The sequence below is a fragment of the Parasegetibacter sp. NRK P23 genome, assembly GCF_023721715.1.
Lineage (GTDB): Bacteria > Bacteroidota > Bacteroidia > Chitinophagales > Chitinophagaceae > Parasegetibacter.
The window spans coordinates 3,315,602-3,546,287 of record NZ_JAMDLG010000001.1 but is presented as its reverse complement, the minus strand read 5'-3'; the positions used below and the strand labels follow the sequence as shown (position 1 = coordinate 3,546,287).

At 48.9% G+C, this 230,686-nt stretch carries 191 protein-coding genes (2 of these 191 cut by a window edge); 74 read left to right on the top strand and 117 right to left on the bottom strand.

Features of this window, described 5'->3' with window-relative positions; genetic code table 11:
- On the bottom strand, positions 1-982 hold the beginning of the coding sequence (locus M4J38_RS14355; protein WP_251760330.1) for a S41 family peptidase. Its footprint begins 2,297 nt before the window's first position; only the first 982 of its 3,279 coding nucleotides appear in the window; it begins with the start codon at positions 980-982; the stop codon falls past the left edge of the window.
- A gap of 257 nt (positions 983-1,239) precedes the next feature.
- Positions 1,240-3,351, bottom strand: coding sequence for a cation-translocating P-type ATPase (locus tag M4J38_RS14350; protein WP_251760328.1), 2,112 nt, complete (start codon positions 3,349-3,351; stop codon positions 1,240-1,242).
- A 75-nt stretch (positions 3,352-3,426) separates the two neighbouring features.
- Here M4J38_RS14350 and tsaE point away from each other — a divergent pair, with 75 nt between their 5' ends.
- The 3 genes from tsaE (at position 3,427) to M4J38_RS14335 (ending at position 7,423) form a co-directional block, all read left to right on the top strand.
- A complete protein-coding gene (gene tsaE, locus M4J38_RS14345; protein WP_251760327.1) occupies positions 3,427-3,855 on the top strand; it encodes a tRNA (adenosine(37)-N6)-threonylcarbamoyltransferase complex ATPase subunit type 1 TsaE in 429 nt (142 codons plus the stop codon).
- A 25-nt stretch (positions 3,856-3,880) separates the two neighbouring features.
- Positions 3,881-5,098, top strand: coding sequence for an alanine dehydrogenase (locus M4J38_RS14340; protein WP_251760326.1), 1,218 nt, complete (start codon positions 3,881-3,883; stop codon positions 5,096-5,098).
- Between the two features lie 420 nt (positions 5,099-5,518).
- Positions 5,519-7,423, top strand: coding sequence for an ATP-dependent DNA helicase RecQ (locus M4J38_RS14335; protein WP_251760325.1), 1,905 nt, complete (start codon positions 5,519-5,521; stop codon positions 7,421-7,423).
- Between the two features lie 6 nt (positions 7,424-7,429).
- On the opposite strand, the gene M4J38_RS14330 is transcribed toward M4J38_RS14335, so the two are convergent.
- The gene (locus tag M4J38_RS14330) at positions 7,430-8,980 is read right to left on the bottom strand and encodes a helicase HerA-like domain-containing protein (RefSeq protein ID WP_251760324.1); all 1,551 of its coding nucleotides are present in this window, start codon (positions 8,978-8,980) and stop codon (positions 7,430-7,432) included.
- A gap of 120 nt (positions 8,981-9,100) precedes the next feature.
- Between M4J38_RS14330 and M4J38_RS14325 the strand changes: the two genes are divergently transcribed.
- Both M4J38_RS14325 and M4J38_RS19755 read left to right on the top strand, forming a co-directional pair.
- On the top strand, positions 9,101-9,799 hold the full coding sequence (locus M4J38_RS14325; RefSeq protein WP_251760323.1) for a response regulator transcription factor: 699 nt from the start codon (positions 9,101-9,103) through the stop codon (positions 9,797-9,799).
- 269 nt (positions 9,800-10,068) lie between these two features.
- Positions 10,069-11,769, top strand: coding sequence for a T9SS type A sorting domain-containing protein (locus M4J38_RS19755; RefSeq protein WP_251760322.1), 1,701 nt, complete (start codon positions 10,069-10,071; stop codon positions 11,767-11,769).
- Positions 11,770-11,834: 65 nt separating this feature from the next.
- Here the strand turns inward: M4J38_RS19755 and M4J38_RS14315 are convergent, their stop codons facing one another.
- The gene (locus M4J38_RS14315) at positions 11,835-12,329 is read right to left on the bottom strand and encodes a GNAT family N-acetyltransferase (RefSeq protein ID WP_251760321.1); all 495 of its coding nucleotides are present in this window, start codon (positions 12,327-12,329) and stop codon (positions 11,835-11,837) included.
- A 4-nt stretch (positions 12,330-12,333) separates the two neighbouring features.
- The gene (locus M4J38_RS14310; protein ID WP_251760320.1) at positions 12,334-13,266 is read right to left on the bottom strand and encodes an EamA family transporter; all 933 of its coding nucleotides are present in this window, start codon (positions 13,264-13,266) and stop codon (positions 12,334-12,336) included.
- Positions 13,267-13,387: 121 nt separating this feature from the next.
- On the opposite strand from M4J38_RS14310, the gene M4J38_RS14305 reads away from it, so the two are divergent.
- Together M4J38_RS14305 and M4J38_RS14300 are read left to right on the top strand one after the other, a co-directional pair.
- Entirely contained in the window at positions 13,388-14,803 is a 1,416-nt protein-coding gene (locus M4J38_RS14305) for a PLP-dependent aminotransferase family protein (protein WP_251760319.1), read from the top strand.
- A 26-nt stretch (positions 14,804-14,829) separates the two neighbouring features.
- On the top strand, positions 14,830-15,831 hold the full coding sequence (locus M4J38_RS14300; protein ID WP_251760318.1) for an FAD:protein FMN transferase: 1,002 nt from the start codon (positions 14,830-14,832) through the stop codon (positions 15,829-15,831).
- An 8-nt stretch (positions 15,832-15,839) separates the two neighbouring features.
- Here the strand turns inward: M4J38_RS14300 and M4J38_RS14295 are convergent, their stop codons facing one another.
- From M4J38_RS14295 to M4J38_RS14285, 3 genes are read right to left on the bottom strand one after another with little or no spacing between them, the layout of a single operon-like run.
- Positions 15,840-18,026: a PepSY domain-containing protein gene (locus M4J38_RS14295; protein ID WP_251760317.1), complete on the bottom strand. Its 2,187-nt coding sequence runs from the start codon at positions 18,024-18,026 to the stop codon at positions 15,840-15,842.
- A 17-nt stretch (positions 18,027-18,043) separates the two neighbouring features.
- On the bottom strand, positions 18,044-18,529 hold the full coding sequence (locus M4J38_RS14290; RefSeq protein ID WP_251760316.1) for a DUF2271 domain-containing protein: 486 nt from the start codon (positions 18,527-18,529) through the stop codon (positions 18,044-18,046).
- 4 nt (positions 18,530-18,533) lie between these two features.
- A complete protein-coding gene (locus tag M4J38_RS14285) occupies positions 18,534-20,003 on the bottom strand; it encodes an ankyrin repeat domain-containing protein (RefSeq protein ID WP_251760315.1) in 1,470 nt (489 codons plus the stop codon).
- Between the two features lie 214 nt (positions 20,004-20,217).
- On the opposite strand from M4J38_RS14285, the gene M4J38_RS14280 reads away from it, so the two are divergent.
- Together M4J38_RS14280 and M4J38_RS14275 are read left to right on the top strand one after the other, a co-directional pair.
- Positions 20,218-20,607, top strand: a complete 390-nt coding sequence (locus tag M4J38_RS14280) for a DUF1801 domain-containing protein (protein ID WP_251760314.1) — start codon at positions 20,218-20,220, stop codon at positions 20,605-20,607.
- Between the two features lie 89 nt (positions 20,608-20,696).
- Positions 20,697-21,353, top strand: coding sequence for a DUF1579 domain-containing protein (locus tag M4J38_RS14275; protein ID WP_251760313.1), 657 nt, complete (start codon positions 20,697-20,699; stop codon positions 21,351-21,353).
- Positions 21,354-21,899: 546 nt separating this feature from the next.
- Here the strand turns inward: M4J38_RS14275 and M4J38_RS14270 are convergent.
- The 5 genes from M4J38_RS14270 to M4J38_RS14250 all read right to left on the bottom strand — a co-directional run bounded on the left by M4J38_RS14270 (position 21,900) and on the right by M4J38_RS14250 (position 27,894).
- Positions 21,900-24,128, bottom strand: a complete 2,229-nt coding sequence (locus M4J38_RS14270; RefSeq protein ID WP_251760312.1) for a xanthine dehydrogenase family protein molybdopterin-binding subunit — start codon at positions 24,126-24,128, stop codon at positions 21,900-21,902.
- A gap of 10 nt (positions 24,129-24,138) precedes the next feature.
- Entirely contained in the window at positions 24,139-25,116 is a 978-nt protein-coding gene (locus tag M4J38_RS14265; RefSeq protein WP_251760310.1) for a xanthine dehydrogenase family protein subunit M, read from the bottom strand.
- Positions 25,113-25,703 carry a (2Fe-2S)-binding protein gene (locus tag M4J38_RS14260; RefSeq protein WP_251760309.1) on the bottom strand — a complete coding sequence of 197 codons (591 nt, stop codon included), beginning with the start codon at positions 25,701-25,703 and terminating at the stop codon, positions 25,113-25,115. Before M4J38_RS14260 ends, M4J38_RS14265 begins: the two co-directional genes overlap by 4 nt.
- 151 nt (positions 25,704-25,854) lie before the next feature.
- A complete protein-coding gene (locus M4J38_RS14255) occupies positions 25,855-27,402 on the bottom strand; it encodes a hypothetical protein (RefSeq protein ID WP_251760308.1) in 1,548 nt (515 codons plus the stop codon).
- Positions 27,403-27,531: 129 nt separating this feature from the next.
- Positions 27,532-27,894 carry a helix-turn-helix domain-containing protein gene (locus tag M4J38_RS14250; RefSeq protein WP_251760307.1) on the bottom strand — a complete coding sequence of 121 codons (363 nt, stop codon included), beginning with the start codon at positions 27,892-27,894 and terminating at the stop codon, positions 27,532-27,534.
- A 144-nt stretch (positions 27,895-28,038) separates the two neighbouring features.
- Here M4J38_RS14250 and M4J38_RS14245 point away from each other — a divergent pair, with 144 nt between their 5' ends.
- On the top strand, positions 28,039-28,923 hold the full coding sequence (locus M4J38_RS14245) for an SDR family oxidoreductase (protein WP_251760306.1): 885 nt from the start codon (positions 28,039-28,041) through the stop codon (positions 28,921-28,923).
- 248 nt (positions 28,924-29,171) lie between these two features.
- On the top strand, positions 29,172-30,995 hold the full coding sequence (locus M4J38_RS14240; protein ID WP_251760304.1) for an alkaline phosphatase: 1,824 nt from the start codon (positions 29,172-29,174) through the stop codon (positions 30,993-30,995).
- A 238-nt stretch (positions 30,996-31,233) separates the two neighbouring features.
- On the opposite strand, the gene M4J38_RS14235 is transcribed toward M4J38_RS14240, so the two are convergent.
- Together M4J38_RS14235 and M4J38_RS14230 are read right to left on the bottom strand one after the other, a co-directional pair.
- A complete protein-coding gene (locus M4J38_RS14235) occupies positions 31,234-32,934 on the bottom strand; it encodes a RagB/SusD family nutrient uptake outer membrane protein (protein ID WP_251760303.1) in 1,701 nt (566 codons plus the stop codon).
- Between the two features lie 11 nt (positions 32,935-32,945).
- On the bottom strand, positions 32,946-35,960 hold the full coding sequence (locus M4J38_RS14230) for a SusC/RagA family TonB-linked outer membrane protein (RefSeq protein ID WP_251760302.1): 3,015 nt from the start codon (positions 35,958-35,960) through the stop codon (positions 32,946-32,948).
- 708 nt (positions 35,961-36,668) lie between these two features.
- Between M4J38_RS14230 and M4J38_RS14225 the strand changes: the two genes are divergently transcribed.
- Positions 36,669-38,876, top strand: coding sequence for a TonB-dependent receptor (locus M4J38_RS14225; protein WP_251760301.1), 2,208 nt, complete (start codon positions 36,669-36,671; stop codon positions 38,874-38,876).
- A 488-nt stretch (positions 38,877-39,364) separates the two neighbouring features.
- Here M4J38_RS14225 and M4J38_RS14220 read toward each other — a convergent pair whose 3' ends face one another.
- Positions 39,365-40,663, bottom strand: a complete 1,299-nt coding sequence (locus M4J38_RS14220) for a DEAD/DEAH box helicase (RefSeq protein ID WP_251760300.1) — start codon at positions 40,661-40,663, stop codon at positions 39,365-39,367.
- Between the two features lie 391 nt (positions 40,664-41,054).
- On the opposite strand from M4J38_RS14220, the gene M4J38_RS14215 reads away from it, so the two are divergent.
- Positions 41,055-42,119, top strand: a complete 1,065-nt coding sequence (locus M4J38_RS14215; protein WP_251760298.1) for a fatty acid desaturase — start codon at positions 41,055-41,057, stop codon at positions 42,117-42,119.
- 16 nt (positions 42,120-42,135) lie between these two features.
- Here M4J38_RS14215 and M4J38_RS14210 read toward each other — a convergent pair whose 3' ends face one another.
- From M4J38_RS14210 to M4J38_RS14175, 8 genes are all read right to left on the bottom strand, one after another.
- Positions 42,136-43,464 carry a cell wall metabolism sensor histidine kinase WalK gene (locus M4J38_RS14210; RefSeq protein WP_251760297.1) on the bottom strand — a complete coding sequence of 443 codons (1,329 nt, stop codon included), beginning with the start codon at positions 43,462-43,464 and terminating at the stop codon, positions 42,136-42,138.
- Positions 43,452-44,132, bottom strand: coding sequence for a response regulator transcription factor (locus M4J38_RS14205; protein ID WP_251760296.1), 681 nt, complete (start codon positions 44,130-44,132; stop codon positions 43,452-43,454). The genes M4J38_RS14210 and M4J38_RS14205 overlap by 13 nt, the downstream gene beginning before the upstream one ends.
- A 20-nt stretch (positions 44,133-44,152) precedes the next feature.
- Complete coding sequence (locus tag M4J38_RS14200; protein ID WP_251760295.1) at positions 44,153-45,007, bottom strand: hypothetical protein; 855 nt, start codon at positions 45,005-45,007, stop codon at positions 44,153-44,155.
- A 14-nt stretch (positions 45,008-45,021) separates the two neighbouring features.
- Positions 45,022-45,327: a hypothetical protein gene (locus M4J38_RS14195; protein WP_251760294.1), complete on the bottom strand. Its 306-nt coding sequence runs from the start codon at positions 45,325-45,327 to the stop codon at positions 45,022-45,024.
- 168 nt (positions 45,328-45,495) lie between these two features.
- Positions 45,496-45,957 (bottom strand): hypothetical protein, encoded by a 462-nt coding sequence (locus M4J38_RS14190; protein ID WP_251760293.1) that lies wholly within the window; start codon positions 45,955-45,957, stop codon positions 45,496-45,498.
- 126 nt (positions 45,958-46,083) lie between these two features.
- A complete protein-coding gene (locus M4J38_RS14185) occupies positions 46,084-46,593 on the bottom strand; it encodes a hypothetical protein (RefSeq protein WP_251760292.1) in 510 nt (169 codons plus the stop codon).
- A gap of 33 nt (positions 46,594-46,626) precedes the next feature.
- Positions 46,627-48,591, bottom strand: coding sequence for a hypothetical protein (locus tag M4J38_RS14180; RefSeq protein ID WP_251760290.1), 1,965 nt, complete (start codon positions 48,589-48,591; stop codon positions 46,627-46,629).
- A 136-nt stretch (positions 48,592-48,727) separates the two neighbouring features.
- Positions 48,728-49,618, bottom strand: a complete 891-nt coding sequence (locus tag M4J38_RS14175; RefSeq protein WP_251760289.1) for a carbohydrate kinase — start codon at positions 49,616-49,618, stop codon at positions 48,728-48,730.
- 194 nt (positions 49,619-49,812) lie between these two features.
- Here M4J38_RS14175 and M4J38_RS14170 point away from each other — a divergent pair, with 194 nt between their 5' ends.
- The 4 genes from M4J38_RS14170 to M4J38_RS14155 all read left to right on the top strand — a co-directional run bounded on the left by M4J38_RS14170 (position 49,813) and on the right by M4J38_RS14155 (position 53,460).
- Positions 49,813-50,280, top strand: a complete 468-nt coding sequence (locus tag M4J38_RS14170) for a hypothetical protein (protein WP_251760288.1) — start codon at positions 49,813-49,815, stop codon at positions 50,278-50,280.
- Positions 50,281-50,355: 75 nt separating this feature from the next.
- A complete protein-coding gene (locus M4J38_RS14165) occupies positions 50,356-51,621 on the top strand; it encodes an adenylosuccinate synthase (RefSeq protein WP_251760287.1) in 1,266 nt (421 codons plus the stop codon).
- A gap of 93 nt (positions 51,622-51,714) precedes the next feature.
- Positions 51,715-52,149, top strand: a complete 435-nt coding sequence (locus M4J38_RS14160) for a hypothetical protein (RefSeq protein ID WP_251760286.1) — start codon at positions 51,715-51,717, stop codon at positions 52,147-52,149.
- A gap of 21 nt (positions 52,150-52,170) precedes the next feature.
- Positions 52,171-53,460 (top strand): anthranilate synthase component I family protein, encoded by a 1,290-nt coding sequence (locus M4J38_RS14155; RefSeq protein WP_251760285.1) that lies wholly within the window; start codon positions 52,171-52,173, stop codon positions 53,458-53,460.
- A gap of 159 nt (positions 53,461-53,619) precedes the next feature.
- Here the strand turns inward: M4J38_RS14155 and M4J38_RS14150 are convergent, their stop codons facing one another.
- The 5 genes from M4J38_RS14150 to rny all read right to left on the bottom strand — a co-directional run bounded on the left by M4J38_RS14150 (position 53,620) and on the right by rny (position 58,874).
- A complete protein-coding gene (locus M4J38_RS14150) occupies positions 53,620-54,702 on the bottom strand; it encodes a lytic transglycosylase domain-containing protein (protein WP_251760284.1) in 1,083 nt (360 codons plus the stop codon).
- Positions 54,703-54,817: 115 nt separating this feature from the next.
- A complete protein-coding gene (gatA, locus tag M4J38_RS14145) occupies positions 54,818-56,212 on the bottom strand; it encodes an Asp-tRNA(Asn)/Glu-tRNA(Gln) amidotransferase subunit GatA (protein ID WP_251760282.1) in 1,395 nt (464 codons plus the stop codon).
- Between the two features lie 95 nt (positions 56,213-56,307).
- Positions 56,308-56,529, bottom strand: coding sequence for a twin-arginine translocase TatA/TatE family subunit (locus tag M4J38_RS14140; RefSeq protein ID WP_251760281.1), 222 nt, complete (start codon positions 56,527-56,529; stop codon positions 56,308-56,310).
- A gap of 362 nt (positions 56,530-56,891) precedes the next feature.
- Positions 56,892-57,251 carry a 50S ribosomal protein L19 gene (gene rplS, locus M4J38_RS14135; RefSeq protein ID WP_251760280.1) on the bottom strand — a complete coding sequence of 120 codons (360 nt, stop codon included), beginning with the start codon at positions 57,249-57,251 and terminating at the stop codon, positions 56,892-56,894.
- Positions 57,252-57,320: 69 nt separating this feature from the next.
- Positions 57,321-58,874: a ribonuclease Y gene (gene rny / locus M4J38_RS14130; protein ID WP_251760278.1), complete on the bottom strand. Its 1,554-nt coding sequence runs from the start codon at positions 58,872-58,874 to the stop codon at positions 57,321-57,323.
- Between the two features lie 214 nt (positions 58,875-59,088).
- Between rny and M4J38_RS14125 the strand changes: the two genes are divergently transcribed.
- Together M4J38_RS14125 and M4J38_RS14120 are read left to right on the top strand one after the other, a co-directional pair.
- Positions 59,089-60,207, top strand: coding sequence for a TlpA disulfide reductase family protein (locus M4J38_RS14125; RefSeq protein ID WP_251760277.1), 1,119 nt, complete (start codon positions 59,089-59,091; stop codon positions 60,205-60,207).
- Between the two features lie 95 nt (positions 60,208-60,302).
- Positions 60,303-61,151: a DUF6263 family protein gene (locus M4J38_RS14120; protein ID WP_251760276.1), complete on the top strand. Its 849-nt coding sequence runs from the start codon at positions 60,303-60,305 to the stop codon at positions 61,149-61,151.
- Positions 61,152-61,636: 485 nt separating this feature from the next.
- Here the strand turns inward: M4J38_RS14120 and M4J38_RS14115 are convergent, their stop codons facing one another.
- Positions 61,637-64,540: a leucine--tRNA ligase gene (locus M4J38_RS14115; protein ID WP_251760275.1), complete on the bottom strand. Its 2,904-nt coding sequence runs from the start codon at positions 64,538-64,540 to the stop codon at positions 61,637-61,639.
- Between the two features lie 199 nt (positions 64,541-64,739).
- On the opposite strand from M4J38_RS14115, the gene M4J38_RS14110 reads away from it, so the two are divergent.
- The 6 genes from M4J38_RS14110 to M4J38_RS14085 all read left to right on the top strand — a co-directional run bounded on the left by M4J38_RS14110 (position 64,740) and on the right by M4J38_RS14085 (position 69,851).
- Complete coding sequence (locus tag M4J38_RS14110) at positions 64,740-65,612, top strand: ABC transporter permease (protein ID WP_251760274.1); 873 nt, start codon at positions 64,740-64,742, stop codon at positions 65,610-65,612.
- A gap of 28 nt (positions 65,613-65,640) precedes the next feature.
- Positions 65,641-65,886 (top strand): DUF3098 domain-containing protein, encoded by a 246-nt coding sequence (locus M4J38_RS14105; protein ID WP_251760273.1) that lies wholly within the window; start codon positions 65,641-65,643, stop codon positions 65,884-65,886.
- Positions 65,887-65,958: 72 nt separating this feature from the next.
- A complete protein-coding gene (locus M4J38_RS14100) occupies positions 65,959-66,777 on the top strand; it encodes an undecaprenyl-diphosphate phosphatase (RefSeq protein WP_251760272.1) in 819 nt (272 codons plus the stop codon).
- Between the two features lie 24 nt (positions 66,778-66,801).
- Complete coding sequence (locus M4J38_RS14095; RefSeq protein WP_251760271.1) at positions 66,802-68,235, top strand: MFS transporter; 1,434 nt, start codon at positions 66,802-66,804, stop codon at positions 68,233-68,235.
- A gap of 13 nt (positions 68,236-68,248) precedes the next feature.
- Entirely contained in the window at positions 68,249-69,109 is an 861-nt protein-coding gene (locus tag M4J38_RS14090) for an MBL fold metallo-hydrolase (RefSeq protein WP_251760270.1), read from the top strand.
- A gap of 169 nt (positions 69,110-69,278) precedes the next feature.
- Positions 69,279-69,851, top strand: a complete 573-nt coding sequence (locus M4J38_RS14085; protein ID WP_251760269.1) for an aspartyl protease family protein — start codon at positions 69,279-69,281, stop codon at positions 69,849-69,851.
- Positions 69,852-70,056: 205 nt separating this feature from the next.
- Here M4J38_RS14085 and M4J38_RS14080 read toward each other — a convergent pair whose 3' ends face one another.
- Both M4J38_RS14080 and M4J38_RS14075 read right to left on the bottom strand, forming a co-directional pair.
- A complete protein-coding gene (locus M4J38_RS14080) occupies positions 70,057-70,842 on the bottom strand; it encodes a DUF3108 domain-containing protein (protein ID WP_251760268.1) in 786 nt (261 codons plus the stop codon).
- Between the two features lie 77 nt (positions 70,843-70,919).
- Complete coding sequence (locus tag M4J38_RS14075) at positions 70,920-71,972, bottom strand: lysylphosphatidylglycerol synthase domain-containing protein (protein ID WP_251760267.1); 1,053 nt, start codon at positions 71,970-71,972, stop codon at positions 70,920-70,922.
- Between M4J38_RS14075 and ruvC the strand changes: the two genes are divergently transcribed.
- On the top strand, positions 71,941-72,513 hold the full coding sequence (gene ruvC, locus M4J38_RS14070) for a crossover junction endodeoxyribonuclease RuvC (RefSeq protein WP_251760266.1): 573 nt from the start codon (positions 71,941-71,943) through the stop codon (positions 72,511-72,513). The two genes, M4J38_RS14075 and ruvC, sit on opposite strands and share 32 nt — an antisense overlap.
- An 81-nt stretch (positions 72,514-72,594) precedes the next feature.
- The gene (locus M4J38_RS14065; RefSeq protein ID WP_251760265.1) at positions 72,595-73,056 is read left to right on the top strand and encodes a TM2 domain-containing protein; all 462 of its coding nucleotides are present in this window, start codon (positions 72,595-72,597) and stop codon (positions 73,054-73,056) included.
- An 82-nt stretch (positions 73,057-73,138) separates the two neighbouring features.
- On the opposite strand, the gene M4J38_RS14060 is transcribed toward M4J38_RS14065, so the two are convergent.
- The 8 genes from M4J38_RS14060 to rsmA all read right to left on the bottom strand — a co-directional run bounded on the left by M4J38_RS14060 (position 73,139) and on the right by rsmA (position 78,742).
- Entirely contained in the window at positions 73,139-73,903 is a 765-nt protein-coding gene (locus M4J38_RS14060) for a hypothetical protein (protein WP_251760264.1), read from the bottom strand.
- Positions 73,904-73,919: 16 nt separating this feature from the next.
- Complete coding sequence (locus M4J38_RS14055; RefSeq protein ID WP_251760263.1) at positions 73,920-74,792, bottom strand: hypothetical protein; 873 nt, start codon at positions 74,790-74,792, stop codon at positions 73,920-73,922.
- Positions 74,789-75,250 carry a membrane protein insertion efficiency factor YidD gene (gene yidD, locus M4J38_RS14050; protein ID WP_251760262.1) on the bottom strand — a complete coding sequence of 154 codons (462 nt, stop codon included), beginning with the start codon at positions 75,248-75,250 and terminating at the stop codon, positions 74,789-74,791. Before yidD ends, M4J38_RS14055 begins: the two co-directional genes overlap by 4 nt.
- A complete protein-coding gene (locus tag M4J38_RS14045) occupies positions 75,247-75,945 on the bottom strand; it encodes a hypothetical protein (protein WP_251760261.1) in 699 nt (232 codons plus the stop codon). Before M4J38_RS14045 ends, yidD begins: the two co-directional genes overlap by 4 nt.
- Positions 75,946-75,957: 12 nt before the next feature.
- Positions 75,958-76,356 carry an HIT family protein gene (locus M4J38_RS14040; protein ID WP_251760260.1) on the bottom strand — a complete coding sequence of 133 codons (399 nt, stop codon included), beginning with the start codon at positions 76,354-76,356 and terminating at the stop codon, positions 75,958-75,960.
- Positions 76,357-76,443: 87 nt separating this feature from the next.
- Positions 76,444-76,914: a transcription elongation factor GreA gene (greA, locus tag M4J38_RS14035; protein WP_251760259.1), complete on the bottom strand. Its 471-nt coding sequence runs from the start codon at positions 76,912-76,914 to the stop codon at positions 76,444-76,446.
- A gap of 119 nt (positions 76,915-77,033) precedes the next feature.
- Complete coding sequence (locus M4J38_RS14030) at positions 77,034-77,966, bottom strand: NAD(P)-dependent oxidoreductase (RefSeq protein WP_251760258.1); 933 nt, start codon at positions 77,964-77,966, stop codon at positions 77,034-77,036.
- Positions 77,967-77,986: 20 nt separating this feature from the next.
- Entirely contained in the window at positions 77,987-78,742 is a 756-nt protein-coding gene (gene rsmA, locus M4J38_RS14025; protein WP_251760257.1) for a 16S rRNA (adenine(1518)-N(6)/adenine(1519)-N(6))-dimethyltransferase RsmA, read from the bottom strand.
- Between the two features lie 64 nt (positions 78,743-78,806).
- Between rsmA and pdxA the strand changes: the two genes are divergently transcribed.
- Positions 78,807-79,901 (top strand): 4-hydroxythreonine-4-phosphate dehydrogenase PdxA, encoded by a 1,095-nt coding sequence (gene pdxA / locus M4J38_RS14020; protein ID WP_251760256.1) that lies wholly within the window; start codon positions 78,807-78,809, stop codon positions 79,899-79,901.
- 25 nt (positions 79,902-79,926) lie between these two features.
- On the opposite strand, the gene M4J38_RS14015 is transcribed toward pdxA, so the two are convergent.
- Both M4J38_RS14015 and M4J38_RS14010 read right to left on the bottom strand, forming a co-directional pair.
- On the bottom strand, positions 79,927-80,622 hold the full coding sequence (locus tag M4J38_RS14015) for a hypothetical protein (protein WP_251760254.1): 696 nt from the start codon (positions 80,620-80,622) through the stop codon (positions 79,927-79,929).
- Between the two features lie 196 nt (positions 80,623-80,818).
- Positions 80,819-81,748 (bottom strand): hydroxypyruvate isomerase family protein, encoded by a 930-nt coding sequence (locus M4J38_RS14010; protein WP_251760253.1) that lies wholly within the window; start codon positions 81,746-81,748, stop codon positions 80,819-80,821.
- Positions 81,749-82,206: 458 nt separating this feature from the next.
- On the opposite strand from M4J38_RS14010, the gene M4J38_RS14005 reads away from it, so the two are divergent.
- Both M4J38_RS14005 and M4J38_RS14000 read left to right on the top strand, forming a co-directional pair.
- Positions 82,207-83,145, top strand: coding sequence for an SUMF1/EgtB/PvdO family nonheme iron enzyme (locus M4J38_RS14005; RefSeq protein ID WP_251760252.1), 939 nt, complete (start codon positions 82,207-82,209; stop codon positions 83,143-83,145).
- A 31-nt stretch (positions 83,146-83,176) separates the two neighbouring features.
- Entirely contained in the window at positions 83,177-84,526 is a 1,350-nt protein-coding gene (locus M4J38_RS14000; protein WP_251760251.1) for a Gfo/Idh/MocA family protein, read from the top strand.
- 88 nt (positions 84,527-84,614) lie between these two features.
- Here the strand turns inward: M4J38_RS14000 and M4J38_RS13995 are convergent, their stop codons facing one another.
- Together M4J38_RS13995 and M4J38_RS13990 are read right to left on the bottom strand one after the other, a co-directional pair.
- Positions 84,615-85,454 carry an ABC transporter permease gene (locus M4J38_RS13995; RefSeq protein ID WP_251760249.1) on the bottom strand — a complete coding sequence of 280 codons (840 nt, stop codon included), beginning with the start codon at positions 85,452-85,454 and terminating at the stop codon, positions 84,615-84,617.
- The gene (locus tag M4J38_RS13990) at positions 85,432-86,370 is read right to left on the bottom strand and encodes an ABC transporter ATP-binding protein (protein WP_251760248.1); all 939 of its coding nucleotides are present in this window, start codon (positions 86,368-86,370) and stop codon (positions 85,432-85,434) included. The genes M4J38_RS13995 and M4J38_RS13990 overlap by 23 nt, the downstream gene beginning before the upstream one ends.
- 349 nt (positions 86,371-86,719) lie before the next feature.
- Between M4J38_RS13990 and M4J38_RS13985 the strand changes: the two genes are divergently transcribed.
- Complete coding sequence (locus M4J38_RS13985) at positions 86,720-88,147, top strand: Ig-like domain-containing protein (RefSeq protein WP_251760247.1); 1,428 nt, start codon at positions 86,720-86,722, stop codon at positions 88,145-88,147.
- A gap of 56 nt (positions 88,148-88,203) precedes the next feature.
- On the opposite strand, the gene M4J38_RS13980 is transcribed toward M4J38_RS13985, so the two are convergent.
- The 15 genes from M4J38_RS13980 to M4J38_RS13910 form a co-directional block, all read right to left on the bottom strand.
- Positions 88,204-88,488 carry a transcriptional regulator gene (locus M4J38_RS13980; protein ID WP_251760246.1) on the bottom strand — a complete coding sequence of 95 codons (285 nt, stop codon included), beginning with the start codon at positions 88,486-88,488 and terminating at the stop codon, positions 88,204-88,206.
- Positions 88,481-89,134 (bottom strand): hypothetical protein, encoded by a 654-nt coding sequence (locus M4J38_RS13975; RefSeq protein ID WP_251760245.1) that lies wholly within the window; start codon positions 89,132-89,134, stop codon positions 88,481-88,483. Before M4J38_RS13975 ends, M4J38_RS13980 begins: the two co-directional genes overlap by 8 nt.
- 2 nt (positions 89,135-89,136) lie before the next feature.
- On the bottom strand, positions 89,137-89,715 hold the full coding sequence (locus M4J38_RS13970) for a hypothetical protein (protein WP_251760244.1): 579 nt from the start codon (positions 89,713-89,715) through the stop codon (positions 89,137-89,139).
- 35 nt (positions 89,716-89,750) lie between these two features.
- A complete protein-coding gene (locus M4J38_RS13965) occupies positions 89,751-90,407 on the bottom strand; it encodes a lipopolysaccharide assembly protein LapB (protein ID WP_251760243.1) in 657 nt (218 codons plus the stop codon).
- Positions 90,408-90,432: 25 nt separating this feature from the next.
- The gene (locus M4J38_RS13960; protein WP_251760242.1) at positions 90,433-90,726 is read right to left on the bottom strand and encodes a 2TM domain-containing protein; all 294 of its coding nucleotides are present in this window, start codon (positions 90,724-90,726) and stop codon (positions 90,433-90,435) included.
- A 23-nt stretch (positions 90,727-90,749) separates the two neighbouring features.
- A complete protein-coding gene (locus tag M4J38_RS13955; protein WP_251760240.1) occupies positions 90,750-92,990 on the bottom strand; it encodes a TonB-dependent receptor in 2,241 nt (746 codons plus the stop codon).
- 830 nt (positions 92,991-93,820) lie between these two features.
- Positions 93,821-95,338, bottom strand: a complete 1,518-nt coding sequence (locus tag M4J38_RS13950) for a hypothetical protein (protein WP_251760239.1) — start codon at positions 95,336-95,338, stop codon at positions 93,821-93,823.
- 38 nt (positions 95,339-95,376) lie between these two features.
- Positions 95,377-98,334, bottom strand: a complete 2,958-nt coding sequence (locus M4J38_RS13945) for a T9SS type A sorting domain-containing protein (protein WP_251760238.1) — start codon at positions 98,332-98,334, stop codon at positions 95,377-95,379.
- Between the two features lie 253 nt (positions 98,335-98,587).
- Positions 98,588-100,165 (bottom strand): F0F1 ATP synthase subunit alpha, encoded by a 1,578-nt coding sequence (gene atpA / locus M4J38_RS13940; RefSeq protein ID WP_251760237.1) that lies wholly within the window; start codon positions 100,163-100,165, stop codon positions 98,588-98,590.
- Between the two features lie 91 nt (positions 100,166-100,256).
- Positions 100,257-100,820 carry an ATP synthase F1 subunit delta gene (gene atpH / locus M4J38_RS13935; protein ID WP_251760236.1) on the bottom strand — a complete coding sequence of 188 codons (564 nt, stop codon included), beginning with the start codon at positions 100,818-100,820 and terminating at the stop codon, positions 100,257-100,259.
- A 24-nt stretch (positions 100,821-100,844) separates the two neighbouring features.
- On the bottom strand, positions 100,845-101,339 hold the full coding sequence (atpF, locus tag M4J38_RS13930; protein ID WP_251760235.1) for a F0F1 ATP synthase subunit B: 495 nt from the start codon (positions 101,337-101,339) through the stop codon (positions 100,845-100,847).
- 95 nt (positions 101,340-101,434) lie between these two features.
- Positions 101,435-101,677: an ATP synthase F0 subunit C gene (gene atpE / locus M4J38_RS13925; RefSeq protein WP_251760234.1), complete on the bottom strand. Its 243-nt coding sequence runs from the start codon at positions 101,675-101,677 to the stop codon at positions 101,435-101,437.
- A gap of 36 nt (positions 101,678-101,713) precedes the next feature.
- Entirely contained in the window at positions 101,714-102,826 is a 1,113-nt protein-coding gene (gene atpB / locus M4J38_RS13920; protein WP_251760233.1) for a F0F1 ATP synthase subunit A, read from the bottom strand.
- Positions 102,827-103,198: 372 nt separating this feature from the next.
- Positions 103,199-104,995: an ABC transporter ATP-binding protein gene (locus M4J38_RS13915; RefSeq protein ID WP_251760231.1), complete on the bottom strand. Its 1,797-nt coding sequence runs from the start codon at positions 104,993-104,995 to the stop codon at positions 103,199-103,201.
- Between the two features lie 21 nt (positions 104,996-105,016).
- Positions 105,017-107,203, bottom strand: a complete 2,187-nt coding sequence (locus tag M4J38_RS13910) for a hypothetical protein (protein WP_251760230.1) — start codon at positions 107,201-107,203, stop codon at positions 105,017-105,019.
- Positions 107,204-107,433: 230 nt separating this feature from the next.
- On the opposite strand from M4J38_RS13910, the gene M4J38_RS13905 reads away from it, so the two are divergent.
- The 4 genes from M4J38_RS13905 (at position 107,434) to M4J38_RS13890 (ending at position 110,689) form a co-directional block, all read left to right on the top strand.
- Positions 107,434-108,126: a response regulator gene (locus tag M4J38_RS13905; protein ID WP_251760229.1), complete on the top strand. Its 693-nt coding sequence runs from the start codon at positions 107,434-107,436 to the stop codon at positions 108,124-108,126.
- Between the two features lie 130 nt (positions 108,127-108,256).
- Positions 108,257-109,306, top strand: coding sequence for a cell wall metabolism sensor histidine kinase WalK (locus M4J38_RS13900; RefSeq protein WP_251760228.1), 1,050 nt, complete (start codon positions 108,257-108,259; stop codon positions 109,304-109,306).
- Positions 109,307-109,328: 22 nt separating this feature from the next.
- Complete coding sequence (locus tag M4J38_RS13895; RefSeq protein WP_251760227.1) at positions 109,329-109,745, top strand: hypothetical protein; 417 nt, start codon at positions 109,329-109,331, stop codon at positions 109,743-109,745.
- An 83-nt stretch (positions 109,746-109,828) separates the two neighbouring features.
- A complete protein-coding gene (locus M4J38_RS13890; RefSeq protein WP_251760226.1) occupies positions 109,829-110,689 on the top strand; it encodes an HAEPLYID family protein in 861 nt (286 codons plus the stop codon).
- A 3-nt stretch (positions 110,690-110,692) separates the two neighbouring features.
- Here M4J38_RS13890 and M4J38_RS13885 read toward each other — a convergent pair whose 3' ends face one another.
- From M4J38_RS13885 to M4J38_RS13875, 3 genes are all read right to left on the bottom strand, one after another.
- The gene (locus tag M4J38_RS13885; RefSeq protein ID WP_251760225.1) at positions 110,693-111,151 is read right to left on the bottom strand and encodes a hypothetical protein; all 459 of its coding nucleotides are present in this window, start codon (positions 111,149-111,151) and stop codon (positions 110,693-110,695) included.
- A gap of 95 nt (positions 111,152-111,246) precedes the next feature.
- Positions 111,247-112,668, bottom strand: coding sequence for a hypothetical protein (locus M4J38_RS13880; RefSeq protein WP_251760223.1), 1,422 nt, complete (start codon positions 112,666-112,668; stop codon positions 111,247-111,249).
- A gap of 41 nt (positions 112,669-112,709) precedes the next feature.
- Positions 112,710-115,532 (bottom strand): TonB-dependent receptor, encoded by a 2,823-nt coding sequence (locus M4J38_RS13875; RefSeq protein ID WP_251760222.1) that lies wholly within the window; start codon positions 115,530-115,532, stop codon positions 112,710-112,712.
- Positions 115,533-115,853: 321 nt separating this feature from the next.
- Between M4J38_RS13875 and M4J38_RS13870 the strand changes: the two genes are divergently transcribed.
- The 10 genes from M4J38_RS13870 to M4J38_RS13825 all read left to right on the top strand — a co-directional run bounded on the left by M4J38_RS13870 (position 115,854) and on the right by M4J38_RS13825 (position 123,316).
- A complete protein-coding gene (locus tag M4J38_RS13870) occupies positions 115,854-116,501 on the top strand; it encodes a DUF47 domain-containing protein (RefSeq protein WP_251760221.1) in 648 nt (215 codons plus the stop codon).
- Between the two features lie 85 nt (positions 116,502-116,586).
- A complete protein-coding gene (locus M4J38_RS13865) occupies positions 116,587-117,648 on the top strand; it encodes an inorganic phosphate transporter (RefSeq protein WP_251760220.1) in 1,062 nt (353 codons plus the stop codon).
- Positions 117,649-117,808: 160 nt separating this feature from the next.
- Positions 117,809-118,666, top strand: coding sequence for a glucose-1-phosphate thymidylyltransferase RfbA (rfbA, locus tag M4J38_RS13860; protein ID WP_251760218.1), 858 nt, complete (start codon positions 117,809-117,811; stop codon positions 118,664-118,666).
- Positions 118,667-118,686: 20 nt separating this feature from the next.
- Complete coding sequence (gene galE / locus M4J38_RS13855) at positions 118,687-119,742, top strand: UDP-glucose 4-epimerase GalE (RefSeq protein WP_251760217.1); 1,056 nt, start codon at positions 118,687-118,689, stop codon at positions 119,740-119,742.
- Positions 119,743-119,778: 36 nt separating this feature from the next.
- Positions 119,779-120,735 carry a transketolase family protein gene (locus M4J38_RS13850; RefSeq protein WP_251760216.1) on the top strand — a complete coding sequence of 319 codons (957 nt, stop codon included), beginning with the start codon at positions 119,779-119,781 and terminating at the stop codon, positions 120,733-120,735.
- Between the two features lie 380 nt (positions 120,736-121,115).
- A complete protein-coding gene (locus M4J38_RS13845) occupies positions 121,116-121,667 on the top strand; it encodes an RNA polymerase sigma factor (RefSeq protein ID WP_251760215.1) in 552 nt (183 codons plus the stop codon).
- A gap of 34 nt (positions 121,668-121,701) precedes the next feature.
- The gene (locus tag M4J38_RS13840) at positions 121,702-122,277 is read left to right on the top strand and encodes a hypothetical protein (protein ID WP_251760214.1); all 576 of its coding nucleotides are present in this window, start codon (positions 121,702-121,704) and stop codon (positions 122,275-122,277) included.
- 45 nt (positions 122,278-122,322) lie between these two features.
- Positions 122,323-122,727: a hypothetical protein gene (locus tag M4J38_RS13835; RefSeq protein WP_251760213.1), complete on the top strand. Its 405-nt coding sequence runs from the start codon at positions 122,323-122,325 to the stop codon at positions 122,725-122,727.
- Between the two features lie 134 nt (positions 122,728-122,861).
- Positions 122,862-123,035, top strand: coding sequence for a hypothetical protein (locus tag M4J38_RS13830; RefSeq protein ID WP_251760212.1), 174 nt, complete (start codon positions 122,862-122,864; stop codon positions 123,033-123,035).
- On the top strand, positions 123,014-123,316 hold the full coding sequence (locus M4J38_RS13825) for a hypothetical protein (protein WP_251760211.1): 303 nt from the start codon (positions 123,014-123,016) through the stop codon (positions 123,314-123,316). Before M4J38_RS13830 ends, M4J38_RS13825 begins: the two co-directional genes overlap by 22 nt.
- 11 nt (positions 123,317-123,327) lie before the next feature.
- On the opposite strand, the gene M4J38_RS13820 is transcribed toward M4J38_RS13825, so the two are convergent.
- The 7 genes from M4J38_RS13820 to purD all read right to left on the bottom strand — a co-directional run bounded on the left by M4J38_RS13820 (position 123,328) and on the right by purD (position 131,743).
- Complete coding sequence (locus M4J38_RS13820; protein WP_251760210.1) at positions 123,328-124,071, bottom strand: MBL fold metallo-hydrolase; 744 nt, start codon at positions 124,069-124,071, stop codon at positions 123,328-123,330.
- A gap of 282 nt (positions 124,072-124,353) precedes the next feature.
- Entirely contained in the window at positions 124,354-125,688 is a 1,335-nt protein-coding gene (gene rodA / locus M4J38_RS13815; RefSeq protein ID WP_251760208.1) for a rod shape-determining protein RodA, read from the bottom strand.
- Positions 125,689-125,691: 3 nt separating this feature from the next.
- Positions 125,692-127,791 (bottom strand): penicillin-binding protein 2, encoded by a 2,100-nt coding sequence (gene mrdA, locus M4J38_RS13810; RefSeq protein WP_251760207.1) that lies wholly within the window; start codon positions 127,789-127,791, stop codon positions 125,692-125,694.
- Positions 127,792-127,824: 33 nt separating this feature from the next.
- Complete coding sequence (locus M4J38_RS13805; protein ID WP_251760206.1) at positions 127,825-128,358, bottom strand: rod shape-determining protein MreD; 534 nt, start codon at positions 128,356-128,358, stop codon at positions 127,825-127,827.
- Complete coding sequence (gene mreC, locus M4J38_RS13800; protein WP_251760205.1) at positions 128,355-129,203, bottom strand: rod shape-determining protein MreC; 849 nt, start codon at positions 129,201-129,203, stop codon at positions 128,355-128,357. The genes M4J38_RS13805 and mreC overlap by 4 nt, the downstream gene beginning before the upstream one ends.
- Before the next feature lie 78 nt (positions 129,204-129,281).
- Entirely contained in the window at positions 129,282-130,307 is a 1,026-nt protein-coding gene (locus M4J38_RS13795; protein WP_251760204.1) for a rod shape-determining protein, read from the bottom strand.
- Positions 130,308-130,465: 158 nt separating this feature from the next.
- Positions 130,466-131,743 carry a phosphoribosylamine--glycine ligase gene (gene purD, locus M4J38_RS13790; protein WP_251760203.1) on the bottom strand — a complete coding sequence of 426 codons (1,278 nt, stop codon included), beginning with the start codon at positions 131,741-131,743 and terminating at the stop codon, positions 130,466-130,468.
- A gap of 86 nt (positions 131,744-131,829) precedes the next feature.
- On the opposite strand from purD, the gene M4J38_RS13785 reads away from it, so the two are divergent.
- Both M4J38_RS13785 and M4J38_RS13780 read left to right on the top strand, forming a co-directional pair.
- Positions 131,830-133,377 (top strand): peptide MFS transporter, encoded by a 1,548-nt coding sequence (locus M4J38_RS13785; protein ID WP_251760201.1) that lies wholly within the window; start codon positions 131,830-131,832, stop codon positions 133,375-133,377.
- 20 nt (positions 133,378-133,397) lie between these two features.
- Positions 133,398-135,155: a peptide MFS transporter gene (locus tag M4J38_RS13780; protein ID WP_251760200.1), complete on the top strand. Its 1,758-nt coding sequence runs from the start codon at positions 133,398-133,400 to the stop codon at positions 135,153-135,155.
- Positions 135,156-135,418: 263 nt separating this feature from the next.
- Here the strand turns inward: M4J38_RS13780 and M4J38_RS13775 are convergent, their stop codons facing one another.
- The 6 genes from M4J38_RS13775 to serS all read right to left on the bottom strand — a co-directional run bounded on the left by M4J38_RS13775 (position 135,419) and on the right by serS (position 142,158).
- Positions 135,419-136,411, bottom strand: coding sequence for an LLM class flavin-dependent oxidoreductase (locus tag M4J38_RS13775; protein ID WP_251760199.1), 993 nt, complete (start codon positions 136,409-136,411; stop codon positions 135,419-135,421).
- Positions 136,412-136,521: 110 nt separating this feature from the next.
- A complete protein-coding gene (locus M4J38_RS13770; RefSeq protein WP_251760198.1) occupies positions 136,522-137,721 on the bottom strand; it encodes a DUF1501 domain-containing protein in 1,200 nt (399 codons plus the stop codon).
- Between the two features lie 26 nt (positions 137,722-137,747).
- Positions 137,748-139,199, bottom strand: a complete 1,452-nt coding sequence (locus tag M4J38_RS13765; RefSeq protein WP_251760197.1) for a DUF1800 domain-containing protein — start codon at positions 139,197-139,199, stop codon at positions 137,748-137,750.
- 77 nt (positions 139,200-139,276) lie between these two features.
- Positions 139,277-139,897, bottom strand: a complete 621-nt coding sequence (locus tag M4J38_RS13760) for a hypothetical protein (RefSeq protein WP_251760196.1) — start codon at positions 139,895-139,897, stop codon at positions 139,277-139,279.
- A gap of 172 nt (positions 139,898-140,069) precedes the next feature.
- A complete protein-coding gene (locus tag M4J38_RS13755) occupies positions 140,070-140,729 on the bottom strand; it encodes an outer membrane beta-barrel protein (protein WP_251760195.1) in 660 nt (219 codons plus the stop codon).
- A 157-nt stretch (positions 140,730-140,886) separates the two neighbouring features.
- Positions 140,887-142,158, bottom strand: coding sequence for a serine--tRNA ligase (serS, locus tag M4J38_RS13750; RefSeq protein WP_251760194.1), 1,272 nt, complete (start codon positions 142,156-142,158; stop codon positions 140,887-140,889).
- Between the two features lie 49 nt (positions 142,159-142,207).
- Between serS and M4J38_RS13745 the strand changes: the two genes are divergently transcribed.
- Complete coding sequence (locus M4J38_RS13745) at positions 142,208-142,552, top strand: hypothetical protein (RefSeq protein ID WP_251760193.1); 345 nt, start codon at positions 142,208-142,210, stop codon at positions 142,550-142,552.
- Here M4J38_RS13745 and M4J38_RS13740 read toward each other — a convergent pair.
- The 3 genes from M4J38_RS13740 to gcvH all read right to left on the bottom strand — a co-directional run bounded on the left by M4J38_RS13740 (position 142,549) and on the right by gcvH (position 144,462).
- Positions 142,549-143,379: an anti-sigma factor domain-containing protein gene (locus tag M4J38_RS13740; RefSeq protein ID WP_251760192.1), complete on the bottom strand. Its 831-nt coding sequence runs from the start codon at positions 143,377-143,379 to the stop codon at positions 142,549-142,551. The two genes, M4J38_RS13745 and M4J38_RS13740, sit on opposite strands and share 4 nt — an antisense overlap.
- 57 nt (positions 143,380-143,436) lie before the next feature.
- Positions 143,437-143,976, bottom strand: coding sequence for an RNA polymerase sigma factor (locus tag M4J38_RS13735; RefSeq protein ID WP_251760191.1), 540 nt, complete (start codon positions 143,974-143,976; stop codon positions 143,437-143,439).
- A 108-nt stretch (positions 143,977-144,084) separates the two neighbouring features.
- Positions 144,085-144,462: a glycine cleavage system protein GcvH gene (gene gcvH, locus M4J38_RS13730; protein ID WP_251760190.1), complete on the bottom strand. Its 378-nt coding sequence runs from the start codon at positions 144,460-144,462 to the stop codon at positions 144,085-144,087.
- Between the two features lie 126 nt (positions 144,463-144,588).
- Between gcvH and M4J38_RS13725 the strand changes: the two genes are divergently transcribed.
- On the top strand, positions 144,589-145,140 hold the full coding sequence (locus M4J38_RS13725; RefSeq protein ID WP_251760189.1) for a fasciclin domain-containing protein: 552 nt from the start codon (positions 144,589-144,591) through the stop codon (positions 145,138-145,140).
- 121 nt (positions 145,141-145,261) lie between these two features.
- Positions 145,262-145,648: a VanZ family protein gene (locus M4J38_RS13720; protein WP_251760188.1), complete on the top strand. Its 387-nt coding sequence runs from the start codon at positions 145,262-145,264 to the stop codon at positions 145,646-145,648.
- A gap of 169 nt (positions 145,649-145,817) precedes the next feature.
- Here the strand turns inward: M4J38_RS13720 and M4J38_RS13715 are convergent, their stop codons facing one another.
- From M4J38_RS13715 to M4J38_RS13680, 8 genes are all read right to left on the bottom strand, one after another.
- Positions 145,818-146,549 carry a sulfite exporter TauE/SafE family protein gene (locus M4J38_RS13715; protein ID WP_251760187.1) on the bottom strand — a complete coding sequence of 244 codons (732 nt, stop codon included), beginning with the start codon at positions 146,547-146,549 and terminating at the stop codon, positions 145,818-145,820.
- Positions 146,528-146,962: a FixH family protein gene (locus tag M4J38_RS13710; RefSeq protein WP_251760186.1), complete on the bottom strand. Its 435-nt coding sequence runs from the start codon at positions 146,960-146,962 to the stop codon at positions 146,528-146,530. The genes M4J38_RS13715 and M4J38_RS13710 overlap by 22 nt, the downstream gene beginning before the upstream one ends.
- A gap of 10 nt (positions 146,963-146,972) precedes the next feature.
- Positions 146,973-148,376, bottom strand: a complete 1,404-nt coding sequence (gene ccoG / locus M4J38_RS13705; RefSeq protein ID WP_251760185.1) for a cytochrome c oxidase accessory protein CcoG — start codon at positions 148,374-148,376, stop codon at positions 146,973-146,975.
- Between the two features lie 242 nt (positions 148,377-148,618).
- Positions 148,619-149,707 (bottom strand): cbb3-type cytochrome c oxidase N-terminal domain-containing protein, encoded by a 1,089-nt coding sequence (locus tag M4J38_RS13700; protein ID WP_251760184.1) that lies wholly within the window; start codon positions 149,705-149,707, stop codon positions 148,619-148,621.
- Between the two features lie 16 nt (positions 149,708-149,723).
- A complete protein-coding gene (locus M4J38_RS13695) occupies positions 149,724-149,897 on the bottom strand; it encodes a CcoQ/FixQ family Cbb3-type cytochrome c oxidase assembly chaperone (RefSeq protein ID WP_251760183.1) in 174 nt (57 codons plus the stop codon).
- Positions 149,898-149,903: 6 nt separating this feature from the next.
- Complete coding sequence (gene ccoN / locus M4J38_RS13690; protein ID WP_251760182.1) at positions 149,904-152,027, bottom strand: cytochrome-c oxidase, cbb3-type subunit I; 2,124 nt, start codon at positions 152,025-152,027, stop codon at positions 149,904-149,906.
- Between the two features lie 2 nt (positions 152,028-152,029).
- Entirely contained in the window at positions 152,030-152,188 is a 159-nt protein-coding gene (gene ccoS, locus M4J38_RS13685) for a cbb3-type cytochrome oxidase assembly protein CcoS (protein WP_251760181.1), read from the bottom strand.
- A gap of 114 nt (positions 152,189-152,302) precedes the next feature.
- Positions 152,303-154,690: a heavy metal translocating P-type ATPase metal-binding domain-containing protein gene (locus M4J38_RS13680; RefSeq protein WP_251760180.1), complete on the bottom strand. Its 2,388-nt coding sequence runs from the start codon at positions 154,688-154,690 to the stop codon at positions 152,303-152,305.
- A 196-nt stretch (positions 154,691-154,886) separates the two neighbouring features.
- Here M4J38_RS13680 and M4J38_RS13675 point away from each other — a divergent pair, with 196 nt between their 5' ends.
- The gene (locus tag M4J38_RS13675; RefSeq protein WP_251760179.1) at positions 154,887-155,795 is read left to right on the top strand and encodes a helix-turn-helix transcriptional regulator; all 909 of its coding nucleotides are present in this window, start codon (positions 154,887-154,889) and stop codon (positions 155,793-155,795) included.
- A gap of 77 nt (positions 155,796-155,872) precedes the next feature.
- Here M4J38_RS13675 and M4J38_RS13670 read toward each other — a convergent pair whose 3' ends face one another.
- From M4J38_RS13670 to M4J38_RS13650, 5 genes are all read right to left on the bottom strand, one after another.
- Positions 155,873-157,381 (bottom strand): RagB/SusD family nutrient uptake outer membrane protein, encoded by a 1,509-nt coding sequence (locus tag M4J38_RS13670; RefSeq protein WP_251760178.1) that lies wholly within the window; start codon positions 157,379-157,381, stop codon positions 155,873-155,875.
- 18 nt (positions 157,382-157,399) lie between these two features.
- Entirely contained in the window at positions 157,400-160,603 is a 3,204-nt protein-coding gene (locus M4J38_RS13665) for a SusC/RagA family TonB-linked outer membrane protein (RefSeq protein WP_251760177.1), read from the bottom strand.
- A gap of 299 nt (positions 160,604-160,902) precedes the next feature.
- On the bottom strand, positions 160,903-162,489 hold the full coding sequence (locus M4J38_RS13660; protein ID WP_251760176.1) for a RagB/SusD family nutrient uptake outer membrane protein: 1,587 nt from the start codon (positions 162,487-162,489) through the stop codon (positions 160,903-160,905).
- A gap of 29 nt (positions 162,490-162,518) precedes the next feature.
- Positions 162,519-165,659 (bottom strand): TonB-dependent receptor, encoded by a 3,141-nt coding sequence (locus M4J38_RS13655; protein WP_251760174.1) that lies wholly within the window; start codon positions 165,657-165,659, stop codon positions 162,519-162,521.
- Positions 165,660-165,973: 314 nt separating this feature from the next.
- Positions 165,974-168,301 carry an RND family transporter gene (locus M4J38_RS13650; RefSeq protein ID WP_251760173.1) on the bottom strand — a complete coding sequence of 776 codons (2,328 nt, stop codon included), beginning with the start codon at positions 168,299-168,301 and terminating at the stop codon, positions 165,974-165,976.
- 75 nt (positions 168,302-168,376) lie between these two features.
- Here M4J38_RS13650 and M4J38_RS13645 point away from each other — a divergent pair, with 75 nt between their 5' ends.
- On the top strand, positions 168,377-170,629 hold the full coding sequence (locus M4J38_RS13645) for a two-component regulator propeller domain-containing protein (protein ID WP_251760172.1): 2,253 nt from the start codon (positions 168,377-168,379) through the stop codon (positions 170,627-170,629).
- Positions 170,626-171,366, top strand: coding sequence for a DNA repair protein RecO (recO, locus tag M4J38_RS13640; RefSeq protein ID WP_251760171.1), 741 nt, complete (start codon positions 170,626-170,628; stop codon positions 171,364-171,366). The genes M4J38_RS13645 and recO overlap by 4 nt, the downstream gene beginning before the upstream one ends.
- A gap of 539 nt (positions 171,367-171,905) precedes the next feature.
- Here the strand turns inward: recO and prfA are convergent.
- Positions 171,906-172,967 (bottom strand): peptide chain release factor 1, encoded by a 1,062-nt coding sequence (prfA, locus tag M4J38_RS13635; protein WP_251760170.1) that lies wholly within the window; start codon positions 172,965-172,967, stop codon positions 171,906-171,908.
- A gap of 62 nt (positions 172,968-173,029) precedes the next feature.
- Here prfA and M4J38_RS13630 point away from each other — a divergent pair, with 62 nt between their 5' ends.
- The 3 genes from M4J38_RS13630 to M4J38_RS13620 all read left to right on the top strand — a co-directional run bounded on the left by M4J38_RS13630 (position 173,030) and on the right by M4J38_RS13620 (position 177,285).
- Entirely contained in the window at positions 173,030-174,193 is a 1,164-nt protein-coding gene (locus M4J38_RS13630; protein WP_251760168.1) for an amidohydrolase family protein, read from the top strand.
- A gap of 860 nt (positions 174,194-175,053) precedes the next feature.
- Positions 175,054-176,472: a rhodanese-like domain-containing protein gene (locus tag M4J38_RS13625; RefSeq protein WP_251760167.1), complete on the top strand. Its 1,419-nt coding sequence runs from the start codon at positions 175,054-175,056 to the stop codon at positions 176,470-176,472.
- Between the two features lie 162 nt (positions 176,473-176,634).
- Positions 176,635-177,285 (top strand): alpha/beta fold hydrolase, encoded by a 651-nt coding sequence (locus M4J38_RS13620; RefSeq protein ID WP_251760166.1) that lies wholly within the window; start codon positions 176,635-176,637, stop codon positions 177,283-177,285.
- 2 nt (positions 177,286-177,287) lie between these two features.
- Here M4J38_RS13620 and M4J38_RS13615 read toward each other — a convergent pair whose 3' ends face one another.
- The 5 genes from M4J38_RS13615 to alaS form a co-directional block, all read right to left on the bottom strand.
- The gene (locus tag M4J38_RS13615) at positions 177,288-178,439 is read right to left on the bottom strand and encodes a TlpA disulfide reductase family protein (protein WP_251760164.1); all 1,152 of its coding nucleotides are present in this window, start codon (positions 178,437-178,439) and stop codon (positions 177,288-177,290) included.
- A gap of 10 nt (positions 178,440-178,449) precedes the next feature.
- The gene (gene gatB, locus M4J38_RS13610) at positions 178,450-179,916 is read right to left on the bottom strand and encodes an Asp-tRNA(Asn)/Glu-tRNA(Gln) amidotransferase subunit GatB (RefSeq protein ID WP_251760163.1); all 1,467 of its coding nucleotides are present in this window, start codon (positions 179,914-179,916) and stop codon (positions 178,450-178,452) included.
- 123 nt (positions 179,917-180,039) lie between these two features.
- Positions 180,040-181,044 carry a PDZ domain-containing protein gene (locus M4J38_RS13605; protein WP_251760162.1) on the bottom strand — a complete coding sequence of 335 codons (1,005 nt, stop codon included), beginning with the start codon at positions 181,042-181,044 and terminating at the stop codon, positions 180,040-180,042.
- A gap of 78 nt (positions 181,045-181,122) precedes the next feature.
- Positions 181,123-181,755 (bottom strand): GNAT family N-acetyltransferase, encoded by a 633-nt coding sequence (locus M4J38_RS13600; RefSeq protein WP_251760161.1) that lies wholly within the window; start codon positions 181,753-181,755, stop codon positions 181,123-181,125.
- A gap of 67 nt (positions 181,756-181,822) precedes the next feature.
- Positions 181,823-184,477, bottom strand: coding sequence for an alanine--tRNA ligase (alaS, locus tag M4J38_RS13595; RefSeq protein ID WP_251760160.1), 2,655 nt, complete (start codon positions 184,475-184,477; stop codon positions 181,823-181,825).
- A 138-nt stretch (positions 184,478-184,615) separates the two neighbouring features.
- Here alaS and M4J38_RS13590 point away from each other — a divergent pair, with 138 nt between their 5' ends.
- From M4J38_RS13590 to M4J38_RS13580, 3 genes are all read left to right on the top strand, one after another.
- On the top strand, positions 184,616-185,587 hold the full coding sequence (locus M4J38_RS13590; RefSeq protein WP_251760158.1) for a M23 family metallopeptidase: 972 nt from the start codon (positions 184,616-184,618) through the stop codon (positions 185,585-185,587).
- A 78-nt stretch (positions 185,588-185,665) separates the two neighbouring features.
- The gene (locus M4J38_RS13585) at positions 185,666-187,009 is read left to right on the top strand and encodes a MerR family transcriptional regulator (protein ID WP_251760157.1); all 1,344 of its coding nucleotides are present in this window, start codon (positions 185,666-185,668) and stop codon (positions 187,007-187,009) included.
- A gap of 137 nt (positions 187,010-187,146) precedes the next feature.
- Positions 187,147-187,650, top strand: coding sequence for a thioredoxin family protein (locus M4J38_RS13580; RefSeq protein WP_251760156.1), 504 nt, complete (start codon positions 187,147-187,149; stop codon positions 187,648-187,650).
- Here M4J38_RS13580 and M4J38_RS13575 read toward each other — a convergent pair.
- From M4J38_RS13575 to rsfS, 6 genes are all read right to left on the bottom strand, one after another.
- Positions 187,647-188,762 (bottom strand): mechanosensitive ion channel family protein, encoded by a 1,116-nt coding sequence (locus M4J38_RS13575; RefSeq protein ID WP_251760155.1) that lies wholly within the window; start codon positions 188,760-188,762, stop codon positions 187,647-187,649. The two genes, M4J38_RS13580 and M4J38_RS13575, sit on opposite strands and share 4 nt — an antisense overlap.
- Positions 188,763-188,776: 14 nt before the next feature.
- Positions 188,777-189,577, bottom strand: coding sequence for a hypothetical protein (locus tag M4J38_RS13570; RefSeq protein ID WP_251760154.1), 801 nt, complete (start codon positions 189,575-189,577; stop codon positions 188,777-188,779).
- Positions 189,574-190,332, bottom strand: a complete 759-nt coding sequence (locus tag M4J38_RS13565; RefSeq protein ID WP_251760153.1) for a UDP-2,3-diacylglucosamine diphosphatase — start codon at positions 190,330-190,332, stop codon at positions 189,574-189,576. The genes M4J38_RS13570 and M4J38_RS13565 overlap by 4 nt, the downstream gene beginning before the upstream one ends.
- A 19-nt stretch (positions 190,333-190,351) precedes the next feature.
- Positions 190,352-190,942 (bottom strand): LUD domain-containing protein, encoded by a 591-nt coding sequence (locus M4J38_RS13560; RefSeq protein ID WP_251760152.1) that lies wholly within the window; start codon positions 190,940-190,942, stop codon positions 190,352-190,354.
- 55 nt (positions 190,943-190,997) lie between these two features.
- A complete protein-coding gene (ftsH, locus tag M4J38_RS13555; protein ID WP_251760151.1) occupies positions 190,998-193,073 on the bottom strand; it encodes an ATP-dependent zinc metalloprotease FtsH in 2,076 nt (691 codons plus the stop codon).
- A gap of 120 nt (positions 193,074-193,193) precedes the next feature.
- A complete protein-coding gene (rsfS, locus tag M4J38_RS13550) occupies positions 193,194-193,598 on the bottom strand; it encodes a ribosome silencing factor (RefSeq protein ID WP_251760150.1) in 405 nt (134 codons plus the stop codon).
- A gap of 107 nt (positions 193,599-193,705) precedes the next feature.
- Between rsfS and M4J38_RS13545 the strand changes: the two genes are divergently transcribed.
- Positions 193,706-194,464, top strand: coding sequence for a biotin--[acetyl-CoA-carboxylase] ligase (locus M4J38_RS13545; RefSeq protein WP_251760149.1), 759 nt, complete (start codon positions 193,706-193,708; stop codon positions 194,462-194,464).
- On the opposite strand, the gene M4J38_RS13540 is transcribed toward M4J38_RS13545, so the two are convergent.
- Entirely contained in the window at positions 194,461-194,766 is a 306-nt protein-coding gene (locus M4J38_RS13540) for a DUF4157 domain-containing protein (protein ID WP_251760147.1), read from the bottom strand. The genes M4J38_RS13545 and M4J38_RS13540 overlap by 4 nt on opposite strands.
- A gap of 189 nt (positions 194,767-194,955) precedes the next feature.
- Between M4J38_RS13540 and M4J38_RS13535 the strand changes: the two genes are divergently transcribed.
- Positions 194,956-199,395, top strand: coding sequence for a PKD domain-containing protein (locus tag M4J38_RS13535; protein WP_251760146.1), 4,440 nt, complete (start codon positions 194,956-194,958; stop codon positions 199,393-199,395).
- Here M4J38_RS13535 and bcp read toward each other — a convergent pair.
- Complete coding sequence (gene bcp / locus M4J38_RS13530; protein WP_251760145.1) at positions 199,379-199,846, bottom strand: thioredoxin-dependent thiol peroxidase; 468 nt, start codon at positions 199,844-199,846, stop codon at positions 199,379-199,381. The two genes, M4J38_RS13535 and bcp, sit on opposite strands and share 17 nt — an antisense overlap.
- A 142-nt stretch (positions 199,847-199,988) precedes the next feature.
- Between bcp and M4J38_RS13525 the strand changes: the two genes are divergently transcribed.
- From M4J38_RS13525 to M4J38_RS13515, 3 genes are all read left to right on the top strand, one after another.
- Positions 199,989-202,109 (top strand): ComEC/Rec2 family competence protein, encoded by a 2,121-nt coding sequence (locus M4J38_RS13525; RefSeq protein WP_251760144.1) that lies wholly within the window; start codon positions 199,989-199,991, stop codon positions 202,107-202,109.
- 37 nt (positions 202,110-202,146) lie between these two features.
- Positions 202,147-203,661 carry a bifunctional phosphoribosylaminoimidazolecarboxamide formyltransferase/IMP cyclohydrolase gene (purH, locus tag M4J38_RS13520; protein ID WP_251760143.1) on the top strand — a complete coding sequence of 505 codons (1,515 nt, stop codon included), beginning with the start codon at positions 202,147-202,149 and terminating at the stop codon, positions 203,659-203,661.
- A gap of 67 nt (positions 203,662-203,728) precedes the next feature.
- On the top strand, positions 203,729-204,640 hold the full coding sequence (locus M4J38_RS13515) for a DMT family transporter (protein ID WP_251760142.1): 912 nt from the start codon (positions 203,729-203,731) through the stop codon (positions 204,638-204,640).
- Between the two features lie 2 nt (positions 204,641-204,642).
- Here the strand turns inward: M4J38_RS13515 and M4J38_RS13510 are convergent, their stop codons facing one another.
- From M4J38_RS13510 to mutY, 6 genes are all read right to left on the bottom strand, one after another.
- A complete protein-coding gene (locus M4J38_RS13510) occupies positions 204,643-206,022 on the bottom strand; it encodes a LutB/LldF family L-lactate oxidation iron-sulfur protein (RefSeq protein ID WP_251760141.1) in 1,380 nt (459 codons plus the stop codon).
- A gap of 6 nt (positions 206,023-206,028) precedes the next feature.
- Positions 206,029-206,619 carry a DUF3109 family protein gene (locus tag M4J38_RS13505; protein ID WP_251760140.1) on the bottom strand — a complete coding sequence of 197 codons (591 nt, stop codon included), beginning with the start codon at positions 206,617-206,619 and terminating at the stop codon, positions 206,029-206,031.
- A gap of 87 nt (positions 206,620-206,706) precedes the next feature.
- Positions 206,707-207,288, bottom strand: coding sequence for a gliding motility lipoprotein GldD (gene gldD, locus M4J38_RS13500; protein WP_251760139.1), 582 nt, complete (start codon positions 207,286-207,288; stop codon positions 206,707-206,709).
- An 8-nt stretch (positions 207,289-207,296) separates the two neighbouring features.
- Positions 207,297-208,625, bottom strand: a complete 1,329-nt coding sequence (gldE, locus tag M4J38_RS13495; protein WP_251760138.1) for a gliding motility-associated protein GldE — start codon at positions 208,623-208,625, stop codon at positions 207,297-207,299.
- A gap of 54 nt (positions 208,626-208,679) precedes the next feature.
- Positions 208,680-209,117 (bottom strand): single-stranded DNA-binding protein, encoded by a 438-nt coding sequence (locus M4J38_RS13490; RefSeq protein WP_251760137.1) that lies wholly within the window; start codon positions 209,115-209,117, stop codon positions 208,680-208,682.
- Positions 209,118-209,182: 65 nt separating this feature from the next.
- Positions 209,183-210,241: an A/G-specific adenine glycosylase gene (gene mutY / locus M4J38_RS13485; RefSeq protein ID WP_251760136.1), complete on the bottom strand. Its 1,059-nt coding sequence runs from the start codon at positions 210,239-210,241 to the stop codon at positions 209,183-209,185.
- 173 nt (positions 210,242-210,414) lie between these two features.
- Here mutY and M4J38_RS13480 point away from each other — a divergent pair, with 173 nt between their 5' ends.
- The 3 genes from M4J38_RS13480 (at position 210,415) to M4J38_RS13465 (ending at position 213,469) form a co-directional block, all read left to right on the top strand.
- Positions 210,415-210,705 (top strand): HU family DNA-binding protein, encoded by a 291-nt coding sequence (locus tag M4J38_RS13480; protein WP_251760135.1) that lies wholly within the window; start codon positions 210,415-210,417, stop codon positions 210,703-210,705.
- 24 nt (positions 210,706-210,729) lie between these two features.
- Positions 210,730-211,596, top strand: a complete 867-nt coding sequence (locus M4J38_RS13475; protein ID WP_251760134.1) for a tetratricopeptide repeat protein — start codon at positions 210,730-210,732, stop codon at positions 211,594-211,596.
- Between the two features lie 322 nt (positions 211,597-211,918).
- On the top strand, positions 211,919-213,469 hold the full coding sequence (locus M4J38_RS13465; protein ID WP_251760133.1) for an Rne/Rng family ribonuclease: 1,551 nt from the start codon (positions 211,919-211,921) through the stop codon (positions 213,467-213,469).
- A gap of 70 nt (positions 213,470-213,539) precedes the next feature.
- On the opposite strand, the gene M4J38_RS13460 is transcribed toward M4J38_RS13465, so the two are convergent.
- A complete protein-coding gene (locus M4J38_RS13460; protein WP_251760132.1) occupies positions 213,540-214,229 on the bottom strand; it encodes a zinc metallopeptidase in 690 nt (229 codons plus the stop codon).
- Between the two features lie 364 nt (positions 214,230-214,593).
- On the opposite strand from M4J38_RS13460, the gene radA reads away from it, so the two are divergent.
- From radA to ricT, 6 genes are all read left to right on the top strand, one after another.
- Positions 214,594-215,967: a DNA repair protein RadA gene (gene radA / locus M4J38_RS13455; protein ID WP_251760131.1), complete on the top strand. Its 1,374-nt coding sequence runs from the start codon at positions 214,594-214,596 to the stop codon at positions 215,965-215,967.
- A 98-nt stretch (positions 215,968-216,065) separates the two neighbouring features.
- Positions 216,066-216,779 carry a ComF family protein gene (locus tag M4J38_RS13450; protein WP_251760130.1) on the top strand — a complete coding sequence of 238 codons (714 nt, stop codon included), beginning with the start codon at positions 216,066-216,068 and terminating at the stop codon, positions 216,777-216,779.
- 33 nt (positions 216,780-216,812) lie between these two features.
- Positions 216,813-218,204, top strand: coding sequence for a hypothetical protein (locus M4J38_RS13445; RefSeq protein WP_251760129.1), 1,392 nt, complete (start codon positions 216,813-216,815; stop codon positions 218,202-218,204).
- Positions 218,205-218,271: 67 nt separating this feature from the next.
- Positions 218,272-218,793, top strand: coding sequence for a glutathione peroxidase (locus M4J38_RS13440; protein WP_251760128.1), 522 nt, complete (start codon positions 218,272-218,274; stop codon positions 218,791-218,793).
- Positions 218,794-218,851: 58 nt separating this feature from the next.
- Entirely contained in the window at positions 218,852-220,075 is a 1,224-nt protein-coding gene (locus M4J38_RS13435) for a DNA polymerase III subunit delta' (RefSeq protein WP_251760127.1), read from the top strand.
- Positions 220,076-220,196: 121 nt separating this feature from the next.
- Positions 220,197-221,570, top strand: a complete 1,374-nt coding sequence (gene ricT, locus M4J38_RS13430) for a regulatory iron-sulfur-containing complex subunit RicT (RefSeq protein WP_251760126.1) — start codon at positions 220,197-220,199, stop codon at positions 221,568-221,570.
- 103 nt (positions 221,571-221,673) lie between these two features.
- On the opposite strand, the gene M4J38_RS13425 is transcribed toward ricT, so the two are convergent.
- Together M4J38_RS13425 and M4J38_RS13420 are read right to left on the bottom strand one after the other, a co-directional pair.
- Positions 221,674-223,635 (bottom strand): caspase family protein, encoded by a 1,962-nt coding sequence (locus M4J38_RS13425; protein WP_251760125.1) that lies wholly within the window; start codon positions 223,633-223,635, stop codon positions 221,674-221,676.
- A gap of 91 nt (positions 223,636-223,726) precedes the next feature.
- The gene (locus M4J38_RS13420) at positions 223,727-226,624 is read right to left on the bottom strand and encodes a glycoside hydrolase family 3 N-terminal domain-containing protein (protein ID WP_251760124.1); all 2,898 of its coding nucleotides are present in this window, start codon (positions 226,622-226,624) and stop codon (positions 223,727-223,729) included.
- Between the two features lie 61 nt (positions 226,625-226,685).
- Between M4J38_RS13420 and mutL the strand changes: the two genes are divergently transcribed.
- Complete coding sequence (gene mutL, locus M4J38_RS13415) at positions 226,686-228,611, top strand: DNA mismatch repair endonuclease MutL (protein WP_251760123.1); 1,926 nt, start codon at positions 226,686-226,688, stop codon at positions 228,609-228,611.
- 222 nt (positions 228,612-228,833) lie between these two features.
- On the opposite strand, the gene M4J38_RS13410 is transcribed toward mutL, so the two are convergent.
- From M4J38_RS13410 to M4J38_RS13400, 3 genes are all read right to left on the bottom strand, one after another.
- Positions 228,834-229,433, bottom strand: coding sequence for a superoxide dismutase (locus M4J38_RS13410; protein ID WP_251760121.1), 600 nt, complete (start codon positions 229,431-229,433; stop codon positions 228,834-228,836).
- Between the two features lie 93 nt (positions 229,434-229,526).
- Positions 229,527-230,147, bottom strand: coding sequence for a hypothetical protein (locus M4J38_RS13405; RefSeq protein ID WP_251760120.1), 621 nt, complete (start codon positions 230,145-230,147; stop codon positions 229,527-229,529).
- 139 nt (positions 230,148-230,286) lie between these two features.
- Positions 230,287-230,686, bottom strand: the 3' portion of a protein-coding gene (locus M4J38_RS13400) for a nucleoside deaminase (RefSeq protein ID WP_251760119.1). 38 nt of this gene lie beyond the right edge of the window; the window shows 400 of its 438 coding nt (coding positions 39-438); its start codon lies off the right edge, out of view; the stop codon is at positions 230,287-230,289.

The following is a 230,686-nucleotide window of genomic DNA, read 5'->3' as shown; positions in this document are numbered from 1 at the left end:
CGTTGGGAGAAAGTTCAAACTGTGTAACGTTCCCGTTGATGGACACGTTCTTTTCTACGCCTGCGCGGCCATCGTTGGTAATCCTGATGGCTACTTTCTGTGGCGTGCTTCCTTCCTTCAAAGTATATATTTCACCATTCCAGGTAAAGCAGAGCGTATTGTTGTTGCTGGCGCTGAGGTGCCTTACGGGATGTGTTTTGAAATCGGTGAGGCGGCGTTCAGCCATGCGGTTCAGGACGGGTGCCTGGTAAATATTCTGAATACCGTCTTTTTCACTGAGGTAGTAGATGAACTGGTCGTCGTTGCTGAAAATGGGTTCCCTGTTCTCCCCCTGATAACCACTTATTTTTCGGTAGGTATTGCCTTTCACGTCCATCAGCCAGATGTCGCGGCTCACGGAAGATGTCTGGTGTTTGCGCCAGGGATCTTCATAGCCTTTTCTGTCCTGGAACACCACCTGTGTACCTTTACTGTTATAATGCGCGTTCTCCACCCCGGCGGAGGTGATCAGTACAGAACGGCCACCGGTAGCGGGAACCGTGTACAGGTTCTGGAAAAGGCGCGGGCTGTAGAACCGGACATTTTTCTCCGGGATATTCCTTGCGCTGCCGAAAAGCACCTGTTTGCTGTCGTTAGAGAAATCGTAAGGAAAATCGTTGGCGGAGTGGTACGTAAGCCTGGTGGGTTCTCCTCCGGTAGCAGGCATCACGAATACATCGAAGTTCCCGTAGCGGTCGCTGGCGAAAGCTATCTGTTTGCCATCGTGGCTCCATACGGGCATGTAATCGTGGGCCTCGTGGAGGGTAAGGGGAATGGCATCGCCTCCGGCGGATGGTACTTTATAAAGGTCCCCCTTGTAGCTGAAAACAATGGTGCTTCCATCAGGAGAGATGGACGGGTAGCGCATCCACAAAGGATCCGTTTGCGCGAATGCAGAAAAACAGGCCAGCAGGGTGAATGCCGACCAAACAAGTTTTTTCATAAATCGTGTGTTTAGTTAAAAGCGACTTTAAAGTTACTGATAACAAAGCGAACAGGAAATGAGGAAATCCACAATAGGATGAATGGGGGATGGCAATGATGAGAGGAATGGCGGCAGGTACATTCTTTCACAATGCGTAGGCAGATCAACCTCAATTTCCTTCACGGATCAAAATAGAAGCTTGGCGTTTCACCACATCAACTGTTACCAAAAACCACTCAGGTATTCCTATATACTATCTACAGAAAGCCTTATCGTTATTGCACTTTCTTCACAAATAACCGCACAGAATTTCCGGCCAACACCACATCACTTAACCCCATCACCAGTGCCCCTACGGTAGGCGTGAGGAAACCGAATGCCGCAACAGGTATAGCGATGATATTATAAAGAAATGCCCAGAACAGGTTCTGTTTGATGGTCAGGAAAGTGTGCTTTCCCAAGCCCAAAGCTTCGGGCAGCATGGTAAGTCCCTTGTTCATCAGCACCACATCAGCGGTTTGCATAGCGACCTGAGATGCGTCACTCAACGAGATACCGATGGTGGCTTTAGCAAGCGCGGGCGCATCGTTGATGCCATCACCCACCATCGCGGTAGGTGTTTGATGCGCGAGTTGCTCTATCAGTTGAAGTTTCTGTTCCGGTGTTTTTTCAGCATGCACCTCCATGATGCCCAGTTGTGTGGCCAGCGCATCGCACTTCTGTTTTCTGTCTCCGCTCAGGAGAATCGTGCTGATGTTTTTCTTGTGGAGGTAGGCGATCACTTTTGCGGCTTCCGGCCTGATTTCATCTTTTACATCCACCCAGCCTACAAGTGCATTGTTCTTCAACAGGTATACATTGCGCGAATCATCCGTAGTGGCATGGGCCGCGGCTGCATAAGAACCCGCCATCCACACATCTCCTTCTTTGGTTTTTCCTTCCATACCCAGCCCTTTGATCTCCCGGATAGAGGCCCAGCGGGTTTCGTTCCTTGTTTTCCATGTATCTCTGATGGCGCTGGCAATGGGGTGGTTGGAGTATTTTTCCAGGGAGAATACCATGTTTTTAAACGCTTCTTCCTCCGTTAAAATACCTGTTACTGCAAAATTGCTGACCACGAACTTACCGGTGGTAAGCGTACCGGTTTTATCGAACACCACCTGACGGATACTTTTAAATGATTCCAGGCTTTTTGCGTTGCGGAAAAGAATACCGTTTCTGGCCGCACGCCCCAATCCTACCGCGATGGCGGCCGGTGTGGCAAGCCCCATCGCGCAGGGACAAGCAATCACGAGTACCGCGATGCTGTGTTTGAGCGCAGAACCGGGATCATTCAATACGATCCATGTAATAACAAAGGTGAGTACCGCGATCACGAGTACTGCGGGAATAAATACCGCGCTGATCCGGTCGGCCATACGCTGCACAGGCGGCTTCTCCCCTTGCGCACGCTTCACGAGATTGATGATATTGGACAATACGGAAGCATCGGCAGCGCTGGTCACCTGTGCTTTCACCGTTCCATCCGTTAAAATACTGCCGCCGATTAAGTGATCTTTCGGTCCTTTTTCCAGTGGTAAACTCTCCCCGGTGATAATGGACTCATCCACGGAACCTTCTCCCCAGAGTATCTTACAATCCGCGGGCACCTGGTCACCGGATTTGATCAGGACCAGGTCGCCGGAACGGAGTTGCGTATTCTCCACCGGGAAAACCACCTCCTGGTGCTGGTCGTCAAAAGCGATCATATTCGCCATCACCTTCTGCGATTTCACCAGTTTGTTCAGCGCTTTCTGTGTGGATTGAATAGAAGCATCTTCCATATAATACCCCAGGAACACGAGGGTAATAATGGTGGCGGCGGTTTCAAAAAACAGGAAATCGGCTCCGAGGTTAAGGATCGCCCCGGCTAAACTGTAGAAGAAAGCGGCCGTGGCACCCAACGCGATCAGCACATTCATATTGGGCACGCCATTTCGGATACTTTTCACCGCGCTCACCCCGAAATAAGACATTCCTACCATATATACCGGCAAAGTAAGCGCGAACTGTACCCATGGATTCATGAGCCAATGCACGTGCACAAACATGTGCATCAACAAAGGCAATGTAAACACCAGGCAGAACAAAAAGCGTTGCAGGTGCCCTTTAAAAAACGGTTTCCGTTCCTTTAACGCGAGTTGCTCACCGGTCACCTGGTAGCCCAGGGCGTTGATGCCTTTGGCGAGCTGTTCTTTGGAAGTCTGTTCAGGGGCATCGAAACGTACATCACCATCAATAGGGTTCACCATGACGTTTTCCAATCCTTCTTTTTCCAGGTATTTTGAGATGGTAAGGGCGCAGTTCGAGCAGGTCATCCCTTCCACTTTCCAGTTTACGGTTTCCATATCTTAATCATTTCATTACAAAGTTACCCCATCCCGTTAGAGCCGCCTTACACGGTTATGGAATATCTTTGCATCATGATGGCTAAAATCTTTTCGTTACCGGAACTGCCCGCGCTGGTTAAAAAATGCCTGGAAGCCTGGGCGCCTTACCGGGTTTTCGCGTTCCATGGCCCTATGGGAGCCGGAAAAACCACCTTCATCCATGCGCTGTGCGCAGAAATGCAGGTGGAAGACGCCGTAAGCAGCCCAACGTTTTCACTCATTAATGAATACGATTCGCCCCGGGGCGCCATTTACCATATGGACCTTTATCGCCTCCGGGATGAACAGGAAGCGATTGGCGCCGGGATAGAAGACGCGCTGTATTCAGGCAATATCTGCTTCGTGGAGTGGCCTGAAAAAGCGGGCCATTTGCTGCCTGAAGACACTGTTCATATATACCTTGAGCCCGGTTTGAACAATACCCGTAAGTTGCGCGCGGTGATGCCGGGAGAAAAGTCGTAACTTGTGCCACTCAGCCTGGAGAAATATGTCATCATCAAATAAGCCTTTCATCAGCCGTTCCTTCAGTTATGAAACACTGGAAGAAACGCTGGATATAAAGCCCAAAGGGGCCAAACTGCACATCGGCATTCCCAAGGAAACCGCCTTCCAGGAGAACCGGATCGCTTTAACACCCGATTCCGTAAGCGTGCTCGTGAACAACGGACACGAAGTGGTGATCGAACACAACGCCGGAGAGGGCTCCCATTATACCGACCGGGACTATTCAGAAGCCGGCGCGCAGATCGTCTATGAAAAAGCCGAAGTATTCAAAGCGCCTATTCTGGTGAAATCAGCGCCGATCGTGGAAGAGGATGTGCCTTTGTTGCAAACCAACCAGATCGTGGTTTCTCCCCTCCACCTTTCCGCCCTGAAAGCGGAGTTGCTGGAAAAGATGATGGAAAAACGCATCACCGCCTTATCTTTTGAGAACCTGAAAGATGATTCCGGCAACTACCCCATCGTGCGCAGCATGAGCGAGATTGCCGGCAGCGCTGTGATGCTGATCGCAGGTCAATACCTCAGTTCCTCGAATTGCGGCAAAGGCGTATTGCTGGGCGGCATATCAGGTATCCCCCCCACAAAAGTGATTATCCTCGGTGCTGGTATCGTAGGTGAATGCGCGGCCCGTGCGGCCCTTGCCCTCGGCGCCTCCGTAAAAGTTTTTGACAGCAGCGTTTATAAACTGAAGCGACTCCAAACCAATATCGGTTTCCGTATCTACACCTCCGTGATAGAACCCAAGATACTCGCCAAACAACTCAAAACCTGCGAGATCGCCGTTGGCGCCCTCACGGCCCCAGGCGGAAGAACGCCCGTGGTGGTAACGGAAGAAATGGTGAGCAATATGCGTCCCGGCAGTGTGATCATCGACGTGAGCATCGACCGCGGCGGCTGCTTCGAAACCTCCGAGATTACTTCGCACGAAGAGCCGGTTTATAAGAAGTATGGCGTAATACATTATTGTGTTCCGAATATCCCCTCCGGGTTTGCCAGAACAGCTTCCCAGGCTATCAGCAACGTGCTGATGCCGCTGCTGCTCGAGGTTTCCGAAGATGGCGGCTTTGAAAACCTGCTCTGGCACAGGGTGAACATGCGGAGCGGTATTTATCTTTATAAGGGAGCACTGACCAACTTCTATTTAAGTGAACGTTTCCAGTTGAAGTATACCGATCTGAATTTGCTGATTGCGAGCAGGAGGTAGCACTCACGCAACGGGTATGGATATGTTATGTCTCGCCACGACGCGGAGACGCAACGTTAGACCCCGACTTATTTTGCTGTTGATTGATTTCTGTTCGTATTTATTCTTACCAGCAAGGATAGAAACTGTTTGCATTCGTCCGATTCCCGGCGCAGTTATCCTACTTTAGAATCATCCCAACAAAAGAGGAATATCAAATAATAACCAGCCTTCCCGCATAAAACAGCCCGTCGCGTCGCCGCGTCGTAGCGTGAAATAAAAAAATCATCCTAAAAGAATAATCCCCAGCCAACAAACTAACGCCTTGCGTCCCTTGCCTCCTTGCGTTGCGAGGTACGAAGCAATCGCGTGAAAAAACGTATTCCCTTCCGTGAAAACACTCTCCGCAATCCCAAAACAAATACCCTAATTTTGATCCCGATGCCTCCCGACATCCACGAGATACTCAAAAAGCACTGGGGTTACGATACCTTCCGCCCGCAACAGGAAGCCATTATCCGCCATATACTGGCCGGTGGAGATGCGCTTGCCCTGCTGCCCACAGGTGGTGGAAAATCCATCTGCTTCCAGGTACCGGCCATGGCAATGGATGGATTGTGCCTGGTGGTGAGTCCGCTGATTGCCCTCATGAAAGACCAGGTGAGCAATCTCCGGAAAAGAGGCATCACCGCTTTTGCCATTGTGAGTGGTATGGAGTTCCAGGAAGTAATTAAAACACTGGAATTGGCCGTACATTCCAATTGTAAGTTTTTGTACGTATCCCCCGAACGATTAACCACCGCGTTGTTCAGGGAATACCTTCCTGCCCTCCCCATCCGGTTGATCGCGGTGGATGAGGCGCATTGCATCTCGCAATGGGGATATGATTTCCGGCCGCCTTACCTCCAGATAGCGGAAATCAGGGAAATGATCCCCGAAGCACCCATACTGGCACTAACGGCTTCGGCTACGCCGGAAGTGCAAACGGATATTTGTGAGAAACTGATGTTCAGGAAAGAGGCTGTTTTTCAAACCTCTTTCGCCAGGCCGAACCTCTCGTACAGCGTGAAGGAAACCTATGCCAAGTTGCCGGAACTGGTGCATATCCTGAACAAAGTTCCGGGATCAGGTATCGTATACTGTAAAAGCAGGAAAAGGACAAAGGATATCGCGCTGCTGTTACAGCAGCAATCTATTTCCGTAGACTTTTACCATGCGGGATTGTCTGCCGACGAGCGCAGTACCAAACAAGAGGACTGGATCGCCGGGAAAACAAGGATTATGGTGTGCACCAATGCCTTCGGGATGGGCATTGACAAACCAGATGTGCGCATCGTGGTGCATTATGATGTACCGGACACCCTGGAGAATTATTACCAGGAAGCCGGAAGAGCGGGCAGGGACCTTCAACGCGCATACGCCGCGCTGTTGTACAACGCCAAAGACATCAGCGACCTGGAAGCGCAACCCGATATCCGTTACCCACCGGAATCAACGATCACCGAAGTGTACCGCGCATTGGTCAACTACCTCCAGATTCCGGCAGGCAGCGGAGAAGGGAAGTATTATGATTTCGACCTGGCAGCATTTACGGAACGCTTCTCTCTGTCGCCGCAAACAACGGCGCATGCCTTGCAGGCACTGGCACAGGACGGCTGGATTCAACTGAATGAAAAAACAGGCAGGCCCTCCAAACTGGGTTTCATCTGCACCCGGAGCTATCTGCGTGAAGTGCAGGAAACGAAACCGGAATGGAACGAAGTGATGCTGGCCCTGCTCCGGAACTATGAGGGCATATTCGACCACCAGGTAACGATCAGGGAAAAAAAACTGGCAAAGTTGTGTGAACTGCCTTTGGAGGAACTGGTGCAAAAGCTGGAACGCCTGCATTCCGCCGGCGTCGTGAAATATGAACCCGCGCCTGAAATGCCACAGGTGTTCTTTCTGAAAAACCGGGTACCAGTGGAACAATTCAGGCTGAATGCGGCCCGGCACTTCGAAAGAAAGGAAACATACCGGAGAAGAATAACCGAAATGATCGCGTTCACAATAGGGAAACAAACCTGCAGGGCGGTTTCAATAGGAGTTTATTTCGGGGATGATACCATTACGGCATGTGGTATCTGCGACAATTGTATCGCGAAGAAAAAGGAACAACCTTCCGTGGCAATCACGGCGGAGCAATACCTTATGGCGGAGTTGAGGAAGGAACCATTGTTGTTGCAGGAATGCCTGAGGAAATTGGAAGCGCGATTTGGAGAACGCGCCGCTGAAAGCGCCATCCGGTGCCTCGAATCAGAACTGCTGATACGCCTTACACCCGATGGCTATGTTCAGTTGAAATAAATATGCTCAGAACCAGCTCTTCTTTTTAGAAGAACTTCTGCCCCCCAATCCCAGCGCGCCCAGCAGCGTGCGGGTGATGATGCTCGCCGCCGTTCTGCCCACCTGCTTTACCGTAGGGTTATCAAAAATACTCTCCTCTTTGGGTTCAGCTTTTCGTTTGGAGGTTTTCTTTTCGGTTTCCATTTCCGCAGACTTTTCCGCCGCTTCATTCAGCTTTTCGGTAAGCAATTCGTAAGCGCTTTCGGAATCGATCACCTGGTTGTATTTGGCGGCCAGTTTCGATTTACTTACCACTGCGTCAATTTCAGCCTCCGTAAGCACATCCATCCTGCTCCGTGGAGCGGAGAGCATGATATGCGCCAACGGCGTGGGGATACCCTTTTCATTGAGCACGGTGATAAGCGCTTCACCAATCCCTATCTGGGTGAGGACTTCATCGGTTTTATAAAACTCGGTCGTAGGATAGTTTTCCGCGGTTTGTTTGATCACTTTCCGGTCGGCGGCCGTGAAGGCCCGCAGGGCATGCTGTACCTTTAAACCCAGTTGGGAGAGTACAGCCGGAGGCACATCCATCGGGTTCTGCGTGCAAAAGAAGATACCGATGCCTTTGGAGCGGATCAGTTTGATGATGGTCTCGATTTGCTGCAACAAGGCGTCGCTCGCTTCCTGGAAAATAAGATGGGCCTCATCGATGAACAGCACCAGTTTGGGTTTATCGAGATCCCCTTCCTCCGGACTGGAGGCATACAGTTCCGCGAGCAGTTGCAGCATGAACGTGGAGAACAACTTGGGCCGGTCCTGGAGATCGGTTACCCGCAAAACACTGATCACCCCGCGGCCATCATCGGAGATGCGCATCAGATCGTCGACTTCGAAGCTTTTTTCGCCGAAGAAAATATCTGCGCCCTGTTGTTGCAACTCCACCACCTTCCGGAGGATGGTGCCGGTGGAAGTAGTGGATATTTTTCCGTACTCTTTTTCAAGTTCAGCCTTACCCTCGTTGCCGATGTACTGGAGTACTTTGATAAAATCTTTCAGGTCGAGCAACGGGAGTTTATGGTCGTCACAGTATTTGAAGATCATGGCCACGAGGCCACCCTGGGTATCGTTCAAACCCAATATTTTACTCAATAGTACGGGGCCGAATTCGCTGACCGTGGCCCGGAGCCTGGCGCCTTTTTGTTCGCTGAGTGTAAGCAATTCAACCGGGAAAGCCGTGGGCTTGTAGGGAATATTGATCTTCTGGTGTCTTTCTTCGATTTTCGCGTTGCTGGTTCCGGCGGCGGCAATACCACTTAGGTCGCCTTTAATGTCCATCAGCAAAACGGGTACACTCGCGTCACTTAACGCTTCGGCCAGCACCTGGAGGGTCTTTGTTTTCCCTGTTCCCGTTGCGCCGGCGATCAGTCCGTGACGGTTCAGTGTTTTCAACGGGAGATTGATCGTTGCGCCCGGCACCACTTCTCCTTCAAACATCCCCGCGCCAATGGGAACGAATTCCCCCTTAAAAGTATATCCCTGTTGTATGGACTGCAAAAAAGCTTCCTTTTTCGACATAGATACTTATTTTCCACCAAGTTAAGGTTTCAGCCAACTCTTAACAAAACATTATCCGCCTGCCGTGCTTGTAAAAAAATGAATTAACTTTATTTGTAACAGTTAAAACATCATCATATTATGGAAGGAACCAAGGGCAAGATTTTATTGGTTGAAGACGATACCAACCTGGGAATGGTACTGAAGAATTACCTCGAACTGAACGATTACGAAGTGATCCTGGAAAGAGATGGCATCCTCGGACTGGCGGCTTTCCGCAGGGAGAAGTTTGACCTCTGCCTCCTGGATGTGATGATGCCGAACATGGACGGCTTCACCCTCGCCGAAGAAATCCGCGATGTGGACCCCGATATTCCCCTGTTCTTCCTCTCCGCGAAGACCATGAAAGAAGACATCATCAACGGGTACAAACTCGGTGCCGATGATTATATTACGAAGCCCTTCGACAGCGAAGTACTGCTGCTTAAAATAAAGGCGATCCTCAAAAGAAACGAGGAAGTAACCAAAGAGAACGAGAACCAGGAGTTCGACCTCGGCAGCTATCATTTCAACCCAAAACTCAGGGAATTGAGTCATAACGGCATCATGCAAACGCTTTCTCCCAAAGAAAACGAATTGCTGAAAATGCTTGCCGAACACAAAAACGACTTGCTCCCACGCGAACAGGCACTTAAGAAAATATGGGGCAGCGATACTTATTTTAACGGCAGGAGTATGGATGTGTATATCGCCAAACTCAGGAAATACCTGAAGGACGACAGCAATATTGAAATCGTGAACATCCATGGAAATGGGTTCAGGCTGGTGGTTCCGGTGTAATCCCGCTTAATCTTAGTTTAGAAACAAGGCGTATCAGAAATGGTACGCTTTTTTTATATCTTCCATCAGCCAATTTGTTTAGAACGTTTGCTCTTTAACGTTACCCATTAAATTTTAATAAGAAAAAACACTTATTTAAGCGAATATATTTACCTAATATACAATAGACAAAATCAACCATAGTTTATTCGGTAGTTGCTGTAAATCAAACCATAGAAATAACTAAACCCAACCGAATGAACAACTTTACATGCAAAAGCAAAATGCTTGTGGCAGTTTTATGCGTACTGCTTTTTTATTACAAACCTTATGCACAGATCATTACTACAGTTGCCGGAACGATGAGGACATCCTGCTCAACCGCACCTTGTGGCGATGGAGGGCTCGCTACGGATGCCAAACTTTATAGCCCCAATGCCATTGCAATAGATGCCGACAACAACATTTACATCGCGGAATACAGTAACCATGTTATTCGAAAAATTAATTACGCTACAGGCATCATTACTACCATTGCAGGCCAGCAAAGAACAAACTGCACAGAGGCGCCTTGTGGTGATGGCGGGCTGGCCACCGCCGCACGACTGAACGGGCCAAGAGGGATTGCATTAGATGGCGATGGAAATATTTATATAGCAGATTTCAGTAACCATGCCATAAGAAAAATCGATAAAAACACTGGAATCATTACCACAGTTGCTGGCACACTAAGAAGCTCCTGTGCCTCCGCTCCCTGCGGGAATGGCGGACTGGCCACCTCGGCGCAATTGAACAGCCCTATAGGGGTAGCATTCGACGCCAATGGAAACATGTTCATCGCCGATTACGGTAACCATGTGATCCGGAAAGTGGATAAGACAACCGGGATTATTACCACAGTGGCGGGCACAACGAAATCTTCCTGTGCAACAGCCCCTTGCGGAGACGGAGGCGCCGCCACATCGGCGCAATTAAGTGGCCCTTCCGGGCTGGATTTTGACTCCGAAGGTAACTTATATGTCGCGGAATACAATAACCACTCCGTCAGGAAAATCAACATGACCACAGGCATTATATCCACCTATTCCGGTGTTCTACGGTCGAGTTGCAGTACTTCACCCTGTGGTGATGGCGGACTGGCAACAGCAGCCCGGCATACCTCCCCCTTCTCACTGCGTGTTGGCCCTGATGATAACCTTTACGTGGCTGACGCTTCCAATGCCGCCATAAGAAAAATTGATAAAGCTACCGGAATCATTACCACAGTCGCAGGTATTACCAAAAGCAGTTGTGGCGCGGCGCCTTGCGGGGAAGGAGGTCTGGCTACTTCAGCTCAGTTGTCTAACCCCTTTGGACTGGCATTTAATTCGCTGGGCAACATGTATATAGTTGAATACGGTAACCAGGTGGTGCGTATGGTGAACCTCGGCATCCTGCCGGTGGATATCGCCAACCTGCGCGCAAATAAAAGGGAGAATGAAATAGACCTGAAATGGACGGCTTTCAACGAAAGTAATGTGCTCACCTATGATGTGGAAAGAAGCGAAAACAGTCGCAGGTTTATTAAAGTGGGAACGGTTCCCGCAGTCGCAAACGGCCTGAACGAATTCAATTATAGCTGGACAGACCCATCACCCATGAAAGGAAACAATTTTTACCGGCTGAAATCCATAGATACAGACGGCTCTTTCGAATACAGCAAAATAGTAAAAATATCCCTTGATGGCAGTACATCCGCGCAGATCACGCCGAACCCCGTTACGGGAAATCTTATGCAGGTGCAGGTGAACAGCGATAAAAATAAAACCCTGGTGCTGAACCTCTATGATGCTATGGGGAAGAAAATATGCTCAAAACAACTGAATACGCAGGCGGGAGCAGCTTTGCTACAGGTTACCCTGCCGGAAAGTATTAAGAATGGCATGTACTTCGCACAATTGCACGATGGGGAAAATATGCTCTACAACAGTAAAATTATCATTCAAAAATAAAATAGTTCTATCCTATGGTTTTGCGGGCGTATCTAAAAAATACGCCCGCTTCGGTTAAGACAATTTCACAACACCAATTCCATCATCACATCCGCTCTTTTATATTTTCCCGGCTCCAAAGGAATGTACACAAACCCGTGCTTACGGTAAATAGCCAGCGCCGTTTCCAACTTTGTTTGTGAGTACAATATGAGTTTCTCCGCTTTCATGTTCCTCGCTTTTTCAATCGCATTTCTGCATAGGAACTTTCCCGCCCCAAGTCCCTGGAACCTGTCATCCACGGCCATTTTTGTGAGCTCCATCATGCGGTTTCCCAGGTTTTTCAATCCTACGGTTCCGATGATGTCTTTCCCGTAACGGGCGAAAAGTATCGCGCCACCTTCGTTCAGGATCGCTTCCTCAGGATGCGTTAGCACATATTCATCAATGGGTTCCACTACAAAATATTTGTTCAGCCATGCCTTGTTCAGGCGTTCAAAATGAATGGCGAATTCAGGTTGAAAATCTTCCAGCACCAATTCGGCTGGTATTGTTTCTTTTATGGTAAGATCAGTTTGCATATCATTAGATTTTACTCACGGCTATTTTATTCTTTCCAATGCGTGGAACGCGGTATCCCCTGTTGATGAAGAACACGCCGCCCACCGCGGCCAGCAAGGCGAGCGATGTGATCCAGGTTAATTTCTCTCCCAGGAAAAAGAACCCCAGCAACAAAGCGATGAAGGGATTGATATAGGCATAGATGGAAGAAAGTCCTACCGGTAATTTTTCCAGCGCATAAATGAAGCAGGGATAGGTTAACAATGATCCTGCCACAATAAGATATATGAGCGACCAGATACTTTCTGAAGAAACATGCGCCAGCCTGGAATAATCATCCAGGAAAAAACTCATCAGCAGCAGGAAGAAGCCGCCGGAAATCATTTGCGCGGCTGCGTTCACCATAGCGCCCGCGCCGGAAGGCCTGTATTTGGAGTACACACTACCCGAAGCCCAGGCCAGCGCGGCGATAAAAGCCATTACCATGCCTGAGAAATAGCTGGGGTTGGCAAGGTCGGAAAGGTTATCGCTGAACATGAGCACGATGCCCAAAGAACCCAGGAACAACCCCAACAGAATACTGCCATTCAATGCGCGGCGGTCGGCCCCGGAAACAAATGCGATGAACACGATATACACGGGCATAATAGAAACGATGAGCGCCGCAAGTCCGCTGGGGATGAACTGTTCGCTCCACCCCACCACGCCATTGCCCAACGAAATCATCAGGATGCCCGGAATGGATTGGTGCATCAACACCTTCCAGTTGAATCCTTTTAAATGACCACTGAGTACCAGGAGCGCGATGAGCAGTCCGCCCGCGATCATTTGCCGCACGCCTGAAAATAGAAACGGGGGAATGGTTTCCACGCCGATCCGGAGGAAGAAATAAGTGGTGCCCCAAACCACACATACCAATGCCAGCGCAAGGTACGCACGCGTTAATGCTTTGTTCATAATGCTCGATTTATAAAGTCTTTCCCGGCAGCTATCGTACTTATCCGAATTCAAAATTCTTCAAAAAATCAAAACAATAACAGATACAATTTTCCTACTTTTAATGGGTACAGTTTAAAATATGAAAAAAGAACTTTTATACGAAGGCATCGCCATGGCGCTGGAAAAACAGATCCGGAACGAGGTATTGAAACCCGGCGACAAACTTCCCTCCCTCCGCACGGTATGCAGCGAACAGGGTGTAAGCATGAACACCGCAACGCAAGCCTATCTTGAACTAGAGCGGAAGGGTATGATTGAATCCAGGCCGCAATCCGGGTTCTTTGTGAGTGCTGCGCTCAAGAAAAAACTTTCCATTCCGGGCATGAGCACGCCTTCGGCTACCGTGAACTTCTCCGATACGGAAGCCCTGATCGGGAAAGTGTACCATTCGTTGAACGATCCGTCTATAGTCCGTCTATCGCTTGGCGTGCCCGATGAACAACTGCTGCCCGTGGCCAAACTGAACAAAGGCTTTGTGGAGGCCTTGCGCAGCTTGCCCGGAGGCGGAACAGGTTATGAAGACATCCAGGGTAACCTGAAGCTGCGTCGCGACATCGCCCGCTGGTCCTTCACCTGGGGTGGTAGTCTTACCGATGAAGAAGTGGTGACCACCGCGGGCACGATGAACGCGCTCTCCTATTGTATGATGGCCACCACCAAACCCGGCGATACCATCGCGGTGGAGAGCCCGGTGTATTTCGGTATCCTTCAACTCGCGAAGAGCCTCCAACTGAATGTGCTGGAATTGCCCACGCACCCGCTCACCGGCGTTGACCCCGATGCCCTGAAAAAAGTGCTGCCCCATATCAATGTATGCCTGCTCATCAGCAATTTCAACAACCCGCTGGGATCCTGTATGCCAGAGGAAAACAAGAAAGCCGTGGTGCGCATGCTTGCGGAGAAAGGCATCCCGCTGATTGAGGATGATCTTTACGGAGAAGTTTATTTCGGCGCCTCCCGTCCGAAACCCTGCAAAGCATTTGATGAGGCCGGACTTGTTTTGTGGTGCGGTTCCGTTTCCAAAACGCTGGCGCCGGGTTACCGTGTGGGCTGGGTGGCGCCAGGAAAATTCAAAGAGAAGATCATACACCTGAAAATGACGCATTCCATTTCTTCCACCACCATCACCCAGGAAGTAGTGGCGAACTTTCTGGAGAAAGGTCGCTATGAACACCATCTCCGGAACCTCAGAAGAACACTGCACCACAACAGTTTGCGGTTCATCAGCGCCATCGGAGACCATTTCCCCGATACCACCAAAGTGAGCCGTCCCAACGGTGGTTTCATCCTCTGGCTGGAACTCGACCGGAAAATAGATACCGTGGATGTATACCATGCCGCGTTAAAGCAGAACATCAGTATCGCACCGGGAAGAATGTTCACGCTGCACAACCAGTTCAACAATTGCATGCGGCTCAGTTACGGCATACATTGGAACCCGAAAACAGAGCAGGCCCTGAAAAAATTGGGCAGGCTCATTAAAAACATGTACTGATCGTTTTTTCTTCCCAACTTCGCACCATGAGATATTTCATTTTGATCCTGGGTGTTTGCTTCTGCCATATTTCCGAAGCACAAACCCTGCGCAGCCGCACCGTAAAGCTGATGGGTGCAAGATTCGACATTACGATTGTAGCGGAAGATTCCCTGAAAGCGGAAAAACATATTGATGACGCTATCGCGGAAATAAAAAGGATAGAATACCTGATCTCGGACTGGATAGATACCACGCAGGTTTCACACGTGAACCAACAGGCGGGCATCGCGCCGGTGAAAGTGGACCAAGAAGTGATCGCCCTCACACAACGGGCGCTGGAACTATCTAAACTAACGAACGGTGCCTTCGATATCAGTTTCGCGGCCATGGAAAAAATCTGGAAATTCGATGGCTCCGAAATGGAAATGCCTTCCCGCGCAGCGGTGAAAAAAGCGAAGGCCAAAGTGAGCTACCGGAACATTGAAATTGACACCGTGCAGTCCACCATCTTCCTGAAGCTAAAAGGAATGAAGATCGGCTTTGGCGCACTGGGAGAAGGTTACGCGGCAGACAGGTGCCGTGAAATGATGCTGGCACGCGGGGTGAAAGCGGGTATCGTGAACGGATCGGGCGATATGAATACCTGGGGCAGAAAACCCGATGGCAAACCCTGGATGATCGGGCTTGCGCATCCGTTCCACCGCGGTGACCTGTACGCCATCATTCCACTCGAAAAATCCGGGGCGGCCGTTACTTCCGGCAGTTATGAAAAGTTCGCGGAGATCAATGGAAAACGGTATTCGCACATCATCAACCCGGCGACAGGCTACCCGGCCACAGGGTTATCCAGTGTAACCGTATTCGGACCCAGTGCGGAACTGGCGAATGGTTTCAGCACTTCCATTATGGTGTTGGGCAGTAAGAAAGGTAAAAAACTGCTGAAAAAATTTCCGGGCTATACCTACATTATGGCCACCGATAAAGGCAAATTCATTCATTCAGAAACTATTCCGCTGGAAACATATCGGGTAAAGAATAACGATTAAAAGCAGGCTCAATAACAATCGGTCAGCAGCCTTCCTTTCTCCAGTAAAATGTCGCCTAACCCTTTTTCACGGCATATATTACTAAGCAGCGCGCACACATCCTTCTGCATGGCCAGGGAACCGCATAACATAACCACCGCACCTGCACGAAGCAGTTCCGTAATTTCCTCCGTGTCCCTTGCGAGTATATCGGTCACATACATGCGCGATGCTTCTCTCGAATAGGCTTCATGCAGGCCCGACAAGCGGCCTCCCGCTTCGTAACCAGACAATAATTCACGGTAACGGTCAAGCGAATATCTGTACCTGAACCCGGTATAAAGATGCACTATTCTTCCCTTTTTATTTTCCCCGATCATGCCCAGGAAGGGGGCGATACCCGTTCCGTTCGAGATCATGATAACAGGATTTTTACCGCCTGGAAAATGGAAATGCCGGTTCTCCACGATACGCGCCTTCAATGTATCCTCCACCTGGAGTTGGTGCAGGAATGTTGAACCCAGTCCTTCCGGATGCAGTTTGAGACTAAGGTGAATGGCATCTCCCAACATACCGATCGAATACAACCTTTCCCGGTGGTCATTGGCGGGATAGATGGCCAGCAGGTCGCCGGAGCGGACCTTCATTTTCTTTTTGGGCAGTAAGGTAATTTCGAAAGCATAGTCGGGTTCCGTCGCGTCGCTTTTTTGTACAACGGTAAATGACGGCAGGTGAAGGTGGTGCGCGGGAAACAGTTTTGCATCCGGTTCTATGAATTGCCCGGAAACCGCTGTATACAGTTTGCACCAGGTGGCGTAGTCTTCAGGGGAACGGTCATTTACAGTATGAACGTCCATTATGGGTTGTGCCCATTCCTGTTTTCTTAACGCGGCATCTACTTCAAGACCAAAGCGGCAAAAATCATCGTAACTGCGCGAACCAAATGCCAGCACAGTAAAATTTACGTGTTGCGGTTGTGGCATTTTTGGAAGCCGTGAAAGGAACTTTCCAGCATTGGAAGGTGGATCGCCCAGGCCATGCGTACTCGTGAAAACGATCAGTTGCTGCATGGCCGGGAACACCTTATAATTGTTCATATCTGTGAGCCATACCTTCTCCCCTTTCGCCGACAATTGTTTGGAAACCGAAACAGCGCAACGCAATGTGCTGCCGTTCTCGGAACCCACCAGTATAACGGTGGTGCATTCGTCGGCCCTGAACTTATTCTTCTTTTTATTGGCCCTTCTCCGGAAAGTGATCAGGAAACCCGAGCCGATAAAGAACAAAATATACCCGCAGGAGATGGCCAGGATGATGGCCCATACGGCGCCCGATCTGCCCGTATGCCAATCGAGGCTCCAGGCGTTGAGTTTCGCCGCTGAACTGTGTTCCGCCTTTGCCAGCAATTCGCCAGTCACCTGGTTGATGGCGATGGTGCTGTCATGGAACTTTACCGTGAAATAATCTTCCACATCCTCCGAGAACGGGAACTCCAGGGTTTGCAGGTCGGCGAGTGAATGATTTTTAAAAACTGTGAAACTATTCCAATCCAATTCAGGTTCAGCTTTAATGGCAGCGAAATCCACTTCCACCGAAGGTGTTTCCGCCCTGATCCAACCAAATCCCGTCGCTGAAAGATACGCGCCGGTAAAAGCGATGAGCAGTATCGGGAAAAGCGCTATCCGGCCAAATACCACGTGAAAGTATTGCGCCCCTGATTCATGCCCTACCCTTGCGAAAAAACGAAGGATACCTTTCTGCCGCTGGACCACCAGGATGATCCCTGAGATGACAATGAGCATTAGCAAAAAGCAGGTAATGCCCATCAATAACCGTCCCGTTTCATGTAAAAAAAGGGAACGGTGCAAAGCGGTCACCCATTGGAAAAAGGAAGATTGTTCTTCCACCGCACCCAGTTCTTTACCATTACGGGCATCCACGTACGACTTTTCCCCGTTACCGGCTTCATCGGTCCAATGCAGCACGAGTGCACCTTTCTCCATCCGGAGTTCATGCACATCCCCATACTTTTCTTTCAGCAGGGGAACGGCTTCGGATAAACGAACAGTTGAAGGGTCCTGCACACGGTGTGTGGCGGCCTTATCGGTCAAAGGATCGAAAGCCAGTACAATTCCTGTAACGGAGGCGAGGAGGAGCAATAAAAAAGAAGATACGGCCAGTGCGAGGTGGCTGTATCTCCATACAGATATGATCATTATAAAAGATCGTTCGGTTAAAGTGCGCTGAAACGAACGTAGCGGATATAGCCCGTACCTTCCGTTTTAGCAGCCAGTCCTTCGGTGGTAAGGGGAATCTCCACGTCTTTCAGGTGGTACTGTTTGTCCTCTACCGCCGTTTCAAAACGGAGTTTATATCCCGCGTTGAGTTTTGCTTTCTCCAGTTCGAGGTTCACCACGCTTCTGTCGCCACCGGCAACGGAAGCGCCCGTAACAGCGCTCAGGTTTTCGGGTTTCTTGCCCATCGCCTTGTGCCATTCTTTAAGATCAGGATACCACTTCTTATCGGAGCCCATCACATACAATGTTTTATCGTACCCACCTTTTGGATTGATGAGTGACACCACGATATAGGCGCCTTCACCCATGTAGTTCGTCATCTGCACCATACACTTGTACTTCGCGTTCTGACCAAAAGAGATTGCCGGACTAAGGATACAAATTACAAATACCGCTACCAGCGCCTTTTTCAACTGAGCCATATGGTTATTTTAGAAAATCAATAGATAGGTTCTGACGTGCGAAGTTCTCGTTTTCTCCCGCAAGATCAAAAGCGGTTTCATCGAAGCCTGTTTTCACTTCTTTTTTAGCACCGATGGAAAGCAGGTATTTCAGCACGGCATCATCTTTAGCAATCATGGCCGCTTTGTGCAAAGCAGTATAGCCTTCTTTGTTCTTCGCATTTACATCCACGTTATAGGCGACCACCATTTTCAGCAGCGCCACATCATTTTTTGCCGTGGCCAGGTGGTAAAGCGTGTTGCCGTTTTCGAGTGGTTTGGCAATATCCAGTCCCGCTTTTTTCAGCACATCCAGTTTTCCTTCAAAATCTTTCGCGTTCCGGGGATTGTATGAATCAAACAGAAACGCGGTAAGGTTTTCGCCTTTTTTGTTCACCACATTCACATTGGCTCCTTTTTCAATAAGGTACTGCACCACTTCGGGTGAATTATCGCGTACCGCCATGGTAAGCGCGGTGGCACCTTCAGCATTGGCTTTGTTGATGTCTTTCACCTGCGCACGGAGCAGCTCCAGTGTGGCAAGGTCACGGTTGGAGGCGGCCGCGTTCATGAAAACGGTATTGCCTTCTTTATTGGCCTGGTCCACTTTCACACCTTTGGAGAGGAAATATTTTATGGTCTCTTCCTGCCCCGGGCGACGCACCAAAGCATGCAACACATTATCGCCATTCTTCCCCACTACTGTGGCGGGAATACCGATCGATTCCAGGTATTGAAACACTTCCAGTTTGTTTCCGCCGCGGCGGCCACCCTGTGCGGCCAGCAACATGGCGTTGTTGGTGAAGGGTACACCTTTCGCGCGGAGCGCTTTCATCCCTTCGATGTTCCCGGTACGTGCCGTATAATCGAAGGCGGTGCTGCCGTTGGCATCGGTACTTTTCAGACTGAGTCCTTTGGAAACGAAATATTCGGTGAGTGTTCCATCGGCATCGGAGGGGATGGCCAGCAGGAGCGCGTTGGCACCGTCGTGGGTAAGGTCTTTTTGCAGATCGGCCCCGGCTTTCAGGCAGATATCATATACCTGAGTATTCTTCTGTCCGCCATTGGCGGCGAAATTGAGCGGGGTGTACCCGTGGTTGTCTTCCATTTTCAGCTTTGCTCCTTTCGACACCAGGTACTCCATCAGTTCGGTATTTCCTTTGGAGGCGGCCCAAAAGATATAAGTACGCCCGTCGTGGGTGAGTTTGTTCACATCATTTCCATCCTGGGAGAGCAGGAACTTCACTGCTTCGTTGGAGGCCCCTCCGTTAATGGCCATCACCACGGGATCAAAGTTGCCCGCATTGTAAGCGGAAGGACTGTTCCCTTTCGCGATATCGGCCTTAATTTTTTCAATAGTGGCCGATTGCCAGTAAGACTGGTCCAGAAAAACATTTTGTTGTGCCCTGATGCCACCGCTTACAGCGAGCATCAATCCCAGGATCGCGTACTTCATATTATGCTGATTGTACTACCAGACGCTGATTGGGCAGAAACCCTTCGCGCGGCAGCCTGTTAATTATTATTGTCTGAGCCGCAAAATTAGCCTGATAATCGGGTAGAACGGTTACGAAAAGCGGAAATTCCCGATGAGAAGGTTGAAATTCCCCACCACGTAGCCTGTTTCCAGCCTGAAATAATCCCTAACTTTAAAGGACAAGCTTTTCCACATGCACCAGGACATCGCATTGTATAACGCCGCGCAGCTTCCGGAAGACGAACAGATTTGTACGGCCCTGGCCGAAGAGATCGACCGCCAGCTCCCGGAAGCGGAAAGCAAGATATGGCACCGGCACCCTGTCTGGTTCCTCAACGGTAACCCCGTGGCGGGTTACAGCAAATTGAAAAACTGTATCCGCCTGCTGTTCTGGAGCGGACAATCCTTTGAAGAACCCGGTTTACTGCCGGAAGGGAGTTTTAAAGCCGCCGAAGCACGTTATACCGATGTGGCACAGATAGATAAGAAAGCGCTGAAACGCTGGCTTGGGAAAGCGAGGACCATCCAGTGGGATTATAAAAACATCGTGAAAAGAAAGGGCGTACTGGAAAGATTGGTCTGAAACAGGAACAGCTTCGGCCTTCCACCTACCACAAACGTGGTATCCACAGGGCATTCGTTTTTATTTACTTTTATACAAAATGCTCCAACATGAAAAAGATCAGCTTCTACGTTTGTTCTGCCGCCTTGCTGCTGGCAGCCTGCAACAACACCGAAAACACACCTAAAGAGACCACCGCCTCGGATTCCACCACTTCATCCACAGAAAAAAAAGCCTGGATAGCCGTTGATTCCGCCACTGAAATGAAAGCCTGGATGGACTACTCCACGCCCGGTTCGGCCCACGCCATGCTCGCGAAAGACGATGGCGAATGGATTGGCCAGAACACGATGTGGATGAGCAAAGACGCTCCGCCCGCCACCAGTACCTCTACCATGACCAACAAAATGATCCTCGGCGGACGCTACCAAATGGGCACCTATAAAGGCGATTTTATGGGAATGCCGTTTGAAGGCATGTCCATCGGCGGCTACGACAACCACCTCAAAAAGTTCTTCAGCACCTGGTTCGACAACATGGGTACCGGCATGATGAAGATGGAAGGCACCTGGGATTCCACCACCAACGCCATCACCTATTATGGTACCATGGTCAGCCCCTCAAACGGAATGGAATGCGAGATGAAAGAGATCTTCACTTTCATGGATGCCAACACGGCCAAAATGGAGATGTTCGGGCCGGATTCCAAAACGGGAGAGCAGTATAAAACGATGGAGATTCTGCTGACGCGGAAGAATAAGAAATAGGTTTTATTTCACGCAAAAGTGTGGGAGGAGTAGGTTTCACGCAAAGGACGCAAAGGAGCAAGGACGCAAGGGGCGGTTGAGGTGCGGGTTGCTGAGGAAGGATTTCTCGCAACGACGCGGCGACGCAACGCCTTGTTTGATTTCAACATTGCTTTGTTTTCAGGATGTACATTTAAAATGTAACCTGAGGTAGAATGGCTTAAGAATCGTACAGACGAAAATTATCTTCATCAATGACCAGAATGATAAGAGAGGCTGTCCCAAAGATCAAATGAAGCATCTGAGAAGAGCATAAGCGAAAATTGTCTCCATCAGGGACCCTAATAAAAAGAGGGTGTATCGCACTTTTGATACACCCTCTCTTATTGCATATCATTGTCAGGAAATTCACTCAAGCGCTAACGTTGCGCCTTTGCGTCGTTGCGTGAAATAAAAATACTCACGTCAATCCCCAACAGAAACTCCCCAAACACAAACAATGCTTTGCGCCCTTGCTCCTTTGCGCCCTTTGCGTGAAATCTCTCTTACCGCCTCCACCAGAAAATACTACCCCGAAACCTTCGCCAGCAACACCTTATCCGGCGTCATCGGCAAATCCCGAAGCCTTCTGCCGGTAGCATTGTAAATAGCGTTAGCTATCGCTGCCGCACACCCGATAATACCCACTTCTCCCAGCCCCTTTGAACCGGAAGGATTGATGTTCGGATCGGGTTTACCAATAAATTCTACTTCAATAACTGGCGCATCGGCATTCACCGCGAAATGATATCCCGCAAGGTCGTTGCCCACCAGGCTGCCTGTTTTCAGGTCCACGGCCTGTTCTTCCATCAGCGCCATGCCAATACCGCCTACGGCGGCGCCCGACATCTGGTTGGCAGCCGCTTTCTCGCTTACTATTTTTCCGCCATCGGCCACACAAATCATTCTTTCTATTTTCACTTTCCCGGTTTTCGTGTGCACACGTACTTTGCAGAAATGTGCCGCGGAGGAACAGAAAGCATACTGCTGCCGCTCCGCACCGGGGCCTGAACTCGCTTCCACCTCAACTACAGAGAGGTTGTTCTTCTCCCAGAGTTCCGCATAAGAAATGGCCTGGTTGCCCGGAGTTTTTAAGGATATGCCCGTATCGGAAAGCAACACCTCTTCCGGCTTTACTTGTTTGTAGGCATCGTTCTGCAAAGCGGCATAGGAAGCCAGCTTGCTTTTGAGCGCGTTGCAGGTAGCCACCACCGCACCACTGATAGAGGATAGTCCCGTACTGCCGCCCTGACTGGGGGCGGCGGGCAAATTAGAATTGCCCAGTTCTATTTTGATCTTGTTTTTAGTGATGCCGGTGCTTTCATGCGCGATGTTCTGCATGGCGGTACCTGTGCCTGTGCCGATATCGGTCATGGCCGTCTGCACGGTAATGGTACCGTTCTTCTCCATCACAATGCCCGCACCCGCGTTGCCACGACCCGCGTTCCACATACCCACCGCCATGCCGTAGCCGATCTTCCAATCGCCTTCAGACAACTGGCCGGGAACAGGTTTCCGGTTTTTCCATTGAATTTTCGCGGCCCCTCTTTCCACACATTCGTTGAGGAAGTTGGTGGACCAGGGCTTGCCGCTTTCAGGATCCTTTTCGATGGCAAGGTTTTTCAGCCTTAATGCTACCGGGTCCATCTTCAGTTTGTAGCTCAGTTCATCGATGGCGCTCTCCACCGCGAAATCGCCGGTACAATCTCCAGGACCTCGCATCCAGGTGGGCGTACTCATGTTCAGGGGCACAATAGATGCTTCCGTTTTGAGGTTGGGAAAGCTATAGATCAACCGGGTAACACGGGTAATGCCATCACCGAAATTTTCATACACCGAAGTACTGTGTTTGGCCTGGTGGTGAACACCTGTAAATTGTCCATCGGCAGTGGCACCGATCTTTATCCATTGCCAGGAAGCGGGCCTATAACCCACGGCCATGAACATCTGCGGCCTGGTGAGCATCAGCTTCACGGGACGGTTCACCTGCTTTGCCCCCATAACGGCAGCCAGTGCGTGTGGCCATACCCGTAGGCCGGAGCCGAAGCCCCCACCCACGAATTCACTGAACACCTCGATGTTCTCGGAAGGAATACTCCATAACCGGGAGAAGGTGCGCTGCACATTGTTCACCCCCTGGTTTTTATCGTACAGTTTTAGTCTGTTGTCGGAAACCCAATGTGCAATGGTGGCGTGCATTTCCATGGGATTGTGCACTTCATGTGCAATGTTGTATTCCGATTCTATTGTGAAAGGTGCATCCTTCCAGGCATCCATACTGCCGCGCTCCTTTCCGGCCGGAGAAAGGGGCACGTTGGGATGCGCCGTTTCGAAATCAATATTAAAGGCAGTGGTGTCGTATTGTGCGGAAACCAGCGAAGCGGCATAAGTGGCGTCTTCCAGTGTTTCGGCGATCACCATAGCGATGGGTTGCCCCTTGAAATAAATTTTATCGGTATGAAAAACCGGGAGTCCGAAACGGGCCTCTTTAATTTTGTTCTCATCTGAAAGACCCGGCACCACAGGCTTATGCTGGTGCGTGATGATATCCAGCACGCCCTGCACCTGCTTCGCGGTACTCAAGTCAATGCTTTTGATGCTGCCCGCAGGAACTGTACTGCCCACCAATACCGCGTAGCATACGTTTTCAACGGTGTATTCCGCGGCGTATTTTCCCTTTCCTGTTACTTTGGCCACACCTTCCACCCGACCATCCGGCGGCGTTACGGGCATATTCATATTGTCGAAGAATCCCATAGTAATAACATTAGGCTTTTAAACAATTTTGCAACGCCGTTTCTATGGCGCCTTTCAGCATTTCTACTTTGAACCCGTTGTGCGACAAAGGTTTTACTCCTCCGGCAGCAATTTCAGCCGCCTTCTGAAAGTTAGCCGGGGTTGCGGCTTTGCCTTCGAGGAACTTTTCAGCTTCATACCAGCGCCACGGCTTATGCGCCACCCCGCCAGATGCGAGCCTTGCGGCCCGGATGGTATTGCCTTCCAGTTGCAATGCCGCTGCTACGGAGAGCAGTGCGAACGCATAGGAATCACGATCGCGGATTTTCAGGTAAGCATAGTTTTTATTGAACCGGTTCTGTGGAATTTCTATTTCGGTGATGAGCGCATTTTGAGGAAGGTGGTTGTCTTTCTGCGGCGTATCATCAGGCAACCGGTGAAAATCTTTGAATGGGATGGACTTTGTTTTTTGCTGCTGGTCGGTGTACCACACCACGGCATCCAGCGCGGCAAGCGCCACGCAAAGATCGGAAGGATGCACCGCCACGCAATGTTCGCTCCAGCCTATGATGGCGCTCATGCGGTTATCGCCATCTTTCGCGCCGCAACCGCTTCCGGGGTTGCGTTTATTGCAGGGCAGGGTGGTATCGTAGAAGTAGGGACAACGCGTGCGCTGTAACAGGTTCCCGCCGGTTGAGGCCATGTTCCTGATTTGGGGCGAAGCGCCGGCAAGAACGGCCTTTGCGATAAGCGGGGCCTTCGCAAGTACTTCAGGATGCAGGGTGATGGCCGTATTCCGCACCATTGCGCCGATGCGGATGCTTTTAGCATCAGATTGAATACGGTCCGAAACCGCAGTGGTAATATCGAGCAAAGCGTCAGGATCCGCGATGTGTTTTTTCATCAGGTCCACCAGGTTCGTTCCTCCGGCTATGAACTGCGTTCCGCTCTTTTTACCAGTAACAGCCTGGTTAGTATTCGTGGGTTTCGAAAATGCAAATGGTTTCATCGGGCAACTTTTTGAATGGATTCAACAATTCCGTTGTAAGCGCCACAGCGGCAAAGATTGCCGCTCATGAACTCCTTAATTTCGGCCACCGATTTTGTATGCCCTTCTTTCACACAGGCCACGGCAGACATGATTTGTCCGGGCGTGCAATAGCCGCACTGGAAACCATCACATTCAATGAAGGCCTGCTGCATCGGGTGCAATGTCTCGCCATCGGCCAGTCCTTCAATTGTGGTGACGTTCTTCCCCGGCACCATGGCAGCCAAAGTAAGGCAACTCAGCACCCTTTCGCCATCTACGTGTACGGTGCAGGCCCCGCATTGCCCGTGGTCACACCCTTTTTTCGCGCCGGTAAGCTGCAGGTTTTCGCGCAGCAAATCCAGGAGCGTGGTACGGGTATCCGCGTCAACCGCGTATTGTTTTTTATTGATGGTAACGGTGAGGGGTAATGTTTTTTTCTGGGGAACAACCAGGTTTTTCACCTGTTCATAAAAAGCCTTAACGCCCCTGGGAATAAATGCGAGTGCGCCCAGCGCCGCGGAGGTTTGCATGAAGAACCTCCGGGAGAATCGTTGCATCTCTTTCATATCGGGAGAAATTTTTAAGTATGGATAACGCAGAAATCAAAGGAAAGTTAGTTCTTTTTCCGTACTCAAATCCAGGAGTGTTCACATAATTTCCGTTCCCGCAACACGATGTACACCATTATCGCAGATTCAGGTTCCGAAGCCGGATTAATTACCCTACTTTCTTCTTCAACAACCCGCTTCCTGAAGGCGTAATAAAATAATCAAGGCAGAAAACAAATGGGAATACCACCTGTTCGTTATTGTAGTTGAACGCCATTCTGAAAAAATGTTTCCCCGCTCGTGGAGACGCCAGTGTTAAAGAGAGGCGGTCAAAATCTTTTGGTTTGATGCCATGCGAGATGGGTACGATCACTTCGTACGCTTTCCCTTCCGCCTTCAGTTGCGCGTTGTAATTGTATTCAATTTCCACGCCCGCGCCGTACCCGCCGCCCACATTTACGAAGGTTTCAAATTTTTGTTCCCGGACGCTGTTATCGGTATTGGTGTAGGTGATCTTTCCAAAAAAAATGGCGCCCTTATCAAAGTCGCCAACCAGTTGATCGTACAATCTCTTTCTTTGCGGATCAAGGTCATTCGGATCCCCGAATTCATCCTGGAAGATTCGCGGACTCACGCCCCTTGCGATGATTTGCTCCACGCCTTTACAGGAAACATAAGCATCTCCCTCACCGCTGTTGCCGGAAGGAATGGCGGGAAAATTCAGTTGTTGTTCAAATTCATTCTTCCAGCCCTGGTATTGCTTTGCAGGAACCAATGTATAATTGACCCGGATATTTTTCGCGCTTCCCCAGCCTATATTATAAATACAGAAATCATCAAAACCTGAAGGGATCAGCAGCGCATTGTTATTGGGCTGGCTTTCCGCTACCATCAGACTCGCTTGGTGGAAGAAAACCGCGGCATCGGAATTATTCGTGAACTTGACATCCAGCAAAGGGAGGTTGATGCCCAGGGCCATTTCATCGAAACCATACCGCTCGTTCAAAACTTCGTTTCCATATATTTTATTGAGTAAGGTAGACCCGTGTTGAATAAAGATGGTATCGTTCCGCTGGCGCAGGAAATATTTCAAGGTGTCCCGCATGGGAAGATCAGGATCAAATTTGTTGGGGTTCAGCAACGAGATATTAAAATCGAGGTCCCTGAACTGGTAGGAAAGCGATTGTTCACCGTTCATCCGGAAGGAACCGGTCTTCCTGGATTGCAGCCGGAACTCCATTTTGTTTTCAGGTTGATCCAACAGTATCGTAGTATCCACGGCAGATTTGTAGCGGAAAATCAATCTTAACGGGAAGGTCACCTGGGCACCCGCATAGTCGATGCGCACGTTGCCGAAATCATCTGTCTTGAATTGCTGTCCAAGGTCGGGAATGGTGATTTCCACACCGGCTGCGGGTTGTTCATCCACATAAACCGTCGCTTTTAACATACGCACTTTGCAATCATCACCGGTGCTCCATCCGGCTGGATTCACGAGGTACACGAGCACAAAAACACCGATGGCGCTGGTGGCCACAATAAACTTATTCGTTACCGTGATTTTACCCGGAATAGTAGCCGCGAAAGCGCCCGCCGCGATGGCGATGAATATGCGGAAAAAATTAAGTTGCGGCCCTGTAGGACAAGGAATCAGGATAATAACCGCCAACAAAAGCAGCAGGAATACTGTGCCCGCAATAATGCTGTACCACTTCATCCTTTACCATTTAGGTGAATAAATACGAAGCATTTACATGGGGACGGAAAGGATAAATGAATTTAGCAAGTTATAGGGGAGAACAGAAATAAATTATAACGCCGCTTCCAGAAAAGAAATGAATCCTTCTTACACAAACTTCTTCCTCGACCGCTTTATCGCGGGCATATTTTCATCCGCCCATTTTGTTAAGCCCTGGATGTGCGGGAGCAGCGAAAGCCCCCGCTCCGTAATATTGTATTCCACGCGTGGCGGAATTTCCGGGTAAATAGTCCGTTTTACCAGGCCATCGGCTTCCAGCGTGCGCAAAGTTACCGCCAGCATGCGTTGGGATACATCGCCAATGCTTTTCTGCAATTCGTTGAAACGCATCTTCTCCACACCTCCCAAAGTCAGGATCACGAGTATCGACCATTTGTCGCCAAGCCTGTCCAATACCGTTCTGATCGGACAGTTCTCTGTTCTCGAAAAAATTATCGGTTCTTTTTTCATTGTTATAAGATTGATACTCAACAATAGTTACCAAAAAGTAAGTTGGATACGGCAGCGTTCCTTCTTGTCCGGAACGAAGTTACTATTTAGCTTTGACTTACTAAAAGTAACTAAATACATTAAAATAATCTAAAACGACAGATCATGGCAAAGATTTTAATTACGGGAGCAACGGGCAGTTTAGGACAGGAAATCGTAAAGCAGTTGCTGGACAGAACAGCAGCTTCCAACCTCGCGGTATTGGTAAGGGATGAAGCCAAAGCGGTGGCTTTCAAAGCAAAGGGGATAGAAGTTCGCACTGGCAATTACGATGATTATGAAAGTCTAGTTGCCGCTTTCAGGAACATCGATAAGCTTTATTTCATCTCCGGTAACGACATCGTTAAACGGGTGACTCAACATGAGAACGTGGTGAAAGCGGCGCAGGAAGCCGGGGTAAAACACGTGTTCTATACGAGTTTTCAACGGAAGAATGAGAGTGCGGATTCACCGATCGCGCAACTCGCGGAAGGGCATATTGTAACAGAGCGCCTGCTGAAAGAATCCGGTCTTACTTATACCCTTCTCCGGCACAACATCTATATGGATTTTATCCCCATGTTCACCGGTGATAAAGTACTGGAAACGGGTACCGTTTTTTTCCCCTCCGGAGAAGGTAAGCTTAACGTAATGCTGCGGAGCGAAATGGCCGAGATCGGCGCGAATGTACTCACGCAGGACGGACATGAAAATAAAGTATACAATGTTTCCGGAGCTGTTGGTTACTCTTTTGGCGATGTGGCGCATATCATTTCAGCAATTACAGGAAAATCCATCGCCTTTGTATCACCTGATGTGGCTACTTATAAAAATGTGCTGCAACAAGCGGGTGTTCCACAGGAATATGTGGAGATGTTCGCCGGGTTCGGGGAAGCGTTCAAACAAGGTGAGTTTGATACCGACACCAATGATGGCGAAGCTTTGCTGGGCAGAAAATCCACCACACTGGAACTGTTCCTGGGCAAAGTGTATGCACCTGCAGTAGTTTAGGAATAGGGCATTATACAAACTAAAGAGGGTGTCTCAAATTAAATGAAGTATCTGAGAATAGCATAAACGAAAATTGTCTCCATCAGGGAACCGAACAAAAAGAGGGTGTATCGTATTTGATACACCCTCTTTTGTTTTAATGATGGTATTGAATCACCATGAAGTAACGCAAACATAATATCAGCAAGCGTTTCCTCAATTTACCTTTGTGCGTTTATACCTTTAGAGAACACCTGAAAAGTTCACGCATGAAAAAAATCGTATTCCTGGTACTGGCCGGCTCCTTTTATTTGGTCGAAAATAAACTGGCCGCGCAACAGCTTCGTTACACGCCGGCACAACTGCACGCGCACAATGATTATGAAAAAGCAATACCCTTCTGGAACGCCTACCATGCCGGATTTGGTTCTATCGAGGCGGATATATTCCTGGAAAAAGGAGCATTGCTGGTGGCCCATGAAAAGCAACAACTGAACCAGCATATTACCTTGGAAAAACTTTACCTCGCTCCGCTGGATTCCATCCTTAAAAAATACAACGGTAACATAGATACCGCGCATACCCGGAAACTTCAATTGCTGATTGACATTAAAACCGAAGCCGTTCCTACATTGGACACGCTGATCCGCCTGCTGGAAAAATATCCACGCATCACCGGATCCGATAAGATCAGTATTGTAATATCCGGTAACCGTCCACCGGTAAACACGTTTACAGGATATCCTTCCTATCTGTTTTTTGATGGTGTTTTCACTCAGGCTTATGATACTGAAACACTGAAAAGAATAGCGCTTTTCAGCGATAACCTGAAAGCTTATACCCGGTGGAACGGCATGGGCATCATTCCGGCGGCAGAAAGAAAAACCATTGATTCACTGGTAAGCGTGGCGCACCGGCTGAACAAAAAAATCCGCTTCTGGAACGCGCCCGACATTATCAATACCTGGTACCAGCTGATGCGTTTACATGCAGACTGGATCAATACCGACCACGTCACGGAAAGCGCTTTCTTCATGAATAGCCTGCCCATGCGGAGTTTTCAACAGGCGACACCACCACACCAACTATACCAGCCGCTGCACAAAAACGATGGCGCCCATAAAGCGCCCAAAAACATCATCCTGCTGATTGGTGACGGCACCAGCTTCCCGCAGTGGTACGCCGGTTATACTGCCAACCACGGCGCCCTGAACGTGTTCAGCATGAAATACACCGGCATCAGCAAAACCAGTTCATTCGACAGTTACATCACGGATTCCGCCCCGGGTTCCACCGCATTCGCCACCGGTGAAAAAACGAACAACCGCTCCGTGGGTGTGGACCACACCGGTGCGCCTATTCCGCAATTGCCCGCGTTGTTGAAGAAGAAAGGCATGCGCACCGCACTGATCACGTCCGGAGACATCAGCGATGCCACGCCTGCAGATTTTTACGCGCACCAGGCAGAACGCAGCAGCAGCGCAGCCATTATCCGCGACCTGCAACAATCAGGCATCGATCTTTTAATGGGTTCAGCAGGAACAGAAACCAGCAAAGCGTTAGCCGAAATGAAAGCGCCGTTCAAAGTAATCTCCACTGCCGATAGTCTTGTTCAAAATAACACCACACAATATGTGGTGGTGGAAAAACGCGCCGGCACCTCCATGCTACATGGAAGAGGCGCATGGCTGGCGGAATCCTTTAAAAAAGCCACGGAACATTTAACCGGCAAACAGGGCTTCTTTATGATGCTCGAAGCCGCACAAATAGATCACGGAGGGCACGCCAACAACCTCCCTTATCTCGTCACTGAAGTACTCGACTTCGACCAAACCATCGCACAGGCGATGGCGTTCGCCGATACGAACGGAGAAACGCTGGTAATTGTTACCGGAGATCATGAAACTGGTGGCCTTACCCTGTTGGGAGGTGATTATAAAACAGGTTTCGTTGCCGGACAATTCGCCACCACCGACCACACCGCTTTACCGGTACCGGTTTTCGCTTATGGCCCCGGCGCTCAGTTGTTTACCGGAACTTACGAGAATACGGAAGTGTTCCATAAAATACTGAAGGCCCTGAACCTGAAATAGCAATTCATCCCATTTACCTGGAACATCATAAGAAGATAAATTCTCTCCGCTAATTTAAACTATACCCCTCTCCTGCGGAGAGGGGGCGGGGTGAGGCTCCCCAAAAAGAGGCTGTCTTAAAAATTAAATGAAGCCTCCGAGAATAGCATAAACGAAAATTGTCTCTATCAGGGACCTGAATAAAAAGAGGGTGTATCAACAGTACGATACACCCTCTTTCTTTTTATGTTTACTTTTCCTAGTAACCCTTATTCTGCACAAGATAATCCTTCACATTACTTGCGCCATCGATAGCAGTCTGCGGGATAGGGAACAACCTTCTTTCAGGGTTGGAATTATTCTTCTCGGTCCAGGTGCCTTCATACTTTCCGAAGCGGATCATATCGGTTCTGCGCACCATTTCCCAGTACAGTTCAAATCCTCTTTCCCGGTAAAGTGTTTCCAGGTTCATGGATGTAAGCGCGGCTGGAACAGGCGTTCTGGCTGTTCTTGATGTGCGTACCAGGTTCACATCGGCCAATGCTCCGGCGGCATCGTTGTTTCTCCTGAGTTTGGCTTCGGCCCGCATCAGGTATACATCGGCCAAACGGAGGATGACAATATTCGCTTCCCCAAAGTTCCTTCCACTCACCGATTTGCGGCTGAACTCATATTTGGAAACGCGGAAACCGGAGGGATAGTTGCTGCCCGCTGTGGTGTAATCCACCTGTTCGGTGAAATTCACGGCCAGGTCGCCACGGTTACGGGTATCGTGAAACAGTTTGGATACTTTCATATCGCCGTTGGGACATTTCTGGAAAACACCGCTTACCCTTTTCAAACCATATTGTTGTCCACGGAGGATGCCGCGGTTGATGTGGAAATTAGCGGCGGGAATACAGGCTTCTTCCGTAACGGGATCCACGGTAAAGTTCTGTTTGTAGAAACGTGCGTCTGCCGCTGCTGGGTCAGCGGGTGCATAAGCATTCACCCATGTACGGTAGAAATCTGAAGTAATGGCGGGACCATCGGTACCATTCGCGCCGGTGTATTGCGGCAGCGGGAACTGGTCGCCGGAAAGGGAGAAATACGCCAGACGGTTGTGGCCATTCAGTTCCGCACGCTGATCAACAGCGAAGATGATCTCTTTGTTGGTGTCATTATCGTCATCGAAAAGATCGAAGTATTCAGGGGAGAACTGGTACTTGTTGGAAGCGATGATCTTATCGCAATACTCAAGTACTTTGTCCATATCCTCATTGGTGAAAGACGGGGTACCGTAGATATCGCGGTATACCGCTGCATTCAGGTGCAGCCGTGCCAGAATGCCCCAGGCAGCCTGCTTCGACATGCGGCCGTGGGTAACATCGGAAGATAGATCAGGCTCAACGGCGAGCAGTTCACTTTTAATGTATTCTACCGCATCGTTGCCGCGGATGATCTTTGAAAGTTCCCCGCCGTTTTCCTTTACAAAAGACATCCCGAACAAATCGAGGAGCAGCATATTGTAATATGCACGCATGGCCCTGGCTTCTGCGAGGAAGGTTTTTGCGGAAGGATCGTTGAGTGTGGGCAAAGTATTGATCGCCGTAACAGTTCTCGAAACGCCCTGCGTAAGGAGGTTCCACACGCCCCGGATGTTCGCGTCGGAAGTAGTGAAGTTGTGCGTGTGCATGGCAATGTAAATACCGTTGTCACCCCAGTCTGTACCACCGCGGTAAGGCAATATCGCCTCATCGGAGGAAATTTCCTGCAAGGTGAAATAACGGGTATGCAGGAACAGGTCGGGAAGCTGCGCATACACAGGCGCGATTACCCCTTCGGCTGTTTCAAGATCAGTGGCCGTTCCTGATCCCGGTGTAAGGGATTCGTCCAGTACTTTTTCATCCAGTTTGGTACAACCCGTTCCCAGCAGGAGGGTTGCCATCAGTATTCCGAATAGTTTATTTTTCTTGTTCATGGTAGTACACATTAAAAGGTGAAGTTGAAGCCCAGCAGGAATGTTCTGGCTTTAGGATAACTGAGGTAATCAATTCCATAAGACAATACCCCACCGATCTGGCGGTCAGTATTTACTTCAGGATCATAACCATCGTAAGGTGTTATCACGAAAAGGTTCTGCCCTGTGAGCGATACGCGCATGGCCTTCACCCAGGAAGAGATGCCAAGGGCCGTGGTATTGAAGTTATAGCCCAGGGAAAGGTTATTGAGGCGGAAGAATTTTCCATCCTTCAGATAGCGGGAAGAAACGGGCGCTGAGTTGTTCACGGATTCTTCAGGAAACTCAACCGCAGCAGGTGTAGTATTCACGCCTTTGGAAAGCAGGAGTTTGTAGAAACTGGCATTTGCGGTGTTATCGTATATCTTATTTCCGGAAACGCCGTTGAAATTAGCGGCAAGATCAAACCCTTTGTAGGACAGTGTTCCATTCACATTGTACATAGTAGTGGGTAATGCGGAACCCAATGGTTTTCTGTCCAGATCGTTCACTACGCCGTCCTTGTTCACATCGGTGAAAGTACTGATACCATTGGCATCGAACCCGGTGAATTCACGGAGGAAGAAAGTACCGATCGCTTCGTTGTTGATATAGCCGTTAATGGTAGCCGAAGTAAGTCCGGAACCAGACGCGGAGCCGGAAGGAATAACGGTATAAGGAGAGTTCTTCACCACGTTGTCTATGAAAGTGATGTTTCCGCCGATGGAATAGCCGAGACCGAAGCTGGTCTTGTTCCTGTAATTAAGGTCGATTTCCACACCTTTGTTGGTAATGGTCATGTCTTTCACGTTGGTCCATTGCTCACTCACGGGTTGAATAGGATCGGCAGGAATCACCACCAGCAGGATGTTGTTGGTTACTTTCCTGAAATAATCCACGGTACCGCTCAATGCGCCGTTCATGAATTCGAAATCTACCCCGAGATCAGTTTGGGCTGATACTTCCCACTGGATATCGGGATTGTACAACCTGGTGTAAACGGATCCGCTGGGGAAATCTGTTCCGGGATAAAGCGGATAGCTGTATCCGGCGGCGGTGCTGGAGGTGAAGCGTGCCAATGTGATCTTGGCGGGAATTTCCTGGTTACCCGTTCTTCCCCAACCGGCCCGGAGTTTCAGGTTACTGAATACTGAGTTGCGGAGGAAGTTCTCTTTTGAAAGTACCCAGGCACCCGAGAACGAGGGGAATATCCCGTACTTTTTGTTGTCGCCGAACTTGGAAGAACCGTCGGCACGAAGTGTAGCGGTGAACAGATACTTATCATCATACTGGTAGTTCAGTCTTCCAAAGAAAGATTGCAGTTCGTTGATGAGTGCATACCCGGAAGGACGGTTATTGGCGAGGGTCAATTCCGTTCCGATACCGGGGTTGTAGATGGGTTCTACATCTGAAATAGGGAAAGTATTGATGCTTGTACCCCTTCCCTGCACGAATATCTTTTGGAAAGAATGTCCTGCCAGCGCGGTATAGCGGTGGTTCCCGGACTCACCTTTGTAGGTAAGATAGTTCTCGATCAGGTAGTTCCTGTTGTAGTTGTTGTAGGTTTCCAGTCTGCCGAGGCGGAGTGGAACCGTGTTGGGCAGGGATTGGATATCCCTTGTGGCGGTAGAATTATCAATGCCGAAGTTCAGTTTGTAATCAAGCCCTTTTACCACGGTGAATGTTCCGCTGATGTTACCAAGCGTTCTGTTGATGGTGGTAAGGTCTTTTTCCAGTGCCAGTACCGTAAGTGGGTTGATCCCGTTGTCGAACTGGTAGGGAGTTCCGTCTTCGTTGTAAGCGGGGATGGTAGGGTTGGTGGAAATAGCGCCTCCCAACAAACTTCCGATACTTGGACGCAGGTTTACGGTATTGTTGGCGCTGAGGTTGGCCTCCACTACAAGGCGATCGTTCAGCAGTTTCTGCGTCACGTTCATCCTGCCGGTGTAACGCTTTACTTTATTTCCTTTCAGAATACCGTCCTGCAGCTGCATACCGAAAGAGCCGAAATAAGTAAGTTTATCGGCACCGCCGGAAATAGAAAGATTATGGTTTTGTGTGTAGGCCGTGCGTGTGATCTGGTCCTGCCAATCGGTGTTACCGCCGAAATCTTCCAGTGTGCCGCCGAGTTCCACCACCTGCTTTTTGTATTCTTCCGCGGAGAATACGGGAAGTTTACGGGCCAGGTTGCTGATGCCGCCGCTGAAAGAATAGTTCAGTGAATTGAAGCCTGATTTTCCGCGTTTTGTGGTCACCAGAATCACGCCGTTTGCGCCGCGCGCACCATAGATGGCGGTAGCCGAAGCGTCTTTCAATACATCAATGGATTCAATATCCTGGGGGTTGAGGAAAGCCAAAGGATTGGTGGCTCCACCGATGGAAGAATTATCGAGCGCCATACCATCCACAACATACAGCGGCGTACTTCCTGTTCTTACGCCACCTGGTCCGCGAACCGTGATGCTCTGAATACCACCCGGCTCTCCGCTGGCGGAAGTAACGTTCACACCGGATACTTTACCTTGCAACAACTCTTCCGGAGAGTTGATGATGCCCCGGTTGAATTCTGAACTTTTAACCGTTTTCATGGCGCCGGTAACATCTCTTTTATTGGCTTTGCCGTAGCCTACCACTACCACTTCTTCGATTTCCCCGGAGGCCGGTTCCAGCACAACATTCAATTGAATGTTCCCGTTGGCATCAGGTTGCACGTCGTTCATTACTTTTTCAGTATAACCCACGTGGGAAAAACTCAGTTTCAGGGGTGTGCCAACCGGCACATCGGTAAAGGAAAAAGTCCCTTTTGCCCCGGTTTGAACCGAACGGCTGAACTGGGCTTTGGCATTGCTGATTTTTACAGAAACGCCGGGCATGGGCCGGGCTGCTTCATCCAGCACTGTTCCTTTAACAGCAGTAGTTTTGTTTTGCGCGCTCAAAGACGCGTACATAAAAAGATGCACCAATAACAAGGCACACCATTTTATGCTTCTCCGATAAAAAGCATTCATCGCATGTATAAGTTTGATTAGGCTGCAAAGGTCTATCTGATCTCTCTTATTCAGTGGGGGGCGATGGTTATGGATTCATTACCATAGCAATAATTTTATGTAACGTAAACGTTTACGTAAATAAATCGCTTTTTTGTTCGGATAGAAATTTTAATATCCGCGCGGGTGGTTTTTTCGTTTAAGGGTAAACGTGATTTTTAAAGGTGGGTGGTTTGGTGTTTTATTTCTTATTTGGGAGGAAGGCTTTTCATGCGATTGTTTACTAATTTGTTTCTCGCAGCTCGTAACGCACTGCATCGTTTCCTCGCAAAGACGCACTGCTTCGTACCTCGCAGGAGCAAGGACGCAAAGGCCGGTTGAAGTGCTGCACGCGAAGGATAATTTCCCGCGATTGATTTCCGCTTCGTTTCTCGCGGCCTCTCAGGGAAAGAACGCAAGGCGTTGTTTGTGTTTGGAGTTAGTTCTATTCAGGAGTTGGTTTTTATGTCACGCAACGACGCGTCGACGCAACGGTGGCGACGCAACGGGGTGAAGACGATATGGGTGAAAATGCTGGGGGGTAGGATGCGGTTATGCGTGTTGGGGAACCATAGGTTTTCCTTCCAATCTCCTATCGGGAACGGTTTGGCGCATACAACAATGTTGCAAAAAGCTGCTTAAACCCTGAAAATTTCCGAACTTGCCGGAAGTTTAACCGTCAGCTCAACCATGAAAAAAACACTTTTACTCGTTTTTACCTGCTTCTCTTTGTTTACCCATGCACAACAGGCCGGCCGTATCACCGGTAGTGACCGGAAGCCGCTGGAGGGCGCCACGGTCTCCAACCTTAGGAGTGGCGGGCATGTACACAGTTCCCCTTCGGGCTTCTTCTTCCTTAAAGAAGCCCGTACCGGCGATTCGCTGCTGATCACCCATATCGCATACGCCTCTAGATGGGTGGTGGCTGGCGCAGATAGTTTATCAATCCGGTTGGAAGCCATTCCCTTTCAGCTGGATAATGTTACCATCACGAATGAACCTAAACACCTTCATATCCTCTCCGACATCGATCTGCGCACGAACCCGGTAAAATCTTCCCAGGAACTGCTTCGGAAGGTGCCGGGACTGTTTATTGGTCAGCACGCGGGCGGCGGTAAAGCGGAACAAATCTTTCTCCGTGGCTTTGATATCGATCATGGCACCGATATCAACATCACCGTCGACGGGATGCCTGTGAACATGGTAAGCCACGCGCATGGTCAGGGCTACGCCGATCTCCATTTCCTGATCCCGGAAACCGTTGAGAAGATCGATTTCGACAAAGGTCCCTACCAGGCCGCCAAAGGAAATATGGCTACCGCAGGTTATGTGGCATTCGAAACGAAGGATCACCTCGATAACAGCAGCATAACGCTAGAAGCAGGCAAATTCAATACACTCCGCACCCTTGCTATGCTCAACCTGGCTTCCACCGAAAAACAATCGGCCTGGCTGGCCACGGAATACCTCCGTACCAATGGTTGGTTCGAGTCTCCCCAAAACTTTAACCGCCTTAACTTAATGGGCAAGTATGCCAACACCACAGCTACAGGCGACCGGCTTACTTTATCTTTCTCCCACCTCAACAGCAAATGGGACGCAAGCGGCCAAGTTCCGCAACGTGCAGTGGATGCGGGTACCATTACGCGCTTCGGCGCCATAGATGATACGGAAGGAGGCAATACTTCACGCACCAATCTGAACCTTCAGTTCATCAAACAACTGAAACATGGGGCATATATTAAGAACATCGCTTTCTTTAACCACTATGATTTCGAACTCTATTCCAACTTCACTTTCTTCCTGGAAGATCCGGTGAATGGCGACCAGATCAGGCAGAAAGAAAAACGCAACATCACCGGGTTCGAATCCGTACTTCATGCGCCGCTCTCCATCGGAAATCTTCCTTTGGAACTGAACGCAGGCGCGGGCCTTCGAAACGACGCCGTGTCCGACATGGAACTTTCGCATACCCGCAACAGACAGGAAACACTTCAGCGCATCCAGTTCGGTGATGTGAACGAAACAAACCTGTACACCTTCGCCAGCGCTGAACTCAGGTCGGGCAAATGGGTGATCAATCCATCCGTCCGGGTGGATCATTTCCAGTTCGAATACCTCGACAAGCTCGCAGCTTCTTACAAAACGCTTGCGCAGCAAAAGTCGATTATGAGTCCCAAGCTCAATTTCCTGTACAACCAGGACCGGCAACTCCAGTTGTTCCTGAAACTGGGCAAAGGATTCCATAGCAACGATACACGTGTGGTGGTGGCACGGAGCGGTGAAGATATCCTGCCTGCCGCTTACGGTGCCGATCTGGGCGCAGTATGGAAACCAGTTCCCTGTCTTGTGCTCAACACAGCCCTCTGGTACCTGCACCTGCAACAGGAATTCGTATATGTTGGTGATGCGGGCATCGTTGAGCCAGGCGGCAAAACACAAAGGAAAGGAATAGATATCAGTGCCAGGTACCAATGGGGAAAATACCTGTTCATTAACGGTGATTTTACTTACGCCCATGCCCGTGCGATGGATGAAGCAAAAGGTGAGGACCTGATTCCGCTCGCACCAAAAATAACAGTGGCGGGTGGTGTCAGTTTCAAGCATCCTTCGGGTTGGAACGGGGCGTTGCAATCGCGGCATTTAGGGGACCGTCCCGCCAATGAAGACGGGAGCATCACGGCAAAGGGTTATTTCATCACGGATGCGAACATCAGTTACCAATGGAAATGGGTTACCGTAGGGGTAATCATGGAGAATATTTTCAACGCGGTATGGAACGAAACACAGTTTGCAATAGAGAGCAGGCTGGTGAATGAACCGGCTTCTGTTACGGAAATTCACTTTACGCCGGGTACGCCTTTTAACGTGCGGGGGATGGTGGCGGTGCGGTTCTGAGGAAAGCATTTTCACGTGATTGCTTCGTTCCTCGCCAAGACGCACTGCTTCGTTCCTCGCAGGAGCAAGGACGCAAGGCGTTGTTTGTGTTTGGCGCATTTCAGGGAGTAATTTTTTTTATTTCTCGCAACGACGCTACGACGCAAAGCCTTGTATGTACTTGGAACATTTAAGATGGTAAGTGTTTTTATTGCTCGCAATGAGGCGACGCAAAGTTGGTGCTTTCAGTTCTCAAACACCCTGTAATAGAAAGAGGTGTGCCTTTAAATGACACACCTCTTTCCATTATTTTCTGAATTGCCAAATTATAAAATCACCACGAAATTCCGGAATCCTGCAATAAATCAACGCTTTGCGTCGTAGCGTTGCGAGTGCGAGGAACGAAGCAGGAAGCAATCACGTGAAAATATTCCTTTGCATGCTACCCCTCAACCACTCCTTGCGTCCTTGCTCCAGCGAGGAACGAAGCAGTGCGTCTTGCGTGAAACCTACCCCGCCTTCACCACTTGCTTGCGCGCACCCTGTCCCTGCTGCGTTTCCCTGTTTCCCCTGTGCGGAAAGGGCTTATTGCCCCTGTTACCGCCCTGCTGAAACCGACGTTGCTGCTGTGGCTGCGGCTTAGGTATGGCAGATTGTACAGGAGCTTTACCCTGCATCGGGAAAGGATGCTCACTCACCACCGGGATCGTTTTTGAAATTAGCTTCTGAATATCGCGCAGGAATTCTTTTTCTTCCCAATCGCAGAACGAAAGCGCGGTTCCGTTAGCACCCGCACGTCCGGTACGACCAATACGGTGCACATAAGTTTCCGGTACGTTGGGCAATTCAAAGTTGATCACATAAGCCAGTTCATCAATATCGATACCGCGCGCGGCGATATCAGTGGCCACGAGCACATGAATCTCTTTGGATTTGAACTGGTTCAGCGCACGCTGGCGCGCATTCTGCGATTTATTGCCGTGAATTGCTTCTGCCCTGAAACCGGAGCGGTTCAGTTTTTTAGCGATGTTGTCGGCACCATGTTTGGTGCGGGCGAATACCAGCGCGGTTTCAATATTATTCGCTTTCAGTACGTGGGTGAGCAATTCGCCCTTGTCTTTCTTTTCCACGAAATAAATATGCTGCTGCACGGTGTCGGCCGTGGAAGAAACCGGGGTCACTTCTACTTTCACGGGATTCTTCAGCAACGCATCCGCCAGCACCATAATTTCAGGTGCCATGGTAGCGGAGAAGAAAAGTGTTTGTGACCTGGACTGCATCCGGGCGATCACCTTCTTTACGTCGTGTACGAAGCCCATATCGAGCATACGATCGGCTTCATCCAATACCAATAAAGGAATATCGCGTAAAGAGAGGATATTCTGCTGGATCAGGTCGAGCAAACGGCCCGGCGTAGCCACCAGGACATCAACACCCTTCTGGATCGCGAGTACCTGGGAATGCTGGGAAACACCACCAAAAATCACATGACTGGAAACACCGGTATATTTTCCGTAGGCTCTGAAACTTTCGTCAATCTGGATCGCGAGTTCCCGCGTAGGCGTTAACACCAGGGCTTTGATGCCCCTGTTGCGGGGATCGCGCTGCTTATCGCGCAGCACCAACTGGATCACGGGGATAGCGAAAGCGGCGGTTTTACCCGTACCGGTTTGTGCGCATCCTAAAATATCGCGGCCCTGTAACACAACGGGAATAGCTTGCTGCTGGATGGGGGTCGGAGTACTATACCCTTCTTCTTGTAGCGCCTTCAATACAGGCTCTATCAACTGTAAATCTGTAAATAACAATTTTTCGTATTTTTTATTAAAGTATGATGGTAAGCTGCCTTTGGGAGAGGCATTTTACCTGGCTTACGATCTTGCCTTCACGAACATTGAGGGAGAAATCAAAATAGGTGCAGGAGAAATAAGTGGTGCAAAGCTACGTTATTAATCCGAAGAAATGGCATTTTTCAAATATTAAATGTAAATAACCACATTAGGATTCCTTTGGCTTTGCTTACTGAAAAAAAGTTATACCTTACCGATTGTTAGAAAAGCCCTCTTAGATAACAGTTATTTAGGTATTAATTATCCTGCCTCCACTGCGCATTATAGTTAAGCTTGCGGCATCAGTAGTTATTATCATTCAGGGTAGTGCGCAAGTTCCGTCATCTTTCAATTAAATATATCCAGATCAATGGCATTCATCGACATTTTACTTCAGCAGCCTTCTTACGGCTGGACCAATGCGCAGGGCGAGTTGTCCGTTCCCTCCACCAAACAACTTTTCAGCGAGGCATTCTCGCGGATCAATATCTTCAAATCAAAAAAGAACTGGATATCCCTCATCAGCTGGCTGATGGCAGTTTGTATGCTGCCCTTCTTTTTTGTGTTCATCACAAAGTATTTTTCCTGGCCACTGTTCATTGTGGTAGTGATGTACAGTATGATTATCATGAGTACTCATGGTACCATCTGGTTCCACCGTTTTTGTACGCACAAGTCGTATAAATTCAGCAGTCCGGTCTGGCGTTTTATCACCCAGAACCTGGTGATTAAAACCTTCCCCGAAGAAATTTACGTGGTATCCCACCATGTGCACCATTCCAAATCGGACCTTCCAGGTGATCCCTATAATCCCAAAGGCGGTTTCTGGTATTGCATGCTTTCAGATGTGAACCACCAAAGCATTTCCAAAACACTAAGCGAAACGGATTACAATAAAGCCGCGCATTTCATGACGCATACCGGCGTGCAGATCAACAGCTACAAACAATACCAGCGCTGGGGATCCATCGCCACGCCATTGTATACTGTTGCACTGTGGTTGCTGAACTGGGCCGCCTGGTACACTATACTTTATTTTATCGGAGGACACGGACTCGCCTGCGCTGTTTTCACCGCCGCCATGATGTGGTTTGTACTGGTGCGCGCGTTCAATTACACTGGTCACGGAAAGGGGGAAGAGAAACATATTGACGGCATCGATTTCGACAGAAGTAATTTATCCATCAACCAAACACGTCCGGGATTGTTTTCGGGCGAATGGCACAACAACCACCACCTGTACCCCGGTAGCGCACGCGCGGGATTTCTGCCTTACCAGATTGACCTCGCCTGGATCTATATTTATTGTATGCACAAGATCGGTGCGGTCTCTTCTTACCGGGATTCGAAGAAAGAATTTTTGAAGAAATATGTAGCGGCCAAATCGGAACCCGGTAAAGTACCGCAAATACCGGGCAACGCGGCGATCTCTTAACATCATTTTTATAGTACTACACAGAAAGGGGGAACACCAGCATGAATTGGGTTCCCCTTTCTTCTTCCGCTGTAATGCGTATGTCAATTTCGTGGTAACGCGCAATGCTTTGTACGATGGAAAGTCCAAGTCCGAAACCTTCTTCGCCCGTATTTTTCGCTTTTTTGAACCGGTCGAAAATAAACGGGATATCTTTTTCAGGAATACCGATGCCCGTATCCGCAACAGCAAGAAAATAATTGCCCTCGTTGGTATGTCCTTCGCTTATGGAAATACTTCCGGCGGGCTTGTTGTACCGGATGGCATTATTTACCAGGTTGTACACCAATTGAAAAATCAGGTCGCGGTTCACATTCCGCAGCATGCTTGTCTCCTGCACCTGCATCGAAAACTGCAGTTCTTTCTCTTCCAGACGATGTCCCAGTTCCTCCATTACCTCTTCCACTAAGGCTTTCACGAAAACAGTATCTTTCTTTACGAACTGATCGTTCTCAATGCGCGATATCAGCAATAACGAACGAACGATCCGCTTCAACCGGTTCAGGGTCCGCATCATACCTTCGATCCTTACATGCGTTTCATCGTCCAGTTTTCCATCCGTGAGCAGGTTCTCGATTTTATTCTGAAGTATACCGATGGGCGTCATCAGTTCATGTGAAGCATTGGAAGTGAATTCGCGTTCCTTTTCAAAATCTTCCCGGATTTTCTCCATCAGTTCCGCGAGGGAAGTATCCAGGTATTTAAAATCGGAGGTGGAGGTACGGAGCGGAGGAAGTTCTTCTTTGAATGGGAATTTCCGGTTCCGCAATTTGGTGCGGATGATCACATTGAGCGGACGTAGTAACACCCTTGTATAAACGAGGTCGACCACAATGGTAAGGAAGATGAGTCCGATCAGCACATAAAGCGCCATCTTCTGCAAGGGTCGGTTGTATTGCCCAATCGCTGAAATGGACTTGCCCACTTCCAGTATATAGCGTTTACTGTTGTACGTGAGTACATGCGTGAGTACGCGGTAATTCAGTGTGTCATTTTCCACCACACGCATCGAGGTTTCGATGGTATCGGGGAGAAACGTGATGCCCGCGGGTTCCAGGGAAATGTATTCTTCTTTCAGCAATGTGTAACTGCCGTAACTGTCATCGCCCTGCAAATAAAAATCTATCCCGTTCTGTTCAATCTCCTTCAGTACTTTTTTCTTTTGCTCCTTCAGGTAAGTATTGGTGTATTCAAAAGCCACCTTATCCACCAGCAACGGCAGCAACCACACAAACAGCGCCACGATAGCGAGTTTGGACAGTGTGATGAACAGCGTTAGTTTGGTGAACAGTTTCAATCGGCGCATTTTATTTTGTACCCTATGCCCCGTATGGTTTGCAGCCATTCCACGGGAGCGAAGGCGGATAATTTTTTACGGATGTTCTTGATGTGCACATCAATATAATTGGAATCGTAATCATCGTCGGAGAAAGCGCCCCAGATGTGTTCGCTGAGTTGCAGTCGGGTGAGTGGACGGTTCTTGTGCAGCACCATATAATTGAGGAGGTCGAATTCCTTTCGGGAAAGATCAATTTCTTCTTTTCCAAACAATATGCGGCGGTGTTGGGTATCAATGGAAAAGTCGCCGATCTGAACGAGAGAATCTTTCCACCCCGACTTCCTTCTGGTAATGGCCTGCATCCTGGAATGCAGTTCCAGCAACGAGAATGGCTTTGGAAGGTAATCGTCCGCGCCGAGGTCCAGTCCTTTGATCCGGTCTTCGAGGTCGCCTCTTGCGGTGAGAATAATATAGGAGGCGTCCGGACAGTTCTTTTTCGCCTGCTGTAATACTTCGAGCCCATCCTTATCAGGAAGGCCCAGATCGAGGAGGATAAAATCGTAGGGGTGTTCCTCCATTTGCTTCAGTCCCTGACGCGCCGTAAAAGCGAGGTCGCAAAGGTAAGCGGCCTTTTTAAGGAAGGCTTCCATTTCGAGCGCCATGGATCTTTCATCTTCTACGATCAGAACTTTCATGTGTATGGGGAATGCTGAAGTTAAAACTGGTAATAAAAACTGAGATTCACAAAGGAATTTGTGGTTCCCGCGCCACTCTCCGCGTTTTGACTCAGCAATGAAAGCTGGTAGGAAAGTTCCAGAAGATAGCTGCTGCGGTAGTAGGAAAGCGGCAATTTAAAGTTGTAGGAAAGCAAATTAAAATCGGTGGAAACCTTTGTGGTGGTGGTTGTGGTGGTGGAACCGCCTCCGCCCAGCAAGGGTGGTATCGGCAAGCCGAGAATGCTGTCGCGTATTCTTTTCTCTTCCACGTACGTTTCGTAGAAACGTTGTGTTCCCGCTACGATTTCCACGCCGGGCGTGATGGAGATGCCATCTTTTTTATTGAACAGGTGTCCCAGCACAATATCTTTACTGGAGGAGAATGTGGTAAACACATCATTTTGTTTTCCGAAAGCATAATCAACGGCTATCCCGGAGTTCAGGAAGTACTGGTAATTCAGGGACGCGCTGGCGGTATTGTTATTGGCGGCCTGGAGGAAAGGAGAATAAGCGGGATAAAAAGTATGGCTGTAGCTGATATCTGCGGAAAGTTTCTTTCCGATACCGAATCCGTAGCCGATCCCCAGGCTGGAAGCCGAAGCGAATTTGGCGGAATCATTCAGGAGACGGTAAGCGGACCCCGAAAAATAGATGCCTGATTTCAACTTGTAAGAAGCGACCGCGGCCACATACGGTGTCTTTTCCTCCGGTTTTTGTCCGTAATAACTGGCGTTATTGGTGTAAGTCACCCCCAATGTAAGGGTGTTTTTCTTCACCTCCTGTGTGGAGTCTTCCTGCGCCTGAGCCGTGTAAAGGCCAAGGGAAAAAATACTGAAGATGATGATTTTTTTCATGGTACGTATTGTTTTCAGGGGAGTAATCCGGTCACGCCTTTGATCACTTTGGGTTTGATCACCTTAGGTTTCACCGGTACAACTTTGGGTAAAGGAAGTGGTTTCACCTGCTTGCGGGATCTGGGCACCTGCTTGATCACATCAGGTTTATCCGGGAGCACCTTTTTCTCCGTTGTTTTTTCCGGTACTTTTTTGGGTGGGGGAACCGTATCCATGTGCGCAATATGCCGGGTCTCCGCTTTGGCGGTTACGTTAAGCGTGCCACATCCGAGCAAAATGGCCAGGAGTCTGGATATGCATGGTTTCATTGGTACTTTCATCACACCCAAATTTAAGGGATTTGTTCACGCGATTGCTTTGTGCTGCGCACTTCGCAACGCAAGGAGCGATTGAATGGTGAGTTGTTCAGACTTTTCGTGCCGGGGGGTTGTTTCAATTAGAGAAAAGAAGGAGCACCATCGCTGGCACTCCTTCCTATGCGACAAACCCTATTTAAAAATGTTCAATCCTGCATTGCCGGCTACACGTCCATTTACACGTGGCGTGGCTTTTACGGCTGCTTTGGTGGAAGTATTGGCTTTTACAGACTTCCCGGTTTTTACGGAAGCACTGGTTTCACTGTTCACGCGGGCGTTCTTTCTGATCGCTTTGTGGGTGGCCCGGGCCTCGGAACGCACGGTATTTTTCGTTTCAACAGTGGTGTGTACCGCGGCTTTTTTACCGTTGTTTACATGCGTTTCCGTGCGTTGTACCGCATCGGTTTTCACTTTCGCGTTGGTGGATGCATTCACGGAAGTACCAGAATTGATTTTTGCACTATTGCCTTCTTTGTGCACGGAAGTTTTAGTGGCAGCCTTCAGGGACTGGTCCGCTTTCACGGCAGTATTGGTTTGAGCGGCTACGGCACCTGAGATAAGCATTGCGGCGGCGATAAAAAGTTTCGTTTTCATAATTTCTGATTGAATGGGTGATTGAATAAATAATTACAAGAACAAAACTAAAAGCCGAAGATGAAGCGAAAATGAAAAACCGGCCACACGTGGTGGGCCGGTTCTATATACGAAGTGGTTGTACGATTATTTCTTCAGTAACGCTACCAAAGCTCCGTAAGACATATTCATAAGATCAACCTTACGTTTTCCGAGGGATTCCAACTGGAGAATTTTCTCCTGTGAAAGCACCACATAGCTGAACGCGGGCCTGTCTGATTCGGTCTTGCTTTCTTCCCCATTCAATCCCATCAGGAATATGCCGCCTTCCGTAGCCTGGTAATACCATTGCGTGTTCTGCTTATCGGTGAAGGGCAACAATTGCACATTATCGCCTGAACGTGCGTATACCAGTACGAGGCCATCCTGTAAAACAGCGTCGGATACTTCAGCCGCTGAAAATTGAGTGGAAACATTTCCATCCTGCTCTTCTTCGTTTTGATCCCACTGCCCTACCGTATTCCAGGATGATACGGTTACGCCTTCACCGGAAATGGTTTCTTCAATTGGTGTCTCCGGAACCTCCGTGTTTTCTTTGCTGCAGGAGGAGAGTGCGAGAATGCTTATGGCGCAGATGCCAGCGATATATTTTTTCATTTTAATTGACATGGTTTATTGTAAAGGACAGGATTACTTTTTAATGGTTACGGTGCTGCTCCAGTTGTTGATGGTTGTTTTCAACTGATACGTTCCTGAAGGAAGCGTTGCTGTTGAGATGTATACCTGCGTTGTTCCCGCCAGCATTTTGGGCATACTTAGTGTTTGCTTCACGGTGCCGGCTTCATCCAGCACATCAACTTTCATGAGTCCTATCTGTGGTGTATTCACGGTAAGCTGTACCCGATCGGTAACATTGGTTTCAGGATATACGGCAAGAGATGAAGTGGCTGAACCAGCCATTTTCGCCATCACAACCGGTGTGGAACTGGACGAACCTTCTGTTAACACAAATCCGTTCAGGTAAGTATAGGTATTCAGCCTTGTGATGCTTACCACGATCTGCCCCTGCGCATTCGGTGTGAGTCCTTTAAAAATAACCTTGTTGGTATAATTGCTGTTGGAGAGCACGGTATCCTTCAGCGTACCGATCGTGAATACTGTTCTGTTTCCGTTGGTACCGGACCGGGAAGAATACAATTCAATATCGTATTTCACGCCGGTTTTCAATCCTGTAATGGTAAGGCTTCTACCCATAGTGGAGAAGGTGGTATGCCTCAGCACGCCTGCCGGGGCCATTCCTCCGGGATAAGTAGCGCCGTTATCGCCGAGGCCCGTGGTTTGACTGAGTGTGGCCTTTACGGCTGATGTGGTACCATCCGCATATTTGAACGCGGCTGAAGTCTGGTTGGTAGCGCCTCCCGTGGCGATGGTCCAGTTGTTCCACTGTGTATTGCTATATGGATTAGCGCCTCCGTAAATATTCACCATTACCTGTTTTGCGCTGCCCGTGGGTGGCGGTGTGGTGGTAGTATCTGTTGGTGGCGTGGTTACCGCTGCTTTCACCACTACACTCACATCATCGGAAGCGGTAGCGCCATTGTTATCGGTCACCGTTAAGCGGAAAACGTACACCCCTTCAGTAAGGTTGGTTACATTGGGGGCGGCGATGGCCGCATTGCTGAAAGAGAAAGAGGTGGGTCCTGAAACTTTGGTCCAGGCATATTTTGAAATACTGCCATTGGCATCTGTACCACTGCCTGAAAGGGCTACGGTATTTACGGGAAGCGTGATGGTTTTATCGCCACCGGCATTGGCTACGGGAGCTGTATTTCCGGGAGCTACGGCGCCATCGCGCTTGTACTGCAGCATCCACTCATACATATTCTTTCCGTCTTCCCTGTAATTCGGATCATAAGCTTTTGTCCAGGCATCGTGGCCACTCACCGGGAAGATCGTCTTCTTCGCGGCGGGATTCGGCGCTGGCGCCTGGTTGATCATGGAGATATAATCGTTGGTGGTGGAAACCAGCACGGTGGGATCACCCTGGTTGTGGAAAGCCCAAACCGGGAGATTATACGTGGCGATCGTCCTGGCGCGGTAAGCACTGGGAGACGAGGCGCCGCAAACAGGTACGATAGCCGCTGTGCGCTTCACGTAAGTGAGGTTGCTGGAGCAGCCGCCGTATTCCCAGGTAGCGCCACCACCCATGCTGAGCCCTGTAACGTATACCCTTTTAATGTCCACTTTATAGTTGGCGATCGCATAATTGATGATCGCGTCAACATCGGTGAACTTGGGCCATGCCACGAACTGGGGGGAGATGACAATAAACTTGTGCGAAGCACCATTTACTGTGAATGAGGTTGGGAATTTCCCCTGGCTGATCACTTTCGGAAGACCATTCCTTAATACATTGGGGAGTTTAGTTGAGCTTCCGTCGCCAAGTTCACCCATTCCATGGATGAAGATGATCAACGGATACGTTTCACTTCCACCCGGATTATATCCCTGGGGAAGATACTCGTAATAACCTTTCGAATTGGCCGTCATGGAGGTGAACTTCGCCGTTTGAACCTGGGCTAGTGTGGGCTGGGTTACAGATACGGCAAGGAGGAGCAGGGCAGCGAGGATGCTGCGGAAACCGCGGTTTTTCATTTTGTCCTGAAAGTAATTTGAATTAAAAATGTTGTTACTAATAATCAGTTCGAACCGCGGGAAAGTGTCAAGTATTATGCCAGAAACAAATATGTTAATAACTTGATGTGTGGTAAGCGAAAGGTATTATGAAGCGCTATTGCAAACCTCTTACCTCCTCTATACTATAATCCGGACATCCCCCGGATTTTGAGGCCACCAATGCGCCCAACGCGGCCGCGAACGCCAGCGCTTCTTGCGCTGGCACGCCCTGATCCAGTTTTGCCAGCAAGGCTGCTAAAAAGGAATCACCACTTCCCACGGTATCGGCTACCTGTACCCGGTATCCCGGATGCGCGTAGTGTTTTCCATCCCTGTTCATCATGGCGCCTTCGGCACCGAGCGTTACAATGATGGTTGGAATATTGAACTGTTCCTGGATAAAAGTCATTCCATCCTGAAGGTCTTGGTGTAAGGAGAACCATTCCATCATCAGTTGCAACTCCGATTTATTCATTTTTAAGATATCCGCCTTTGAGAGCAGTTTTTCAATCAGCTCCCGGTTATAAAAAGGTGTGCGTAAGTTGATATCAAATACTTTCTTTTGAGCAAGTTCAAGTAAGGAGAACAGCGTTGCTTTGGAATCCGCGTGTCTGGCCGACAGGCTTCCAAAGATGAAATATGCCGCGTTACGCACCAGTTCCTTTGTGCGTTCATCCGCCACAATATGGTCCCAGGCGGCGGGAGCAACGATCTCATAGTGCATTTCGTGGTGCTCATCCGGCACCGCATGCACAATACCCGTGGGCGTGTTTGGATCGTGTTGCACAAAATCAGCGGGAATACCTTTTTCCAGCAATACTTTCAATAAGTCATCCCCGCGCTCATCGTTCCCAATCCTGCTGATGAGCGCTGAAGTTATTCCCAACCGGCCAAGATGGTAAGTGATGTTCATGGGCGCGCCACCGGGCTGCGGGCCTGAAGGAAGCAGGTCCCAGAGCATTTCACCAAAACTGACCATTTTATAAGGCAAAGCAGTAGTATTCATACGAAAGTTTATCATTGAAGGAATAAAATTATCGCATTCAAAGTTCAATATCACCCGAGCATCAGACAGGTACGAAACTTTCTTCTTCAAATAGAAATCAGGGGAAGCGCCAAAAACTTTAAAGAAAATCTAATTCACAAAGCCTTGACGCTTCTGTTATTAGAGGTGATGTAGCTTGAAACAAATCTTATTATATGCGACAACTCTACTTAGCCCTGGGTGTTTTCACCCTTTTCTCCATCAGCGCCTGCAGCAAATCTGTTTTTTACCGTACCGAAGAACGCCTGGAAGGTACCTGGGAACTGCAAGATGTAAGAAGATTCGGTTTCGGCCGCACACCCAGTTTTCCCTTTACCGAAGGAACGTTCACCTTCACCGAAGGAGGAACGGCGGAATATTCCAACCGCTTCGGCGATTACTACCGCGGCAGCTGGGATATCCGCAGCAACCAGATCGGGCAGGATTGTTACTACGACGACTGGGGAAACCGCTCCTGCGATAGCCGTGATGTGTACGCACTTAACCTTACACTGATCGATTTCAATGCGCAGGATGTAAGGACTGAATTTTTTGAAGAAATCAGGTTTTTCAGCCGTAGAAAGTTCAAAGCCTATATCCATAGGCCGGGCACCACCTGGGTCTTTGTATTTATAAAGCGGTAACCTTTCCGAAATATTTTCCTCATTGGCTTCATTCGCCTATTTTTGCCGCTCAATTTAAAATCAACTTTCACCGTCATGGTAGACGTCATTTTAGGCCTTCAATGGGGCGATGAGGGAAAGGGTAAAATAGTAGACTATTTTGCTCCCCGTTACGATATTATCGCGCGCTTCCAGGGTGGCCCCAACGCTGGTCACACCTTATATGTAAATGGTTCCAAAGTAGTATTGCACCAGATTCCTTCAGGGGTGTTCCACGAGCACACCACCAACCTGATCGGCAACGGCGTGGTGCTGGATCCCGTTACCCTCCGCAGAGAATGTGAGATCGTAAAAAACATGGGTGTGGATGTGAAGAAGAACCTCTTCATCAGCCAGCGCACCAACCTTATCCTTCCCACGCACCGCGCGCTGGATAAGGCTTCCGAACTTTCTAAAGGCGAAGGAAAGATCGGTTCCACCCTTAAAGGAATCGGTCCCGCTTACATGGATAAGACCGGCAGGAACGGACTCCGCGTAGGTGATCTCCTCGATAAAAACTTCACCACCCAATACATCAAACTGCGCCTGAAGCACCAGAAAATGCTGGACAGCTACGGGTTCCAGGAAGATATCTCCGCCTGGGAAGAAGAATTCTTCGAAGCGGTGGAACTGCTTCGCGAACTGAACATCGTGAACGGAGAATACTTCATCAACGATGCCATCTCCAAAGGAAAGAAAGTACTGGCGGAAGGCGCACAGGGCAGCATGCTGGACATCGATTTCGGTACCTTCCCCTTCGTTACTTCCTCCAACACCATCTCCGCCGGCGTTTGTAACGGACTTGGTGTGGCACCGCAAAAGATCAAAGAAGTACTGGGCGTAACCAAAGCTTACTGCACACGCGTGGGCGGCGGCCCCTTCCCTACCGAACTGCATGATGCCACCGGCGAGGAACTCCGGAAGATCGGCAATGAATTCGGCGCTACCACAGGAAGACCCCGCCGCTGCGGATGGATCGACCTCGTGGCCCTCAAATTCGCCTGCATGATCAATGGCGTTACGCAGATCATCATGACCAAAAGCGATGTGCTCGATACTTTCGAAGAACTCCAGGTTTGTACATCCTACAATGTGAACGGCGAGAAAAGTGAAGTGGTGCCTTTCCAGATGACACGCGTAAAAATTGAACCCAACTGGGAAAGCTTCCCGGGATGGAACACGCCCGTTTCTGAAATAAAAGATTTCTCCGTACTTCCGCAGAAAATGAAAGAATATGTATCTTTCATCAACGGCTATCTGGGCGTGGATGTACAGTATATTTCAAATGGACCCGGGCGCGATCAGATCATTTCTGTACAGTGATTTTCACAGGAGGAAAAAACGCTCAAAAATTTGATTTAAAAATTTGGCGATTTAAAAAAGTCATTGAAATTTTACACAGAAATCATTCGGAATATGGCAACGAAATCTGACATCGGAAAAAAGGTAACAGCAGCTAAAACTGCCCCAAAAAAAGCAGGAAAAGAATCGACCAAGCCTAAGAAACAGGCGGAAGAAGATGATGATGACGACGAACTGGAAGATGATGAACTGGAAGAAACGAAGGCACCCAAGAAAGGAGCAGGGAAAAAATCTTCTGACGATGATGACGACGATGAAGACCTGGATGATGAAGAAGATGATGATTGGAACAAGGCAGAAGAAGACGATAGCTGGGACCCCGACTTTGAAGAGTTCGATATTCCCAAATCCAAAGGTGCCAAGAAAACCGGAACCGGCGGCGCTAAGAAAGGAAAAGAGGAAGATGACGACCTGGGAATCGATGACGATTTTAAAGAATTGGACCTCTTTAACGACTCCGGCTTCGATGATGATGACGACGATTTCTAGTCAGGTCCACATCCCATACAAGTGATCAGAACATACGAAATATTTCCGCTGGAACACCCCGCGGAATTTCATTGGCAAATGTTGAACTGGGCTTCCCGGTTCAACATTTCTGCTTTTTTAGACAGTCATTCCTATTCCGGTTCCCGCCAAAGCCTGCTGGCCGCCGGAGCAATCAGTCATTTCACGCCATCGGGTACCGGAAATACCTTAGCTGAACTTTTTCATTGGAAGGAAGCACAACAAGATTGGGCCTTCGGGCATCTCGGTTTTGGTTTGGCTGAAGAAACGGAAGGCGTTCACCAGCATCCTGAAAGCCATACGCGTTTCGGGAACGCGTTTTTCTTTGTGCCCGAGCATCTGCTGGAAATACTGCCGGGCAACAGCGTGAGGATAGGAACCGTGGATGATCGGCCGGAAAATATCTTTCAGGCAATTCTCTCCTCCCCAACTCATGTGGAAGGTGAAATTTCAGTCGCCCCTTTCATCCCGCGGATTCCGCGCACGGAATATATCGTTAAAGTAAAGAACCTCCAGGCGCATATCCTGCGCGGTGATTGTTACGAGATCAATTTCTGCCAGGAGTTCTTCACCAAACCCCATGCCTTCAACCCTTTAAAAGCGTACCAACTGCTTTCGCAGGCTTCCCCCGCGCCTTTCGGAGGTTTTTACAAAAATGGGGATCAGTATGTAGTAAGTGCCAGTCCGGAGCGTTACCTGAAGAAAACGGGCAATACCTTACTAAGCCAGCCCATGAAAGGCACCTGGGAACGCGACCATGCCCATCCGGAAAACGACCGCAACAACATGCGCCTGCTCCGGGAGAGTGCCAAGGAACGCGCCGAGAACATAATGATCGTGGACCTGGTAAGGAACGATCTCTCCCGTGTGGCGGCGGAAGGTTCTGTAAAAGTGGAAGAGTTGTGCGGGGTATATAGTTTCCCGCAAGTACACCAGATGATCTCTACTATAACGGGCAACTTACCCGAAGGAACGCCTTGGACCGATACCATCCGCTATACTTTTCCCATGGGCTCCATGACAGGCGCGCCCAAGAAAAGAGTACTGGAACTTACTCTTGAACATGAAACCACCGCAAGAGGGATATACGCGGGCTCTATCGGGTATGTTACTCCGGAAAACGATTTCGATTTTAATGTGGTGATCCGCAGCCTGGTGTACAATGCTGCCGAAAATTATTTATCGTACCATGTGGGATCAGGTATAACCGGCTATGCCACTGCGGAGGAGGAATATGAAGAATGCCTTCTGAAGGCAGAAGGCATTCTTAAAGCGTTAAGCGGGGCTTTTTGAGGTTTCACGCAATTGCTTCCTGCTGATTTTATTTCTCGCAACGGCGCTACGACGCAACGCATAAAATGTTGTTGGTTTGCGTCTGAATTTTTAATTGAGCGTACTTTTCTAATATTAAAGGTTCCCAACGTTGCGCCGTAGCGCCGTTGCGTGAAACTTTTATTTCACCGAAACCCGCTGCATCATCATCTCCACAGATTCACTCAGTATCTGGTACTTGTGCGCGTTAAATTTATCCATTTTATCTTCCGGCAGGTTCATCATGTAGGCCTTGCCTTCAGCGATGAATTTATCGAAACCAGGATTCAACTCATTGAAAGCGGAGAGTTCCATTTCCAGCACTTTCGCCACGACCGAGGAATTGTATTTACCGGATACCTGTTGTACCCGTGTATTGTCCACCTTGGCGGCGAGTTTGCCTTTCAGTTCACCTGCTTTTTCCAGTTCTTCCGTTTCTTTTTTAGTGAGTGTGGTTACGCCGCCCTTTCCTTCCATGATATAATGGGTGGCGATGAATTTTTTCACATGGTTGCGTGATTCCAGCGGAAGGTGGTACTGGAGTTTCCAGAAATTTTCTGAGCCGCTGCGCCGGATAGCGCTGGTTACGCGGGAAGGTCCGCTGTTGTAGGCGGCTACTACCAGGAGCCAGTCGCCAAGTTCATTGTACAGTTTCTTGATGTACTTAGCGGCTGCGTGCGTGCTTTTCACATAATTGGTCCGTTCATCAACCTTGCCATTCACTTTCAATCCCATCAGTCTTGCGGTGGAGGGAATGAATTGCCAGGGACCCACGGCACCTGCCCATGAAACAGTGGAGGCACGAAGATTGGATTCAATCACGGCGAGGTACTTCATTTCGTGGGGAATATCGTACCGGGCGAAGATCTCATCGATCATGTCGAAGTAGGGTTTACCCCATCCCTTCATTTTGTTGAGGTCGTTGGAATGTTTTTCCATGTAGTCTTCCACGAAACTGATCGCCAGGGGATTGAGTTCTGCCTGGAGATAATTTTGATCGGAAAGATCGTGAGAAACGAAGAGGTCTTTAAAACCTGCTTTTGATTTTGCCGAACCGGCTTTTGCGGTGGCGTTTGCAACAACATCTTCCTTATCGGCGGTAGTGTCGTTGAGTGTAGTGGTAGCTACTGCGGCCAACGGGCCTTGTTGCTGACCTTCCAGGTCGGTGGCGTGTAAGAGCGTTACACCCATCAAATGGATGAGGCACAACAGTAAACGTTTCATTTTCATCACAATAATTTGGGTTCACAAAACCGTCAAATGAATACATCCAATCTTGAAATCGTCTTAATTTCTAATCTTCTGATCCAGGGTCCGGATTTCTCACAATTGGATATTGTTACTGGTTGATACGTTCCATCAGTTGGTGCGAAATGCGCAGCAAAGATAACTCTTCATTTTGGTTTGTCATAATCTGCAACCCGAAGGGCATTCCATTCGAGTGCCTGAAGAGCGGAACCGAGATCGCCGGCACACCTACCAGGTTGGCATAAACGGTGTAAATGTCGGCGATGTACATCGCGATGGGATCAGCAATTTTCTCGCCAATTTTGAATGCGGGGGTGGGAACTGTGGGGAGAAGGATGGCATCATACTGTGAGAAGATGGCCTTTGTAGTATCGGCCAGTATTCTTCTAACCTGCTGTGCCTTAGTAAAATAAGCGTCGTAATAACCGGCGCTGAGCACGAAAGTGCCCAAGAGAATTCTTTTTTTAACTTCTTTTCCGAATCCTTCGGAGCGGCTCTTTTTGTAAAAGTTTAACAAATCTTCTTCCGTTTTGGTCCGGTGTCCAAATCTTACCCCATCGTAACGGGAGAGGTTGGAAGAAGCTTCCGCTGTAGTCAATACGTAATAGGCGGGAACGATATAGTCAAGATATTCAAAATCAACGGGTTCTACCGTATTTCCTTCCCCTTTTAGGTCATCGATCAGCTGCAGGATGGCCGTCCTGATCTCCGGATCAAGCCCGGGATGATCGAGTGTGGCGGGCAGGTAAGCGAATTTCTGTTTGGAAGGCTGGTCCAGTTCCTTGCTGTAAGCGGGCACTGGTTGGGAGGAAACGGTAGAATCAAAATCATCGGGACCGGCCATTACTTCCAGCGCCAGGGCAACATCTTCCGTATTGGTGCCGAAGATACCGATCTGGTCAAAAGATGAGGCGTAGGCGATAAGCCCGTATCGGGATATCCTGCCATAACCAGGCTTTAAGCCGATGATACCACAAAAATCCGCAGGTTGACGAACGGAGCCGCCGGTATCGCTTCCGAGGGAAAGCATGCAGGCGCCGGACTGAACGGCTACCGCGGACCCGCCTGAAGAACCGCCCGGAACCCTGGTTTCATCCAGTGCATTCAGTACCGGACCGTAGGCCGAGTTCTCGTTGGTAGAGCCCATCGCGAATTCATCGCAGTTTAGGTTTCCGATAATGATAGCGCCTTCTTCGAGTAAACGGGCGATGGCGGTGGCGTTGTAGATGGCCTCGTAGCCTCTGAGTATGTTTGAAGCCGCCGAGACTTCATGTCCCAGGTAACAGATCACATCCTTAATGCCGATTACCACACCATGAAGTTTGCCCATAGGCTTTCCCTGCGCACGTTGTGCGTCCAGCATAACGGCACGCTGCAGGGCCTCTTCCTTAAAAACTGCGGTAAAAGCATTGAAGTGCCGGGATTTTTCGATCTGAGAAAGATAGAACCCTACAACTGCTTCGCAGGAGATAGTCCCTTCTTTCAACTGCCGATGGTAATCCCGGACTGAAGTGAATTCAAACAAAACCCATCCGTATTTATGTCATCAAAAATGCGGGCAACAAAAAATGGACTTACTGCTTAGGCAGATGCTTTGTCCTTCTCATTCATTCCTTCCTCGATCTCTTTCTTCACATTGCTCTTGGCGTCGTTGAACTCACGGATACCTTTACCGAGGCCGCGCATGAATTCTGGAATTTTTCTGCCGCCGAACAGGATCAATACGGCAAGAATGATCAATACCCATTCCATTCCACCAGGCATAGAGAACAACATCACGGGATTTGCTTGTAATAAAGACATGATTTCTCGTTTTAATCTTAACAGTCTACAAAGTACGGCAAATTATGCCGAATAGTTTTCAAATAAGGGCGCTAAAGTAAATAATAGTTGGTAACCCCGAAAAGGATTAACAAACCGCTAAGAATGCAAACGAGTGCGCGGACGCTAACGAACGTTCCTGCAATTTTTATAATGCTTATTGGCCGCCTGGTGGGGCGTAACACTGCGGGCGCAGGAGGCGGCTACCACGGTGATCAGTAGTAAAAGGGCAACGATCTTTTGCATATTGTACGGATTTGAGGGTAATGATACAAAACGGGCCGGAAAGCAAAAAGCGAAAACCATACCGATTTTCGCTTTTTGAAGAAAATTTATAAAGCTGATTAAGCTGTAGCCACTCTTTTTTCTTTGATACGGGCGCTTTTTCCGCTTCTTCCACGTTGGAAGTACAGTTTAGCACGGCGCACTTTACCTACTTTGTGCAGCAGGATAGACTCGATGTTGGGGGAGAAGATCGGGAATACCCTTTCAACACCTACACCATCAGAGATCTTACGTACAGTAAAAGTAGCGGTTTGACCGGTACCCTGACGTTTGATCACATCGCCTTTGAAGGACTGGATACGCTCCTTGTTACCTTCCACGATTTTATAGTTAACGGTGATATTATCACCAGCTTTGAAGTTGGGGAACTCTTTCTTCGGAGTCAACTGCTCATGAACATAAGCTACAGCAGAATTCATAATTCTTATTTTTAACGGACGGCAAAGGTAGGAATAATTGTAATTAATCCAAACTTTTTTTCCTTGTGATTACCTGGCTACGTTTACCGCTCTTTTTTCGCGGATCACGGTTACCTTGATCTGACCGGGATAGGTCATTTCAGTTTGTATTTTCTGGGCGATTTCGAAACTCAGTCTATCACTGTCGCCATCGGTTACTTTATCGGCTTCCACGATTACGCGGAGTTCACGACCGGCCTGGATAGCGTAAGCTTTCTCCACACCCTGGTAAGCCAGTGCGAGGTTCTCGAGTTCCTTGATCCTTTGCAGGTATTGCTGCATGATCTCCCTTCTTGCACCCGGACGGGCGCCGCTGATGGCGTCGCAGGCCTGTACGATAGGGGCGATCACATAAGCCATTTCCACTTCATCGTGGTGGGCGCCAATGGCGTTTACCACAGCGGGGTTCTCACCATACTTCTCCGCCAGCTTCATACCCAGCAACGCGTGGCTCAGTTCAGTTTCCTCATCGGGCACTTTACCAATATCGTGGAGCAATCCGGCGCGTTTCGCGAGTTTGGGGTTCAGGCCCAGTTCAGCGGCCATGATACCACACAAATTAGCCGTTTCACGGCTGTGCATCAGGAGGTTTTGTCCGTAAGAAGAACGGAAACGCATCCTGCCCACCATGCGGATCAGTTCCTTGTGCAGCCCGTGAATACCGAGTTCTATTACAGTTCTTTCTCCGATCTCCATTACCTGCTCTTCGATCTGGCGGCGTGTTTTTTCCACCACTTCCTCAATACGGGCGGGGTGAATACGTCCGTCGGTAACCAGTCTTTGCAGGGAAAGACGCGCGATTTCACGACGCAGCGGGTCGAAAGACGACAGAATAATGGCTTCAGGGGTATCATCCACGATCAGGTCCACACCGGTAGCGGCTTCGATGGCACGGATGTTTCTTCCTTCCCGTCCGATGATCTGTCCTTTGATCTCATCGCTTTCCAGGTTGAACACGGTAATAGAGTTCTCGATGGCCTGTTCTGCAGCGGTACGCTGGATGGTTTGGATGATGATTTTGCGGGCCTCTTTATTGGCTTTCTGCTTGGCGTCGTCAATAATTTCCTGCTGAAGCGCCAGGGCCTGGGTTTGAGCTTCGTTTTTCAGGCTCTCCACCAACTGCGCTTTGGCCTCTTCTGCGGTAAGACCCGCGATTTTCTCCAACCGGCGGATGTGCTCCTCCTGGTGTTTTTCCAGTTCGGTGCGTTTAATGTTCACCAGTTCGATCTGGCGGTTCAGGTTCTCTTTAATGGCTTCATTTTCTTTGATCTGCTTGTCCAGTTGGTCTCCTTTCTGGTTAAGCGCCTGCTCTTTCTGCTTGATCCTGTTCTCGCCTTCGGAAATTTTCTGGTTGCGCTGCAATACCTCTTTATCGTGTTCCGCTTTCAACTGGACGAATCTTTCTTTCGCTTCCAGCATTTTTTCTTTCTTCAGCGTTTCGGCATTTGCCTGCGCGTCGCCAACTATTTTTCTGGCCTGTTGTTCTGCATCCTCTATCTGTTTCCGGGTATTTTTAGCGAAAATGAACTTCCCCGCTATGATCCCTACTGCAATACAAACGACCCCTATGATTACGAAATCCATGAATTCTGTTGTTTAAATTGTTCAATATCAATACGTTCCTTCCAAACTAGCTTATCTTTTGTTTAGCGCAAAGGAATAGGCGAAGATACAAATTAATATATATGACGGATCAGCAGATACACTATAATTGATTGTAGCACACTATTTGACAAGTGGTTAGGACCTATTGCCACCTTATCGGTAACTTGCCCGTCTAATCTATAAAAACGAACCAATGCGAACACTTTCTCTTGTTGCCCTCTGCGCGGCACCGCTTTTTTCCCTTGCGCAGACTGAAAAACCAAATTTTACGGTGAGTGGCAGTTTTAAAAATATTGCCGCCGTTCCGGAGATGGTGTACCTGAATTATGCGGCCAACGGCCAGCGCATCAACGACAGCGCTGAAGTTAAAAATGGCACTTATACCTTTTCCGGCACTGTTACGGAACCGGTTCAGGCTTCCCTTCGCGCCAAAGGCGCGGCAATGTCCAGGAAAAACCTGGTAACACTTTTCCTGGATAAGGGGAAGATCAAACTCGTTTCCACCGACTCTTTCACCAACGTGAAGATCACCGGTTCCAAGGCGCATGCCGCCTATGAGGCCCTCAACAAACAAATGAAGCCTTATAATGACCAGATGGATGCGTTGGAACAGGAGTTTTATAAACTCCAGACCGCCAGGGATCAGGAAGGCATAGCGAAGATCCGTGAAAAAGCCGGAGAGCTGGGCGAGCAAATGAGCAAGGTTTATAAGGATTACGCGATCAAAAATCCGAAATCCCCGCTGGCGCTCTACGCCATCAACCAATTCTCAGGCGGTAACATGGATGCCGATGAGGTTGAACCTATTTTTAATGCACTTCCGGCCGCCGCAAAAGAAACCAAAAGCGGAAAGGACCTTGCCGCGAAACTGGATATCGCCAAAAAAACAGGTATTGGTCGCCCGGCTATGGAGTTCACTCAAAACGATACACTTGGTAACCCCGTTAGCCTTTCCTCCTTCAAAGGAAAATATGTGCTGATCGATTTCTGGGCAAGCTGGTGCGGCCCCTGCCGTGCTGAAAACCCCAACGTGGTAAAGGCTTTCGAAAACTTTAAAGACAAAGGCTTCACCGTGCTGGGTATTTCTCTGGACCAGCCCGGTAAAAAAGACAAGTGGCTGGAAGCCATTCACGCCGATAACCTTACCTGGACACATGTTTCCGATCTTCAATTCTGGAACAACGCGGTAGCCAGGCAGTACGGCATCAACTCTATTCCCCAAAACTTCCTGGTGGATCCTAACGGAATCATTGTAGCGAAGAACATCAGGGGAGAAGAATTGCAGAAGAAACTTGCAGAGATCATTAAATAACCAAATGGCCGTGAGGCGGGAACTTACTTGTCTCACGGTTCTTATTTCCTGTAGTTTAAGCCATCCCGTTAACCATTCAAACACAAACATCAGATATGAAAAGAAAGCTTTTACTCGCCTCCGCACTCGTTTTGGGCGGATTCTCCCTTACCCAGGCGCAATCCATCACTGGAAAGATTAACCTCTCCAAAGGACAAAAATTTGAAGAGGTTTCCACCATCAAAGCCAATACCAGCATGGAAATGATGGGCAACCAGATGGAAACGAAAACCGAAACCATTTCCAACAACGAACTGGAACTGAAGGACAATGCAGCGGATTACCTGTTCGCCAATACCTTCAAACGTTTCAGGATGAATGTTTCTATGATGGGTCAGGAACAAAAAGTAGACACGGACAACAAAGCGGATCTGGAAGGTCCCATGGGTCAGGGGTTTAAAGACATCATCAACAAAACCCAGGAAATCAGCGTTTCCAAAAACGGCCTGGTGAAAGACATCAAGATGCCTGGTGGAGATGGCGCCAGCGCAGCCCTTGCCGCCATGAATGGCATGCAGAACACCTATTCCGTTGGCGCACCGTTCGCCGCCATCACCACCTTCGGTGGAAAAGCACTGAAAGTAGGCGAAACATGGCAGGAAAAAGTGACCACCGAAGCCCTGGCCAGCGATATTACTTATAAACTGGAATCCGTTTCAGGCGGAGAAGCCGCTGTTTCCTTCACCGGCAACACCGTGATCAAAACCACTACCGAACAACAGGGCATGGAAATGAAAATGGAAATGAGCGGTCCCGTAAAAGGCACGATGGTAGTGGATCCCGCAACAGGTCTTGTGAAAAAACGCAACACCACCATGGATGCAACGGGTAGTATGGAAGTGATGGGACAGAAAGTGCCGTTGAAGATTGCTTCTACGACGGAGTCGGTGATTACGAAGAAGTAGTTTATTCTTTTTCACGTGACAGCTTCGTTCCTAGCAGATTGAGGGGGCACATGGAGGATATTTTCCACGCAAGGACGCAAAGTGGCAAGGACGCAAGGCCTTAATTAAGTTTGGGGCTCTTTCAGGGAGAGGTGTTTTTATTGCTCGCGACGGCGCTACGGCGCAATGGCTTGTTGGTACTTGGAGCGGTAGTGGTGTGTTTATTTTCTCGCAAAGGCGCGCTACTTCCTGCTTCCTGCTTCGTTCCTCGCAGCCTCCCAGCCTCGCTGGCGCAATGTGGCTGTTTTATTGGCACTGGTTGATTTAGAATGAGTTGTTTGTTGTATGCCTTGCAGATAAGTTGAAAGAATCATTTTAATAAAAAACAGGCTGTATCTTATGCTGATACAGCCTGTTTTTTATTACTCATGTGCGTGATAATATCGCGCTTATTAAACGCACTTTTTGAACTGCATTCAATTTTTCAGTTCGAAATTTTCCGGCTTTTATACCACTACGTTTACCATTCTACCGGGAACGTACACCAGTTTTTTAAGGGGCTTCCCTTCCATCCATTTTTGCACGATCTCGTTTTGCAGCACGAGTTGCTGCACTTCTTCCTGAGAGATATCAAGTGCCAGGTTGATGGTGGTACGCGTTTTTCCGTTAATTGAAACAGGATATTCTTTGGCTGATTCTACCAGGTATTTTTCTTCCACCGCAGGATAGGCGGCATCCAATACGCTTCCTGGATTTTTCAGCGCCTGGTTCCAGAGTTCTTCGCAGATGTGTGGAGCATACGGGGTGAGGATGATCAGCAATTTTTCCAGCACTTCTTTTTTGTGGCATTTCAAATCGCTCAGTTCGTTTACGCAGATCATAAAGGCTGAAACGGCAGTGTTGTAGGAGAAACGTTCAGTATCGTCTTCCACCTTTTTCACTGCTTTATATATCGCCTTCCATTCATCGTTTGAAGGCGCATCGTTGGTAACGATGAAGCCTTTGTTTTCATCGGCGAAGAGTCTCCAGAGTTTTTTCAGGAAACGGTGTACCCCTTCAATGCCTTTGGTGTCCCAGGGTTTGGACACTTCCACGGGGCCGAGGAACATTTCGTACATGCGGAAAGTGTCGGCGCCGTATTTGGCAACGAGGTCATCGGGGTTAACGGTGTTGAATTTGGATTTGGACATTTTTTCAACCTCGGAACCACAGATGTATTTTCCATCAGCATTTAGGACAAATAATGCATCAGAATATTCAATTTTCCATTTTTTAAATTCTTCAATGTCAAGCTCCTGACCATCAACAATATTTACATTAACGTGAATTGCTGAAATGCTGATTGAGATATTTGAAACTTTCTTTTCTCCTAAATATTCAAAACTTGGAGCGTTGCTTAGCCCACTTTGAATAATGAGTTGATAGAAGTCTTCAAGACTAATCTCATTTAAATAATATTTATCAACTACATCCTTAGAAGCAAATACCTGTACCGCATTTATTGGCTTTTCAGTTATTGTTTCAAGCAATTTCACCCTATACACAAACCTACTGCTTCCCTGAATCATTCCCTGGTTCACCAACCTTTTAAACGGCTCATCGAACCCGATATGTCCCAGGTCATACAGCGCTTTGGTCCACATTCTTGAATACAGCAGGTGGCCCACCGCATGTTCGGTGCCTCCGATATAAATATCGACCTGGTTCCAGTAGTCGCTGGCCTGTCGGGAGCAAAATTCCTGTTCGTTGTGAGGATCCATGTAGCGGAGGAAATACCAGGACGAGCCGGCATAACCGGGCATGGTATTCGTTTCCAGTTCTTTTTCCACCCATTCCGGAATATTGGCCAGTGGCCCCTCTCCTTCCGGACCTGGTTTATAGCTGTCCACATGGGGCAGTTCCAATGGCAGTTCGGATTCGGGCAACTGGTAGGCGGTGCCGTTCTTCCATTTGATGGGGAAGGGTTCGCCCCAGTACCGCTGACGACTAAACGCCGCATCGCGCATTTTATAATTCACTTTTCGTTTGCCGATGCCCATCTCCTCTAATTTATCCATGGCCACGTTCATGGCATCGCGCATGACCAGGCCGTTCAGAAAACCACTGTTCTCGAGCAATGCGTCTTTGGTAGGGTTGGCTTCGGTTCCGTTGAAATGCTCCCCGATAATATTGGTGACGGGAATATTGAAGTGCTGGGCAAATTTAAAATCGCGCTCATCACCGCAGGGAACGGCCATGATGGCGCCGGTTCCATAGCCCGCGAGCACGTATTCGCTGATCCAGATGGGTATTTCCCTTCCGTCAAACGGATTGATGGCATAAGCGCCGGTAAAGCAGCCAGATATCTTTTTCTCGGCCATGCGCTCCCTTTCGGAGCGGGACTTCACATAGGCAACATATTCTTCCACCGCAGCCTGTTGTGCGGGCGAAGTGATGTCGGCAATGAGTTCATGTTCCGGGGCAACAACCATAAAATCCACGCCGAAGATAGTATCGGGGCGGGTGGTGTAGACTTTGAGTTTGCCTTCCTCTCCTTTTATTCCAAACTCAATCTCCGCCCCATAACTTTTTCCGATCCAATTCGATTGCATCTCCTTCATCGCATCGGAGAACTCCACTTTTTCCAGTCCTTCCAGCAACCGGTCGGCATATTCAGTGATCCTCAGGTACCACTGCCGGAGTTTCTTGCGTACCACCGGATGCCCTCCCCTTTCGCTCACCCCGTTCACCACTTCATCATTGGCCAGCACGGTTCCCAGCGCTTCACACCAGTTCACTTCTCCGTAACCGCAGAACGCGAGGCGATAATGCATGAGGATGTTCAGTTTGCAGGCTTCATCGTACCCGTTCCAGTCGTTGGCGGAGAACACCACGGTCGCATCTCCCGGGCAGGGATATGCGGTATTGCCGTTCTTTTCAAAAATGGCCACCAGTTCATGGATGGGCCTTGCCTGCTGCAACTCCCTGTTGAACCAGGCGTTGAACAATTGCAGGAAAATCCACTGCGTCCATTTATAATAGGAAGGGTCGCAGGTCCGCACTTCACGGCTCCAGTCGTAGCTGAACCCGATATTGTCCAGTTGTTTCCTGAAGTTCTCTATATTTTTCGCGGTAGCCACTGCCGGATGGATGCCATGCTCAATGGCGTATTGCTCGGCGGGCAGGCCGAAAGCGTCGTATCCCATAGGATGCAGTACATTAAATCCTTTCAACCTTTTGTACCTGCTATAGATATCGGAGGCGATGTAGCCCAGCGGATGCCCCACATGCAGCCCCGCGCCGCTCGGATAAGGGAACATATCCAATACGTAGCACTTCGGCTTTGCTGAAATATTGCTGACAAGATAAGCATCTGCCGCCTTCCATTTCTCCTGCCATTCCTTTTCGATCTTTCTGAAATTGTATTCCATGATGGTTCAAAGATTGTAGTTCTTCTCCGGTTCAACAACGGTATTTTAACAAATTGTCTGGAGAATAACACCGTATATCGTGGCGTTAAATCACGGTAAGCCCTGCCCGGCGGGTACGGCTTACCGAAAATCGCGCAAAAATACGTTATTTTGCACGTATCCCTTTGAATATACGTTTACTAACCATTAAAGCAGTTTCATGTCTCAAATCGGAAAAGCATCTGCCAAACGTTCCTCACCATCTTACTTTATGTCGATCCTCGGAGTATCGCTTGTATTGCTTATCCTGGGTATCCTCGGGTGGATCGTGATCAACGCCAACAAGCTGGGCCAGTACTTTAAAGAGAATGTGGAAGTGAGGGTGTACCTGCGCGAGAACATCACGGCCAAAGACAGTACCGAACTGGTGGATTATGTAAAAACACAGCCCTATGTGAAGTCCTACACGTATGTAACCAAAGAGATGGCGAAAGACAAATTTATGAAGGACGGCAATGCGGATTGGGGTAAAGTATTGGATTACAACCCATTACCTGCAAGCATAGAATTCAAGTTGTATGATGAATATGTTCAGAAGGACTCCCTGCTGAAGATCAAGAATACTTTTCAGGAAAAACTTGCCGTGAGCAGCGCAGAATACCCTGACGCGGTGGTGGACAGCGTGAACAAGAATGTGCAACAGGCCTCCCTGGTATTGCTGGTGATTGCCGTTATCCTGGGGATCGTGGTGATCTTCCTGATCGATAACACCATTAAACTTGCCATGTTCAGCAACCGTTTCCTGATCAAGACCATGCAGATGGTGGGCGCCACCCGCTGGTTTATCGCCAAGCCGCTGGATATGCGCGCCATCCTGAACGGAGCGCTTAGCGGACTCCTGGCGATCGCAGGCATCATCGCACTGATCTTCGTGGCCGAAAAATACATCCCGGAGATCAGGGCTATACGGGACATGAACATGCTGGCGATCCTCTTCGCCATCATCATATTACTGGGTATCGCGATATCTTTCTTCAGCACCCACAGAAGTGTGATCAAATACCTGAAAATGAAACTGGATGATTTGTATTGATTATATTGCGAACGATTAAACATAAGTTATGACCGAAAACAAAAGCACCAGTCTCTTTCACAAAGAGAATTATATATGGATGATCGCCGGTATCGTGATCGTGATCATTGGTATGTTGCTCATGGCTGGCGGCAAAAGCCAGGACCCGAACATCTTTGCTGAAAACGAAGTATACAGCACCCGCAGAATCACCATCGCCCCGATCCTGATCGTTGGCGGATTGCTGCTGGAGATTTACGCCATCTTCAAAAAACCTAAAAAGCAGGCGGCCTGATCCGCTGCGTCATAATATTTCAAGCGATCTCCTACCGGGATCGCTGTTTTTTTACCATCAACCGAAGCGCTCATGAATCTCCTTGAAGCCATTATCCTGGCCATTGTAGAAGGACTTACCGAATTTCTTCCCGTTTCCTCCACCGGCCACATGGTGATCACCAGTTCACTGATGGGTATCCATACCGATGAGTTCACCAAACTGTTCGAGGTAGCCGTTCAGTTGGGTGCTATCATGGCGGTAGTGGTATTGTACTGGAAGAAATTTGTCGATTTCAAAAGCATTCAGTTTTACCTGAAACTCGCGTTCGCTGTTCTTCCCGCACTGATCCTCGGCTTCCTGTTTTCCGACAAGATCGACGAAATGCTCGAAAGCCCGCTTACCGTTGCCATCTCCCTGTTCCTCGGGGGTTTCGTGCTCCTGTTCATCGACCGCTTCTTCCAGAAGCCTGAAATACATACCGAACCTGAAATATCCTTCCGTAAGGCCATCACCATCGGTTTCTGGCAATGCCTTGCCATGATCCCGGGCGTGAGCCGGAGTGCCGCCTCCATTATTGGCGGAATGCAACAGCAACTGAGCCGTTCCCTGGCAGCCGAGTTCTCCTTTTTCCTGGCAGTGCCCACCATGGCGGCCGCTTCCGGTTATTCTCTCGTACTCAAAGACTTCCAAATGAATGGCACGGAGGTAAAAGGATACGAACTGGTACTGGCTTCCACTAAAAACATCACTGCTTTCGTTGTGGGCAACATCGTAGCGTTTATCGTAGCCATGCTTGCTATCCGCTTCTTCATCGGTTTTCTCCAAAAGCGCGGTTTCCGCCTTTTCGGCATCTACCGCATAGCGCTCGGAGTGGTATTACTGGGCCTGTATATGGCCGGTAAGTTATAACTTACAGCACCTTAAACGCTCGATATGCAAACCGCTTCCCGCAAAGTGATCAACGGTTGGGCCATGTACGATTGGGCCAATTCCGTTTACAACCTTGTGATCACCACCACCTTCTTCCCCATTTACTTTGTGGCGGTCACAAAAAGCCCGGATGGCAGCGACAAAGTTGAGTTCCTGGGCAGGCAGTTCACCAACTCTTCCCTGTACGATTATACACTGGCGGCAGCATACCTCGTGGTGGCTTTGCTTTACCCCATACTTACTTCCATAGCGGATACGCGCGGCAACAAAAAGAATTTCATGCGCTTCTTTTGTTACATGGGCGCATTGGGCTCTTCCGCTTTATACTTCTTTGACGCCTCCAACCTATGGCTCGGCATCTCCGCTTTTATGCTGGCGGCCATGGGGTACGCGGGCAGTCTGGTTTTCTACAATGCCTACTTGCCGGAGATCGCCGCACCGGAAGACAGGGACCGTATTTCAGCAAAAGGTTTTTCCTATGGCTATACCGGCAGCGTCATCATGCAGATCATCGGGTTCTGCCTGATCCTTTTCATGGAAGGACAAAGCGGCAAAGCAACGCAGATCACCTTTCTCCTGGTAGGTATATGGTGGCTGTTGTTCGCACAAATTTCGTTCAACCGTTTGCCATCAACAACCGTGAAATCACCGACCAAAGGCAATATTTTCACCGATGGTTTCCATGAGGTAAAGAAGGTATATGGCGAGGTGAAAAAACTGGCCGTACTCAAGAGATTTCTCCGTGGTTTCTTTTTTTACAGCATGGGCGTGCAAACTGTAATGCTGGCTGCCACACTGTTTGGAAGCAAATTGCTCCATCTGCCCGACACCAACCTCATCATTACGGTGGTACTGATTCAACTGGTGGCCATTCCCGGTGCCATACTCATGAGCCGACTTTCTTCGAAGTTCGGGAACATCAAAGTGCTGATGGGCGTGGTATTCTTTTGGATATTGATTTGTATTGCCGCTTTCCAGACCGCCAACGTTGCGGAACCATTGGCCCCGATGCACGAGAAGATCGCAGTACTGAAGCAACAAAAAGAAACGCTTGAACAAAGTAGCCAGGATTTCGCATTTGTTGATAAACAAATCAAAACTGAAGAGGACCTGCTTGCGCCATTACAAAAACCGGTGGAATTCAGCTTTTATGCCCTGGCCATCGCGGTAGGGCTGGTAATGGGCGGTATTCAATCGCTCAGCCGTTCCACCTATTCCAAACTGATGCCCGAAACAAAAGACACCGCCTCTTATTTCAGTTATTATGATCTTACGGAGAAGATCGCTATTGTATTGGGCATATTTAGTTTCGGGTTAATAGAAGACATCACCGGAAGCATGAAAAACTCCGTATTGAGCCTGATTGTATTTTTCGGAATAGGCATGGTCTGGCTCTATAGCGCACTTCAGAAAAAAAAATCCGTTTCTCCATCGTAAAAAACATTGCCGTATGCAACTTTATTCCATTCCTACGGGAAACTTCAAGCTTGATGGCGGCGCCATGTTCGGCGTTGTTCCGAAATCCATCTGGAACAAACTCAATCCGGCGGATGAACAGAATATGTGTTCCTGGGCCATGCGCTGCATGTTGATTGAAGATGGGAACCGGCTTATCCTCATAGACAATGGAATAGGTGATAAACAGGATGCAAAGTTCATGGGACACTACTATCTCCATGGCGATGATACACTGGAAAGCTCCCTGCGAAAACACGGTTTCCATAAAGATGATATCACCGATGTGGTCCTTACGCACCTGCATTTTGACCATTGTGGCGGAAGCATTGAACGGAAGAACGATAAGCTGGTGCCCGCTTTCCCGAATGCCGTTTACTGGAGCAATGAAGCGCACTGGAAATGGGCTACCGAACCAAACGCAAGAGAAAAAGCCTCGTTTCTTAAGGAGAATATTCTTCCCATACAAGAGAGTGGACAACTGAAATTCATACCTACTCCGGACGCAGAAAAAGGCCGGCTGGCGGAAAGTATTTTCACCGAGCATATCTCATTCCGCTTTGTAAGCGGTCACACGGAATCGATGATGCTCCCGCAGATAAAATACAATGGCCGCACCATTGTATTTGTGGCCGATCTTCTTCCTTCCACCGCACATATTCCCCTTCCTTATGTAATGGCTTATGATACGAGACCGTTGCTTACTTTGGAAGAGAAAAAAATCTTCCTTGACGAAGCCGCGGCGAAAGAATTTATTTTATTCTTTGAACACGATGTTCAAAACGAGTGCTGCACGCTGATTCAAACGGAGAAGGGCATACGCGCAGGAGAAAGTTTTTTCCTCCGAAATTGCTGATCGGTGTTTTTCTATCGCAAAATGGGTTATTTTCACATTGCCCCACCCACCACACATCCATAATTTTGTTGGCAGAAAATGAGTAGCGCTGAATGGCGTACGCATTTCTTTTGTCCCGACTGCAGCGGGGCAAGGCCATCTATTTTAAGATCATCAAAATTTTAAGCGGATGAGTACACCTTATTTTCATGCAGCTAAAAAACTAGGTATGGGCAACATTTATGCGAGTATTGAATTGGTGAATTTGGAGGACCTGACCCTGTCGAAAAAACACATCATCGGGAAAGAAGAAGTGAGAAGTATCCAGATCCGTGCATTGGTGGATACCGGAGCGCGTGAACTGATTATTAACGAGAACATCCAATCTTACCTCAAGCTTCCTGTGGTGGGAAAGAAAACCTTCTACCTGGCCAACGACAAGCCGGTGGCCTGCGACGTGGTAAGCGGGCTGGAGATCAGGTTCCAGCACATCAGCGAGCCATGCAAGGCCGTGGTTTTACCGGGGGAAGTGGAGCCGTTACTGGGCGTGATGGCACTTGAGGTATTAAACGTGGTGATAGATCCGTTGCGGCAGGAACTCATCATCCCTTCAGATGAACAGTACAGGAACAGGATTCATTCTATACGCACACCCGGATTCGCGGAGTGTGTGGAGAGTATCAGGGTATACAATAACCTCGTGAAGGACTTTGTGCGGCTACATAAAAAAGAGGGAGAGGTAATACCGGGTATTGATGAGTGAGTACTGATAAATAGTAATATTGAGATAGAACGATAAACTGTGTGGCCCTGAACAGCGTTGAGTGAATGGAAGGAATTGCCGGTGGCAAGTATGCCTGGCCTTATAATCCTACCGGCATATCCTTTCTTTCACAAACCATTCGTTTAGTTGAATGATTGTTCCGACTATGTCGTATTCCTTATGCATCAGGTTGGCAGGTTCAACACTACCGTACACTGATCAACGAAGAAAGCGGGTAACGCAAATTCCGGTAGGAAGACATGTCTACTTTGATGCTCCCAACGGAGATCGGACTTTCTATCCGCACAGGAATTTTATTGCCGTCATCTGAAACCCATACGGTCATTTTTTCACCACCTTCAAAAACGGATCCCTTGATCAGGTAGGGTTTGAATTTGATGGCGCGGAATTTTCCATACTTGGTTTTGATGGTCTCTTTGCCCATGTAACGGATGTAGATGTTGTACACCTCATCATCCAGGAATAGGGAAAAAGGAATCTTATCTCCGGGCTTGTATTTGGAGAAATCAATGTTGCGCGCGTAATAAATTGAACTTACCACATCCTGTACACATTCGGGCACCTTGAAAACCCCTTTCGTGGTAACGGCTGTATTAGCGGTACGGTTGAAACTTACATTCTCATATTTTTTATAACCGCCTTCCTCTACATTGCGGATAAACTTGTAGGGTTGTAAGCTGGCGGTATCGATGTAGGTTTCGTAGCGGTCGCGTACCTTGAAAAAGTTATCGTAGAAGTTATAGGTCTTGCCTTCTCCCACGATATGGTAAACAGGCTTTCCGTTCAGTCTTTCCAGGGATGATGTAAAGGTGGCTTCTCCTGCGGCCACATATACGCCAAGCGTATAATACACTTTCAGTGTAATGCTTTCGCCTGCTTTGAAAGAAGTATTCCTGACGGAGCAGAAATCATTGGCCGCCCTTAAGTGCAGCGATAAAAATATAAGAGTCAGTAAACCTGCAGCTTTCATCCGTATATCTTTATTTGTTCTTTATGCTGATAATGCGGCGGAACCATTATTGAATAACACCAGCCTGCTTTATCAAATCATTTGTTCCTGTATATTTTAATTCCGATCACCATGATGCTTCCCACAATAGCCGGTATCAACAAGTTAACGAACCAAACGCTGCCGGTTGCGGCCACGATGCCGATTTTATTTTTACTTAACATGCCGATCAACTGCAAACTCACTTCTCCTCTCAAGCCAAGTTCCGCCAGCGCTATCGTTGGAACGATCGCGAGGATCAGGAACACAGCACCGGTCATCCAAAAACCCTGCCACCAGGTAAGCCCTACCCCGAATATACTGAAAACCAGTTGGTACTGCAGGATAAAAACAAAGTACCGCAGCAATGAAAGCAAAAGCATTTCCAGTAATTCGCGCCGTGAAAATTCGCCCAGCACATGGAAATATTTTCCAAACCGCTCGATGAAGGGCAGCTTCTCCAGCAGAGGGATCAACCAACCCAGGCGCATGTAGAGGGAAACAAGCACTACCGTTATTACAATGAGCATCCATTGAAAGGACCGTATCCAGAAGATAGACAGTCCCGCGTCCTCAATAGTTGCTTTCCCCAGTTGCACCTGCATATAAATCAATGCCAGCACACCCATCACCAGGGTGATGATCAGTTGGCTCCAGCTGTTCACGATGGTAATGGCCACCGCACGGATGCGGTTCCCCTCTTCCACATACAGCACCCGGCCGAGGTACTCTCCGATCCTGTTGGGTGTGTTCACCGCGAAGGAAAGACCGGTTAATATGGCACGGAACGAGCGCCAGTAGCTCATCTGCTGCAGGTGTTTGATGGAGTTGTGCCATTTCAGCGCTTCAATGCTCCAGTTCGCCAGCATCAGCACACAAAGCAACACCCATTCCTGCCAGTGCGCACTGAAAGCGGTACTTCGTATGTGATTCCAGGAATCCTTCCAATCACCATCCGAACTGATCTGTTGCCAGATATGATAGCCGAACCAGATGAACAGCAATGGCCCGAGCCAGTAATTGATGATTATTTTGATACTTTTGTTCAGAACAGGATATTTCGCTAAAAATACACCCTCATTGCATAAGGCATCAAAAATAATTCTGGGCATTGATCCGGGCACCCTCGTAATGGGATACGGCATCATTTGTGTGACCGGGCAGGAGATCAGGCTGATAGAAATGGATGTGCTGAAACTGGCGGCGTACAAAGACATGTACAACCGGCTGCACCTCATTCATACTAAAGTGCACGAAGTGATCCGTACACATAAGCCTGATTGTTTCGCCATTGAAGCGCCTTTCTTCGGAAAGAACGTGCAGAGTATGCTGAAACTGGGGCGGGCACAGGGCGTGGCCATCGCCGCGGCGATGCAGGCTGGCCTTGATGTAACAGAGTATTCTCCCAAAACAGTAAAACAGTCCGTGACCGGCAACGGGAACGCCGATAAAGAGCGGGTATGGAAGATGTTGCAACACATTCTTTCCCTGAAAGAAACCGAACCCGCTTATTACGATGCCACGGATGCCCTCGCCGTGGCCGTTTGTCACCACTATCAGGCAAGTTCACCCGTAGCGGCCGTTAAAAAAGGTAAAGCCGGCGGCTGGGACGCTTTCATCCGGGAAAATCCAGGAAGAGTTAAGTTGCCATGAACCACATATTTATGTGAAAATCATGGGTTAAAAGAAAGATAGTCGGCACTAATTTTCTATCTTAGTCCAAATTTCTATTTCATGAAAAAGAGAATCTTAACCTGGATCGCAGGCTGTTTTATTACAGCCGTGTCATTTGCGGCCACAACCCCCTCAGCTGAAGGTGCTTCTTATTTTGTAGATGACCAGCAGATTGAGACTTTGTTCGAGAACAGCCAGGACATCAGCCTCAGCGCTGCTGCAGAAGTGATGAACATGACACAGGGCAGCAATGCCGTTGCCATGAACAACGCGCAGTTCGCCAGCGGCGATAAAAACTTCGTGGCTGCCATTCTCCTGAACTTCTTCCTCGGAGGACTCGGTATTCACCGTCTCTACCTGGGTACTAAAACCATGACCTGGATCGGGTATATCCTTACCTGCGGCGGTATCTTTGGTATAGTTCCCTTCGTGGATCTGATCGTTCTCATCATCAACAACCAGGATATCAGCCCATACGTAGGCAATCCTAAGTTCTTTATGTGGGGCGGTGGCAACATGTAATTACTGAAAAGTTTTACAACGCAGGTTTTAAGAAAGGATGTAATGACCGTCCACTCTTAAAACCTGTTTTTTTATGCGTGTATCAGAGATTTCCGCCAAGCATCATCGTTTTCACTTTTTCATTAAAGTCTTTCAGCGCCTTCTTATTGTACCGCTGCACCAATACCCTGGAGCGCCTTACGCCCCCCATGTGAAAGGAACCGAACAGTCCTGCACCAGCCCAGGCCGATAAGTAGTAGTGGTCAAGAAAACTCACCACCCCGAACCATACGCCCGCCCCCTGCACCAGTATGCTCACCATGCCCTCCAGCGGCTTGCCCGCATAAATCTGGCCACCGCCAGGGAGGAAGGTGGACAGCCATTCCGCTTTGCTTTCACTTTTAAAGCGGGGCAATTTTTTATAGGGATCATGCTGTAAGTAAGAAGTATCCTTCGTTCCGGCCCATTCCCTGTATGCGGCGGCAGCATCTTCCCAACGGCCTAGTTCGTTGAGCGAGATTACTTTCATCACGGCCACCAGTTCCGGCAATGTGTTACCGGCGAAGTTCACCCGTAGTTGCTCGGTAAGCGATACCGTATTCTCAAATTGTCCGGCGAGGTAAGCGCAAAGCACCTGCTGGACGGAGAGTTCAAATTGCTGCTGCTCCGTAAAGTTGGGCAACATAGAGGCTTTAATGTACCGCTCCGCTTCGCGGAACCGGGATTCCTTCTTTAAACAATCAAGCCTGCCTGTTACGGCGAGGTAAGCATCGGCATCTGAAGGCGCATTGAACAAAACCCTTTCGTATAAAATAGCCGCGGACATATAATCTCCCTCAGCGGCTTTCCGCCCCGCTTCCTTCAGCATAGAATGCTCCTGCGCGCTAATTGTAAAAGTTGCGCAAAGGAATGTGCATGTCAAAAAGGATCTTATTCTCATATTCTCTTTTGAATTCGTTCTGGCGCACTTTCACCGAAAGCACGCTGCCCCAGATATTGCCCACATAAAACAAGCTGAACAAGGAGCCGAAAGCAATGAAGCGTGCGCTCTTCACGCCACCTTTCCGGTAAGCCTCATAGGTAATGGCGCCCAGCGAAGCAACAGGCAGAAAAGCCGCGACACCCTGCTTCTTTTTACCCGCGTACCATTTGCCGGCGCCGGGAAGCAAGGCGCTGTAAACACCCGCAAGCAAAGGAGATTTGTTGCGGAATTTTCCCATCTCGGTCCTGTACACATTCATTCTTTTCTCTTCCTGCTGAAGCACGTAAGAGTTGAACCTGAAACCGGCTTTCAGGCTGTCGTATAAATGGTAATCTCTTTGAAGCAATGCAATGCCGGCCCTTTCAAAACGCACCAATTCATATTCGAGTGAGTCAGCATAAGGTATTGCGGCGAAAACAGCGTCAGCTTCAGCCAAGCGCTGGTTAAAAGCCATACTGTAAGCAGCAAAAGCATTACTCTTTCTATATACTTCAGCCCTGGGAGAAACTTTCAGCAACATAGTGGCCGCGGTATCCAGTTGTTTGTACTGATAAGCCGCCCATCCAACGGTGTAATAGAAACTATCTTTTTGTTCGGGGGAAATGGCCGTGGTATCCAATGCCATTAAGACTTTCATGCCTTCGGCATACATTTCCTTATCGAGCAGATATCTTGCAAAACGAAGTTCATTGCTAAAGACAGTGGACTGCGCATTCACAATTGCCGGCACACAAAACAGGAAAAAAACAAAAAGACGTGTCAACATTTTTTTCATCGGATCCTGTATTGGGCCAGCGGATCTGTTATCGTTCCGTTGTGATCGTGTATGTTAAGTGGATGCACGTCGAGGAGTCCGATCCTGTTGCAGCGCAACACCCTGTCGGCACTGAGGAAGATGCCCTTCACCACCCCGAACTCCCGGATCGCGTGTTTGCTGAAGTTGGAGCAGGTGATTTCATACGGACAACTCCTGGACAACTGCGGAGAAAGTACCTGCTGGTACAATGCCATCGCGCCTTTTAGCGTAAGAGATATTGGGTTATACTGCGCCAGCGCTGATTTTTTCTTTGCCTCCAATACGGTGGTATTATTGCCGGCCCGGTTGTATTCTTTTGCTTTCTGTGCAACCGGCTGGTGCGCATGCTTCACAAGGAGGATATCCGCCGCCGTGAGTTCCTGCGCACGAAGCCCCGCGGAGCATAATAAAAGTATTAAAAGGTACGCCGTTCTCATTTTTCAATTTTTGCGTTGGCGGGAATCCTGTAATCCATGTATTCGTTGGAAGCCTGGTGGTTCAGTTTGAAATCGGTATAGGTGGTTTTGGACACCGTGGAATCGTTTTTTTCACCGTACACGATCTCGGTGGTAATACTGGGGAAAGAACTGTTTTCCAACCGTATGTAATTGTAGTAAAACACTTTCCTGATGATCTTTCCGGCCGCATCTTCGTAGTGCATGTACACCGGTTGTTGCTGCTGGTACACCAGTTTTACTTTCTGAATGGCCGCTTTCTTGTCGGGGTTCTTCAGTTTCCAGATCGTTACCACCAGGTTGCCTTCCTTCGAAGTTTTTTCCTGCACGAATCCGATGTCACCCAACCCCATATCCGCTGATTTACCAGAGAAGAAGAAGTAGAATTGGGAAGATTGTGTGCTGAAAAGGAAGTTCTGGTATTGCAACACGGAGTTCCTGGCGGGGTCGTAAATTTTGACTTCCCCCACTTTATTGGAGATCACGATATATTCTTTGGGATAGGAGAACCTGGTCACCATGTTCCCGTTCCGCTGGTAATAGATGTTTCCTTTAATGGTAACGGATTTCCCCATCTGCACCTGTCGGCTCACCATGGAGGCGGATATCTTTTCGATATAAGCCGGACCCGGCATCCACGACACCAGCAGTAAGGAGAAAAGCAATATTCTGATCATAGAAAAACAGATTTACAACGCAAGTACCTGAAGAATTTTTTCCTGGGTCGCCTTTAATTGATCGGCGGACGGTTTCAGTTTGGGACGGGTGAAATTAAGGTCGTCCGCGGTTTGGAGGGGAACCAGGTGCAGGTGCGCATGCGGCACTTCCAGCCCGATTACAGATAAACCGCAACGCTGGCAGGGAATCGCTTTTTCGATGGCCCTGGCGATGGGCTTGGCGAAGAGCAGCAGTTGCGCAAGGTAATCGTCCGGCAGTTCCAGAAGTTTATCTTCTTCATACTTCGGTACTACGAGCACATGTCCTTCCACCAAAGGGCTGATATCAAGAAAAGCGAAGAATTTATCGTTTTCGGCGATCTTATAAGAAGGGAGTTCTCCCGAAATGATCTTTGAGAATATTGAAGCCATGACTAACTGTTTGAAGGATAAAGTTATAGGATCGGTCTAACATAAAAAAAGCCGGCATAGCCGGCTCGGTATAGGAGAAAACGTTAATTATATCTCGATGTTCTCCACCTTGAATTTCATCACCCCGTTCGGTGCGTGCACTTCGGCCACTTCACCGATCACTTTTCCCATCAATCCTTTCCCGATGGGTGAACTGATAGAGATTTTACCGGCTTTCAGGTCGGCCTCTTTTTCGCCTACCAGTTGGTACTTCACCGTTTTCTTGGTCGCGATATTGGTGATGGTTACTTTAGTGAGGATAGACACCTTGCTGGTATCCACGGAATCCGCATCCACGATCCTTGCGTTGGCCAGGTCGTTCTCCAGTTGTGCCATTTTAGCCTCAAGAATACCCTGGGCCTCTTTAGCGGCATCATATTCAGCGTTCTCACGCAGGTCACCTTTTTCGCGTGCTTCAGCAATCGCCCTGGACGCCGCCGGCCTGTCCACCGTTTTCATCCGGTGCAATTCAGCTTTCATCAGCTCCAGCGTTTCTTTGGTAACATAATTTATTGTCATAATTACCTCCGTTTTTTTATAGCAGACAGAAAAAAAATACAACGCCTCAGGACTTTCATCCTAAAGCGTTGCATGATGTCGCAAATATAAAATATGTTTTTTACCTGGCCAAAACTGGTTTAGATACCGATTTTGTCCAGTACGATCTTCGCCATTTTATAGTATGCTTCGAAAGTATATCCTGCTATATGTGGGGTCACGATCACATTCGGGTGGTGAGAAAGGGTATGCAACTGCGCTTTCTGGTGCTCGGTATGTGTATCCAGCTTTTCGTTTTCGATCACGTCAATTCCCGCTCCTGAAATTTTTCCGCTCTCCATAGCACGTATCACGGCATCAAGATCGGCCACTTTTCCGCGACAAGCATTGAGGAAAAGCGGCTTTCTTTCCAATGCGTTAAAAAAGGCATCATTTGCCATGTGACGGGTTTCTTCCGTAAGCGGAACATGCATGGTAATGATATCCGCATACCGGGCGATCTGTTCGGGATTGGCCTCTTTGATATAGCCTTGTCCGAAGCCGAATTTATATTTATCGTAGGCCAGCACCGTAACATCGAACGGTGCAAGCAACCTGGCCACGGAACTACCCGTATTGCCATATCCGTAAATACCTACGGTTTTACCCGTGAGTTCGGTTCCCCGGTTTCCATCGCGGATCCATTGTCTTTCCCGCACCTGGAGGTTACTGCGCTGGATATGGTTTAAGAGGTTGAGGATCATCCCCAGGACATGTTCCGCCACTGCGAGACAATTCCCTTCAGGGCTGCTCTCGCACTGAATGCCTTTGGATGCGGCATATTCGGTATCGATCAGTTCCATCCCGCTTCCCAGTCTTCCGATCCATTTGAGGCGCGGCGCCTGGTCGATGACGGCACGGTCTATTTTCAGCCGGGTGGTCACGATTAAACCTACCGCATCACCTATAGCCGTGAGCAGCTCTTCGTAAGTGATGGCAGGGGCATAAACAATTTCGTAGCCACTGTTTGTTAATCGTTCGGGCAGGTATTCGTGCACTTTTGCAGTGATGATCACTTTTCCGTTGGAAGCCATATGGGTCTTGCTGTTTTGTTTTATTTTCTCATCCTGAAAGTAAGGGCGGCCAGTTCTTCTATCGAAAGCTGCTCGGCCCTTTTACTGAATACAGGGTCGGCCAGTGTTTCCGCGTCGAACAGGCCTTTCACGCCATTCCTCAACATCTTCCTACGCTGATTAAAGGCCGTTTTCACGAGGTTGAAAAACATCTTTTGGGAAGCCACGTTTACCGGTTCTTTCTTCGGCACCAGCCGAATCACCCCGCTTTTCACCTTTGGTGGCGGGTTGAAACTGTTCTCGTGCACATCGAAAAGGTATTCCACTTCAAAATATGCCTGCACCAGTACACTCAGGATACCATAGGTTTTATTGCCATGCGGGGCCGCGATGCGTTGCGCCACTTCCTTTTGAAACATACCGATCACCATTTCCACCTGGTCCTTCCATTCCAGGATTCTGAACATGATCTGGGTGGAGATATTGTAGGGAAAGTTACCGATCACGGTGAACGGTTCTTCGAAGGGCGCCTTCACATCCAGGATACTTTCATGGATAATTTTCCCGGTGATGGCCGGATAGGTCTTCGTCAGGTAATCTACTTTTTCCTTATCGAGTTCCACCGCCTTAAAGTCTATGCCAGGCAGTTCCAGTAAATATTTCGTGAGCGCTCCACCGCCGGGTCCAACTTCCACCAGCCGTTTGAAGGGACGCTGTTCCAGCGCCTTCACGATATTCCGGCATACGTTCTCATCTTTCAGAAAATGTTGCCCCAGCGATTTTTTGAGTGTGTACATTCCCGCAAAAATACAGGTAGTACGGCTTAATATCGTAATTTTATCGCTCAAACAACAAGGATTCATGAGCAACGCACCTCAGTTTAAGCCGGTAATAGGCATTAGCATAGGCGATATCAACGGGATTGGAACGGAACTGGTGATCCGCACGTTTTCCGACAGCCGCATGCTGGACATCTGCACGCCAGTTATCTTCGCCAACAACAAGCTCATCAATTTCTACCGCAAAACCCTTCCCGATCTGAACTTCAGCTACCAGAGCTGTAAAGAGGACCGGCGCTTCAATCCCAAGCAGGTAAACGTTTTCCATTGCTGGGAAGAAGACATCAATGTTACGCCCGGCCAGCTGACGGAAACCGGCGGCACGTATGCCATCAAATCACTTGTAGCAGCCACTCAGGCGCTGAAAGAAGGCTGGATAGACGGACTGGTGACCGCCCCGATCCACAAAAAGAATGTGCAGTCTGAAACCTTCAAACACAGTGGGCATACCCCCTTCCTGAAAGAAGCTTTCGAAGCGAAGGATGTACTCATGTTCATGACCGCTGAAAATATACGGGTAGGCCTGGTAACGGAACACCTGCCTGTTGCTGAAGTGGCCAAACACATCACGAAAGAAGCGATCATCAGCAAACTTCAGCTGATGCGCGACTCGCTGATCCGGGATTTCGGTATCGACAAACCCCGCATCGCGGTGCTGGGACTGAACCCCCACGCCGGAGACGAGGGCCTTATCGGCAACGAAGAAGAAACCATCATCAGGCCCGCGATCAAGGAAATGAAGCAGCACAACGCGCTCGTGTTCGGCCCTTATCCCGCCGACGCATTTTTCGCCCGCGGTCAGCACGAACGCTTTGATGGCGTTCTGGCCATGTACCACGACCAGGGACTGATCCCCTTCAAATCACTCGCTATCGGCGAAGGCGTGAACTATACGGCGGGTTTGAAAGCCATACGCACTTCTCCCGACCATGGTACCGCTTTCGATATCGCCGGTAAAAACAAGGCCGATGCATCCAGCTTTATCGCCGCCATATTTGGTTGTGTAGACATCATCCGGCAGCGTTCCGAATACAAAGAAAACAGGAAGAATCCCTTGCGGAGGATTACTTCAGTGGTGCTCGCCAATACTGAAGACGAAAAACTGGAAGAAGAATAGCCACCACTTCAAATACCATTTCAGCCTATTTGAACACGGCGTCACTTACGCCCTTGTTGATGGTGTAACTCGCGTAAGTGATCTCCACTTTTCCTTTCTGTTCACCACTCGTAGCGGGCGTATTCTTTTTGGGGGCGCCCGTTTCATACTCCATTGCCACGCCTTTCGGTAGCTTGAAGTCTTTGGTGCTGAATGAAAAGGTCACTTTATCCGGCAGGCCCCATGAAGCGTACTTACCATAGTTCAGTTCCATTTCATAGGTACCGTTCTGTTTGGTGGTGGTAACGGCTTTCCTGATGAGCAGGTTCTTTTCATCGATATAAAGGGTAGAAAGCGCTACATCAGACTGCTCGGCCAGTGGCAGCATCTTTACAATGGATACCGGCACGCCGCCCACGGTTCCTTTTCCTGCCGGCACCGCGGCAAAGTTCTCTCCAACCAGCAACGATCCTATGTTGATGCTCACACCTCCTTTCGGCAACACCGAAATGCCATCCTTCTTCTTTATCTTAAACTTATCCGGATTCTTGAAGAACACCTGCACATCGGAATCCGGGATCTTGATGAAACTCACATCCGTTTTAAGTTTTCCGGAAGCCGTATAATCTTTCACCTTATCCAGTTTTGCCTTCACTTTAGATACCAACGCCATAGCATCCTGGGCGGAGACCTGCACCGATCCGGCAAAGAACAGCACCAATAATAACGCAAACCTGTTCATAATCGCAATTTTTCAGCATTCATAACAAGCCATGCACGCAAATGTTGCCTTCGAAAATCATAAAGCCATTGCGGGCGATAAAGCAACATTAAAACTGTTTCCTCACATGTCTGCATAACGGGCCAACCCAGCCTATGCAATGGCTACCGGGTGGCATCAATCGGGAGCCTCCACGCACAACAAATAGCCATCTCCGCTACAGGAACGCATCTGATTCCCTGTAAGCTTTTATCAGCGCCTGCTCTCCTTCTTTCCCGGGCAGCGAATTGCCATGTTCCATCCCCACCACAAACGACCTTCCCTCTTTCTTACTCCGCTCGTAAATGTATTTGAACACATTCTTATAATTGATCTCCCCTGTAGTAGGCTCTTTTCTACCGGGGTTATCGCCTACCTGGAAATAGTCGATTTCGTTCCAGGTGAGGCTGATATTATGAATGAGGTTACCTTCATTTTTCTGAAGGTGGTACGCATCGTATAAAATCTTACAGGATTTGCTGCCCACGGCGCGGCATATTTCGTAGGTCTGTTCTGAAGTACGCAGGAACAGGTTGGGAGAATCACTCAAAGGCTCCAGTACCATGACCAGCCCATGTGGCTCAAATATCTCCGCCCCCCTTTTCAATGCGTCTATCACATGGCCCGTTTGCACGCCTAACGGCAGGTTTCTTTCAAAATCGCCCGGCACCACGGTCATCCACTTTGCGTTCACCCGTTTGGCGACTTCCACGGCTCTTTTGCAGCCATCAAGGAAAATGTCGAGGTGTTCTTTTTTGCCTGCCGCCAGCGTGTTTGCTCCATTTCCGCCTTTATCCACCACAAATACACCCATCCGCATATTCAGTTTGGCCAGCAGTTCGCCAATACGGGTTTGCATGGCTGTATCGCGGCCCATCATACCATTGTCTTCGATGGAACGGAAACCCTGATCGTGCATGAACCTGATCTGTTCCAGAAAATCATCTCCGGCGCTGTTCCTGAACATCCCGGCATGCGGCGCATAATCCAGGTTAAATGGCTTTGCCGCCAGCTGTTCCTTTGACGATCCTGTTGCCAGGGCCGCTGTACCGGTTAAAAGAGATGCACCCGCCAACGCGGTGCCCGAAAGAAATTTTCTTCTTTGCATAACGGATGAAATTGTGGTTGAATTTAGAGAGAAAGTCGCACTCAAATTACAGGTGCGTGAAAAAACATGCAACGCTTCGTTTTTTTCCCGGTCATTTATCGGTGAAACAACCGTTTGCGGAAATGCATTTACTAACGCATACACCTGAACGAAAATACTTTAAAAGACTTATGCTCCTATTATGCAGCTAGCGCATTTTTTTGAGAGAAATTTAACACAATCGTTCGCATAGCAGCTTTAAAGGGACGCTCATCTTTGAGTTACAGCTACAAAAGCAAAACACAAGCGTAGGCCAATACTTTAAAAATCAATTCGTTACCAGTACGGTCGCTGTTTTCATTTCCCGAAAAACCAGTTGTGCTGCAACAAAAGAAGGTTAGAAATGGTTAAAATAGCACCATGCTTCCCCATTATTATTCCCTTCGCTTAGCGTAACTTCCCGTTCAGTTTTTAAAAATATGCAAGCCATCACCAGGATTATAGCGTTTGGCCTATCAGGCTCCGTTTCACTTATTGCACAGGCATCGCCTGTTGATACAGGATTTCACAAGTTCAGTCAGCCTGTTCCCGGCGCCACACATAGCTTCGATATGGTGGCGATTCCGGGCGGAAAGTTCCAATTGAAAACTGCTGGCGGAAAAGAAAAAGAAGTTACACTATCTCCATTCTGGATGAGCGCCCACGAAGTAACTTATGATGCTTTCGATGTTTTTTACAAAGATGAGAGCATCAGCCAGAATATTAAAGTAGACGCGATTACCAGGCCAAGTCCGCAATACATCGATTTCAGTCAGGGTATGGGCAAGCAGGGCGGTTTCCCGGTAAACAGTCTTTCGCATACCGCGGCACTCATGTATTGCCGTTGGCTCTATGAAAAAACGGGTATTTTCTACCGTCTTCCCACGGAGGCCGAATGGGAATATGCCTGTCGTGCAGGCGCGAAAACCACCTATCCTTTTGGAAACGACACGGCGCAACTGGGCAATTACGCCTGGTACAGCGGCAACAGCGATGGCGTTTACCACAAAGTTGGTGAAAAGAAACCCAATGCCTGGGGATTGTATGATATGCTTGGCAATGTAGGCGAATGGGTTCTGGACCAATACGTTCCCGACTATGCGGCGGCTATCACCAGCAATGCCGACCCGGTGATCCCGCACAGTTCAAGGTATCCGAAACCTTTACGTGGCGGGCATTACCTGACCACCGCAGGTAATACTTCGGCCACAGCGAGAATGCCTTCCGAGGCCGTCTGGAACCGTCGTGATCCACAGATACCGAAAAGCATCTGGTGGATGACCGACGCGCCATTTGCCGGCTTCCGCCTCGTACGGCCCCTGAAGCAGCCTTCCCATGAAGAAATAATCAGCTTCTTCGATCAATACATCACACGTTGATTGCCATTTTGAAAAAATACAAAACACAACCATGAGCAACCATTCCACTAGGAGAGACTTTGTAAGATCCACCTCCTTACTGGCAGGCGGCGTGCTGGCCGCACCGCTGCTGTCTAGAGCAAACTATTTTTCCGGAGCCGACGATGCCATTAAAGTAGCCGTGGTAGGTTGCGGCGGAAGGGGCACCGGCGCCGCCATGCAGGCGATACTTACCAAAGAGAACGTGAAGATCGTGGCCCTGGCCGATGCGTTCCGCGACCGGCTGGATGGTTGCTATAAAAGCCTCACCGCTGAAGATATGAGTGATGTGACCGGTAAACCCGGCAACCTCAAACACAAAGTAGATGTGCCCGAAGAAAGAAAGTTCACCGGCTTCGACGCTTATAAAAAAGCCATCGCCCTGGCCGATGTGGTGATCCTGGCCACACCTCCCGGCTTCCGTCCCCTTCATTTTGAAGAAGCCGTAAGGATGGGCAAACATGTGTTCATGGAAAAACCCGTTGCCACCGACCCCGCCGGCGTGCAGAAAGTACTGGATGCGGCGGCTATCGCCAAACAGAAAAAACTGAATGTGGTGGTGGGCCTGCAACGCCGCTACCAGAACTCCTACCTGGAACTCTTTAAGAAAAAAGACCTGATCGGTGACATCACCTCCGCACAAGCCTGGTGGAACGGAGACGGTGTATGGGTGAACGCCCGCAAGCCCAATCAAACGGAAATGGAATACCAGGTGCGCAACTGGTACTATTTCGTATGGCTCTGTGGTGACCATATCGCCGAACAACACATCCACAATATTGACGCGGTAAACTGGTTCAAAGGCGCTTTCCCCGTTAAAGCGACGGGCATGGGTGGCCGCCAGGTGAGAAAAGGAAAGGACCATGGAGAAATTTTCGACCACCATTATGTGGAATTTGAATACCCCGACGGCTCTATCCTGAACAGCCAATGCCGCCACTGGCCCAAAACACCAGGTAAAGTAGATGAACTGCTAGTAGGCACCAAAGGCAAGATCATGTGCGGAAGAGGCGCCATCACCGATCTGAAAGGCAATCCATTGTTCCAGTTCGACCGTCAGAAAGAGAATAATCCATACCAGGCTGAACACGATGTATTGTTCGCCGCTATCGCAAAGGGTGAATACAAATTCGCTGACGCTGAACACGGCGCACAAAGCACCCTCTCTTCCATTATCGGGAGAATGGCCACCTACAGCGGACAGGAAATCAGGGCAGATAAAGCACTGGCATCAGGTTTAAGTCTGCAACCCGCAGTGTACGCTTGGGACGCAAAACCGCCTGTAATGCCCGATGCTGATGGCAATTACGCGATCGCCACACCAGGTATTACCAAATACTTTGAAGGCATGGCCGCCAGGTAATTCTTTTGCCAACTCTTTCTTTGCGCCTTTGCGAGATTTATTTTTCTCGCAAAGGCGCTCTGCTTCGTACCTCGCAGGAGCAAAGTTTTCAGGAGAGAATATCTTTTCTTTTGAAAATATATACAGTAGCGCCGAACAGGAGCACAATATGCAGCAGCAACACGCCCGCGGAACGCAATACCGCGGGGTAATGCACCGGATCATCAAAGAAGCCCTTCCAGCCCAGCATGTGCGTGGTAAAAAGATAAGGCCGCAGCGCGGTAAAAATGGGAATATCCAGCGAACTCAGAATAGTACATACGATAATAATACTCATGGTAGCCACGATTGGACCGATTGAGTTCTCCGCGAATAATGACAGAAAGAACGCCAGCGAAGCTACCATACTCATCGCAATGGCAGCGAAACCAAAGGCAGCGATATAACGCCACAGGATATCCGCGCGTTCCAAGATAATGGCCTGGTCACTTTTCAGGTTGAGCAGATCGCCGGTGCCAAAAACGAGAATAGGAACCACCAAGGCCAGCAGTGCCATCCATACGAGTAGCAGGATCGTGTACACCAATGTGGCGGCGAATTTCCCCATGAGTAACTGCGTTCTGCTCACTGGTTTTGTAAGCAACAAGCGGAGCGTTCCCATATTCGCTTCTCCCGCGATCATATCTCCCGCCACTAAAGCGATGAGCAGCGGAACATGCACCAGGAGCGCCTGCAAAATAATGAAGCAGATGAGGTAACCATTCAATACTTTCCCATCAATATCGAAGGATGCGGTCAGCGACTGCAGTGCGAACCCGATGTAATTTTTCCCATCCACATAAAAAGCGAGGAGCACGAGGAAAATGATCGCCGCGATCGCGGCGAAGCTGATGTAGGTGCGGGGTCTTCTGAATATTTTGAACAACTCAAGTTGTAATATCTGCCACATGCGAACGGGTATTGGTAAGTGAGAGGAAATAATCTTCCAGTGAATTGCGGGAACTGATGGCCAGCACCTGTACCTGGTTTTCAACGAGGAAGGCATTGAGTTGAGGTACTTTGTCGGGGTGCAACTGCAACTTCACGGCATTGCCCGAAATAGGTTGAACCACGGATGCCCACTGTGTTGTATTCCGCAATAACGCATGCGTGTTTTCAACATGATGCACCGTTATTTCCACGATGTTTTTTTCGGGATCGAGCAGTTCGCGCACACTTCCTTCCACCATCTTCTTTCCTTCGTGGATGATGATCATTCTGGTGGCGATGCGCTCAATTTCACTGAGCAGGTGCGAGGATACCAGCACGGTTTTCTTTCTTTCCCGGCTCAGCCGGAGGATGAGGTTCCTGATGTCCGCGATGCCTTGCGGGTCAAGTCCGTTCGTAGGTTCATCCAAAATAACGAGTGGAGGATCGTGCACCAGCGCGATGGCTATACCGAGTCGTTGCTTCATTCCCTGGGAAAAAGTGTGGACGCGGCCATTCGCGCGATGCGCCAGCCCTACCAGTTCCAGCGTATCCATCATCTCCTGCTTCGTCACTTTTTTGCCGCTGAGTTTCGCGAAAAGGTGCAAGTTTTCGTACGCGGTGAGGTATTTGTACAGGTCGGGCCTTTCGATGACGGCGCCGGTTTGGGAAAGCAGTTCCGACCGGTGCGTTTCAAGGTTCTTCCCAAACAAACTTATGGTACCCGAAACGGGTTTGATCAGTGAAAGCAACATCCGGATGGTGGTGCTTTTTCCCGCGCCGTTCTGCCCGAGAAAACCGTACACGTCTCCCTCTTCCACATGAAAGGAAAGATTGGAGACCGCAGTAAAATCACCAAATTGCTTGTGAAGATCCGTTACCTCAATAATGTTTCGCATACAGGCCGCGTTAGGTATTGAAATTACACGGTAAGGAGGAAATTGTTCTGCGTTAACATCCCGTTTTCAAAAAAAATTTGTGGAACACTTGCAAATATGCGATTGGCAATGCTATCTTTGTTGCAATTCATTCCTCTGAAGTTCCGCTTACCATTCTCCTTCTAATAACCACCGGGATCCTTTCCCAACGTACTACCAATAACTATGTGGCCGTTCCCTTCCTGAAAAATCAGCGCATTGCGCAAGGATATTTATTGCTTTTACCTCAACATATTCACCCACTCCTCTGAAAGCCTCCGCAGACCTTTTGTTTGACCGGAAATTATTATTAACGGCTGAAACCTCAGAAATGAAAAAGAATTTTACCCGCTTCGCCACCGCGCTCGCGCTGGCCGTCACCACCCTATCCGCTTCTGCACAGGTAAGTGAAAATTTCAACACAAGACCCAATGGCATGTCAGGCAACGACATCCGCGACCTGCTTATCGCTCAGGGATGGCGCTTCTCGAACACTACCGTTCAGACTTTTTCCGGCGCTGTAATTGAAGGTGATGGATTGTTGCAAACCGGAAGTCTTGGCTCCGCCAATACGCCTCAGGGAATTACAACTCCTATTATCAAACCCGACGGCAGCAGCATTACCATCAGTTTTAAATACAAGTTCAACGCTACAGGACCGCAGCAACGCACTTTACATATCCTGCTTACCGATTGCCAGGGCAACCTTGTTTCCACACTCGCCAGCAACTCCATCGCCAACAGTACCACGCTGGTTAACTTCAGCAACAGCTATATCATTCCTTCCGGTCAGTATAAGATCCAGATCGGATTTACAGGAAGTGGTGGCGTAAGCAGTGCGCAGATAGATGCGCTCAGTATCCAGAACGCTTCCCTCTGTTATCCAAATGGTGTGAACAGTGCGCCCGTGGGCACCACGGATGAGTTTCTCGGAACCAATGCCAGAACGGCTTCAGGAAATGTATTGCTGAACGATAATGACGCCAACAATGATCCGCTTGAAGTGCAACTCCTTTCAGGCCCTTCCGCCAATGTGGGAACGCTTACGCTCAACAGCAACGGTGATTTTGAATTCACCCCCGCCCAAGGGTACTCCGGACCAGGTTTTATTTTTGAGTACATGGTTTGCGAAAATACCTGCGAACAACTTTGCGGCGCCCCCGTAACCGCTATCGTTAACTTCCCCGGAAGCGCCCCCACACCAGTTATGATGCTCTCTTTTACCGGTTCACTTTCCGCAAAAGCCGTTACCCTTAACTGGAGCACCGCCACCGAACTGAACAACGCGAAGTTTGAAATTTTAAGGAGCGAAGATGGCGCCTCCTTCTCCAAAGTGGGCGAAGTGGACGGAAGAGGAACAGTTACTGCTATCACCAATTATACCTGGAAAGAAAATGTGAGCGCCGTATCCGCACCGGTACTGCATTATAAACTAAAGCAACTGGATACAGACGGCAAATATGAGTTCTCGAAAACCGTAGTGGTTCGCCTGAATGCCGATGCCGCTGTAATAGCTTCCGTTGCGCCGAACCCGGTGGTGGGTACCGCTAACCTTACGGTAAACCTGCAAAGGAACAGTTCCGTACAGGTGCGCCTGCTCAACAATATGGGCAAGGAACTGGCACGGAAAAACTTCAACGGACAAACCGGTTCCAACGCCTTCCCCCTCTATGAGACCAATGACCTGGTAAGAGGCATCTATCTCCTGGAAGTGGTAATAGACAACAAAGAAAGAACACTGTTGAAAATAGTGAAATAAAGAATGTTAGGTCAATCAGAGGTTTAGGGTCGCCACGTTTCATGGCGGCCCTTTTTTTACGGCTTCAGGTAACTTTGAAGGTTCTTCACATACTGATCGAAGGCCTTCACGCCTTCCGCGGTAATCTTGCAGATGGTTTGGGGATAATTGTCGCGAAACTGTTTGGCGACTTCGATATACCCGGCTTCCTTTAATTTAGAAATCTGCACGCTCAGGTTGCCTGCCGTCGCTTCTGTTTTCTCTTTCAGAAATGTAAACTCCGCCTCCCGCACACTGATGAGGAGTGAAACCACTGCCAGGCGCAGCGGCGAGTGCAATATGGGATCCAGTTCCTTAAACATGAGCGGATTGCTGCTTCCTGTATCTTTTCCACAAAATAATGCCGGGGATGAGCCACGCCGAAACGGCCGCAACAGCCGTGAGCAGCAGATCGGTGCTTACCGGCGTGTACACGCTGATGATACAACATACCCAGCACACGATGCCGCCCACCAACATGGGTCGAAAACGCATAATGCCTCCCGTTATGATGGTGGGAATACCGTATAACAACAAGAACTGAGATAAACTGTAACTGGAATACCGGAACGATTCTTCAATGCCCATCTCCCTGAAGGTGCGCAGCATACGTCCCACCTCTTTGCCCACGTTGATGTTGATGTGCACCAGCAGGAAGATGGCCACGCCGAAAGAAATCCAGATAAAATCCATGGCGGTACTGTCATAGGAACGCGCCTTACGGGAACGTTTCTCTTTTATGCTGATGATTACCTGCGGAATGATGGCCAACAATGTGAGTAACCAGATATCAAAGGGCAGTTTTACCCCCCAGTTAACTTCGTACCAGGTGAGCAAACTGCACACCGAGATCACACTTCCCCATAAAATGGGCCCAATGCCGGTATCGTGGTAAGAGTTCTTCGCCTTATTGATCATTTTACTGATCAGTTCCAGTTGTTGCTCTTTTGTAAATTCCTTTTCTTCCATAACTATTGCTGTTGTTTGAACCGCGCACGCAGCATATATCCCGGTATGATCCAGGCCACCAGCACCGCCGCCGCCAGCAACAGAAGCTGGTAGCGGAACGGAATGAGCGCGGCCGGCAAAGATAAGGCCCAGCAACCAATGGCGCCCGCCACCAGTGGCCGGAACCGCAGAATGATGCCTGAAAGGAAAGTAGGCACCCCATACAACACCAGGAATACCGGGTAAAAATACCGGAACGCATCACCACCCATCATGGCACCAATCACATAACTCAGGAGGAACATGCAGATGGTGAAGCAGATCCAAACGTATTTCAGGATATCATCGGTATAAGTACGCACCCGCTGTTGTTTATTTCTCCTGAATATATACCGCACCTGGTACGCCACCGCAAGCCAGGTGAGCAGCCATACCAGCCAGGGTTTTTGAAAGGTGGTAAAGTTGAGCAGGGTGAAATGCACCACACTGCACACCAATACCACCCAGCCCCACAGCAGGTACAAATGCCCGTTCTCAGTAAACTGGTTCCTGGCCTTGTTGATCATGGCCTCAATCAGTTGCAGACTTTCCTGGCGCTCCATTGTACGTTAATTTTACTCAATGTAAGGCAAATCGCTTATTTACCGGCGCCATCAACCTGCGTTAGCATGGTCTGCACCTGTTGTTTGCCCCAATACGGATGAATGGGAGAAGCCGGTTTGAACGCCTCGAATTTTACCAGCGCGGTCTTCAGCATTTCCACCGCTTTCTTTTTGTCGCCACCAAATTGCTCAGGCGTATAATACAGGTCCTGTGCCTCAAGATAGTCCGGGCGGGGATTGGTAGGATCCAGTGCTCTGGCTTTCTGAAGGTGCTCCGCGGCGATACCACTGTACTGCATGTACCTGTTTTGCGGATCCCCAAGCATACGAAGTGTGGCGAGTATCTTGCCCAGACAATGCAGTTCAGAATTTTCCGTAGTAAGCGCTTTCGCCTTGTTGTAAAATTCTTCAGCCTGATCCGCGTACACATCGGATTGTGAAGGATCGGTTTGGTTGATGATTAATCCGCTCATCAACTTGCTGAGCGCGGCATAATAATAAGGCAGCCACTGTGTTTTTTCTACATCGCCGATCCGTTGAAAACTATTCCCCAATGCGCTGAAAGCTTCAGGTTTACTGGTGGTATCAAACGCCGCGAGTTGCTTTTTCATGGCTTCGGTAAATTTGTCCTGACTGCTGGCTGAAAAAGTGAAAACAAGGAATGCCGCGGTTAAATAAAGTAGTTTTTTCATTGTTGAAAGTTTAATGTTGATGGTATTAGTGTTTGTTTTGTTTTGAACGAAGGAGTTTTTCGTATTCCGTTTCCGCTGAAGTTTGTTTGGGGAAAACATAGGCGCCCATGTAATGGAAAACGATGCCTATCCCCCATCCCAATGTGGGCCAAACCGGCCAGGGTATGTGCGATTCATGTACATAACGGTTGCCGGTGAAATACCAGAGCAGCCACAGGAAAGTGTTGACGATAATGTAAGAAGCCAGGTTCCATTTAAAGCTGGCCCTTTTTTGCGCGATCTCCCAGAGAACGGGATCTTTTTCAGGATTGTTTTGCATCTGTGTGTGTGTTTTAATGTTGGTTATAGATTGCTGTTGATGATTTCATCCGTACGATCGGTGCCGATACTGATAAAGCAGCCGAGGAATATGAAGCGTTTCGCGGGCGGACCGATAGGGTGCGCACGCAGCGAGCCGTCTGCTTCACGGAGACGGTTGCTGTACGAATAGTTGTACACCTGGTTGGCGCCGAGTACATTGTTGATGGAGAGTACCCAAACCACGAATGTATTGGTCTTCTTCCCGATATTGGGCAGGTAGTTGAAAGAAAGACTCATGCTGTGAAAATCTCTTGTACGGTCGGATAGAAACTGATCGGATGGTTTATTCGGGTTGAAGTAGGGCCTTCCGGTAGCATAAGTGTAGGAGCCGTTGATATTGGTCTTCAGCGGGGTCACAAACTTTTTCATCACCAGCGAAGCGGTGTGGTTGGCCGCGAAACCCGGTTGGGTGGCGAATGGGAAATTGAGGTGGTCACGCTCCGTATCCAGCCAGGAGTATGAAATCCAGTAGTCCATGTTCTTAATGGTTTTCCGGTCGCGCCAGAACAACTCGAAACCTTTCGCATAACCTTTTCCGTTATTATTGGTGTCGGGCACGGTTTTTACGAGCGCATCATATTTTTTGTAAAACACTTCAGTGCGCAGGGTATAGTTTCTGGAGATCAGTTGGTAGTTGAGAATGTAGTGCGCGGCGCGGGTGTATCCGAGGTTTTGTTGCAGAAATAGAAAATTGTTTTCCGGCTTCTGATAGAATATGCCGTAGGCAGCGGATACCTGGGCTTTTTCACCTACCCGTTGGGCGAGGGAAAAACGGGGCGCGAGGTTGTATTTTCCCAGTAAGGAACTGTATTCCGCACGGATACCGGGTTTTGCGGCAAGTCCGCTTGTGATGTACAGATCGGTTTCCGCGAACAGGGCCGTATAGTTATCGTTGAGTTTGCCTTCCGCATTTTGTATGAAAGGATTATTGAAAAATTGCCGGTCGCGGTAGAAGAACTGTTCACCACCGAAACGGATGGCGCTGAGTCCGCCGAATTTCTTTGTGATGACCATTCTGGCCTGGTAGAGCTCTCCTTTTGTATCCACTGAAAAGTTCTGCGCATCCAGTACTTCAATACCTGATGCAGGTGTAGGTTTATTATCAGCATTCTGTAATGCGCCTTCAATTTCATCCCTGTTTTTACTGAAAGAAATACCAAGTTCCGAACTCCAGTTGTTGCCCCATCTTTCTCTCCAGGACAGGTTGGAATAGAGGTTCAGGTTATCGAGGGCAAAGGCGTTTTTAAGTCCGGTGGAATCAATGTTTTCAGAACGCAATCCCAGTTTGGAGAAATTGGAATACGCATACATTTTAACCATGCCGCCGCGTTTTGTTTTGACCCTGAAGTTGCCTTCGATATTGTGAAACTCCGGTACCTTAAAATAGTCTGGCTGCTGCTTCACTACTTTGAAATAGGGCAGCAGGTTGGTATAACTGTAATTAATGCCCCAGGATGATTTTTTATCTTTTGAAAGGTGCTGAAAACCACCGTTCAGTCCTACCGTTGAAACACCGATATCGGCGGAAGATTTTTCCGGCAGATCAATAGATTCCAGGATCAGCGCAGAGGAAAGGGCCTGGCCGTATAAAGCGGAATAACCGCCGCTGCTGAATACTGTTCCTTTAAAAAGAAAGGGAGAAAAACGGCCGCGCTGCGCGATATTGGGAACGCTTGAAAAGAACGGGTTATTCACCATGGTGCCATCAATAAATGTTTTGGCTTCATAGCCTGCGCCACCTCTTACAAAGAGGCCTTCGGTTTCCCCGATCTGCTGTGTACCGGGCAATGTGCGGATAGCGGAAGTAATGTCTGCGTTGGCGCTGGCAGTGGTTACGATATCCAGCGAGGTGAGTACGGTTCCCCGCTTTTTGTCACCCGCTTCAAAGCTACCTGCGGTAATCACCACGGCTTTGAGTTCATCCTGGTTTTCCTTTAAAAGAATGGTAAGGGGCGCGATGGTGGAATCCAGGTTCAACTGGTCCATCCAGTCTTTGTAACCGGACGCTTTCACTTCTATAATGAACTTCCCTTTTTCGGTGGTGGAGAAGCTGAATTGCCCCAGAGAATCGGAGGTGGCCCCATCGTAGGAATCCTGGAGCGCAATGGCCGCGCCTCGTACCGGGCGCCCCTTCTGGTTGATCACTTTTCCCTGAATCACTTGCTGGGCTTGTGTTTGGGAGCAGAAAAGCAGTAGAATGAGCAGTGTTAGGATTGGTTTCAATGCTGAATTTTTATCGAATGTAAACTAGTTTACAATATAAACCAAATGGAAAGGGAATAATTTTATATAATATTTTTTGTGCCTGCGTTTATGGGTTGGCGATTACCCCAAACATGATTTCGGTAGTTGACAGGAGATGATGAGTAAAATGTTTGCGCTAGCCAAATGCAGATTGCCACGAACAAACTATCCATAGTTGAGGGGAGATGGCCACTAAAATGATCGCGCTAATTTATGGGAGATGGCCACTTCGTGGCAACAGGAATGCCGGAACTAAGAATAGCCCCGGCTTTAGCATCCGTACCCTTTAAATAGTAGGCGTTTAAACTGAAACTGGTTTCAGTCTATAATATGTTGTTGATCTGTTGTTTGCTGGAAAAGACAGCGCTGAGCACATTCATAACGCTGCACACGGGTTTGCACATGAAACGATGTATCATTTTCTTTGGGTTTCAGGTATAATTATCCCATACGGGAATACAATAAAAAAGTAAACAGGAAAATTGGAAGCGGGGAATTTCAGTAGATAATTGGGTACGGAGGATTAGTATAGCACAAAGATGTAAATCATTTTTGAATTGTGCAAGCGTCGGCTAAAAAAAATTATGCCCCGCCACCAACGCTACAGGCAGTGGTGACGGGGCTTTCAGCAGTACGTTTACATCGGCATGCGCTTGCGTTTTTTAACGGCGAAGCTTCCGTGAAGAACACTGATACACCCAAAGGAAAACAACGTTGGCGGCAGCGCTATCCGGGAAAGTACAACAGCGTTGCCGGTTCGATCTGTTTTTTTCACGCATCGGAATGATGTTAAAAGAACGGAAAAGCTATCAGTATTTCATCAATTTAAAGGACTGCATGTATCCATTAGCGTTAGTTCTTAAAATATACAATCCCGGCCGAAGTGCAGGTAACTTTTCCATGAGTATTCTCCCGGTTCCTTGTTGTACCTGCTTTCTTTCAAACGCAACCCTTCTGCCGGAATGATCCATCAATTCCAGTTCCACCATACCTGACTTTTCAGCATACAACTCTCCTTCAATCGTCTGACCAATAACAGCAGACTTTAACGTGAATGTTGTTCCGGCACCATGCTCCTGAACATACACCGTGGCCGAATAATATGCTCTACCTTCCTTGGTGATTGTCCGGACCCGGTAGTGGGTATTTCCTTCCGCCAGTTCTTCGTTATCTGCAACCGTGTATTCGGTGGTTCCGGAAACAGCAACTTTCTTCCAGTTGATGAACTCCCGGTAGTGTGGTGATTTCTTTTCAATCACATATTCTTTCACCCGCTGCTGATCGCTTACATGAAACGAGATGTTGACACTATTCTTTTGCTTCCGCGCATACAAAGTAAGTTTTGGTTCATCCAGTATGACCATGTGCGGATAAACACAGGTAGCCAGGTCCGTAAGAAAATAACCGGAGGCCGGCGCGCTCATGGTAGTAATCTGGTTCACCAGAATGGTGGATTCGAAGGTACTTCCCATATAAAGTGAAGAAGTGCCCGCATTCTGATCGGCGGAAGAAATATAAAAGTTGCCATAGCTGTCGAATGCCGCGCCGGAAACGCCCCTGCCCTGTAACGCCGGAACGGTGCCAATATAATCTACATGAATATCACCTGTTCCCGCGGTGGTGGGAATATTGGCTGCCGGTATACGGTAAACCCGGGATTGATCGTAATAGCCGGTTGATGAAGAAGTACGTACATAGTGTGATCCGAAAAGAAACAGGTCGCCATTGCTCGAAAAGCAGATGTCACCGTTGTATTGGTACCAGTTGTACATTTCAGCCGCGGGAATAAAACCAAGGGTTTCTATGGTGGTACAGTTGTTTCCGGTAAAGCAGTCGCTGAACCTTACCACGCGGGTTCTGCCAACTGAATCCGCAAGCGTTGAATTCGTTGCAAGCCCGTAAACTCTGTTGTCCGGACCAACAGCCAGTTTAACGTAGAACTCATTGTTCATGGACGATGGTGTGGTGGTGCGGTACCTGGTATTCGAAACAGGATCATGTGTCCAGAAATACTTGGCACCTGCATCCCTGGTCAAATAAAACATTCTTCCGGTAGCCGAGGAAATAGCCAGGGTTGCCGCACCATACGAGCCTGTCATTGTATTGTAGGCAGGTACTGAAAAAGAACGCACGGTTGTTCCGATATTACCGTTTGAGAATGCGATGGGCGCCACATATACACCAGTTGGGTTGGTAGCCCTGATAAAAACGCCATACATGTTCGTGATGCCGTCGCAATTAAATTGAGCCTGTACATGCATTGTTAGTAAAGAGCACGCGGCAAACAACATGTACACACTTCTTTTGAGTGAGTAGAACTGTTTCATGGATATTTGTTTTCGGGTGAGGATTGAGGGTAGTCTGCTTATTTTTTGATGAATGGAAATGCCTGCCGCTGATCCATTCCTTCCACCACGAATTGGTAAAGGCCCGGATGCAACTGGCTCATGGGCAATGTATATTGTTGCGCGCCTGCGGAAAGTTTGAGTTCCCGTTTCCACAACAGGCGACCGTTGTTGTCAAATACCTTCCATTGGTAGGAACCGGAATTTCTCAGGTTACATGATACCGTTATGTCCGACAGTACCGGGTTCGGATAGATGTTCCATCCTTCCGAAGCCCTTTGCAATAAGTTGATGGTTTCGCTGTATTCGTGTGTACCGTCGTTGTTGAGAATCTTCAGCCTGTAGTAGATTTTTCCGTTCCAGGTAATGGCGTGGCGGAAGTTATAGCTGGCGCCACCGCCATTGTTCGCCTTAGGTAGGACTCTTCCCGCTTCCATGAAATGAACCGCATCCGTACTGTATTCCACCACAAAATGCCGGATACTTTCTTCCATCTCCGTTTGCCAGGTGAGCTCGTTCTCTTTCACTTTGCTCACGCCTTTGAAGTAAGTCATTTTCACGGGAAGCGTACCCTGGGGCGCGAGCGCCCGGCCCCAGAAGCCTCTACCGTAAGAGGACATACGCAGTTCGTTCCCCGATGTAATCACGATGTCACTCACCAGGATCGCATCGCCGAATCCTTCGTTGTAAGCGGTCCAATTGGTGGAAATAGTGGAGGGCAGTGTTCCGGAAGTGGGCAGATTTTGTACATAGAACACACCGATGTCGTTGCCCACGTAGAGGTTGCCGGTATTGTTCGGATCGAACGCGAGCGTGTTGTGCGGTACATCAGGCAGGTTGCCGTCTATATCGCTCCAGTTCGCGCCGCCGTCGTGACTCAGGAATACATGCGAGGTGCCAAAGCCGGAAAGCGTTACGGCCACACGGTTCTTGTTGGCGGGGTCCACCGCTATTTTGGAGAAATACCTGTCGGGCAGTCCGGCCGTAATGTTGGTGAATGTTCCGCCCCCATCGCCGGTACGGTACATGCGTGTGGAAGCGCCGCCACCAGGGCAGGTGGAAAGATAGACCATGTTTGCATCATTGGGCGCAACGGTCATCGTGAGAATGGGAGCCGAACTGTTTACGAGCACATTGCCTCCATTCCTGTTGCTCCAGTTGCCCCCTGTATTGGTGCTTCTTTTGAAGTAGATGGTGCCGCCGTACATGGTGGATGGTGTGGATGGCGCGATTACGAAAGGCGCATTGAAACAGGCGTTTTCAGTAGGTGGTAAGCCTGAATTGGTCAACACACCAGTAAAACTTCCCGCCCTGTTTGTTGATTTTTTAATGTTAAGAAAGTAAGAGGCGATGAAACAGATATCATCATCTGTTGGGTGGATCGCCGTATGGAAACCATCACCCAGGTTGGGTACCCTCCTGCAACCGGGTGATCCGGCATATACCACACCTTCGTTGTCCTGCATGCCGCCGAGCATAAAATCTGGATCCTGTTGGGACACGCTCATATTGGCATAAATCTGTGCGGTTTGTAACCCGCCGTTCAATGCTACGTAGCTGTTGGTGCCGCTGATGTCCTGCCGGAAGATGCCCCCGTCGGTGCAGATGTACAGGTGATTGTCGTTGTGCGGCGAGAAAATGAGTTTATGAATATCCGCATGTACATAGGTGTTAGCCGTACCTTCCGCGGTAGTGCCCACGGTGGTTTTGTTTACATCCCATTGGCTCCAGTCACTTCTTTTGGTGAAGGAACTGCCGCTGTTTGTGGAACGGTACACATCCATTTCGGCCCAGAATACGGTAGCGGCGGAGCTTCTGCTTACGGCCACATCGTGCGCGTACCAGCCCTGGTTATTGATGATGGAGGTCGTGCTTTTGGTGAAGCTGGCCCCTTCATCAGCGGAATAATATAGTCCGTTTGTATTCGAGGTCTGGGGAGCTTTTCCAATACTCACATATACACGGCTGCTGTTGTTGGGACTGATATCCACCATGATCTTTCCGGAAATGGAAGTGGGCAATCCGCCACCCAATTTGGTGAAGCTGGGCGTTGCGGTGTTCACGTTGGTGGATTTATACAATCCTGTTCCGGTTGATTCAAAGTTTCCGCAGCCCACGTACAATACGCTTGAACTGCCGGGCTTCATACAGAGGTCCATGGCCATGACCACAGAATGAATCTTCGTCCATGAAGCACCCGCGTCACTTGTTTTGTACACGCCATCGGTGGTGGCGGCGTACATGACATCCGCATTGTTCGGATCAGCCACCATATCGTTCACACTCATCATGTTGTTTACGGAAAAATCGAGGGCCTTGCTCCAGGTGGTGCCGCCATCGGTGGAACGCAGGATGCCCACGCCATAGGATCCCCGGAAGGTGCGGATGTTGCCCGAACCCGTGGTGCCCGATTCAGTGGTGCCGTAATTGTATACTTCCCCCGTTCCTACGAGGATGATATCGGGATCGGTGGGATGAAACAGAATGGAACTCACACCAAGCACCGGGAACCCGGTAGAGACATATTCCCAGGAAATACCGTTTGTACCGCCGGTACCGCCAACCGTTGTTCTCCACAAGCCACCACTGGCGGAACCAGCATACATGATGTTGGCATTGGTGGGGTGGAACCCGATACAGAGTATCCTCCCGGCAAAGTTCATCGGTGCAAGCGCCTCCCAATCGGTGGTATTCGTTCTGGCTTGCAGGCCATTACTTCTTTTCTGCGTGAGGATGTCCATTTTCCGGGAGCGGAAAAAAGCGCCGGAATAGGCGGCAGCATTAAGTTTTTTGTTGGGATAGGTGCGCATTTCTCCCCAAAGGTTCATAGCGGAGAAAATGCCCGGAACGCCTTCGCCTTCTTCCTCCTCCCGTTCTTCAGGAGTAAAAAGCTGGCCGGTAAAGCAAAGAAAACCAAAGAAAACGCCTATGCAGGCAGCAACGGCAATCTTCAGGGGAAAGGGGTAAAGCTTTCGCATGTCTGGATATTGGATGAATGTTGTTTACCATTTACCTGGCTGGCTTACCGGATCACTTCTTTGATTTTTAAGAAGTCAAGTAGTATTTCAGCCAAAAAACATAAACCATCTACTCTGAAACAGTTTTTCACTTATTCATCATAGATATTTCCACTAATAACGATAAGTATATTCACTTATTGTTAATCCAGAATAACACGCAAAAAAAATCCCCCCGGGAACCGGAGGGATTGTATAAGGAAGAAACTAATTCTTATTTGAACTGGGCCGCGATGTTCTTAGCGAGCTCGGTCATTTTGGCGATACCTGCGTCGGGCAGATTGCCTTTTTTGAATTCAGCCAGTACGTCGGGGAGTTTGTTTTCCATTTCGAGGAGGAATTGCTCTTCGAATTCCTTCACCTTTTTAACGGGTACTTCGCGGAGCAAACCTTGTGTACCGAGGTAGATCATGGCCACCTGCTTTTCTACGGAGAAAGGTGCGAACTGGGCCTGTTTCAGGATTTCCACGTTACGGGCACCCTTGTCGAGTACCAGTTTGGTAGCGGCATCGAGGTCACCACCGAACTTGGAGAAGGCTTCCATTTCGCGGTAGAGCGCCTGGTCGAGCTTCAGGGTACCGGATACCTTCTTCATGGACTTGATCTGGGCGTTACCACCTACGCGGCTTACGGAGATACCCACGTTAATGGCCGGGCGGATACCTGCGTTGAAGAGGTTACCTTCCAGGAAGATCTGTCCATCGGTGATGGAGATCACGTTCGTCGGGATATAAGCGGATACGTCACCGGCCTGTGTCTCGATGATGGGCAGGGCGGTCAGTGAGCCACCACCTTTCACGAGGTGTTTGATGGATTCGGGGAGATCGTTCATTTTAGCGGCGATCTCATCTTTCGCGATCACTTTGGCGGCGCGTTCCAGCAAGCGGGAGTGCAGGTAGAATACGTCACCGGGATAGGCCTCACGTCCTGGGGGACGGCGAAGCAGCAGGGACACCTCACGGTAGGCCACGGCTTGCTTGGACAGGTCATCGAAAATGATCAGTGCGGGGCGACCTGTATCGCGGAAGAACTCACCGATGGCGGCTCCAGCGAAAGGCGCGTAGAACTGTTGTGGAGCGGGGTCGGAAGCGGAAGCCGCCACGATGGTCGTATATTCCATCGCGCCATTGTCTTCCAGGGTTTTCATCACACCAGCGATGGTGGATGCTTTCTGTCCGATGGCCACATATATACAATAAACAGGCTTACCTGCTTTGTAGAATTCTTTCTGGTTGATGATGGTGTCAACAGCGATGGCGGTTTTACCGGTCTGACGGTCGCCGATGATCAGTTCCCTTTGACCACGACCGATAGGAATCATGGCATCGATGGCCTTGATACCAGTTTGGAGGGGTTCTTTAACGGGTTCACGGAAAATAACGCCGGGCGCTTTTCTTTCCAATGGCATCTCGTAGAGGTCACCGGTGATGGGGCCTTTACCATCGATGGGTTCACCCAGGGTGTTGATTACCCGTCCAACCACACCTTCACCTACATTAATAGAGGCGATTTTACCGGTGCGGCGTACTTTGGAACCTTCCCTGATGTCGCCACTCTCTCCCATCAGAACGACACCTACGTTGTCTTCTTCCAGGTTCAGTGCGATGGCTTTTACGCCGTTCTCAAATTCAACCAGTTCCCCTGAGCGAACGCTGCTCAGTCCGTACACGCGGGCGATACCATCACCCACCTGGAGTACGGTGCCTACTTCTTCCAGATCTGCAGAAGCATTGAAATTGCTCAATTGCTGACGCAATATCGCCGAAATCTCATCTGGTTTGATGTCTACCATTTTCTGTTTATTTAAAGCGTTTGTTTTAAAAATTTTGGATGTTGAATTTTGAATTAAGACCAATCCAAAATCCAGCATTCAACATTCAACATTATCTGATATTAAAAATATAGTCGTTGTTCAGGAACTGCTTCTTCACGTCGCGCAGGTCGCGGATGATGCTGGCATCTACCAGGCTATCCCCCATTTCGAGGACAAACCCGCCGATGATGCTTTCGTCCACCACTGTTTCCAGTTCCACGTTCTGCATAGGTGTGGAAGCCTGGATCCTCTTCACGATGGTGTCTTTCAGCTCTTCGCTTACCGGAACAGCGGTGGTAAGCTTCACTTCGTGAATACCTTTCAGCAGTTTGTATTGTTGCAGGAACGCGGTGGCGATTTCGGGCAACACATTCTCCCTTCCTTTCCTGATCAGCAAAGACGCGAACGCAGTAGTTAGTTCACTGATCCTTCCGCTCAGCACGGCTTCCATGATCTTCAGCTTTTTATCGCCGGGAATCACGGGACTTTTCATCAGCGTTACAAAATCAGGGTTCTGTTTGCAGACAGCCTGTAAAAATTCCATATCCTTGAATACCACTTCCAGTTGGTTGCGTTCTGTTGCCAGATCGACCAGACTTTTCGCGTATCTTCCTGCTAAACGGGGATTCTGCATCGTTAATATTTTGGAAATAATTCCTTAGTTAAGTTTCACATCTTCAGCCAGCTGCTGAATATAATTCTCCTGGTTGGCCTTGTCGGACAGTTCGCGGCGAAGTACTTTCTCGCTCACTTCCACCACCAGTTTACCCACCTGGTTTTTCACCTCGGTAAGCGCGGCCATTTTCTGCGCCTGGATAGCGGCCTGGGCATCAATCATGATCTTATTGGCTTCAGCTTTTGCCTGCTCCTTCGCTTCAGCGATGATGCGGTCCTTCACTTCTTTCGCTTCTTTCAGGATAAGGCTGCGTTCTTCACGTGCCTTCTGCATCAGCAATTCGTTCTCGCTCTTCATCTGCGCCATTTCCGCTTTCACGCGTTCAGCGCTTTCGATGGAATCAGCGATTGTTTTCTCCCTTTCGTTCAGGGTAGAGATGATGGGTTTCCAGGCGAATTTCTTCAGGATCAGGAATACGATCACAAAGGCCAGCAATGTCCAGAAGAAGAAACCAAGACCAGGTAATAAGAGTTCCATAACAGATTTCTATATGTTGTTTTAATAACGGGCGAAGTTACAAAACTGCATCCTCCGCCCTGTGCTTTGGATGCAGTAATGAATTTAAAATGATCTTACTTAGCCAGTACAGCCAGCAGACCAGCGATCACTGCGAAAAGGGCAACACCCTCGATGAACGCAGCGGTCAGGATCATGTTACCACGGATGTCGTTGGCAGCTTCAGGTTGACGTGCGATAGATTCTACGGCACCTTTACCGATCTGACCAATACCAATACCGGCTCCGATAGCAGCCAGACCAGCACCGATAGCACCACCGAGGTGGGACATACCTACATCCAGGAGAAAATTCAACATTGACATTGTGTCTATATTTGATTGTTAAAAAACGATTTAAACACCGGCTACGAAGCCATCATCGTGATGACCACCATGCTCTTCCGTGTGTCCGCCTTCAAAAGCCTGACCGATGAATACCGCGGTGAGGTTGGTGAAGATGAACGCCTGGATGAACGCCACCAGTACTTCAATAAGGTAAATGAACACGGAGAAAGCAACTGAGATGGGAGAGAATCCCCAGCCGGCAACCGTAGACATCTGACCAAAGATAAAGATAAGCGAAACGAAACTCAGGATCACGATGTGTCCCGCGGTCATGTTCGCGAAAAGACGGATCATGAGGGCCGCAGGTTTAATGAACACCCCCATCAGTTCCACCGGGATCAGGATCAGCTTCACCAGGAAGGGAACCCCCGGAGGCCAGAAGATATGGCCCCAGAAATGACCGTTGGTACTGAACAGGATCACGAGCAGGGAAATAAGCGCCAGCACCATGGTAAAGGCGATATTACCTGTTACGTTGGCGGCGCCTGGTATGAGTCCGAATATGTTGTTGATGAGAATGAAGAAGAATACGGTGAGCAGGTAGGGCAGGTATTTACCGGCTTTGTGTCCCAGGTTGGGTTTGGCCACATCGTCGCGCACGAAAGTGATCACGGGTTCAATAGCGTTCTGCAGTCCGCTCGGTGCTTTGGAAGCGCCGTTCTTTTTGTATTTTTTCGCCACGCTGGTCATGATGAGCACCAGTACCACCAGTGCGAGGATCATTTGTACCACGTTTTTGGTCATGGAGAAATCGTACACTTTTACTGATTCATCCACGGTGCCGTCTTCTTTTACAGCGAAAATATGGTCGTGCTCCATTTTGTACCCTTCATAAGTGGCATGGCCGTGCTCGAATTTGGAAGAAGAGAAAACGGAGAGACCTTTTTCGGGGGAATACAGGATGATGGGCAGGGGAATGGTCACATGGGTATGGCCCACGGTAGCGAAGTGGAACTCGTGGGAATCCATGATGTGGTGCAGGATCTCTTTACCCGGATCAAGTTCGGCTTTTTGTTCCGCAGCGTGCTCGCCTCCTTCGTTGGCCAGCGCCACCTGCGAATTCAGCAGCGTGAATACGCTGAAAACCGCTACCAATAAAGATTTCATGCTAATTCGTGCCATACCTGTCTCAAAATTTGCGGCAAAGATATGACGGAAGGGCGGTAAAGTCAAAATTCAGGAAAATAAAGTGAAAAGTTCCATCATGCCGGGAGATATTCCTGTTTTCACGCAGAAATCGCTGGTTGCACAGTGGCGGTAGAGATTAGTTCTCGCAAAGACGCAAGGGAGCAAGGACGCAAGGAGTGGCTGATCTTTTTAAACAATTAAATACCTGCAATCTACCATACAAAAGCGTTAATTAGGGCCATGAAACACATCAGGAACATTCCGATAATGAAGCCCCCCCCAACCAATCAAAGCCTTGCGTCCTTGCTCCCTTGCGCTGCGCAGCGCGAAGCGCAAAGCAGTTGCGTGAAAAAATTACGTGAACCCTCACACCGCACTCACCGTCCCGAACTGCATTTCCACCAACCCCGCGTAATACCCGCCCTGTGCCATCAGTTCCTCATGAGACCCCATTTCTTTGATCACCCCCTTATCCAGCACAAGAATTTTGTCGGCTTTGCGGATCGTGGAGAGGCGGTGGGCGATCACGATGGCGGTTCTGCCGGCGATCAGGGTATCGATGGCATGTTGGATGAGGTGTTCCGATTCAGTATCCACGGAAGAAGTAGCTTCGTCCAGGATCAGGATGGAAGGGTCATATAACAGGGCCCGCGCGAACGACATCAGTTGCCGCTGGCCCATGGAGAGTGTATTCCCTCTTTCCATGACATTATAGTGGTATCCGCCAGGTAGCTGGAGGATAAATTCGTGTAAACCAATCAGTTTGGCAGCGGCTTCCACCCTTTCGAAAGGGATATCCGGGTTGCGGAGCGTGAGGTTGTCCAGCACGGTTCCGGAGAAAAGGAACACATCCTGTAGTACCACGCCGATCCTGGAACGCAGGGCATCCAGCTTATAAGCTTCTATGGATACATCATCAATGAGGATACTACCTTTATTAATATGGTAAAGCCGGTTCAGCAGACTGATAATGGAAGTTTTCCCGCTGCCCGTATGGCCTACTATGGCCAGGGTTTCCCCAGGATTCACTTTAAAGTTTACATCTTTCAACACATAATTCTCCGCCTCATAAGCGAACCACACCTTATCGAATTCGATTTTCCCCTTCACCGTGGCAGGGGCGTGGGTGCCTTCATCTTCCGTAACATCCGGATTATCCATCAACTTAAATACCCTTTCGGAGGCGATCATGCCCATCTGGATCACGTTGAATTTATCGGCGATCACCCGGAGCGGACGGAAAATCTGGTTGATGTACAGGATAAAAGCGATCAGGTTGCCGGCCAGCGCATCCGCACCATTGGAAGAGATAGCCGCACCCACCCCCGGCGCTACCTGCGTGGCGCCCCACCAAACGAGCAGGCCAATGGAAAGGGCCGAGATGATTTCCACCACCGGAAAAAATACCGAATAGGCGAAGATGGCGCGGATATTGGCGTTGCGATGGTCTTTATTGATCTGAACAAACTTGTTCATCTCCCTTTCTTCAGAAGCGAAAGCCTGCACGATGCCCATTCCCGTGATGTGTTCCTGCACAAAGGCATTCAGCGCTGCTACCGCGTTCCGTACCTTATGAAAAGATTTGTTCACGCTTTCCTTGAAGAAATAGGTGGCGATGATAAGAATCGGGAACGGGATCAGACAAACCAACGTGAGCCGCCAATCGACCCAGAACATGGTACCGAGTACAAACAATATGGTGAGCAGGTCCGAAATGATGGGGATCAGTCCGTCGGCGAAGATGTCGTTGATAGATTCTATATCGTTGATGGTACGGGTGGTGAGGGTACCGATGGGTGTACGGTCGTATTGACTGAGGTTGAGCCGCAGCACTTTGCCGAATACGTTCCGGCGGAGATCGCGCACCACGTTCTGCCCGAGGGCTGAAGTGATGAAGGAGAAGAAAAACCGGGCCACCGTTTCAATGATAAGTACGCCAACCTGGATGGCTGTGATCCAGAACAACATCTGTAAGGCATCGTTACGGATATAATCGTTTACGGTTTGTTGTATCAGGAGCGGGCGCACCGGGGAAATCACCGCCAGGAATATGGCGAGGAACACCGAAGTGTAAAAACTTCCGCGGTAGGGGCGCGTGTACTGAAAAACCCTTCTTAACAGCTTCGTATCAAAAAATTGCTTCTTTTCCTTCTTTTCAGTCATAACTTTTGTTGCAACGGGCGTTTACTCCTCTCCCATTGCTTTCTTGTAAGCCTTTATGAATATCGCGCCCAGGTTTTTGTGGGGAGGGATATAATCTTCAAAACGTTCATCTTTTACCCTGGAGGCCAGGTCGCCCCACATGCTGATCCATTCTATATTCTTTCCACTGCGCACACATTCGTTGATGGATTGAAGAATAGGCTCGTTCACCACGCGGGTACCCACCTGCTTGGAAGAAATGATGTGCGCGTCGGGCGAAATATCCAGCACCTGGTCCAGGTTATGGTAACCGCCACAGGACCCGAGAATCACCACTCTTGCCGAGGGTGCCAGTTGCGCGATGGTATATTTCACATGGTAACTGTGCCCGCGGTGCACCACGATGGTGGGGCTGAGTCCTTTCTCCGACATATAAGCGGAGAGTGCATGTTGCGCCTTCGCATCCTGGTCGGTATCATTGTCCAGCGGAAGGTTGGCAAAAATGCGTACGGGCTTGCCTTTGGTGGAACTGATTTCCACCCATTGCTTATTGGAAACCACTTTCCAATTGGGATTTCCGCGGAACATGCCCATAAAGTTGGCGTAGGAATCAATACCATCTTTGTCGCCGTAAAAGAATACCTGCTGGATCACCGCGCCGCTGTCGCTGGAAAGAGATTTGTAAGAAACATTGTACACGGGGGGAATACCGAGTTTGGCGGACAGGTCCACATGTTGTGAAGTATCGGAGGAGGCAAAAAGGGTTTCGAGGATATTGTAGATCACTTCTCCTTTTTTGTTGCCATTCTGCCTGTTGGTGGCATATCCCTGTTTGATTTCCCTTAATACGATCGCCTTAATTTCTTCATTGCGGATGCTTCCGTAGGAATCGGCCACGTCCACAGGATCTTCCATGTCGCGGGTCTTTTCCAGGCGGAGCGCGAAGGCGCGCATCAGTGCGATGGCATTGTCTTTCTCCATGGTGCCCAGGAAATGATCGAGGGTATTGTATCCCGCAGACATTTTAATGAACTTCCTGAAATGGTCGAAGTTCACCCGCATCAGTAAACTATCGCCGCGGGGAACGGCCATTTTCTGAAAGATCAGTTTGTACACACCATTGGTATAGCTGGAAGTATAAATTTCATCTTCTCCCAATACCGCCAGGTAATACAGTTCTTCCGGGGTAAGGGATTGCAGTATTTTAAAGCGGATGGCATCGGGGGAATCGTGCAACGCGTTGATCTGGCTCACATACACCTGTTTGCCCTTTCTGCCCAACATATCCGTGAGCGCCTGCATTTCCATGGGGGTATCCCTTTCGGGTAGGCGACCGGCGTATTCGATCTGGGTTTTCACCAGCAGTTTATAGTAAGTTTCGTCATTTTCCGCAGCCTTATCCACCTGGTCGAGTGTGATCTTTCCGTGGTAGAGGTTATCGAGGAAGGGGAAATACAACTGCCCGCTCCGGCTGGTGGCCAGTTGCGACACGGTTCTTACCAGTGGTTCGTCCACATTGCGTATCCTGCTCCCCAGTTTGTTCCCGGCGGCGGCATAGTCGTATAACTTTTTCGGATCACGGTGCGCGGCGGCGATGATCAGGCTATCGGTGAAGGGATAATCAGAATTCACCCTGAGTTTGGGCAGAATATCATTTGGATGGAGGGCGCAATATTTTCTGAAAACGATATAGCCACTCTCTTTCAAACCTGGATTGTCAATAAAAGAAGACGCCCTGATCAACACGTTTCCAACGGCATAGGGATATTTCGCGATCTGCAGTGTCATGTTCTCCCCTTTTTTGTCCGCCTTCATCGTTTCGAAATACGCGGCTACAAGTTCGGGCGCCTGCGCGGGTTTGAAGGAACGGTCCTGCCAGCCAGTGTTGTACAAACGCAGCACATCCTCCATACCACGGAGGTATTTCACTTTCAGCCGGTGGTCCAGGGTGGAATCGGCTTCCACTTCATCCTGGAATTTATCTACTTTCCGGATAACCGCGTCCGTTACCTGGAGGTTAATGGATTCATCTTCTGAAACCTTTACCACATCGGATGCTTTGCCCAGGGCCAGCGCTTTTTTCTGTTCTTCATCTATCTTATCGTGCCACAATATCCTGGGGTTGGAACGCAGGATATTCTTAGCAGGTGTATCCGAAGTTTGGGCCCATACCCCGGAAACGGTAGCCATCAGCAGCAGAGAACAGCAAATTCGTACAAGTACCTTCATAATGAACAGGATATGAGAAATAAGATGCAAAAATACGACCAATTTACTTAACCCCGGTGGCACCGCTATAGCGGTGCCACCGGGTACCGTTTTTTTACGGGCCGGTTTTTCCGTGTATTCACCATGCATACCCTTCCATACACAGCTTATTCCGACTTAACAATTACATAATCCCTACATTTAACATTAGAAGCCCTCCGCAAATTATTTTTGTGTAAATATATTGTTAAATGGAACCGAAAGGCAAGAAGATACTCATCGCCGACGACGAGCCCGATATCCTGGAAATACTGGATTATAACCTCAGAAAGGAAGGCTACGAAGTAGTGAGGGCCGCCAATGGAGACGAAGCGCTGGAACAGGCCAAAGCCCAGAAACCCGACCTCATTGTGCTGGACATCATGATGCCGAAAAGAACAGGACTAGAAGTTTGTGAAATCCTCCGCAGCCAGGAAGCCTTCCGCGACACACTGATCATCATGCTCACCGCGCTCAGCGACGAGCACTCCCATATCAAAGGACTGGAAAGCGGCGCCGACGACTACGTAAACAAACCCATCAGCCCGAAAGTACTGACCAGCCGCGTAAACGCCCTGTTCCGCCGGCTCAACAAGAACATCAATACCAAAGAAGAAGGCGGGGTACTGAAAATAGATAACCTCACCATCGACCCCGTGAAGTTCGTGGTCATGGCCGACGACCACGAGATCATCCTCGCCAAAAAAGAATTCGAACTCCTCTACCTGCTCGCCTCCAAACCCGGCCGCGTGTTCCTCCGCAACGAAATCCTCAGCCAGATATGGGGCAACGATGTGATCGTTGGCGACCGCACCATCGATGTACACGTCAGGAAAGTCAGGCAGAAAATGGGGATGGACTGCATCACGACTGTAAAAGGTGTGGGCTACAAGTTTGAGCTGTAATCATTTTGACGCAGGATTTGAATGGTGGATGAAGTAAGGGCATGCCCTATCCTGAGCTATAGCTCCCTGTTTAAAAATTCATCATTCGAAATTCAAAATTCAACATCCAAAATTTCCTACCTTCCAATACATGTTCGATACCAAAAACCTTTCGCCCCGACAGCTTTCGGCACTTACGGCGTTTATGCTATCCGTGCCCATCGCGCTGGGTATTTACTGGCTCCGTCCCGTATGGTGGATCGGTGTATCCGCTTTTTTCCTGGTGTTCGCCGGCAGCTACGCGCTCGTGGCCATCACCCTTCAACGCTTTATCTACCGGAAAATAAAACTCATCTACAAATACATTTACCAGACCAAAGCCTCTAAAAAGGAGGAGATGTATTACAAATACATCATTCCCCAGAAAGGCATTGATGAAGTAAGGATGGATGTGGAGAAATGGGCCAACCAACGCAAACAGGAAATCGAAAACCTCAAGCAGAACGAAGCCTACAGGAAAGAGTTTCTCCAGAACCTCGCGCATGAATTCAAAACGCCCATCTTCGCCATCCAGGGCTACGTGGATACCCTGCTGAACGGCGCCATGGAAGACCCTGACATCAGCAAGCGCTTCCTCACCAACGCCTCCAAAAACGTGGACCGCCTGGTGAACCTGATGAACGACCTCGATGAAATCTCCAAACTGGAAAGAGGAGAACAGGCGTTGTACAAACAGAATTTCGTGATCCAGGACCTCACGAAAGAAGTGTTTGAATCCCTCTCCATCAAAACCAATGAGAAGGGCATCAAATGCAGCATCAAAAAGGGATGCGAACCGCCACTCACCGTTTTCGCCGACAAAGAGAAGATCAGGCAGGTGCTCATCAACCTCGTGGAGAACGCCACCAAATACGGTAAGGCAGGCGGCACCATCGTGGCCAGTATGTACAATACCGATGGAAAACACGTATTGATTGAAATTTCCGATGACGGACTGGGTATAGAAGAAGAACACCTTATCCGCATATTCGAACGCTTTTACCGCACCGACAAGGCGCGCAGCCGCGATAAAGGCGGTACCGGTCTGGGGCTCGCCATCTGCAAACACATCGTGGAGGCACATGGTCAAACCATTCACGTGAGAAGCAAGATAGATGTGGGCACCACTATCGGCTTTACATTGGACGCGAAGAAAGATTAATGGCAAGCCTTATCTTTGCGAAGTGCTTCTCCGCAGAAAAACATATAAAAGGATAAAAACCTTCGCCACAAAATCGCTCCTGGCACTACTGGCCTTACTGGTGTTGAACAGCAGCGCGGATACACGCGAACACCTCAACAATTATGTGTGGAACGGGGAGTCTTATGCTGAAAGTCCTTTCCACAACGATATTGAATCCATTTACGAACTTATTACCGAGATCACTTTAGGATGGGAAGACCACCTGCCCGAAGCCGATGATTCTTCGGAAGAAGAACAGGGTTCCATAGGTATCGATTGTCTGAAACTTCCTTTCCAGGAATTACAATTGGTCCACCCTCCCCTCCATTGCGGAAGTCCATCGGGCTTCTATTCTGCCTCAAACGGCATCAAAATCACTTTTATACTTACGCCACCTCCCGATACGCATTCCGTGTAAACAAACCATTTCCAACTTCACATTTCAGTTAATTCCTGCGCCATTCCAGGGGTCCGCCAGCGCAGCATCAGTCTATTATAATTATGCGAAAAATATTTTCGACTGCAGGTGTTTTGTGCCTGATGGTCATAACCGCCAATGCACAAGAAAAAAGCAAGGCCCATACAGATAGCGCCTATATCCATAAGATCCAGGAAACCAAAGAACCCGATAAAGTATTACACGCCGAACCACTTTACATTGACCTGATCCGCGACCTTGGCGCAAGAAAAGGAGAGAAAGAATGGAACTTCGGTCTGGGCATCACCGATAACCTCAAATACGACAGTTACGAAGCTTTGGTGGAATACGAATGGGCACCCGTTAACAGATTGGGACTGGAAGTAGAACTGCCATTCACCTTCTACTCGAAACTCAACGGAACACCCAACAGCGAGAAGCCCGCCAATAAACTGGAAAGCATCAAAACCGCTATCCAATGGACTTTCCTTGTTTCACAGCGTGCCAGCACCAGTATGGCCATCGGTTACATCAACGAACTTGAATTGGCGGACCTGAACAAACTCGGCAAACAACGATCGGTTACGGGGAACATATTCAACCCTTTCCTCATCGCCGCAAAGCGCTGGGGCAATAATTTCCATTCGTTGCTGTACACGGGTCCTGTGCTGGAAAAGCCCTTCGCTGGCGGCGGGTGGCACAGCCGCTACGAGATCAATACCAGTTTTCATTATATGATTCCGGGCACCCGGAACTTCGTGGGAACCGAATTCAACAAGGAACTGCACGGTTCCGATTTTGATATGGTGATCAGGCCGCAACTACGGGTAGGGATAGCCGATAACCTGTTGATAGGCATTGTGGGCGGTATCCCGGTAAGGAGGGAGAACCAGCGTTTCAGTAGTTTTGTGCGCGTGATCTGGGAGCCGGGGCACGGGAGGTAAAAATCATTTCGCCGCTTCAGGCTCAATTGCCTCCTTTTTCATCCCCTGCAAGGCAGCTTGGGCGCTGTCGCTCAGGTTAAACCTGATTAATTCACCATTTTTAATATAGCTGATGTATTTGCAATGGCTGCGGTCACTTACAAAATACAGTGTATTCACCACGGCTCCTTTTTCAAAAAGATAAACCTTGCCCTCTTTCAGGCATGGGGTTTCTTTGGGAAGTGTGTCTTGCAAGGAGTTTAAAACCGGCGCAATAAGCCTGGCTTCAGTGGTACGAGTTACTGTAAAATACCTGAGGTTCGACGTGTCTTTAAAATAGATGACTTCCATACTGTCCGCGGAAAAATGGACCGGGGCGGGATTTTCCTTTACTTTAACCACGGGATCGGGAGTTGGTTGCCCTAAATTACAGGCGAAGAAAAATACCACCAGTACCGGGAAGACAAAGCGTAGTTTTTTCATGGTGCAAATTTAAAAAAATTCCGCCCCGAAGAATCGGGGCGGCTTAAATCTACTCTTTACTCTGATATTGCTACGAACGAATATAAAAGCAGATTTTAGTAGTTATTGGTCTGCGGTGTAAAGCTTGCCCAACCGGTAAGCCAGTTGGTGGTGCCGAACGCGCCGCGGTAAGTTGTTGCGCTGAAGTAAGCATCAAGTCCTGTAAAGCTGGCTCCAGACAATGCAGGGGAACCTGAAGCAGGAATAAAGTTCGGTGCATTCAGCATGAAGGGGCTGGTCAGCATTACATCTTCGCGTTTAGCAAGAATGGTATTACCCTCGCCTTCTACTTTCGTGCGCATTGCAGCCACAGTTTCAGCGATCATGGCAGAACGGTCGGAACTGCTTAATGGGTTAGCGCCATATTTTGCACCGGTAAATGCACGGGAAGCAGAGGAATCGGCCAACACAGGGTTTGCATAAACCGCGATGATATTGTTCTTGAAAGAAGAATTATTATCGGTGTAAAAAGCGTTCCATGTTGCAGCGGACTCGATGGAAAAACCACCTTTCCTATGACCTAACAGGATAGAGTTGTGCACGGCAAAGCGAACAGCGCGTCTCCATCTGTTGGAATAGTTGTGTGTAGCCGCCGATCCTGTGGTATCGTATGGTCCGATGAAGGTGAAGTTAGAAAGAACAGGACGGGTGAAAGGCGTTGCAGCAGTACCGCTACCATCGTTATCCGCTTCAATGCCATTGGCGGCGTCGGTATCCGCGAATTTGTCGCGCAGTGACACCGCGAACTGGATTTTTCCGGTGTAACCGAAATCGAAATCGAAATCATCATCCGCTGTTGCGAAAGCAACCAGGTTCTTACAGTTTACTGTTCCGCCGAAGAACTCATACGCATCATCGTTTCCATAAGAAACCTGTACATTTTCGATGATGGTTTTAGAACCTACGCCACCCAAAGTAAGACCATTGATCTCAGATCCGGGTTCTGCGGCGATCCCCGCGAATTCAATGCGCACATAACGGAGGATACCAGAATTGTCTTCAGCTTCAGTTCCGCCATAAGGACGGTTTACACCACCTTCGATAATAGGTGCGGGAGAAGTGGGCCGGTTAGTAGTTGCTTTACCCAGCAGGATAATTCCACCCCAGTCGCCAGGCTGGCGCTGACCGGAAGCTTTTCCTGAAGTAAAGATGATGGGCTCGGTGGGAGAACCATCTGCGATAAGGCGTGAACCTCTTTCAACAATAAGGGCTCCTTTTTCAGTGATATCACTTTTGATGATAGAACCCGGAGCGATGGTTACCACGGCGCCATTGTTCACATATACATATCCTTTCAGTGTATAGGTTCCTTTCGCCAGGGTAATGCTCCTGTCGTAAGTACCTGTAAGAATTTTGGTAACGTTAGGATCATCGGTAGAAGTTCCACCACCTGAGCCGTTGTTCTCGTTAAACTCCACCTTTACGCAGGAAGTAAGCGCAAACATGCCTGCTACCGCTGCTAAGAAAACTTTTTTCATGTTTATTCTGGTTTGAAAGTCTTTGATTGGTTTTATAAAATTTAGAGGCTGAAATCGTAGGTGAATCCAAGTGTGATGGTGCTGCCGGGGGTGAAGGAACTGAACACGCGGTCGGTTCCTTTCTTATAGATTTTATCGGTATCCACATTCTCGTACAGCATGATCTTTTGGTTGAGAATGTCTGAAATAGTGAGTTTAATTTCTCCTCTTTTGTTGGCTACCTTTTTCGCGAGTTGGAAGTCGATCAGATCGCGGGGATTTTCATAAATATCCGGGAAGCCCAAAGAATTGTTTCCCACAAGTGAAAGGCGTTGTCCCACCCTGTTGTAGAGTAAGCTTGCCGACAGTCCGCTTTTATCAGCGGAATACTGGAAGCCTCCGTTGATCAGGTAAGGAGATTGTCCCTGGATCGGACGGTCAGCAGAAACATCCTTTCCAAGTACCTGGTCAGAGAATCTCACTTGCGAGAAGATATAGGTCAGGTTGCCGAAGAAGGCGAGGTTCTGGAAGAAATCACTGTTGGGGTTAAGGAAACTAAAGTTTTTGCGGAGTTCAAATTCAATACCATAAGTATCGGCGTCTTTCGCGTTCTGGTAGAAGTACAACCTTCTGTCGGCGTTGCTTCCGGGGTCAAGGCGGAACTCAATCGGCTTCACGAATCTCTTGTAGAAGCCTCCTAAAGTGAGGGCCTCTCCGGGTGCAGGGTACCACTCGTAACGAAGGTCGGCATTGTAGATATCCGCGCTTTCAAGAGAAGGCGCGCCTGAAACGCCATAGTTGGATTCGTAATCGTAGAACTGGAATGGTGCGATTTCCCTGAATTCAGGGCGGGATACTGTTTTAGAAATTGAAGCCCGTATGTTGTTATCTCTGTTAATGGAGAAAGTTAAGTTGGCGGAGGGCAATACATCCCATTGCTCATTGTTGATCACTACCTGCTCAGCGGAACGGTCTTTCGTACGGAGGAATTGTTCAAAGAACTCTACGCGAAGTCCCCATACAAGGCGCACACGGTCTGAAAATTTTGTATCGAACATGGCATAACCCGCATCCAGGGCAGAGATACCAAAGTATTTGTCTTCATTGTTGGTGAACTCATCCAGCACGAAGCCTGATTCACTAATATTCTGGGGTTCAAAAATCTTATCGTAGGGAAGGAAATTCAGGTCGGTATTGAAATTAGATCCGGAGAAAGGAACATACCGGAATATCCTGGATTTAAAGTCACGGAAACGAAGCAACACTGAACCTCCGGCTTTGAAAGTCTGCTTTTCACCGAGCAGGTTAAAAGGCACGGTGAAATAACCACCTGCACCTGCACTGTGGTCCTGTAACTGGGAGAAGAAGCGGCGCGTATCATCGGGATCCACTTCAAACCTGTCGGCACCACCAATCGGATTCACATACAAAGAGGTGCGGAGATCAGGCTGTTGTTTCATATTCAGCGCGTAGTTACCGTTCCATTTGAACTTGATTCCGCTGTTGGTGAGCTGATGTTCGCCTTCCAGTTGGGTGCTGTACAAACTTCTCTGGTTAAGGAACGAGGACCACAACCGGATATCCTGCAACCTGTTGTTGTTTACGCCTGACCTTGTATAATAATTGTCTTCAAAAAAGCGGTTGTACAGGTTCTTGAAAGCAAACTTATGACGACCTTTCACGTAAGCGATGTTGGCCATGGCACCCACGGTAGTGCTGTACCTGTTCTGTTCATCCACATAGTTAAAGATCGCGTTACCTGCCTGCTCATACTGCGCGCGCTCCACATCGTACAACATTTTCGCGTTGCGGTAAATCAGGGAGAACACCGCGCCAATCTGCGCGTCGTTCTTCAGGCGCTTTCCGGCGCCATACGCGATCTGGTAGGTTTGAATAGGCGCTGTTCTGGAATTATCCTGCCTGTAAACATCGTTACGGAAACTTCTGGTGAGGTCCAACTGCTTTTGTGTGCCCCCAACCTCATTGCCCAAAGCCCTGTATTCCTGGGCCGATGAAGGAAATCCTTTGGGCAGATCTCTTCTTCCATCGTCAAAACCTATCCAGTCATATTTTCCACGTTCGTTGCTTACAAAATCCCTGAAAGTGGAATTAGTGTTATATCCGAAACTCACGCCTACGTTCAGAAAGTTTCTCGTAGGAACGTCTTTTGTGGTCACTTGTACCAATCCCCCGGCAAATTCTCCGGGAAGATCTGGCGTAGCGGTTTTGTTGATTACAATATTGTCGATTACAGAAGACGGAATGATATCGAAAGAGAAAGTCTTACGGTCGGGTTCAGAGCTTGGCATCTGCGCACCATTGATGATGGCGGCATTGTAACGATCGCCCAGTCCGCGCACCACCACATATTTATTATCCTGAATGCTGGCGCCGCTTACCCTTTTGAGCACCTCACCGGTGTTACGGTCAGGGGTTTTCTTAATAAAATCCGCGGCCACACCACTTGAAACAGCCGTGTTGTTGCGTTGAAAATTAATCAGGGCGCTTGTACTTTCTTTCTTAACGGATGTTTTCACCACCACTTCTGAAAGTGTGGCGTTGCTCACTTCCAGTACAATCTGGATATCATTGTCCGTACCGGCTTTCACTTCCACATCTTCCAGCATCTTCGTGTCGTACCCAACATTGGATACGATGAGCGTATATTTCTTACCTGGCTCTAATGCGATGCTGAAGCGTCCTTCCACGTTTGCGGCCTGTGATTTACCCACCCCCACTACTTCAACGGTGGCACCGGCTATGGCTTCATTTTTCGCGTTGATGATTTTTCCGCTTAAACGGGTTGGCTGCTGCGCATTCAGAATGCCGAAACACATTATGAAAAAGAGAGAGAGAAACGGTTTGAGTAAAGAAGAAGATTGCATACAGTCAATTTGTGGTGCAAAAGAACCAACCGAATGTTACCTCCTTGTTAACGCAGTGTTACCGAATTATGAAGTGAATATTAACCCAATGTTAAGCCATAACACAAAACGCACTTTCGAGTACGGGTTTGCTGCTGTTTCACAGCATTCAGTATTATCAAATCATTAACTCATTCAAAAACAGTCAATTAACAAAACACCGCCTACTTACACCGGTTCTTTGTTAACTTCATGTTTCCAATGTTAAGGAATTATTAACTCTCCCATCCCGCAAGGGTTACAGGGTTAGTAATTCTAATTTCGCACCAAATTTTTAGCTATATGGCCCTGAATTCAATTATGAAGTTCTTCATGCCGAAAGACAAGGTATTCTACTCCCTCTTTGAACAGGTTGGTGAGAACGTGGAAAAAATGGGTGTGGTCCTCAAAGATGTTGTTTCAGAACCCTCCTTCGATAAAAGAGCCGCCCTCATCTCCCAGATAGAAGATATGGAACACATCAACGACGATTTCACCCATAAAATCTTCACTGAACTCGGGCGCAACTTCATCACCCCTTTCGACCGGGAAGACATCCACTACCTCGCCTCCGCGCTGGACGATATCGCCGATTACATTTATTCTTCCGCGAAAAAGATCAACTTCTATAAAGTTAACCCCAACGACCAGGGTATCCAGAAAATGGCCGACCTTATTGAACAGGGCGCCAAACAGATTCACATGGCACTGGTAGAACTGCGCAACATGAAGAACATGCGCCAGATCACCGACGCGCTCGTGAAAGTGAACAGCATCGAGAACCAGGCCGATGATATCTTCGACCTCAGCATCGACCGCCTCTTCGAAATGGAACCCGACGCCAAAGAAGTGATCAAGAAAAGAGAGATTTACCAGGCAATGGAAACCGTGACCGATAAATGCGAAGACGCCGCAAACGTGATCGAATCCATTATTATCAAATACGCGTAGGAAATTTTGAATGTTGAATTTTGAATGTTGGATGAACAGTTGCTTCTAATTCAAAATCCAACATCCAGAATCCAAAATACTATTTATGCTCTCCTTCCTCATCATTATCATCATCCTGGCCGTGATCTTCGACCTCATCAACGGGTTTCACGACGCGGCCAACTCCATAGCCACCATCGTTTCCACCAAAGTACTCACACCTTTCCAGGCGGTGGTTTGGGCCGCTTTCTTCAACGTAGTGGCCTACTTTATCTTCGACCTGAACGTGGCCGATACCGTGGCGAAAACCGTGAAGAACAGCAGCATCAACCTGGAAGTGATTTTCGCCGGGCTCATTGCCGCCATCAGCTGGAACCTGCTTACCTGGTGGTTCGGCATTCCCTCCAGTTCCTCGCATACGCTTATCGGTGGATTCGCGGGCGCCGCCATCGCGCACGCCGGCAGCTTTACCGTGGTGGCCCAGGATAAAATATTGCAGATTTTCGCCTTCATCTTCATCGCGCCTTTTGTAGGGATGATCATGGCCTATATTATTACCATCATTATCGTGAACATCTGCCGGAAATCAAATCCCTATCGGGCCGATAAATGGTTCAAGCGATTACAACTTGTTTCTTCGGCGTTGTTCAGTATTGGTCACGGCGGTAACGACTCCCAAAAGGTAATGGGCATTATTTCCGCTGCGCTCCTGGTGTATGCCACACAGGTAACAGCGGCAGGCGGTGAAATTCCACACTGGGCGCTTGTGGAGCAAACAGTGGATGCCGCTACGGGGAAAGCCAAAATCGCCCATATTCCCACCTGGGTACCCATTGTATGTTACACAGCCATCGGCCTGGGTACCATGATGGGCGGCTGGAAGATCGTTAAAACCATGGGAACCCGCATCACCAAAGTAACACCACTGGAAGGCGTAAGCGCCGAAACCGCGGGAGCCTTCACGCTGTTCATCACCGAAAAACTGGGTATCCCGGTAAGTACCACACATACCATTACCGGTTCCATCATCGGGGTCGGACTTACCAAAAGGGTATCGGCCGTGCGCTGGGGGGTCACCATCAACCTGCTCTGGGCCTGGATACTCACGATACCGGTAAGTGCCCTGCTGGCGGCCCTGGTATATTACATTGTAACACTCTTTAAATAAACGGACAACCGTTTGTATGATAAAAACCCGCAATGAATCCCGTTGCGGGTTCTTTTTTTAGTGAATTATGTTGTTATTTTGGAAACTTATCCAACAACCCCGCAACCACGGCTTGCCTGAAAAAACCCGTTGAGCCGGTTGCGATCATAAAAAATCATTCATGAAGGGAATTATTCTCGCCGGAGGATCCGGAACCCGTTTGCACCCCATCACCTATGCCATCAGCAAGCAGATCATGCCGGTGTACGATAAACCCATGATCTATTACCCGCTTTCCACCCTGATGATGGCAGGTATCCGCGAAATTCTGATTATATCCACGCCACAGGATCTTCCACTGTTTAAAAAACTGCTGGGCACAGGGGAACAGATCGGACTTTCCTTGTCTTATGCCGAACAGGCCGTTCCCAACGGACTGGCACAGGCTTTCGTGATCGGCGAATCCTTTATCGGGAAAGACAATGTGGCGCTGGTACTCGGCGATAACATCTTCCACGGTGTGGGCCTGGGCCAGCAACTGGAAAAGAATACCACCCCGGATGGCGGTATCGTATACGCCTACCACGTGAGCGACCCCGAAAGGTATGGTGTGGTGGAATTTGACGCGGACAATAAAGTGGTGTCCATTGAAGAAAAGCCCCTTCAGCCCAAAAGCAATTACGCCGTTCCCGGACTTTATTTCTACGACAATGATGTAATTGAGATCGCCAAAAACCTTCAGCCCTCACCGCGCGGGGAATATGAAATCACCGACGTGAACAAAGAATACCTGAAAAGAGGCAAGCTCCGCGTTTCCGTAATGGACCGTGGTACCGCCTGGCTGGATACCGGCACTTTCGATTCGCTAATGCAGGCCTCACAATTCGTGCAGGTGATCGAGCAACGCCAGGGCATCAAGATCGCCTGCATTGAAGAGATCGCCTACCGCAAAGGATTTATCGGGAAAGAGAAACTGGAAGAGATCGCTAAACCACTGATGAAAAGCGGTTATGGAAAATATTTGATGGAGCTGATATAAAAATTACCAACATAATATATATGCCTAAGATTTTAGTTACCGGGGGCTGCGGTTATATAGGAGCCCACACTATAGTAGACCTGATTGAACATGGTTACGACGTTATCTCCGTAGACAACAACTCCCGTTCCACCATGCGCATCCTTGAGGGCGCTGAAAAAATCGTGGGCAGGGGCATCAAGAATTACAAAGTGGACCTTTGCAATTTCGATGACACCAGGGCTATTTTCCAGGAGAATGAAGACATTGCGGGAATCATCCACTTCGCCGCCTACAAAGCCGTGGGCGAATCGGTGGAGCAACCGCTGATGTATTTCGAGAACAACCTCACTTCGCTGATCAACCTGCTGAAATGCGTGCAGGAATTCAATGTGCCTTATTTCGTATTCTCTTCTTCCTGCACCGTGTATGGAAGTCCTGATAAGATTCCGGTTACCGAAGCAACACCACCTAAACCGGCGGAATCGCCTTACGGTTATACCAAACAAATGGGTGAGCAGATCATCAACGAATTCTCTAAAGCGGTGAATACGCAATGTGTGTTGCTCCGTTACTTCAACCCGGTAGGCGCACACCCTTCCGCGCTGATCGGAGAACTTCCGCTGGGTAAACCCAGCAACCTGGTGCCCGTGATTACCCAGACCGCCATCGGTAAACTGCCGCAGGTACAGGTATTCGGCGGCGATTACGACACCCGCGACGGCTCCTGCCTCCGCGATTACATCCATGTTTGCGACATTTCCCGCGCCCATACCCTCGCGGTAGACTTCCTGATCGCCGGCAAATCTGATAAAAGATGTGAAGTATTCAACCTCGGCACAGGCGTAGGCGTAACCGTGCTCGAAGCCATCAAGGCTTTTGAAAAAGTATCGGGTGAAAAACTGAACTATATGGTGGGACCCCGTCGTCCCGGTGATGTGATGGCCATTTACGCCAACAACGAATACGCCGTTAAGACCCTGGGCTGGGACATCAAATACAATATCGATGATATGATGTCCACCGCCTGGAAATGGGAACAGAAGCTGAAAGCCGACGAAAGTTTCTATTCCAACCAGCACGCAGGGTTGAACTAAGTTTGCTATTTTTATAGTTTTTCAAAACAAAACATCATGCTACAATCAATCAAATCAATTGGTAACAAGGATACCCGCAGTGGTTTCGGAGACGGTATCGCCGAGTTGGGACGCACCAACCCCAACGTGGTGGCGCTCACCGCCGATCTCGCGGGTTCCATGAAACTCCAGCAATTCATCAAGGAAAATCCCGACCGTTTTATCCAGGTAGGTATCGCCGAAGCCAACATGATCGGTATCGCCGCAGGACTTACCATCGGCGGAAAAATTCCCTTCACCACTACTTTCGCCAACTTCTCTACCGGACGCGTGTATGACCAGATCCGTCAATCCGTGGCCTATTCCGGTAAGAACGTGAAAATATGCGCTTCCCACGCCGGACTTACCCTCGGCGAAGACGGCGCTACCCACCAGATCCTGGAAGACATCGGCATGATGAAGATGCTTCCCGGTATGACCGTGATCGTTCCCTGTGATTATGCGCAAACCAAAGCGGCCACCATCGCCGTAGCGGATTACGAAGGCCCCGTTTACCTGCGTTTCGGTCGCCCCTCCTGGCCCATCTTCACTACTGATATGCCATTCGAAATCGGTAAAGCACAGGTGCTTTCAGAAGGAACCGACGTTTCCATCTTCGCCTGCGGCCACATGGTATGGAAAGCCATTGAAGCCGGCCTGCAACTCGAAGAAAAAGGCTATAGCGTGGAAGTGATCAACATCCACACCATCAAACCGCTGGATACGGAAGCCGTGCTGAAATCCATCAGCAAAACCAAATGCGCGGTAACCGTGGAAGAGCACAATATTATTGGTGGTCTGGGCGACAGCATCGCACAGGTAGCTGCGAAAAACCTCCCCATCCCCATCGAATACATCGGTACCAACGATACCTTCGGGGAAAGCGGTACACCTACTGAACTCCTGAAGAAGTACGGTCTGGATACGCCTTTCATCGTGGAAGCGGCGGAGAAAGCGATCAAAAGAAAAGGATAGTTTATGGCGGATGGCCTTCTTTAAAAAAGAGGGCATAGCCATAAGATTAATATTTAAAGAGGTGTTGCAGTAAATGCGGCACCTCTTTTTTTTCAACCTTCATACGCAAACGTTACGGTGTAAACACCAACGCAAGTAACCCTGTTACACCGTGGAAGCCGCCGGAAAACAACGTCGGTGGCACCGGTTCCAAACCGGCTCCGGAGACCCGCTTCTCCCCCAACCCCTCGCCAGGCAAGGCTTTGCCGCATTTTTAACGCCACAAATTCCCCTGAAAAGAAAAACACTGCACCGAAGTCGATGCAACCACCCAAATCAGGACATGTAAAACACCGCCAGAAATTCCTCAAAATCCCTATCTTCCCCGCAAATCGCACCGAATGGCGTTGAACGACGACGACAGGCTTTTACTCATCCAATTCCGGGAACCCGCCACAAAGGAAGGCGCTTACACGGCCATTATCCGGAAGTACCAACAGAAGCTGTATTGGCATATCCGGAGGATGGTTGTAGAACATGAAGACGCGAATGATGTATTGCAGAATACATTTATCCGGGTTTGGAACGGCCTGGCGAATTTCAGGGAAGATGCGCAACTGTACACCTGGTTGTACCGCGTGGCCACAAACGAATGCCTTAGCTTTCTCGAACAACAAAAGAAAAAAAGCACGGCATCCCTTGATGAGCAGGTGGAAACGATGAGCAATAAGGTGAAGGCCGACCCATTTTTCGATCCGAAACAACTGGAATGGAAACTGCAATTGGCCATCCAGCAACTGCCTGAAAAACAACGGATCGTATTTTCGCTGCGCTATTATGATGAAATGCCTTACGAAGAAATGAGCCGTGTACTGGAAACTTCCGAAGGCGCACTGAAAGCATCGTACCACCACGCGGTCAAAAAAATAGAGGATTTCATAAAGAATCATTAAACTTTTCTTTGATACAAGGGTCTTAATGAATGAGATGAACGAGCAAATACACAATGAATTATTGAGCATCAGCCAGTTGGTGGCCGATATCCCACGGGTACCCACCTACCGTGTGCCCGAAGGATATTTCGATGAACTCCCCACAACGATGGCCGCCATCGTTGGGCTGGAGGAAGCGCCGTTATGGGAAAAAAGCCCTTCGATGCCACAGCAGGTACCCGTAGGGTATTTTGAGGAACTTCCGCAAACCCTCCTGGCCAGGGTGAAACAGGAGGAGCAGCAACCGGGAAAAGTGGTGCAATTGTTTCCGAAGCGTTTGCGCTGGCTCGCGGCCGCGTGCATCGTAGCTGTAATGGGCATCGCCGTATGGCGGTTCATCGGTAACGAGGAAATTACCGGGGCCGCTCCGGCAGTAGCTTTCAGCCAGGTTTCAGATGAAGAGCTTTCCAAATACGCCGAAGCGCTCACCCCCACGGACCCGACAACCAAAGAGGCTGAACCAACAGGAATTTCTGACCAGGACATTCAGGCGATGCTTACAGACTATTCCACCGAAGAACTTGAAAAGTATGTGAAGGAACAATATCTAAAGGAAGGAAGCCTTCATTAGATATCTTCTAAATTTTCGGCAGAGTCTTAAAAAAAATACAATCAGATGAAAAAAATATTATTACTTGCATTGGTTTTCCTTGGTTTCACGACTGTATCGTTGGCGCAAAATCCGGCTGGAAGGGTGCAAGCCCTGAAGATTGCTTTTCTCACCAGAAAACTGGACCTCTCTCCCGAAGAAGCGCAAAAGTTCTGGCCGGTATACAACAATTACGAAGCGGAAATCCGGAAAACAAGGCAGGAAATGAAGAACCAGGACGATGAAATCGCCTTTGAAGAAAAAGTGGTTGGCGTTAGGAAGAAGTACAGGGAGGAGTTTTCAAAGGTATTGGGCAAAGAAAAAGCCAATAAGGTTTTCACGGAAGAAAAAGAATTCAACCGTTACGTGCAGAAAGAGATCCAGGAACGCAGGTTGGAACGGCAGAACAACAGAAAGAATAACCTCAGGTAAAGCTATTTTCACCTTATTTAAACTAGGTGTTTTTCATAGGTTAGCAACGGCCGGCTCTTTTCAGGGCAGGCCTCTTTTTTTGTAATGCGTCCGGTACAAAGATTATTGTAATTTACAGCTACAATTCGAATACCATGAATGAAGTGATTATTGACAATAAGAAGTATGTATTTGTTCCCATCAAGAACTATACGGCTTTACAAAAAAAAGCAGCGCTTAAAATAAAGCCAGAGAAAACACTTACGATTGAGCAAGCGCGATTACATAGTAAAAAGTTGATTCACAAATGGGCGGCGGCAGAAAAGTAATCATCAAACAATCCGTTGCAGATAGCCTCGCCGAAATTGCCTGGTTCACGGAATCAAAAGGTCTGGTGGCTACCGCGGAAAAATTTGTTGATGATGCATATGATTTTTTCTTAAAACTTTCCGATTCAAGAAAATCCTATGCTTTATGCCGGGAACCGGAAAGAGCACTGCTGGGATTTAAGTGCATCTCCTATAAAAGAAAATATACTGTCGTATTCATAGAAACAGAGGAAGAGTTGATTGTATGTGAATTCATATCCACTAAACGTATTTGCTGGTAAATAAAGCGCTTTCACCCACCCCAAACCGGTGTTTTCACATCATGGTAAAACAGGAAATGCCATCCTGCTTCCTGGCCTTTTTCCCACCATTCCTGCCGTAATTCCATCGCTTTTTTACCGTCATAATCGTATTTAGCGATATACTTCTTTTTCATCTGCCCCAGTTGCGGCGCTTCGTCTCCACCAAAGAATACTGTTTCGCCGCCATCTACAATCGTGAACACTTGGTGGTAGGGAGAATGTCCCCCCGTTATTTCGTATTTGATGTATCCGTTTAAAACGCCATCGCCCTCCAGTATCTGAACGTTTGGTGCCTGTTGAAGTGGCGCAAGTTCTTCGGGGATGAATGAGGGCAACCCTTTGGAGAAGGCGAAATCCATTTCAGCACGTTGCACATAATAAGTGGCGTTGGGAAAGGATAATGTTCTTTCGCCGGTGGTTTCATTCTTTTGTGAAACACCACCCGCATGGTCTTTGTGCAGGTGGCTCATCAGCACTTTCGTGATTTCCGATGGGTTGATGCCGTTGTCCATCAGGTTTTTATGGAGTTGTAATACGCCGTTTTCAGTTGCGAAGCCCAATCCCGCATCCAGCAGGAGGATGTCTTCGGAAGTGATCACCACGAACGGCTGTACCTCTACCAGTAAGCTGCCGGTGGGCCGCTGCTGGATATCATCGTTTTCTTTGTTGAAAGGAACGAATTGCTTGGTTTGATCGATGGAGAAAGAGCCTTCCGAAAGCGGGATGATTTTCATGGGAGCATGTTTGTTCGGTGCGAAGATAGCGTTTAGTGTAGTTCACGCAATTGCTTTGTGCTGCGCACTTCGCAACGCAAGGGTGCAAGGACGCAAGGAGCGGTTAAGGCTTTTTAGCCTTTTATCAGGCAATTGGCGCCAATATTCAACACTTATGTCTTCAGTGAACAAATAAGTGCTTGAAATATCAACCCGCTGCAAACAAACAAGGCTTTGCGTCCTTGCTCCTTTGCGCTGCGCACTGCGAGAAACGAAGCAGTAAAGCAGTTGCGTGAAAAAAACCTACCGCAACACCATCTGCCTGTCCGCATCAAGCCGGATCATGATGAACAGCAGCACCGAGAAACTCAGCAGCGAAGTACCGCCGTAGCTCACGAAAGGCAATGGGATACCGATTACCGGAGCAAGCCCGATGGTCATACAGATGTTAATGGCGATATGGGCGAAAAAGATGCTGGCCACACCATAAGCGTATACGCGTGAGAAAGTACTGCGTTGGCGTTCCGCGATCATCACGATGCGGAGCAACAGGAAGGTGTAGATGCCGAGGAACAGCACACTGCCCACGAAGCCGAATCCTTCACCTATCGTACAAAAAATAAAATCCGTTCGTTGTTCGGGCACAAAATCGTAGCGGGTCTGTGTGCCTTTCAGGTAGCCTTTCCCGATCCATCCGCCGGAGCCGATGGCGATTTTGGATTGACGAACATTGTAGTTCTCTTCCGGCTTCTTTTTATTCAGGCTGGCCGCGATCTCTTCCGGCGTATTGGCGGCATAAGGGTTCTCCCGGCCCACGAGGTCGAAAATGCGTTCCACCTGGTGTTTGGCGAATACTTTGGTGAACAGGAAGGGCACACCGAAACGCTGTATGCCTACGGCCACCAGCCATATCAGGGCAATGGAGACCAGCAACGACTTCCGCCGCCTGATCTGTCGGCGCATAAGATAGGCCGCCAGAACAGCCAGTATGGTTAATGCGATGGCGAGGGTATTGGGGTCCAGCAACAGGGTAGCCACCACAAGGATGCCCAGGGAAGAGCCAATGAGCAATACGGTGATAGGTAGGCCTTCCCGGTACATCACGAGAAAGAATGAAAAATAGACCAGGGCCAGACCCGTTTCTTTTTGCGCGATACTGAGGATGGCGGGCACCAGGGCAATAGCGGCCGCAATCAGTTGCGACTTTGTTTTCGTGAAATCCGTTTCCACCCGGGAAAGGTATTTGGCCAGGGCCAGGTTCGCGAACACTTTACACAGTTCCGCGGGCTGCAACTGAAAGCCTCCTCCGAAACGAATGATCGATTCCGTTCCTTTTACTTCCGTATGGAAGGGGAATACCAGCAACATCAGGAATATCCCGAAGGCATAAAATATGTTCGCGGTAGCCGTAAAGAATTTGCTGTCTGTTACCAGTATGAAGGTGGCCAGCACCAGCGATACACCGAAGTAAAAGAACTGTTTGCTGTAATCCGTTTTAAACGACAGCAGCCCTTGCACCCAGTCTTCGCCATCACGGTATTCGTTCGCGAAGATGCTCATGATCCCGATCACCACCAGGAACACGTATATCCAGATCACCACCCAATCAACTCCTTTTGATATACCGGGGTTCTTCATAATTTATGCGGATAGGGTTTTGGAAGAATAGTATTTTTCATCAGGCTTCAGGAAAACGATCCTGTTGGTAAACGTTTGGCCACCTTCTTTCTTCGGGGTTTCAGGCTTTTTGGTGGAATCGGTTTTCACCCGGTTGTTCTCGAAGAACCTTTTCAGCATGGAACTGTCTTTGTACGCTTCGAGCCACTTGTATGCACGAACAGAGTCAGCCTTGAACTGAAGTCTTTTCAGGTACCAGGGCATCAGGTTGGCGCTGGCCACTTCTTCCATTTTTTTGATCCGCTCCGGACGAAGGGTATCGTTCAGGTATTTCTCCATCATAATGGAGGCGATGGGGCCACCCCAGGTTCCGCCATAACCGGCATTCTCCACGACTACGGCAATGGCGATTTTCGGATCCTCGCGGGGCGCAAAGCAAACGAACACCGCGTTGTCTTTCAGTTCTACTACTTTTCCGTCGATGTACCTTCTGTTCTGTGCCGTACCTGTTTTCGCGCAGATATTGATGCCTGGGATTGCGGCAGAAATAGCTGTACCGCTGATTACCACGTCCTGCATACCATCCATTACCGCTTCATATGTATCGTTGGAAAGGTTTACGAGGGGCGTTTGTTTTACCCTGTATTTATTCAGCAATGTATCGGCCTCGGTTTCCCCTTCAATTTTTTCAACAATATGCGGGATGTAATAATATCCTTTGTTTGCGATGATGCACATCGCGTTGGCGAGTTGCAACGGCGTTGCCGTCATCATATCCTGGCCGATGCCCAATGTGAGGTTGGTGCAGGAGTTCCAGGCACCGCGGTAAGTAGCGTTGTACTTGGCGGTATCTGGTATATTGCCTTTGTCTTCACTGGGCAGGTCCACGCCCAGGGTATGTCCAAGGCCCATGTGGTCCATGTATTCGGCCCATTTGTGGTAGCCGTTCTTCACACCTCCGAGCGCCGGATTATCAACACTCATCCTGTAGATATGCGAGAAATAAGAGTTACAAGAGTTGGCGATGGCGAGTCGCAGGTTGGCGGCGTGCCCGGCATTGCTGTGGGTACAGGCGGGTTTGCCATGTCCGCAGGCATAATATCTTCCTGAACATGGGTAGCCGAAGGCCGGGGTGATGATGCCTTCATCCAATGCCACTAATGCCTGGAGCGGCTTAAATGTAGATCCCGGAGGATATTGCCCTTTGATTCCCCGGTTCATCAGTGGCGCGGCCACGTCCAGCAACATCCTGTTGAGGTTCTTCTTACCATCGCTGCCCGTAAGCATGTTGGGATCGAATGTGGGGCCGGAGGCCATGGCGAGGATACCACCGGTTTTCGGTTCAATGGCCACTACGGCTCCAACTTTGTTGGCGATCATTTTTTCCGCCATCACCTGGAGGTCAACGTCAAGGTAGGTGCGGAGGTTTCTTCCTGCCACCGCTTGGGTATCATAGCGTTTGTTCTCGTATGATCCCTGTATCCTGTTCCTGTTGTCTTTGATGAGCACTTCCACCCCACGCTGGCCCATTAATACAGATTCGTAGGTGTTTTCCAGTCCGGATTTCCCGATATAATCACCCATGCGGTAGAAATAGTTGGAACGCCTGATGGCCGCGGAATCCACTTCACCCACGTAACCGAAAATATGCGCGCCCACATTGTACGGGTACTGCCGGATGGGACGTTGCAGCAGGTCGAACCCCGTGAACTTCCAGATGTTCTCGTTGATACCTGCGTATTGTTCCGGGGAAAGCAGCCCCTGGAACACCGATGGGCGGTACCTGCCGTTCTTCAGCACCGCCGTGATCACCCTTTGTTTGAATTCCGCCGTATCTATGCCGAGTAACCGGCAAAGCGTAAGGGTATCAGGGTTCTTCAGTTGCGCCGGGGTAATCATCAGGTCATAGGCCCGTGAATTGTTGAGAATGGCTTTCCCGTTGCGGTCGTATATGATACCGCGGTCGGGGTAAACAGTCTTAATCAGCAGCGCATTGTCTTCCGCCAGCTTCTGGTACTTACTCGTAAGCACCTGGAGGGTGAAGAGCCGTACCACGATGATGAGGAACATGGCCAGGAAGATCACCCGGACCACATTACTCCTAGATTGATTGAATACAGACATGCTGCGAACAGGTTTATTTCAGTGCGAAGTAAGTTATGCGGTATTGGTACGGAACCTTTGTTTTCTTGGAAACAGCATTTCCACCAGCATGATCATCAGGAAACTGATGCCGGTGGTGGCCGCTACTTTTCCAATAAAATACAGAAAAGTTCCGAACTGCATCCATTCCAGCAATACCATCCAGGTATGGTGCATCAGCGTAAGCACGAGGGCGTAGGTGGCATAAGGCGCCCAACCCATACTTTTAGCGGAAGGAGACACATAATTGAATTCAGCGGTATCACGGGAGGTAAGCAGGTTAATGATGAAGGGCCTGACATAAGCGATGAGTATGCAGGCCGCGGCATGCAGACCAGGCGTTTTGGTGAACGCGTCCATGCTCAGTCCAAACAGGAAACCGATCAGCAACAACGCGAAACGGTTGATATGGAAGGGCAACCATAATATGAAAAGAAAATAAAGATAAGGGACCACAAACTGGTGCAGCGGTGGAATATTGTTCAGCACGAATACCTGCACCAACAGGAACACCACGTAACGGATGATATTTTTCAGAAGTTCACTCATTGGTTCCTGGTTGCCTGCTTTAATTGTTGCAGTTCGCCTTTTTCAAGGTTCTCTATCGCATAGACGTATTGAACGTTGAAAAAATTATTGGCTGTTCTCAATTTAACAGTATGGAAGTTGCTGGCCGGTTCGGAAGTGATTTCTTCCACCGTACCTACCAGTATGTCGGGGGGGAAATGATCGGAATAACGGCTGGTAACCACACTATCTCCTTTCTTTAATTGCACGCTTTTGGGAATTTCTTTCATGGTAATAAACAGCGGGTTTTTACCATCCCACTCTACAGAACCGGTTTCTCCTGTTTTCTTTACGCTGGCGCTGATCCGGTTCTGGCGGTGCAACAAGCTCATCACAACGGCGTAATTGCCACTCACATCTACCACCTTCCCTACTACACCCGACGCGGAAACGATGCCCATGTCTTTTTTGATGCCCTGGTTGGCCCCACGGTCTATCATCAGGTAATTGCTCTGGCGCGAGGTGGAATTGTCGATTACCTGAGCGGGCAGCGAAAGGAATTTCCGGTAGAACCCGGTACTATCGATCCGGACGGTATCACTGATCACCTGGACGGAAGTATCTCTTTTCCCGTAGTTCACGGACAACTGATTGCGGAGCCGGTTGTTCTCTTCCAGCAGTTCCTTGTTCTTTTGCTTGAGTTTGAAATACAACTCCACATCGTTGTACTCGGAATTGAGTTTCCCGCTCACTTCATTGGATATCCCCATGAAAGTGGCCTGGTGAAACTTATTGTAGGAGAAAAGTAAAGAAAGCGACACAACCTGCAACACCAGGAAGAAGAGGAAGATGGCATATCTTCTGATGAAGAGGAAAATGTTGCGCACGGTTTCTTTATATTTTGAATTCTGAATTTTGAATTTGGGATGAAGTTCAGTTCAACATCCGGCATTCAACGTTCAAAATTATCGCATAACAAATGGGTACTTATCGTAGTGTTTGAGGGCCAGTCCGGTACCGCGCACCACGCTTTTCAGCGGATCGTCGGCTACGTGAACGGGCAGTTTGATTTTTTGGCTGAGGCGCTTGTCGAGGCCACGGAGCAGGGCACCGCCACCTGTGAGGTACAAACCTCTTCTATAGATATCCGCCGCGAGTTCGGGCGGAGTGGTTTCCAGCGCTTTCAGGATGGCTTCTTCTATTTTGAAGATGCTTTTGTCGAGGGCCTCGGCGATTTCCTGGAAAGAGACCATGATTTGTTTCGGAATGCCGGTCACCAGGTCGCGTCCGTTTACGGGAAGGTCATCGGGTGGGTTATCGAGGTCCTTCATGGCAGCGCCGATCTGTATCTTGATCTGCTCAGCGGTTCTTTCCCCGATGAGCAGGCTATGGTAGCGGCGAAGCGCTTCCATGATATCGGCGGTGAATTCATCACCGGCGATGCGTATACTCTGGTCGCAAACGATACCGGCCAGGGCAATCACGGTAATACCGGTGGTACCGCCACCAATGTCGATGATCATGTTGCCCACGGGTTCTTCCACGTCAATCCCGATACCCAGTGCGGCGGCCATGGGTTCGTGGATCAGGTAAACTTCTTTGGCGCCAGCCTGTTCGGCACTGTCGCGCACGGCCCTTTTTTCTACTTCCGTAATGCTGGAGGGGATGCAGATCATCATCCGCCAGCTTGGGGGGAAGAGCGGTTTTTTGGGATAGATCATTTTGATCATTTCCCGTATCATGAGTTCAGCGGCGTTAAAATCGGCGATCACCCCGTCTTTCAACGGGCGCACGGTGCGGATGCTCTCGTGCGTTTTTTCGTGCATCATCAATGCGCGTTTACCCACAGCCAGCACCGACTTCGGATTGTTGCGGTCGAGCGCTACAATCGAAGGTTCGTTCACTACAATCTCGTCGTTATGTATGATGAGGGTATTCGCGGTACCCAGATCCATGGCAATTTCCTGTGTCAGGAAGTTAAATAATCCCATTTTTTCGGAATCTGATGGTTAGAAAGGATGTTGCAAAATTGATGCAAATTATTCGAATATACAATTTTACAGGTTGTTGTTTCCAGGTTTTATACAAGTATTGTGAAACCCGTGTGTTTACAAGGGTTTCAGCCCAATGAAACCATTCACCTAATTGTTTAGAATTCGTAACCGATGTCTTTTCTGAAATACATTCCTTCGAACACTACTTTGCCGAGGAACGATCTTGAAAGTTCAGCCGCTTCTTTTACGGTGTTGCCGTAAGCCGTAAGTGCGAGTACCCTTCCGCCAGCCGTAACCACGGATCCGTTTTTTTCCGTAGTGCCTGCATGGAAAAGCACTGCTTCTTCGGGAAGGTTTGCATCGTGCCCCGATATAACAAAACCCTTGCCATAATCCCCGGGATAACCTCCGCTCACGGCCATGGTCGTAACGGCAAAGCGTGCATCGGCTTCCACTTTTACCTGGTCCAGTTCTTTTTTAGCGGCTGATACCAGCAAGGTAACGAGATCGGTTTTCAGCCTGGGCATCACCACTTCTGTTTCGGGATCGCCCATCCGGCAGTTGTATTCGATCACGAAAGGCTCGCCCTTCACTTTAATCAGCCCGAAGAATACGAACCCGGTATAGTCGATATTCTCTTTGTAGAACCCGTCGATAGTGGGTTTCACGATACGTTCTTCCACCATCTTCATAAATGCGGCATCCGCGAATGGTACGGGAGATACCGCGCCCATGCCCCCGGTATTTAACCCGGAATCGCCTTCGCCGATGCGTTTGTAATCTTTCGCTTCGGGCAACAGCACGTAGTTCTTACCATCAGTAAGGGCGAAAACACTCAGTTCGATCCCATCTAAAAAAGCTTCCACCACCACTTTCGCGCTCGCGGAACCGAATTTCGCATGTTGAATCATCTGCTCGAATTCCGCAATGGCTTCTTCTCTGCTCTGGCAGATCAGTACGCCTTTGCCGGCGGCAAGTCCATCGGCTTTTAATACGATGGGCAGGTCGTGTTGTTCTAAATAAGCCACTCCTTCCGCATAATTATCCGCTGTAAATTCAGCATAGGCTGCCGTGGGAATGTTGTGCCGCTGCATGAATGCTTTTGCGAAAGCCTTGCTGCCTTCCAGTTGCGCGCCGTAGGCCGCAGGACCGATTACGGGGATATGTGCCAGTGCACCATCGGCTTTAAAAAAGTCTACAATTCCTTTCACCAGTGGTTCTTCCGGCCCCACCACTACCAAACCGACCTGGTGTTCCAGGCAGGCGGCTTTCAGTCCTTCGAAATCGGAGACCCCGATGTTCAGGTTGGTACCGCAGCCCGAAGTACCCGCATTTCCGGGGGCTATAAAGAGTTGATCACAATCCTTGCTTTGTGTTAATTTCCAGGCCAGTGCGTGTTCACGCCCGCCTGATCCTATCAGTAAAATATTCATAAACCGTAAATGAGCCACGAAATTCGTCAAATTAATCAGTATTTTACGCCCCGTTATTTTATTGTCAACATTTTTGCAACCTGCGTATGAATTCACCTAACCCTGCATTGGGGCAGCGGACTATTGCCGGGCACCCACCCGGTCTCTTTGTGCTCTTTTTTACCGAAATGTGGGAAAGGTTCTCTTTCTACGGCATGAAAGCCCTCCTGATCTTCTACCTCACCAAATACCATTTTTTTACCGACAAAGCAGGCAACGAAATCGTGGGCAACTACGCGGCGCTCGTTTATGCGTTGCCCATCCTGGGCGGACTGCTGGCCGATAAATACCTCGGTTTCCGGAAAGCCGTGATCTTCGGCGCCATCCTGTTGGTACTTGGTCACCTCGGCATGGCCGTGGAAGGCTTCCAGGCCTATTACGACGCTGCGGGCAATGTGGTGCGGGATGAATCGGCCATACAGGTATTCTACCTTTCCATGGGGCTGATCATCATGGGCGTGGGATTCCTGAAACCCAATATCTCCACCATCGTGGGCGCTTTGTATGAAAAAGACGATCCCCGCAGGGATTCCGGGTTCACTATATTTTATATGGGCATCAACACCGGTTCATTCATCGCGACGCTGTTGTGCGGATGGCTGGGGGAAACCTATGGCTGGCGCTACGGCTTTGGCGCGGCGGGCATCGGGATGCTGCTTGGACTGATCGTATTCATCTGGGGACAGAAATTTCTGATGGGCAAGGCCGAACCCAAGGACCCGGCGCTGCTCCAACAAAAAACACCTGTTGGCATCAGCCGGGAATGGCTGATCTATATTCTTTCCCTCGCAGGCGTTTTCGTGTGCTGGCAACTGGTGCAGTACCACCATGTGGTGGGCACCATTCTGTCGGCCGTATCCATCGCGGTGGTGGCCTTCCTGCTCTGGTTCATCCTGCGGAAATGTACGCCCCAGGAAAAAGGACAGATGCTGGTGCTCCTGATCCTGATCATATTTACCGTGGTATTCTGGGCGCTCTTCGAACAGGCCTATACTTCCATGAACCTGTTCGCCGACCGGGTGGTGGACCGCAACGTTTTAGGCGGAGAAGTGAAAGCCAGTCAGATCTTATCCCTCAATTCACTCTTTATTATATTGCTCGCCCCGGTACTGGCCTGGCTGTGGATCAAACTGGCGAAGAAAAAGATGGAACCCAATACACCGGTGAAATTCGCTATGGGACTGCTTTTCGCGGGCATCGGCTTCGGCGTGCTGGTATTGGGCATCAAAAACGCGGATAGCCTGGGTAAAGTACCGCTGGTATGGCTCGTGCTCACCTACCTGTTCCATACCCTGGGCGAATTATCGCTTTCACCCGTAGGACTTTCAGCGGTAACCAAATTATCCGTGCCCCGCATTGTGGGCTTTATGATGGGCGCCTGGTTCCTGGCTACCGCCGGTTCTGAATTCATCGCCGCGGTGCTGGCCAATATCGCCAGCGTGGAAACCGTGGGCGGCGTGGTAACCGATGTGAAAGCTTCGCTGAACGCCTATTCCGAGTTGTTCTGGTTCCTGTTTATCGTGGGCCTGATCTCCGGAGGACTGCTGCTCCTGCTCTCTCCCTTCCTTAAGAAATACATGCACGGCGTTAAATAAAAACATCAATCTGATTAGTTATGAACTTTGAAACCAATGATTTTTTCAAATCAAAAGTATTAGGGCATCCTTCCGGACTGTTCGTGTTGTTCTTCACCGAAATGTGGGAAAGGTTCTCCTACTACGGCATGCGCGCCCTGCTTGTATTGTTCCTTACCTCGTCTATCATTGGCGATAACCCCGGCTGGGGATGGCCGCGGGAGAACGCCCTGGCACTTTACGGTTCCTACACTTCCCTCGCTTACCTCACCACCATTTTAGGCGGATATGTGGCGGACAAAATCATCGGTTACCGGTGGGCGGTAGTATTGGGCGCCACATTAATGACACTGGGACATGCTTCCATGGCCTTCGAAACGCAGTTCTTCATGTACCTCGGACTTTTCCTGTTGGTGATCGGGAACGGCTTCTTCAAACCCAACATGACCTCCATCGTTTCCAACATGTACAAGGACCATCAGGATAAAAAAGATGGTGCTTATACTATATTCTACATGGGTGTGAACGCCGGAGCCTTCCTGGGCATCATGCTCTGCGGATACATCGGGGAAACGGTTTCCTGGAGCTGGGGCTTCGGACTCGCCGGTATCTTCATGTTCTTCGGCATGCTGCAGTTTTATTTCTCCCAGAATATTTTCGGGAACGTTGGTCTGAAACCGGAGAAAAACACGGATACTTCCGCTGTGAAAAAAACGGTAGATGAGAACGGAGATAAACTGAATCCCTTTACCAAATTGGACCTGTTCCTCATCGCAATAGTGGCCATCACCGGGTTACTCTGGATCATCAACGACCCGATGTCGAAAATATCCGAGTACAATTTCTTCAACTTTACAGTAGCCGGAAACCCCGGTGATACGTTCGCCATCGTATCCGCCGTGCTCATCTTTGTATTTATTCTGATCAGCCGGATCATCCGCTACGACCGTATTACAAGAGACCGGATGATCGCCGTGGTGATATTCGCGTTCTTCACCGTGTTTTTCTGGGCGGCATTTGAACAGGCGGGCGGCTCCATGACCATCTTTGCGGGCGATTACACCAATCGCTCCCTGGAAGGTGCGAGTGCCATGGCTTTTAAGGTCATCAATACGCTGATCACCATCGTTCCTTTGGGCATCATCTCTTATGTATTGTTCAAACTCTTCCAGCAAACCTTCGCGAAATACGCGCTGGCCAATATTATTCTTTCCCTCAGTTTTGTCCTGATCTGGGGTATCGTGATCTGGATGCTCTCCAGGCAATTCTCCGCGACGGGTACCGAGGTTCCCGCCACCTGGTTCGGTATCCTGAACTCACTTTTCATCATCACGTTCGCTCCCCTGTTCTCCAAACTCTGGGAGAGTAAGTTTAACCCCAGCGGTGCTGTGAAGTTCGGCATCGGGTTACTGTTGCTCGGCCTGGGCTTCGGCTTCCTCGCCTTCGGCTCCTCCGAAATTCCGCAAGGCGCCAAAGTCGCCTCCGTTAGTATGATCTGGCTGATCCTCGCTTACCTGTTCCATACTTTAGGCGAGTTGTGCATCTCTCCCGTGGGACTTTCTTATGTAAGTAAGCTGGTGCCCGCAAGGATGATCGCCATCATGTTCGGTATCTGGTACCTCGCCATCGCCATTGGTAACAAAGCCGCGGGTACCATGGGCGGTATGATCGATAAGATCACGGAAGCATACTCGCTTTCTACTTTCTTTCTCATTTTCACGCTGGTACCGGCAGCGGGCGCGCTGATATTGTTTGTGTTGAATCCGTTGCTGAAGAAGTTGATGCACGGGGTGAAGTAAATAGGTTTCACTTTAGGTTAATTTCTCGCAACGGCGCTACGACGCAACGGGCTGTTGATTTGTTGGGTTGTCTGTTATAATGGTAAATCGAATAAATAAAAAAATGGAGTGGCATATCATCCTTTGATACACCACTCCATTTTTATTTGTTTCTGTTGGATGCATTTGCGTTTATCCGATGCTCAACGCCTGCGGTTTACCAGCTTACGCTGAACACATCAGCACGTTCTAACGTGGCGTCGTAGCGCCGTTGCGAGAAACAACTATCCTTTCAGCAGCTCCAAACACCTCACCCTATCCTCCTGCGCGTAAGTCATACACGTTACCACGATCTCGTCCACTCCGAAATCATTGGCGAGACGGGCAAGCTGCTCCTTCACCTGGTCCGGCGTTCCGGAAACGATGCGCCCCGCGTTCTGCCGGATACGTTCTTCTTCCGCGGGTGAAAAAACATAATCTTTTATTTCATCATAGCTCCCGATGGGACCGAAATATCCTTTCTCAAACTGGATCAGTGTGTAATCAGCCAGTTTACGGAGTTCCATTGCTTTTTCTTCTGTATCAGCACATTGTACGGAGATGGACAAAATAGCGTGCGGTTCAGGAAACGCTTCGCTGGGCACGAATTGTTTGCGGTAAGTTTCCGCCACTTCAGGCGTAGCGTTCCCGTTGATGAACCGTGCAATGGCCAGTCCCATCCCGAACCTGGCCGCTATTGCGCTGCTGCCACCGCTGGAACTGAGTATCCATTGCTGCGGAATGGTGGCGCACTGCGGAACGGCAATAATATCTCCATACTGTGTGCGGGCTTCGTCGCGAAAGAATGCCTGGAGGTGTTTCAGTTGTTCGAGGTAATCGGCTTCGCTGAACGTGTTGGATGGATTGAGTAAGGAAGCCGTGATGCGGTCGCCTCCGGGTGCGCGGCCCATCCCCAGATCGATGCGGCCCGGGAAAAGCGTTTCCAGCATCCTGAAGTTTTCCGCCACTTTCAGGGCGCTGTGGTTGGGCAGCATGATACCACCCGAACCGATGCGTATAGTACTGGTTTCAGAACCCAGTTTCACCATTAACAATTCTGGGGCGGAACCGGCTATCATGGTGGAATTGTGGTGTTCTGATACCCAAAACCTGTGATAGCCAAGCTTTTCAGCCAGTTTAGCCGTGGCAATGGTATTGGCCACCGCTTCAGCCGCGGTGCCGCCTTTTCTCACGATCGACTGGTCGAGTACACTCAGTTTCAACTGTTCAAACTTCATCCTTTCAATATTTGTAGATACAAATATCGGAGTAATAATGTTAGCGGCAACAAAAAATGCCCCGCTTGCGCAGGGCATTGACCTTTGACCGAGCCATCTATATAAGAAGTTTACACAAAACTGAGGTGATCGTATTTTCTGCCAAGGATAGCCGCATCGTCTACACCGAGCCAGTTGCGGAGCAACGTGGCGTACACATTTTTAAAGTCTACCTTATATTGAAGGTCACCATCTTTAAGGTTGGCGAGATCGGGCATGGCGTTGAGGAGTCCTTTTTCCTTTAAGCCGCCGCCCACGAAGAACATGTTGTTGGCGGTACCATGGTCGGTGCCGTTGCTGGCATTCTGTTTCACCCTTCTGCCGAATTCGGAAAAACTCATCAGCACCACATCGTTGAAGCGGTTGTTGGTCTTCAGGTCTTTTACGAAAGCGGTAACGGCATCGTTCATTTCGGTGAAAAGCCTTTTCTGCTGGGCGTCCTGGTTCACGTGTGTATCAAAACTACCCAGGGAGAGGTAATATACTTTTGTATTGATATCAGAGAAGATCAACGAAGCGATAGTTTTCAGACTTTGCCCCATTTCCGTTCCGGGATATCCTGCGGAACTAGGGCGGAGTTTACTTTGTTTGTAGATGTAATCGGCGGAACTGATGGTTTCAGCCATCGTTTTATAGAGGTAATCCACAGGCCGTTCGTTGTGGGAAGTATCATGTTCTTTCAGGATATCTTTCAGGAATTTATCCTGGCTGGTGCCGAACAACTTGCGTGGATCCTTCAGTGCGATGCCTTTGGCATCTTTTCCTTTCAAAGCCAGGCTCAGCACATCGTCTACTTCCAGCGCCTGGGTGGGTTTGTCGCATCCGCTGCACTGCGCGTCGAGGTAGCGTCCGAGCCAGCCGGTGTTCCAATACTCATCACTTTTGCTGGCGGTATGCCAGATGTCCATACTTCTGAAATGGGAGCGGTCGGGGTTCGGATATCCCACGCTGTTCATGATGCCGAGCGCACCTTCGTCGTATAAGGCTTTGAACCCGGTAAGCGCGGGGTGCAGGCCAACCTCATCGGTCAGCGACAAGGCTGCCGTTCTTTCGATGCCAATCTTCGGGCGTGCTTGGAAGTACAGGTCGTTGCGAACGGGTATCACGGTATTCAAACCATCGTTCCCGCCGCTCAATTGCAATACCACCAACACTTTGTTGCCGGGGGGTACCATGGCTGGCTGCTCAAATGCTTTCAGGAATTTCGGCAGCATCAGGCTGGCGGTGGCGAGTGAGCCGGTTTGTAGGAAAGTTCTTCTCTTTATGAACATGGCGTTGAATTTGGAGGATGGAGGAATTAGCACAACTGGTATTCCGGTGTACTCATCAGTTGAATGGTGGCTGTTTTAATGAATTGTTCGCGATTGGTACTATCGGTGTACTTAGCCACCGGCGTGGTATTCGCAGGCTTCAGTTGCAGCAGCGCATCCGATAGTTTATTGAGCAATTGCTCGCGGGGCACCTGTTCAAACTGCTTCGTATATATGTTCCAGTTGATCACCACTTTTATCTGCTGACCGCCGCCCTTCGCTTTCAACAGCGCGGTGGCGGCTTTGTCTTTCATACCCATCATAATATCATCATCATCTTTGGGAGAAAGACTGAATACAGCGGATTCGGAAATGAGTTGAGGAATACGCATCCGGAGCATGAGTGTGGAGCTGTCGATCCAGTTTTTTCCACCGGGCCAGCCGGCCACGTTGGGCGGATAGAAAAGTAGTTGACCCAGGGCGCGTTGAAAAAGTAATTGCACTTCTTCATTCTCAATGTTCATCGGCACCAGCCGGCGGATGCCCGCCAGTAGTTCAACGGGCGATTTTATTTTCACCCCGATGTTCTTTTCTTCATAAAACCAATCCGAAGAAAAAATATCGCTCATCAACTGGTCAATCCTGTATCCGTTCTTGTAAAATCTTTCGGCGAGCCAGTTCACATGTTGCTGATTCACTTCTTCGTTTACAAAATACCGGTAGATTTTTGTGGTGATGTAGGTCGCGGTTTGTTTTTGTTCCAACAGAATATTCAACACATCATCCCCGGTAAGGTTACCTGTTTTGCCAAGTACGGTTTTTACGCCTTCATCGTGCACATTTTTTCTGAAAACGAAATCACCTTGTGCATTGTAACCCCATCCGGTAAAGGCACGGGCGGCTTCTTTAATGTCTTTCTCCGTATAATTTCCACGGCCCATCGTAAACAACTCCATCACTTCCCGTGCGAAGTTTTCGTTGGGCGATTGTTTCCTGTTCTGCTGGTTGTTGAGGAAGGCGAGCATGGAAGCTGAATGAGAAACGGCTTTCAGCAGATCGCCAAAGTTCCCTAGTGCGTGGGTTCTTATTTCATTGAGTAGAGCCTGGTTGAAGAAGAGGTTTACCTGGCGGGAAGCGAAATGTCCATGCCAGAAAAGCGCCATCTTTTCCCGGAGCTGCGCGTCGGAGTTTACCATCTGGTTCATCCAGGCGAGGTTCAGCCGTTTTATGCCGTCGCGGTAATTTTTCTGCAACTCGCGCCTTTGCATATCCGACAGTTCTTTCCTTTTCAACTGCGCATCGGATATCATCCGGAAAAGTTCACGGGTGTTGTTGTCTACTACATCAATGGGTGCGGGGGCCTTTGCGGAAGCGGCCATCAAAGCTTTCAGGTATGCTTTGGGGGTAGCAGTCTTCAACTGCTCCATTTCTTCCGCTGCCGGACCAAAGCCCGCGCGCCACAAAAGATGTTGATTTTTCTGCTGGTTAGAAACGGCCATACAATGTATGTATTTACCGTTATAGAAGAAATAAAAGTGCCAGGGTTTAAGCGGGGCGGAAAAAAATGTTAAGGTAATCAGAATCTGTAGTAGCCGCTGAAGCCGATGCCGGAGGAAAGGAGTCCTTTGGTTTCCCAGGTAACCCCTGACCAGTCGGAAGATGACCTTGAAATATTAGCGAGGGTAAAATCTACCGACAACATACACTTTTTCCCGGCGAGGTAATACAGTCCGGTGCCTATAGGTAGTGAAATTTCTGTTCCGGAGTTATTGGTGTTTGACGCGGTCCATTTAAAGGTTGAATATATGAATTGCGGTGCCAGCTCTCCGTAAAAGCCCATTGTTTCTATAACCGGTATGTACTTCCTTAAAAAATAGCCGGCGCCAAAACTATTATTGCTATACCGGGAAACCCTGGTTGTTCCCCCTTCCAGATACTCCGTCTTATTCGAATAAAATGATCCTTTCAACCTTATACCATGCGATAAGGAAGAAGAAGTAAAGAAGGAAACAGAAGGTAAAAAACTGATGTTGGTAGAAGCGGCGGAAGAAATACCACTTGAAAGTTGAGGTACATCAAATGAAGAAATACTACTGAAGTTTACTGTGCCGCCTAATAATTTATTTCCTTTACTGAATTGCGCTGATGCTGATTGAAAGATGAAGAATAAGGCGATGAAGGATAAAAAATGTTTCATTATGATAAGTGTTAGGTCACCTGGTTTACGGGCGTAAATGTAATGTCTGGCCCAACAAAAAAGTGAGCGGGAGCTCACTTTAACACCGTATTCAAAATAGATTAACAGAAGGTTTTGTTAACCGGCATGCATATATATAAACACACAATGAATGCGTCATCCTGGAGCTATGTTACGGAACAATGTAGTACACACTCAATTGCAGTCCTGAGCTCACGCCTGCGTGAATATCAAAATCATGGGTCGAGAGTTTTTTGCTCCGCATGTATTCAGCACCTGCCAGCGAGGTCCCCGCCATCAGCAGAAAACGGGATGAGGGTTTAAAGTAAAGACCTGCAGCAGCGTTCAGGGTCACTTGGAAAGGTTTATCCTGAAAGCCGATACCACTTCCGCCAAACTCAGGTTCAATCCTAAGCTTTTCTGATAAATGCAGGAACTCTAACAGACCTTCTCCATAGAGACCTACCCTATCATGCAAAGGAATAAATTTTTTCAGGAAATATCCGGCCCCTAACATGGTCGTATTCATTCGCGATGCCAGGGTTGCCGGATTGCTATATGTTCGCCGGTATTCTTTCTCTGAAGAGAAGCCAATATTCAGTTTTACTCCATGTACCGTGCTGGCATTTAAAAATATGCCTACTTGAGGAGAGAAGAGCATGTAGTTTGTTTTTCTCTTTGATGGTCCGGTAACAGTTCCATCCGGATAGCCGTCATCCAGACTGTAGCGCCAGTTAATGCCTGTACCAATAAGTAACTGATCTTTTTTGAACTGTGCGTTAACGGAAAAACAGCACACAAGAAGACTGAGTAAAAGCGATAGCTTTTTCATGCCAAGTAAGGGTTTAAAATGTAAAAAAGGGTTATACAACATGGGACATGCGGCCCATATTGGGGGCGAAGTTATTCAAATACACCTGCATATTATAGCACCAAACAAAAAAGTGAGCCGGGGCTCACTTTTCAGTATCAAAATGTCTGAATAAAGATCAACTAATCACCTTCGCACCGAAATAATTGTGCAGACTAACAGGCAGGTGTATCCCGTCTTCTTTCTGGTTGTTCTCCAATAAACACGCGATGATGCGCGGCAGGGCGAGTGAACTTCCGTTAAGGGAGTGTGCCAGGTGTATTTTACCGTGTTCATCTTTGAAGCGGATTTTGGCGCGGTTGGTCTGGTACGTCTCGAAATTGGAAACGGAACTCACTTCCAGCCAGCGTTGCTGGGCGGCGGAGAACACTTCGAAATCGTAGGTGAGCGCGGAAGTGAAGCCCATATCGCCGCCACACAGTTTCAGGATGCGGTAAGGCAGTTCCAGACTCTGCAGCAAGTGCTCTACGTGGCGCACCATTTCATCGAGTACTTCGTAACTTTTTTCCGGGTGAACAATCTGTACCACTTCCACTTTATCGAACTGGTGCAGGCGGTTGAGGCCGCGCACATCTTTGCCGAAACTACCCGCTTCGCGGCGGAAACAGGGGGTATAGGCGGTTATCTTCACCGGAAGTTCCGTTTCCTTCAGAATATCATCTCTGTAAATATTGGTGAGGGGTACTTCTGAAGTGGGGATGAGGTAGAAATTATCTTCTGTTACAAAATACATTTGCCCTTCCTTATCGGGTAGTTGCCCGGTTCCGTAAGCGGAGGCTTCGTTCACCAGCAGTGGCGGCTGGTATTCGGTGTACCCCGCATTGGTATTGAAATCGAGGAAATACTGCACCATAGCGCGTTGCAGACGTGCACCCCTTCCTTTGTACAAAGGGAAACCGCGGCCGGTGATTTTGGAGCCGGTTTCAAAATCGATGAGGTCGTATTTCACGATGAGGTCCCAGTGCGGGAGCGCGTCGGCGCCCAGTTGTGGTTCGGGGCCTCCGCTTCTCACCACCACATTATCTTCGGCGGAAGTACCGGGGGGTACTTCACCGGATGGCAGGTTGGGCAATTTCACCAGCAGGTCGTGCTGGGCCTTTTCCGCTTCCTGGAGTTGTTCGGTAATAGGTTGCAGGGAAGCTTTCAGTGCGGGCACTTCCAGTTTTTTCTGCTCTGCGCCAGCCTTATCGCCTTTCCCCATCAGTATGCCGATCTCTTTGGAGGCACTGTTTATTTTCGACTGCGTGGCATCAAATTCAGCCTGCAGTTTTCTTCTTTTTTCATCCAGTTCAATGATTTGGTCCACCAGGTCGGTTTCCTTGAAATTCCTTATGGCCAGTCTTTCCTTGACCCATTCCGGTTGCTGCCTTATCACGGCTACCTGTAACATGTTACGCTGTTTTGGGCAAAGATACAGGATACGGTATTACCTTTGGGCCATGAATATCAATGATGATCTGCAACAGCGGTGGTGGACACTGGAGGCGAAACTGGTGGAAAGGTTCGGGAAAAAGCCGGATATGGAAACGATCCTGTTCCTGATCGGCATCCAGGAAAGCGGGCAAACGGAAAATAAATTTTCGAAGGAACAGAAGCAGGACCTGATGCACATTGCAGTATGTACCGTGCTGGCGCCGAGCGGTTTTTTTGTATTGGAAGGACATGACGGCGACGGATGGCCGCATTTCAGGCAGTTAAAAGAAGTGCCTCCTATGGCGTTACCCGAGCAGGAGGCATTTCTGAAAGATCATATATTATTGTATTTCCAGGAACACGATTTTTAGATCTGTCCCATTACATACATCGCGGTGAGGGTTGGCGTTGGGCTGCCCCCTTTCTTCTCCAGGGTAACGGCGAATGCCTGCGCCTGGGGAATATTCTTCATTTTAGTAACCAGGTTGCCTGCGGGATCCACTTCAAAAACACCGGCATCTACGGGTTTTCCGTCTACGAGCGCCCACAACTGGTATTGTTTACCGGCTTCGGGAACAGGCAGGTTATTGACGAGGAGATAAACATCTTTGGTATTGGTGTTCCAGTAAACAGTGGCTTTAGCATCGGGCGAATTGCCTACGCCGTTCATGATCACGGGCTGGTTAGCCGGGTCTTTTAGGAGCGCCAGGCTTTTTTCCGCTTCCGCGATCCTGTCCATCACCTCTTTATTTTGTGAAGCGAGGGCGGCTTGTTCCGCCTTCACCCCTTCATACTGGCGGTACAGGTAGAAATTAAGGGCGGCGCTTCCGATCAGCAGGATCAATGCTGCCGCGGCCATCCATCCGAAGGAGGGGGTGCGCTGCATGGTCACCACAGGCGCCTGTGGTGCCACGGGATCCACGGGGAAAGTTGGCGACCCGTTGGGGTCAATCTCAACAGTGGTAGGTGAATTATCTATATCGGCCGCGGCGAAAATATCATCCAGCAAGCCGGCAGGCGGAGGTACAGCATTTGCAAGCAGCTGCTGTTCCAGTGAAAGCTCGAAGGCTTCACGGGCGGCAAGTACTTCGGGATAGGTGACACAGGCCCGCTCGAATTCGGCGGCTTCTTCCTGTGAGGCCAGTCCAAGCACGTAGCTCTCAACAATTCCACTTGATATGTACTCCTGCGTATTCAACTTTCTATTGCTATTTTAAAGTTCCTGTTTGTGTTTGAAAGATGGTTGTTTTGTTTGCTATTTTAAATATTCTTTTAATTGTATCAATGCCGTTCGTATTCTTGTTTTCACGGTTCCCAGCGGGATGCCCTGCATTTGGGCGATTTCATCGTGGGTGTACCCTTTGAAATAAGAAAGGTCAATCAAAAGCCGGTGTTCTTCCTTCAGTTTCTGTAGCACTTTTTTCAATCCTATGTTGTCGATATCGGGCTTCACCACCTGGGTGTAGGCCTCGGTTACATCGTTGAGTTCCGTGTTTTTCTGGTTGTTCTGGAATCCTTTCGAGCGGACGGTATCTATCGAGAGGTTGCGTGTTACGTTGAGCATCCAGGTGAAGAGCCTGCCCTTTTGGGGGTCGTAGCTGTCTATCTTCTTCCAGATGTTCACGAAGGCTTCCTGCAATACATCTCTTGCGGTTTCGCCATCGGTTACGATCTGCAGCACTATATTGTGCAAAGCCCCTGAGTAATGCTCGTACAGATACGAGAACGCGTTGCTGTCCTTTGCTTTTAGCAAAGAGATAAGCTCCTGTTCATTGTATTTGATCGGCGTACTCAAGGCAATGTTTAAAACGAATATAGGCTTTCCCAAACAACGCACAAAAAAAGTGGCTGTTACACCACTTACGATAAATTATGTCGGGGAGATTTTTTCCTGATGAAAAAATTATGCCACTACAGCCTGGTAGGCGGCGGCATCCAGCAGCGATTCCACGTCTGCTACATTGTCCACGGTCATTTTCACCATCCATCCTTCACCGTATGGATCGGAGTTCACGAGTTCGGGTGCGTTGGCCAATGCCGGGTTAAGTTCAGTAATGGTGCCTGCAACGGGGAGGAACAGGTCGCTCACGGTTTTTACCGCTTCCACGGTTCCGAAAACTTCATTTGCGGCCAGGGCCTTTCCCACTGTTTCCACTTCCACATAAACGATGTCGCCCAGTTCACTTTGTGCGAATTCGGTAATGCCAATGGTGGCTACGTTTCCTTCCAGGCGGATCCATTCGTGGTCCTTGGTGTACTTCAGGTTATCAGGAAAGTTCATTTGATGTTTTTTTGGTTTGCTGCAAATATCTGTAAATCCAATCCAACTACAAAACCGTAGATGATGCAAAATAAATCTTCGGAACCGGCCGGTTTCTCCACTTCAAAACATTTAAAATAAAATAGAATGAAAAAGATGAAACACGCGCTTGCCGCGCTGGCCTTACTGGTAACCACAACCGTTTGCGCACAGGAAAAAACTGTTGAAGTAGGTGGTGCACCTATGTATCCGTCTAAGAATATCGTACAGAATGCAGTGAATTCAAAGGACCATACCACGCTTGTGGCGGCGGTAAAAGCCGCGGGGTTGGTGGAGACATTGCAGGGAGAAGGGCCGTTTACGGTTTTCGCACCGGTGAACCGCGCATTCGACAAACTGCCCTCCGGCACCGTGGAAACACTGTTGAAACCTGAAAATAAAAGCAAACTCACCGCTGTATTAACCTACCATGTGGTGGCAGGAAAATACGATGCGGCCGCCATTATGGCCAAGATCAAAGAAGGAAACGGTAAAGCGGTGTTCACCACTGTACAGGGTGGTAAACTCACGGCTTCCATGAAAGGTAACAAATTGGTATTGATGGACGAAAGCGGACATTCAGCCATGGTAACCATTAAAGATGTTTACCAGAGCAATGGTGTGATCCACGTGATAGATACCGTGGTGCTTCCCAAATAATACCGTGAAATAGCTGGTTTCTCAAGGCGGGGTTTTTCCCAACCCCAGGCCGGGCTTTTTGGTCCGGCCTTTTTTTACCCGGAACCGCGTTGTATCTTAGCCACGAACCATTTCATTTTTCATGACGCGCAAAACCGGCTACTGGCTACTCGCAATACTTTGGACCTCCACCATCATCTTTCTGCTCTGTATGCCGGGATCAAAAGTGCCCAAAACCGCCGGTAGTTTTAAGTTCCCCCCGGGTACTGATATGGCCGTTCATGTTGTACTCTTCGCTGTACTCCAGATTCTTTGGGTACGCTCTGTTCAACAGGAATATGCACCATCTGCAAGGATAGCATTTTATATCATCGCGTTCGGGATCATCATGGAGTTCATTCAGCATTTCTTCGTTCCGAACCGGTCTTTTGAATGGGAAGATATTGTAGCCGACATAGCGGGTGTATTAATAGGAAATTTCTTCTTGAAACACTGGTGGAAAGCAGCTCAAAATAAAAAGCCCCTGTAGAAACAGGGGCTGTAACCAAAACTAACTGCTTATGAGAAAATTGACTGCTTTTCTTCTATACTTTCTTAATGGCAAAACTAATACCAATAAAGGGTGTAGTGCTGTTAAGAAAAGATTAAAGCACGTATAAAAGTTACATTGTTTTTTTCATAATACCTAATTTCTACCGCTAATTATTTGCGCAGTGTATAGCGCCTTTCATCAGGTTATTGATCTCCGGACTCAGGAACGGAATGCCCAGGTTCATCCCCCTTAAAATCAATAAAACGCCCGCCACTATTGAGATATATGGGATCATCTTTCTATAGGAGTTCCTCACGGATGCCCTGAAGAAGAAGCCAAAAGCGGATAGCGCCAGCAAAGCGGGAATAGTTCCCACCCCAAAAGCAGCCATAAAAAATGCCCCGTCGGCCACCGATTGCGACATCCCGGAGGCCGAAATTACGGCCAGGTAAACGACCCCACAGGGCAAAAATCCATTGCCAATCCCAATCAGGAAGGGGGCAAAACGCTTTTCACTGTGGAACCATTTCCCCGTAAATTGTTGCAGTTTGGCCACATATTTTGGAGTGGCCCCTCTTCTTTTGTACAACTTACCCGAAAAAACCACCACTATAATCAGCACTCCGGCTATCACGGAGAACCACTGGTGCCACCGGTATTCATAAAATGTTCTACCTATCAGTCCGGCTCCTGTTCCGATTACCGCATAACTCGACACACGGCCTATATTGTACAGGCCTATGTTCACCCACCGTTTCCACATGCCTCCGTTCATGCCCGGCAACGCAAAAGCGATGGGCCCGCACATGCCCACGCAGTGCATACTGCTGATGGCCCCCAATACCAAAGCAGGCAGGAACAACGAAAAGTTCACACTCAGTAGATGGATACCGGACATGATTGATAGTATTTTTTACCCGCCTTTTCCCAACTGATTTTCACCTGGTAATCCCCCGTTGATAACACCGATTTATCCAGCTCAAAAACACCGGAACCCGCTGTGGAAAAACGCATCTTCCGATCCCTTGATGCATCTGAAGCATAGTAGAACCATAGCTCTCCTTCTGTGGGAAAGTCCAGCGAATCCGGCCATTGGAAACGGAGCGTTTCGTTGTCCTGTGAAACTGTCGCGTTCATATCATGGCGCCGCGCGTTGGTCATGCCATCAATCTTATCCTGGTACGCCAGCTCTTCTTCATAATAATTCTTCGTGACAAGCTCCGTTTTCACGCCATTGCTTTTAAACACGAGTGTGCCTATGAGTGTGGCGAACAAAATGAAAACGATCAGTATTCCTTTACCCCAGTTCATGGTCGTTTATTTAAGGTTGAACGGGACCGAGAAAACTGGTAGCCGTATGCGCCAGTTTCTTATCGCCCTCGTAAATATTGATTTGCAAAGCTGTTTTACGTCCTTTGATGTTTTGCTGCGGAAGTACAATAAAGAAAGTCCCTTCCCCCTGCGCCTGCGGCGCCACGTGCAACGAACGTTTCCCGACATATTCCACCCTCGCCCCGGGAAAATCCACTTCCAAGGTAAGTTCCAGGGGATGAATGGTTTTATTGGACAACTTTACATTGTAGAGGTTGGAAAGACTGTCTGTGCCCCTTTCCTGGTACAACATACCAGGGGCGCGGAGCACGGTAACGATCACATCTTTCCGGGTATAGATCATGAAAGAAAGCAATCCAACAATCACCAGCAACAGCGCAGAATATAACTTCATGCGAGCGGTAAAACGAAGCGGCTGCTTTTTAGCGATCGAATTTTCCGAAGCGTAGCGGATCAGCCCGAGTGGCTTTCCGATGCTTTCCATCATGCGGTCGCAGGCATCAATACAGGCCGTACAACCCACACACTCCATCTGGATGCCATTTCGTATATCTATGCCCGTTGGGCACACTTTCACACATTGGAAACAATCAATACAATCGCCGCCTGAAGTATTTCCTTTTTTGAATTTCCCCCTCGGCTCCCCGCGGTTGTAATCATAAGCCACGGCCACGGAATTCTTATCCAGCAATACGCCCTGCAACCTGCCGTACGGACAAACAACGGTACAGGCCTGTTCGCGGAAAAAAGCATACACGCTGTAAAATATGCCCGTAAAAATGATGAGCGAGAAGAACCCGCCAAGGTGTTCAGTCACAGGCTCGGTGATGATCTTTTTCAGGTCGTGGATACCAATGATATAAGCCAGGAATGTATTCGCGATCAAAAAAGAAAGCAGGAAGAAGGCGATGTGCTTACCCGTTTTACGCATAATCTTATCTGTATTCCAGGGCGCTTTGTTCAGCAATTTCTGCTTTGCGGCGGAGCCTTCAATCCAGTATTCGAGCCTGCGGAAAAGCATTTCCATAAAAATGGTCTGCGGACAGGCCCAACCGCAGAACAACCTTCCGAACGCCGCGGTGAAGAGAATAATGAACACGATGAACGCGATCATGGCCAGCGCGAAGATGAAGAAGTCCTGGGGCCAGAATACTTTGGTGAAGAGGATGAACTTGCCCTGCGGGATATTGATCTGAAACAGCGGCACGCCATGAATATAAATGAATGGCACGCTGAAGAACAATATAAAATAGGCCCAACTCAATACCGTGCGACGGGTGTACCATTTTCCTTTTGGCTGTTGCGCGTAAATCCAGTTGCGCTTACCGGTGGCGGAAACGGTGGCGAGGGTGTCGCGGAAGGTTTGTGATGGTATGTTGGATGGATCGGGCATTTTTTGTTTTCTATAGTGGTTATTTTTCACGCAAAGACGCGAGGGAGCAAGGACGCAAGGGGTGGTTTATTGGATGAAACCCCGATGCTTTTTAAGATGTATGTAAATGATGCTATTCGCACTGCAATTAGTTGAGCTACTATTAATAAACTTTGTTATAAGAAGACCAGCAATAAAAGCTGCAAGAACGATCCCAACCATCAAGGCTTTGCGTCCTTGCCCCCTCGCGTCTTTGCGTGAACTTATTCCTCAAACAAATCCCCCTGCTTCTCCTTCGCCCCGGCGGGATTCGTTCCTTTCAATGTTCTGATATACGATGCCAGTTGCGCGATCTGTGAAGGCGAGAAATCATCTTTCCAGGCCTTCATCCCTTTTTCAGGAACACCATATTTAATTGTTTTGAAAATATCTTTCACAGAACCGCCGTGCAGCCAGTACGCATCTGTAAGATTGGGGCCTACGCCACCTTCACCCGCTTTGCCATGACAGGCCACACAGCTGGCGATGAACACATTTTTGCCCGCGGTGAGTTGTGCGGCATCACTGATCATTTCCACATTGCTCTCATCTACACGGTTGGCGGCTTTTTTAAGGTATTCCTCCTGCTCACGTTCCGCGTTTTCCATGGCGATGCGGAACTCTTCCGCGCTGGAAGGCGCGGTTTCCGAAACATGGAAGCGCCACAGGTAGATTACGCCGAAAATGATGGTAAGGTAAAATCCATAAAGCCACCACGGCGGCAGCCGGTTATCCAGTTCGCGGATCCCATCGTAGTCGTGGCCCAAATCGATGGAAGCTTCTTTTTCTTTCGACACAAAACCGTTCCATTTCTCAAACCAGGATGGGCCCTGTTTTTTTTCCGCTTCAGCAACCGGTGTTTTTACTTTTTGTAATCCGAGTAAAAAACGGAGGTTGAAAAGAAGCGCCACGATGATGATAAGTTCCAGGGCGATGATGGACATCATGGTGAAGAAGGAAAAATTTGAAAGTCCTTCCACAGCCTGGAAAGGTACGGCCGCGGGTTGTGCTGTTTCCTCCTGCGCGAAAGCGGGGACCGCCATAAAGAGCAGGAAAAGTATGGTAGTGGCTTGCGCGGCTTTTTTCAGCTTCTCCATTTTTTCCCTGAACACCTGGGAGGCACCCAGTACCACATTAGCGAGTACGCCGATGGCGATGAGTAATCCAACGATTACCACCAGCAATACAATAGCTACGGGGTGTTCGATTTCAGAAGGACGGGGCGGCCCCTCCGCGCGGAGTTGCGTGGGGAGGAGCAGCGCCGTTAAGCACAGGGCCGGAATATATTTCTGAAGCATAGATATGGAAAACATACAAATGAGTTTGCGGTTAGTGGTTCTGTTCGGGGTCAAGTGGAATATGACTTATCTCTTCTATCAATCGCTTGTCGGCTTTGAGGGTCCAGACCAGCATCAGGCTGAAGAACCCGGTGAAGAGCAGCAGCGAGATCAATCCGAAGATGCTTACGCCACTGATGGATTCGATATAGTTGATGAATTTCATGGCTGTTTATTTTTGCGTTACTGCTGAAACTTTAATATCGGTTCCCATGCGCTGGAGGTACGCGATCAACGCCACGATCTCCCGTTGTTCCCCTACTTTTATTTTATCGCCGGCAAGGCGTCCTTTGATGGCTGAAGCCTGTTCCACCAGGTCCTTATTCGCCTGGGCATCGTAGCCCTCTTCGTAAGGCACACCCAGCTTCTGCATCACCCGGATCATACCCGGCGTAAGCGTGGTATCAATATTCTGTTTAAAGAGCCAGCCGTAAGTAGGCATCACCGAGCCCGGCGACATAGAAGCCGGTTCCAGCATGTGGTTGTAGTGCCAGGAATCGGGATACTTTCCGCCAATGCGCGCGAGGTCGGGACCGGTTCTTTTCGATCCCCACTGGAACGGGTGATCGTACACGAACTCACCTGCTTTGGAGTATTCTCCGTAACGCGCCACCTCATCCCTGAACGGACGCACCATTTGCGAGTGACAGGTATAACATCCTTCACGGATATAAATATCACGGCCATGCAATTCAAGCGGGGTATAGGGTTTCACGCTGCTGATGGTAGGCACATTCGATTTTACCAGGAAGGTGGGCACCATTTCCAGCGCGCCGCCAATGGCCACCACCACAAGGCTCCATACCAGCATCTGAACCGGGCGTTTCTCGATCCAGCGGTGCCAGTGTTCTTTGCCATGCAATACGGGGTTCTTCGGAAGCGGAGCGGCTTCTACGGCTTCGTTGGCCACAAAACTTCCTTTCTTTACCGTTTTCGCGATATTGTACACCATGATGAAAACACCCGCCAGGTAAAGGGTTCCGCCCACACTGCGCGTGATGTACAGGGGAAGGATATTGGTAACGGTTTCCAGGAACTGGTATTTCAGTTGTCCTTCTTCCGTGAACTGTTTCCACATGCTGCTTTGCGCGAAGCCTGCCCAGTACAACGGTACAGCATAGAGCACAATACCGATGGTGCCGATCCAGAAATGTGTTCCCGCCAGTTTTTTAGAGTAAAGTGAAGTGTTCCACATCTTAGGCACCAGCCAGTAGATCACACCGAAGGTGAGGAAGCCGTTCCAGCCCAGCGCGCCAACGTGTACGTGCGCTACGATCCAGTCGGTGAAGTGCGCGATGGCGTTCACGTTTTTCAACGAAAGCATCGGTCCTTCAAAAGTGGCCATACCATAACAGGTGATGGCTACCACGAGAAACTTCAGCACCGGTTCTTCACGAACCTTATCCCATGCGCCGCGGAGCGTGAACAACCCGTTCAGCATACCACCCCAGGATGGCGCGATGAGCATCACGGAGAATACCACGCCCAGCGACTGTGCCCAGTCTGGCAAAGAAGTATATAACAGATGGTGTGGACCGGCCCATATATAAATAAAGATGAGCGCCCAGAAGTGTATGATGGAAAGGCGGTAGGAATATACCGGTCTGTTGGCTGCTTTAGGCAGAAAATAATACATCAACCCGAGGTAAGGCGTGGTCAGGAAGAAGGCCACGGCGTTGTGCCCGTACCACCACTGCACCAGGGCATCCTGTACCCCGGCGTACCAGGAATAACTTTTGAAAAGCGTAAGCGGCATTTCAAAAGAGTTCACGATGTGCAGCATGGCCACCGTAACCCAGGTGGCGATGTAGAACCAGATGGCCACATACAGATGCGATTCCCTTCTTTTGATGATGGTGCCGAACATGTTGATGCCGAACAATACCCATACCAATGTGATGGCGATGTCCACCGGCCATTCCAGCTCCGCATATTCTTTACCGGTAGTGTAACCGAGGAGCAGTGTGATGGCGGCCACCACGATGATGAGCTGCCATCCCCAGAAGTGGATATTCGATAATTTATCGCTGAACATCCTGGCCTTGCACAGGCGTTGCAGTGAATAGTACACACCCATGAAAATACCGTTGCCCACGAACGCGAAGATGACTGCGTTGGTGTGCACGGGCCTCAGGCGGCCGAAAGTAGTGGGCGCGAAATCGAAACTGATGGCGGGGTAATACATGGCGATGGCCGCGTACAAGCCCGCGAGCATCCCGATGATGCCCCAGAACATGGTGGCGTAGGCGAACCACTTTACAATCCGGTTGTCGTAATAAAATTGCTCTGCTTGCATGGTCAGGGAGTATTTGTTTTAGGTTGATCGTCGAATAAAATCCTTACCGGAGGCGCTTCTTCATCTTCATACTGCCCCGTGCGCACGCTCCATAGGAAGGCGCCCAGGAAGAGCGCCGCTATGGAGAGCGAGATGATAAGTAAGAGGAGAATGATCTGCATGTTTGTTACGGTTTGGGTGGTTTTCCGGGATAGGGATCAGGGGTTATTTACAGTAACAAAAGTAGCTTCCGGATTATGACATGGAAATGACATGGCTCAAGCCGAAGTATGATCTTAGTCAGCTTTCTTTCTGCCTAACCAGGAAGTGCATCCGTAGGTAATGAGCAGGATGGAGATGGAACTTGCGGGCATTAGGATGGCCGCGATCATAGGACTGAGCAGGCCGCATACGGCGAAGGAGATCCCAATAATGTTGTACAGGATGGAAAAGGCAAAGGCAGAAAGTATGATGCGGCGTGAAGCTTTGGCCATGCGAATAAAGCGTGCGGTATCGCCAAGCGATTTCCCTTCAAGGATAGCATCGCTGGCCGGTGTGAAAAGATTGGTATCGTCGGTAATGGCGATGCCTGTATCGGCGGCCCGGAGTGAGGGCGCGTCATTCAGCCCGTCGCCGATCATCATTACGTTTTCACCCCGTGCCCTGAGTTGCCGGATGAAATGCAGTTTATCATCCGGTTGCTGTTTGAAACGCATGGGCACATCGGTGCCGAGAAGTTGTTCGAGGAGCGGACGTTCAGCGTCATTGTCGCCACTCAACACCGCGAGTTTGACCTGCCTTTTGAGGGAAGCGACCAGTTCCTGCACACCCTGGCGGTATTCGTTCCTGAACACAAATCTTCCCAGTACTTTATTTTCAATGGAAACATATACGGATGTTTCGTTGGAACCCGGTGTTTTTCCCAGCACGAACCGCGCGGAACCCAGGCTCACCAGGTCGCCTTCCACAATGCCTTCAATGCCCTGGCCGGGCACATCGCGGAAACCATTTACGGAACGACGTCCTTTCACATCCAGGAAACGTACGATGCTTTTACTGAGCGGGTGGGTGGATTGCGCCGCCAGCGCAGCGATCTTTTCTTTTGTTTTAGAACAGAGGTGATCGCCTTCGAAACTGATTTCCTTACTAATGGAAGAAGTAAGCGTTCCCGTTTTGTCGAATACAATGAAGGTGGTGCCCGCCATTCTTTCGATGGCCGCGGCGTTGCGCAGGTAAAGCCCTTTGCGGCTGAACAGGCGCAACATGTTCCCATTGGTAAAGGTGTGGCACAAAAGTAACGCGCATGGACATGCGACAATGAGTACGGCGGTAACCGCGTTCCACACCACAGACTGGTCCTTTATATACCAGAACACTGCTGCGGACAATGCAATGGCCAGTACCACGATGGTAAAATACCTGCTGATGGTTTCCACGAAAGAAGTCTGTTTATCAACGGAATTTTCTTCGTTCCTGTTCCAGAGGCTGGTCAGGTAGCTTTGCGTCACTTCTCGTATCACCAGCATTTCAATGTTACCACCCACCTGCTTTCCGCCCGCATAAATAATTTCGCCCATTTCTTTTTCCACGGGAACGGATTCGCCGGTTACGAAACTATAATCGATCAGGGCCTTTCCTCTTGTAAGAATGCCGTCTGCCGGAACCAGTTCGGCATAGTGGATCAGCAATGTATCGTTGAGTTGAATATCGGGCAGCGGAATGGCTTTTTCCTCCTCTCCTTTTAATACCGTTACGCCTAAAGGGAAATAGGAAGAATAATCCCGTTCAAAAGATAGTTTACGGTAGGTACGGTCCTGCAGCACACGACCGGCGAGCATAAAGAAAACGATGCCGCTCATGGAATCAAAATAACCCGCGCCTGTACCGGAAAGCACCTCGTATACACTGCGGGCGAAAGTAACGATGAGCGCCAGCGCTATGGGTGCGTCGATATTGAGGTAGCGTGCTTTTAACGCGCCCCAGGCCGAGTGAAAAAACGTGGTGGCGGAGTAGAAAAATACGGGCAACGACAACAACAGGTTGAGGTAACGGAACAGTTTTCCCAGCATGGCCTCCGCCTCGGGCAATCCCAGGTATTCGGGAAAACTCATCAGCATGATGTTCGCGAAGCAGAACCCGGCGATGCCTAAACGATAAATAAGCCCTTTATTGGAAGGCGGTTTTTTCCCGGTGATGCTGTTTAAACTGATGTAAGGTTCGTAGCCGATACTGGTGAGCAGCTCGGCCAGTTCCCGGAGGGAAAGACTTATGTACCGGAAACGGACGCGGATTTCTTTCCGGGTGAAGTCCACTTTTGCACCGATCACCCCGTCGTTAAGCTTGTGGAGGTTTTCGAGGAGCCAAAGGCAGGAACTACAATGGATCTGTGGCAGGTAAAGCAGTACCTGCATCTGCTCATCATCTTTAAAATCAATGAGTTTGGAAACGATTTCGTCGTTGTCGAGGAAACTGAACTTGTCTTTCCTGGGGATTTCTTTTCTGTTCACACCAGGGTTCGGGTTCAGGCTGTAATAATCACACAGCCCTTCCTTGTTCAAAATACCATATACCGTTTTGCAGCCTTCGCAACAGAAGGCTTTTCCGTCGAGCACAACAGGGTTACCCGCGCAATCATCGCCACAGTGAAAACAGGTGATTTTAGAAGAAGAAGCGATCTCCGGCATACCGATACGGGAATTTGGTACGAAAATACCGGGGCGGGCAGGTGATAAAACTGATGGACGTCAGGGAAAAAACTGATCTTCATCACCGGGTTTATCTATCGCGGACCAGGATTGGGGGATTATCTGCCGACTATGGGACAAATTATTTCAAACTGGTATTTTTTACCTATCTTCGTAACCATCTACGCAAATCTTTATGAGAACCGCCAAAGAGAACATGGAGAAGGTGATCCCCCTGGTAACCCTGGAAGAGGTAAGAACACAACCCAGCCAGCAAGGGCTCCATTTTGAGATCACCCAGCTGGAAGAATTCTCCTCAAGGGTAGAATCCTTCACCCGTCCGCACCGCCACGATTTTTACATGCTCCTGCTGGTAACCGGTGGCGGCGGCGCCCATGATATCGACTTCAAAACTTACGAACTACAGCCCGGCAGCATTTTCTTCATGTATCCCGGACAAATCCATTCCTGGAAAACACTGCACAACGCACAGGGCTATATGCTGCTGTTCACGTCGGAATTCTTTACGCTCCGGTACAACAGCAATAACCTTTTCGAATTTCCTTTCTTCAATTACAACCAACACCTTCCCTACCTGCACCTGGAACCCGGCCAGATGGAACAATTCAGTTACCTGTTCCGTAAAATGGACGAGGAATATACCGGTAAAAAAACGGATAAGGAGAAGGTGTTAAAATCGTACCTGAACATATTACTGGTAGAGATCAACCGCAGCTACGTTCCGCTGAACGAACAGGTGGCAGACAAACACAGCCAGATGATCGTGCAGAAGTTTGAGCACCTGATCAACGAGAAATTCAAGGTGATGAAAGGCGTGAAGGATTACGCGGCTCGGTTGTGCATTACGCCCAATTACCTGAATGCCGTGTGTACGAAAGTGACGGGTAAATCAGCAGGTGAGCATATCCGTGAGCGCATTATGCTGGAGGCGAAAAGATTGCTGCTGCATTCGGACAATACGGTGAGCGAGATTGCTAGTGAGCTGAATTTTGATGACAATTCCTATTTCTGCAGATTTTTTAAGAAGTACGCGATGATAACACCGGAACAGTTCAGGAAGATGCACCATAATGTGGCGGTGTAGGCGAGAAATACTAAATAAATAGGGCGCATCAAAATGATTGATGCGCCCTATTTTATTCCTCACTGTTTAAAGCTGACCTAGTCGTTAAGTACGGGGTTGTTTAGAACTTCCGCCTGTGGAATAAGGAATGTCAACTCATTAGCATTATACTGATAAGATTGTCCCGCGTTAAACAAGTGATTAGTACCTCTTGTAATTGTTGCTTTATTGCGCTTCATAGCCAGGTAGGATTTACCTTCACCCCAAAATTCGAGACGTGTTTGCAGGTATATTTCATTGAGCAAACTTTGTCCGGACAGTGCATCAATATAAGACACATCAGCAATTCTTTCCGCGGTAGTAAGATAGTTTTTGAGCGCAGTTCTGGCATCGTTATCTCTGCTTTGGCGTGCTTTAGCTTCTGCGTTCAAAATATAAAACTCATCCGCTCTCATGTACAAAAGATCTGTTGTTACCTGCCGCTGTCCTCCGATCACCCTTGCTGGCGCAAAGAATTTATAGAGCGGGCGCATGGTAGAATGGAATTGTCCCCTTCTGATGTCGTCGGTACGCATTGTGTTATAGAGACCTCTGTCCATAACCTTTGGGTCTCCGGCCCATGCATAGCTATAGGTAAAATAATCCACCTGGCCCCACCAGGAGATGAGATCAATGTCACTTGCCAAAGTAAGGTCTACACCCCATATCCAGCTTGCCGTAGCAATATTGTTAAACCCTGATTCAGGATTTGTAGCCGGAACTCCGCTAAGGGCGGTTACAACCCCAACTGCTTCACTCTTCCGCGTAACAGGGTATTCGGCGGTAATTTCTGCCGTTAGCGTTTCTACCCGGGCCCAATCAGCTGACGTGCCTCTTGATGCGAGCACATAAGCTAGAAGCCCTTTGGCTACATTCTGATCCACCTGATCTTTTGTAGTTCTGGTAAACCCGTCCAGGTATGTAATGGCCTCTTCCAAATCCGAAATCATAAGGTCATACACCTCTTTTGTAGTGCTCTTTGGCTGGTTGGGAACCTTTGTGTCTTTGTAAATTGGCAGTGTTTTAGCGTTCCCGTCACCATATTCTTTCGCATACAATTGAGAGAGATAAAAATAACCATAAGCACGCATGGCTTTTGACTGGCCCATGATTTGTCGTTTATCTTCCTCTGTTGGTTCGAAATCGGTACCACCTAAGGCATCGATTATAATATTCGCACCAAAAATAATCCTGTAATAATACCTCCAGGGAATATAAGCTTCATTTCTTGTGAAGTCAAGTGTAGACTGATACCTGGCAACTGTTTCATACCACCCGTAGTTCACACCACCCAACACCATATCAGAGCAGAGCATGTCGGTGTAAATATCAATTCCCTTTTGGCCGAAATCGTCGTGCCCGGTAGTTCCCCCAACCCCTGTATTATACATCGTGGTATATAAACCAGCGATGTTACCATTCAAAAGGCCAGGATCTTGCTCCGATGCACGTTGTAATTGCTCCGCAGAAACAAACTGAGAAGGTTCAGCTTCAAGAAAATCTTTTTTACATCCTGTGAGTGCGATAGAACCAGCAAGTCCCACCGTTATCCAATATTTTGCTTTCATAATATTTAATGTTTAAAGTTAGAGCCTTACTTTAAGACCAACCGTAACAGTTGTAAGTGGCGCGTAATTATAGATACTGCTCGCTCCGCTTTCAGAAGTAGATGGATTGAATCCTTTTCTTGCTGAATGAATCCAAAGGTTATCACCAGACACCCAGAAGGAAGCGCTTCCAACTCCAAGTCTTGCCATAAGTGCTGCAGGTAAATCATAACCAAGTCTGATGTTGTTCAAGGCCAGGAAGTTCGACTTGGTAAGGAATCGTGTAGAGGTTGAAATCACGTTTTGGTCTTCGGAGTTAGATAGGCGGGGTACATCGGTAATATCTCCAGCCTTTTGCCATCTGTTGAACATGTCTGCGTGCCAGTTGTTGGTGCCGATAATGCCGTTATCCATCAGCGATGCATAAGCCCCATCATTTGCATAACCTCCAAAACTATACAACATTTGAACGGCAAGGTTGAAGTTCTTCCATCCCGCACGCAGGTTGGCCGCTCCTCTTAATTTAGGAATAGCGGATTTTCCAACATAGTACTGGGTTGCAGAAGAATAGGCTTTGGTGGTTGTTTGCTTAAGAGAACTTTCTTTGCTTGGATTTGCAGCAAGGAAGGTGGCCATGTTCGCGATTCCTTCTCCCGCGTCTGCGATATCATTATTGTTCAGATCATCGTAGTAAAGTACCCATGTGCTTGTTCCATCAGCCGGATCAACACCAGCGAAGTCTCTCATATAGAAATCATAAATTGATTTCCCTTTTGCCCAACCAAACGGAGCTTGTACATCAATAACTTTTTGCTCACCGGTAGATGGATCGATTGGCATTTCAATAATCTTGTTCTTAAAGGTTTCACCATTGATGTTCAAATCAATGTAAGTATCCTTTTTCTTGATGATATGCCCTGTAAGGTCAAACTCAAGTCCCTGATTACGAAGTACACCATCATTTACTTTAATAAGCGCATAACCGATAGATGGTCCAACTCTTCGGTCGAAAATCAGGTCTTTAGTATTTTTTACATAATAATCAACCGAACCTGTTAGGAACTGCCCAAGCCTGAATTCAAGGCCTGCCTGAAACATTTGGGAAGTTTCCCATGTAAGATCAGGATTACCTTTAGAATCAAAAGAAAATGCGGGATTATCATTCAGGTTATCCACGTTAAACCGGTCGTAACCAGGATAGAATCCGATACCTTCCTGTTCCCCTATAAGACCATAGCTGGCTTTGAGTTTAAGAAAGTCTATGATCGTGAACTTATCCATAAAAGCGTTATTGGAGATAACCCAACCGGCACCAATAGAACCGAAATTTCCCCACTTATCTTTTACGAAACGTGATGAACCATCTCTTCTTGCTGTAGCGGAAAGATAGTAGGTATTATCCTTGTCATAATTGATTTGCGCAAAATAGCTTTCCAGCTTAAAGGCATTTGAATAAGAGGTAGAAGGATTAGAAACTACACCATTATTGAGTTCCGGAATATCGTTTGATACAAGATTATACCTTGAAGCGGAAGCTATGCTTTGGCGCCAATCCGTGGCTTCATGCGCAACAAGGGCTTCAATTCCATGAGATCCGAACTCCTTATTAAACCGCAACATCTGTAAGAAGTTGGTATTTAACAACTCAGTTTTGGTTTGAAAAACACTTCCATTCTGAGATGCGGCGGAACCATAAAACTTATTGGTAAGATTGACGTATGCGTTATTGTAGTATTGCACACCCAGTCTTGTTTCAAAACTTAAGTAATCAGTAAACTTAAAGTTTAAAGAAGAGTTACCGTTAAGTTCATTGCGTTTCGCCCTCAATGTATTTAGCGTTGCGTCTGCGATAGCGTTAGTTAACCCGCCAAAGCCCCTGTCTTCTCCATAATCAAACTGATTGCCTCCAAAAATAGGATCCGGAACAAAGTTTCCGTTGGCATCCCTCAGGAATAAAGGATAAATGGGAGGCAAGTTATCTACGAACCAGAATATGCTATTCGAGTTAGATTCCTGGCCGTTGTTATTGGTTTCCGTATTAGCGTAACCAATATTCATGGATGCCGTCAGCCAGCGTTTTACTTCCTGATTGATATTGAGCCTTGCGGAAAGTCGCTTGAAATCTGAGTTGATGGAATAACCTACATCATTCAAATAGCCTAAAGACGTATAATAGTTCGATTTAGCATCGCCTCCGCCCAACTTCAAGTTAACCTCCTGACGTGTAGATGACTGAAAACCGTAATCTTCCCAATTTTCAGGATCATATTTCCTGGTAACACCTGGTCTTACGGTTCTGGTAGTGGGGTCAATCAATTCTCCACCGTTGGCTACATTCCATAAATTATATTTGGGGTCTATGCCATTAGCGGAAAAAAGGTTGGTATTCGCATAAGCGGTTGGATCCGCTGCACCATCAATAACGCCGAAATTGTACATGGACTCCCATGCAAGCCCGATGTATTGTTCCGGAGAAGTAAGTTTGTTATACCTTGGTAACGCGGAAAAGTTTGTGCCTATTCTACCATCTACTTCAATGAAGGGCCGCTTACTTTTTCCCGTGCGTGTAGTGATAATAATTACACCATTCGCTCCGCGGGCACCATAAATGGCCGTAGCCGCGGCATCTTTCAGCACTGTAGTAGATTCTACATCGGCCATGTTAATCGCGTTGAGGTTCCCAGAATAAGGAACGCCGTCAATCACGTAAAGAGGCGCCCTGTTCCCGTTTACGGAACCAAAACCGCGGATACGCACGGTGGCCGAAGCACCTGGCTGTCCGGTAGTATTGATAACACGCACACCGGCAACCTCACCAGCTAATGACTGGGAAATGTTTGAAACCGCTTTATTGTTCAACAGTTCTCCAGATACCACTTTCGCCGATCCGGTAAAAGCCTCTTTAGTGGTATTGCTATAGCCCACTACCACAACTTCCGTAAGATCTTTGTCTTCTAATCTTAAAGAAGCGTTTACAACGGAACGATCCCCGATACTTACCTCCGTTTCCGCGAATCCAACAGCGGAAAACACTAAAAACCTGGCACCTGGGGCTACGCTGATAGAATAAGCGCCATCACTTGAGGTTGATGTGCCGGTAGAAGTGCCTTTGATAATAACTGAAACGTTGGAGATCGGATTGCCCTGTTCATCGATCACTTTCCCGGTGATGGTCCGGTTTTGGGCGAGCAGTTGTCCGCATAGGAACAATACCCCCAGAAGAAGTAATACAAGTTTTCTCATGATGATGTTAAAATTTAAGTAAAATAACCATTTCGTCTCGCAAAAGTTTAACCATTACTTAACGAAAAGTCTTAACAAGACCACAAATATAGTTTTTCCGCTGCTTAGGAAAATGGGTAAAAACGATGAACTAGAAAAGTTTGTTAAAAAAATTAGTTAAAGTATTAATTTACAAAGTCAATAATTATATAAAATTCTGACTATATATTTAAGCCATATAGGTGAAACGCTCTATGACCTACACAAAAAAAGGGCTTCCCATGCGGAAAGCCCTTCTCATAAAGTGAATGAACTATGTTCTAGTAATCTGGATTTTGCTCTATAATAGGGTTCTGCACCACTTCACTCGCAGGAATCGGCCAGACAAATTTAAAGTCTGCATAAGGAACGGCCGCTTGTGTAGCGTTGATGGCGCCACCACAACTGTAGATGGAAGCCCCCTGTGATGCGTTCTGGTATTTCGCGGGGATACCGCTTGTTGTGTAATTAGCATCCATCACATTCCTGTGAATATCACCCCAACGTTTCCCTTCGCAGAGGAATTCAATTCTCCTTTCCAGCAGGATAGCCCTTACAAGATCAACTTTGGTAGCGAAACTTGCTGCTGTATATTGCTGTGTAGTCGGATTGGCGAGGGCCCGGTTTCTAACCGCATTCAACAGTGAGATCGCGCGGGTAGAAACACCTGCGGCCTGGCGCGCTTCAGCTTCGGCCAGCATAAGCAACACTTCGGCGTACCTGATTTGCGGGGCGAAGTCTTCGCGTGTGGTATACCTTGAATACTTCGTGGTAAAATAATTAAAGGTGGATGCGCCATTCGCGTTAACGCCTGTAGTATATAAGCTTGTTCTGCGGATATCATCACAAAGCCAGCCTCCGTTGTTCCAGATGATCGGAGAAACAGCTATAAGTCCTCTTGCACCCAGGTTCGCGGCGCCATACATACTGGGAAGCGCCCCATTTGTACCTGTGTTATCCAACGCGTCATTTCTAATGGAGAAAATGCTTTCTACTGAACTGTTATTGGTAAAGGGGCCGTTTGGAGTTGCCGTGAGCGTCCACCCACCTATCGGACTTACAAAAGGGGCCGTGTTGGGGACAAGCTTGGCGCCCTCAGTAATCACACCGGGCCAGTCGCCCATATGCAGTTTCACCCTCATTTTAAGCGCGATAGCCGCGGCTTTTGAAGCCCTTACCGTAGCAGGCGAAATTGTATTGGGCAGGTTGGCCTCGGCAAATTCGAGGTCCTCGAGTATTTTGGCATAATTCTCCGCCACAGTAGGCCTGGCGATGGTTTTGATCTGATCCACAGCGGAACCTGAGTTGATGGCAAAATCACGATAAGGTACACCCAACTTATTTCCATTTCCATCGAGGTAAGGACGGGCATACAAAATTACAGCTTCATGGTGCGCCATAGCCCGCAGGAAACGGCATTCCGCTTCGTACTGCTTTGCAACAGCATCCGTGATCACACCGTTCGTACCCGCAATTCGGAATCCATCAATGGAAATATTTGCTTTGTTGATCAGTGCGTACAAAGCCCCCCACATACCCACGTTGTTTGCTGTGGTGGCGTTATAGGTAGCCTGATAGGTGATTTGGAAGAATGCGGCCACGTTAATAATATCTTCACCACGTGCATCACCTTGTTCTATATTGGCCGCTCCGAATGGATAGCCCCTTACAGAACCATCAGTATAGGGGCTGCTCTGTGCGGCGTCATACACCCCATTCATGGCGAGCAGACACCTGTCTGCGGTTGCAAAAGCCACATCGTCAGTAATAGCATTAAAGGGCGCTTTGTCCAGCGATTTTTCGCATCCGGTTGCAATGCCCAATACAACCATGGCCGAAGCCAGTATCTTTATAGCGTTTCTTTTCATCTCTTGTTAGTTTAATGTTCAACCAATTATTAGAATCCGACACCAACACCAAAGGAAATGGTCCTTACCTGAGGAGATACGGCCGCATCCAGACCAAGTGTACTGATGTTATCGGGATCAGCTCCTGAATATTTGGTCCATACGGCAAGGTTCTGACCCTGTACATAGAACCGAAGGCTGGTCAGGTATCCGTTCGTCCAACGCGACAAAATGCTGTTGTCCACCGCATAACTGATCACCACATTCTGCAGCCTGATGTAATCTCCGCTTTCCACAAACCTGGAGTTCGCAAGTTGAGTCTGGTTGATGTTGTTACCCTGTCCATAGTAAAGCTTCGGTACATTGGTCACCTGACCAGGCGTTGTCCACCTGTCCAGCAATTCAACGCCATTGTTCTGGAAGCTTTGGTTGAGAAGCGCCTCCTGGCGGGTGATATTCATAATCTTATTACCACCGGAATAGCGAAGCATAAAGTCAAGTGAGAACCCCTTATAAGCAAGGGTATTACTGAGCGCACCAAACCAGATGGGGGCTGCAACGCCAAGCTTTGTTCTGTCAGCGAACACAAGTGATGAAGACGCGCCTACTGTTCCGTCGTCCTTGCCATTTGCCAGGAAGTATCCGCCAATAGTGGCCCCTGGTGTAAGGTTAAGTTGAACAAGCGAGCCGTTCGCCTTAACATACATCGGGTGTCCATTGGCGGTATTTACACCAGCCCATTGGTTACCGTAGATAATGTTGATTGGCTCTCCCACTTTGATGATATTGTAACCACCGTTCTCAATGAATTCAACAGGTTCACCACCAACGGAATAAAGAGAAGTGATCTCATTTTGCACATTGGTATAGTTGAAACTAGCATCCCACCTGAAGTCTTTGGTTTTTACGATCGAGCCGCTGATCATCAGCTCAATCCCCTTGTTGCGCAACGTCGCAATGTTTTGAGAGATAGAGTTTCCGGGAACACCGGCCGAGAGCGGTGTAGGAACACCAAATACCATATCATTCACATCGTTCAGGAACCAGTCGGCGGTAATGTTAAACCTATTGTCCAGGATGCCCAACTCAATGCCCACATCGTACTTGTTACTGGTTTCCCATTTCAGGTCCGGGTTTCCGATGGAAGCAACGGCTATTCCGCTGAGGTTTCCGTAAGGCCTTGAGCCATATGTACTCAGGAAAGGGAATCCGCCTACGGGGTTGCCTACTTTGGCGTAGGAAGCCTTAATCTTTGCTTCGCTGATTGCTTTGCTCAGCGTGCCGGATCTGGTCCAGAATCCTTCTTCTGAGATACGCCAGCCTACAGAGAATCCGGGAAAGGTGCCGTACCTGTTGGCGGGAGCCAAAGAACTCAGTCCATCTCTCCTGATAGTGGCTTGCGCGAAATACTTGTTGCTGAAATCGTAGTTCAAACGGCCGAATAAGGATTCGAAGCCCGATTCGCTTACAGATCCCCCGATCGTTTGTACGGAAGCCGTACCGGTAATAAGGTTCTCATCTATGAAAAAGTTATCGGAAATATTGGTACCCTGCGCGGAGAACCATTTGGTTTTATCCTGCTGCATCTCATAACCACCGGTCAGAAAGAAGTTATGCTCTCCGAACGATTGGTTATAATTGAAATAGTTCTGCCAAACATACCTTGAAATATTCTGGCTGGCCTGGTACACCAAACCATTGGTACCTCCAGTTGGTGTTCCATACCCGTCTCCATGCAATGGACTCAAACCCTGGTAGCTGTAATCAAGGAATACTTCAGGGGCAAATTGTGACCTGATCTTCAGGTTTTTCAAAGGCGACAGTTCTACGAATGCATTGTTGATAATACGATATTTGTCGGAAAAGTACTTATTGGCGCGCAGCGTAAACGCCACATTGTTGAAGTTGTCATCCACCGAAGTGGTGTTCGCTCCGGGATTCATGGAGTTCCCGGCCGGGTGGTTGATGTTGTATCCCGAAATATGATTAGGATTGAAGGGGGAAACGTTGGGCAGCAGGCGGAGTGAAGCGGCGATAGCGCCACCCAAAGCGTTTGAACCGTTGTTCTGATCTCCATCTTCCTGACGGCTCAACGTGATGTTGTTCCCTACTTTGAAGAACTTATTCACTTCATGCTCCACATTCAGCCTTACCCGATAGGAGCGGTTGAAGTTACTAATGATAATCCCCTTCTGATTAGAATAGTTTAAGGAGAGGTAGTAAGTCGTCTTCTCTGTACCACCCTGCACGGAAACCGTATGGTTGTGTACCGCAGCATTGTCGATCATCACCTGATCCTGCCAGTCGGTATTAGTATTGTTCGCATCCATATTGGCGCGGGGCGTTTGGTTGGCATTGGTGAATTTTTCATTGGAAATTGTAACGAATTGTTGCGCATTCAACAGGTCGAATCTTTTAAGCGCTGAGCTAAAGCCCACAAAGCCATCGTAACTTACACGGGCACGTCCTTTACCACCTTTCTTGGTGGTGATAAGAATAACGCCGGCCGCGGCCCTTGATCCATAAATAGCCGTAGCGGAACCATCTTTAAGAATTTCAATGTTCTCAATATCTGAAGGATTGATGTCTGCAAAAGTATTTGAATTCGTAGCAGCGGCAAGGTTACCGGAAATCACCGGAACACCATCTATAACTATCAACGGATCATTACTTTGGTTAATGGATTGCGTTCCCCTTATCCTGATCCTGGCCGGTGTATTTACAAGCCCGCCGGAATTGGTTACCTGCACCCCCGAAGCACGACCAGCAAGTTGTTTATCGACAGAGGGAGTCATCAGGTTGGAAAAGGCTTTGGGGTCAACTTTTGAAGCCGAACCGGTGAAAGCTTTCTTTTGCTGTGTTCCATAACCTACTACTACAACCTCGTCCATGTTGTTTTCCTGTGTACGCATGGTAAATGTGAGAGTGTTGGCGGTTCCGATGGCAAGCTCTTCCGTGTTCATGCCAATAGAAGAAACCACCAGAACGCGGGCTCCGGCGGGAACGGAAATAGAATACCGGCCATTTTCATCGGTGGTGGTGCCGGTTTTGGTTCCTTTGATCAATACTGAAGCGTTGGGAATTGGAGTGCCGTTGGCATCTAAAACAGTGCCCGTAATAACACGGGTCTGCGCATGGAGTTGCCCATAACAGAGCAACACTCCAAGCAGGAGCATTACAAGTTTTCTCATGTGTGTGACGTTTGATTTTGGTCTTTTAAACCGGCTCTGCCATAAGCATTAACCGATCGTTTAGATGACATCAAAAATAGGGGGGCGGCTGCTTAAAAAATCCAAGTCGTACAAAAATGTTAACGAAAATATAAACCCGATTTCTTGATAAGTTTAAGTTTAATTTTTAAGAAGTTGAATTTCAAATATTTATCCAGTACAAGACACAAGAAAAGTTTAAAAAAGGTATCGTTAAAGAAATGTTAATAATAGATAAGCGCGGCTATAACTTGATGAATATTAAAATCAAGATATATATAAGCATGGATTTTCTCCTACATCGCCTCCTTACTTGTACTGATCAGTAAAGCGGGCAACAACACCAGGTTCGTGACAGTAGCCACAATCAATGTAAGCCCAGTTAGCCAGCCCAGCGCCAGCGTGCCACCAAAACTGCTGAAACAGAAGATCACGAACCCCGCAATCAAAACCAGTGAAGTGTAGATAATACTGATACCCGTATGCCGGATGGTTTCCACCACTGTTTTGTGCTCGTTCTCCCCGTGCAACGGTAATTCCTGCTTGTAGTTCACCAGGAAGCGGATTGTTACATCAATAGCGATGCCGAGCGCTACGCTGAAAATAAGTACTGTAGAGGGTTTCAATGGAACGCCCGCCCAGCCCATTACGCCTGCCGTTACCAGCAACGGGATAATATTGGGCACCAGTGAACAAATCAGTATGCGCAGGGAACGGAAAAGGTACAACATACACAAAGCGATGAGCAGGAAGGCCCAGAAAATACTTTCTTTAAGGCCATCTATGATGAAACTGCTGCCTTCCAGGAAGGTAACACTCGTGCCGGTAAATTTCACCTGGTATTGAGCGGTATCGAAAAGTTGCTCGGCACGCAACCTGGCCGAATCCAGCACAAGGGGTAAGGCACTGCTGCCGATGTCTGCCATCTGAACGCTCATGCGCGCCTGGCGACGTGTGCTGTCCATAAAACTGGACAACAGTTTCGCAAAGGTGTTGTCGTTGCCTGAACCGCCTTTCTGCGGACGAAGGTATTCGGCTACAAAAGCGCCGTCGAAGCTGTTGGGGAGGGCGTAACTGAGGCTGTCGCCTTCATAGAAAGCCTGCCGTGCAAACTTCAACCCTTCTCCCAGGTACAATGGACGCGCCATATCGGGGCGGGCACCCAGGTACATGGCCAGGGAGTCCATCTTCTCAAAGATGGACAAGGCGCGCATACCGGCGAAGCCGTTCTTCTTTTTACTGTCTATCACAATTTCAAGCGGCATGATGCCCTCGAAATGTTTTTCGAAGAATTTCAGATCGGTATAGATTTTATCCTGTTTGGGAAGATCATCCACAATGAATCCTTCCGACCTTAATTTGAATATGCCCACAAGGGCAACCAGCACAATGAGCGCGGTATAAGCATAGATGAACCTCCGGCGGTGCAGCGCCCAACGTTGAAGGCGGGTAAGCAATCCGTTCAGCCAGTTGTTGTCAAGGTATCTTGTGTGTCTGCGTTTGGGAGCGGGCAGAAAACTGAGCGCTCCGGGAATAAGCACCAGGGAGATAAGGAAAATCACCATGATGTTGATACCCGCCACTACACCAAACTCGCGCAGGATCTCACTTCTGGTAAGTGCGAACACCGCGAAACCAATGGCGGCGGCTATATTGCAGAATAACGTGACCACGCCCATCTTGGCGATCATCTGCACCATAGCGCTGTTTTTTTCCCCTGTTTCACGGTAAGCCGTATGGTATTTGTTCAGGAAATAAATGCAGTTGGGAATGCCGATCACCACTATCAGCGGCGGGATCAAAGCTGTGAGTAAACTGATTTTATACCCGAAAAGATCCATCGTGCCCATGCTCCATACCACGCCAATCAGCACCACGGCCAGACTGAGTACCATCGCTGAAAAAGAGCGGAAAAACACCAGTAGGATAAGTGCTGACAACACCAGTGATCCGATGAGGAAAAAACGCATTTCTTCCTGTATCCTCAACCCTACCACAGTGCGGATATAGGGCAGTCCGCTCAACATCATTTCCGTTTGGTGCTTTTTGCCGAATGCTGCTGTTTCGGCGGTAATAGCCGCGATCACATCATTTCTTTTTTTGGAGGCTACCACATCGCGGTTGATGCGCAGCCCCATTAAGTACGTGTGATCAGAAGGGTTGTACAAAATGCCTTTGTAAAATGGCAGGCCTTGAAAAACCGTTGCTGCACTATCCAACTTTTGCGCGGAAAGCATTTCGCCCGAGAAGATGGGAACGGCCTTCAACTTGTTGGTTTTGGTATCTTTCACGAGATTCACAGCGTCTGGCACGCTGAGTATGCCTTCCACCCCATTTATTTTCCGCAGTTTTTGTTGAAGAGCCCTGTAATCATTGAAAAAAGAAGGTTCAAAGAATGTATTTTTTTGCAGCCCTATCACCATCATATTACCGTCTTCCCCGAAGGTGGCCCTGAAGTCCTGGTAATCCTGGTAGCGTGGATTATCGGTGGGAATGGCGCGGGTAAACTCATAACTGAGCTGCACCTTTGAGGCGCGATAGCCCATAAAAGCGGTGCCCGCGGCAAGCAAAATCAGCAATACTATCCTGTACCGAAGCAAGCCCTTACCAAGTTTAAGCCACATTGATCTCCATTTTGAAGGGCAAAGAAAATACTTTCAACGGATCATACCCGGTGATTTATCCAGTATTTTTGACCTATGTTGAGAATGTACGCCTTTGTGCTGATGGTGTTTGGCTGCCACCTCTTGTATGGCCAGCAGGTGCCCATTGGGGTTTGGCAGGAACATTTTTCCTGGCGGAAAGCGCATTTCACGGGCACTTCAGACAACAAGGTGTTTTGCGTTACCAGCTCCGGGTTGTTTTCCGTATCCCTCCCCGGAAACGAACTCACAAGGCTGCACAAGATGAACGGTCTCTCTGCAACCGGAGTTACAGCTGCGGGTATGGAAGAAAACTCCGGCACCATTGTGCTGGTGTATGCCGATGGCGGAATAGATATCGTAACGGAGAACAGTATCGCTTATATCCCAGACCTTAAACTGGCCACAGGTTACCCTGATAAAAGCGTATATCATGTAAGCTGCCGCAACAACAAAGCCTATCTTTCCACCGGCTTCGGCATCCTTGTACTTGATCTTTTACGAAGGGAAACACAGGATACCTGGCTCCCCGCTCCGGGTGGTGTTCCGGCACGCATCAACCAGTTGCTGCCCACATCCGCTTTTTTTTATGCCGCTACTGAAAATGGAGTGTTAAGGACCGCTGCGGCCACACCGAATCCTGCTGACTTTGCCGCCTGGGAGAAACTTCCAGGTATCCCCGATCAACCCATCCGGTCACTTGCCGTTTGGAGCAATGTACTGTTTGCCTGTTCCGGCAATACCATATACCGTGAAAACAACGGCATATTCACCGTGTTCTACCAAAGCGACCAGGTTATTTCCACCATAAAAGTCGTGGAGAATATACTGGTGGCGATCGAATCCACCCGTATTGTTTTCCTAACCGAAAACGGATCGGTCCGGGATGTTATCACCTACCCTGACGCCGCACCTTCCGACATTACTTTCTCCGATAACGCCTGGTGGATCGCCGACAAAGAGAACGGGCTCCAGCGAAGGGCTGGTGCCAACACAACTGATTTCACCCCCAATGGCCCTCATGATATAGTGGAAGGAAATATGCGCCATAACGGCGCCCAACTTGCTGCCGCCTTTGGAAAAGTTTTTCCCAATGGAACCGGCGCCGGCAAACGAACTGGATTCGGCGTATATACCAATGGAACCTGGACCAACCATATTCCCGGTTCCGGGAATATGCCTGCGGAATTTCCTGATGTGAATGTTACAGCCTTTCACCCAACCAACGGAAACATATATGCGGGATCATCAGGCGGTGGGCTACTGGAATTGCGTACTAATGGAAGTACATCCTTACTGCCCGGCGTTCCTTCCAACCAACAAAACCCGCAGGAGCAACGTGTACACGGCCTTGTCTTCGACCGGAACAGTTTCCTATGGATCGCGGCCAGCGGCGCGGCAAACCCGATCGCGGTACTGTTGAAAAACAACGCCATTGCCTCGGTTCCAATGCCTTTTTCTCTAAGCGGAAACCTCGTGTCACAAATGGTGGAAGACGATGCCGGTCAGCTATGGATCGTCTCACCCAATGGCAACGGACTGGTTTGCTTTAACCACAACAATACCCCGGAGGTTGCGGCAGATGACCGCTGGCGCTTGTTCCAGGCCGGACAGGGCAACGGGAACCTCCCTGACAATACTGTTCATACCATCGCAAAAGACAGGAACGGGTTTATCTGGATCGGCACCAACCGCGGCATCGGCGTAATGCAATGTGCGCCCCTGGCCCTCTCTACGAATTGTGAAGTAGTACTCCCCATTGTACAGCAGGACAACTTCGCAGGTTATCTTTTTCAGAATGAACAGGTAAAAGCCATCGCTGTAGACGGCGCCAACAGGAAATGGATCGGCACCACGAACGGCGTTTGGCTGGTAGATGCAGCCGGCGATAAAGTAATCAGTCGTTTTACGGAAGTCAACAGCCCGCTTCCTTCCAACAATGTGCTATCCATCACCATCAACGGATCGGATGGCACGGTCTTCATCGCCACCTCCAACGGATTATGCAGTTTCCGCGGAACGGCCACCGAAGCAAAAACCGAAGCCTATTCCGCCAAGATATTCCCCAACCCGGTTCCATCCGGTTACAATAGAACCATCGCCATCAAAGAATTACCGCGCGATGCCATCGTGAAAATCACGGAGCCCAATGGAAGACTGGTATTCCAGACGAAAGCACTCGGCGGGCAGGCCGTATGGAACGGAAGAGATTACCGGGGTAATCGTGTAGCTTCCGGTGTTTACCTGGTGCTTGTTACAGATGAGGAAAGAAAAGAGAACCTGGCCGGAAAAATCGTGCTCATCAGATGATACAGACCACCAAAGGAATCGTGCTCCGCACCATTAAGTACGGGGAAACAAGTGTGATCGTGAGCATTTTCACGGAGCTATTCGGTGTGCAGTCGTATCTCGTGAATGGCGTTCGCAGCAGCAGTAAATCCGCGCAGGGCAAGGCGGGCATGTACACGCCCGGGGCCATCCTGGAAATGGCCGTTTACCACAACGAACTCAAAAACCTGCAACGCATTAAAGAAGCACGCTGGAGCTACTTGTACCGGGAAGTATTCTTTGATGTGAAGAAGAACGCTGTATGTCTTTTCCTGGTGGAGCTTTTGCAGAAATGCCTGAAGCAACCGGAGCCACTCCCGGACCTGTTTTACTTTTCAGAAGATGTACTCACGGAACTGGATACCGCGGCTCCCAATGAAACGGCCAATATCCCGCTGTTCGCGGCGCTGCACATCAGCAGTTTTCTCGGGCACAGGATCACAGATAATTACTCAACTTTAAACACCTACCTCGATCTTAAAGAAGGCCAGTTTTTTCCTGAGCCTCCCGTACATGGCGGATATGTTGCGCCCCCTTCCAGTGAAACGATCGCAGAATTGCTGCGTACACGGCAGCCGGCGGAACTTAATGATTTGTTATTGAACAGGGAACAACGTAATGTGTTGATGCGCGCGGTACTGGATTTTTATGTGTTGCACCAGGTGGATTTCGGGACGATGCGGTCGTTGGAGGTGTTGCAGGCGGTGATGGGGGTGTAGCACGCAAAGGTGGTTCGGGTAATTTTTTTTCACGCAATTGCTTCCTGCTTCGCAGTTCGCAACGCAAGGGAGCACTGCTTCGTGCCTCGCAGACGCAAGGAGCGGTTGAGGTGCTGCCTGTAGAGGGATTATTTTCTCGCTACGGCGCGGCGGCGCAACGGCTGTTTTATGCGTAGAGGCCTATTTAGTGGGGCGCTTTTGTGGTGTAAAAATCATGAAGCGTTTTTTTTGCTCTTGCGGAGACTGGCGTGGTTGTTTATTGAGAAGAACTTTTTTCAGCCACCTGATTTATAAATTCAGATTCTTCAAAAACTCAACAGAAACCTCTAAATAGATGTTGATCCCTACGCAACTGCAAAAAAAATTAATATCCCTGCAAGCAATTACTCAGGAACAAATTAAATCAACCGCTGACGTTGCGTCGCCGCGCCGTAGCGAGAAATAAAAATACCTCCGCCCTAAACTACTCCAAACACAAACAATGCTTTGCGTCCTTGCTTCCTGGCGTCTTCGCGTGAACCACTCCCGCTTGCGTGAACCTACCGCTCAACCATCTTCTCTGAATTCTCCGCGAACTGCAGCTTATCGATCAACTCCTGGATATCCCCGTTCAGCACATCATCCATATTGTACATGGTGAGCCCGATGCGGTGATCGGTGATGCGGCCCTGCGGGAAGTTATAGGTGCGTATTTTAGCGCTTCGGTCGCCACTGCTCACGAGGCTTTTACGGTGGCGGGAAATCTCTTCTTCCTGCTTGCGCACCTGTTCTTCGTAAAGTTTGGTCCGCAACATGTTCATCGCCTTTTCGCGGTTCCCAAGTTGGGAACGTTCGGTCTGGCATACCACCACGGTTCCGGTGGGAATATGCGTGAGCATTACCTTTGTTTCCACCTTGTTTACGTTCTGACCACCTGCGCCCCCGCTTCGGGCGGTTTCCATTTTTACGTCGGCCGGGTTCAGTTCAAAGTCTACTTCTTCTGCTTCGGGCATTACGGCCACAGTGGCCGCCGAGGTATGTACCCTGCCACTGGCTTCGGTAGCCGGCACACGTTGTACACGGTGCACGCCACTTTCAAATTTCAGGGTGCCGTACACATCATCGCCCACTACTTCCAGGTTCACTTCCTTGTAGCCGCCTACGCTGCCTTCGCTTTCGCTGAGCACCGCGGTTTTCCAGCCGCGCTTCTCGCAATACTTCATGTACATACGAAGGAGATCGCCGGCGAAAAGGCTCGCTTCGTCGCCACCGGTTCCAGCGCGTATTTCAAGGATGGCGTTCTTTTCATCCTGCGGATCTTTCGGGATCAGCAACTGGCGGATATGCGCTTCCAGTTCCTGTTTTTTCTCTTCCAGTCCGGCCACTTCTTCTTTAGCCAGGTCTCTCAGTTCCTCATCATCTCCGTTCAAAGCTTCTTTGTTGAAAGCGATATCATCCAGGATGCGCAGGTACGACTGGTAGGCCTGTACAATTTTTTCCAGGCTACGATATTCCTTGCTCATCTGGCTGAAACGTTTGTTGTCGTTCACGACTTCCGGGTTGGTGAGGGCCACGCCCAGATCGTCGAATTTGGCTTTGATCGCTTCCAGCTTATCTAACATAGATTTCTTTATTTTTAGGCCCCGTTGGAACGAGGGATTGCAAAATTAACTGAATTCGGGGCATGACATACAGAAAATTCAAAGGTGATCGGTTGTTTACGGGAAAAACCTTCGTTTCCGGGGAAATGGTATTGATCGTGCGGGAGGATGGAACGGTGGAAGCTATCCTTCCTGAAGCGGAAGCGGGAGAAGGTGTGGCGCAACTGGAAGGGATCATTTGTCCGGGTTTTGTAAATGCGCACTGCCACCTCGAACTCTCGTTCCTCAAAGACAAAATACCCCCGCATACAGGGATGGTTCCCTTCCTGCTGGAGGTAATGCGGCACCAGGGCAGCGAAGGCAGCGTCGTTCTCGAAGCGATGTCCCGCGCCGACCGGACCATGCACGAAAACGGGATCGTTGCCGTAGGTGATATTTCCAATACGCCGGCAAGTATCGAGACGAAACAACAGTCCCCGCTGTATTACCACACTTTCGTGGAAACAGCAGGCTTCGTGCCTTCCGGAGCCGCGCAGCGGGCGCAGTTCGCGTTGAAAACAGCGGCTTCCTTTACAGCGGCCGGACTTCCCGCATCCGTTTCGCCCCATGCGCCCTATTCGGTTTCCCCCGAACTTTTGGACATCATTAACCAACATACCGCGGACAAACTGGTTTCCATTCACAACCAGGAAAGCAGCGCTGAAACACTTTTCTTTCAATATAAAAAAGGCGGTTTCCTTGAGCTTTACGCACAACTAGGCATACCCATTGATTTTTTCCGGGCCACGGGGAAAAACAGTATTGAATGGTGGCTCCCGCATTTCAACCAACGGCAGCAATTACTGCTGGTGCACAATGTATGCACCAGCGAAGCGGATATACACTATATGAAAAACGTCGCCAGTGAAAATGGTATTCCTTTCAGCGCCCTTCATTTCTGCCTTTGCCCCAATGCGAACCTGTACATCCAGCAATTGCTTCCGGACCTCCGCCTGCTGTTAAAGCATGATACTCACCTCGTGGTTGGCACGGACAGCTACGCCTCCAACCATACATTGGACTGCTGGAACGAGGTGCGCACTTTACATGGAGCATACCCTGAAATACCTTTGGAAACACTGCTCCGGGCCGCTACATTCAATGGCGCTGAAACATTGGGTATAGCAGACAGGTACGGCAGTTTTGAGCATGGGAAAAAACCAGGGGTGGTTGTGCTGAAGGACGAAGTGAGCAGGCGGGTTTTTTAACCGTATTTCAGCATAGAAATTCACCGCCTAAAAGGTAAAGAATAACCTGCCGTCAGGAAGAAAATGATACCGGTGCCACCGGGTATGACTCTTTTCCCGAAAAATGCCGCTTTAACCGCTAAATTTCCTTTTGATTGCAACCGGTAAATTCACTGATTGGGAACAGAGGAAATAACGGGTGAAGCGAGGCGGTCTTACATCAAGATGTGTTCTTTGGGGAAGAGTGTTTTAAAGTTTGTAACACTGTTTATACCTCGGATACGCAATAAATTTTCACACCTATCGGGCTTGATCCTTATCCCTTAGGCTTTTGGTGCTTTGCGTAAATAACTCTTGTATTCCCGACTTACAGAGGCCCCGTTTGTATTGCTTGTGTTACTCTCTTATGATAAATTGACCTCTACTTCCTGGAAAGCATCATGAGAGACTCATTGCGGAGAAATACCAAAACATTTTCATCCGCAACTCCACATTCCGCGGCACCTTAGACTTGCACCGAACTGCCGGGTGGGGCCGCGTGAGGGATTGCAGCGAAAAGCCCGCACCCGATCTGCCGTGCCATGGCCCGGTAGTTGCCGCTAAAACATTTAAGGCAGGCGGGGAGGACTTGCAGCGGAAAGCCCGGCACGGCCCCTGGAATATCGTGGCACAACTTAGTAGCCGGGAATTGGTTTGTAACTGAAGATTGCTTCGTGCCTCGTGATTGCTTCGTGCCTCGTGATTGCTTCGTGCCTCGTGATTGCTTCGTGCCTCGCAATGGGGCCGGGACACGCCCAAACACAGATCAGGCACCTACGTGACACATATCACGTTTGGAGAACCAACCATCTCCGACATTTGTTCCATAAAAAATAAACACCATGAAAATAGAGCAAATTTATACCGGATGCCTGGCGCAGGGCGCTTACTACATTGAAAGTGAAGGCGAGGCCGCCGTTATAGATCCGCTCCGCGAAGTGGAACCTTATATCCAAAAGGCGGAACGCAATGGCGCAAAGATTAAATATGTGCTGGAAACGCATTTCCACGCTGATTTTGTTTCGGGGCATATTGACCTGGCGGAAAAAACCGGCGCGAAAATCGTGTACGGACCAAACGCACAGCCTTCGTTCGATTTTTACAGCGCAAAAGATGGCGAGGAACTGAAGCTGGGCAAGATCACCATTAAAGTGCTGCACACGCCGGGGCATACCATGGAAAGCACCTGTTACCTGCTGAAAGATGAAAGCGGAAAGGAAACAGCTTTGTTCAGCGGCGATACGCTTTTTATTGGCGATGTTGGCCGTCCCGACCTGGCGCAAAAAGTGAAAGCCGAACTTACACAGGATATGCTGGCCGGGCATTTGTACGATTCGCTCCGCAACAAGATCATGCCGCTGAACGATGATATCACCGTGTATCCCGCCCATGGTGCCGGAAGCGCATGCGGTAAAAACATGAGCAAGGAAACCACCGATACTTTGGGCAACCAGAAAAAAACGAACTATGCGCTGCGCGCGGATATGACGAAGGAGGAATTCATCCGGGAAGTGACCACAGGACTGGTGGCGCCCCCCGCCTACTTCCCGCTGAACGTGATGATGAATATACAAGGTTACGACAGCATCGATAAGGTGATGGAACGCGGTCAGCACGCGCTTTCACCCGCAGCCTTTGAAGCGGCTGCCAATGAAACAGGCGCACTTATCCTTGATACCCGTGATCCGCAGGTGTTCGCACAGGGCTTTATTCCCAACGCCATCAATATCGGTATTGATGGGAATTTCGCGCCCTGGGTAGGCACGCTGATCCCCGATATCAAACAACAAATCCTGTTGGTGACCGACAAAGGCCGGGAAGAAGAGGTGATCATCCGCCTGGCAAGGGTGGGATACGATTTCACCATCGGTTACCTGGAAGGCGGTTTCGAAGCCTGGGAAAAAGCCGGCATGGAAACGGATAAAATCACGTCCATTTCTGTAGAAGAATTCGCGAAAATCGCCGGTGAAAAAACGGTGAACATCCTGGACGTACGCAAAAACAGTGAATACCTAAGCGAGCATGTAGTGGATGCGGAAAACGCGCCGCTGGACTTCATCAATGAAAGCATGGCCCAGGTAGATAAGAACAAAACATATTATGTGCATTGCGCGGGGGGCTACCGTTCGATGATATTCAACTCCATCCTGCGGGCACGCGGATTCGATAACCTTATTGATGTGAAAGGGGGCTTCAAGGCCATTAAAGAAAGTGGGAAACTGAAGGTGACAGACTACGTTTGTCCCAGCACTTTACTGTAAGAATCAACATAGCGCGGACACATTTGAAAACGCGGCCGGGCCGTCTCAGCAGAGATGGCCTTGCTGTTTTTAGACGGAGCCTGGCCTGTGAAAAACACTGGGTTGACCTTGCTTTAATCACCATGTGTTATCCCAGCCTGCTGTGTTTTGTATATTTGAAACATGAACGCATACCTCATCAGCGGTTTGGGAGCGGACAGCCGGGCCTTTCTTCACCTGGAACTTCCCCCGGGTTATAAGAAGATACACCTCGACTGGATACCACCGCATCAACATGAGCCATTGTCATCCTACGCGCTGCGGCTGGCGGCAAGTATAGATACGACACAACCTTTCGTGCTGATCGGGTTATCCATGGGCGGGATGATGGCTACGGAAATAAGCAGGTCGCTTCGTCCGGAAAGAACCATTCTTATTTCCAGTATGCCTTCATACAGGTTTTTGCCTGGATACTTCCGTTTGGCAGGCAGGCTGAAACTGCATAGCGTGGCGCCAATCAGCGTATTGAAAGCGGGTTCATACCTGAAAAGGTTTTTCACGAATGAATCTCCGGCAGACAAGCAATTGATTTGGCAGGTGATCAAAGAAAGTGATCCCGCGTTCATCCGCTGGGGCATGGAGGCCGTGCTGGGCTGGAAAGGAGAGGCTGGCTCGGGCGATTACATCCATATTCACGGAACGGGCGACTGGTTGCTGCCCGTTGGAAAAAGTAAGCCCACGCACCTTATAAAAGATGGTGGGCATATGATGATATTTGACAGGTGCGGCGAGATCAACCGTATCCTGGCGGAACAACTTCCCGCACCGGTATAATTTTACTGGAGCAGTTCGGCCAGTTTTTTATCCAGTGCGTCACCTCTTAAATTGTCGGCCACGATTTTACCGGAGGGGTCCACCAGTACATTGAATGGAATGCCATTGAATTTATAGGTAGTGGTGGCGGCGCTTTCCCAGCCTTTCAGGTCGCTGATATGGGTCCATGCCAGTTGGTCGGCTTTAACGGCTTCGAGCCATTTGGCTTTATCCTCATCCAGCGATACGCCGAGGATGGTGAAGTTCTTCCCTTTGTATTTGTTGTATGCGGCCACAACATTAGGATTTTCCTGGCGACAGGGTCCGCACCAGCTTGCCCAGAAATCAACCAATACGTACTTGCCTTTGAAATCGGCGAGGGTTACGTTTTTCCCGTTCACATCGGGCATGGAGAGCGCGGGCGCCTGTTGCCCTACCATGGAATTGTCTTTAATGGCCTGCTGTTGTTTTTCGAAAGCCAGCAACTGCTGCTCGAAAGTCTCCTTCACGGCCTTGACACCGGCATGGTCCGGAAATTTTTTGGAGATATCCGTCAACGCGGTTTTTAGCTCGGCGGGCTCCATGGAACGTGCGGCCATACCCAGCACGAATATGGATACGGAAGGACTTTTTTCTTCCTTCAGCGTTGTTTTCAGAAAACCGTTAAACTCCTGGATACCGGCTTCTCTTTTTTGAACCGCCAGGCCTACAATACTATCGGAAGCGCCCGATTTCTGGATACTGTCTACCTGCATGAACAAAGGCTGCAGGTCTTCCTGGCGCGCAGTATAACCGAAAACAAATTTCCGGAGCGATTCGCTGGCCGGAGAACCTTTCACGGTATAAAAATCATTCTTCTTCGACATGTCCAGCTCAATGGAAATTTCCGGCTCATCGTTCACGATCAATACGCCGGGTTCGGCGTCCAGCGCAACCTGGTACAGTCCTTCTTCTTTTCCGATTCCTTTCAGGGTAAACTTTCCATTTTCGATTTTCGCGGAATCGATCATCACCGGGGGTTTCCCGTTCATGGGGATTTCCTGGAGGAAAACGTTCGCGCTTTTTGAGTTTTTAACGGAACCGGTAACCTCGAAAGCGTCTTTATCTTTTCCGCTGCAAGATACCAGCAGGTAAGCGCCTGTTACCATCATCATCACCAGCAACCTTCTGCTCATTGGTTAATTTTTATTTGTTGTTTAAGTATTCCAGTAAAATATCGTTGGTTCGTTTGGGATCGGCCTTTCCTTTGGATTTCTTTTTCACTTCGCCTACGAATAGCCCGATCAGTCCTTTTTTTCCTTTCCTGAATTCGTTCACTTTATCGGGCATTTCCGCCATCACTTCTTCCACCCATATTTTCAGTGTATCCGTATCTCCTTCCTGGATAAGGTTTTTGGCAACGGCAATGTCCATCGGCATTTTGTCTGCTGAAATTATCATTTCAGGTAGTATTTCCTGTTGCGCAATGGAGAAGTTCACTTTTCCCGCTTCCACCAACTCAATGAGCGCCACCATTTTTTCCGGGGTTACCGGGAAAGCGCTCATGTTCCCGCCATGTTCATTCAACCAGGATCTTACAGGGCCAAGTAACCAGTTGGCCGCCTGTTTATGGAACTTCGCTCCTTCCGGGAAAGCCGACACCACGGCGTCGTAGTAAGCCGCCGTTTCTTTTTCATCCGCCAGTTGCCGAGCATCATATTCGGGCAGCATATACCCGTTCATGTATTGTGCCACTTTTTCTTCGGGTAAAGCGGGCATCCCGGAACGGATGTTTTCGATAAACTCTTCGGTGAGGTGGAATGGTGTAAGGTCGGGATCGGGAAAATACCTGTAATCGTTGGCCTCTTCCTTGGTGCGGAGCGAGAAGGTGGTACCGTTCGCCGCATCAAAGCTTCTGGTTTCCTGGATCACGGTGCCGCCCGATTCCACCAGTTCCACCAGTCTTTTTATTTCTATTTCAATGGCCTTCTTTACGTTCCTGATGGAGTTCAGGTTTTTCACTTCCACTTTGGTACCCAGCGCCGTTTCTCCTTTAAGCCTTATGGAGATATTCGCGTCGCAACGCATGCTTCCTTCTTCCATATTGCCATCGCATACCTCCACATAACGCACGAGTTTGCGCAATTCGGTGAGGTAAGCATAGGCTTCTTCCCCGCTGTGCAGGTCGGGCTCGGTCACAATTTCCAGCAAGGGCACGCCTGCGCGGTTAAGGTCGATGGAAGTGTAGGCTTCATCCACATCGTGCAGACTTTTGCCCGCATCTTCTTCCATGTGGATGCGGTTCAACTGTACCTGGCGCGTACCTTCAGCGGTTCGTATGGTTACATGACCGCCTACACAAATGGGTGTGGTATGTTGGGAAACCTGGTAACCTTTGGGCAGGTCGGGGTAGAAATAGTTCTTACGTGCAAAATAATTGTACCGCTCAATGCCGCAGCCGCAGGCCAGTCCCAGGCGGATGGCGTATTCCACGGCTTTCCGGTTCATTTTGGGGAGCGTACCGGGGTGCGCGAGGGTAACCGGGCTGATGTGCGTATTGGGTGCGCCGCCATAAGCCGCGCTGTCGCCGCAAAAAAGTTTGCTTTCCGTTAAAAGTTGCGCGTGCACTTCCAGTCCTATCACCGCCTCATACTTGTCGTATGGTAACCCCATAGTATTGTTTTGAAGGCCGTAAAATTAGTTATTAATGGGGAATGGGGGTACAAAAAGAATGTTGGATGTTCAACCGGGATAAATCCCGATCCAACATCCAACATTCAACATTTAAAATTCCTCCTAGAGGTCCGCTGTCTTCAATTTCCTCGGCACTTTTACTTCCGCATTAATGGTTTTGCCATCGCGGTTCATTTTCAGGGCTATAACTTTTTTGTCTTTGGCTTCTTTTACCATGTTAGAGAGCACCGCCGCGTCGTTCACTTCTTTTCCCTCGAAAGAGAGGATGATGTCTCCTTCTTTGATACCGGCTGTTGCGGCGGGTGAACCTTCGTCCACATCAATTACTTTCACGCCTTTGCCTTCTTCTGTGTCCTGTACGGAAACACCTAGTTTGGGACGATCAACATTGGTCCAGGTGATGGTTCCCGGCCTGCCTGGTACTGTGGTGATGCGTCTTCTTTCATTTAACGCGTCCGCACGTGACAGTTCCTGCATAATGCGGCCCTCCAGTTCAATACCCGGAGCGGCATTGAAATACCTGATGGAAGAAGTCTCTCTTTTGCCCAGCGTGGCGCTGGCACTGGCAGCCTTTCCGTCTCTTTTATATTTAACGGTGATCTTTTCATCGGCTTTAAAATCACCAATCGCTTTAACCAGGTCGTCAGGCGATTCAATTTTTTTATCATTAATGCCGGTGATCACATCTCCGGCTTTCAGTCCGGCTTTTTCCGCTCCTGAAGCTTTGGTAACCTCGGTAATTTTAGCGCCATCGCTCACTTTTTCGGTGACCACACCCAGTACGGCTTTGTTGCCCATGCCTGCCACTTTCACCATATCCAATTGGTTGAAATTGAAATTGAATGGCTCGAAAGCGTTTTTTTGTTTGATCACCATAACATTTTCTCCTTTGTATTCATCGGCTGGTTTACCGTTAATGGTTACCTTATCTCCATCAATCACCACGGTTACTTTTTCTTTGGAATCCCCTTTCTTGCGGATCACGATGTCTTCCTGAATCTTCTTTCCTTCCACTACAACCTCTTTCTGCTGCGCCAGCACCGGTACGGTAGTCATCATCCCTGCCACGAGCATTCCGGCAGACATGAGACGTATAACTTTCTCCATTGTTACATTTTTTAATTACGAAATGTTTAGTAGATCAAATGTAGGGAATAATTTGAAATACGAAACCTTTCGGAATTGTTAAATTGATGAGCGGTAAAGGGGAGATTGTGGTTGGTGGAAGGGGAAATCCTCAGCGAGGAGTTCGTAGGATTTCACGAGGCTCCCGTCTACTGTATCGAATCCGATCTTTTTGAGACCGCATTTTTCCAGCACATTGAGGGAGGGCGTATTGCGTACATCGGCGCGGGCCACGATACGGTCGAGGTGCAGTTGTTCAAATGCCGTGCGGATGCAGGCGAGTGCTGCTTCCGTGGCATATCCTTTCCCCCATTCGCTGCGGAGGAAACGGTAACCGAGGTCGGTTTCGGCCCTTTCTTTGCGGTATTTGAGGCCGCAGTAACCGATGAAGCGGTCGTCTTCTTTGGCATGAACGGCCCATCTGCCGTAACCGTATTGTTCGTATTGTGGAATGATCACATCGCGGAGGATGCGGGTGGCTTCTTCAGGTTTTGTGATGGGGTCGTGGGTGAACATGGTCACTTCCGGATCGCTGTTAAGGTCGAAAATAAGCGGCGCGTCGTTCATGGTGAACCTGCGGAACAGCAGGCGCTCAGATTCCGGGAGAATGATCATTTCTCGATTTTTTTCAATTAGCAAGCCTTTGTCTCTGTCGTAGGGGTGTGCCGTTAACTGTCCGTCAATATATGCCATGCTGTTATTTCCAATTTGCCATTCCGTCTTCAAACATTATTCCAACGAACCTTTGCGGCAGTTCAAGTTACCACTTTTGATCCAGTATCCACGATTTAACTGTGGCGGAAATTTCGGGTACACGAGCTGTATCCTGCCCTCCCGCCGTTGCCAGCGTCTTTTGTCCGCCGCCGCCGCCTTTAATCAAAGGGGTTATTAATTCTTTTATAATTTTTGGCGCCTCTGCTCCTCGTGCTGCCAATCCGTCGGCTACCAGCACTGCCACTTGTGGTTTACCTTCCACAACTGCGGAAAGCACTGCCACTCCATTGGGCAGCGCGGGTTTCAGGTCCATGGCCAGTTTGCGCAATGCGTCCATACCACTTACTTCCACGGTGGTGCCGATGTATTCAACATTACCCAGCATCTCCTTCTGCTGCACCAGTTCCTCCTTCAGGATAGTAAGGAGTTTCGCCTCCATCTTTTCGGCTTTCTTCTTCCAGTCTGAATTATCCTGGAGCAGTTGTTCTGCCGCGCGAATCAGGTCTTTGGGATTTTTGAAGGTTTCCTTCACTTTTTTCAGTACCTCCTGCTGCTCCCGCAACTGTGTGGTGGCGGCTGCTCCGCAAAGGGCTTCGATCCTGCGCACACCCGCAGCTACTGCAGACTCAGATTGTATAAGGAAATAACCGAGTTCACCCGTAGCCCCAACATGTGTTCCGCCGCAGAGTTCAATGGAATAATTCGGGTCCATGATCACCACACGCACGGTATCACTGTATTTCTCACCGAACAATGCCATAGCGCCCATGGCAATGGCTTCGTCTTTCGGCATTTCTTTGATGACAACGGGAATGTTCTCCCGGATTTTTTTGTTCACGAGGTCCTCCACGCGTTGGATTTCCTCATCGTTCATTTTCGAGAAATGGGAGAAATCGAAACGAAGCTGGCCCGCGTTCACCAGACTGCCCTTCTGCGCCACATGCGTGCCCAGCACTTCCCGGAGCGCGGCGTGCATCAGGTGCGTGGCGGAATGGTGCAGGGTAATGGCTTCGCGGCGGGATTTGTCCACGATTGCCGTAACCGGCGCCTTGGGATCAGCCGGTACTTCCTCGGCGAAAACGATCACCAGGTTGTTTTCTTTCTTCGTATCAGTAATGGCTATGCGCTGTTCTCCTGAAACCAGTTCGCCGGTATCGCCTACCTGTCCGCCGCTTTCCGCATAGAAAGGGGAAGCTTCCAGTACGATCTGGAAACCCTCTTTTCCTTTGGCCTTCACTTTACGGTACTTCACGATTTTCGTTCTGATCTCCAATGTATCATAACCCACGAATTCCGAGAAAGCATCTTCATCCAGCACGGTCCAGTCTCCGGCATCTACCGCGGTTGCAGCACGGGAGCGGTTTTTCTGTTGCAGCATTTCGGCTTCAAAACCAGGTTCATCTACGGCATACCCTTTTTCCGAAGCGATCAGTTTGGTAAGATCGAGGGGGAAGCCATAAGTATCGTAAAGTTCGAAAGCCGAAGCGCCATTCAGCGCAGTACCTTCATTGGTATTGGCGAACAGATCGTCCAGTCTTTTCAAACCTTTATCCAAAGTTCTCAAAAACGCCTCTTCTTCCTCCTTCACCACTTTGCTCACAAACTCGAGCTGGTTGTGGAGTTCAGGGAACACCGTTTCAAACTGCTTTGCCAGCACGGGCATCAATTGAAACAGCAATGGTGCTTTGAAATCGAGGTAAGAATAATAATAGCGGACGGCTCTTCTCAATATCCTTCTGATCACATAACCGGCTCCGGTATTGGAAGGCAGTTGTCCATCGGCGATGGTAAAAGCGATGGCGCGGATATGATCGGCCAGTACGCGGAAGGCGATGGCTTCTTTGGTATCACTGAAATCATATTTTTTACCGGTGATTTTTTCTATTTCAGCAATGGTGCCGGTGAACACATCGGTATCGTAATTGCTTTGTTTGCCCTGGAGTACGCGCACCAGTCGTTCAAAGCCCATTCCCGTATCCACGTGCTTTGCGGGCAGTGGTTGCAGAGAACCATCTTTCAGGCGGTTGAACTCCATAAATACATTGTTCCATATCTCAATCACCTGGGGATGATCTGCATTCACCAGTGTGCTTCCATCTATGGCGGCACGTTCTTCATCGCCGCGGCAATCCACATGAATCTCAGAGCAGGGACCGCAGGGACCGGTATCGCCCATTTCCCAAAAGTTATCCTTCTTATTTCCTTTCAGAATCCTTTCCTCCGCGATCCACCGCTTCCATTCGGAAAAAGCTTCTTCATCAAAAGGCAGGTTCTCCTTTTCATCCCCTTCAAAAACAGTAACATATAGGCGATCCTTCGGAATTTTGTATACTTCGGTGAGCAGTTCCCAGCTCCAGGCGACGGCTTCTTTCTTGAAATAGCCAGCGGAAGGATTGTTCGGATCACCGAAGCTCCAGTTGCCGAGCATTTCGAACATGGTATGGTGGTAGGTATCCACGCCCACTTCTTCCAGGTCGTTGTGTTTCCCGCTCACCCGCAAACATTTTTGCGTATCGGCCACCCGGGGGGAAGGCGCGGTGCGGTTGCCCAGGAAATAATCCTTGAACTGGTTCATACCCGCGTTGGTGAACAACAGGGTGGGGTCATTTTTTATAACGATGGGTGCCGATGGCACGATGGTATGCGCTTTAGATTGAAAGAAATCCAGAAATTGCTGCCTGATCGCTGCGCTCGTAGTCATAAACTTTGTAAATAAATGCGTTGTAAATTCCCGGCTATGCCAATATATTTGTAAACTTCGGCCCGGAAGTGGTGCAAAGGTATAGTTTTAAGGCGTAGAATTTGCTGTAAGGAGCAGAACCGGAACGAAAGGCCCCGCATGAAAAAAGTTAAATATTACTACAACACCCATACCCTCCGCTACGAAAAGCTGGAAGTGCCGCTTCGTGTAAAGTTGTTGCGGGTGCTGGGCTTCCTTGCGGCCGCCATAGTAACGGCTTTCATTATTGTGGCCATCGCTTTCCAGTACCTGGATTCTCCGAAAGAAAAGATGCTGCGGGCCGAAAACGAGGCCATGAAAGATGATTATGAACTCCTCGATAAGCAGATCAGGGAACTGAACACGCGGCTCCGCGAACTGGAAACCCGCGACAACGAGGTGTACCGTTCCATTTTTGAAGCCAATCCCATCCCCGACAGCGCCCGTGCCAAGCAACTGGAACAGAAAAAAGAAGAACAACTGGTTGCCAGTCTGAACGATATACAACTCGCCCGCTCCATCGCTTCTTCCATCAAAAACCTCACGGCACGGATGGATGCCCAGAAAAAATCTTACGGCGATATTGAGGGCTTCATCAAAAACAAAGAGGACCTGCTGGCCAGTACGCCGGCCATTCAACCCGTAAGCAATGCCGATCTCAAACGCCTCGCTTCCGGCTTCGGCTACCGGATCGATCCTATTTATAAGATGACCAAGTTCCACGCCGGACTTGATTTCAGCGCCCCGCAAGGCACGCCTGTTTACGCCAGCGCCAATGGCACCATCAGCGTGGCCGGTAACCTTGGCAACGGATATGGCAACCACGTGGTGATCCGCCATGGTTATGGGTACGAAACCTTGTATGGTCACCTGTACAAAATCAAAGCGCGGAATGGGCAGAAAGTAAAACGCGGTGAAATCATCGGTTACGTGGGCAGCACGGGAAAATCAACCGGCCCACACCTGCATTATGAAGTGCACCGGAACGGCGTTAAAGTGGATCCCATTTATTATTTCTACAACGATCTTTCTCCCGAACAATTCGACCGCATGCTGAAAATGGCCGCCGCCGGTAACCAGAGTTTCGATTAGCGCAGAATGTTGAATAATTGGAGAAAACTCGCGCCGCAATCCGCATCGCTCATCTAACATTTATACTATTTTTGGCGCATGGGGTTTGTTCAGATAAGTTTGGATTTCGGATTTTCTCCCGCGCAGCCTGAAACCACCGCTGCGCCGGAAGAAAAAAAGTCGTCGGTCAACGGAAACGGCGCAATGCACGCCTCGCAGCCGGAATCCGCAAAAGGTAATACCAATAATGGTTTCAGAAGATTAACACCGCCACCGCCGGATAAGATACTGGCCGAAGGCGCCTTGCCCAAGGTCGATGCGGAACCTGCAGTAACTGTTGTTCCCGAAACCCGGGATGCAGTTATGGAAGAACTTGTGCCTTCCCCCATAACTCAGGCAGCAATAGAAGAAACTGTAGAGGAAAAAAATATGGCTTCGGAAGAAGCGACCGAAGCAGCCGTTTTGGAGGAGGTTCTCGTAGCTGAAGAGGCTTCAGAAGCAAATAATGCGGCCCGAGAAATTGTAGCGGAAGAAGCAGTTGTATCGGAGGAGCCTTCGGAAACTACTGCGCTTACTGAAGAAGAACAGTATGTTTCGGAAGAAGAAACGTCATTTGTTGCAGAAGAAAATACGGTTTCAGCAAATGAATCAAGTGATGTAGTTGCCGAAGTAGCCACGACTATACCAACCGAACAACCGGAAGATGAGTCCACTCCTACACCAGTGGGAACGGAAAAACAAATTTCAGGGACGGAAGAAAATGCAGAAGTCCCCAAAGCTCCTGAAGCGGGTATCGTGTTTTTCGCTGAAGAAGCCGAACCTGAAGATGATAGCCCCATAGAATTTGAGCTGGAACCCGATGCACCCGAAGAAGAATCGGGCATTGAAAAGCAGGTTTCAATCGCTTATTTCCAGAAGGCCGATGCCAGCGACGATGAAGAAGTGTTTGAAATTCCGATGTTCTCCAAACCTTCCTCGGGTACGGATGCAAAACCGGTTGTGATCGTGCGGGTGAAAGAGAAGAAAGAAGCGGCAGCGGAAAACAAAAGCAAACGGGGCCGGAAATCGATCCGCGAAATGATGGCGGAAGCTGAAATGGTGGAAATCCCGGAAGACGAGCAACTGTTCAAAAAACAATATTACGGGATCGGCGAAGTGGCCAAGATGTTCAACGTGAATACCTCGCTCATCCGTTTCTGGGAAACCGAATTCGATATCATCCGCCCGAAAAAGAACCGCAAGGGCGACAGGCTTTTCCGTCCCATCGACGTGAAGAACCTGCACATGATCCATAACCTCCTCCGGCTCAAGAAATTTACCATTGAAGGCGCGAAGGACTTCTTAAAGAACAACCGGAAAAAGGCGGAGAAAAATTTCGAGATAGAACAATCCCTGAAAAGAATACGCGGATTTTTATTGCAGATGAAAGCCGATTTGGGTTAATTAAGGATTTGCGCCTTTAAAAACGTAAACAGAAAATCACTTGGAAAGGAACGTTAAAACACGGTGGGCATCCGGGGAAAACAACGTCGGTGGCACCGACTTTTTTGCCGCACCGCGGGAGCTCCAATAAACTTATCATGAGAAAAACACTGTTCATTATCCTGCTTATCACGGTAACGCTCCCTGTTTTTTCACAGGGGTACGAATCGTATGTTCAGTTCAAACACAAGATCATCAAAGGACTTGCCGACAGGTCAGTACTTGAAAAGGATACGGCCTTCGCCTGGGTTATCAATAACCGGGCGGGCTATCAGCCAGATGCGGCCATTGTGGAACGTTTCAAAGCCAATAAAGATTCCGTTCAGTTTTTTGTGTTCTTCGGCACCTGGTGCGGAGATACACGTAAGCTGCTTCCCAAATTTCTTGCGCTGGCAGATGCGGCCGGGATTCCAAACGAATCCATCACATTAGTGGGTGTTGATCATTATAAGAAATCGCTGGGCAACCTCACGACGCTCTTCAACGTTACGCATGTGCCCACTTTCATCGTATTGAAGCAGGGGAAGGAACTGGGCCGTGTAGTGGAATACGGCATTTCGGGGCAATTCGACAAGGATCTCGCGGAGTTATTGCCCCGTTAAAGAATCGGCCTTTGTGTTTCTCCCGATGGTTCGTTGATGATGCGGATATCGGTATTCACACCGGCCAGTTCAATACCCAGCGCGGCCACCAATTGTAGTACAAGCAGGTTTACTTCCTGGCGTAACGCATTGAATTCATCCATCGAAATGGTGGCGGTATAAAATTCGATGGGGATCACGAACCCGTTCGAACCGATCTCCGTAAAGAATACGGTGCTGCTTTCAATTTCTTCCCTCGATAAGATTTTCCGGATGCCATCCACCAGTTCCTTCATACTATCCGGACTGGTTTCCAGGCTCACCGCAAGCCGTATATCGGCACGGCGCTGGGTGCGGAGGGTCAGATTGTCCATGATTGAATCCACCATTTGTTTGTTGGGAACGGTCACGAAAGTTTTCTGGTCGGTGCGGAGGCGCGTGCTGCGCAGGCCGATTTTTTCTACCGTTCCCGTAACCTGGTGCACTTTCACCACATCACCCGTGGTAAACGGTTTATCGAAAAAGATGATAAAGGACGCGATCAGGTTTTCGAGGCTTTCCCGGGTGGCGAGGGCGATAGCGGCGGTTGCGATACTAAGGCCGGTAAGGAGGTTGCCCACGTTCTTGTTGAAACCGAATTGCAAAACGAGTAACCCGCCGATGATCACGAGCACGGCTTTGAAGAAGTCTTTGAAGAATACGATGAGCTGGTTGTCGGTCTGATCCAGTGTTTTATTGGCTTTCTGGTGCAGGATCAGCGCGATGAAGTCCATGATCCGCAACAGCAGCCAGATGAACATGATGATGATGGTGGAAACGGAAGCCGTATCGATGAGTTGCCTCAGACTGATTTTATAAATCTTCACATCCAGCGCCTCGGGATAATTCAGTTTATCGAAGGTCACCACCATGATCAGCACCACGATAAATACTTCCAGCGGCTGCACCACCAGGTTCACGAAAGATTGCTTGTCGACGCCTTTTGCCAGTCCTTTCACTACCTTAAAAAGCAAGCTGGCCAGGTATTTCGAGATGATGCGCTTCAGGATCAGCGCGGCGATAATGCTCAGCGCCACGATGCCATAAGCCTGAATCGTGTTGTCAAATATTTTAAAGTCGAGAAACTCTTGCATATCAATGTGCTTCGTTACAATCTGTACACCTGTAATTTACCGGGATGCAGTACATAAAGCCTTTGCATGTTCACCCTAAGTTTAAGAACATCCTGCAATATTGCCGCCAGGTCTTGTTCCTGCAATTGCAAAGATCCGGTTTCATAACGGTAAAGTATAGTGTTTTTTCTTCCGAACATGAATTTTCCAAGCACCTGGAAATCCTGCCAGCCGCGGAATGGCAGCCTGTTTTTCAGGGTGCCAAAATAGTCGAATAAGTAAACGCCTTTTGTGGTGTCGTAGAGGTAAACCAACGCGTCCTGGTCTGAGAGCACGGTGGGTGAAGGCAATGAATCCAGTGCCTGGCGCAGATCGGTGGTGGCGCTGCGCAACATTCCATCCTGCCCGACCTTCTTGAGTTGCGCCTCCAGTTCATCGTACACCCAGATGTTGTTGTCGTTGGAAAGCCCTACCGCTTTGGGCTGGAAGATGTTCAGCTTTTTCAGGTCGATGGTATTACGTACGTTAAGCAGACGGTCCAGTTCCACCACCGTGGAAAAATCACGGTAATAGAGTACGAGTTTCAACGGGTTGGAGGCATCCATCGAATACAACTTTCCGAAGCGCTTCACATCGTTGAAAACGGAGAGGGAATCGCCATCGGGATTGTATTTCTTCAATTGGTTCTGCCTGGTGAGCAGGTAAGTATTACCAATGTTGTCGGTGGTAAAATCAATGAAATCACCGTGAATTTCCCTGATAAGTTCCGGTGTTTGCGCGAGGAGGAACTGTGTTCCGGCGAGCAGCGCCAACAGATATGTGATCAGTTTTTTCAAACCTTGTGGTACTCGAGTGAAAGATGGTTACCGTCAAAAACGGCGTAGCTGTAATATTTAATCCAGTCGCCGAGGTTCACGTACCTGCTTCCTCCGGGCAGCGGCCAGTCGATGGGCAGGTGCCGGTGTCCGAATATACAATAATCGTAGAACTGCCGCTGCAATACTTCCTTGCAATAGATGATGAGCCATTCGTTCTCTTCCCCGAGGAACTTTTCGTCGGACTGCCCTGTAGCGGCCCTGCTTCTCCTACTCAGAAAGTTCGCCAAACCTATCCCCCATGCGGGGTGCAGCGCGCCGAACATCCACTGGCAGAGTTTGTTCCGGAATATTTTTTTGATGAATTTATAGCCGTGGTCACCGGGACCCAGGCCATCTCCGTGTCCGATAAGGAATTGCTTCCCATTGAATTCGAACGCTTTTGGTTCATGGTACACGGGGATATTCAGTTCTTCTTCAAAATAACCATCCATCCACATGTCGTGGTTTCCGGTAAAAAAATGAACGGGAATACCTGCATCGGTAAACCGTGCGAGTTGCCCCAGCAAACGGATGTAGCCTTTCGGCACAACTGTTTTGTATTCGTACCAGAAATCGAAGATATCGCCAACAATGAAGAGTACTCCCGTTTCAGGCATGATCTGTTCCAGGAAACGGACAATCCTGTCTTCTCTTTCCCGGCTCTGCGCGTGGTTGGGCGCGCCCAGGTGGAAATCGGAGAGGAAGTAAATCTTTTTTCCCGGTGGAAGGACCATGGAGGAAAATTCAAAATTACTACGCATGTTGGTCTACAAGAAATACATACACTTCCTTCGGACCATGCACCCCTACCACCAGTGTTTTCTCAATATCGGCGGTACGGCTGGGTCCGCTGGCGAACGTAATCAGCGATGGCAGACGTTCCGGGTATTTCTCCCGCACCAGTTGCATGGCATCTTTGATATCGTACACCAGTTGGTTGGAGTAAGCGATACAGATATGTACCGGGGCGTAAACGCTGGTAGTGCGCCCTCCGTTCAGTGCCGCGCTCAATGCGATAGAACCGGTACGCGCCACGAGGGCCTCGCAGGTCGTGATGGCTGCATCACAATTGTGGAGCGTGGTGGATTCATCAAAAGCTATTCCTGCCGCTTCCAGCGCGGGTTTCAGACTATTATCTTTTGTGAAGAGTCCTTTCCATCCGAGCTGAACGGACAAGGCTTTCAGCTGTGCCGCCATTTCGGCTTCATTCAGGCAGAATACAAATTTCCCCTGGAGCCTGGAGAAGTTCTCCGCAAACTCCATTTCCGGTTCCATTTGCTGTGGCTGATACACCGATTGATAACCTTCGCTCTGGGAAAAAGGAAGAGGCGTTGATACGGTCAACGCCTTTCTTATTTTTTTTAAGATGCTTTCTTTAGAAGGAGATACGTTCATGATATTAGGGCTGTACTTCAGTTGATTGTGGCATTTCTGTTGGTGGAACGCCGGCGCTGATGCCGCCTGTTGGCTCATGAGTTGGGTCTGCTACGTCCAACGCCTTGCGTTCTTCATAGGGTCTTTTACCGATCAGTTTTTCCACATCACTCTGGAACAATACTTCTTTTTCCAACAGCGCTTCCGCCAGCAATTTCACTTCGTGACTTCTTTCGGTAAGCAATTCCTTAGTGCGGTTGTAGGCCCCGAGGATCAGGCTACGCACTTCGTTATCGATCATCTGGGCGGTCTCATCACTGTAAGGCTTGGTAAAATTGTATTCGCCCTGTTGTGATTCGTAGAAACTGACGTTACCCACCTTATCGTTCATACCGTAAACGGTCACCATGGCGTAAGCCATGCGGGTGATCTGTTGCAGGTCGTTCTGCGCGCCGGTGGATATTTTACCGAAGTTCAGTTCTTCGCTTGCGCGGCCCCCGAGGGTCATACAAATCTGGTCGAACAATTGATCAGTATTATAGAGATACTGTTCTTTCGGGGTGTACTGCGCATATCCGAGCGCGGCCACACCACGGGGAACGATGGTTACTTTGAGCAGCGGATAAGCATGTTCGAGGTACCAGCCACAGATGGCGTGGCCCGCTTCGTGGTAGGCGATGATCTTTTTCTCTTCGGGAGAAATGATCTTGTTTTTCTTTTCTAATCCGCCGATCACACGGTCAACGGCATCCTGGAAATCAACCATCTCCACACCGGCCTTTCCCTTCCTGGCGGCAATGAGGGCGGCTTCGTTACAAACATTCGCGATATCGGCTCCGGCGAAACCGGGCGTCTGCTCCGCCAGTTTATGCACGTCCACCTGTTCGGAAACCTTGATGGCTTTCAGGTGTACTTTGAAGATGGCTTCACGGCCTTTCACATCCGGCTTATCAATAGAGATTTGCCTGTCGAAACGACCTGGACGCAACAAAGCGCTATCCAGTACGTCGGGGCGGTTGGTCGCAGCGAGAATAATAATTCCGCTGTCGCCGCCGAAACCATCCATTTCAACGAGCAACTGGTTGAGGGTGCTTTCCCTTTCATCGTTGCTCATCATCACGTTCTTTCCGCGGGCCCGGCCTATGGCGTCAATTTCATCGATAAATATCACGCAGGGCGCTTTTTCGCGGGCCTGCTTGAACAGGTCACGCACACGGCTAGCACCCACACCTACAAACATTTCCACGAAATCGGAACCGGAAAGCGAGAAGAAAGGCACCTGCGCTTCCCCGGCCATCGCTTTGGCCAGGAGCGTTTTACCGGTACCGGGAGGTCCTACCAGCAGGGCACCTTTGGGAATTTTACCACCAAGGGCCGTATATTTCTTGGGATTCTTCAGGAAATCAACAATCTCCATCACTTCCACCTTCGCTTCATCCAAACCGGCCACATCACTGAACGTAATATTTACTTTAGTTCCCTTCTCGAACAATTGGGCCTTGGATTTGCCAATATTGAAAATACCTCCGGGACCACTTCCGCCGCCGGCGCCACCGCCCATTTTTCGCATCAGCAATACCCATAAACCAATGAATATCAACAAGGGAAGCAGGAATTGGAGAAGGGGTGCAAACCAATCACTTTCGGGCGCGGCTTCATTGGGCACTTCTTTTATCCCGGTTTCGGTATAAAAATCGGCCAGTCTTTTTTCGAAGCTTTCGAAATTGGTTACGTTGAACTGGAACTGAGGACCTTTATTGGTTTGAGCATTCCAGTTTTTGGAGAGTTTATCCTTGTAATAAGGTTTGGAAAGGCTATCGGTCTTGATGTATACCCTTACCAGGTCTTTATTGGTAACGGAAACCAGTTTGGCCACATCACCTTTCGCGAGCATGTTGTTTTTGAATTCCAGCTCGCTGATAGATTTTATATCGGCTGAAAAAGACCCGAAAAACTGCAATCCCAGCAGCACTGCCGCGATGATGCCGTATACCCAGTAAATATTGAATTTGGGACCTTTACGGGGCGGTTCTTCGCCTCCTTGCCTGGGTTTCAGCCTGGGAAAATTCCGGTCGTCTTTTTTGTATTCGTCTTGTGACATAAGGTTATTTGTGCTTGTTCTTCTCGTGTTTATATAAATGGATCGGGGGCTAATTTGTTCAATATAAAGCAAATCCCCGTGTTTATACGGGTATTTTGCAAGTATTTTAACAGAACGGGATCAGGAATTATGCTCGGCCATCGCCGCGTCGCTCCACATTTCTTCCAGGCGGTAAAACTTCCTGGTTTCAGGCAACATCACGTGCACTACCACGTTCACATAGTCAATAATGATCCATTGCTGTGCCTGGTGCCCTTCGTGTTTATAGGGTGTTTCGCCACAGATTTTTTTCACTTCTTCTTCCACAAAGTCGGAAATACCTTTCAATTGAGTAGTATTGGTGGCTTCGCAGATGATAAAGAAATCTGCCACTGCCTCCGGAATTTTGCGCAGATCCAGCGAAATTATATTCTCTCCTTTCTTTTCCTGGATGGTATGAAGGATGGTCTTGATGATCTTCGAGCGACTGGTAAGCTTAGTAACGCTTGTTTTCTCCCTCGCGGCCAATGCTTGTAGTGGTTCCAATAACACTTTGGATTTAGGTGAACAATTTCAATTTTTACAGGTGCTTCAAAATTAGTGATTCAAACCGACACTTCACGGTTACATTTGCGGAAGGAATCATGGTATTTATGCGATCCATCACACACCGGGGCGCCATGGGCAAGCCCCTGACCATTTTGAATACGGTTGACAGTTCCAACAACTATGCCATGCAGGCGGTTCACGCAGGAAAGGCAGGCAATGGCGCGGCCTTTTTCGCGCTGGAACAAACGGCGGGAAGAGGACAAAGGGGGAAAACCTGGCACACGAATCCAGGAGAAAACATCGTATTGAGCCTGGTAGTGGAACCGGGCCTGTACAATATCAGCAAGGCTTTTGAGCTGAACTGGGCCGTATCGCTCGCCGCCCGGCAACTGCTGGACAACCATACCAACGGGGACGTTTCAATTAAATGGCCCAATGATATTTATTGGCGTGACAGAAAGGCAGCAGGGATACTGGTAGAAAACTGCTTTCGCGGCCAAAACTGGACCGCCGCCGTAGTAGGCATGGGCATGAATATCAACCAGACCCATTTCCCCGAAACGGATAAAAAACCGGTTTCCCTGAAGCAGATCACCGGAAAAGAAGCTGATCCACTGGAAATGGCAAGGATTTTCTTCCAACTACTTGAAAACGAACTGGAAAAGATCTGCTCTTCCGGACCGGCAACCTTACTCGAAGCCTACAACTCCCACCTTTACATGCGAAACATGAAAGTGCGGTTAAAGCAGGAAAACCGCGTTTTTGAAACGATCATCACCCACGTAAACGACAGCGGACAACTCTGTACCAGGGATACGATGGAACATTGTTTCGACTTCGGCACCGTGGAATGGCAACTTTAAACCACTTCATCCTCCGCCGCCCGCGCCTCTACTTCGAAGCGGTTGTTGGTATACCCGTGTTTGATCCATTCCCAAACATACCGCAATATAAACCCGGCGGTGCCATATTGCCGGAACTGCCGGATATGCGCCATTTCATGCCTTACCCATCTCGTGTTTGCCCTGAAAGCACCTTCCGTGACACCATACAAATGAATGGTATTGCCGAGTACCATAGCGATGCGGGGTTCCTTACGGAAAGCCGCGGCTATGCGAGCGAAGGAAGAATTTTCTTTGATGACCGGCTGTTGTGTATGCTTCACGCCTGTAAAAGTAAGGTCGCAAGCGGAATTTCTTCATCAATTACAACCTGGAATAAAACACCTCTATCTTAAAAAAGCAACTGGAAACAACTTATCCATTTCCAGCATGATCGGTGAAAATACCGGGCACCTTTTATTGTTTAGCCCATACAACCTCCTTATCTTCGGTTCGTAATTTCGAACCCCTTTATGACCCTTGTCCGTTTTTTAAAAGCCTTACTTCTATTGCTGCCTGCTGGATTTTTCCTCCCCCTGCATGCTCAACTGAACGCGGACTTCATCGCTGATGTAAACGCGGGATGCGCTCCATTGAAAGTAAGTTTTACCAATCGCACCGCCGGAGCGTCTTCCGGAGCCACTTACAGTTGGGACCTAGGAAATGGGAACAGCTCTGCTTTTGTCAGCCCTTCGGCTATATATACCGATACCAAAACATATCAGGTTACGCTTACCGTTTCCGACAATGGGAAAACGTCTTCCAAAACTATTCCGGTAACGGTGCATCCGCCACCCACCGCAAGTTTCACCATATCCTCGCCGAAAGCTTGTTTGCCCGCCGCCATCACTTTTACCAGCACCTCTAACCCTGGAGGGGGAAACATTACAGGATATTACTGGGATTTTGGGGATGGAACTGCAACCCAGGGCTATGGTCCCTCGGTGAGCCACACTTACAATCAGGAACAGGAATCCCCTGTATCGCTTACGGTGACCAATAATTTCGGATGCTCGCACACGGTGGTAAAAAATGAAGCCGTAAAGATACTACCCGCAATAGGAGCATCATTTACCGCGAGCCAGGAAGTGCTTTGTAAAGAAACTGACCTGGTTAATTTCAGCAACAATAGTTTTGGCCCTGGAACACTGAGTTACGAATGGGATTATGGAGACGGCTCAGCCAGCGTCGAGAAGACCCCGTCCCACGCATTCAATAAAAAAGGCATTTACACGGTAAAGCTTATCGTTAAAAGCTCCGAGGGTTGCACCGCGCAGCAGGTAAGAAGCAATTACCTCAATGTGGCACAGTATAGCAGCGACTTTAATGTTCCTGCACTGATATGTACAGGTGCCGCCGCCTCTTTCGTAGCAGCTCCATCCCCCGCTCCTTCCTCCACCAGTTGGGAAGTAAACGGGGTTCCTACTTATAACTATTACTACGGAAGGCTTGAACAGGTTTTTCAAACTGAAGGCTCCTTTACTGTAAAACTAAACCACACTTTCGGTACATGCCCTTACTCCGTTACAAAAACAGTTCAGGTCAAAAAGTCGCCAAGTGCGGCAGCGTTCACCTCTAATGTTTCCGGCCTTTGCGGGGCCCCTACGGATGTTGTATTCGAGGATCCAAGTACGGATGTTGTGAAATGGGAATGGAACTTCAATTATAATTATTATGACCAGGTTGTAAATGGCACAGGGAAGAAAATCACCTGGAACTACCCTTCAAACGGATACAAAAATATTTGGTTAAAAGTGACCACCGCGGAAGGTTGCACCGCTTCCGCCAGCAAACAAATTCAGATCGGTCCCCCTGAAATTAATGTGGGCTATAAGAATCTGGTAAGTGAAACCAACAGCCTTACCACCTGCGAGAAACCGATTGAACTTACGTTCTTTTCTTCAAATGCATCACAGATCGCGGCTTATTCCTGGCAGTTCAGCGATGGTACTACTTCCACGGCGGCTGAGCCGACAAAAAAATTCACCACTGTTGGCAACCACTGGGCAACACTGTCATATACCACGAATAACGGATGTAAGGGTTCCATCACCCTCAGTTCTATCAAAATTTATGGCACACCCGTGGCCAACTTTACGGCTTCCTCCCAGCAAACCTGTGGACCGAACCCAATTTTGTTCACGGCTTCCGGAAGCCAGCACGCGGAATACTGGAACTGGAACTTTGGTGACAATACCACGCATTATATCTCCAGTGTACAAAAATCCTATACCACAGAAGGGAAATATGATGTCACGCTAACAGTTAGTAACCAACGTTGCCAGGCAAGCATCACCAAACAACAATATATCACGGTGAATGCCCCTTTCGCCATAATCAATACAAAACAAAACACCTGCCTCGACGACCGGGGAGTAGTAGACTTTAAACACGCTTCGAATACGGCAACCGAAGTGATCTGGGACTTTGGCGACAAAAGTGCTCCTATTAAGAAACCAGCCGCAGAAACAGCTATTTCGCATCAATATACGCAGACGGGAAATTATACCGTAACGCTCACAGCCATTAATGGCGCCTGCTCTCTAACAACCAGTACCCCCGTACCAGTATTGCTTAAGCAGAAGCCCCGGCTTTCCCCAACGCAGCGCGAGGTGTGTGTAGGTAGTTTCGCAGATGTTATGGCTGACGGGCTGGAAGACAATCCCGCTCAAAATTATACCTACGATAGTGAATACATGATTTCCTTTGTTAATGAAGATTATACACCATTCACCGGAACCGTTAGCAGCAATAACTATTACTGGAAAACAAAATACGAAGGCCGGCTTGGGAATTTTCCAGGCGAAGTGTCAAAGGTCAGGGCAATTATTACATCATATTATTTTGGCTGTGCGGACACCACCGCCGCCATTACGATAAAGATAAAGGGAGCGAATGCCTCGTTCAGTGTTGTGGAAGACAACAAATGCTGGGATGGCGGCGATGTTGTTTTTAAAGATGAGTCGTATCCTTATGGCAACAATAACATTACCTCCAGAACATGGAACTTTGGGGACGGAAACATATATACGACCGATAAGCAGGAAATAGTGCGGCACGCCTACGCTACTCCCGGCAATTATAATGTAATCCTGCAGGTGAAAGATGCCGCGGGATGTACACATTCTACTAACGCATACGGCAATTATGCGCGCGTAAACGGCCCGAAAGCAAATTTCAGCTTATCGGGAGGAAATGAAGTGAACCAGAACGCCCAGGTGTACTTTTTCAACAACACACAACACCACGGAAGCTACGACGTAACGTACAAATGGTACGTAAACGATGAACTTCTTCCGGATATGTATTACCCGGAATACAGGTTCGTTGAAGATGGAAATTACACCATCAGACTGGAGGCGGCGAGTACTGAAACAGGCTGTAGTTCATCATATACACAACAGTTGCTGGTAAAGCCTTTTAACTACGCCTTTACTTTCAACACCACACTGATCGGCGGACGAAGCTGCCCACCGGCGCTGGTGCGTTTTCAGAATACCTCTATCAATTTTTCAAGAGTGGAATGGGATTTCGGAGATGGGTTCCGACTGGGCAACACGAATTATCCCTCACATATTTATGAAAAACCCGGTAAATACTACGTTAAACTATATGTGTATAGTCCGAACGGATTAACGGGTGTATTCAAGGATTCCATCGAAATAGGCCAGCCTGTTGCGTCTATTTCATCCAATAGCCTGGAGGGCTGTAAAGGTCATAACGTTACACTCAGCGCAAGCTCAGCAAACAGCGCTGCCTACCTCTGGGATTTTGGAGATGGCCAAACGCTGAATGCCAGCGCAGCTTCCAGCGACCACAGCTACGCAACACCAGGAAGTTACAGGCCATCAGTTACAGCGATAGACAGGAATGGCTGCATGAGCGCAGTGCCACTACATGCTCCGATCATAATAAGACCAGATCCGTTAATCAGCATTGCGGCCCAGGAGAAAAGACTTTGTCTTGGTTCATCCACAACCCTAACAGCTAGTGGCGCCGCAAAATATGAATGGTCTCCCTCAACAGCACTGAATGTATCCAATAGCCCGGTTGTAACAGCGAAGCCTTCAACAGATCACGTGTTTTCAGTGAAGGGCATGGATGAGATAGGCTGTGCCGGGAACGCCTCCATCGCGATTGAAGTAGTTCAGCCGCAACAGGTAACGGTATCGCCGGATATAGCCATATGCCTGGGAGAAGATACCAAACTATTAGCTTCCGGAACCGACAGGATTACCTGGATAAACAACCTGAATGGTTTAAGTGATCCGTCCAGCGCTACACCTATTGTAAAACCGGTCGTATCAACCAGGTATACTGCTCAGGGAAGCGACCGCTATAATTGTTTTACCAGCACAGCCAATGTTAACGTGACCGTACATCAGCTACCCACCTTATCCGCGGGCAACGATGCGGAAATACTTGCCGGAAACGCCTTCCAGATGAATACGGCTTCCAGCAGCGACGTGGTTTCATGGAATTGGGCGCCTGCCACCTACCTCAGCTGCGCCAACTGCCCCAACCCTGTTGCCAAACCTTTAGCACCCACCCAATATGTTCTGACCGTTACAAACAACGTGGGATGCAGCGCTAGCGATACCATGATGCTTAAACTTCAATGTGAAGCCGACAGGGTTCATGTCCCCAATGGCTTTACGCCGAATGGCGATGGGCACAACGACCATTTCCTCGTAAAGGGCATCGGCATCATTAAACACATGGTGGTATACAGCAGGTGGGGCGACAAAGTATTTGAACGCTCCAACTTCATTGCCAGTGAACCCGCCAACGCATGGAACGGCTACATCAAAGGGTTACCCGCCCCCGCCGGAACGTATGTGTATTTCATAGAACTACAATGTCCCGGAGGGCAACCATTCACGAAAAAAGGAACGGTTACACTGATGCGATAGCCTTCAGGATTTCCTCCGCATGTTGCTTGCTCTTCGGACGAAGGAATACCTTCACGATAACACCCTTCTCATCAATCACGAAAGTGGTGCGGTGAAGGCCCATATACTTACGGCCATACAATTGCTTCTCACCCCATACACCATATTTTTCTATGATCGCATGTTCCGTGTCCGCGATCAAAGGAAACGGAAGCTGGTGCCGCGATTCAAATTTTTTGTGCTTCTCCGCATCATCGGGACTTACACCCAACACTTCAAGCCCATGCTGTTGCAGCAAAGAAAAATTATCACGCAGGTTACACGCCTGCACCGTGCAGGTTGGTGTGAGGTCTTGTGGATAGAAATACAATACCAGTTTCTTTCCTTTATAATCTTTCAATGAAACTTTGTTCCCGTTCTGATCAATCCCTGTGAACGCCGGAGCTTTAGTCCCTTCAGTTAATGCTGTCATTCTTCTTTCGTTTATCAGGGGGCAAAGTTAAGCAGCGTTCAATTAAAACCCGATCCGTTTTTTTCTACCGCATTTACCGTTATTTCACTGTTTTTTTCGATGGCATCCCTTGCTAGCTTTACAAAAATCAAGGCAATGAAAGATGTTGGATCATGCAGAAAAGAAGCCGCCGTTTTTAAAGTTACTTCCCGCATTATGCGCAGGAATCATGTGGGGATGGTATGCGCCGCCACAATGGAACATCGCTGTGATGCTCCTGTTAGTAGGATTTTCTTTGCTTTTACTATTGAGGATACGCAAGCTGAAGATAGTTGCAGGCAGGCTTATAGGGTCGGCAGGGGTTTATCTTTTGCTGGCAGGATGCGGAAGCTATATTACAGCTGCGCAAAAAGCCGTTCACCTCCCCGGTATATTCCTGGCAAAAGTGAGCGGGCAGGAGATTACGGCGGTGGTTGACGTACTTGAGCCGCCTTCTGAAACGGAGAAGAGTTTTAAATATGTATGCCGGCTTCGGGGATATGTAAGCCATCAGCCAACCTCTTTTGAAAATAATGAATCAGCCAACCCTGCTCAGGCAAACGGATATATACCAACGCCTGGCCTGAAGCTCATCGCTTACATCAGAAAGCAGGAAGCCACTGCGCCCGCAGGATACGGTAACCGGATGCTCGTGGTTTGTCGTCCGCAACAAATCCGCTCATCCGGAAACCCAGGTGCATTCGATTATGCCGGGTGGTGCGCTAAAAAAGGATTCTACCTTCAGGCATGGGCAGATACAGGAGTTTCGGTCATCTTGCCCGGCTTTTATGGTAACAGGTGTCTGAAGGTGCTTTATGAGATCAGGGAGCGGGTACTTCAGGGTATTGACAGATACATTCCCGACCCGGCAACCGGGGGAATAGCCAAAGCGTTGCTCGTAGGTTACAGGCATGGCATTGACGACGAGTTGAATGACGCCTACATTAGAACAGGCGTGGTGCACATTGTGGCGATATCAGGTATGCACCTGAGCATGATCTTCGGGTTGATGGCCATGATACCTGTTGGGAGGAATTCACGTATCACCTGGTGTATCCGGAATATTAGCATCGGCATACTGATCTGGCTGTTCACATTGCTTACCGGAGGCGCGGCATCCATTGTGAGGGCGGCGGTTATGCTGAGTTTATTGCTGCTGGCGGAGTGCCTTAGAAAACGACCGGGATCGATCAACACGTTGCTGGCCACCGCCTTCCTGATGTTGACCGTGGACCCGATGACGTTATGGGATATCGGATTTCAATTGTCGTTCACCGCGGTGGCGGGGTTGATTCTTTTCGCGCAAAAGATAGCCGATCTTGTGCAGCCAAAGCACCCTTTGCTCCGGCTTGGCTGGCAGATGCAGGCGGTGAACATTGCAGCGCAGGTGCTTACCACACCGTTGGTGCTGTTCTATTTTCACCAGTTCCCGGTACTTTTCCTGCTGACAAATATGGTAGCAGTTCCTGTATCTGGTTTGGTGCTGTATGTAGAGATTATCTTCTGCATTTTTCTATGGTGCGAACCCGTTGCAATGATGATCGGTAAATCAATTCATCACCTGCTTGCTTACATGAACGCTTACATAGAAGCGATCGCCACGATTCCATTTTGTACGGCGGAAAATCTTCAGGTGAGTATGATCCAGATGATATGGATGTATGTGCTGATTGCAGGCGCGGTCGTATGGCTAAGCAACAAAAACAAACTTGCCTTCAAAGGAGCGTTAGTATCCTTATTGATGGTATTCATATTGCGGAGCCGGGATATTTTTTATGCTGAAAAACAAGCCGGCATTTTTGTGTACCAGATGCCCGGACATTTTTACGCGGAAGGTATAAAAGGCCGCTTGGCTCTCCATATTAATAACGGCGAAAATAAGTTTGCGCCAGATGAAAAGACTTATAAAAGATATGTTCTCCCGGCTCATATAGCGGGTAGAATAGCTACAAAAGCGGTAATGGATATTTTCAGAATTGATGGAAAAGCAGTGGTATTTATGATGGGATGGGCAAGCTTCAAAACGATACAACAAACCAATTTACCGGACCGCGGGAAAATTTTCATCGTCCTGGTGGAAGACGCCTTGCCGGAACAGGACCTGGAATTCCTTCCATCGCTGGTTGTTTTGAGCAATAACGCAAGCCATTACAATTCAACTATTTGGAAGAGGTATTGCCGTAAAAACCAGGTTGCGCTTCATGACATGAAGAAGGAAGGCGCTTTTGTAATCCCCCCGAATTGAACTAATTTTGCGGCTCCATTCAATAAAACAATCAACTATGTCCAAAAAGATCCAGTCGGCGCTGATCTCTGTTTTCTACAAAGACGGCCTGGATGCTATCGTTAAAAAACTGAACGATCTCGGTGTAAAGATCTACTCCACCGGTGGTACACAGAACTTTATAGAGGGCCTGGGCCTTCCCTGTATATCCGTTGAATCGCTTACCACATACCCATCGATTCTGGGAGGAAGGGTAAAAACCCTTCACCCCGCCGTTTTTGGCGGTATCCTGGGACGTCGCGACAATGAGACCGATCTGAAAGAGATGGCGCAGTACCAGATCCCTGAAATGGACCTTGTGATTGTTGACCTCTACCCTTTTGAGGAAACCGTTGCCTCCACTACTGAAGAGAAAGCCATTATCGAGAAGATTGATATCGGTGGCCCTTCCATGATCCGTGCTGCGGCCAAGAACCATAAAGATGTCGTGGTGATCGCTTCCAAAGCTGATTATGTGCTGCTCGAAGAGATACTGGACCAGCAGCATGGTGAAACAACTCTTGAACAAAGGAGAATGTTCGCCATGAAAGCATTCGATGTTTGTACAGGATACGATATCGCCATCTCCAACTATTTCCGCCAGACCAACCATTTTAATCCGTTCGGTACACAGCAAACCGTACTCAGGTATGGTGAGAACCCCCACCAACAAGGTGTCTTCTACGGAAACCTTGCGCAGTTGTTCAACCAACTCAACGGAAAGGAACTTTCTTACAACAACCTGGTTGACGTAGATGCCGCCGTTCAATTGATCAATGAGTTCACGCCTGCGGACGGCATCACCTTTTCCATCATCAAACATACCAATGTATGCGGCATCGCCTCCCGCGCCACTTTGAAAGAAGCCTGGGACGCCGCACTGGCTGGTGATCCTGAATCCGCTTTCGGCGGCGTGCTCGCCTGCAATACCATCGTTGACAAAGCCACAGCAGAAGCCATCAACGAGATATTTTTTGAAGTACTCATCGCACCTTCATTCTCAGAAGAAGCGCTTACCGTACTGAAATCGAAAAAGAACAGGATCCTGTTACAACAAAAAGAATACAAGGCTTCCGCCAATCAATACAAATCACTGCTCAACGGCGTACTGCAACAGCAGAACGATGAAGGCAATTTCGCGGATTGGAAAGAAGCGGCCAACAGGCCAAGTTCCGAAACAGAAAAAGCCGATCTCATTTTCGCAAATATTGTTTGTAAGCACCTTAAATCCAACGCGATCGCTTTGGTGAAGAACAAACAACTGGTTGGTAAAGGTTGCGGACAAACCAGCCGGATCGATGCACTGCGTCACGCCGTTGAAAAAGCGAAACAATTCAACTTCGACCTCAATGGCGCCGTGATGGCATCCGACGCGTTCTTCCCCTTCAATGATTGTGTGAAGCTGGGCCATGAGGCTGGCATCACCGCATTCATTCAGCCCGGAGGCTCCATCCGTGACAACGACTCCATCGAGTATTGTAAGGAGAACAACCTCGCGATGGTCATCACAGGCCTGCGGCACTTCAAACATTAATGCAGAAAATCATTTAAACATAGGAAGGCCGCCCCTCAGGGTGGTCTTTCTTTTTAAAGCAAGCGCCATGCAACAGCAACAAGAGAACAAGTCTTCAGCCTACTGGGCAGTGGCGGCGCTTTGCGTTTTCTGGGGCACCACCTGGCTGCCTTCAAAAATTGGCGTGGGCTATATGCCCCCGCTTCAACTGGCCGGTACCAGGCAGTTGGTGGCAGGTACACTGTTCATGACTTACTTTTCTTTCAGGAGAATGCCCCTGCCCACACTCCGGCAATTCGGAGCACTTACGGTATTGAGTTTCTTTTTCCTGGTGGTAAGTAACGGCCTTACAGTATGGTCACTGAAATACATTCCAAGTGGCGTGGGTTCGATTATTGGGGCGATCGTTCCTTTGTGGATCGCGCTGATCAGCGTACTCTTCATGGGGGAAAAACTGAACAGGCTGGTGGCTGCCGGGCTGGTGCTGGGTTTCTCCGGCATTGTACTGGTATTCTTCAACGACCTGCTGTTGTTATTCGATCCCGCTGCCAAGGGCAATAACTTCGGAGCGGGTATGGTGCTGGGCATCATCGCCACACTTTCCTGGTCGATTGGTACGATCTACACTGCCAGGTCTTCGATTAAACTGGATCCTTTTCATAGCCTGGGTTGGCAGATGCTGATTTCAGGCATTATCCTATTGAGTACCTCGTATGGCTTTGAAGAAACGGTACCATTGCGGCAGATACACCACCATGCGTTAATGGCCATCGCCTACCTGGTGATCGTGGGATCAATCATTACCTTCATGGCCTACATATACGCTTTGCGTAAGCTGCCAACAGCTCAGGTGGCCGTTTACGCTTATGTTAACCCGATCATTGCCGTACTGCTGGGATGGGTGATACTCGGGGAAAAAGTGAATCTTTTCCTGCTGGCGGGTGGCGCCATTACGTTACTGGGTGTTTACCTGGTGAATCGTGGATTCAGAAAAGGATAGCCTTATTTCTTCGAGTTTTTTTCCTTCCACATTTCGTTGAAGGTTTTGTTGGAGAAATCCAGGTCGCCACGGTGCGCGGTCCATCCTTTGAATACTTTGTTCACCATCCAGTTCTTCATTTTCGCATTGCCCATATTCATCATGCCACGGTTCAGACTGGCTTTCTTCCATACCTTCCAGGCGATTTTCTCCCCCCAGGTAGCGATGCCTTCTTCCACGGCTTCATGCCGGTTCTCGAGCAGCAATTCATGGAGGTTGATCTTTACCGCGCATACTTCTGTGCAGTTCCCGCAAAGGGAAGAGGCGTTGCTGAGGTGCTTCCACTCTCCCAGGTCCTTGAGGTGCGGGGTAATCACGGCACCGATCGGGCCGCTGTAAGTGGTTTCGTAGCTATGACCACCAATATTTTTATAAACGGGACAGGCATTGAGACAAGCACCGCAACGGATGCAATAGAGCGCTTCGCGCGTTTTTTCGTTGGCGAGCAGGTTGGTCCTGCCGTTGTCCAGCAGGATAACGATCATTTCTTCGGGACCGTCGGTTTCTCCCTGTTGCCGGGGGCCGGAGATCAGCGTGTTGTATACGGTGAGCTGCTGTCCGGTACCGAATGTAGCGAGCAGGGGCCAGAACAGCGGCAGGTCGTTCATGGAGGGGATCACCTTTTCGATGCCCACCAGCACGATATGTGTTTTGGGGAAAGCGCTGCTGAGCCTGGCATTGCCCTCGTTCTCCGTCAGCGCGATACCGCCTACATCGGCCACAATAAAGTTCGCGCCGGTGATGCCCACTTCCGCCTGCACATATTTTTCGCGGAGTTTTTCGCGGGCAACGAGGGTCAACTCTTCCGGACTCAGCCTGGGGTCGGTACCCAGTTTTTCCGCGAACAATTTCGCCACGTCTTCCTTGCTTTTGTGCATGGCGGGCGTAACAATGTGGTACGGCGGTTCTTCGTCCAGTTGCTGGATGTATTCACCCAAATCAGTTTCTACACTTTCTATATTGTGCTCGTGCAGGAAATCGTTGAGTTTGATTTCCTCCGTAGCCATGCTCTTGCTTTTAACAACGGTGCGGCAGTTCTTTTCCTTACAGATGTTGAGAATTTCTTTCCGTGCCTCTTCCGCGTCCTGTGCCCAGATGATCCTTCCGCCACGGCGCAGCAGTTCCGATTCAAATTGTTCCAGGTACACGTCAAGGTGTTCTATGGCGCGCCACTTCACGTTCTTGGCCCTTTCCCGCGCCAGGTGCACATCGGAGAACTGCTTCTTCCCCATCGGCACCACCGCGTTGTATTTGCTGATGTTGAAGTTGATCTTATTGCGGTGGTCGAGGTCTGCGGCCTTCACAGTACTTTTCGCGATGAACGAGGCGGCGGTTTGGCTCATAATCGTCTATTTCTTTGCGTCAGAAAAATGTTCTTTTGCTACAGCATCCAATGCTTCATAAAATTCGTGCCCGAATTTCCTCGTAAGGGATTCTTTCAGGAAAACATAGGCCGGCACTTTTAGCTTATTGCCCAGTTTACACGCGGCGGAACAGAGGTCCTCACGGGGTTCATAGTTCACGAGGTCAAGTTCTCCATCACTGCTTTTTGAGACTTTAACCGGGAACAGGTGGCAGGAGATCGGTTTTTTCCAACTCACCTTTCCATCCAGGTAAGCCTGTTCGATACCGCATTTTACAATGCCGTTCGCATCGGTCAGCCCATATACACAGATCTGGGAATTGATGGTGGGGGTTACCCAGCCGAACTCCCGGTCGTACACATAAAGCCCCTGGCGCTCGATCTCTTTCACCGCCTCTTCGGGCAGGTAAGGCTTCACATGCTCATATACTTCCTGGATATATGCCAACTCTTCTTTTTCGAGTGGCGCCCCGGCATCTCCGTCTACACAGCATCCGCCTTTACACTTGTTCAGGTCACATACAAAATGTTCCTGCACCACTTCATCACTCACCAGGATATTATCGATGGCTATCATCTTTCAAATAAGTTGTAAAGCTGTAAAATTAGGGATAAATAACCATCCTGCGCTGTGGGGGATTGGCGAAGGCCTGCCGTGAATTGGCTATTTCCACTTCAGGGTGTTCACCAGGTGCTTCATGTCTTCCATCAGAAAACGTTGCACGATGCCCAGGGAATCCTCGTTGGGAGTAGCGTCAAAATACAGCGCCCCGCGCAGAAAATGACGGGTACTGTCGGTGATAAAAAACTGTCTTCCGGTGGCGGTATTCCCCGAAAGTTTGAAGAAAACACCCGATAAGCCGTTAGGGGTCTGGATCAGCGAATCTTCAATACCGGAGGCCCGGCTGGTATGCTGTTTATAGGCCATGTTAAAGGCATCGGTCACCAGGGCGTCGAAATTGTTGTTTACGTCCTTATAACTCACATATATCTTCCCGTTGAACCGCGGAAAGTCGATATTGATCCAGTACTGCCCTTTCACATCATCCTCAAAAAAAGTGGAGTCCTTCACCACTTCGGCGTAAACAGGGTATTCAAAAGTATAAGGATACCCGGGTTGATCGAAGGTGCGGTAAGCCCTTTCCGGGAAATCGATGCGGAAATACCCCTTTGGACGCGGGGTGTATTCGCTGTTACACGAGGCGAAAAGAACGATGAGCAGGAGTACTGAGAATAGTCGGAACATCAGTGGGATTAGTCTGTTGAAGATTGGTTGATATGTACTTTTAGTTTGATGATCCTGTTTCGGGTCACCTCCAGTGCTGTAAATTCAAAATCACCTGCGGAGACCACGGCATCCTGTGCGGGGAATTCTCCTGCCAGTTCCAGGACCAGTCCGGCGAGTGAATCACTGTCGCCACGCACTTCGTCGAAGGTGGTGGCCGGCAGCCCCATGATCCGGCACATGTCGTTGATCATGGTTTTGCCTTCGAAAATATAGGTATGCTCATCGAGTTTCTTGTTCACGCTCTCCTCGTCATCAAATTCATCTTTGATATCGCCGATCACTTCTTCCATAATATCTTCCAGGGTCACGATACCGCTTGTGCCCCCGAATTCATCCACCACAACCGCGAAGTGGATACGTTTCACGCGGAATTGCTGCAGCAGGTCGCGCACCATTTTCTGTTCGTGCACAAAATACGGCGGACGGATCAGTGAATGCCAGTTGAAATCATCAGCCTCATTGAGGTATGGGATGAGGTCCTTGGTATGGATCAGTCCGGCCACTTCATCCATGCTTTTTTTAAAAACCGGCAGCCGCGAATAATGTTGTTCCTCCACTTTCCTTTTGAGTTCCAGGAAGGAAGTATTGTAATCGATACCGGACACATCCAGACGGGTGCGCATAATCTGCTTCACCGTAATGTTCCCGAATTTCACGATGCCTTTCAGGATATTTTTTTCTTCTTCAGTGGCATCGCCATTGGAAGTAAGGTCAATCGCGTCATCCAATTCTTTGAGCGAATACTGCTGGCTTTTCGCACCAAGTCTTTTCTCCAGGCTATCGGAATAGCCCACGAGCCAGCCGCTGAAACCGCGCAGCAGGGAGTGAATGGCGGCCACGACCGGAGCGGCGCTGTAAGCGAAGCGGAGGTTGTTCTGTGTGGCCCATACTTTGGGAAGCACCTCTCCGAAAAGCATCAGCACAAATCCAATGATCCCGATTTTTATCGCATAAAGGAGAATGGTATTATCGATGCCCGTTAACACCATATCAATGGCGAAATTGGAAAGAATAATTAGACAAATATTCACGAAACTGTTGGCGATCAGCAACGATGCCAGCAATGTTTTAGGGGCGGAGAGCAGTTCGATGATTTTACGTGCGGCCGTGTGCTGCCGGGTTTTGAGCATGTTCAGGTCCTTGTAGGTCAGGGAGAAAAAAGCCACTTCCGCACCTGAAACAAGGAAGGAGAAAATAAGCAATACGATGATAACGATAAGCAGCACCGTTGTTCCCTGCGAGCTGGCCTGGAGCAGGAAAAACGAGTGGGGTATGTCAACCGTGTGAGGGTCCAAAGCGATGGGTTTTCGTTAAGAATTGGGCAAATCTAAGGATTAGACTTCACAGAATCAGAAGCTGAGGTCTTCATTGGGATCTGAAAGCGGTGGAATATCATGGTTTCCCATTCCTTCTATCCCTTCTCCATTGGGAAGATGTGCCGGTCCGTGCCCGTCGGCTCTTTTATCCAGCATGATCAGGTTATCCCCGACCACTTCCGTAGCGAATTTTTTATTGCCTTCCTTATCTTCCCAACTGCGGGTCCGTAATCTCCCTTCAATGTACACCAGGCTTCCTTTGTGGAGGTATTTCTGTGCGAGTTCGGCGAGGCCGCGCCAAAGTACCACTGTATGCCATTCCGTTTGCGAGATCAGTTTGCCTGCTCTGTCTTTATAGGTTTCCGTTGTTGCCAGCGGGAACTTCGCCACCGCTATGTTTCCTTCCAGGAACTGCACATCCGGATCTTTACCGAGGTTTCCAATGAGCATCACTCTGTTAACGCCACGCATAGTGTATTGATTTGTTGATTTTACAAACTCCTTTCTGATATATGCCTTTTAAAGTTAACTGAATTTCAGGTAAAAAGAAAGAAATGTTTTGCCTCCTGAAACCGTTTTAAAACGATGGGGAAAGCGTATTCAGTGAGCCTGTTGAAAGGCACATACAGGTATGCATCTTCCAGTTCCGGCTTACGCAATAACCGCGCCGCCACTACCTGTACATGCAGTGTCTGGTGCGTAAGCACATGTTTTACAACAGGTAAAGCTTGTATGGCTTCTATACCGGGCAGGGATACACGGCGAACCAGCTCATCCGCGGAAATAGGTTCATCGGTTTCTATCAATATGAATTCATGCAGGTCTTTCCATATGTCCTTATCCGTTCTTTTCCTGATGTATACACCGTTATTATACGAGGCGGCAACATAGTTTAAATACCGGGTCCTCTTGACCAGTTGCTTGGATTTCACAGGAAGTTTTGCAACGGTATTGGTATGAGAGGCGACACAATCCTTATTCAACGGACAGGTCTCACAGGAAGGCTGTTTCGGCGTACATACCAATGCCCCGAAATCCATAATGGCCTGGTTCCATTCCGCAGGATTTTTTTTATCGAGCCATGCTTCCGCTAATGCGGCGAAGTGTTTCTTTCCTTCCGTGGAATCTATCGGCACGGCCGAACCGGTGTACCTCGACAATACCCTGAACACATTGCCATCGAGCACGGCATGCGGCAACCCGAAAGCGAAGGAGGCAATTGCGGCAGCAGTGTACGCCCCCACCCCTTTCAAAGAAATAATATCCTCGTAAGCGGAAGGAAAGTTTCCATCAAACTCGCTATGCACCCTTCTTGCGGTAAACAGCAGGTTGCGGCAGCGGGAATAATAGCCCAATCCTTCCCATAGCTTGAAAACCGCATCGTCAGGTGCTTTTGCCAATGCGGAGATGGTAGGATACGTTGTAATGAAGCGTTCATAATAAGCCCTTCCCTGCTCCACTCTTGTTTGCTGTAAAATAATTTCGCTGAGCCAGATGCGGTAGGGGTCCTTTTCTCCTTTCCACGGCATTTCCCGTGCATTCATGGTCCTGTTCCATTCAAGGAGGCGCGCTGTTGGGTTCTTACTGTTCGTCATATTCCCCGGCATGAATTTTGAATCTTCATTCTCAATAATTTACGCTTAAAAAAAAAGCGGGGGATCAGAAAAAATATTTAATTTGTTCCATATTATATATAAAATGCAACATCTTTCACCTTAGATTTGTTGTACTTTGAAAATCAATTCAGTAACATAAAATATGTTCAGTTATGAGAAAAGCCGATCTCATCAATCAAATATCTGAAAAAACAGGTATTCCAAAAGTTGATGTACTGGTGACGCTTGAAACCATGTTCAAAGAAGTAAAAGGCGCGCTTGCGAATGGCGAAAACATTTACATCCGTGGATTTGGCAGTTTCATTACCAAAAAAAGGGCCGCTAAAATAGGGCGCAACATCAAGCGCAACGTGGCTGTTCACATTCCCGAACATTTCATTCCTGCCTTCAAACCCGCAAAAGAATTTGTACAGGAGGTAAAGAAACTGAAAAAGGAGGAGTAATTTCGCGTTCTAATTAAGAAGAACGTGAAGAGACAGCAAATGATCCTTGCGGGAAGCGGCATCGCGCTGCTGGCCCTTATCTTTTTTTTCGCACCCGTAACCAAACCGGTGCAGGCGGCGGCAGCAACAACCGAACACCATGAAGGTGACGGGCACGACCATAGCCATGGTGAAGCCGCGGCCCTTTCTATTGAAGCTATCCTGGCTTCCTCCAAACAAAATTTAAGCCCCACCCAACTGGAGTATGTGACCAGGCTCGAAAATGCCGTGGTGCGCGGAGACGTTAAGAATCAATCAGTTCATACGTACCATCAGCTGGCGAGGTTCTGGAAAGACTCCGTAAAAAGTTTTATTCCATACGCTTTTTATACCGGAGAAGCCGCGAAGTTGGAAAATTCTGAAAAAAACCTCAACTTTGCAGCCAATTTATTTTTAGGCAACCTGCAGGTTCAATCCAATTCAGCCCTCAAGGCATGGATGGCCGGGGAAGCCAAAACGTTGTTTGAAAAGACTTTGGAACTGAATCCAGCCAACGATTCAGCGAAAGTAGGACTGGGAAGCTGCTACTTTTTCGGAAACCTCGGCGCGCCAATGGAAGGGATCGCCAAGATCAGGGAAGTGGCGGAGAGAGATTCGGAAAATATGTATGCACAGTTCATGTTGGGCGTGGGTGGTATCATGTCTGGCCAGCTTGATAAGGCAGCTGAAAGGTTCAAAACGGTGATGGCGAAGCAACCGGAAAACGCGGAAGCCGTACTGAGACTGGCTGAAGTGTACGAGATGCAGCACAAGAATCAGGAAGCGATTGAACTGTACGAAAAAAGCAAAGCGCTGATCAACAACCCTGAATTCCGCGAAGCCGTGGATGAAAGGATAAAGAGTTTGAAATAATTTTGATTGATAATAACGTAAACTAATTGAGTCATGCCTTGTGGTAAAAAGAGAAAGCGTCATAAGATAGCAACGCATAAGCGTAAAAAAAGACTGAGAAAGAACCGTCATAAGAAGAAGAAGTAATTTCTGGTTCTTATACTATATCTGTTTCTGTAAGCCGGGAATACCTTTCCCGGCTTACTTGACTTTCGCTGATGCTGTAATCAAAAAAAGCCTCGACAGCAATAATACACGTTGTTTCTGCGTATATACGGCTGTGTTATGGCCCCTAAACAGCATTCCTGTAGATGTATGGCTGTAGTTCGTAAAGAAAAATCTAGTGAACAAGGAACTGATAATAAACGCGGTACCTCAGGGTGTAGAGATTGCATTGCTGGAGGATAAAAAGCTGGTTGAGCTTCATAATGAAAAGAATGACGCCAACTTCGCCGTGGGCGATCTGTACCTGGGAAAGGTTAAAAAGCTGATCCCCGGACTGAACGCCGCATTCGTGGATGTGGGCTTTGAAAAAGATGCATTTCTTCATTATACCGACCTTAGCCCCTACGCCAGGTCTATCCTGAAGTTCACGCAGATGGCTATGGTGGATCAGACACCAGAAGGATTTGATTTCGCCAAATTCACCGTAGAACCCGAAATCGTAAAAACAGGTAAGGTGAACGAAGTACTGGGCGGTAAACCCAATATCCTCGTTCAGATCCTGAAAGAACCCATCGCCGCCAAAGGGCCCAGGCTCAGTTGCGAAATATCCCTGCCGGGCAGGTTCGTGGTACTCACCCCCTTCAACGACATTATCGCCGTTTCCAGAAAGATACACTCCGCTGAAGAAAGAAAAAGACTGCAGCGCATCGTGGAATCCATCAAAACAAAAAACTTCGGGGTAATTGTAAGGACCGCCGCCGAAGGAAAGAATACGGCCGAACTTCATGAAGACCTGAGCACACTCATCGAAACATGGCACACCATTCAACGTAACCTCAAAGGTTCGGTGGCCCCCGCCAAGATATTGAGTGAGCAAACCAAGACCACCAGCATCCTCCGGGACCTGCTCAATGAAGATTTCAACAAGATCGTGCTCAACGATAAAACAATCTTCAACGATACTAAGAGTTACATCCAGAAGATCGCGCCCGAAAAAGCCGATATCGTTTCTTTCTACAATTCCGGCGCTCCCATATTCGACCATTTCGGGGTAACCAAGCAGGTGAAGTCTGCTTTCGGTAAAACCGTGAACCTCAACTCAGGCGCATATCTTATTATTGAACATACCGAGGCCCTGCATGTAATTGACGTAAACAGCGGCTACAAAAGCGTGAGCAACAACCAGGAGCAGAACGCCCTGGAGACCAACCTGGAAGCGGCGGAAGAAATAGCCCGTCAACTCCGGCTCCGCGACCTCGGTGGCATCATCGTCGTGGATTTCATTGACATGAAATTACCCGACAACAAAAAAGCGCTGGCCGACGCCATGGAGAAGTTCATGAAACCGGACCGCGCCAAACACGCGGTACTGCCCATCTCCAAATTCGGACTGATGCAGATCACCCGGCAAAGGATGAAGCCGGAAATCAATATCAATACCCAGGAAGTTTGTCCTTCCTGCCACGGAACAGGTAAAATCACCTCCACACTGGTACTGGAAGATGAGATCGAAAAGAACCTCAGCTACCTGGTTACCCACCAGCACAACAACCTTACCCTGATGGTGCACCCTATCCTATACGCTTATCTTACCAAAGGATGGCTGTTCTCCAAAGCCCGCAAATGGCAACGGAAACACAAGACCAGGCTTACGATAAAAGAAAATACCAATTACCATCTTACCGAATTCAACTTCTTCGATCAGCACGACGAACAGATTAAGTTGTAAGAACGAAACTTATTATAAAGAAAACGGCGCTCCATCAAAGAGCGCCGTTTTGCTTATTTAAGTTGTGCTGTTAATCTCTTCTCGATCCTGAAAGATAGATCAGCAGGTACTGCACCAGGGTAACTATGGAAGCGATAGCCGCCACTACATAAGTCATTGCAGCCCACTTTAGCGCGTCTTTCGCCTGCGGGTACTCCCGCTCATTGGTCACATTGGTGTGCCCAAGCCATGCCAGCGCTCTTTTGCTCGCGTCAAACTCCACCGGAAGCGTAATTACTGAAAACAAGGTAGTCACTGCAAACAGGATAATACCTGCCAACAATAGGCCAGGGAATGCATTAGCCATTACAACACCGGCTAATAATACCCACTGCACAATAGAAGAACTAAACTGCACAGCCGGAACCAGTTTTGAACGCATGGTAAGCCACTGGTAAGCCGTGGCGTGCTGAACGGCGTGACCGCATTCGTGCGCCGCCACGGCAGCCGCAGCCACACTATTGCTGTGGTAAACATCCGGGCTCAGGTTTACCGTCTTGTTGGTAGGATTATAGTGATCGGAAAGGAATCCATCCACTGAAATCACCTTTACATCGGTAATTCCATTCTCCCGCAACATCTTTTCCGCGACTTCGCGGCCGGTAAGCCCGCTTCTGAGGGCAACTTCCGAATATTTCTTGAATTTGCTTTTCAGCCTCCACGATACCAGCATACTCACCAGCAGGAAGAAAATGGAGACCAACATAATTTCGAATGTCATAAGTATCTCTTTTTTAACTCATAATCTAGCTATCAAATTGATAACCATACCGTTTTTACACCCTAAAATTCCGCCTTTTTGTCGGTATAAAAAATTATAAAATGACGTAGCGACACAATGGCATTTTCACGGAAAAATCAACCGCCATATTTGCCACTACCTAATTTTTAATATGTTTATGTATTAAAATCAATTATTTATATTTTTTTATTGCCCGTTTTACCCCAAAAGTTATTCACACCGCCAAAAAATAATTTTGTTATGTAGGCTGAATTTGTAATTTAGTGCAAGAATTTAATGGGTTAGTAAGTAACAAGGGTCGGTAGAAATACCGGCCCTTTTACATTTGTGAAAACGGCAGGTTATGAGCAAATTGAAAACGGCATTTTTTTGTCAGCACTGCGGATATGAGAGCCCCAAGTGGTTAGGAAAATGTCCATCCTGCCAGCAATGGAATTCTTTTGTAGAAGAGAACATCCGAAAAAAAGAAGACAAGGATGTTTTCAATTGGAAAGAAGATACAAACGATAAAAGAAAAACGGTTACCGTTGCACTGCACGATGTAAAAGTAAAAGAAGAGCAACGCATTCAAACAGAAGATCCGGAACTGAACCGTGTACTTGGTGGAGGAATTGTTCCGGGCAGTATTATTCTCGTTGCAGGTGAACCAGGTATTGGAAAATCAACGCTGTTCCTTCAAACAGGTTTGCGTTTAAAAAATATCCGCACACTTTATGTGAGCGGAGAAGAAAGTGAGCAACAGATCAAGATGCGCGCGGATCGTATACAGGTTACAAACGATTCCGTATTCCTGCTCACAGAAACAGATACACAAACAATATTCCAGGAGATCAGGAAACTGAAACCGGAAGTTGTGATCGTTGACTCGATTCAAACTTTACAATCACCCCTTATAGAATCTTCACCCGGCAGCGTATCACAGATAAGAGAATGCGCCGCGTTGTTCCAACGTTTCGCGAAGGAGTCCGGCATTCCCGTATTCCTTATTGGCCATATCACGAAAGACGGCAGCATTGCGGGACCGAAGATACTGGAACACATGGTGGATACCGTTTTACAATTTGAAGGCGACAGGCACTATGCTTACAGGATATTACGCACGTTGAAGAACAGGTTCGGCAGCACCGCGGAACTGGGTATATATGAAATGAACTCGAAGGGCATGCTGCCCGTGCTTAACCCCAGCGATATCCTCATCACACAAAAAGAAGAAGCGCTGAGTGGCACGGCTATCGCCGCAACCATTGAAGGGATGCGCCCTTTATTAATAGAAGTACAGGCCCTGGTAACGCAATCCGTATATGGCACCCCACAGCGAACGGTAAGCGGATATGATCTCCGAAGGTTACAACTATTGCTTGCCGTATTGGAGAAAAGAGGCGGTTTCCATTTCGGAATGAAAGATGTATTCCTGAACCTCGCGGGCGGATTAAAAGTGGAGGACCCCAGCATCGACCTTGCCGTGATGGCCGCGTTGCTCTCTTCTTATGAAGATGTTCCGCTCCCACCTGTTATCTGTTTTGCCGGAGAAGTCGGACTCAGTGGTGAGATCAGGGCGGTGAACAGGATTGAACAACGCATCGCTGAAGCCGAAAAAATGGGCTTCGGAAAAATAATCGTTTCCAAATACAATCAGAAAGGACTGGGCAAACAATCCTTTAATATAGAAGTGATCCCCATGGGCAGGATTGAAGAACTGTACAGCTATCTTTTCTGATGCTACGTGTTTTGCGCAGGCCGCTACCCGTTTTAATACGGTAACGTTTTGAGGGAAACACGGTTTTTGGAGCAAAACGATTTGCTGAACTTGCACCAATGAAAAGAATGTTGAGTGATTGGTGTGAAGGATTGATGCAGTTATTTTTTCCTGTTCAGTGTCTCGGGTGCGGCAATGATATTGTACAGGCCAATAACTATTTCTGCCTGCTGTGCATGAGCAAGTGGCCGTTTACAAAATTCGAACGCTGGGAAGAAAACCCGGTTGAAAAGATATTCCGGGGAAGAGCCGACATTCATCAGGCGATGGCTTGTTGTTTCTTCAATAAAGGCTCCGGCATTCAGCAGCTGCTGCACTTATTGAAGTATAAGAACGAAAGAACGGCGGCCGGGTTCATGGGCAGGATGATGGGAAAAGTATTAAGTGATGCTCCGTTGTATAAGGAAATTAACCTCATCGCGCCAGTGCCCATGTTCCCGCGCAAAGAGCGTGCAAGAGGGTACAACCAGGCCGCCCTGCTTGGAAAAGCGATCGCGGAAACATGGCAAGGAAAGGAATTTGACCCGCACCTGTTGGTTAAACGCAGTCAAACGGATAGCCAAACCCGGAAATCCCGCCTGGAAAGATGGATAAACATGAAAAGCAGGTTCTCATTGAGTGACCCGGAGCGGGTTAGAGACAAACACATTCTCCTGGTAGACGACGTAATCACCACTGGCGCCACATTTGAATCCTGCGTTCATGCGTTATACGAAGGAAAACCCGCATCGGTGAGCATCGCGGCATACGCATGGGCGGCCACGGTGCTCTAGGTAAGAAAATGAATTACATTTACGCCTGAAAGAATGAAAAAGTTCCTCATCATATTATTGGCATTGCTCCCTGTTTTGTTGTCGTGCAACAAAGAATCCTTCATTACCGGCAAAGAAGCAAGATTGGGCATTTCAGCAGACAGCCTGCTTTTCGATACCGTTTTCACCACAACAGGGTCGGTCACGAAAGTGTTCAAGCTGTTCAACAACAACGATCAGAAATTACGGTTAAGTGAAGTAACGCTGGCAGGAGGAACGAACTCGCCATTTAAGATAAACATCGATGGAATGGCGACCCATACTGCACGTGATATAGAACTGGAAGCCAACGACAGTATGTACGTGTTCGTAAATGTTTCCATCAGTGCAAATGGTGACAACCAGCCATTCATCCTCTCCGACAGTATAAAGATTGCGTTCAATGGCAACGAAACCTTCGTTCAACTGCAAGCCTGGGGCAGGAACGCACGCTTCCTGCGCAACCATACCATCGGTGCAGATGAAGTATGGGACAACACGCGCCCTTATGTGATACTGGGTCCATTGCAGGTGGACACGGCCGTTACCCTTACCATCCTGGAAGGAACGCAGGTCTACCTTCATGCAGATGCTGCTTTTATTGTGGATGGTACGCTGAAAGTGAAAGGAACGAAAAAGGACTCCGTGGTTTTCCGGGGTGATCGGCTGGATGAAACTTACCGCGACCTTCCCGGAAGCTGGCCTGGAATTATTTTCCGTGGAGAGAGTAAAGAGAATGAACTCGAATGGACGCATATCCTCAACAGTTACCAGGCGCTCATCGTTGATGGCCCCGCACCCGGAACACAACCAAAGTTACGGTTGCGCCAATGCGTGATCAGTAATATTTATGACGCTGGTATCCTTGCGCAGGCAAGCTCTGTTGAAGCGGAGAATTGTCTTATCACCAACTGTGGTTCGAATATAAGTCTTGAGCTGGGGGGAGACTACCGTTTCACGCATTGCACGATCGCGAGTTATGGCAATAATTATATTCAGCATAAAACGCCGGTTGTCCGTTTGCTGAACCATGCCGTCATTGGCGGAACGGAAGTCACGGTTCCTTTATATGCGGGTTTTACAAACTGTATTTTTTGGGGCGAAAACGGAAATGTCGACAATGAGATTTTCGCTGAAAGAAAAGGTACCACACCTTTCGAAGTTAATATCCGGAACTGCCTCTATAAAGCTAAAACGGAGAATGCTTTATTTAACGTCATGTCTTCGGTTAAGAATACAGCACCGGCATTCGACAGTATTAATACTGCTTCCAGGTATTACAACTTCAGGCTAAAGGAAGGATCTCCGGCGTTGAACATCGGGGCGGCAACGGGAATTGTGTTTGATCTGGATGGCAATAACCGGCAGGTAGGGCCGCCGGATGCAGGTTGTTATGAAAAACAATAACATAAAGCAACCTCTATCGCAACCAAACAGACTATATATTGTTTAAATAATCGAAAATGAACTCATTATGTTAAAAACGGTTTTAATATCAGCAATTGTGGCATTAGCAGCCGCGGCAACGTCAATTTATGATTTCAAAGTTGCGTCTCTGGATGGTGGCACCATCGATTTTTCAAAATATAAGGGGAAAAAGATCCTGATTGTGAACACCGCTTCCAAATGTGGATACACCAAGCAGTACAAAGGGCTCCAGGAATTGTATGAGAAATACAAGGATAAACTGGTGATCGTCGGCTTCCCCGCGAATAATTTCGGTGGGCAGGAACCTGGTTCTAACGAAGAGATTGAAGCTTTCTGCGAAAAAAATTATGGCGTAAGTTTTCCAATGGCCGAAAAAATCTCCGTGAAGGGCGATGATATTCACCCACTGTTCAAATGGCTCACCAACAAAAAAGAAAACGGGGTGATGGACGCCGATATCCGCTGGAACTTTACCAAGTTTCTCATCAACGAGAAAGGCAAGCTGGTCGCTAAGTTCGACAGCGCGGTGGAACCAATGAGCCCGGATATCCTGCAATACCTCAAGTAGGTATGAAGGGTTTACATTGTGTGTGAACCCGGCGGCAATAACCACTATATTTGCTGCTATGCTTTTTAAGGATATCATTGGTCAGGAACAAACAGGCAATAACCTTGCGGAACTGGTGCAGCACAACCGGTTAAGCCACGCTTTGCTCTTTTTAGGGAAAGAAGGATCTGGTGCGCTCCCGCTTGCGCTGGCATTTGCCCAGTACATCGTTTGTGAGTGGAAGAATGGGAAGCCTGTTTCTCCGCAAAGTGCAGGACTGTTCGGTGCGCCTGAACCTGAAACGGATGATGCAACAGGAACCGGGAGCAGTACCATGCTCAGTGCCTGCGGACAGTGTTCCTCCTGTTTAAAGGCGGCGCAAATGGTGCACCCGGATATCCATTTTTCTTACCCGGTCATTCCGAGGAAGGCAGGCGATAAGCCGGTCAGCACAGATTATATCACCGAATGGAGGGAGTTTCAGAAGTTATACCCATACGGAAATGTATTCGACTGGCTGCAGTTCATCGGGGCGGAGAACAAGCAGGGGAACATTACGGCGCACGAATGCAACGAGATCATCCGGAAGCTGAACCTGAAAAGTTTTGAGAGCGAATACAAGATACTGGTGATGTGGATGCCCGAATACCTGGGCAATGAGGGCAACAAGCTATTGAAACTGATTGAAGAGCCGCCACCGAATACCCTTTTTATACTCGTGGCCGAATCGGAAGCGCAGATTCTTCAAACCATTCTTTCCAGATGCCAGCTCGTGAAAATCCCGATTCCGGAGGACGCACAAATTGCGGCCGCCCTCGAAACAAAATGTGGATTGGAACCCGCAAAGGCCAGGGCCATAGCCGCCATTTCAGAAGGAAATTACCGGGAAGCCCTGCAACAGATGCAGCACGCGGGTGACGATTGGATGGACCTGCTCCGGGAATGGCTGAACAGCATCCTGAAGTCAGGGCCAACGGCACAAGTGAAGTGGATCGAAGAAATGGCCAAACAGGGCAGGGAAAAGCAGAAGCAGTTTCTGAAATACTTCTGTCACTTATTGGAGCAGTCGGTAAGAGCGGGAGTACTTCCCCCGGATAAAATTTCCGCCAGCGAAACGGAGCTGGATTTCGCGCACAGGCTAAATAAACTGACCAATATCCACCAACAGGAGGCCATCATCAGGGAGTTGGACCAGGCCGCCTACTACATTGAGCGGAACGCCAACGCTAAAATGCTGTTCCATGCCCTCACCATAAAGCTTTCCCACATCATTCGAAACAAATCTTTAATTTTGATGGATTAGCGTTAACCTTATTACATTAATATAAATCACGATATACAGAATGGGATGCAGTAGCTGTGGAACAGGAAAACCAAACGGATGTAAAAGCAACGGAGGATGTAGTACCGGTGGTTGTAACCGGATGAATATACACGACTGGCTCGCCAACCTGCCTTTCAGCGACCCTGAAAGTTCATGCAGGATCGTAGAAGTCTCTTTCAACCAGGGAAGCCGGAAGGACTTCTTCAGGAACAATAGTCTCCAGTATTTCGAAAAAGGAGAAATGGTTTCTGTGGAAGGGGTGAGTGGCTTCGATGTGGGAGAAGTAAGCATGACGGGCGAATTGGTGCGCCTTCAACTGAAGAAAAAAGGGATCTCTGAAGCCGACCCCGAAATCAAAAAGATACTCCGCAGAAGCTCCGAAAAAGACCTCGATCTTTTCAAGACCAATAAAGCACGTGAAAAAGAAGCACTGGTAAGGAGCCGCGCCATTGCCCGGCAACTGAAACTGGAAATGAAACTGGCAGAAGTGGAATTCCAGGCCGACGGCAGAAAAGCGACCTTCTTTTATACCGCGGATGACCGGGTAGATTTCCGGGAACTCATCAAATTGTTCGCTGGTGAATTCAGGGTAAAAGTGGAAATGAGGCAGATCGGTTCCCGCCAGGAAGCCGGCAAAGTGGGAGGCATTGGCAGTTGCGGACGCGAACTGTGTTGCAGCACCTGGTTGAGCGATTTTAAATCGGTGAACACTACTGCGGCCCGCTACCAAAACCTTTCTATCAACCAAACCAAACTCAGCGGGCAATGCGGCAGGCTGAAATGCTGCCTGAACTACGAACTGGATACTTATCTTGATGCCCTTCAGGCTTTCCCGGATAATGTGGAACAACTGAGGGTAGCCAAGGGAACCGCCAACCTGATCAAACGCGACATCTTTAAGAACCTGCTCTGGTATATACTCCCCGATTCCAGTAAGCAATACCCGCTTACCATTGAAAGGGTAAAGAAAATAAAAGCATTGAACGCCCAGGGTGTGATTCCCGATGAACTGGAAGCCGTGGAAGTGGTGAGCTCCAAACCCAAAGAAGTGGAACCGGAATTTGTGGATGTGGTGGGGCAGATCAGTTTACGCTCCCTCGAAAAAGCCGATCGCCGCAAAAAGCAACAGAAGCAACAAGGACAAGGTGGCGGTAACGGTCCGCGACAAATGCAGGTACAGAAAAGCGGACAGGGCGCGCCTGGTAACCAGGGCGGCAACCAGCCCCAGGGCCGCGGAGGTCAGCAACGTCCTCCCCAGCAAGGCAACAGGCCGCCACAACAGGGACAACAGCAGCCACCCCGGCCACAACAACCGAGGGGACCAAGGCCAGAAAACGAACAAAAACCAAGGGGACCACGCCCGGAAGGCAACCAACCCCGCGGACCAAGGCAGGAAGGCCCGAGAAGGCCGCCCCGGCCGCAGAACCAGGGACCAAGGCCACCAAAAGACAACAACGCTCCGCCTTCAGCATAAACTAAAAACGAAAAAGCTCCCTATTAAGGAGCTTTTTTTATTGGTCAATCTTTGGAAGCGCATCCGGTTTAACCCGGACACGCTTTTACTGAACGAATTGGCGTTATTGCGTTTTCGCGGAGAAGAAGAAGTCCCCGATCAGCGATGAGGTTTCCCATGGAACCTGCGAAGTATTCGACTTCGTCAGCACACTTTTCCGAACCTGTTTGAATACATCTTCAATTTTCGCACCGGGCTGTTGGATATAACGCAGCAGTTCTCCGGTGTACAATCCATTGCTGCCACTGCCATCGGAGGCCGTCTTATTGGGCGCGCAGGAATAAGCGATGATGGAACCTACTGGCGCATTCATGGTTGCCAGTCCGGGATTGGAATCGTCCCTTGAGAAACTTCTTTCAAACGGATTGTTCCGACATGCATCCAGGATAATGATGTTCGCCTTGGTGCCCGCCAGTTCCATCTTACTCAAAATGAAATCGGCATTGATGCAGATAAAACGGATATCATCTTTGGAGGTGATGCGCGCATCGGCTGGAATGAGGTAGTTCACGCCATCTACCTGCATCCCGTGCCCCGCATAGAACAACATGCCTACCGTGTAATTCTTCAGCCTTTCCCCGAACTCCTGGATGGAACGAAACATCTGGTCACGCGAACCATCGTTCAGCTCAATCACATCAAAACCAATCGCACGGAGAGCCGTTGCCATGGAACGCGAATCGTTTACGGGATTCTTCAGTTTGCTCACGCCATTGGTATAGTTGGAAACACCCATTACCAGCGCCAGTCGTTTTTCTTTTACGCCAGTAGTATTTCCGGCGGTAAAGCCCCCGTTATTTTTGGTAGTGGTGGTATTGGTATAAGTTGAGTTGTTATTATTGGTAGTATTGGTGGAAGTATTATTGTTGTACCCGGAATTGTTGTTGGTGTTGGAATATGTATTGTTCCCGGTAGTATTGTTGTTCGCATACCCGGCATTGTTGTTCACCGGCATGGTCTTCCCAACATATTTTCCTTCCTGGAAATACCCGTCATCGATGATGCCATCGTGGTAGAAGTAGAATCCTTTTCCATCGAAGAACTGGTTCCTGAAATTCCCTACATATTTTCCACCTTCCGTAAAATAGAAGTAGCCGCTTCCCGTGCGTTTGTTGTCTACCCAGTCGCCGTAGTAATAATCTCCACTATCGAAAAAGTAAGTGCCTTTTCCGTTGCGGTATCCATTTTTGAAATTGCCGTTATAAAACCCATTGTTGTAGATAAAAACACCGTTGCCATTGTTGCAATCGCCACTGATGCAGCCGGTTTTTGCCCCGGCTGTGGTAACGTACTGGTCCTTGGTTTTGGTGAGACGGTCCATTTCCCAGAGTCCGATGGATTTACGGCCATCGGGGTAGTAGTTCATGCCCCACTGGTTGCGGCGGCCTTCTTTCCAGAACCCCGCGTACTTTTCACCATTGGCCCAATAATACACACCGAAGCCATTCAGTTTTCCTTCCGTAAATTCTCCGATGAATTTGGCGCCGCTGGAATAATAATAAGAGCCATATCCGTCCAGTTTATTGTTCTTGAAATAACCAAAATAGCGGTCGCCGTTGTTAAAGGCGAACATACCGTATCCATTTGCGCAATCGCCGTTCAGGCAGCCTTTGGCATCTGCCCCTTTGCCATAGTAAGATATTTTCCCTTTGTATTCTCCTTTGGTCCATAATCCGGCCTGCACCCTGCCATCGCGGAACTTGTAGGTGCCTTCGCCTTCATACTTGCCATCTTTGAATTCCCCGAGGTAAACATCGCCGTTGGCATGGTAATACACCCCATAACCGTTCAGTTTATCGTTGCGGTTTTCGCCGATGTGTTTTGCCCCGGTGCTCCAGGTATAAACACCGAATCCGTTCCGGAGACTGTTCACGTGTTCTCCGGCATAAGTGTCGCCTGTGGAATATTTATAGGTACCGAACCCGTTGTTGCAATCGCCACTCTGGCAACCCTGGGCATGGGCTCCGTTAAAAGCGGAAATCCCGGTCATAACCAGGATAAAGAGCCGGAGAAGATACGGTTTCATATTGTTGCGGTTTAAGGTATGATTACGCAGTAAAGTTAGCATTCATGACAAGCTTTTACAATACCCTTTTAACGGTATATTCCCCGGATTATTACTCCCGGATCAGGGATTGATAAAGAAGATCATGTACCTGACCGCGCACATTCATACGGAGTAATTTCGGGTTATTTCCGTCCGGACAAACACGGTTGGAAAGGAAGATATACACCATTTTTTCGGCGGGATCAACCCATACGCAGGTGCCGGTAAACCCGGTGTGCCCATAGGTGAATGGCGATACAGACGCGGCGGGATAAGGTTCTTTGCGGGTGGCGTTGTCCTTTTCGGGTTTATCAAATCCCAGCGCTCTTCTGCTCACGGCTGTTCCATAAGAGGTGAAAAGGTCAATGGTTTCTTTTTTGAAGTACCGCTTTCCCTCCCAAACACCACCATCCAACAGCATCTGGAACAGCTTCCAGAGGTCGCGCGCATTGGAGAACAGACCTGCGTGCCCGGCAACATTGCCCATCAATGCGGCACCGGGGTCGTGCACATAGCCCCTGATCTGCTGCAGGCGGAAATAGGGTTCTTTTTCAGTAGGCGCCACCGCACTGATGGGGAAACGCTCATAGGGCCTAAACCCGGTGGTTTCCATACCGAGGGGTACATAAAAATGCCGTTGCACATATTCCTGCAACGGCATCCCTGAAATTTGTTCCACTACTTTACCAAGGAAGATGAAATCGTTGTCGCTGTAAACATAGTTTCCTGAGGGCCCCAGCGGACTGGTCAGGATGCGCTGGTAGATCGTGTCTACCCAATCCGTTCGGAGAAACATCGTATCGGCTACCGGAACCGTGTAAATACTGTCGGAATGCGCGTTGTAAAAACCCTGTTTCGGGATGCCGGACACACTGTCCAGGGTTTCCCGGTAGAACGGTATATATGACCGGAGACCAGCCTGGTGCAACAAGATATCCTCCATTACCAGGTTTGCCTTATCTGTACCTGCTACCGAAGGAAGGTAATCCCCGAGTGTTTTTTTCAGGTTAATCTTTCCTTCTTCATAGAGTTTCATGATGGAAACGGTGGTAGCGGCGATCTTGGTAACCGAGGCCAGGTCGTAAATCGTTTCTTTGGTTACCGGGTGCAGGTTGGAATAATCATCGTAGCCGAAAGCTTCTTCGTAAACGATCTGCCCGTTGCGGGATGCCAGGACTACGCCACCCGGAGTGGCGCCATTGTAAATAGCCTGCTCCACAATGGTTTTAACGCCCTGCAACTTCTCAGCATCCATGCCCCCATTGCCATTGATCAACGTGGAAAGGTAATCCGTAACGCCTGTGCCATAAAGTAACTGCGGGGCCACTGTTACAGGGAGCGTTCCCTGCGCTTCTTTCTTTCCCAATAAAATTGCAGTGGCTGTTTTTTGCGTCACCTCATCGTCTTCGTAAGTGGTGATCAGTGTTTTTGCCTCCGGGAAGAAACCGATGGCATACGGGTTACCGAATACAATGGTGATAGGATTCGTTTCTTTATTAAGTGCGCGCACCAGTTCCATGGCTGGTGCTGATATACCGAAATTATTCGCGGGCCTTCTGCTGAACTGGTGTACGCCGATGATTACTTCATCATATTTATCTTTCAGCAGATCAGTAAGGGTGGCTACACGCGTAAGGTCCTGTTTGTAGTTGAAGTAAAACACGTCAGCATTGTATTCCGCTTTCATCTGTTCAGAAAAAATGTTTTCTCCACTGATGCCCACACCCACATAAGCCACTTTTTTCCGGGCATCCATTTTCAACGGAATCTTTTTCGATTCATCGCGCACCAATGTTAACGCATGATCGGCGATGAGTTGCTGGATACGCGCCGTATGTTTGTTGAGGTCTTCCGTAAGGCCTTTTGTATCGATGGGTTTGAATGCATTCAACCCGGATTCGTATTTGGCGATCAGCACTTTCTTCACCCTTGCATTGATCTCCTTCCAGCTCAGGTCGCGCCTTCTGATGGCCCGTTTAACCAAACGGATGCTTCCCGGAATATCGCCGGGTAAACAAAGCATATCGTTGCCCGCGATCAGTGATTGTACCGATGCTTCTCCCGCCGGATAAAATTTTGCAACGCCTTTCATTTCAAGCGCATCCGTAAAAGATATACCCTGGTAGCCCAGGTCCTTCCGCAGCAATTCAGTTACATTTTTATAAGAAAGTGAAGTGGGCTGATTGGCGGTATTGTCGATGGAAGGAATGAACAAATGGGCGATCATCACACTACCTACTCCTGCTTCAAATATTTTCCTGAACGGGTACAGTTCCAGCGAATCCAATTCCGCCATTGTTTTATTGATCACGGGAAGATCATAATGTGAATCCACGGCAACATCTCCGTGACCGGGAAAGTGTTTCGCGCAGCCCATCACGCCTACATCCTGCATGCCTTTCATGTATTGTATGCCATACAGCGCCACCTTGTATTTGTCTTCCCCGAAGGAGCGGTCGTTGATCACCGGGTTCGCGGGGTTGTTGTTGATGTCCACCACAGGCGCGTAGTTCACATGAATGCCCAGGCGTTTACATTGCTCTCCTATCGCCTTGCCATATTCGTATACTACCTTCGGATCGTTCACCGCACCCAACATCAGTTGTCTTGGAAAATTGATCACGGAATCCAGTCGCATGCCCAATCCCCATTCGCCATCGATACAGATCATCAACGGTGTTTTAGCGATAGACTGGTAGAAATTGGTAAGATTGGCCTGCCGTACGGGACCACCCTGAAAAAAACAGAGTCCGCCGATATTGTATTTTTCTACCAGTTCCGTTACCTGCTTCACATGATCGGCGCCCAGGTTGGAATGCGCCCGCACCACCATCAGTTGCGCGATACGTTCATCCGGTGAAAGTGTATTCAACACACTGTCGGCCCAGGCCCCGGCCTGTGGGGATTGTGCCTGAAGGGAAGATTTTCCGAGACAAAACAAAAGGGATACGAGCAAAAGATTCTTCATGGGTTTACTTGTAAAACGTACCAAATAATAGCAATAACTTTGCTACACAAATTAAGAAGAATTGAGCGACATCATACAATTATTACCGGATAATATTGCGAACCAGATAGCGGCGGGAGAAGTGATCCAACGTCCGGCCAGTGCGGTGAAAGAACTATTGGAAAACGCTGTGGACGCGGGTGCCACGGAAATAAAACTCATCATACAAGATGCGGGAAAAGCGCTGATACAGGTAATCGACAACGGGAAAGGGATGAGTGAAGGAGACGCCCGGCTTTGCTTTGAACGCCACGCCACTTCCAAGATCAGGAACATAGACGATCTTTTCAGCATACGTACCATGGGCTTCCGCGGTGAAGCGCTCGCCTCTATCGCAGCGGTGGCACAGGTAGTGCTGAAAACACGCAGGCAGGACGATGAAGCAGGAACCTTACTGGAAGTGGAAAACAGCGCCGTTACCCTGCAGGAACCCTGCGCTACATCCATCGGCACCAGCATCGCCATGAAGAACCTGTTCTTCAATATCCCCGCACGCCGGAACTTCCTGAAAAGTAACGCGGCCGAAATGCGGCACATCGTGGACGAATTCATCCGCGTGGCCATGGCATTCCCGCATATCCTGTTCACGTTATCCAGCAACAACCAGGAACTCTTCCACCTTGAAAAAGGATCGCTGAAACAACGCATCGTGCAGCTACTCGGCAGCCAGTACGCTTCCAAATTAGTGGCCGTACAGGAACAGACCGATTACATGAATATCCACGGTTTCGTAGGCAAACCGGATACCGCAAGAAAAACACGTGGCGACCAGTACTTTTTCGTGAACAACCGCTTCATCAAAAGCGGCTACCTCCACCACGCCCTGATGAACGCCTACCAGGACCTGATTCCCGCAGATTCCTTCCCCATGTACGTGCTGTTCATCGAACTTGATCCCTCACAGGTAGATATAAACGTGCACCCCACCAAACAGGAGATCAAATTCGAAGACGAGAAAATCATCTACGCCTTTGTGCAGGCAGCCGTGAAACACGCACTCGCCCAGTTCAGCATCACCCCAACACTTGATTTCGACCTCGACGTGAATATCCAGCAACTCGACGCCGTAAATAAACCTTTCACCGACGATAAAAAATCCGCCGCGGCTTCTTCCTCTCTCTATCAGGCCTTCACGCAAAAGAACCAGGCACACTTCATCGAAAAATCTCCGGTTGGCGACTGGAAATCTTTCTTCGAACCTTCCGCTAAAAAGGAAGAAGGCTTCGCACTGCCCGGTCTCGACGAAACCATCGCCTCCCGCAACAGCAAACCCGAAGACAGGTTCGAATATGAAATACCGGCCATGGCTATGCGCAGTCATTCCATGCAGGCCGTGCATTCCGAAGAGACTATGCTCTCTTCCAAATGGGGCGTACCGGAGGACCCGTTCTGTATGCAGTTGCACCAATCGTTTATCCTGGTACAAACACATATCGGTTTTATCGTGGTGCACCAGCAACTTGCGCACGAACGCATCCTTTACGACCGCTATGCCATCGCGATGACCGGCAAACCCGTTCCCAGCCAGCAGTTGCTCTTTCCCTCCACCATCGACCTCTCCCCACAGGACGCGGTGCTGCTGCAGGAACTCCTCCCCGACCTGCACAATCTCGGTTACCAACTGGGTGATTTCGGAGGCAACAGTTTCGTGATACAAGGCACGCCCGCCGATGTTACGCACGGCAACGAAAAACAGGCCATCGAAAACCTGCTGGAACAGATCAAACATTTTTCAGGGGAACTGAAATTCTCTAAAAGAGAAAAACTCGTCCGATCGCTGGCCACGCAACACGCCGTAAAAGCAGGGCAACAACTGGGTATGCCGGAAATGAAGAAGATTGTGACGGAGCTGTTCCGTTGTAACCAGCCGAATACTACGGCGAACGGGCATCCTACCTTTGTGGAGTTTAAGAAAGATTACCTGGAGAAGATGTTTCTGGGGAGGTGATCACGCAAAGGTGATTTATATTTCACGCAACGACGCTACGACGCAACGGATTTGCGTATAAGTTTAAAAATATAAAAGAGACTGCACGAAATTCAATGCAGTCTCTCTTATATTTTAGCGCTTTTCAGAAACGCCTAAACCTTAGAGATCAATGAACTCATTCAACGTTGCGCCGTGGCGTCGTTGCGAGAACACGACCCTTACCGTTTAAGGCAACCAAACTTACTTCCCGAAACGCTCACTCACTTTATTCCAATTCACCACATTCCAGAAAGCCGCGAGGTAATCCGCTCTTTTGTTCTGGTATTTCAGGTAATAAGCGTGTTCCCAAACGTCCACACCAAGGATGGGCGTACCTTTTACTTCGGCCACGTCCATCAGGGGATTGTCCTGGTTGGGGGTGGAAGACACTTCGAGTTTACCGTCTTTCACGATGAGCCATGCCCAGCCGCTTCCGAAGCGGGTCATACCGGCGTTGGCGAATTTCTCTTTGAAGATGTCGAAACTGCCGAAAGCGGCGTCGATGGCTTTGGCCAGTTCGCCTGTGGGGGCGCCGCCGGCATTGGGGGCGAGGCTTTCCCAGAAGAAAGTATGGTTCCAGTGGCCACCTCCGTTGTTGCGTACGGCAGGGCTGATGGATCCGGCAGCGGCCACCAGTTCTTCCAGCGATTTGTTCTCGTGATCGGTACCGGCAATTGCCTTGTTCAGGTTGTCTACATAAGCCTGGTGGTGCTTGCCATGGTGGATCTGCATGGTGGTGGTGTCAATATGCGGTTCCAGCGCCTCGTGCGCGTAGGGGAGTGCAGGAAGTGTAAAAGCCATAACATTATGATTTTTAATATGAATAAAATATTGAACTCCTTACAAATTTAAGGGAGATGAGGGGAACGGACAACTACCATTCCGTTAATTTACCTAACGGTTCTCTATCTCCAACAACTCGGCCCTTCGTTTCTCCAGGCGTAATCTTTTTTCCGTATTCTGATCCTTCATTTTTTCAAGTTGCCGTTCCATTTTCCGGATCTTTCTTTCTCTTTTGCGGGCAGCCTTCTCTGCATTTCTTATTTTTATCGCTTCTTCCTCAGCCAGTTTTTCCTTATTGGCTACTTCAGCTTCGGGTGGGAACGCATTTAGAAAACGGATGGTGCCTGCGGCTATGCCGGCCTCACCATTGGATGAAATGAAATTATCATACCCTTTGGAAACGTATAATCTTACCACAGATTTATCCTTTTCGCGGCGGCTCTTTCTTTCCACCGTACCGTATATGTCCATTTTTTCCCCGGAAACAACGGGCAGGTTCACACCGGAATAAGTGAGTACGCCACGCCTGGAGGAGCCCTTGGAGGAAGTAGCATCTGAAAGGTATTTGCGCAAGGCTTTTTCTGTTACATCAGGTGCATAAGGAACTTCTATTGTATAAGCGGGGCGGTCTGTTCCCTGGAATTTGTTTACTGATTCAACCGCCATCACCTGGGCATACACGCCGGTCGCCATTAACATAAGCAGCAGGAAAGTCACATAGATTTTTCTCATCGTTCAGCATTTAAAAGTGAAACAATAAAGATAAAAGGCCAAACAAGATGCCAGTTCTGGGGCTGATTTTCAATTGTTTAATAGAAATCTTAAAAATCAACCTAACACTTTAACAACCTGTTTTTTGATTTTCCCCGGTTCAGCGGCGTTCCCTGAAGAATGTTTTCATGAGCGAAGCGCATTCATCCGCCAATATCCCAGTAGTAACCTTTGCCTTCGGATGAAACGCGGTATTGGTGCCCGTGATTCTTCTGTGCCCGTTCTTTTCGTCATCGGCCCCCCACACAATCCTATTGAGTTTGCTCCAATAGATGGCACCGGCGCACATCAGACAGGGTTCAACAGTTACATACAACGTAGCGTCCGGTAAATATTTCGCGCCCAGAAGGTTGAAAGCGGACGTGAGGGCGATCATTTCCGCGTGTGCCGTAGGGTCTTTCAGTTTCTCCGTTTGGTTGTACCCGCGTGCAATCACTTTGCCCTGCATTACCACGATAGCGCCCACCGGCACCTCGCCTTCCTCGAAGGCAATCCGCGCC

Excerpts from the sequence above, each read along its gene's own strand:
- M4J38_RS14350 (WP_251760328.1), bottom strand. The coding sequence starts at position 3,351 with ATGGAAACCGTAAACTGGAAAGTGGAAGGGATGACCTGCTCGAACTGC.
- tsaE (WP_251760327.1), top strand. The coding sequence starts at position 3,427 with ATGATGGCTAAAATCTTTTCGTTACCGGAACTGCCCGCGCTGGTTAAA.
- M4J38_RS14340 (WP_251760326.1), top strand. The coding sequence starts at position 3,881 with ATGTCATCATCAAATAAGCCTTTCATCAGCCGTTCCTTCAGTTATGAA.
- M4J38_RS14335 (WP_251760325.1), top strand. The coding sequence starts at position 5,519 with ATGCCTCCCGACATCCACGAGATACTCAAAAAGCACTGGGGTTACGAT.
- M4J38_RS14330 (WP_251760324.1), bottom strand. The coding sequence starts at position 8,980 with ATGTCGAAAAAGGAAGCTTTTTTGCAGTCCATACAACAGGGATATACT.
- M4J38_RS14325 (WP_251760323.1), top strand. The coding sequence starts at position 9,101 with ATGGAAGGAACCAAGGGCAAGATTTTATTGGTTGAAGACGATACCAAC.
- M4J38_RS14315 (WP_251760321.1), bottom strand. The coding sequence starts at position 12,329 with ATGCAAACTGATCTTACCATAAAAGAAACAATACCAGCCGAATTGGTG.
- M4J38_RS14310 (WP_251760320.1), bottom strand. The coding sequence starts at position 13,266 with ATGAACAAAGCATTAACGCGTGCGTACCTTGCGCTGGCATTGGTATGT.
- M4J38_RS14305 (WP_251760319.1), top strand. The coding sequence starts at position 13,388 with ATGAAAAAAGAACTTTTATACGAAGGCATCGCCATGGCGCTGGAAAAA.
- M4J38_RS14300 (WP_251760318.1), top strand. The coding sequence starts at position 14,830 with ATGAGATATTTCATTTTGATCCTGGGTGTTTGCTTCTGCCATATTTCC.
- M4J38_RS14295 (WP_251760317.1), bottom strand. The coding sequence starts at position 18,026 with ATGATCATATCTGTATGGAGATACAGCCACCTCGCACTGGCCGTATCT.
- M4J38_RS14290 (WP_251760316.1), bottom strand. The coding sequence starts at position 18,529 with ATGGCTCAGTTGAAAAAGGCGCTGGTAGCGGTATTTGTAATTTGTATC.
- M4J38_RS14285 (WP_251760315.1), bottom strand. The coding sequence starts at position 20,003 with ATGAAGTACGCGATCCTGGGATTGATGCTCGCTGTAAGCGGTGGCATC.
- M4J38_RS14280 (WP_251760314.1), top strand. The coding sequence starts at position 20,218 with ATGCACCAGGACATCGCATTGTATAACGCCGCGCAGCTTCCGGAAGAC.
- M4J38_RS14275 (WP_251760313.1), top strand. The coding sequence starts at position 20,697 with ATGAAAAAGATCAGCTTCTACGTTTGTTCTGCCGCCTTGCTGCTGGCA.
- M4J38_RS14270 (WP_251760312.1), bottom strand. The coding sequence starts at position 24,128 with ATGGGATTCTTCGACAATATGAATATGCCCGTAACGCCGCCGGATGGT.
- M4J38_RS14265 (WP_251760310.1), bottom strand. The coding sequence starts at position 25,116 with ATGAAACCATTTGCATTTTCGAAACCCACGAATACTAACCAGGCTGTT.
- M4J38_RS14260 (WP_251760309.1), bottom strand. The coding sequence starts at position 25,703 with ATGAAAGAGATGCAACGATTCTCCCGGAGGTTCTTCATGCAAACCTCC.
- M4J38_RS14255 (WP_251760308.1), bottom strand. The coding sequence starts at position 27,402 with ATGAAGTGGTACAGCATTATTGCGGGCACAGTATTCCTGCTGCTTTTG.
- M4J38_RS14250 (WP_251760307.1), bottom strand. The coding sequence starts at position 27,894 with ATGAAAAAAGAACCGATAATTTTTTCGAGAACAGAGAACTGTCCGATC.
- M4J38_RS14245 (WP_251760306.1), top strand. The coding sequence starts at position 28,039 with ATGGCAAAGATTTTAATTACGGGAGCAACGGGCAGTTTAGGACAGGAA.
- M4J38_RS14240 (WP_251760304.1), top strand. The coding sequence starts at position 29,172 with ATGAAAAAAATCGTATTCCTGGTACTGGCCGGCTCCTTTTATTTGGTC.
- M4J38_RS14235 (WP_251760303.1), bottom strand. The coding sequence starts at position 32,934 with ATGAACAAGAAAAATAAACTATTCGGAATACTGATGGCAACCCTCCTG.
- M4J38_RS14230 (WP_251760302.1), bottom strand. The coding sequence starts at position 35,960 with ATGAATGCTTTTTATCGGAGAAGCATAAAATGGTGTGCCTTGTTATTG.
- M4J38_RS14225 (WP_251760301.1), top strand. The coding sequence starts at position 36,669 with ATGAAAAAAACACTTTTACTCGTTTTTACCTGCTTCTCTTTGTTTACC.
- M4J38_RS14215 (WP_251760298.1), top strand. The coding sequence starts at position 41,055 with ATGGCATTCATCGACATTTTACTTCAGCAGCCTTCTTACGGCTGGACC.
- M4J38_RS14210 (WP_251760297.1), bottom strand. The coding sequence starts at position 43,464 with ATGCGCCGATTGAAACTGTTCACCAAACTAACGCTGTTCATCACACTG.
- M4J38_RS14205 (WP_251760296.1), bottom strand. The coding sequence starts at position 44,132 with ATGAAAGTTCTGATCGTAGAAGATGAAAGATCCATGGCGCTCGAAATG.
- M4J38_RS14200 (WP_251760295.1), bottom strand. The coding sequence starts at position 45,007 with ATGAAAAAAATCATCATCTTCAGTATTTTTTCCCTTGGCCTTTACACG.
- M4J38_RS14195 (WP_251760294.1), bottom strand. The coding sequence starts at position 45,327 with ATGAAAGTACCAATGAAACCATGCATATCCAGACTCCTGGCCATTTTG.
- M4J38_RS14190 (WP_251760293.1), bottom strand. The coding sequence starts at position 45,957 with ATGAAAACGAAACTTTTTATCGCCGCCGCAATGCTTATCTCAGGTGCC.
- M4J38_RS14185 (WP_251760292.1), bottom strand. The coding sequence starts at position 46,593 with ATGAAAAAATATATCGCTGGCATCTGCGCCATAAGCATTCTCGCACTC.
- M4J38_RS14180 (WP_251760290.1), bottom strand. The coding sequence starts at position 48,591 with ATGAAAAACCGCGGTTTCCGCAGCATCCTCGCTGCCCTGCTCCTCCTT.
- M4J38_RS14175 (WP_251760289.1), bottom strand. The coding sequence starts at position 49,618 with ATGAATACTACTGCTTTGCCTTATAAAATGGTCAGTTTTGGTGAAATG.
- M4J38_RS14170 (WP_251760288.1), top strand. The coding sequence starts at position 49,813 with ATGCGACAACTCTACTTAGCCCTGGGTGTTTTCACCCTTTTCTCCATC.
- M4J38_RS14165 (WP_251760287.1), top strand. The coding sequence starts at position 50,356 with ATGGTAGACGTCATTTTAGGCCTTCAATGGGGCGATGAGGGAAAGGGT.
- M4J38_RS14160 (WP_251760286.1), top strand. The coding sequence starts at position 51,715 with ATGGCAACGAAATCTGACATCGGAAAAAAGGTAACAGCAGCTAAAACT.
- M4J38_RS14150 (WP_251760284.1), bottom strand. The coding sequence starts at position 54,702 with ATGAAACGTTTACTGTTGTGCCTCATCCATTTGATGGGTGTAACGCTC.
- M4J38_RS14140 (WP_251760281.1), bottom strand. The coding sequence starts at position 56,529 with ATGTCTTTATTACAAGCAAATCCCGTGATGTTGTTCTCTATGCCTGGT.
- rplS (WP_251760280.1), bottom strand. The coding sequence starts at position 57,251 with ATGAATTCTGCTGTAGCTTATGTTCATGAGCAGTTGACTCCGAAGAAA.
- rny (WP_251760278.1), bottom strand. The coding sequence starts at position 58,874 with ATGGATTTCGTAATCATAGGGGTCGTTTGTATTGCAGTAGGGATCATA.
- M4J38_RS14125 (WP_251760277.1), top strand. The coding sequence starts at position 59,089 with ATGCGAACACTTTCTCTTGTTGCCCTCTGCGCGGCACCGCTTTTTTCC.
- M4J38_RS14120 (WP_251760276.1), top strand. The coding sequence starts at position 60,303 with ATGAAAAGAAAGCTTTTACTCGCCTCCGCACTCGTTTTGGGCGGATTC.
- M4J38_RS14115 (WP_251760275.1), bottom strand. The coding sequence starts at position 64,540 with ATGGAATACAATTTCAGAAAGATCGAAAAGGAATGGCAGGAGAAATGG.
- M4J38_RS14110 (WP_251760274.1), top strand. The coding sequence starts at position 64,740 with ATGTCTCAAATCGGAAAAGCATCTGCCAAACGTTCCTCACCATCTTAC.
- M4J38_RS14105 (WP_251760273.1), top strand. The coding sequence starts at position 65,641 with ATGACCGAAAACAAAAGCACCAGTCTCTTTCACAAAGAGAATTATATA.
- M4J38_RS14100 (WP_251760272.1), top strand. The coding sequence starts at position 65,959 with ATGAATCTCCTTGAAGCCATTATCCTGGCCATTGTAGAAGGACTTACC.
- M4J38_RS14095 (WP_251760271.1), top strand. The coding sequence starts at position 66,802 with ATGCAAACCGCTTCCCGCAAAGTGATCAACGGTTGGGCCATGTACGAT.
- M4J38_RS14090 (WP_251760270.1), top strand. The coding sequence starts at position 68,249 with ATGCAACTTTATTCCATTCCTACGGGAAACTTCAAGCTTGATGGCGGC.
- M4J38_RS14085 (WP_251760269.1), top strand. The coding sequence starts at position 69,279 with ATGAGTACACCTTATTTTCATGCAGCTAAAAAACTAGGTATGGGCAAC.
- M4J38_RS14080 (WP_251760268.1), bottom strand. The coding sequence starts at position 70,842 with ATGAAAGCTGCAGGTTTACTGACTCTTATATTTTTATCGCTGCACTTA.
- M4J38_RS14075 (WP_251760267.1), bottom strand. The coding sequence starts at position 71,972 with ATGCCCAGAATTATTTTTGATGCCTTATGCAATGAGGGTGTATTTTTA.
- M4J38_RS14065 (WP_251760265.1), top strand. The coding sequence starts at position 72,595 with ATGAAAAAGAGAATCTTAACCTGGATCGCAGGCTGTTTTATTACAGCC.
- M4J38_RS14060 (WP_251760264.1), bottom strand. The coding sequence starts at position 73,903 with ATGCTGAAGGAAGCGGGGCGGAAAGCCGCTGAGGGAGATTATATGTCC.
- M4J38_RS14055 (WP_251760263.1), bottom strand. The coding sequence starts at position 74,792 with ATGAAAAAAATGTTGACACGTCTTTTTGTTTTTTTCCTGTTTTGTGTG.
- yidD (WP_251760262.1), bottom strand. The coding sequence starts at position 75,250 with ATGAGAACGGCGTACCTTTTAATACTTTTATTATGCTCCGCGGGGCTT.
- M4J38_RS14045 (WP_251760261.1), bottom strand. The coding sequence starts at position 75,945 with ATGATCAGAATATTGCTTTTCTCCTTACTGCTGGTGTCGTGGATGCCG.
- M4J38_RS14040 (WP_251760260.1), bottom strand. The coding sequence starts at position 76,356 with ATGGCTTCAATATTCTCAAAGATCATTTCGGGAGAACTCCCTTCTTAT.
- greA (WP_251760259.1), bottom strand. The coding sequence starts at position 76,914 with ATGACAATAAATTATGTTACCAAAGAAACGCTGGAGCTGATGAAAGCT.
- M4J38_RS14030 (WP_251760258.1), bottom strand. The coding sequence starts at position 77,966 with ATGGCTTCCAACGGAAAAGTGATCATCACTGCAAAAGTGCACGAATAC.
- rsmA (WP_251760257.1), bottom strand. The coding sequence starts at position 78,742 with ATGTACACACTCAAAAAATCGCTGGGGCAACATTTTCTGAAAGATGAG.
- pdxA (WP_251760256.1), top strand. The coding sequence starts at position 78,807 with ATGAGCAACGCACCTCAGTTTAAGCCGGTAATAGGCATTAGCATAGGC.
- M4J38_RS14015 (WP_251760254.1), bottom strand. The coding sequence starts at position 80,622 with ATGAACAGGTTTGCGTTATTATTGGTGCTGTTCTTTGCCGGATCGGTG.
- M4J38_RS14010 (WP_251760253.1), bottom strand. The coding sequence starts at position 81,748 with ATGCAAAGAAGAAAATTTCTTTCGGGCACCGCGTTGGCGGGTGCATCT.
- M4J38_RS14005 (WP_251760252.1), top strand. The coding sequence starts at position 82,207 with ATGCAAGCCATCACCAGGATTATAGCGTTTGGCCTATCAGGCTCCGTT.
- M4J38_RS14000 (WP_251760251.1), top strand. The coding sequence starts at position 83,177 with ATGAGCAACCATTCCACTAGGAGAGACTTTGTAAGATCCACCTCCTTA.
- M4J38_RS13995 (WP_251760249.1), bottom strand. The coding sequence starts at position 85,454 with ATGTGGCAGATATTACAACTTGAGTTGTTCAAAATATTCAGAAGACCC.
- M4J38_RS13990 (WP_251760248.1), bottom strand. The coding sequence starts at position 86,370 with ATGCGAAACATTATTGAGGTAACGGATCTTCACAAGCAATTTGGTGAT.
- M4J38_RS13985 (WP_251760247.1), top strand. The coding sequence starts at position 86,720 with ATGAAAAAGAATTTTACCCGCTTCGCCACCGCGCTCGCGCTGGCCGTC.
- M4J38_RS13980 (WP_251760246.1), bottom strand. The coding sequence starts at position 88,488 with ATGTTTAAGGAACTGGATCCCATATTGCACTCGCCGCTGCGCCTGGCA.
- M4J38_RS13975 (WP_251760245.1), bottom strand. The coding sequence starts at position 89,134 with ATGGAAGAAAAGGAATTTACAAAAGAGCAACAACTGGAACTGATCAGT.
- M4J38_RS13970 (WP_251760244.1), bottom strand. The coding sequence starts at position 89,715 with ATGGAGCGCCAGGAAAGTCTGCAACTGATTGAGGCCATGATCAACAAG.
- M4J38_RS13965 (WP_251760243.1), bottom strand. The coding sequence starts at position 90,407 with ATGAAAAAACTACTTTATTTAACCGCGGCATTCCTTGTTTTCACTTTT.
- M4J38_RS13960 (WP_251760242.1), bottom strand. The coding sequence starts at position 90,726 with ATGCAAAACAATCCTGAAAAAGATCCCGTTCTCTGGGAGATCGCGCAA.
- M4J38_RS13950 (WP_251760239.1), bottom strand. The coding sequence starts at position 95,338 with ATGAAACAGTTCTACTCACTCAAAAGAAGTGTGTACATGTTGTTTGCC.
- M4J38_RS13945 (WP_251760238.1), bottom strand. The coding sequence starts at position 98,334 with ATGCGAAAGCTTTACCCCTTTCCCCTGAAGATTGCCGTTGCTGCCTGC.
- atpA (WP_251760237.1), bottom strand. The coding sequence starts at position 100,165 with ATGGTAGACATCAAACCAGATGAGATTTCGGCGATATTGCGTCAGCAA.
- atpH (WP_251760236.1), bottom strand. The coding sequence starts at position 100,820 with ATGCAGAATCCCCGTTTAGCAGGAAGATACGCGAAAAGTCTGGTCGAT.
- atpF (WP_251760235.1), bottom strand. The coding sequence starts at position 101,339 with ATGGAACTCTTATTACCTGGTCTTGGTTTCTTCTTCTGGACATTGCTG.
- atpE (WP_251760234.1), bottom strand. The coding sequence starts at position 101,677 with ATGTTGAATTTTCTCCTGGATGTAGGTATGTCCCACCTCGGTGGTGCT.
- atpB (WP_251760233.1), bottom strand. The coding sequence starts at position 102,826 with ATGGCACGAATTAGCATGAAATCTTTATTGGTAGCGGTTTTCAGCGTA.
- M4J38_RS13915 (WP_251760231.1), bottom strand. The coding sequence starts at position 104,995 with ATGACTGAAAAGAAGGAAAAGAAGCAATTTTTTGATACGAAGCTGTTA.
- M4J38_RS13910 (WP_251760230.1), bottom strand. The coding sequence starts at position 107,203 with ATGAAGGTACTTGTACGAATTTGCTGTTCTCTGCTGCTGATGGCTACC.
- M4J38_RS13905 (WP_251760229.1), top strand. The coding sequence starts at position 107,434 with ATGGAACCGAAAGGCAAGAAGATACTCATCGCCGACGACGAGCCCGAT.
- M4J38_RS13900 (WP_251760228.1), top strand. The coding sequence starts at position 108,257 with ATGTTCGATACCAAAAACCTTTCGCCCCGACAGCTTTCGGCACTTACG.
- M4J38_RS13890 (WP_251760226.1), top strand. The coding sequence starts at position 109,829 with ATGCGAAAAATATTTTCGACTGCAGGTGTTTTGTGCCTGATGGTCATA.
- M4J38_RS13885 (WP_251760225.1), bottom strand. The coding sequence starts at position 111,151 with ATGAAAAAACTACGCTTTGTCTTCCCGGTACTGGTGGTATTTTTCTTC.
- M4J38_RS13880 (WP_251760223.1), bottom strand. The coding sequence starts at position 112,668 with ATGAAAAAAGTTTTCTTAGCAGCGGTAGCAGGCATGTTTGCGCTTACT.
- M4J38_RS13875 (WP_251760222.1), bottom strand. The coding sequence starts at position 115,532 with ATGCAATCTTCTTCTTTACTCAAACCGTTTCTCTCTCTCTTTTTCATA.
- M4J38_RS13870 (WP_251760221.1), top strand. The coding sequence starts at position 115,854 with ATGGCCCTGAATTCAATTATGAAGTTCTTCATGCCGAAAGACAAGGTA.
- M4J38_RS13865 (WP_251760220.1), top strand. The coding sequence starts at position 116,587 with ATGCTCTCCTTCCTCATCATTATCATCATCCTGGCCGTGATCTTCGAC.
- rfbA (WP_251760218.1), top strand. The coding sequence starts at position 117,809 with ATGAAGGGAATTATTCTCGCCGGAGGATCCGGAACCCGTTTGCACCCC.
- galE (WP_251760217.1), top strand. The coding sequence starts at position 118,687 with ATGCCTAAGATTTTAGTTACCGGGGGCTGCGGTTATATAGGAGCCCAC.
- M4J38_RS13850 (WP_251760216.1), top strand. The coding sequence starts at position 119,779 with ATGCTACAATCAATCAAATCAATTGGTAACAAGGATACCCGCAGTGGT.
- M4J38_RS13845 (WP_251760215.1), top strand. The coding sequence starts at position 121,116 with ATGGCGTTGAACGACGACGACAGGCTTTTACTCATCCAATTCCGGGAA.
- M4J38_RS13840 (WP_251760214.1), top strand. The coding sequence starts at position 121,702 with ATGAACGAGCAAATACACAATGAATTATTGAGCATCAGCCAGTTGGTG.
- M4J38_RS13835 (WP_251760213.1), top strand. The coding sequence starts at position 122,323 with ATGAAAAAAATATTATTACTTGCATTGGTTTTCCTTGGTTTCACGACT.
- M4J38_RS13830 (WP_251760212.1), top strand. The coding sequence starts at position 122,862 with ATGAATGAAGTGATTATTGACAATAAGAAGTATGTATTTGTTCCCATC.
- M4J38_RS13825 (WP_251760211.1), top strand. The coding sequence starts at position 123,014 with ATGGGCGGCGGCAGAAAAGTAATCATCAAACAATCCGTTGCAGATAGC.
- M4J38_RS13820 (WP_251760210.1), bottom strand. The coding sequence starts at position 124,071 with ATGAAAATCATCCCGCTTTCGGAAGGCTCTTTCTCCATCGATCAAACC.
- rodA (WP_251760208.1), bottom strand. The coding sequence starts at position 125,688 with ATGAAGAACCCCGGTATATCAAAAGGAGTTGATTGGGTGGTGATCTGG.
- mrdA (WP_251760207.1), bottom strand. The coding sequence starts at position 127,791 with ATGTCTGTATTCAATCAATCTAGGAGTAATGTGGTCCGGGTGATCTTC.
- M4J38_RS13805 (WP_251760206.1), bottom strand. The coding sequence starts at position 128,358 with ATGAGTGAACTTCTGAAAAATATCATCCGTTACGTGGTGTTCCTGTTG.
- M4J38_RS13795 (WP_251760204.1), bottom strand. The coding sequence starts at position 130,307 with ATGGGATTATTTAACTTCCTGACACAGGAAATTGCCATGGATCTGGGT.
- purD (WP_251760203.1), bottom strand. The coding sequence starts at position 131,743 with ATGAATATTTTACTGATAGGATCAGGCGGGCGTGAACACGCACTGGCC.
- M4J38_RS13785 (WP_251760201.1), top strand. The coding sequence starts at position 131,830 with ATGAATTCACCTAACCCTGCATTGGGGCAGCGGACTATTGCCGGGCAC.
- M4J38_RS13780 (WP_251760200.1), top strand. The coding sequence starts at position 133,398 with ATGAACTTTGAAACCAATGATTTTTTCAAATCAAAAGTATTAGGGCAT.
- M4J38_RS13775 (WP_251760199.1), bottom strand. The coding sequence starts at position 136,411 with ATGAAGTTTGAACAGTTGAAACTGAGTGTACTCGACCAGTCGATCGTG.
- M4J38_RS13770 (WP_251760198.1), bottom strand. The coding sequence starts at position 137,721 with ATGTTCATAAAGAGAAGAACTTTCCTACAAACCGGCTCACTCGCCACC.
- M4J38_RS13765 (WP_251760197.1), bottom strand. The coding sequence starts at position 139,199 with ATGGCCGTTTCTAACCAGCAGAAAAATCAACATCTTTTGTGGCGCGCG.
- M4J38_RS13760 (WP_251760196.1), bottom strand. The coding sequence starts at position 139,897 with ATGAAACATTTTTTATCCTTCATCGCCTTATTCTTCATCTTTCAATCA.
- M4J38_RS13755 (WP_251760195.1), bottom strand. The coding sequence starts at position 140,729 with ATGAAAAAGCTATCGCTTTTACTCAGTCTTCTTGTGTGCTGTTTTTCC.
- serS (WP_251760194.1), bottom strand. The coding sequence starts at position 142,158 with ATGTTACAGGTAGCCGTGATAAGGCAGCAACCGGAATGGGTCAAGGAA.
- M4J38_RS13745 (WP_251760193.1), top strand. The coding sequence starts at position 142,208 with ATGAATATCAATGATGATCTGCAACAGCGGTGGTGGACACTGGAGGCG.
- gcvH (WP_251760190.1), bottom strand. The coding sequence starts at position 144,462 with ATGAACTTTCCTGATAACCTGAAGTACACCAAGGACCACGAATGGATC.
- M4J38_RS13725 (WP_251760189.1), top strand. The coding sequence starts at position 144,589 with ATGAAAAAGATGAAACACGCGCTTGCCGCGCTGGCCTTACTGGTAACC.
- M4J38_RS13720 (WP_251760188.1), top strand. The coding sequence starts at position 145,262 with ATGACGCGCAAAACCGGCTACTGGCTACTCGCAATACTTTGGACCTCC.
- M4J38_RS13715 (WP_251760187.1), bottom strand. The coding sequence starts at position 146,549 with ATGTCCGGTATCCATCTACTGAGTGTGAACTTTTCGTTGTTCCTGCCT.
- M4J38_RS13710 (WP_251760186.1), bottom strand. The coding sequence starts at position 146,962 with ATGAACTGGGGTAAAGGAATACTGATCGTTTTCATTTTGTTCGCCACA.
- ccoG (WP_251760185.1), bottom strand. The coding sequence starts at position 148,376 with ATGCCCGATCCATCCAACATACCATCACAAACCTTCCGCGACACCCTC.
- M4J38_RS13700 (WP_251760184.1), bottom strand. The coding sequence starts at position 149,707 with ATGTTTTCCATATCTATGCTTCAGAAATATATTCCGGCCCTGTGCTTA.
- M4J38_RS13695 (WP_251760183.1), bottom strand. The coding sequence starts at position 149,897 with ATGAAATTCATCAACTATATCGAATCCATCAGTGGCGTAAGCATCTTC.
- ccoN (WP_251760182.1), bottom strand. The coding sequence starts at position 152,027 with ATGCAAGCAGAGCAATTTTATTACGACAACCGGATTGTAAAGTGGTTC.
- ccoS (WP_251760181.1), bottom strand. The coding sequence starts at position 152,188 with ATGCAGATCATTCTCCTCTTACTTATCATCTCGCTCTCCATAGCGGCG.
- M4J38_RS13680 (WP_251760180.1), bottom strand. The coding sequence starts at position 154,690 with ATGCCGGAGATCGCTTCTTCTTCTAAAATCACCTGTTTTCACTGTGGC.
- M4J38_RS13675 (WP_251760179.1), top strand. The coding sequence starts at position 154,887 with ATGAGAACCGCCAAAGAGAACATGGAGAAGGTGATCCCCCTGGTAACC.
- M4J38_RS13670 (WP_251760178.1), bottom strand. The coding sequence starts at position 157,381 with ATGAAAGCAAAATATTGGATAACGGTGGGACTTGCTGGTTCTATCGCA.
- M4J38_RS13665 (WP_251760177.1), bottom strand. The coding sequence starts at position 160,603 with ATGAGAAAACTTGTATTACTTCTTCTGGGGGTATTGTTCCTATGCGGA.
- M4J38_RS13660 (WP_251760176.1), bottom strand. The coding sequence starts at position 162,489 with ATGAAAAGAAACGCTATAAAGATACTGGCTTCGGCCATGGTTGTATTG.
- M4J38_RS13655 (WP_251760174.1), bottom strand. The coding sequence starts at position 165,659 with ATGAGAAAACTTGTAATGCTCCTGCTTGGAGTGTTGCTCTGTTATGGG.
- M4J38_RS13650 (WP_251760173.1), bottom strand. The coding sequence starts at position 168,301 with ATGTGGCTTAAACTTGGTAAGGGCTTGCTTCGGTACAGGATAGTATTG.
- M4J38_RS13645 (WP_251760172.1), top strand. The coding sequence starts at position 168,377 with ATGTTGAGAATGTACGCCTTTGTGCTGATGGTGTTTGGCTGCCACCTC.
- recO (WP_251760171.1), top strand. The coding sequence starts at position 170,626 with ATGATACAGACCACCAAAGGAATCGTGCTCCGCACCATTAAGTACGGG.
- prfA (WP_251760170.1), bottom strand. The coding sequence starts at position 172,967 with ATGTTAGATAAGCTGGAAGCGATCAAAGCCAAATTCGACGATCTGGGC.
- M4J38_RS13630 (WP_251760168.1), top strand. The coding sequence starts at position 173,030 with ATGACATACAGAAAATTCAAAGGTGATCGGTTGTTTACGGGAAAAACC.
- M4J38_RS13625 (WP_251760167.1), top strand. The coding sequence starts at position 175,054 with ATGAAAATAGAGCAAATTTATACCGGATGCCTGGCGCAGGGCGCTTAC.
- M4J38_RS13620 (WP_251760166.1), top strand. The coding sequence starts at position 176,635 with ATGAACGCATACCTCATCAGCGGTTTGGGAGCGGACAGCCGGGCCTTT.
- M4J38_RS13615 (WP_251760164.1), bottom strand. The coding sequence starts at position 178,439 with ATGAGCAGAAGGTTGCTGGTGATGATGATGGTAACAGGCGCTTACCTG.
- gatB (WP_251760163.1), bottom strand. The coding sequence starts at position 179,916 with ATGGGGTTACCATACGACAAGTATGAGGCGGTGATAGGACTGGAAGTG.
- M4J38_RS13605 (WP_251760162.1), bottom strand. The coding sequence starts at position 181,044 with ATGGAGAAAGTTATACGTCTCATGTCTGCCGGAATGCTCGTGGCAGGG.
- M4J38_RS13600 (WP_251760161.1), bottom strand. The coding sequence starts at position 181,755 with ATGGCATATATTGACGGACAGTTAACGGCACACCCCTACGACAGAGAC.
- alaS (WP_251760160.1), bottom strand. The coding sequence starts at position 184,477 with ATGACTACGAGCGCAGCGATCAGGCAGCAATTTCTGGATTTCTTTCAA.
- M4J38_RS13590 (WP_251760158.1), top strand. The coding sequence starts at position 184,616 with ATGAAAAAAGTTAAATATTACTACAACACCCATACCCTCCGCTACGAA.
- M4J38_RS13585 (WP_251760157.1), top strand. The coding sequence starts at position 185,666 with ATGGGGTTTGTTCAGATAAGTTTGGATTTCGGATTTTCTCCCGCGCAG.
- M4J38_RS13580 (WP_251760156.1), top strand. The coding sequence starts at position 187,147 with ATGAGAAAAACACTGTTCATTATCCTGCTTATCACGGTAACGCTCCCT.
- M4J38_RS13575 (WP_251760155.1), bottom strand. The coding sequence starts at position 188,762 with ATGCAAGAGTTTCTCGACTTTAAAATATTTGACAACACGATTCAGGCT.
- M4J38_RS13565 (WP_251760153.1), bottom strand. The coding sequence starts at position 190,332 with ATGGTCCTTCCACCGGGAAAAAAGATTTACTTCCTCTCCGATTTCCAC.
- ftsH (WP_251760151.1), bottom strand. The coding sequence starts at position 193,073 with ATGTCACAAGACGAATACAAAAAAGACGACCGGAATTTTCCCAGGCTG.
- M4J38_RS13545 (WP_251760149.1), top strand. The coding sequence starts at position 193,706 with ATGCGATCCATCACACACCGGGGCGCCATGGGCAAGCCCCTGACCATT.
- M4J38_RS13535 (WP_251760146.1), top strand. The coding sequence starts at position 194,956 with ATGACCCTTGTCCGTTTTTTAAAAGCCTTACTTCTATTGCTGCCTGCT.
- bcp (WP_251760145.1), bottom strand. The coding sequence starts at position 199,846 with ATGACAGCATTAACTGAAGGGACTAAAGCTCCGGCGTTCACAGGGATT.
- M4J38_RS13525 (WP_251760144.1), top strand. The coding sequence starts at position 199,989 with ATGTTGGATCATGCAGAAAAGAAGCCGCCGTTTTTAAAGTTACTTCCC.
- purH (WP_251760143.1), top strand. The coding sequence starts at position 202,147 with ATGTCCAAAAAGATCCAGTCGGCGCTGATCTCTGTTTTCTACAAAGAC.
- M4J38_RS13515 (WP_251760142.1), top strand. The coding sequence starts at position 203,729 with ATGCAACAGCAACAAGAGAACAAGTCTTCAGCCTACTGGGCAGTGGCG.
- M4J38_RS13510 (WP_251760141.1), bottom strand. The coding sequence starts at position 206,022 with ATGAGCCAAACCGCCGCCTCGTTCATCGCGAAAAGTACTGTGAAGGCC.
- M4J38_RS13505 (WP_251760140.1), bottom strand. The coding sequence starts at position 206,619 with ATGATAGCCATCGATAATATCCTGGTGAGTGATGAAGTGGTGCAGGAA.
- gldD (WP_251760139.1), bottom strand. The coding sequence starts at position 207,288 with ATGTTCCGACTATTCTCAGTACTCCTGCTCATCGTTCTTTTCGCCTCG.
- M4J38_RS13490 (WP_251760137.1), bottom strand. The coding sequence starts at position 209,117 with ATGCGTGGCGTTAACAGAGTGATGCTCATTGGAAACCTCGGTAAAGAT.
- mutY (WP_251760136.1), bottom strand. The coding sequence starts at position 210,241 with ATGACGAACAGTAAGAACCCAACAGCGCGCCTCCTTGAATGGAACAGG.
- M4J38_RS13480 (WP_251760135.1), top strand. The coding sequence starts at position 210,415 with ATGAGAAAAGCCGATCTCATCAATCAAATATCTGAAAAAACAGGTATT.
- M4J38_RS13460 (WP_251760132.1), bottom strand. The coding sequence starts at position 214,229 with ATGACATTCGAAATTATGTTGGTCTCCATTTTCTTCCTGCTGGTGAGT.
- radA (WP_251760131.1), top strand. The coding sequence starts at position 214,594 with ATGAGCAAATTGAAAACGGCATTTTTTTGTCAGCACTGCGGATATGAG.
- M4J38_RS13450 (WP_251760130.1), top strand. The coding sequence starts at position 216,066 with ATGAAAAGAATGTTGAGTGATTGGTGTGAAGGATTGATGCAGTTATTT.
- M4J38_RS13445 (WP_251760129.1), top strand. The coding sequence starts at position 216,813 with ATGAAAAAGTTCCTCATCATATTATTGGCATTGCTCCCTGTTTTGTTG.
- M4J38_RS13440 (WP_251760128.1), top strand. The coding sequence starts at position 218,272 with ATGTTAAAAACGGTTTTAATATCAGCAATTGTGGCATTAGCAGCCGCG.
- M4J38_RS13435 (WP_251760127.1), top strand. The coding sequence starts at position 218,852 with ATGCTTTTTAAGGATATCATTGGTCAGGAACAAACAGGCAATAACCTT.
- ricT (WP_251760126.1), top strand. The coding sequence starts at position 220,197 with ATGAATATACACGACTGGCTCGCCAACCTGCCTTTCAGCGACCCTGAA.
- M4J38_RS13425 (WP_251760125.1), bottom strand. The coding sequence starts at position 223,635 with ATGAAACCGTATCTTCTCCGGCTCTTTATCCTGGTTATGACCGGGATT.
- M4J38_RS13420 (WP_251760124.1), bottom strand. The coding sequence starts at position 226,624 with ATGAAGAATCTTTTGCTCGTATCCCTTTTGTTTTGTCTCGGAAAATCT.
- M4J38_RS13410 (WP_251760121.1), bottom strand. The coding sequence starts at position 229,433 with ATGGCTTTTACACTTCCTGCACTCCCCTACGCGCACGAGGCGCTGGAA.
- M4J38_RS13405 (WP_251760120.1), bottom strand. The coding sequence starts at position 230,147 with ATGAGAAAAATCTATGTGACTTTCCTGCTGCTTATGTTAATGGCGACC.